Source organism: Pseudomonas sp. GL-B-19, from assembly GCF_019956415.1.
In the GTDB taxonomy this organism is placed as follows: Bacteria; Pseudomonadota; Gammaproteobacteria; order Pseudomonadales; family Pseudomonadaceae; genus Aquipseudomonas.
This window is the reverse complement of the sequence record NZ_JAHBDK010000042.1, coordinates 57120-269489: the sequence shown is the minus strand read 5'-3', so window position 1 is coordinate 269489 and position 212370 is coordinate 57120. Positions and strand designations below refer to the sequence as shown.

The following is a 212370-nucleotide window of genomic DNA, read 5'->3' as shown; positions in this document are numbered from 1 at the left end:
GGTAACGCGCGCTTCTTGCTGCGACAGCTTGAAGGCGCGAGGGCTGAAATGGCCTTGGCGGTGAACGCCTATAACCTGAAAAGAGCGATTAACGTGCTGGGCGTGCGTCAGATGATGGCGCTGATGGGCTGAAAAGCCTTTTTTCGTCTGCTGTGAGCACAAAAGCAAACGCCCCGAACAAGTCGGGGCGTTTGCTGGAACCACCATCAGTGTGTTTTCACACAGTCTGTCTCGGCGGGTTTTTATGCAACTCAAACACTAAAGGTCTTAGTTCACCTTAGCGTTCAACTCACCCTTCAAATACCGCTGATACATCCCTTCCAGCGAGATCGGCTTGATCTTCGAAGCATTACCAGCAGTACCAAACTGGTTGTAACGGTCGATACACACGTCACGCATCGCCGTCACAGTCGCGCCGAAGAACTTACGCGGGTCAAACTCGCTCGGGTTGGTAGCCATCAGGCGACGCATCGCACCGGTGGACGCCAAGCGCAGGTCAGTGTCGATGTTGACCTTGCGCACGCCGTGCTTGATGCCTTCAACGATTTCTTCAACCGGCACGCCGTAGGTTTCTTTGATGTCGCCGCCGTACTGGTTGATGATCGCCAGCCACTCTTGCGGAACCGAAGACGAACCGTGCATCACCAGGTGGGTGTTCGGGATACGTTTGTGGATTTCTTTGATGCGGTCGATAGCCAGTACGTCGCCGGTAGGCGGCTTGGTGAACTTGTACGCGCCGTGGCTGGTGCCGATGGCGATGGCCAGGGCGTCGACCTGGGTGCGTTTGACGAAGTCAGCGGCTTCTTCCGGGTCGGTCAGCATTTGGCTGTGATCCAGAACGCCTTCGGCGCCAATGCCGTCTTCTTCACCGGCCATGCCGGTTTCCAGCGAACCCAGGCAGCCCAGCTCGCCTTCTACCGAGACGCCGCAGGCGTGAGCCATGGCCACGGTTTGTTGGGTAACACGGACGTTGTAGTCGTAGTCCGTCGGGGTCTTGCCGTCTTCGCCCAGGGAACCGTCCATCATTACCGAGCTGAAGCCCAGTTGGATGGAGCGCTGGCAGACGTCAGGGCTGGTGCCGTGGTCCTGGTGCATGCACACCGGGATGTGTGGGAATTCTTCGATTGCCGCGAGGATCAGGTGACGCAGGAACGGGGCGCCGGCGTATTTGCGAGCACCGGCCGAAGCCTGGACGATCACCGGGGAGTCAGTCTTGTCAGCGGCTTCCATGATGGCGCGCATCTGCTCAAGGTTGTTGACGTTGAAGGCTGGAACGCCGTAGCCGAACTCGGCTGCGTGGTCCAGCATCTGGCGCATGCTGATAAGTGCCATTGTGTGTGTCTCTCCCGGTTTGGGTCGTTAATCGTGCCAGCCTGCCGTAGCGGCGGCGGCTATTCAAGTTATTGCAGATCGGGGGTTGGTCCGGGCTGCGAATTCGGTCAATGCGTACTGGCCAACACATCCCCTGTAGGAGCCGGCTTGCCGGCGAAGGCGTCCGCCGGGACACCACATGCCTCAAGGGCCTCTTCGCTGGCAAGCCAGCTCCTACAGGGGGTTGCGTCGGGCCGTTATTACTCGGCTTTACAACCGCGGCCGATCAAATCATTGGTGGCGACCCAGTACACCAGGCCTTCCTCACCTTTTACGTGAAACGCCAGCATGTCGTTGCTATACAGCGAACCTTCCGCTCCCGGCTCCAGCTTCAGGCGATAGACCTGATCAGCCCCGCCCAGGCGCACGTCGACTTCCTTGCGGCTGTCGTCGGTGTAGCGCCACAGCACTTTGGCCTGACTGTCGCAGGTCCAGGTGGTCCAGTTATCCACAGGTGCAGACGACTGGAACAGGTTCAACTGAGCGCAACCGGCCAGCAACGCCAGCGCCGTAACGGCGATAAAACCTTTCATCCATGTTCCTCGACTGACGGCGCACGCCGCCAGCCCTGAGTAATGAGTCAGACCCGTCAAGGACAGCCCTGTTCCTTGGCGGGTGTCCGTGTCTCGTATTTATCCAGGCCATCCGGCCCGGAACGCTTGTTGAGCACAGGATTGGTTTCCGCTTGCCAGTCGGCCTGGTAGCAGCCTTTTTCCTGGTTCTGCGGCGCGGGCTCCGGCGTGGCTTTCGGGTTACTCCCGCAAGCCGCCAACAGGCCCGCTGCGATCAACAGCGTTGACGTCTTGACCATGTAAACACTCCATTGCCTGGTCAAATGGGCGTCCTCAGGCCTTAGCCCGGCTTTCCAGGACTTCAACAGCTGGCAGCACCTTGCCTTCGACGAATTCAAGGAACGCGCCGCCACCGGTAGAAATGTAGGAGATCTGATCCGCAACGCCATATTTATCGATGGCGGCCAGAGTGTCGCCGCCGCCAGCGATGGAGAACGCCGAGCTTTCTGCGATGGCCTGGGCCAACACTTTGGTGCCGTTACCAAACTGGTCGAATTCGAACACGCCTACCGGACCGTTCCACAGGATGGTCTTGGACGACTTCAGCAGCTCGGCGAAATTCGCCGCAGTCTGCGGGCCGATGTCCAGGATCATGTCGTCGGCGGCCACGTCAGCGATCAGCTTGACGGTCGCGGTGGCGCTCTCGGCGAATTCCTTCGCAACGACTACGTCGACCGGCAGTGGCACGCTGACTTTGGCGGCGATGGCGCGAGCGGTGTCCAGCAGGTCCGGTTCGTACAGTGATTTGCCAACCGGGTGACCGGCAGCGGCCAGGAAGGTGTTGGCGATGCCGCCGCCGACGATCAGCTGGTTGCAGATCTGGCTCAGGCTGTTCAGTACGTCGAGCTTGGTCGAGACCTTGGAGCCGGCAACGATGGCGGCCATTGGCTGAGCCGGGGCGCCGAGGGCTTTGCCCAGTGCGTCCAGTTCAGCAGCCAGCAGCGGGCCAGCGGCGGCAACTTTGGCGAACTTGGCCACGCCGTGGGTCGAACCCTCGGCGCGGTGAGCGGTGCCGAAGGCGTCCATCACGAACACGTCGCACAGGGCGGCGTATTGCTGGGCCAGTTCGTCAGCGTTCTTTTTCTCGCCTTTGTTAAAGCGCACGTTTTCGAACAGTACGATCTCGCCGGCTTTCACGTCGACGCCGCCCAGATAATCAGCGACCAGCGGCACTTCGCGGCCCAGGGCCTTGCTCAGGTAGTCGGCGACTGGCTTGAGGCTGTTCTCGGACGAGAACTCACCTTCGGTCGGACGGCCAAGGTGCGAGCAGACCATCACGGCCGCGCCTTTCTCCAGGGCCAGCTTGATGGTCGGCAGCGAGGCCAGGATTCGCGCATCGCTGGTGACAACACCGTCCTTGACTGGGACGTTGAGGTCTTCGCGGATCAGTACGCGCTTACCTTGCAGATCGAGGTCGGACATCTTCAACACGGTCATGGGTCGCAATTCCTGAGTTACTGTTTTGGAGAAGCTGTTGGAGTAGCTGTTTGCAGATAATGTTCTGCAACGTCCAGCATTCGGTTGGCAAAACCCCATTCGTTGTCGAACCAGGCCAGGATGTTCACCAGCCGTGGGCCGGAAACTCGGGTCTGACTGGCATCGACGATCGCCGAATGTGGGTCATGGTTAAAATCACAACTGGCGTGAGGCAACTCGGTATAGGCCAGCAAGCCTTTGAGCGGGCCACTGGTGGCGGCCTCGCGCAGAATCCGGTTGACCTCGGTGGCGTCGGTGTCGCTGACGGTCTGCATCGTAATATCGAGGCAAGACACGTTAACCGTCGGCACGCGTACGGCTTTGGCCTGAATTCGCCCGGCAAGTTCCGGAAGCAGGCGTTCGATGCCTCGCGCCAGACCGGTGGACACCGGAATCACCGACTGGAACGCCGAACGGGTGCGGCGCAGGTCTTCATGGTGATAGGCATCAATGACCGGCTGATCGTTCATCGCCGAGTGAATGGTGGTGATCGACACGTATTCCAGACCGATGGCCTGATCCAGCAGACGCAACAGCGGCACGCCACAGTTGGTGGTGCAGGACGCGTTGGACACCAGCAGTTCGTTGCCGGTCAGGCAATCCTGGTTCACGCCGTAGACGATGGTGGCGTCGACATCCGCCTCGCTGGCCATCGGCTGGGAAAACAGCACACGTGGCGCGCCAGCGTCGAGGAACCGCTGGCCGTCTTCACGGGTGTGATAAGCGCCGGAGCATTCCAGCACCAGATCGACGCCCAGCGACGCCCAATCGATGCCTTCGGGGGTGGCACTGCGCAGGACCTTCACGCAGTCGCCATTAATATGCAGACAATCGCCGTCGACTTTCACTTCACCGGGAAAACGCCCGTGAGTGGAGTCGAAGCGTGTCAGGTATTCGATGCTGGCCATGTCAGCCAGATCGTTGATCGCGACAATTTCAAACCCGGCCTTTTCGCCTCGCTCAAACAACGCACGCAAGACGCAACGACCAATCCGGCCGTAGCCGTTGAGTGCAACTTTGTAAGGACGCGGTTGAGGCATGGGGTTCTCGATAGACGCAGTCAGACGAAATCTCGTTAACAACACAACCCTTGTAGGAGCTGGCTTGCCAGCGAAGAGGCCATTAGTCTCTGCATTGCCGTTGGCTGCACAGACGTCTTCGCTGGCAAGCCAGCTCCTACAAGGGATTGCGGTGGTCATGAAACCACCGCGTTGTGCTTAGTCTTCCAACAGCTCTTCAGCCTGACCCAGGATGTTTTCCAGGGTGAAGCCGAACTCTTCGAACAAGGCTGGCGCAGGCGCCGACTCGCCGTAGGTGGTCATGCCGATCACGCGGCCTTCCAGGCCCACGTACTTGTACCAGTAGTCCGCGTGGGAGGCTTCGATGGCGATACGGGCGCTGACCTGCAACGGCAGAACCGCTTGCTTGTAGCCAGCATCCTGAGCATCGAACACGCTGGTGCACGGCATCGAAACAACGCGCACTTTATGACCTTGTTCGGTCAGCTTGTCGTAAGCCTGAACCGCCAGGCCCACTTCGGAACCAGTGGAGATCAGGATCAGCTCAGGCTCACCGATGCAGTCCTTCAACACGTAACCGCCACGGGCGATTTCGGCGATCTGGATCGCATTGCGGGTTTGGTGCTGCAGGTTCTGACGCGAGAAGATCAGCGCCGACGGGCCGTCTTTACGCTCCAGCGCGTACTTCCAGCACACCGCCGATTCAACGGCATCGGCCGGGCGCCAGGTGTCGAGGTTCGGCGTGCAACGCAGGCTCGCCAGTTGCTCGATTGGCTGGTGAGTCGGGCCATCTTCGCCCAGACCGATGGAGTCGTGGGTGTAGACGTGGATCACACGCTGCTTCATCAGGGCCGACATGCGCACTGCGTTGCGGGCGTATTCCATGAACATCAGGAAGGTCGCGCCGTAAGGCACCAGGCCGCCGTGCAAGGCAACGCCGTTCATGATGGCGGTCATGCCGAACTCGCGCACGCCGTAGTACATGTAGTTGCCGCTGGCGTCTTCGGCGGTGACGCCTTTGCAACCTTTCCACAGGGTCAGGTTGGAGCCGGCCAGGTCAGCCGAGCCGCCGAGGAATTCCGGCAACATCGGACCGTAGGCATTCAGAGCATTCTGGCTGGCTTTACGGCTGGCGATGGTTTCGCCTTTGGCAGCCACTTCGGCGATGTAGGCGGCGGCCTTTTCGCTGAAGTCGGCTGGCAGGTCACCGCTCAGACGACGGATCAGTTCGTTGGCTTCGGTCGGGAACGCAGCGGAGTAAGCAGCGAAACGCTGATCCCACTCGGCTTCGGTCGCTTTGCCGGCTTCCTTGGCGTCCCACTCGGCGTAGATGTCAGCCGGGATTTCGAACGGACCGTGGTTCCACTTCAGTGCAGCGCGGGTCAAGGCGATTTCCGCGTCACCCAATGGGGCGCCGTGGCAGTCTTCTTTACCTTGCTTGTTCGGCGAACCGAAACCGATGGTGGTCTTGCAGCAGATCAGGGTTGGCTGATCGCTTTTGCGCGCGGTTTCGATTGCAGTCTTGATCTCTTCCGGATCATGACCGTCGACGTTGCGGATCACCTGCCAGTTGTAGGCTTCGAAACGCTTTGGCGTGTCGTCGGTGAACCAGCCTTCGACTTCGCCATCGATGGAGATGCCGTTGTCATCGTAGAAAGCGATCAGCTTGCCCAGGCCCAAAGTACCGGCCAGCGAACTGACTTCGTGGGAGATGCCTTCCATCATGCAGCCATCACCCAGGAACACATAGGTGTGGTGGTCGACGATGTTGTGACCAGGACGGTTGAACTGCGCCGCCATGACTTTTTCAGCCAGGGCAAAACCCACGGCGTTGGCCAGGCCCTGGCCCAGTGGACCGGTGGTGGTTTCAACGCCCGGGGTGTAGCCGAGTTCCGGATGGCCCGGGGTGCGGCTGTGCAATTGGCGGAACTGCTTCAGGTCATCGATCGACAGGTCGTAGCCGGTCAGGTGCAGCAGCGAGTAGATCAACATCGAACCGTGACCGTTGGACAGCACGAAGCGGTCACGGTCGGCGAACGATGGATTGCTCGGGTTGTGCTTCAGGTAGTCACGCCAAAGTACTTCGGCGATATCCGCCATACCCATAGGGGCACCGGGATGGCCGCTGTTGGCTTTTTGCACGGCATCCATGCTGAGGGCACGAATGGCGTTGGCACGCTCACGACGGCTTGGCATCGCTGTTCTCCTGCGGGTTCTGTAACGAGAGTGAATAAAACGAAATGGAAAAAAGGCGAGCATTTTCCCTCACCGGGCCGCCTCGGGGCAATGACAGATAGTCATCTGGAGGCGTTTTTCCATTTGATAACGACGGTTTCGACGGGTGAAACCTTTCCGCTGTCCGTTTGTTGACTGAACCTGACGCCGAGAAGTGCCATCTATCGAGCAATATCAAAACTTTTTGATATTGCTCTTGCAGGGATTTCTACCCGTCACTAGACTGCTGGCCCTATGAATTTACCCGTGCCTTCCATTCAACATGACAATTGCGACGAGCTGGCGGCCCTCTGCAAGGCCGGCGGCGATCCTCTGCGTCTGAATGTATTGCGTGCCCTGGCCAACGATTCGTTCGGCGTACTGGAACTGGCGCAGATCTTCGGCATCGGTCAGTCCGGCATGAGTCATCACCTCAAGGTATTGGCCCAGGCCGGCCTGGTGGCGACCCGCCGTGAAGGTAACGCGATTTTCTACCGTCGCGCCCTGCCCCATACCGACCTGCTGGGTGGCAAGTTGCACGCCGCGCTGCTGGAAGAAGTGGACAACCTGACCCTGCCGGCCGATGTGCAATCGCGGATCGGTCAGGTGCATGGGCAACGAGCGGCGGCCAGCCGGGACTTTTTCTCACGGGTCGCGGAGAAATTTCGCGCCCAGCAAGACTTGATCGCCGGCCTGCCGCAGTACCGCGAAAGCGTGGTGGCCTTGCTCGACAAGTTGAGTTTCAGCACAGGCGCCACGGCCATTGAAGTCGGCCCCGGTGACGGCGAGTTTCTGCCGGAACTGGCGCGCCGCTTCACTGAAGTCACCGCGCTGGACAACAGCCCGGCGATGCTCGAACTGGCCCGCCAGGTCTGTGAACGTGAAAAGCTGGCTAACGTCAGCCTGCAATTGGCCGATGCATTGAACGGTGTAAGCCTTCAAGCCGATTGCGTTGTACTGAACATGGTGCTGCACCATTTCGCCGCGCCCGCCGAAGCGCTCAAGCACATGGCCGACCTGCTGCATCCGGGCGGCAGCCTGCTCGTGACAGAGTTATGTAGCCACAACCAGAGTTGGGCCAGGGAGGCCTGCGGTGATCTCTGGATGGGGTTTGAACAGGACGATTTGGCCCGTTGGGCCACCGCTGCGGGACTCGTTCCCGGGGAAAGTCTCTATATAGGCTTACGTAATGGTTTCCAGATCCAGGTCCGCCACTTTCAGCGACCGACTGGCGACACTCACCATCGGTAAATTCAGGAAAACATCGAGATGAGCGAATACTCCCTCTTCACCTCCGAGTCCGTGTCTGAAGGACATCCGGACAAAATCGCCGACCAGATTTCCGATGCAGTGCTGGACGCCATCATTGCTGAAGACAAGTTCGCCCGTGTAGCGGTCGAGACCCTGGTAAAAACCGGCGTTGCAATCATCGCCGGTGAAGTGACCACGTCGGCCTGGGTCGATCTGGAAGACATCGTCCGTAACGTGATTCTCGACATCGGCTACAACAGCTCCAATGTCGGCTTTGACGGTGCGACCTGCGGCGTGATGAACATCATCGGCAAGCAGTCTCCCGACATCAACCAGGGTGTTGATCGTGCCAAGCCTGAAGACCAGGGCGCCGGCGACCAGGGCCTGATGTTCGGCTACGCCAGCAACGAAACCGACGTGCTGATGCCAGCACCGATCACGTTCTCGCACCAGCTTGTGCAACGGCAAGCCGAAGCCCGTAAATCCGGCCTGCTGCCTTGGCTGCGCCCGGACGCCAAGTCGCAAGTGACTTGCCGTTACGAAGGCGGCAAGGTTGTCGGTATCGACGCCGTTGTACTGTCGACCCAGCACAACCCTGACGTGTCGTACAAAGACCTGCGCGAAGGCGTGATGGAGCTGATCGTCAAGCACGTACTGCCTGCCGAACTGCTGAGCAAGGACACCCAGTTCCACATCAACCCGACTGGCCAGTTCATCATCGGCGGCCCGGTTGGCGACTGCGGCCTGACCGGTCGCAAGATCATCGTCGACAGCTACGGCGGCATGGCCCGTCACGGCGGCGGCGCGTTCTCCGGTAAAGATCCATCGAAGGTTGACCGTTCGGCCGCTTACGCCGGCCGCTACGTGGCCAAGAACATCGTTGCTGCCGGCCTGGCCGAGCGCTGCGAGATTCAGGTTTCCTACGCGATCGGTGTTGCTCAGCCTACGTCGATCTCGTTGAACACCTTCGGTACCGGCAAAATCAGCGACGACAAAATCGTCAAACTGGTTCGCGAAATTTTTGACCTGCGTCCATACGCAATCACCACCATGCTCAACCTGCTGCACCCGATGTATCAGGAAACCGCTGCGTACGGCCACTTTGGTCGCACCCCGGCCACCAAGACCGTGGGCGACGATACATTCACCACGTTCACCTGGGAAAAAACCGACCGCGCCGACGACCTGCGTCTGGCTGCCGGTTTGTAAGATTTCCCCGGCGGTACCCAAAGCCCTGCACGGTTCGCCGTGCGGGGCTTTTTATTGTCTTTCGCTTTGCACCGTATCGCCGCCATCGCGAGCAGGTCGAATCGTCGCACCGTCGCTCCCACAGGGGTTTTGTGTACGCCACAGATTGAATGTGGGAGCGAGCCTGCTCGCGAAGAGGCCAGCCCGGTCGCCCTGAAACACCAGGCAAAACACCTACCCTTCCCGCCTGAAAATTTTGACTAGCCTTCAAGCACTCCACTTGAGCAAGGACGCTCACAATGCTTCTGCGCCTGTTTTCCGTTTTCTTCCTGACCTGGTTTTGCCTCAGCTCAAACGCAGCCGACTGCCCCGACTGGCCACCCGCCCGCGCCCTGGACGAAATTACCGCCTTGCAAAAACAAATCGACCGTTGGGACGACCGCTATCACCGGAGCGGACGCTCACTGGTCGCCGACGACATCTACGATCAGTCCCGCGCGCAATTGATCGAATGGCGTGAGTGTTTTGACTTGGGCAGTGCGCCCGAACCCTTGCGCACTGCCAGTGGCCAGACAGCCCATCCCATCGCCCACACTGGCCTGGACAAACTCCGTGATGAACAGGCCGTGGAAAACTGGCTGCGCGATCGCAAGGACCTCTGGATACAACCCAAGGTCGATGGTGTGGCCGTGACTTTGATCTATCGCGATGGCCTGCTACACCAAGCCATCAGCCGTGGCGACGGGGTGAACGGACAGGACTGGACGACCTCGGCACGATTGATCCCCAGCATTCCTCGGCAACTGGCCCAATCAGTGGATTTGCTGGTGCAAGGCGAACTCTATTGGCATCTGACTGACCACGTACAAGCCAAGAGCGGTAGCCTCAATGCCCGCTCCACCGTGGCCGGCCTGATGGCCCGCAAGACCATCACCCCTGAACACGCCACCGGCATCAGGCTGTTTGTCTGGGACTGGCCACAAGGCCCGGCCAATCTGCCCGAGCGTAGCGTGACTCTGGATGAGCTGGGCTTCCCGAGCACTGCGCCCTACAGCCAACCGATCCAGACATTGGCTGATGCGCAACGTTGGCGCGATCACTGGTATCGCTCGTCCCTGCCGTTTGCCAGTGACGGTGTCGTCCTGCGCCAAAGTCAGCGCCCCTCGGCCGAACGCTGGCAAGCAAAAACACCCTACTGGGCCGTCGCCTGGAAATACCCGTTCGCTCAGGCGCTGGCGCAGGTGCGAACAGTCGAGTTCAAAATTGGGCGCACCGGTCGGATCACACCGGTGCTGAACCTGACACCAGTGACGCTCGATGACCGGCAGATCAAGCGCGTAAGTGTCAGCTCGCTGCGGCGCTGGGAGGAACTGGACATCCGTCCCGGCGATCAGGTGTCCATCAGCTTGGCGGGACTGACCATTCCCAGGCTCGACAGCGTTGTACTGCGCAACACCGAACGCCCCGAGTTGAATGTTCCGCTGGCAGCCGACTTCCATCTTTTGAGTTGCTGGAAGCCGACACCGGGGTGCGAAAGCCAATTCCTTGCGCGACTGGCCTGGCTCAGTGGCAAGCAAGGGCTGGCCTTACCCCATGTCGGCCCCGGAACATGGGAGAAACTTTTAGAAACAGGCCGTCTGAATGGCCTTCTGGATTGGTTGACCTTCGACGCTCAAGAGCTTGCTACCATTAACGGCTTCGGCGAACGCAGCAGTGCTCGTCTTTTAAACAGTTTCAACAGTGCTCGACAGCGTCCTTTCAGTCGCTGGTTGAAAGCCTTGGGTTTACCTCCGACGGGGCAGGCACAGCTTGCCAATTCATGGCAGGAACTGGCGAATCGAAACACCAAACAATGGCAGGCTGAAGCCGGGATCGGCCCGGGACGTGCGGCCCAACTGAGCGCATTTTTTCGCGACCCGCAGGTCCTGGCCTTGAGTGAAACATTACGAGTTGCCGGAATTGACGGTTTCTAGAGACCGACAATGCCCGGCAGCCCGGGAACCCCTAGGTGCCGATGTGCTCAAACGCCCATCGCCACACTGACCCGCTTGCCTTTGCACATGGAGCTTTTATGAAATTTCTTTCACCGCTCGCCCTGCTGACCCTTTGCAGTGTGTTGGCCGCTCCACTGATGGCGGCTGAAGAAGCACCGGAGTTGACCGGCTGCGCGGCCAAGAAACAGGGCATCATCAACCAGATCGAACTGGCCAAGTCACATGGCAACGCCGACCAGCAAGCAGGCCTGGAAACCGCCCTGAGCGAAGTCACGGCTCATTGCACCGATGCTTCGCTGAAGAAAGAACGGGAAAACAAAGTCCTCAATGCCAAGCATGAAGTCAGCAAGCGTCAGGCAGACCTCGACAAAGCCATGAAGAAAGGTGACCCCGAGAAGATCAACAACCGAAAAGACAAACTCGCCGAGTCCCGCAAGGAATTGCAGGATGCGCTCGACGAGTTGGATAAATAAGGCGTTTTGCAGCGATCGCTCCCATGCTCTGCGTGGGGAACGATCGACCAGCCAAGCGAGAATCAATGATCCCGAAACTGTTTATGGCAAGCACTGCAGGCATCTTCAACTTTCTGCACCGCCGGCCCAAGGTTGCTGGCCTTGTAAGGCTGAACCTGGCTGGCGATCACCAATTCACCGGTGGCGGCTTCAAGGTTGCGGGACATTTCCTGAAAACGTGTCTGCTGTTGCCAGACATTGTCCTTGGCACTGGTGTGATCTTCTTCACGCACCTGTGGAAAATGTTTCCACGGTTCACGGGACAGCGCATCGAGCTTCACGGCACCGTTGGCGAATTTCGGGCCATCAAACGCAATGCGACCACGCAACATGCCGCCCAGGTCTTCACCAGTTTGGAGCATCTGCTTGAAGATCGCTTTGCGCTGACCCAGCGGCGAATTCGGGTCGACACCGCCACAAGCGGACAACATCAGGCACGCCAGCAATACAACAGAAAGTCTTTTAAAAATCATGGTGGCTTCAGGTCACGGGAAACGGCGGCCAGTATCCTCGTGTCATCGACAAAGACCAATAGCCCTATTATCAATACGGGTTGTTTGAGCGCATGGAGCACTCAGGCGACCGGCAAAGGAATTACTCCATGAACAGCCGTTTCAAGGCATGGCGTCACCACCTCGCGTGGACTCTTCCAATGGTGGCCGTACTCGCCGGCTGCACCGGCGGCGATAACAACAAGCCAAAAACCCACGCACTGGCCACCTATTCCAGCGCCACTTGGGAAGCGCTGCCAACGGTGTCCGATAACGACCTGGTCGCCGGTTTCGGTTCGTGGCGCAGTGCCTGCAACCGACTCAAGGCCGACCTGGTCTGGGGCACGACCTGCGCGGCTTCCGCCAACGTGCCGCAAACCGCCCCTGATATCCGCAATTTTCTGAAACAAAATCTGGATGTCTATGGCCTGCGCGCCGCCAATGACAACCCCAATGGTTTGATCACCGGCTACTACGAGCCGGTCTACCCTGGCAGCCTGACCCAAACCACGACGGCAAACATCCCGGTCTATGGCGTACCCGAGGACATGATCATTGTCTCGCTGGACAGCCTCTATCCGGAACTCAAGGGCAAACGCCTGCGCGGTCGACTTGAAGGGCGAGTGCTCAAGCCTTACGACGATGCAGCAACGATCGGGACCAAAGGGGCCAAGGCGCCGGTGGTTGCCTGGCTGACTGATCCGATGAACCTGCAATTCCTGCAAATCCAGGGTTCGGGGCGCATCCAGCTCGATGACGGTCGCCAACTGCGCATCGCTTACGCCGACCAGAACGGCCATCCGTATCGGCCCATCGGTCGTTGGCTGGTGGAGCAAGGCGAGCTGAAGAAAGAAGACGTGACCATGGGCGCGATCAGCACTTGGGCCAAGGCCAATCCGACGCGTATTCCCGAGCTGCTTGCCAGCAACCCCAGCTATGTGTTTTTCACCCGCAACCCGGACAGCAACGAAGGGCCTCGCGGCTCATTGAATGTGCCGTTGACGGCGGGGTATAGCGCGGCAGTGGACCGCAAGGTGATTCCGCTGGGCAGCCTGTTGTGGCTGTCCACCACCAAACCGGACGGCACTGCACTGGTTCGTCCGGTGGCGGCTCAAGATACCGGCGGCGCGATTGCTGGCGAGGTCCGTGCGGACCTGTTCTGGGGCACAGGTGAAACGGCCGGGCAATTGGCCGGGGACATGAAGCAGCAAGGGCAGATCTGGATGCTGTGGCCTAAAGGTGCGGCGTTACCGCAAGTGCCTCAGGTGGCTGATGCGACCAACACTAAGCCCTGAGATCTGTAGTGCCGGTTAGATAGCTTTCGCGAGCAGGCTCGCTCCCACAATGGATCTTCAGTGATCCACCAGCCCCTGTGGGAGCGAGCCTGCTCGCGAAGGGGCCAGAAAAATCACTGAAGTTTTGTCAGACCGACACCACAAAGAAACTGACAATCAACCCCATCCCGACAAACCACACCAACGACCGCAAAGTCGCCCAGTCCGCCAGATAGCAAATGATGTACAGCAATCGACTGGTGATAAATAACACCGACAGCACGTTGATCGTCACCAGTTCGGCATTGCCGGCCAGGTGCGCCACGATCACCGCTGCGGCGAACGCCGGGGTCACTTCAAAACTGTTCTGTTGCGCTGCATACGCACGCCGGCCCAAACCCTCCAGCGAGTCGAGAAAATCCCGGGGATCATGGTTGTCTTTCAGTCTGAACCCGCCACTGATCTTGGCGACACCCGTGCCGATATACGGCAGGAAAATCACGATCAAAATGCACCACAGGGCAACCGTCATAGAGCAGTCCTTTCTTCAGTTTTAGGAATTCGGGTTTCGGTTAAAACTTCATCACCAATATGCCAATCATCACCAGTCCACACGCAAGCAGTCGTGGTCGACCAAAAGGTTCTTTCAGGTAACGCATGCCAAACAGCACCACCAGAATCACGCTGATCTCACGCAACGCTGCCGCTTCGGCAATCGAGCCCAGCTGCATAGCCCACAGCACCAGAGCGTAGCTGAACAACACACAGAATCCGACCGCCAGCCCCAGCCGCCACTGTTCACGCCAGAACAACCTGAACGCCGGGCGCTTACGCACCAGCGCCAGCAACGGGAATGGCCAGGCACTGAGCAACGTGACCCAGACCAGATAGTCCAGAGGATGTGACCAGCGCCGCAACGCCTGACCGTCGATGTAGGTGTAGCAACCGATGCACAAGCCGAGCAGTGCCACCACGGGCAGCATTGACCATGGCAATCGCGCGCCACCACCGCCCTGCCACAGCAGGCACGCCATGCCGAACGGGATCAACAGAATTCCAAATATCTGCTGATTCGTCAGCACTTCCCCGGCAAAGATCAGCGTCAAGGCCAGCACCACCAGCGGCGACAAGCCACGCATCAGCGGATACACCAGGCCAAGGTCACCGACCCGATACGCTTGGATCAGCAGGTAACGGTAGAGCAATTCGAACGCCGCCGACGCCAGAATCCACGGCCAGATTTCGTTGGGTGGCACGCTCAAGAACGGCACCATCACGGCGACAAACAACAGCGCCACGCTGTCCATGCAGGCCACTACCAACAAGCGTTCCGCACTGAATTTGATCAGGGTATTCCACGCCGCGTGCAACAGCGCCGCTACTAACACCAGTGCTGTTGCAAGCACGGCACACTCCTTTATTTGTTTTTGTTCCCTGCGCAAAGCGCCCGGAGAATTGATTCGCCATAGATCAGCAGCTGTTTATACTGCAAGCGACCACGCCGCACTCAGTTGCGCACAGACTAATTCCAATAAATTCTGTCCATGCCCGCTCTCACCGAGAGCGGACATCGGCGTGCGTATGCCTGATCACAGCGACCTTGCTCGCCCTCGGCGTTGCCGCGTTCGGCATCGGCACCACTGAACTCGTCATCATGGGCCTGTTGCCCGATGTCGCTCGCCTGCAACTGCTGATCATCGATCAGGCTCACGCCCACATGGACAGCGTATTTCCTGTGGGAGCGAGCAAGATCGCGAAGAAGTTGACGCGGCACACCTGTCTTCACGCCTCTTTGCGCTTGCGCGGATCAGGTGCCTGATCCGCGCTTTTCTTCGGCGGCCCGCTCTCGCTGCGAATCTGTGCATGGCTGATCAAAGCAAAGATAAAGCTGCCACCAATGATATTCCCCGCCAGCGTCGGCCCGGCGAACACCAGCCAGAAATCTTTCCACGGCAACTCGCCGGCAAACACCAGGTACGACACCTCGGCGGAGCCGACCACGATATGGGTGAAATCACCCAGCGCCATAAGGTAGGTGATAAGAATGATGATCCCCATCTTTGCGCTCTCCATGGACGGAATCATCCAGACCATGGTGGCGATCATCCAGCCCGAGACGATGCCCTTGGCGAACATTTGTCCGGTGTGGTTTTCCATGACTTTGCGGCCGATTTCGAGAAAAGCCAGGTCGGTTTTGCTGTCGAAAATCGGCAGGTTCAGCATCACATAAGCCACCAGCAACGTACCGCACAGGTTGCCCACCAGCACCACCGTCCACAGGCGCAGCAACCGACCGAAGTTGTTGAATGTGGGCTTGGTCATGACCGGCAGCACGGCGGTCAGGGTGTTTTCGGTGAACAACTGTTGACGAGCGAGGATCACCGCGAGAAAACCGGCGCAGTAGCCAAAACTGGCGATCACTTTGAAGTGCTCGCCGTCCGGCAATCGTGAGTTGAGCAAACCCATGGCCATCAGCGACAGGCCCATGGTCAAGCCAGCGGCCAGCGCCGACCACCACAGGGCAGCGACACTGCGCTCGAGTTCCTGATCGCCTTGAGTGCGGATGATTTCGTGCAGCACCGCCGCACGGGGTGGCTGGTTTTTGTCGACTTCGTGCTGTTCTTCAGCCGAGAGGTTCGGGGTTTTGCCGTCTTTTGGGGTGTCCATAGCGTTCCGGAACCGGTGGCGTGTCATGTAGGTACGACACGCGTGGTTCGGAGCTGTTCAGTACTCGAATAAACGAAACCACTCCTGTAGGAGCCGAGCTTGCTCGCGATGGCGTCATTCGCATCACCGCCGAAACCGAAGTGAACCCATCGCGAGCAAGCTCGGCTCCTACAGGGCTCGCATTACGAGCCGGCCACATCATCCTGAAACTGATCTTTGACGTATTTGATCTCGGTACGACCATGCGGCGCCGGTAAGCCGTCTTCGCCCAAGTTGACGAACACCATCTTTTCCACGGTGAGGATGCTTTTGCGGGTGATCTTGTTACGCACTTCACACGTCAGGCTAATCGAGGTGCGACCGAACTCGGTGGCGGTGATGCCCAGCTCGATAATGTCGCCCTGGCGCGAGGCGCTGACGAAGTTGATTTCGGAAATGTACTTGGTGACGACGCGCTGGTTGCCCAGCTGGACGATGGCATAGATCGCCGCTTCTTCATCGATCCAGCGCAACAGGCTACCGCCGAACAGCGTGCCGTTGGGGTTGAGGTCTTCAGGTTTTACCCATTTGCGGGTGTGGAAATTCATATTCACTCCTGAGCGTCTTGCGAAATGATGAGGGGCATCATGGCAGAGCCCGGGCTAGAGCTCTATTACGCATAGACTATGGTCTCGATTACCGTTCAGACATTGACCGACAGAAACGCTTTGGAAGATCAGCATAGCCCGCTATAATCGCCACCGTTTCAAAACGGTAACGATTCATTGATACCGTTTTCCCGCCACCTGTCCGAGGGGCGCTGCAGCAGGTTCGACCTGTCAGGCTCGGATGGGGCGTTGCTTGGCTGTGATCAGCCAGACACTAAACGCACAACGGCGCCCATTCGCATACATTACGAATGGAGGCTCTTCATGAGCGCTGTTATCACGCCTGCAGATTTTAACGATTACAAAGTGGCCGACATGTCCCTGGCTGCCTGGGGTCGTCGCGAAACCATCATCGCCGAATCCGAAATGCCTGCCCTGATGGGTCTGCGCCGCAAATACGCCGGTGAGCAGCCGCTCAAAGGCGCGAAAATCCTCGGCTGCATCCACATGACCATTCAGACTGCCGTGCTGATCGAAACCCTGGTTGCCCTGGGTGCCGAAGTGCGTTGGTCGTCCTGCAACATTTTCTCGACTCAAGACCAGGCTGCTGCCGCTATCGCTGCTGCCGGCATCGCGGTTTTCGCCTGGAAAGGCGAGACTGAAGAAGAGTACGAGTGGTGCCTGGAGCAAACCATCCTGAAGGATGGCGCGCCTTGGGATGCCAACATGATCCTCGACGACGGCGGCGACCTGACCGAGCTGCTGCACAAGAAATACCCGGCGATCCTGGACCGCGTCCACGGCGTCACCGAAGAAACCACCACCGGCGTTCACCGCCTGCTGGACATGCTGGCCAAGGGCGAGCTGAAAATCCCGGCCATCAACGTCAACGACTCGGTGACCAAGAGCAAGAACGACAACAAGTACGGCTGCCGTCACAGCCTGAACGACGCGATCAAGCGCGGCACTGACCACCTGCTGTCCGGCAAGCAAGCGCTGGTCATCGGTTACGGTGACGTGGGCAAGGGCTCCGCTCAGTCCCTGCGCCAGGAAGGCATGATCGTTAAAGTCTCCGAAGTTGACCCGATCTGCGCCATGCAAGCCTGCATGGACGGCTACGAGCTGGTTTCGCCGTTCATCGACGGCATCAACGACGGCACCGAAGCCAGCATCGACAAAGCACTGCTGGGCAAGATCGACCTGATCGTGACCACCACCGGCAACGTCAATGTTTGCGACTCGAACATGCTCAAAGCCCTGAAGAAGCGCGCTGTTGTCTGCAACATCGGTCACTTCGACAACGAAATCGACACCGCTTTCATGCGTAAAAACTGGGCGTGGGAAGAAGTGAAGCCACAGGTTCACAAAATCCACCGTACCGGCCCGGGTGCTTTCGACGCTCAGAACGACGACTACCTGATCCTGCTGGCCGAAGGCCGTCTGGTTAACCTGGGTAACGCCACTGGCCACCCAAGCCGCATCATGGACGGTTCGTTCGCCAACCAGGTGCTGGCACAGATCTTCCTGTTCGATCAGAAGTACGCCGACCTGTCGCCTGCCCAGAAAGCCGAGCGCCTGACCGTTGAAGTACTGCCGAAGAAACTCGACGAAGAAGTGGCCCTGGAAATGGTCCGCGGTTTCGGCGGCGTTGTGACTCAACTGACCAAGACCCAGGCCGACTACATCGGCGTGACCGTCGAAGGTCCGTTCAAGCCGCACGCTTACCGCTACTGATTCGCTGACCGGCGACGCGGTGTTCTGATACACCGCATCGCCTGATTCGCCAGCAAGCCGGCTCCTACAAAGGAAACGCGTACGACGCAATCCCTGTAGGAGCTGGCTTGCCAGCGAAGGCGTCGTAACGGACACACCGTTGGCTCTCGCGTTTCCAAGGATACGACCATGTCCCAAGACCGTCGCTACAGCTTCGAGTTCTTCCCTACGAAGACCGACGCTGGGCATGAAAAGCTGCTCGCCACTGCCCGTCAGCTGGCTACGTATAACCCCGATTTCTTCTCCTGCACCTATGGCGCTGGCGGTTCGACCCGTGATCGCACCCTCAACACCGTGTTGCAGCTCGAAAGCGAAGTCAAAGTCCCTGCCGCACCGCATATGTCTTGCGTGGGCGACAGCAAGGACGACTTGCGCGGCCTGCTGGCCCAGTACAAGGCTGCCGGCATCAAGCGTATCGTTGCCCTGCGCGGTGACCTGCCTTCGGGCATGGGCATGGCCAGCGGTGAAATGCGCCACGCCAACGACCTGGTCGAATTCATTCGTGAAGAGACCGGCGATCATTTCCACATCGAAGTCGCCGCTTACCCGGAAATGCATCCGCAAGCGCGTAATTACGAAGACGATATCGCCAATTTCGTGCGCAAGGCTAAATCTGGCGCCGACAGTGCGATCACCCAGTACTTCTTCAACGCTGACAGCTACTTCTACTTCGTCGAGCGTGTACGAGCGTTGGGCGTGAATATCCCGATCGTGCCGGGGATCATGCCGATCACCAACTACAGCAAACTGGCGCGTTTCTCTGACGCCTGCGGCGCGGAAATCCCGCGCTGGATCCGCAAACAGCTGGAAGCCTACGGCGACGACACCCAGAGCATTCAAGGCTTTGGTGAGCAAGTCATCACCGAAATGTGCGAACGCCTGTTACAAGGTGGCGCACCGGGGCTGCACTTCTACACACTGAATCAGGCTGAAGCGAGCCTGGCAGTGTGGAACAACCTGAAGTTGCCGCGCTGAAACAGTGCAAAACCATGAAAAGGCTCTGGCGAAATCCAGGGCCTTTTTTATGGAATATGTCTTGTGTGAGAGCTTCTGGATCCAGTTTCTGGCTCTTTATGATTTCTCGTCGTAATCTCAAGCCATGCCCCTGATTTCGCAATGTCTGACAGTGCTGCTTTTTACTTGCCTGAGCTTCGCAGCCCGGGGCGAGAAGCTGCGCATTGTCACTGAGCCGTGGGCGCCTTACGTCTACGAGGAAAATGGCAAAGCCCTGGGGCTGGATTACGAAACCACAGCCATCGTCTTCAAACGCCTGGGGATCGAAGTGGAGTGGCAGTTCCTGCCGTGGAAACGCTGCCTGTCGATGCTCGAAACCGGCCAGGCGGATGGCGTGCTGGACATTTTCCACAGCGATGAGCGTGACGCGACCCTGCTCTATCCCATTGAACCGCTCTCGGATGTCGAGTTCGTGATGTTCTATTCCAACGACCGGCCTTATCCGTTTCGCACCCTGAACGACCTGAAAGGCCTGACCATCGGCACCTCGCCGGGCTATCTCTACAGCAAGGACTTCAGCGAATCGCCGCTGTTCACCCGTGAACCGGCGCCGACCCATGAAGCCAACTTTGGCAAGCTGATACGCGGGCGGATCGACCTGTTGATCACTGATCGCCGGGTCGGCCAGCACTTGCTCGATGAATTGGGTATCCGCGACAAGATCACTGAAAACCCGACCGTCATCAGCCACCAGAGTCAGTTTCTGGCGGTACGTAAAAATGCCGGCATGGATTTGCTGGTGCAACGTTTCGGTGCCGAGCTCAAGCGTTTCAAGCGCGAACCCGCCTACGCGGAGCTTAGCGCCCGTTACGGCGCGGAACCCGGTGCCGCCCTTAAAGCCGACACCGCCACCGCGACCACTGCAAAAACCGTTGAGCAGCAGGAAAGCGGCGCGCAGTGATTGCTCTGTTATACTCCGGCCTTCCCGCCAGGCTCACGCCCGGACGCTCGGACTTGTTAAAGGCATCTTGACCCCGCTACAGCGCAGCTCTTCAGCCCGCGCGAGCGCTCCAGACGAGCTTTCAAGGCCCAGCAGGACCGGACGGGATTGCGTTCTTCTTAAACGCCATTCGCGCCAGGCAAGACTCCCATTGGGCCAAGCCCTAACTAAAACAGGATTACTCATGTCCTTTGCTTCCCTCGGTCTCTCCGAGGCTTTAGTCCGCGCCATCGAGGCAGCGGGCTATACCGAGCCCACTCCGGTGCAACAGCGGGCCATTCCCGCCGTGTTGCAAGGTCGCGACCTGATGGTTGCGGCTCAGACAGGTACTGGTAAAACCGGTGGCTTCGCCCTTCCGATCCTGGAGCGGTTGTTCCCTAACGGTCACCCGGACAAATCCCAGCGTCATGGCCCGCGCCAACCGCGCGTATTGGTCCTGACCCCGACCCGCGAGCTCGCGGCTCAAGTACACGAGAGCTTCAAGGTCTATGCCCGTGACCTGAAGTTCGTCAGCGCCTGCATCTTCGGCGGCGTTGGCATGAACCCGCAGGTTCAGGCCATGTCCCGCGGTGTTGACGTACTGGTGGCCTGCCCTGGCCGCCTGCTCGACCTCGCCGGCCAAGGCAGCGTCGATTTGTCCCACGTGGAAATCCTCGTGCTCGACGAAGCTGACCGCATGCTCGACATGGGCTTTGTCCATGACGTGAAAAAGGTTTTGGCCCGCCTGCCAGCCAAACGGCAGAACCTGCTGTTCTCGGCGACGTTCTCCAAGGACATCACCGACCTCGCCGGCAAGCTGCTGCACAACCCGGAACGCATCGAAGTCACGCCACCGAACACCACGGTCGAGCGTATCGAACAGCGCGTGTTCCGTCTGGCCGCCAACCATAAGCGTTCGCTGCTGGCCCACCTGATCACCGCTGGCGCCTGGGAACAGGTGCTGGTGTTCACCCGCACCAAGCACGGCGCCAACCGCTTGGCCGAGTACCTGGACAAACACGGCCTCAGCGCCGTCGCGATCCACGGCAACAAGAGCCAGAACGCCCGCACCAAAGCCCTGGCCGATTTCAAGGCCGGTGAAGTGCGCATTCTGGTGGCCACCGACATCGCCGCTCGCGGCCTGGACATCGACCAGTTGCCACACGTGGTCAACTTCGAACTGCCAAACGTCGACGAAGACTACGTTCACCGCATTGGCCGTACTGGCCGTGCCGGTCGTTCGGGCGAAGCGATCTCGCTGGTCGCGCCGGACGAAGAGAAGTTGCTGAAAAGCATCGAGCGCATGACCAAGCAGAAGATTGCCGACGGCAACCTGATGGGCTTCGACTCAAGTGCAGTAGAAGCCGAGAAACCAGAAGTGCGCGAGCGTCCGGATGTGCGTAACCCGCGCAACCCACGTGGCCCGCGCGGCGACGGCCCGAACGGCACCGGTGGTGGTGGCGGTCGTAAAGACAAGGGCAAGGACAAGGGCGGCAAGGAAAAACCTGCCGCTACTGGCCGTGGCGATCGCCCGGCGCGTGAACACAAGCCACGCGAAGGCACCCCGGCTCGCGAGCAACAGCGCCCGGCCCCTCGCGCCGCTGCTGACCGCGCTCCGGACGAGTTCCTGGACGACGATATCGATAACTTCGGTAACCGCGTTGATTACGTCCCGCAAGCCAAACCGGCTCAGGGCCGTGGTCGCCGTCCGGGTGCTCCGGCACAAGGCACGGCTGCTGGCGCAGGTGCTCCGCGCACCGGCGGCAAGCCTCAGGGTCGCCAAAGCGGTCCGCGCAGCAGCGATGGCGCCACCACCGGCACGCCGCCGGCCAAACGCAGCGGCCCACGCAGCGGCGCTCCACGTGACGGTCAGGCCCGTCGCGAAGAAAGCCGCAACCGTCGCCCTGCTCGTGACGATCAGCCGCGTTCGGAACCCGCCGTGCAAAACCCGCGCAGTCCAGCGCCGAAGATCATTCACAAGGAGTCGAAAACCGATCGTTTCCCGACTCCTGAGCAACTTGATCAATTGCCAGGCCGTCCGCGTGGCGAAAAACCAGCGTTGCTGACCCGCAATCGCTGATTTATCGCTGCCATAAAAAATGCCCCTGATCGCGAGATCAGGGGCATTTTTTATGCACTAACGTAAAACTGTAGGAGCAAGGCTTGCCCGCGATGGGTTCACCTCGGTTTCGCAGGTGTTGCTAATAGTGCTATCGCGAGCGAGCTCAGCTCCTACCGTCTCAGCATTACTTCGCTTTCACACCTTCAAACGTCACGTACAGCTCGACCGCATCGGACGCTGGACCCAGGTTTTTTTGCTTGCCGAAATCGGAACGCTTGATGTCGAAGGTGCCCTCGAAACCGGCACGGTAGCCGCCCCATGGATCCTTGCCTTCACCCAGGAAAGTAGCCTTGACCACGATTGGCTTGGTCACGCCCAGGATAGTCAGGTCGCCGGCCACATCGGCAGTGTCTTTGCCAGCGGCATTTTTACCCGTTGGTGTGACGCTGGTGGAAACGAAGGTGGCTTTGGCAAACTTGCCCGAGTTCAGGAGATCATCATCGCCGGCTATGTGCTTGTCGCGCTCAGCATTGTTGGAGAAAACGCTGGCGGTGTTCACATTGAACTCGATCTTGCTGTCTTCAGGCTTGGCAGCGTCGAAGCTGAACTTGCCGTCGATGTCCTTGAAGGTACCGGTGATGAAGCTGTAGCCCAGATGGCTGATCTTGAAGTTGACGAAGGCGTGCTGGCCAGTTTTGTCGACAACGTAGTCAGCGGCCATTACGTTGGCGGACAGCAGAGCAGAACCGATTGCCAGAGCGGCGAGAGTCTTTTTCAACATGCTTTGTTTTCCTAGGGAGTCGAGGTTGAACTTCAGGCTTTGCGACCCAGCATTCGCTTGAGGGTCACATCACGGTCGATAAAGTGGTGCTTCAATGCTGCCAACGCATGGAGGCCGGAAAAAATTACCAGCACCCACGCCAGGTAGAGGTGAATCGCACCGGCGTTATCTGCCTGGTCCGGCAGTCCGGAAATCAGGGCAGGCACTTCAAACCAGTCAAACACCGGAATACCGGCACCTTCTGCGGTGGAAATCAGGTAACCGGCAATCATTACAGCGAACAGGCAGAGATACAGAAAGGCATGGCCGAAATGGGCACCCAGACGCGTCATGCGACTGTAGCTGGTCAAGGTCGGTGGTGGTGGGCTGACGAAACGCCACAATACCCGCAGCACCATGACGCCCAGCAAGATCAAACCAATGCTCTTATGCAGATCCGGCCCGTCTTTGCGCCATGGGTCGTAATAGTCGAGGCCAACCATCCACAGTCCGAGGGCGAATAAACCGAATACGGCCAGTGCCACGCCCCAGTGCATGATAATGCTGACCCAGCCGTAGCGGGAGGTAGAGTTACGTAGCTGCATTGCCTAGATCCCTGTAAGTGCTGGCCAAAGACTATCGGGTTATCTATCGAATTAAAGCTGAAGTTTTCGCTTTGAAATCTCGAGAAATACGATCAGGAGCTTGTAATGAGCGTGTTAAGGAAAGATTAAAGACTACTGCGTGAGAAAAAATGAAGTCCAACAGAAGAACACCTGCGCCCCAGGGTTTATTCGATTCCCGGTACTGGTTTTCTTCACCCATAAAAAAACGCGGCATCTCTGCCGCGTCTTTTTAATCCCGACGCTTACTGCGCCTTGGTAACCGTTGTCGGTGTCGCAGCGGGTTTAGCCGCTGGTTTCTTCACCGGAGCCTTTTTGGCTTCGGTTTTGGCTGCAGGCTTCTTCGCCGGAGCTTTAGCCGGTGCCTTTTTGGCAGGCTCGGCTTTCACTGGCGTTGCAGGCTTCGGTGCTTCGACCGGTGCCGGTGCAGCTACTGGAGCTGGAGCCGGTGCTGGTGGAGTGACAGGCTCAGGTGCCTTGACCGGCTCTGGCTTCTTGGCGTCATCCGAACCACCGAACAGGTTGCTGAAGAAGTTACCTTTCTTCGCCGCCACCGCGCCGGCCGCCGCTGCCGTCGCCACTTTCGCCGGCTCAAACGACTTGCCCGCCGCCAGGTCTTCAACCTGACTGGCCGCACGCTGGCCGGTGCGCAATGCGCCTTCCAGAGTGCCCGGGTACAAGGTGTCAGTGTGTTCGCCGGCGAACGCTACGCGCTCAATCGGGCGCTCCCACAGGCGCCAGTATTTGCTGATCTGGCCCGGGCCAAAGGCCAGGTAAGCGCCGCCCATCGACGGGTCGGTGCTGTAGCGGCGGATTTCATAACCGGTGAAAGAACCACGCGCCTGTGGATAAAAGGCGTGCAGGCGAATCAGCACCTGATCGACCATTTGCTTGTCGCCGAACGCCTGCATCACACGAGCGTTGTCGCCAGACAGGTTGATCACCACGTTGGCGCCGCCCTTCAAGGCAGGCTCGATCCACAACATGCCCAGGCCTGTATTGCTGAAAATCTCGCCGGACATGCGCGCTTTGGATTCCCACACCGGCGTCTTGAACTTCAGCATGATCTGGTCGCGCCAGCCGTAGTTGGTGCCTTTGATGGCGCCCATGTGCTGGGCATCCAGCGACGGGGTCATCTGGATCTTGCCCAGTGCGCGCAACGGCACCGCCAATACCACGTAATCAGCCTGATAGCCGACGCTACCCACTTTGACGGTCACGCCGTCCTTGTCCTGAGTGATCGAAGAGACCGGGGAGTTGGTCTTGATCGTTTTCAGTTGTTTGACGAACGCCTGGGCCAGTACCGGGCTGCCGCCAACCAGTCGCGAAGCACGCAGGTCACGATCGGAAGTGCCACGGTAAACACGGCTCTGCTGTGCGAAGTACAACAGCGACAAACGCGAAGGTTCGTCATAGCGGGTACGAATCTGCTGATTCACCAACTGACGAGCAGTCGCTGGCAGGTTCTGCTTGTCGAGCCAGCTGGACACGGTGATCTGATCCAGCGCGTGCAGCGTGTTGTTGGCAATCGGGTTCTGCGGGTCGTCAATCGAGCGCGCCAGATCATCCACGGTTTTTTCGAAGCGCTTGAGCGCTTCGGCAGTGGCTGGCTGCTTGGTCGCCAGATCGGCGGCGGTGAAATACTCACCATCGATCAGGTAGCCTGGAGTCCGCACGAATTCAGGGGCTGGCGTGGTGCTCAGCTTGAAGGTCGACACGTACTTGTTCAGCACCGGCTGAGTCTTGTCGTTGCCGATCCACTCGCTGGTGGCCATGCCGGAGCGACCGCCCAGGCTCGATTTGGCTTCCAGCAGCGTGACCTGCCAGCCTTTGTTTTGCAGCTCGTAAGCCGCGGTCAGGCCAGACAGCCCGCCACCGACCACGATCACGGTTTTATCCTTGGCCAGCGCAGACACGCTGAACAGCCCCAACATCACCAGCGCACAGGCGCGCAGCCAACCGACAGACATTCAGCGAACTCCGGAAATACATGAAGAAAAAACAGTTTTTACGAGTCAGTCGACTCCAGGAACCGCGAAGGATACGTCAGGCTTCAGACGCCTGCCAGCAGCGTCTATCGACCGATACAAAGTAGCTCAATCGACACAATGGGTTGTCCCCAAGCCACGCATTGCATAGGCTTGCGCGATTGTTTGCCCGCCTACGTCGCGGGTAGCCTCGAGGAGACAGAAAATGGGCCTGAATAAACAGTGGATGGAACGCGATCTCGCGGTGTTGTGGCATCCCTGCACCCAGATGAAAGACCACGAACAGCTACCGCTGATCCCGATTAAACGCGGGGAAGGTGTGTGGCTGGAAGACTTCGAAGGCAAGCGCTACCTCGACGCTGTCAGCTCCTGGTGGGTCAACGTGTTTGGCCACGCCAACCCGCGCATCAATCAGCGCATCAAGGATCAGGTCGATCAGCTGGAACACGTGATCCTCGCTGGCTTCAGCCATCAGCCGGTGATCGAGCTGTCCGAGCGGCTGGTGAAGATGACCCCGGAGGGCCTGACCCGGTGCTTCTACGCCGATAACGGTTCGTCCTGCATCGAAGTCGCACTGAAAATGAGCTTTCACTACTGGCTCAACCGCGGCCAGCCGAACAAGAAGCGCTTTGTCACCCTGACCAACAGCTACCACGGCGAAACCATGGCGGCGATGTCGGTGGGCGACGTGCCGCTGTTCACCGAAACCTACAAGGCGCTGCTGCTGGACACCATCAAGGTGCCGAGCCCCGACTGCTACCTGCGCCCCGAAGGCATGAGCTGGGAAGAACACTCACGCAACATGTTCGCCGCCATGGAACAGACCCTGGCGGAGAACCATGACAGCGTCGCGGCAGTGATCGTCGAACCGCTGATCCAGGGCGCTGGCGGCATGCGCATGTACCACCCGGTTTACCTCAAACTGCTGCGCGAAGCCTGCGACCGCTACGGCGTGCACCTGATCCACGACGAAATCGCCGTCGGCTTTGGCCGCACCGGCACGATGTTCGCCTGCGAACAGGCCGGCATCCGCCCGGATTTCCTCTGCCTGTCCAAGGCCCTCACCGGCGGTTACCTGCCGTTGGCGGCCTGCGTGACGACCGAAGACGTCTACAGCGCCTTCTACGACGACTACCCGACGCTGCGCGCCTTCCTGCATTCGCACAGCTACACCGGCAACCCGTTGGCGTGCGCCGCCGCACTGGCAACGCTGGATATCTTCGAAGAAGACAACGTCATCGAGAACAACAAGGCGCTCGCCCAGCGCATGGCCTCCTCCACCGCGCACCTGGCCGACCATCCGAACGTCTCGGAAGTACGACAGACCGGCATGGTGCTGGCCATCGAGATGGTCAAGGACAAGGCTACGAAAGAAGCCTACCCGTGGCAGGAACGTCGTGGCTTGAAGGTGTTCCAGCACGCACTGGAACGCGGTGCTTTACTACGACCGTTGGGCAGCGTGGTGTATTTCCTGCCGCCGTACGTGATCACGCCGGAGCAGATCGACTTTCTGGCCGAAGTGGCCAGCGAAGGCATCGACATCGCGACGCGTAACAGCGTCAGCGTGGCGGTGCCGAAAGACTTCCACCCGGGATTCCGTGATCCGGGCTGATTGATTTCACCCGATCTTCTGTGGTGCCTGGTCTGCCGCTTTCGCTGGCAAGCCAGCTCCTACAGTTGATCGCGGTCGTTGTAGGAGCTGGCTTGCCAGCGATAAGGTCGGCACGACCTTCAGACGCTTTAGACCCTTTTCAGAGAACCCGCATGAGACTGTCCCGCTTCTTTATCGACGCCCCCCTGAGCACCGGCGAACACGAGTTGCCCGAAGCCCAGGCCCATTACATCAGCCGCGTACTGCGCATGGCCGAGGGCGATGCGTTGCAGCTGTTCGACGGTTCGGGCCACGAGTTTCGCGCCACGCTGGTGGAGGTCGGCAAGAAACGCGTCGTCGTGCAGATCGATGAAAGCTTCGCCGGGCAGGTCGACTCACCGCTGGCGATCCATCTCGGCCAAGGCCTGTCCCGTGGCGAGCGCATGGACTGGGCGATTCAGAAAGCCACCGAATTGGGCGTAACTGAAATCACCCCGATCTTCAGCGACCGTTGCGAAGTCCGGTTGAAGGATGAGCGCGCCGACAAGCGCCTGATGCACTGGCGCCAAGTGGCGATCAGTGCCTGTGAACAATGTGGGCGTTCGCGGGTGCCGGTAATTCATCCACCGCTGCTTTTGGCGGACTGGTTGAAACAGGCACAAGCCGAGTTGAAACTGGTGCTACATCCGGTGGCGGAGCCGTTGGTCAGTCACGCCAAACCTTCCAGCCTGGCGTTTCTGATCGGCCCCGAAGGCGGGCTGTCCGACGCCGAAGTCGAACAGGCCAAAGCCAGCGGTTTCCACGCCGCCCGCCTCGGCCCTCGCGTGCTGCGCACCGAAACCGCGCCAGTAGTGGCACTGGCGGTAGCGCAGCAACTGTGGGGCGATTTCTGACGCTTTACTGAACCGGATCGCTCGTCGGCTTGACGATGATCGCCTTGAGTTCACTGGTCATCGGGAACTCAAGGTTCAACCCCTTCGGCGGGATCGGCTGTTCAAACCAGCGCTGGTAGATGCCATTGATCTCGCCCGAACTGTACAGATCGGCCAATGCGCCATTCACCAGAGCGAGGAATTGCGGATCATCCTTGCGCACCATGCAGCTGTAGATTTCCCGCGATTGTTCCTCGCCGACCACCACCCATTTATGCGGATCCCGCGCCTTGGCACGTTCGCCATAAAGCAACGCGTCGTCCATGTAGAACGCAGCCGCCCGACCTGACTGCAGCATCTGGAAGGCTTCGCCGTGGTCCTTGGCGCTGATCACGAACATGTCGATCTTGTTGTCGACGTTGTAGCTCTTCAGAAAACGCTCGTTGGTGGTGCCGGCGGTGGTCACCACGTTCTTGCCGCGCAGGTCGGCGAAACTCTTGATCCCGCTGTCCCTGGCCGTCAGCAGCTGGCCTTTGACGTAGATGAAACCGTAGGAAAACGCCACTTGCTTCTGCCGTTCGGCGGTCACCCCGGTAGAGCCGCATTCGAGGTCGACGGTGCCGTTCTGCACCAGTGGAATCCGCGTCTGTGAGGTCACCAGGGTGTATTTCGCCTTGAGCTCCGGCAGCGCCAGTTGCTGACGGATGCGCTCGACAATCTTGCTTGCCAGATCCACTGAATAACCCATCGGCTGCCCCGTGTGATCGCCCACGTAGGAGAACGGCACCGACGCATCGCGATACCCGAGGGTGATGCTGTTGGCATTGGCGATCTTGCCCAATGTGCCGGTCAGCGGCGCTTCATTGGCTTGAACCTGACTACCTAGCAACAGCCCGAGGGTGCAGCCGAGCAACGTGATTTTTTGCATTGTTATTCTCCGTTGTGGGTGTTGGGTACGGGTGGGTTCAGATGCGGGCCGCGGTAATAGTGATTTCCACCAACACTTGCGGACGCGCCAGATCCGCCTGCACGGTGGTGCGGCTCGGCGCCTGTCCCGGTGACAACCAGGCCGACCAGACTTCATTCATCGCCGAGAAATCGGCATTGATGTCCTTCAGATAAATCGTCGCGCTCAGCAAATGATCTTTGTCGCTACCGGCCTCGGCCAGCAACGCGTCGATTTTCGCCAGTACTTCGCGGGTCTGACCGCCGGCATCCAGGGCGTCGCCTGGCACCTGACCGGAGAGAAACACCAGCTCGCCGAAGGTCACGGCGCCTGACAGGCGTGGGTTGCTGTGAAAACGTTTAATGGTCATGACAGGGTCCTTTTCTGACAGGGAAATTCAAGCGACCGGGTGGCTGAAACCCAGCAGGTCGATGGAAGTCTGGCGCTGGCTGATCAGCTCACTGAGTAACTGGCCGCTGCCACAGGCCAGGGTAAAACCCAGCGCGCCATGACCGAGATTGAGCCACAGATTGCGGTAGGCCGTAGCGCCCAGCAGCGGTACTCCGCTGGGGGTCGCTGGACGCATGCCGGCCCACTCCACGGCGGCATCGTAATCGCCGGCATTCGGGAACGTGTCGCGGGCCTGGCGCTTGATCAGGCTCAAGCGTTCGGGATCGACGGCCGAGTCGAAGCCGACAATGTCGACCATCGCCGCCACACGCAATTGCTCACCAATGCGCGCATACACGATCTTGCGGTCGTAGTCGGTGATGCTCAGCTCGGGCGCCCGGTGTTCGGCACCGATCGGCAGCGTCAGGCTGTAACCTTTCAGGGGATAGAGCGGTAGCCGCAGGCCAGGCAGCGCCAGCAGCGGACTGCGATGGCCGGCGGCAATTACCAGCTGCTCGACCGGCAACAGCTCGGCACCCAACTCAATGGCGGTGACCGCGCCGTTGCGGTGGTGAATGCCGGTCACGGCGTGGCCCAGGCGAAATTCGCAACGGCCGGACGCCTTCAGTCGCGCCGCCAGTTGTTGGCAAAAACCATGGCAATCGCCGACTTCTTCGTCTGGCGTATAGATCGCGCCGACAAAAGGGGCATCGGCCAGCGCCGGTTCCAGCTGCGTACACTCGGCGGCAGACAACACCTGCTGTTGCTGCGGATCGGCCAGGCCTTGTCGCGCTTTCCCGAAGCTGGCGGGGTTGCGGAATGTCACCAGTTTGCCATTGCGCCGCCATTGGAAACCGCTCAGCCCATCGTCTTCGCGCCAGGTTTTCAGTGTGCTCTGGCTGAACAGCGCCAGGCGCAGCAGATGCGCGGCGTTCTCACGGTTGACCGAATGGCGGCACGCGGCGAGGAACGATGCCATCCAGCGCCATTGCGTCGGGTCGAGACGCGGACGTAGCTTCAACGGCGAGTCGCCGCGCAGCATCCAGCCGATCGCCTGTAACGGCACGCCGGCGTCCGCCAGTGGCGCCACGTAGCGATAGGACAACTGGCCGCCGTTGGCGAAACTGGTTTCGCTGCCCAGCGAATCCCGGGCCTCGACCACCGTCACCTCGAAGCCGTCGCGCACTAGCGCATACGCCGTTGCAAGGCCAATCACGCCACCGCCGATAATGCACACACGCTGAACCATGTCCGTCCCTAAAACCGTTGTGAAGGCGAGGCCGAGGTTAGAGCCAGGTGACAGGCGGCGAACAATGAATAAAGATGCCGAACCCATAAACAAAGGTTATGGACTTGCCATGCGTCTTCGTCATATCGAAATTTTCCAGGCGATCCGCCAGACCGGGTCGATCAGTGCGGCCGCGCGATTGCTGCACGTCTCTCAGCCGGCGGTGACCAAGGTGCTGCAGCACGCCGAGCAGCAACTGGGTTTCCCTCTGTTCTTGCGGGTTCGCGGCAAATTGCAGGCAACGCCGGAAGCGCTGGAGCTGGAGCGTGAAGTCGATAAGGTCACCGAAAGCCTGCAAGGCGTGCGGCGCCTGGCCCAGAGCTTGCGCCGCGAGCCGGGCCATAGCCTGCGCATTGGCGCCACCCCGGCGCTGGCCCTGTCATTGCTGCCGCCGGCGATTCACGAGTGGACCGTGCGCTACCCGGACATCGCCTGTGAACTGTCGAGCGCCCATAGCCGCGAACTGGTGCAGAACCTGCTGATGCGCGAAGTGGATGTCGCCCTGACCCTGCAACGACCGGATCATCCAGGGCTCAAGGCCCAGGCGCTAGCGTCCGGCGTTCTGGTGGCGCTGGCGCCCGCCGGTTACTGGTCGGCAGCGGAGGCAGGCACACCGTTGCCGTTGATGGCGCTGGCGGATGCTCCGCTGATTGGTTTGTCCAGCGCCGACCCGTTGGCGGCCCGACTCGACAGTTACCTCGAAGCGGTGGAGCCGCCGCCCCGGATACGCATCGCAGTGCAGACCTATTCACTGGCCCGGGCGATGGTGGAATCCGGCGCCGGATTGGCGGTGATCGATCCATTCACGGCACTCGGCGCCTCCCCCGCCGCGACGACGATTCGCCCGTTGACCCCGCCGCTGCCTATCACTCTGTACGCGGTAACCCGCGCCACCGAACCGCCGCCCCACACCTTGAATGATCTGTTGCAAGTGTTCAGCCGCCGCGCCCAGGAACAACTGGATCGCTTGATCCCTGCGCAGGATTAAATGTAGGAGTGCGGTGGTTTAGAGGACATAAAAGAAAATCGCCACAAAGTGCAGCAAGCTCCCGGCAATCACAAACAAATGCCAGATCCCGTGGGCATGCCGCAGCCGATGGTCCAGGGCAAAAAAGATAATGCCCACGGTGTACAAGATCCCGCCCGCCGCCAGCCACGCAAACCCCGCAGTGCCCAACGCCGCGAGTAACGGCTTGACCGCTACCAGCACGATCCAGCCCATCACCGCGTAAATCACGATCGACAGAATCCGTGCTTCGGAACGCGGCTTGATCTCTTGCAGGATGCCGATCAGCGCCAGCCCCCAGACAATTCCGAACAGCGTCCAGCCCCACGGCCCGCGCAGGGTCACCAGACAAAACGGTGTGTAACTGCCGGCGATCAACAGATAGATCGAAAAGTGATCAACCTTCTGCATGATCGCTTTCTTGCGCCCGCGCACGCTGTGGTAAACAGTCGAGGCGCTGTACAGGACCATCAAGGTGAAACCGTAAATCGCCACGCTGACGATCTTCCACGGACTGCCGTCCATGCTGGCGATGACCAGCATCCAGACCACCCCGACCGTTGCTGCCACCGCCCCGACCAAATGCGTCCAGGCGTTCAATCGTTCCCCGTGATACATGCGTTGCTCACCTCAAAATTTGATGCAACATCGCGCAAACTGTAGGCGCTGTCGAGTGCAACGAGGCTGCGCTTTTTTCAAGATCAAAAGATCGCAGCCTCGTTTCACTCGACAGCTGCTACATAGCTGCTACAAAACATCGCATGCGTGCACAATCGAGCCATTCGAATAAGAGTCCGGGCCATGCTGATCGATGAAGAATTGACCCTGAAAAAACTCGAGGTGTTCCTGGCCTTTATGCGCACCGGCAATCTCGCCCGCGCCGCCGCCGAGTTGCAGACCAGCAACGTCAGCGTGCACCGGGCGATCCACTCCCTGGAAAGCGCCCTGCGCTGCCCGCTGTTCAAACACGAGGGCCGTAACCTGACGCCGCTGGAAAGTGCGTATGTGCTCGAAGAGCGAGCACAGAAGCTGATTCAGGACGTGGTCGAAACCGTGCGCCTGACACGCGAAGCCGCCGGTTTTTCCGCTGAACGCTTCAAGCTCGGCTCGCTGTACTCACTGACGGTGAAGACCGTGCCGCAGCTGATCATGGGCCTGAAAATCCGCCGCAGCGAACTCAACATCGACTTGATCCTCGGTTCGAACTTCGACCTGTTGTACAAGCTCAAGAACATGGAAGTCGACGCGATCCTGGTGTCGCTGGACGAGAGCGTCAATGACCCGGACTGCGAGCAGATTCCGCTGTTTTCCGACGACATCTTCCTCGCGACGCCAGCGGATTCGAAGTTTGCCCAACGCGCCGAGGTCGACCTGGCCGAAGTGCGCGACGAGACGTTCATTACCCTGACCCAGGGCTTTGCCACGCACCAGGACGGTAATCGGGTGTTCAAGCAGGCGGGGTTCGAGCCGAAGGTGGCGATGCAGGTCAACGACATCTTTACCCTGCTGAGCATGGTCAGCTCAGGGGTGGGTTATGCGTTGCTGCCGGGGCGGATTGCGGCGGTGTATGAGAACCGGGTGAAGCTGATACCGTTGCAGGAACGCTATCGGTTGCAGCAGCACATCGGGGTGGTGTTCTTGAAGGCCAAGGAGCGCGATCCGAACTTGCTGGCGCTGTTGGCGGAGTGCCGGATGTACGCCAATAGGCAGCTCTGAGACCGCGTCGCGACCATCGCGGGCAAGCCTCGCTCCTACAGGATTTACGCGATCCCTGTAGGAGCGAGGCTTGCCCGCGAAGGCGCCAGAACAGTCAGCGATGATCTACCGGCTTAACCAACAATCCCGCGAACAATGAAGTACAACAACGAAGGCCCCAGCAAGCACCCCAGCCCGGTATGGAACGTCGCCGTCAACGCGCCATAAGGCACCAACCGCCGATCCGTCGCCGCCAGCCCGGCCGTCACGCCGCTGACCGTCCCGGCCAACCCGCCAAACACCATCGCCGAACGCGGGTTATCCAGCCCCATCCAGCGTGCCGCCATGGGCGTGCCGACCATCACCAGAATCGCCTTGATCAACCCGGTGGCAATCGACAGCGCCATCACATCGGAACTGGCGCCAATCGCCGCCCCGGTCACCGGCCCGACGATGTACGTCACCGCGCCCGCGCCGATGGTGGTCATGCTGATCGCATCACGATAACCAAACGCCCAGGCCATGCACGCGCCGACAATGAACGGCAATATCGTGCCAAGAAGTAGCGCGATCACGCCAATCAACCCGGCTTTTTTCGCTTCGCTGGCCTGAACTTCGAATGCAGTGGCGACAATGGCAAAGTCGCGCAACATCGCGCCGCCCATCAACCCAATGCCAGAAAACAGGGTCAAATCCGCCAGGCCTTTTTGCCCTCCCGTCAGGGTACCTCCGACCCACGCCAGGACCAATCCGATGACAATGGCAATCGCCGAGCCGTGAATCCGCCCGAATGTCAGGCGCTTCGACAAGACAACCGACACCCACATGATCACGCCAACGAACGCGAACGCGGTGACCAGACTGTTGGTGGTCAGGCCTTTCTCGATGAGTTCCCACATATCAGCGACCTCCTACAGGTGTGCCGACCGGGGTAATGTCCACCGGTTCATCGGGCAAGGGTTCGCCTTTATGCGTCCGGCTGATCAAGGCAATGGTGCAGCCGCAGATCACCACCGAACCGATCGCCGCGAGCACCGCCACTGGCCCGCCATGCAAGGCCGTCACCACGTTTTGTTGTGCGGCCATGGCGACCACCACCGGAATGTACATGGCGCCCCAGAAGCCGACGCCCATCTCGCAATCCTTGGTCATGCCGCCGCGTTTTTGCATCCACAACCGCGCGCAAATCAGCAAGATCATCGCGATCCCGACCCCGCCAACGTTGGATTTAACGCCCAGCAACATGCCAAGCGCATCGCCCATGATCACTCCCGCCAGCGTACAGATCGCCAACAGCGCCACACCGTAAATAATCATTGTTGTAGTCCTCAAAATGCATCGTCGAATGTTGTTTTTGTTGTTCGAAGGCCTGAGTCGCGATCTAAGGTTGGCGGCTTCCCTCCTCACGCAACAGCGCCTGCAAGGTATCGAGCCGCGCACCGTCGAAGGCAATCACGGTGCCCTGCTCGAACACCCGGCGCGCCAGCCCGGTCAGCACCGCACCGGGCGGCAGTTCGATCTGTAGACGTACACCGCGCTCGTAAGCGCTTTGCACGGTGCCGCGCCAATCAACGACGCGGCACATGTTGAAAGCCAGGTCGTCGCGCAAGGCTTCGACGTTGATGATGGGCCGGGCGCGGCTGCCACTGAGATAGCCCAACGTTGGCGTTTTCAGCGGCACCCTGGCAAAGGCTTCGGCCAGGGTTTTAGCCGGCGCATCCAGCAGCGGACAATGCGACGGCACGCTGACCGCCAGCCGCTTGGCCAGACCTGCACCGCAACGTTTCGCCAGCGTCGCCACCGCGTTCATCGCCCCGTCGCTGCCGGCAACCACTATCTGGTTATCGGCATTGATATTGGCCAGGTAAACCGGCGTGTCGACGCTGTGAACCTGCGCCAGCAAGCCTTCCACTGTGGACAACTCCAGGCCGATGATCGCGGTCATGCCGTAGCCCTGTGGATAAGCCTGCTGCATCAACTCACCACGCAGGCTGACCAGATGCAGCGCATCGCTGAAACTCAAGGCACCGGCCACCACCGCTGCCGGGTAAGCGCCGATGGACAATCCGGCCACGTAATCCGGCGCGATGGATAACTGACGTGCCGCCGCGACACCGGCGATCAACAGGCAAAGCTGAACCGCACGGGTCGACTTCAAGGCCTCGGCGCCATCCAGCAACAACGTGTCTTCGCCCAACACATCACTCGCTTCGATCAGCGTCTCGCGAGGCAAACGCTGGAGCATGCCTGGCTGCTGCGCGCCCTGGCCGGGAAATACCAGCAAACTGCTCACGCGGCTTGCTCCTGCGGGTTCCACGGATCGATCACCAGACAGGCTTCGGTGGCGTTTTTCAGCAATACACATCCTGCAGAACCGGCCCATTCGCGCAGGGCCACAGCGCCGAACGGCGTCTGCAACTGCATGTCCACCGGGCACACCGCCGCATCCAGAATTTTCACCAATGACTGCGCCTGAGAACGCTCCAGCGCTTGCGGGGTGCGCAAGATCAAGTCGAGATCACTGCCCTCGTGCAAGGCAACAAAGCCGCTGGCCAATTCAAACCCGGCGCTACCGCTGACACCCCACACCCAACCACAGCCGTTGAGTATCGGCCGCAGTCGATTGAGGGCGCGTATTGCAGGCAAGTCCCGATCCGTCGAAACGTGACAAAGGTCTTCCGGTTTGACCCGCCGCTGAATCGCATCGACCGACATCACCGTTGCAAAACGCTGTTCACGCAAGCGCCCACGCACGCCGACCGCGACCATACCCGGCGCGCTAACCGCACGCCGAACCGCCACTGGCTGCCCCGCACCGAGCGAGTCGATCACCCACACAGGCGCATCCACCGGCAGTTGCTCCGGGGTCATTCCCCAGAGCAGATCGTGGGCCATAAGCGTGTTCACCACTGCGCTCTCAACAGTTGGCGAACCTTGCTCGACGCCCCGCGATTGCTCGCACCCAAGCGGCTGCTCAGATCGCGACCGCTGGCGGCTACATCGCCAATCGCCTGATTCAGGCATTCAGCCACCCGCGCCAGATCGGCTGCAGTCGGCTGCTCAATCTGTTCCACCGACAGGGTTTCCCACAGCAAACCGAGACTGGCGTAGCTGTCGATGTCATAGGCCATCGGCGGCACGCTCGCGGCCAGCACTTCCAGTTCTTCAACGCTGCGCAAGGTCACTCGCGCCGCCGAGGCCTTGCCCATCGCATGCACCATTACACCTGGATCGCGCAGGGCAATCAGCCGATTGGCCTGATACCCATGGGCCAGAAACGCGCCGGACATCGCCTTGCCCACCAGCAAACCAATCACCGCATGACCGGCCAACCGCGCACGGGCGTAACTGTCTGCCGCCCCGGCCAATGCCTGGTGAATGCCGAGGGCTTCTTCGCGTCGGCCATAAGCCTGACTCGGCACATCGACGATGGCGATCAAGGCGCGTTTGTGCGGTTTTTCACTGTCAGCAGCAATGACTTCATCCACAGCCTTGGCCAAACCCCAGCCTTCCAGAAGACCCACTTCACCGTTACGCGCACGGACAAAGCGGTTGTCCGGATCAGCCACCACCGCGAGAAACCGCGCAGGCTGATCACCCAGCACACCATCGGCCACCTTCAATGAAGCCGGCAAACCTTCGACCGGCTTGGCCCCTGCGCTCAAGGCGTTGAACCAGTTCAAACCTCTTAGCGAATAGGTGCTCATGAGCGCGCTCCTTGATACAGATCGCGAACCGTCGCCGGTTCGATTTGCGGCGTGGCGTCCAGCCGTGCCAGCCGTTGCAGGTACAGATCCGCCTGACGGCTGCGTTGTTGCGCCGGCAAACCTTGTTGCAGCAGTTCACTGACCTGCTGCTGAATCTGCGCCACATCATCGGCGGCATAACGATCCACCAAACCGCTGGCAAAACGCTGTTCGCCACCGGTCAGGCTCCAGATGAAAGGACGGTCGCGGGAGTCGTATTCCTCAAGCCCGGCTTCTTGTTCGATCACTTGCGGGCCATTCAAGCCAAGGCGCGCTTCCTGGGTCACCAGCAAATAACTGCACAACCCGGCGGCAATCGACATCCCGCCAAAGCAGCCGACGCTGCCGGCCACCACACCAATTACCGGTTGGTATTGGCGCAGGTCGACAATCGCTGCATGAATATCGGCAATCGCCGCCAACCCAAGGTTGGCTTCCTGCAAGCGCACGCCGCCGGTTTCCAGCAGCAGCACGGCGCGGGTTGGAATGCCGTTGCGATTATCTTCAGCGGCCAATTCCAGCGCACCAGCAATCTTCGCCCCGCCGACTTCACCGAGGCTGCCGCCCTGGAATGCACCTTCGATGGCGGCGATGACCACCGGCAAACCACCGATGCTGCCCTTGGCGATCACTACGCCGTCATCGGCTTGCGGTACCACGCCCTGGCGCTCAAGCCACGGCGACATGACGCGTTGAAACGGGTCGAGCAATTCGCGGAAGGTGCCGGGGTCGAGCAAGGCTTTCGCTCGTTGCCGGGCACCGAGCTCGATGAAGCTGCGTCTTTGTAGGTATGGCTGAAGGAGTTCTGCGCTGTCAGTCATGGCCGATCTCCTCAAAGCCTTGTTCCAGACGCAAGCGCACCACGCCCGGTGTCGCGCCGAAATCGTGGATATCAATCGCCATCGCTGGCGGTGTCTGACCGTCGAACATACGCGCGAACAGATGTTGCCAGCGTTGCTGCGCGCCATTGACCGAGGTCTGTACGTTGATGGTCAGCTTGCCGGCCTGACCCGGTTCGATCAGCACTTCCAGATCGCCCGAGCCGACACAGCCCACCAGCGTGCGACCGCGTGGCGGCTGCCCGGCGGGGAATTCAAAGGATAAAGTTTCCATCAAAACGCTTCCCTTCTTGAATGGCAGAGGATGAGGCCATCGCCCGACTCGATACGGTCAATAAACAGGCAGGCTGCGAGCAAGTCGGCAGCACCACCGGGCGAGGCATTCAAAGCGATTAATTGTTCATCCAACTCATGCAAACGGCGGCGACCGGCGAGGCTGGCGCTGCCACCCGCGTCGAGCACGGCCTGGGCGCCAAGTTGCATGGTTTGCAGACCTTGTTCGCCCGCGCGGTAGAGCACGCAGGTGTCGGCCAGTCGGGTCATGATTGCCAGCAAGGCATCGAGCCGGGCGTTCTGTTCACCGTGACCGGCGGCGCGGCTGTGCTTGAGTTGCGGCAATGCCCGTTGAACCACAGAAGGAAAACCCAGTTGCGCTTCTTCACGGGCACCACGGGCGCCGTAACGCTGGGCGACTTGGGCGCCGTGGCTGAAGGAACGTGGCTCATAGCGGTCGTCGAGTAACGCCAGGCGTGCGGCGCGCAAGGTGATGGAACTGGCCGCGCTGCATTCAGGCTCCAGCGCCGCAGCAGTGACCAACAGGCCCAGGGCCCAGATCGCCCCGCGATGGGTATTCACACCGCCCGTGTTGGCGAGCATCGCTTGCTCCCCTTCCCGGCCAATCCGCCCCACCGCTTCGCGCAGCGGCAAACCGATTTCGCCACATTCGATAGCGGATTCGGCCATTTCCTTGAACGCAGACCAGAGTGACAGCGCCGAGGCGTGCATCAGCCCCAGGTGCAAATCGGTGTGGGCGCCGTTGCCGCGACGATCGACCAGCGCCGGTTTCGGCGACAGGTCCGCTTCGTCGATCAGCGCATCCACTGCCAGGTCGGCCAGCCGCTCGGCCAGGGTCAAGGTTTTCGGTTGCAGGTTAAGTGCGTGCATTACCAGCTCCTGAACTTGGCGGGCGGGTTGTAGAGGCCACCGGACCACTCGACCAGATCAGCCACGCTTTTGGCCGCAAGCAGTTCGCGGGTGGCGTCGGTGCGGCGGATGCCAAGGTCTTCGGGCAACGCGATCAGGCCTTCGCGGCGCATGCGCGCGGTGTCTTTCGGATTGTGACGCAGGCCAATGGCGGTCACCCCGGCGACAGCGGCGATCATCGCCTGGCGTTCTTCCAGCGAACGCGCCTTGTACAAGTAAGCGATGCCTTCTTCGGTCAGCAGGTGGGTGACGTCGTCGCCGTAAATCATGATCGGCGCCAGCGGCATACCGCTTTTCTTCGCCACGTCGATCGCGTCGAGGGTTTCGACGAAGGTCGGTTTGCCGCCCTCCTGGAACGTCTCGACCATTTGCACCACGAGTTTTTTGCCGCGTTCAAGCAAGGCTTCAGGCGCATCGTCGTGTCGCATGTCGAGCCAGGCCGGCGTGCCGTGACGACGACCGCGCGGGTCGTGGCCCATGTTCGGCGCGCCGCCGAAACCCGCGAGGCGTCCGCGGGTCACGGTGGAGGAATGACCGTCGCCATCGACTTGCAACGTGGCGCCGATAAACAGGTCCACCGCGTATTGCCCGGCCAGTTGGCAGAACATCCGGTTGGAACGCAGCGAGCCGTCGCGCCCGGTGAAGAACACGTCTGGCCGGGCGGCGATGTAGTTTTCCATGCCCAATTCGGTGCCGAAGCAATGCACGCTTTCGACCCAGCCGCTTTCGATCGCCGGGATCAAGGTCGGGTGCGGATTGAGCGTCCAGTTGCGGCAGATTTTGCCTTTCAATCCGAGGGATTCGCCGTAGGTCGGCAGGATCAATTCGATGGCGGCGGTGTTGAAACCGATGCCGTGATTCAGCGACTGAACGTTGTGTTTTTCGTAGATGCCACGGATCGCCATCATCGCCATCAGCACGTGTACGGGCTTGATGTGCCGTGGGTCGCGGGTGAATAGCGGTTCGATGTAGAACGGCTTGTCGGCCACCACCACAAAATCGACCCAGGACGCAGGGATGTCGACGCGAGGCAGGTCCGTCACGTCGTCCACCAATTGATTGACCTGGACGATGACGATGCCATCGCTGAAGGCTGCCGGTTCAATCAATGCGGGAGTGTCTTCGGTGCTCGGCCCGGTGTAGATGTTGCCGGCGCGGTCGGCCATGAAACCGGCGGAAAGAACGACGTTGGGAATCAGGTCGACCACCAGTCGCGCATAGAGCTCGATGTAGGTGTGGATCGCGCCGATTTCCAGCAGGCCGTCTTCCAGCAACTGGCTGATGCGCAGGCTTTGCGTGCCGGCGAAGGAGAAGTCGAGCTTGCGGGCGATACCGCGTTCGAACAGGTCCAGATGCTCGGCACGGCCGACGCTGGGCATGATCATGTGCAGGTCATGCAGCTTGGCGGGATCGGCCTTGACCAGTGAGCGGGACAGGAAATCCGCCTGCTTCTGGTTATTGCCCTCCAGCACCACGCGGTCGCCGGGCAGGATAAGCGCCTCCAGCGCCGCGACTATTTTGTCGGTGGGCAGGACCACACCGTCGGCCAGATCCTTGACCAACGCCAGACGCCGCTGCTTTTCGCTACGCCGGCGCGTCCATCGCGAGTCGGGGGATATTGTTGTTGTCATGACCACTCCACGGGTTCGCTTTCGTGGGAGTCACCTTAGGAGTGTTGGGTGGGGGCATCAATCAAGCTGAGCGGTGGATCGTTACGGTCAGGGTAATGGTTGACCGGGCGGACGCCATCGCGAGCAGGCTCACTCCTACATTGGATTTGCGCCGTACACAAAACCTGTAGGAGTGAGCCTGCTCGCGATGGGGCCAGAACATTCACCGTAGCATCACAGTCTGGTCATCTGATGCACGCGAATCAGTCCCAAAAAAGGACCTTTCAGTCCCTTTTTGGGACTCTTCAACCTTTTCCGGTCGATTGAGGTTTTGTGTTTAAAAGTTTGTTCGCAGGAAGGGTGTGAGGCTACGCAGTCTGACGGCGCTGCCTACAGCAATGCCGGAAGCCGCTGACTGGTGGGGTTTTGCGCTGAGCTTTATCGTTTGTGGGTCGCTGACAATTCAGCGACCGGGGCTGGAAACCCCATGAGTACGGGGCGCAAAAGCGTCCTTCATAACGTATGCTTGCGCACCTTTAAAGTGTGCACTCCGTTATGGCGGCTGTGCGCGGAAGACCTTAGGGTCTGCCGGGTCTCCGTACCCCGGGTTTCCAACCGCGTACAGCTGCCACCCATTCGCTTGGAAACCGAATGGGCCAGCTTCAACCCTGTATGGAGATTCACTATGTTCAAAGCCACTCCCAACCCCCCGGAAACCGACACCGGTTCCGACGCATCCCTCGAAGCCGAAAAACTCAAAGAAGCCGCCGACCGCGCCTTCGCCCATTACTTCCCCCCTGCTCGCGACAAACCATCGGGACGCCGTAACAAGTCCCAGCTCTTCACTGTATGCCCCGACATCGACGCCGAAGCCCTGCTGGCCAACGCCTCCGAAGACATGCTGTCGATCAGCGCGATTGCTGCCGATCTGGCGGACGATGTGGAAGGCTCACGCCGCTCGGTCGCCTTGGCGATCAGCCGAATGGCGGATGGCGTGCAGTTGTTGGTGGAGCGGGCGTTGGACCATTACGAAGCGTTGCAGATGCAGATGCGGGCTCAGGCCAAGGTTTAGCCGTCAGGTTTGAGGTGAATGGAAGGCCGCCATCGCGAGCAGGCTCGCTCCCACATTGGATCTGCGGCGTACACAAAACCCCTGTGGGAGTGAGCCTGCTCGCGATGGGGCCAGTCAGACCAACCCAGCACTTACAAGCAGTTCTTCCAGTGCCAATAAGTCAGGGACTTTGGCAACTTGCTCCCCCACCTGCACCGCCGCCTGTTCCAACGGGCACAACGGCACATCGACATAGCTCAGCTGACTGTCCAGCTTGTGCGACCGAGGAATCCCCTGCACCAGCAATGCAATGAACTTCAACGCCGGCCGCCCGCCCAGCGCATTGAGAATCACAATCCTCGCGCGCTCGCCGATGACGACTTTATTACCGCAAGCCGACTCAAAACTGAGCAACGGTATCTGCCGGTCCCGCCACTTCACCAGGCCCAGATACCACGGTGGCGTATCCAGATCGAATGCCCCCGGCTGATAGTCGATCAGCTCCGCCACCGCGACGTTGGGCAGGATCAGATTGCGGTCGGCCAAGGGCAGCAGCAGGCCGGTGAGGTTGTTGGTGCGCTGGTAAAAATGGTCATCAAGCATGGGATTTGCTCCACAGGGCGATGCTTTCCAGCAGCACCGATTCCTGGTACGGCTTGCCGAGGTAATCGTTAACGCCGATGGCCATTGCGCGGTCGCGGTGTTTCTGGCCCGTGCGTGAGGTGATCATGATGATCGGCAGGTGCTGCAAACGCTCGTCGGCGCGCACCTGAGTCGCGACTTCAAAGCCGTCCATGCGCGGCATCTCGATGTCCAGCAGCATCACGTCCGGCATGTGTTCTTCGAGCAGCAGCATGGCGTCGACCCCGTCCTTGGCGGTCAGCACATTCATGCCGTGGCGTTCGAGCAAACGACTGGTGACCTTGCGCACGGTCACCGAGTCATCGACCACCAGCACCAGCAATGGCTTGTGTGGCTCGACCTCGGTGTCCTGGGTTAGCGCCTGCTGCGGCACAGGCGCCTGCATGGCGCGGATCGGCGCCAGCAAATCAAGAATCAGCACCACCCGGCCATCGCCCAGAATCGTCGCACCGGACAAGCCCTGCACCGCCGCGAACTGCGGGCCGAGGCTTTTCACCACGATCTCGCGGGTGCCGGCCATGGAGTCGACCTGCACCGCAATGTGCCGCTCGTTGCATTGCACCAGCATCACCGGCAACGGCAGGCTTTGGCCCAGCAGTTTCGGGCGGGAACTGGTTTTCAGCAACTCGCCGAGGTAGCACAACTCATAGTCCTGCCCGGCGTACTTGTACCTTGGGGGATCGAGTCGGTAATGCCCTTCGAGTTCGTTGGGCAGCACACGGACGATACCGCCGATGGTGTTCAGCGGGATCGCATATTGATCTTCAAAGCACTGCACCATAAGCGCGCGGTTGACCGAGACGGTGAACGGCAGACGAATGCGGAAATGCACGCCCTGCCCCGGCACCGAGTCGATAACCATCGTGCCGCCGAGCTGGCGAACTTCTTCATGGACCACATCCATGCCGACGCCGCGTCCGGAAATCTGGGTAATCTTCTCTGCCGTGGAAAACCCCGGTTGCAGGATGAACTGCAGCACGTCGTGGTCGCTGATATCGGCGTCCGCGGCCAGCAAGCCGCGCTTGATCGCCTTGCGTCGCACCGCGTCCAGCGGCACGCCGGCACCGTCGTCGCGGATGTCGAAAATCATGTCGCCGCCCTCGCGGGACAAGTCGAGTGTGATCCGCCCCTTGGCCGGTTTGCCGGCCGCGATTCGCACCTCGGCCGATTCCAGGCCGTGGTCCACGGCATTGCGCAGCATGTGTTCCAGCGGCGGCGCCATACGTTCGAGCACGTTGCGGTCCATCTCGCCTTCAGCGTTGCCGACAATGAACTCCACGTCCTTGCCCAGTTCGCTGGAGACCTGCCGAACGATGCGCTTCAAACGCGGCAGCATCCGCTCGAACGGCACCATGCGCGTGCGCATCAGTCCTTCTTGCAACTCGGTATTGATGCGGCCCTGCTGTTGCAGCAGGTTTTCCGCGTCCTGGTTGCGCCGGTCGAGGGTTTCCTTCAAATCGAGCAAATCAGAGGCCGATTCGAACAGCGCACGGGACAGTTGCTGCAATTGCGAGTGGCGGTCCATTTCCAGCGGGTCGAACTCTTCGTAGCCCAGGCGTTCGGCGTCGACTTGCTGGCGGCTGAGAATGCGCCCCTGGGTTTCGGTATCAAGTCGGCGCAATTGGTCGCGCATACGCTCGATGGTGGTTTCCATCTCGCTCAGAGTGACCCGCGCATCGTTGACCTGCTGTTCGATACGGCCACGGAAGATTGAAGTTTCACCGGCCAGGTTGACCAGGTCATCGAGCAGTTCAGCCGAGACCTTGACCATGTCGGCGCCCGCTTCCGCTTGTATCGCGGGCGTCTCTGGCTTGGCGGCGGGCGTCACAACGGCCGGTTGGAGCACGGCCGGATGGCTGAAATTCTTGATCGCGTCGATCAGTTGGTCAGCGGGCGGCAATGGCTGCCCGGCGCGGGTCGCATCGAGCATCTGCGCCAACCGGTCGTGGCTGCTTTGCAACAACGTAAACATCGCCTCGCTCGGTTGCAGCGCGCCCGCCGAGAGGCTTTCGTAGAGAAACTCCAGCTCATGGGCAAGGTCGCCAATCGGCGCGATTTCGACCATTCGCGCGCCGCCCTTGAGCGTGTGCAGTTCACGCAGCAGGGTTTCCATTTCTTGTCGGTTCGACGGTTCGGCTTGCCAGCGCACGAGCGCGGCGCCGGAGTTTTCGATGATGTCGAAACCTTCCTCGAGGAAGATCTCCAGCAACTCGGGATCATGCCCCGGCGAATCCTTGACCGGCTCGGGCTCCGCCACTTCGGCGACGTTGGCATTGCCCTGACGAAACTCGCGAATCGCCTCGATCAGCTCGCCCGGGTTCCCCAGCGATTGCTGATTCTGCAACTGCTCAAGCAACACCGCGAGCCGGTCATGGCTCTGTTGCAGCAGCTGCACCAGGGTTTCACTGTGGTTATAACGGCGGTCCACCAAGTCTTCGTAAAGGCTTTCCAATTCATGGGCGAGGTCGCCGACCGGCTGGACTTCGGCCATCCGCGCACCGCCCTTGAGGGTGTGCAAATCCCGCTGCAAGGACAACAGCGGTGCGGCGTTGTCCGGGTCATTCAACCAGCGTTGCAGCGCGTGGCCGGCACTTTCGAGGATATCCATCGCTTCTTCGAGGAAGATCGAAACGATTTCGTCATCCAGTTCAACCTGGGTCGCCGATTGCTCCAGCTCGGCGGTGGCGCTGCCCAGCTCCCGGATACTCAGGGTACGGCTGCCATCACTGCGAATCAGGCCCATGGACGAAGGATCCAGACTTTCGTCGAGCAAACCGCGCAAGGCCCGGATACGTTCCGGTTGCGGGGTGATTTCCTGGCCGGCGGCCAGTTCGTCGAGCATGTTGATCAGCGCTTCATGAGCACTTTGCGCCTCATGGAAAAACCGCTCGCTGACCGCCAGGCTGCTCTCTTCCACCGCGCCGTACAGGTCGAGCAAGGCTTCGCAGAGCGCATCCACCGGATGCAAATCGGCGAGGTGCGCGACTTCGCCGAGCGTGGTCAGTTCGTCGAGCAGCGCGGTCAGTTCCTGACGCTCGCCAGGATGCTGCTGCCAGCGCTGCAACAGGCTTTCGGCGTCCAGCAGGATGTCCATGCCCTGGGACAGGAAGTTGTTGATCAACTGCGGATCGCGCTTGGTTCGCAGCGCGGTATTGGGCGTGCTCGACAGGGTTTGCAGACGCTCGGCGAGTAACGACCGGGTGTGTTCGATCAATGGGCCGGCGCCGCGTATCTGCGCCAACGGGTCCGACTTGAGCTGTCGCAACCCGAGCCGGAACAACCCTTCGGCTTCCAGCAACAGCTCGACTTCGTCCAAATCCAGTGCGATCAGGTGCGCCTTGTACTCGCGGGCCAGTTGATCCAGTGCCGTCGCCAGCTCGGCAATCGGCAAGACCCCGGCCATCGAGGCACTGCCCTTAAGTGTGTGCAACGCCCGCTGCAACTCGTCGCTGGCCTGAAGTGGCACATGCTCGGCGGCCTGATCGAGAAAGCGGTTGAGGCTGGCCAGATGGGTTTCGGCTTCTTTGCGGAAGATCTCCAGCAACAGCGGGTCAAGGGCCGCCACGTCTTGGGTATCTTCATCGCTGGCCGGCGCATCGCCCTTGGCTAGCGCATGTGCGCGTGCGGCTAGCAGGTCGACATCATTGCGTTGGCGCTGAGCATTGCCAGCATATTCGGCCACCAGTTCCGGCAGTAAATCCAGTGCATCGGTGAGCAGTTGTTGCACGGCCGCCCCAGGCGCGACGCTGTCCTCCAGCACGCGGTTGAGCAGGTTTTCCACCGCCCAGGCCAGCTCGCCCAGCACCAGCGCCCGGACCATCCGGCCACTGCCTTTCAAGGTATGAAAGGCTCGGCGCAATTCGCTCAAGGCAGACTTGTCGTCGGGGTTGGCCGCCCAGCGCGGTAAATAGTCCTGGAGGATATCCAGGACTTCATCGGTCTCTTCGAGAAAGACTTCGCGCAGCTCATCGTCGACCGGCTCTTCACCGGCGGGCGGCGGCAACAGGCTGCCCGGTGTGGTCAGGGCAGGCGGATTGACGGAAGACACGGGACTGGCCAGCACATCGGCCAGCGACTGCACGGTCTCGGGGTCATCGAGTTCCTGCATCTCCTGCATGACCAGGGCTTCACTCGGGCTAAGCACATCGTCGAGCATTGGCACCTGGAATTCGCTGGGGAAAAACCCGAGTGACGCCAGGCTTTTTTCCGCAACGTCGAGCAGTTGTTCGCCCGGCGCTTCGGGATCGTCGCCAAGGCGCTCCAGGTAATATTCGATGCTGGTGACCACGTCGGCCAGGCTGTCCAGCTCTTGCCAATCGGGCTGGTCCAGCTCCAGCAGCAAGTGCTCGCGAATGAAGTGATTGCAGGTTTCGATCAGGCTCGCCGCACGGCTCAACGGGATCATCGACAACGCGCCGCGCACCTGGGTCAGCAAGGCCGGCAACGCCTGCAAATGCTGGCGATCCCAGTCGGCGTCGATGTAGTCGACGATCATGTCCTTGGCTTCTTGCAAACAGATGCGCGCTTCGCGGATGACGATCTGGTGGATCTGCGTCAAGTCGGTGGTCGGCAGGCGGCTTTCTTCCTGGCTCTCGGGCTCTACCGTGCCCATCATGCCGGCCAAATTGGCTTCGACGTAGAGCAAGGCGCCCGCGACGTCCATGAGGATCGCGTCGTTGGGTTCGCGCTGGCCCTGAGCCAGGCTCAGCACCACCGCCAGTTGATCGATGATGACTTTGCGCGGCTGGCCAAACCCCAGCACCGCCAGGGTGTCGGCGATTTGCCGCAGCGGCGCCAACAGGCTATCGAGGTCCGAGATGTGCTGGCGGTCGCTGCGCACGAACAGGTCCAGGCGCTCCTTGACTCGCACCAGCTCTTCACAAAGCGCAGCCAGCACCGAGCGCATGGCATCGCGGTCGGGGCCGGCCAGACGTGCGCGTTCTTCATCGACCATCGCGCTGTCAGGCAACGCGTCGTCCAGTGAGTAGCGATCTTTCATGGTCAGCATCTGCCCGGTAGGAAGTTCGGCCTTGGCAATGTAGAACAGCAAACTCTTGAGCAGCTCCGGCGGTGCCGGTTGATTGATCCCGCGGATGCCTTGTTCGAGCAAACGCTTGAGTTCTTTGTCGGCGTCCTTGAACAGGCTGCGCAGCGCCGGGCTGTTGGCGATCACGTCTGTGCGCATGCCTTCGACCAGTGCCGAGGCGACTTGCCACAGCGGGCTCAGGGGCGCATCAGCGCATAACCCTTCAAGGCGTGAAAAAACCTTGGCCAGATAATTAAAATGGGTGTCGTCATCCTGTTCTCGCAGCAACCCGACCAGCGCCATCTGCAACATCTGGCGCAATTTGCGTAGCACATTGGCTAAGTCCGCAGGCTCCAGCAGCGCCAGCGACGCTTCGTCCAGCGGTGGCAGCTCCACCAGTTGCGGGCTGAACAGGCTGGTTTCCGAGAGCAGGGTTTCTCCCCGGGCACTGCGCAAATCGTTGATCAGCGGCAACACCACCAAGGGTAGGTCACGGCGCGCACCTTGCACCCGGTCGAGGTAAATCGGCAGCTGCCCGAGGGCTTGCATCAACAGGTGAAGCGCCTCGTCACGGTGGCTGACGCGGTTGTGCTGCAAGGCGCGGGTCAACTGCTCCATCTCTTCGGCGAACAGGGCCGCGCCGTAGAATTCGACCATCTGCAAACTGCCGTGAACCTGATGGATGAACGCCAGGCAATCACTCAAGGCGTACAACGCCTGCGGGTCATCAAGCAGGGTTTCGATCGCTTGATGGGCCTGCTTCAGCGTTTCGGCAATCTCGCCTTTGACCCACTCGAGGGCCACATAGTCGTGCCGATCACCCATAACCACTCCAGTCCCTACGCCAATCAAAAATCATACGCCTGTGGACGGTTCACGCTTTGTCTGCCGCCTGCGCCTTGACGGTCGGCAAGGTGAAGCCAGACACCGAACGCCGCAGCTGACTGGCCATTTTCGCCAGATTGCCGATGCTCTCGGCAGTGGCGGTGGAGCCGGACGAGGTCTGCGAGGTGATCTGTTGAATCACGTTCATCGTCAGGGAAATCTGCCCGGCCGAAGAGGTTTGCTGCTGCGCCGCGTTGGAAATACTCTGGATCAACGCGGCGAGGGTCTTCGATACGCCTTCGATTTCTTCCAGGGCCACACCGGCATCCTGCGCCAGACGCGCACCGCGCACCACTTCGGTGGTGGTCTGCTCCATCGAAATCACCGCTTCGTTGGTGTCCGTCTGGATCGCCCGCACCAGGGTTTCGATTTGCCGGGTCGCGGCGGACGAGCGCTCGGCCAGGCGCTGGACTTCATCGGCCACCACCGCAAAACCGCGCCCGGCGTCACCGGCCATCGACGCCTGGATGGCCGCGTTGAGCGCGAGGATGTTGGTCTGGTCGGCAATGTCATCGATCAGGCTGACAATATCGCCGATTTCCTGCGAGGACTCACCCAGACGCTTGATGCGCTTGGCGGTGTCCTGAATCTGCTCGCGAATGTTGTCCATGCCATGGATGGTGTTGTGCACCACCTCGTTGCCCTTGTTGGCAATTTCCACCGAGCGCTCGGCCACCGCCGAAGATTCAGCGGCGTTGGCCGACACTTGGTCGATGGACTGGGCCATGTCGTTGATAGCCGTGGAGGCTTCGGAAATCTGCTGCGCCTGATGCTCCGAAGCCTGCGCCAGGTGCATGGCGGTGGCCTGGGTTTCCTGCACGGCGGCGGCCACCTGGCCGGCAGTGAGGTTGATGGTCGCCACCAGGTCGCGCAATTGGTCCACGGAGTAGTTGATCGAGTCGGCGATGGTCCCGGTGAAGTCTTCGGTTACCGAGGCGGTAACGGTCAAGTCGCCGTCGGCCAGGTCTGCAATTTCATCCAGAAGCCGCATGATCGCGGTCTGGTTGCGTTCGTTTTTCTCGGCAGTTTCCCGAAGTTGGCGGTTGGTTTCGCGCACCATGACCATGCCGATCAAGATGATCGATGCCAGCGCCAGCAGACCCAGCACGTAACCGCCGATGGTGTCGACATTGCGCCCGTCGGCGAGGTTTTCGAAACCGATGGCCAGGTGCGAAGCTTCGTCGAGCAGGGTTTGCGACAGGGTGAAAATGTTGGTGGCTGACTCGCGGACCTTGAACAGTTCGGGCGAAGTTTCGAGGATTTCATCCACCGAGCCGGAGACGAATTCGAACAGTTCGGAAATCTCGCTCAACCGGGCGCGGGCATCGCGGTCCTCGACCTGGCTGATCCTCAGCGCCACGTTGCCCTGAAGCATGCCGTTGAGTACCTGGCCGAAACGCGCGGCATCGCGACCGAAAGCATCGGCGGCCTGCTGCGAGTTTTCATCGCCGGACAGCACGGTGTTCACCGCGCCCAAAATACGCTCGGCCAGCAGCGATTGACGCTGGGCCACCGCCACCTGGCCGGCCGGCGCCCCACGTTGCAGGAGGATTTCGACGACTTTCTCGTACTCGACCTGCAACTGCGGCACGGTTTCGGCCAGGGTCGCGGCGACCTGATGCAGCGACAGCACGGTCTGCTCGCTGGAGAGGATCGCGTCGGTGTTTTTCAGCAAGCGTTCCCAATCGAGCTGCACGGCGCGCATTTCCGGGCGCACCGTGGACGGCGCTGGCGGCAGGCCAGTGGCCGGGTCGCCCTTCTTCAGGTAGCCCCAACGCAGCGCAAAGTCATTGCGCGCATCGCTGAGCAACTTGAACGCAGCCGCTTTGCCGGCGGCGGCTTCGGTGGCATTTTTAGCGATGCGCTGGGACAGTACGCGCAGCTCACCAGCATGGCCGATGTACTGTTTGTCGTACATGGCTTGGGTGTTGAGGTAAGCGAAATTGGCGAACAGCAGCATGATGAACACGATCAGCGCGATGAACAGCGCGACGATCTGCGAGCGGCTGCGCGTTCCTTCTGGCTTGCCTGTTTTTGCTTTTATCATCGGTCCTCGCCTGTCCTACCCAATTCACTACTCGCCCTTGTAGGAGCAAGGCTTGCCCGCGATGAACGATTACGCGGTGTGCCTGCAAAACCGCGTCGTCTGCATCGCGGGCAAGCCCGGCTCCTACAGGGGCCGGGGTCAAATCGCGACGTGCATAAAGCTTTGCGACTGCGCCAACGCAAACGGGCTGAACACTTGCCAGGTCTGCTCACGCTGGAATCGGCCTTTGACGAACGCCGACATTGGCCCACTCCACTGATCTGCCGGTTCCAGGCTGTCCTGGGCAAAGTGCTGCAAGCCAAAGACTTCGTCGACCAGCAACCCGGCAAACACCTCGTCATGTTCCACCACCAACACCCGCCGCTGCTTGCGCGCCGCGGAGACTTCGTGGCCAAAGAAACCGTACAAATCCATGATTGGCAACAATCGCCCACGCAGGTTGGCCACCCCTTTGACCCAGGGTTTGACGCCCGGCAACTGGGTAAACCGCGGTTCATGCAGGACTTCGCTGACTTCGCCCATCGGTGCGACGTACCAATCCTCGCCCAAGCGAAAACCGATGCCGCTCCAGCTGTCCTGCCGGGTCGGCTGCGATGGAAGATCCGCCGCCAGCAGACGACAACGCTGGTCGATCTGCAGCAGCAGTTCGAAAGCCGTCAGCGACTCGCTCATGGCCGGACGATCAACCGGCCAACACGTTATTCAGGGTTTTGATCAGGGTCTCTTCATCGACCGGTTTGGTCAGGTAATCCTTGGCGCCCTGGCGGGTGCCCCAGACCTTGTCGGTTTCCTGATCCTTGGTGGTGATGATGATCACCGGGATGTGCCCGGTTTCCGGGTCTTTGGTCAGCTGGCGGGTCGCCTGAAAACCGTTGAGGCCGGGCATGACGATGTCCATCAGCACCGCGTCGGGTTTTTCCTGACGGGCCAGGGCCACGCCGTCGGCACCGTTTTCGGCTTTCAACACTTCGTGGCCGTGCTTTTCCAGCATGCCGGTCAGTTTGTACATTTCGGTCGGCGAATCATCGACGATCAGAATACGTGCCATGGTCTTCCCCATTCTTGTCGACGCCGGGCCCGCTGGCCGAGCGTCACTGTGCTTGTCCTACTGCGGCAAAACGGCGGCGAAGCCCGGAACATGGGCCTGGATCGCGCTCAGCAGTTCTTCCTTGCTGAACGGCTTGGTCAAAAACTGGTCGGAGCCGACGATGCGCCCCTTGGCCTTGTCGAACAACCCGTCCTTGGACGACAGCATAATCACTGGCGTGGACTTGAACGCACTGTTGTTCTTGATCAACGCGCAGGTCTGATAGCCATCCAGACGCGGCATCATGATGTCGACAAAGATAATGCCGGGATGATTATCGGCAATCTTGGCCAGCGCATCGAAACCGTCGATGGCCGTAATGACTTCACAACCCACATTCTTCAACAGCGTTTCGGCGGTGCGTCGAATCGTCTTCGAATCGTCGATCACCATGACCTTCAAGGCGCTGGAATGCTGATCCATAAATGCTCTACCGTCGCCTTTGCGAAACAAATTGTCCGTTTGCGCTTGAAACCCTTGATACTCAAGGGCCAGCATGACATGGCAGCCTTTTTAGCACAGTCTCAAAAACCAATCTATCGGCCGGCTTGCGCGATGGTTTTTCCTTGACCGGGAACACACTCAGCGCCACTCTGACGCCACTTTTTCATGTCCATTCGGACCAGCCATTTTCGAGGAAAAACCCATGAGCGTTCGCGTCGGGATTGTCATGGATCCTATTGCCAGCATCTCCTATAAAAAGGATAGCTCGCTGGCCATGCTGCTGGCCGCGCAGAAGCGCGGCTGGGAACTGTTCTACATGGAACAGCGCGATTTGTACCAGGCCGAAGGTCAGGCCCGCGCGCGGATGCGTCCGCTGCAAGTGTTCGCCAACCCGGAAAAATGGTTCGAACTGGGCGCCGAGAGCGATGCGCTGCTGAGCGATCTGGACGTGATCCTGATGCGCAAGGATCCGCCGTTCGACATGGAATTCGTTTACTCCACCTACCTGCTGGAGCAAGCCGAACGCGCTGGCGTGCTGGTGGTCAACAAGCCGCAGAGCCTGCGTGACTGCAACGAAAAACTGTTCGCCACGCTGTTCCCGCAGTGCACGCCGCCGACCGTGGTCAGCCGCCGCCCTGACGTGCTGCGCGAATTCGCCGATCATCACGGCGATGTGATTCTCAAGCCGCTGGACGGCATGGGCGGCTCCTCGATTTTCCGTCACACCGCCGGCCATCCAAACCTGTCGGTGATCCTCGAAACCCTGACTCTGCATGGCAAGCAGCAAATCATGATCCAGGGTTATCTGCCGGCCATCGTCGACGGTGACAAACGCATCCTGATGATCGACGGCGAGCCGGTGGATTACTGTCTGGCGCGGATTCCAGCCGCCGGTGAAACCCGCGGCAACCTCGCGGCCGGTGGTCGCGGAGAGGCGCGACCGTTAACCGACAAGGATCGCTGGATCGCCGCGCAAGTCGGCCCGACCCTGCGCGAAAAAGGCCTGTTGTTTGTGGGCCTGGACGTGATCGGCGAGCACCTGACCGAAATCAACGTCACCAGCCCGACCTGCATTCGCGAAATCGACAATGCCTTTGGCACCGACATTGGTGGCCTGCTGATGGATGCCATCGATCAGAAGCTCAAGGCTCGTTGATATAGAACAGCCAGGAAATCACCAACATTGCGTTATCATCCGCGGCCTGTGAAAAACGCGATGTTGGTTTTTTTGTCATGACCCTCCCGTCCGATCTGCCCGTTGAACTCGCCCATCGTGGCGTGCGCCCGGCCGATCGCCTCGGTTTTACCCTGTTTCTTGCGGCGTTGATTCACTTGGCGTTGCTGTTGGGCGTCGGCTTTACGATGGTCGAACCCAAACAAATCAGCAAAACCCTGGAAATCACCCTCGCCACCTTCAAAAGCGAAAAGAAGCCCGAAAAAGCCGATTTCCTTGCCCAGGAAAATCAGCAGGGTAGCGGCACCCTGGATAAAATGGCCATTCCCAAGACCACCGAGGTTGCGCCCTTCCAGGACAACAAGGTGCAAAAAGTCACGCCACCGCCCGCCGCCAAGCCTGAAGTTCAGGAAGCCGCACCCAAGGCTGCCGTGACCACAGTCGCGCCGAAGCCGAAAAAAGCCGCAGCGAAGAATGAAGAGGTCAAACCGCAAACCAAACCCGCGGTGGCTGCACCGACTTTCGACAGTTCCCAGCTGTCCAGCGACATCGCCAGCCTCGAAGCGGAACTGGCCAACGAACAACAGTTGTACGCCAAACGCCCGCGCATCCACCGCTTGAGCGCGGCGTCGACCATGCGCGACAAAGGCGCCTGGTATAAGGACGAATGGCGCAAGAAGGTCGAGCGCATCGGCAACCTCAATTACCCAGACGAAGCCCGACGCAAACAGATTTACGGCAATTTGCGGTTAATGGTTTCGATCAACAGCGATGGCTCGCTCTATGAAGTGCTGGTGCTGGAGTCGTCCGGGCAACCGCTGCTGGACCAGGCGGCGCAGCGGATCGTGAGGCTCGCGGCACCGTTTGCGCCATTTACCGGCGATCTTTCGGACATCGACCGCCTGGAAATCATCCGCACGTGGAGGTTTGCGCGCGGGGACAGACTCTCCAGCAACTGACTGGTATATGACCTGTAGGAGCTGGCTTGCCAGCGAAGGCGTTTTCGACAGCGCTTTCGCTGGCAAGCCAGCTCCTACAGGAGATCAATCTCACGCAAACATCCATTCCCCAGCTTGTCAGTTCGCCCCTCCAACGCCACACTATCGCTCATGAAAAACGTCGACCCCAGCTACCTCAAGCATCAATTCCTGATCGCCATGCCTCACATGGCCGACCCGAACTTTGCGCACACCTTGACCTACATTGTCGAGCACACGGCCAATGGTGCCATGGGGCTGGTGATCAACCGCCCGCTAGACCTGAGTCTGGCCGACATCCTTGAGCAACTGCGCCCGGATATCGAGCCGCCAGCGCTGTGCCAGCATGTGCCGATTTTCATGGGCGGTCCGGTGCAGACCGATCGCGGCTTTGTCCTGCACCCCAAAGGGCAGAGCTATCAGGCGACCGCTGATCTGGAAGACGAGCTGTCCTTGTCTACTTCTCAGGACGTGCTGTTCGCCATCGCCGACGGCGTGGGTCCGGCGAAAAGCCTGATCGCCTTGGGCTACGCGGGCTGGGAAGCCGGGCAGCTGGATGCCGAACTGGCCCAGAACGCCTGGCTGACCTGCCCGTTCGACGCCGACATCCTGTTCAACACCAGCAGCGAGCTGCGCCTGGAAGCGGCGGCCAAGCATTTGGGTGTCAACCTCAGCCTGCTCACCAGCCAGGCGGGGCACGCCTGATGGCCCTGCGCCTGATTTTGGGTTTCGACTACGGCACCAAACAGATCGGCGTCGCGGTCGGCCAGGTGATTACCGGCCAGGCTCGCGAGTTGTGCACCTTGAAGGCCCAGAACGGCGTTCCCGACTGGAATCAGGTCGAAGCCCTGATTAAAGAGTGGAAACCCGACGCCGTGGTGGTCGGCCTGCCCTTGAACATGGACGGCACCCCGAGCGACATGTGCCTGCGCGCGGAAAAGTTCGCCCGCCGCCTGAATGGTCGTTACAACCTGCCCTTCTATACCCATGATGAACGCCTGACCACGTTTGAAGCCAAAGGCGAGCGACGTGATCGCGGCGGGCAAAAAGGCAGTTACCGCGACAACCCGGTGGACGCCATCGCCGCCGCCCTGCTGCTGCAAGGCTGGCTCGACGAAAACACCGCACTGTTCGAGTCCTGAAGCAACGAATCCTCAAGAGCCGCTGCCAGCGACTCTTTATAGCGACAACCCGAGCCACCCCTCAAGCAGCATCGGCTCGGGCCCAAGAAGGAGCAATCATGAGCCTGCCCAATCCCGCCGAACTGATCAGCCAGATGGCGATCCGGCTTGACGCCCATCTGGCCAAACGAGGCATCAGCGAACCGCGTTATATCGGTATTCGTACCGGCGGCGTCTGGGTCGCCCAGGCCTTGCTCAAGGAACTGGGCAGCGACTCGCCGCTCGGCACCCTGGATGTTTCCTTCTACCGCGACGATTTCAGCCAGAGCGGCTTGCACCCGCAGGTTCGCCCGTCTGCGCTACCGTTCGAAATCGAAGGCCAGCATCTGGTACTGATCGACGACGTGCTCATGAGCGGTCGGACCATCCGCGCGGCCCTGAACGAACTCTTCGACTACGGCCGCCCGGCCAGCGTAACCCTGGTCTGCCTGCTGGACCTGGACGCCAGCGAGTTGCCGATCCGCCCGAACGTGGTGGGCGCGACGCTGTCGCTGGCCGCCCACGAGCGGGTGAAACTGTCTGGCCCCGAGCTCAAGCTTGAATTGCAAGACCTCGCCCTTTAATCCGCCCTATTGAGAGTCCCCTCGCGATGACGCCTCTAGATACCAAGCGCCCGCTGCAGCTCAATGATCAGGGCCAGCTGCGCCACTTCCTCTCGCTCGACGGTTTGCGCCGCGAGCTGTTGACGGAAATCCTCGACACCGCCGACTCGTTCCTCGAAGTCGGCGCCCGGGCGGTGAAGAAAGTCCCGTTGCTGCGCGGCAAGACCGTGTGCAATGTGTTCTTCGAAAACTCCACCCGCACCCGCACCACCTTTGAACTGGCGGCCCAGCGGTTGTCGGCGGACGTGATCACCCTGAACGTGTCGACCTCGTCGGCCAGCAAGGGCGAAACCCTGCTCGACACCCTTCGCAACCTCGAAGCCATGGCCGCCGACATGTTTGTCGTGCGCCACGGTGACTCCGGTGCCGCGCACTTCATCGCCGAGCATGTGTGCCCGCAAGTAGCGATCATCAATGGCGGCGACGGCCGTCACGCGCACCCGACGCAGGGCATGCTCGACATGCTGACCATCCGTCGACACAAGGGCGGTTTCGAAAACCTCTCGGTAGCCATCGTCGGCGACATCCTGCACTCGCGGGTGGCGCGCTCAAACATGCTGGCACTGAAAACCCTCGGTTGCCCGGACATCCGCGTGATCGCGCCGAAAACCCTGCTGCCGATCGGCATCGAGCAATACGGCGTGAAGGTTTACACCGACATGACCGAAGGCCTGAAAGACGTCGACGTGGTGATCATGCTGCGCCTGCAACGCGAGCGCATGACCGGCGGCCTGCTGCCAAGCGAAGGCGAGTTCTACCGCCTGTTCGGCCTGACCACCGCACGCCTGGCCGGGGCCAAGCCGGATTGCATCGTCATGCACCCGGGGCCGATCAACCGCGGGGTGGAAATTGAGTCGGCGGTGGCCGACGGTCCGCACTCGGTGATCCTCAACCAGGTCACCTACGGTATTGCAATTCGTATGGCCGTGCTGTCCATGGCCATGAGCGGGCAGACTGCGCAACGTCAATTCGAGCAAGGCCAATTCGAGCAGGAGAACGCCCAGTGAAGCTCAGTATTCTCGGCGCCCGCGTGATTGATCCAGCCACGGGGCTGGATAAAGTGACTGACATCCACATTGAAGCCTGCAAGATCGTCGCCCTGGGCGCCGCTCCAGCCGGTTTTGTCGCCGTCGACACCCTCGACGCCCAAGGTCTGGTGGCCGCCCCTGGGCTGGTTGACCTGAACGTCGCCCTGCGCGAGCCGGGCTACAGCCGCAAAGGCTCGATCATCAGTGAAACCCGCGCCGCCGCAGCCGGTGGCGTCACCAGCCTGTGCTGCCCGCCGAAAACCAAACCGGTGCTGGACACCTCGGCCGTGGCCGAACTGATCCTCGACCGTGCTCGCGAAGCCGGCAACACCAAAGTGTTCCCGATTGGCGCCCTGAGCAAAGGCCTGGACGGCGAACAGCTGGCTGAACTGGTCGCGTTGCGCGATGCCGGCTGCGTGGCCTTCGGCAACGGCCTGGAGAGCTTCCGCAACACCCGCACCCTGTGCCGGGCGCTGGAATACGCGGCGACGTTCGACCTGACGGTGATATTCAACTCGCAGGACCATGATCTGGCCGAAGGTGGTTTAGCCCACGAAGGCCCGACTGCCAGCTTCCTTGGCTTGCCGGGCATTCCGGAAACCGCTGAAACCGTGGCCCTGGCCCGGGACCTGCTGCTGGTCGAGCAGAGCGGAGTGCGTGCGCACTTCAGCCAACTCACCAGCGCTCGCGGTGTGGCCCTGATCGCTCAGGCCCAGGCCCGTGGGCTGCCGGTGACCGCCGATGTGGCGTTGTATCAGCTGATCCTGACCGATGAAGCCTTGATCGACTTCAGCAGCCTCTACCACGTCCAGCCGCCGCTGCGCACACGCGCCGACCGCGACGGCCTGCGTGCGGCGGTGAAATCGGGGGTGATCTCGGCCATCTCCAGCCATCACCAACCGCACGAGCGGGATGCCAAACTGGCACCTTTCGGCGCCACTGAACCCGGCATCAGCAGCGTTGAATTGCTGCTGCCGCTGGCGATGACGCTGGTGGAGGATGGTTTGCTGGATCTGCCGACGTTGCTGGCGCGTTTGAGCGCAGGACCTGCCGAGGCGCTGCGTTTGCCGGCCGGCAAGCTGGCGGTGGGTGGGCCGGCGGACATCGTGCTGTTCGACCCGGCGGCTTCGACTGTGGCCGGTGAGAACTGGCTGTCCAAGGGTGAGAACTGTCCGTTTATTGGGCATACCCTGCCGGGTGTGGTGCGTTACACCTTGGTGGATGGGCGGATTAGCCACCAGGCGTAATACCGCGTCGCTACAATCGCGAGCAAGCTTTGCTCCTACAGGATTGTGTATGAACACCCTGCAGGAGCATGGCTTGCCAGCGATGGCTTACTGGAAGGCGCCTCTGTTCTGGGCGTTGCGCACGGATACCTGGTCATTCAACGTCCAGAAGTCATACAACACCCCGACAAAGAACAACCCGCCCGTCACCAGGTACAGCAACCCGCTGATCCACTTCCCCTGATACATCCGGTGTACGCCGAACACCCCTAGAAACGTCAGCAGAATCCACGCCACGTTGTATTCGATCGGCCCCGCGGTGAACCGAAGGTCTGCTTCACGGTCCATTGCCGGGATCAGAAACAGGTCGATCAGCCAGCCAATCCCCAGCAAGCCAAAGGTGAAGAACCAGATCGTCCCAGTCACCGGTTTGCCGTAATAGAAGCGGTGAGCGCCGGTAAAACCGAAAATCCACAGCAAATAACCAATCACTTTGCTGTGCGTATCGTGATGTGCGGCGGACTGTTGATAGCTGTTCATTAAGGACCTCGACTCACACGATAGATAAATATTGTTTAAATCTTTGTGACTTTTTTACAGGCTGCCGACGTATGGCAAATGCTACCGTGGCTCCCGTCAAAGCCTTATAGCGCCTGACTTCTGTCCGACAATTGCGGCAATCTGCCGCTTGTTTGGTTCCAATGGCCACCATGTTGAATCGACCAACGGCCTCGGAAGGGCAAAAAAAGCTGTTATAAAGTTGCGCGTTCACCCATTCGAGCCCTGCCTAATGCGTCCATTTTTCAAGACATGGCTAACCATTTGCCTTTTGATGCCACTGGCCGCCCACGCCACCAATCGTGAGCAACGTCTTCCAAACGTTAATGGTTACACCCCAAAATCCCATGTTTCTGCTCCCTCCAGCAAAAACAAAAAAACTGCACAAGATTCGACCCAGCTGAGCGACAACAGCAAACTTGTACCGCCAATGGCGAGCAAGGAAAGCAGCAACGTGCTGAGCCGCGCCGTAAACGTCCTCGGTACTCCTTATCGTTGGGGCGGCAGTAGCCCAAGTAAAGGGTTCGACTGTAGTGGCCTGGTGAAATATGCGTTCAACGACACCACGTTTGACCTGCCGCGCACCTCCAATGCCATGGCCAGCGGTCATGGCGAGAAAATCGATCGCGACGACCTGAAACCGGGCGACCTGATTTTCTTCAACATCAAGAGCCGTCGGGTCAATCACGTTGCCATCTACCTGGGCAACGACCGCTTCATCCACGCACCACGTCGTGGCAAGTCGGTGAGCATCGATACGCTGAAAAAGCCGTACTGGGAAAAACATTACGTGGTTGCCAAGCGGGTTCTGCCTAAAGAGCCGAACCAGATGCGCGTCGCTCAGCGCTGATTTAAGTACCTGATATTTGTTGATCGTTCCCACGCTCTGCGTGGGAACGCAGCCCGGGACGCTCCGCGTCCCAACAGCGGACGCAGAGCGTCCATTGAGGCATTCCCACGCGGAGCGTGGGAACGATCAATCAACATCCCCGTCAAAAATTATCCGGCGACCGCGCTTTCTCCCGCGCATGCTCGCGACTGATCAAGCCCTTGGCCACCAATTCCTTCAAGCACATATCCAGCGTCTGCATCCCCAGGTTCCCACCGGTCTGAATCGACGAGTACATCTGCGCGACCTTGTCTTCGCGGATCAGGTTACGAATCGCCGATGTCCCGAGCATGATCTCGTGCGCCGCAATCCGCCCGCCGCCGATCTTTTTCACCAGTGTCTGCGACACCACCGCCAGTAGCGACTCGGACAGCATCGAACGTACCATCGACTTTTCATCCCCCGGAAACACATCCACCACCCGGTCGATGGTTTTCGCCGCTGACGTGGTGTGCAGCGTGCCGAACACCAGATGCCCGGTCTCGGCGGCGGTCAGCGCCAGGCGAATGGTCTCCAGGTCACGCATCTCCCCCACCAGAATCACGTCCGGGTCTTCACGCAGCGCCGAGCGCAAGGCCGTCGCAAAGCTGCGCGTATCGCGATGGACTTCGCGCTGGTTGATCAGGCATTTGCGCGATTCGTGGACGAATTCGATCGGGTCTTCGATCGTGAGGATGTGGTGATGGCGATGGTTGTTCAGGTAATCGATCATCGCTGCCAGGGTGGTGGACTTGCCGGAGCCGGTCGGGCCGGTCACCAGCACCAGCCCGCGCGGCGCCTCGGTAATCTTGCGAAACACCTCACCCATACCGAGGTCATCCATGCTCAGGACCTTCGATGGAATGGTCCGGAACACGGCGCCTGCGCCACGATTCTGGTTAAAGGCGTTAACCCGGAAACGCGCCACACCGGGCACTTCAAAGGAGAAATCGGTTTCCAGGTGTTTCTCGAAGTCCACCCGCTGGGTGTCGTTCATGATGTCGTAGATCAGCGCTTGTACCTGTTTGTGGTCCAGGGCCGGCACGTTGATGCGTCGCACATCGCCATCGACGCGGATCATCGGGGGCAGGCCGGCGGACAAGTGCAGGTCGGACGCGCCCTGTTTAGCGCTGAAAGCCAGCAGCTCAGTGATATCCATAGCGCCCCTCAATTCCAGTAGAATGCCGCGAACCTTCAGACCGCTGGCGCACATTGAATGTCCACGATAGCAGACAACATTGCTCAGGTAAGTTCACGCATCCGTGCCGCCGCCCTGGCCGCCCAGCGCGATGAGCACAGCGTTCAGCTGCTGGCCGTAAGCAAGACCAAACCCGCCGAGGCCCTGCGTGAAGCGTACGCCGCCGACTTGCGCGATTTTGGCGAGAACTACCTGCAGGAGGCCTTGGGCAAACAGCTCGAATTGGCCGACCTGCCCTTGATCTGGCACTTCATCGGCCCCATTCAATCGAACAAGACTCGCGCTATCGCCGAGCACTTCGCCTGGGTGCACTCCGTGGATCGGTTGAAAATCGCACAACGCCTGTCCGAACAACGACCAGCCGATTTGCCGCCCCTGAACATCTGCATCCAGGTCAACGTCAGCGGTGAAGCCAGCAAATCCGGCTGCACCCCGGCCGACCTGCCGGCCCTGGCCAATGCCATCAGCGAATTGCCACGCCTCACGTTGCGCGGATTGATGGCGATTCCCGAGCCGACGGATGATCGCGCCGAACAGGATGCCGCTTTTGCTGCCGTGCAAAGCCTGCAAGCCAGCCTGAACCTGCCGCTCGACACACTTTCCATGGGCATGAGCCACGACCTTGAGTCGGCCATCGCCCAAGGCGCTACATGGGTCCGAATCGGTACGGCCCTGTTTGGTGCCCGCGACTACGGTCAACCATAAACAATGGCTGACACCTCTCTTTATAAGGACCTGACATGAGCAAAACTCGTATTGCCTTTATCGGTGCCGGCAACATGGCCGCCAGCCTGATCGGCGGCCTGCGCGCCAAAGGTCTGGACGCCTCGCAAATCCGCGCCAGCGATCCGGGCGTTGAAACCCGCACCAAAGTGGCAGCCGAACATGGCATCGAAGTCTTCGCCGACAACGCCGACGCCATCCAGGATGCCAACGTCGTCGTATTGGCGGTCAAACCCCAGGCGATGAAAGCTGTGTGCGAAGCGATTCGCCCGAGCCTGAAGCCGAATCAACTGGTGGTGTCGATTGCCGCAGGCATCACCTGCGCCAGCATGAACAACTGGCTCGGCGCCCAGCCGATCGTGCGCTGCATGCCCAACACCCCGGCGCTGCTGCGTCAGGGCGTGAGCGGTTTGTATGCCACCGCCGAAGTGAACGCCGAGCAGCGCCAACAGGCGCAAGAGCTGCTGTCCGCCGTCGGCATTGCGCTGTGGCTGAACGAAGAGCAGCAACTGGACGCGGTCACCGCAGTGTCCGGCTCAGGGCCGGCGTACTTTTTCCTGCTGATCGAAGCCATGACCGCCGCCGGCGTGAAACTCGGCCTGCCGGCGGACATCGCCGCACAACTGACCCTGCAAACCGCGCTGGGCGCCGCACACATGGCGGTCGCCAGCGATGTCGATGCCGCCGAACTGCGTCGTCGTGTAACGTCGCCTGCGGGCACCACGGAAGCCGCGATCAAGTCGTTCCAGGCCGGTGGCTTCGAAGCCCTGGTCGAAACAGCACTCGGCGCTGCCGCGCATCGCTCGGCCGAGATGGCTGAGCAACTCGGTCGCTAATCAGCTCTTACAAAGGAATCAAAGATGCTCGGACTCAATGACGCTGCCATTTTCATCATTAAAACCCTTGGCAGCCTGTACCTGCTGATCGTACTGATGCGCTTCATCCTGCAACTGGTTCGGGCGAATTTTTACAACCCGCTCTGTCAGTTCATCGTCAAAGCCACGCAACCGCTGCTCAAGCCACTGCGCCGGGTCATCCCGAGCATGTTCGGGCTGGACATGTCGTCGCTGGTGCTGGCGCTGATCCTGCAGATGGTGCTGATCGTGGTCATCCTGGCGCTCAAAGGCTTCATGGTCGACTTCGTGCTACTGGTGCCTTGGGCACTGATCGCGCTGTTCTCGCTGTTTTTGAACATTCTGTTCTACGCGATGATCATCAGTGTGATTCTGTCCTGGGTCGCCCCCGGCAGCCACAATCCGGGCGCCGAGCTGGTCGCGCAGATTACTGAACCGGTACTCGCGCCGTTCCGCCGGATCATCCCGAACCTGGGCGGTCTCGACATTTCGCCGATCTTTGCGTTCATCGTGATCCAGCTGCTGCAAAGCTGGCTGATCCCGCGCCTTGCGTACTTCGCCGGCATGCAGCCAGGGCTGCTCGGCTTGATCTGATGAGCTACTTTCGCTGGGACGGTGACGACCTGATTCTGGAGTGTCACCTGCAACCGGCGGCCCGCAGTGATGATTTCTGCGGGCTGCACGGGGATCGCCTGAAGATCCGCCTGACCGCGCCGCCGGTTGAAGGCAAGGCCAATGCGTATCTGATGGCGTTTCTGGCCAAGGCCTTTGGGGTGTCCAAGAGCCAGGTCAGTTTGATCAGCGGTGAGTTGAACCGGCAGAAACGAGTGCGGATTTGTTCGCCCAAGAAGCTGCCGGAGTTGCCTGATCTGGTGCGTCCCGCAGGCTGACCGCGTCATCGTTCATCGCGGGCAAGCCACGCTCCCACAGAGGCATGCATTCCCCTGTAGGAGCAGGGCTTGCCCGCGATGGCCGCACCTCGGTCTGTCTGAATGAAATCAGGCCCGCCCTTTGCTTGCCGCTAACCCCACCGGTCTTTAGACTTACGCCTCATTTCAACGAGAGCAGGGTCGATGCCAACTGCCTTTCCCCCCGATTCTGTTGGTCTGGTGACGCCGCAAGTGGCGCACTTCAGCGAAGCCCTGGCCCTGGCCTGCGGGCGTTCGCTTCCAGCGTATGACTTGATCTACGAAACCTACGGCACGCTGAACGCCACGGCGAGCAACGCCGTGCTGATTTGCCACGCGCTGTCCGGTCACCATCACGCTGCCGGTTTTCACAGCCCCGACGACCGTAAACCCGGTTGGTGGGACAGTTGCATCGGCCCCGGCAAACCGATCGACACCAACAAATTCTTCGTGGTCAGCCTGAACAATCTCGGCGGTTGTAACGGCTCTACTGGCCCAAGCAGCATCAACCCGGACACCGGCAAGCCGTTCGGCGCCGATTTCCCGGTGTTGACCGTGGAAGACTGGGTGCACAGCCAGGCGCGTCTGGCCGACCGCATCGGCATCAGCCAATGGGCAGCGGTGATTGGCGGCAGCCTCGGGGGCATGCAGGCGATGCAATGGAGCATCACCTACCCGGAGCGCATTCGGCATTGCCTGGCCATCGCCTCGGCCCCCAAGCTGTCGGCGCAGAACATCGCCTTCAACGAAGTGGCACGCCAGGCCATCCTCACCGACCCCGAGTTTCACGGCGGTTCGTTCCAGGAAGCGGGCGTGATCCCCAAGCGCGGCTTGATGCTGGCGCGGATGGTCGGGCACATCACCTACCTGTCCGATGACTCGATGGGCGAAAAATTCGGCCGGGGCCTCAAAAGCGAAAAGCTCAACTACGACTTCCACAGCGTCGAGTTCCAGGTCGAAAGCTACCTGCGCTATCAGGGCGAAGAGTTCTCCGGGCGGTTCGACGCCAACACTTATTTGCTGATGACCAAAGCGCTGGACTACTTCGACCCGGCAGCGAACTTCGACGACGACCTGGCGAAAACCTTCGCCAACGCTCAAGCCAAGTTCTGCGTGATGTCTTTCACCACCGACTGGCGCTTCTCCCCTGCCCGTTCGCGGGAATTGGTGGACGCGTTGATGGCCGCCAAGAAAGACGTCTGCTACCTCGAGATCGATGCTCCGCAAGGCCATGACGCCTTCCTGATTCCGATCCCGCGTTACTTGCAGGCGTTCAGCAATTACATGAACCGCATTACGTTGTGAGAAAGCCATGAGAGCTGATCTGGAAATCATCCAGGAATGGATCCCCGCCGGCAGCCGCGTGCTTGACCTCGGCTGCGGTGATGGTGAACTGCTGACCTGGCTGCGCGACAACAAGCAAGTGACCGGCTATGGCCTGGAAAACGACCCGGACAACATTGCCGAGTGCGTGGCCAAGGGCATCAACGTCATCGAGCAGGACCTGGACAAGGGCCTGGGCAACTTTGCCAGCAACAGCTTCGACGTCGTGGTCATGACCCAGGCACTGCAAGCGGTGCACTACCCGGACAAGATCCTCGAAGAAATGTTGCGGGTCGGCCGCCAATGCATCATCACCTTCCCCAACTTCGGTCACTGGCGCTGCCGCTGGTACCTGGCGAGCAAGGGCCGGATGCCGGTTTCCGAGTTCCTGCCGTACACCTGGTACAACACGCCGAACATCCACTTCTGCACTTTTGCGGACTTTGAAGCCTTGTGCCGCGAACGTGAAGCCAAGGTCATTGATCGGCTGGCCGTGGATCAACAGCATCGGCACGGGTGGGCCAGCAAGCTATGGCCTAATCTGTTAGGCGAGATCGGTATTTACCGCGTCAGCAGCCCAGGACTTGCAGACCACAAGGTCGCGGTCTGACCCGCCACATTTCGAGGAGAACGATCATGGTTCGTCTAGCGCTGTTTTTACTCACTGCCTGCCTGAGCGTCACCGCTTTTGCCGCTGACGCGATCAATCCCAAGCGCGAACAAACATTTGGTGACGTGAAGGTGTACTACAACACCTTCAACTCGACGTACCTGACACCGGACATCGCCAAAACGAACGAGCTGATTCGCAGCAAGAATCAGGGCGTAATCAATGTGTCTGTGATCAAAGAAGGCAAACCATTGATGGCATCGGTGACCGGCACGGTCAAAGACCTGACCAGCCAAAGCGTGCCGCTGAACTTCAGACAGATCACCGATCAGGGCGCGATTTACTACATCGCCCAATACCCGGTGGACCAGCCGGAAATCCGCACCTTCGACATAAAGGTGCAGATCGGTGACAAAATCAACACCATCAATTTCAACCAAGAGCTCTTCCCCGGCCAATGATCAACTTTACACAGCTCGTACTGGCCAGCCATAACGCCGGCAAACTCAAGGAACTCCAGGCCATGCTCGGCAACTCGGTGCAACTGCGCTCGATCGGCGAGTTCAGCACTGTCGAGCCTGAAGAAACCGGCCTGTCGTTCGTCGAAAATGCCATCCTCAAGGCCCGCAATGCTGCGCGCATTTCCGGCTTGCCGGCGCTGGCTGACGATTCCGGGCTGGCGGTGGATTTCCTCGGCGGTGCGCCAGGGATCTATTCGGCTCGTTATGCGGATGGTCAGGGCGATGCGGCGAACAACGCCAAGTTGCTCGACGCCTTGAAAGACGTACCAGAAACCGAGCGCGGCGCGCAGTTCGTCTGCGTCCTGGCACTGGTCCGTCACGCCGACGATCCGCTACCGATCCTCTGCGAAGGCCTGTGGCACGGGCGTATCCTGCCTGCCGTCAGTGGCGAACACGGGTTTGGTTACGATCCGCTGTTCTGGGTACCGGAGCGCGATTGCTCCAGCGCCGAACTGAGCCCGAGCGACAAGAACCTCATCAGCCACCGCGCCCGTGCAATGGATCTGCTGCGCCAGCGTCTGGGCTTGAAATGACTCACGACTCATCCGCGTCACCGCTGATCTTCGGCGGCGACGCCCAATCGCCACGGGCGGCACTGCCCGTGTTGCCGCCCTTGGCGTTGTACATCCACATCCCGTGGTGTGTGCGCAAATGCCCTTATTGCGACTTCAACTCCCACACCGCCAGCCCGGTGCTGCCGGAAGAGGAGTACGTCGACGCACTACTGGCCGACCTCGATCAGGACCTGCACGCGGTGTATGGCCGTGAGCTGAGTTCGATTTTCTTTGGCGGAGGCACACCAAGCCTGTTCAGCGCCGAAGCCTTGGGCCGTTTGCTCAAAGGTGTTGAACAGCGCATTCCGTTTGCCAGCGACATCGAAATCACCCTGGAAGCCAATCCGGGGACGTTCGAGCAAGAGAAGTTTGTTGCTTATCGCGCCTTGGGTATCAATCGCCTGTCGATCGGAATCCAGAGCTTTCAGGAAGAAAAACTCAAGGCATTGGGGCGGATTCACAACGGTGACGAAGCAGTGCGTGCCGCCGGCATGGCGCGTCTGGCCGGGTTCGATAACTTCAATCTGGACTTGATGCACGGTTTGCCCGACCAGTCGCTGGACGATGCGCTGAGCGACCTGCGCCAGGCCATCGCCTTGAAGCCGACCCATCTGTCTTGGTATCAGCTGACGCTGGAGCCGAACACGGTGTTCTGGAACCAGCCGCCGACGCTGCCGGAAGACGACACGTTGTGGGACATTCAGGAAGCGGGGCAGGCGCTGCTGGCCGAACACGGTTACGCGCAATACGAAGTCTCGGCTTACGCCCAGCCCGGTCGCCCGGCGCGGCACAACCTCAATTACTGGAGCTTCGGCGACTTCATCGGCATTGGCGCCGGCGCCCACGGCAAACTCAGCCATCCGGACGGGCGCATCGTGCGTACCTGGAAGACGCGTTTGCCGAAGGATTACCTCAACCCGGCCAAAAGCTTCAAGGCGGGTGAGAAAGCACTGACCAACGATGAGATGCCGTTCGAGTTTTTGATGAACGCGCTGCGCCTGACCGAGGGTGTCGAATCGCGGCTCTATCCAGAACGCACCGGGCTGAGCCTGGAAAGCCTCGCCGAACACCGCCGCGAAGCCGAACAAAGTGGCTTGTTGCAGGTCGAACCGTCACGTCTGGCGGCCACCGAGCGCGGACAGCTGTTTCTCAATGACTTGCTGCAAAAATTTCTGAGCTGATTTCAGCCCTAAGGGAAAACGAATGGATTTGATACTCGACCTGCTCGCCACGGTGTCCCGCTGGAGCCGCAGCAACTTATCGGAAATCGCCCTGGCCTTGGTGGGCTGCCTGCTGGTGCTGTTCGGTTCGGATTTCAAAGGCTGGGTCGAGCAACGCCTGGGCAGCATTGCCGGCGCCCTGCGCGTCCCGCTGATGGCCCTGCTGTGCTTGATCGGCAGCGGCGCCGCGTTGATCTACGCCACGCCGTGGATCGTCAAAGGCCTGGGTCAGTTCAACAACTACAGCCTTGCTCCGGTGTTGTTAGTGGTGCTGGTGCTCATCGGTGTCGTCGCCGACCGCCGCTGAACTTTGGCTACACCCAAAACAACTGTAGGAGCCGAGCTTGCTCGCGATGGCGGTTTAACAGTCAGCATACATGTTGAATGTTATGGCCTCATCGCGAGCAAGCTCGGCTCCTACAGATTTTAAGCTCAGGACTGTTTTTCGAACTTCAGGTCCCACACGCCATGCCCAAGACGTTCGCCGCGGCGTTCGAACTTGGTGATCGGGCGTTCGGTCGGACGCGGGACGCACTTGCCGTCTTCGGCAAGGTTGCGATAGCCCGGGGCGACGTTCATCACTTCCAGCATGTACGCGGCGTACGGTTCCCAGTCGGTGGCCATGTGCAGCACACCGCCGACCTTCAACTTGCTGCGCACCAATTCGGCGAATGACGCCTGAACGATACGGCGCTTGTGGTGACGGCTCTTGTGCCACGGGTCCGGGAAAAACAGCATCAGGCGATCGAGGCTGTTGTCGGCGATGCAGCGATTGAGCACTTCAATCGCGTCGCAATCATAAACCCGCAGGTTAGTCAGGCCCTGTGTCAGCACGCCATTGAGCAGCGCGCCAACACCTGGACGGTGAACTTCCACGCCAATGAAATCCTGTTCCGGCGAGGCCGCGGCCATTTCCAGCAGCGAATGGCCCATGCCGAAACCGATTTCCAGCGAGCGCGGCGCCGAACGGCCGAACACCTGATCGAAGTCCACCGGCGCGTCGGCCAACGGCAGCACGAACAGCGGCGTGCCCTGCTCCAGACCTTTTTGCTGGCCTTCAGTCATGCGCCCGGCGCGCATCACAAAACTCTTGATGCGGCGGTGTTGGCGTTCTTCGCCTTCTTCCGTCTGGATTGGCGTGTCGTTTGATTCAGTCATCAATGGCTCTTACTTGATCAGACCATCCAGCGGCGAGGAGGCGCTGGCATAGAGTTTTTTCGGCATGCGGCCGGCGAGGTAGGCCAGGCGACCTGCAACGATGGCGTGTTTCATGGCTTCAGCCATCATGACCGGCTGCTGGGCATGGGCGATGGCCGAGTTCATCAGCACCGCTTCGCAGCCCAGTTCCATGGCGATGGTGGCATCGGAAGCGGTGCCGACACCGGCATCCACCAGCACAGGAATCTTGGCTTCTTCGAGGATGATCTGCAGGTTGTACGGGTTGCAGATCCCCAGGCCCGTGCCGATCAGGCCGGCCAGCGGCATGACCGCAATGCAGCCGATTTCCGCCAGTTGACGGGCAATGATCGGGTCATCGCTGGTGTAGACCATCACATCGAAACCTTCCTTGACCAGCACTTCGGCGGCCTTGAGGGTTTCGATCACGTTGGGAAACAGGGTTTTCTGGTCGGCCAGCACTTCCAGCTTCACCAGATTGTGGCCGCCGAGCAGCTCACGGGCCAGGCGGCAGGTGCGCACAGCCTCGGTAGCATCGAAGCAACCAGCGGTGTTAGGCAGGAAGGTGTAGCGATCCGGCGACAGGACTTCGAGCAGGTTCGGTTCGCCCGGGTTCTGGCCGAGGTTGGTGCGGCGCACCGCGAACGTGACGATCTCGGCACCCGAGGCTTCGATAGCCAGGCGGGTTTCTTCCATGTCGCGGTACTTGCCGGTGCCTACCAGCAAACGCGACTGGTAAGTACGACCGGCCAGGACGAAGGGCTTGTCGCTACGAACGATGCTCATGGGAAATCCTCTGTAGGGGTGAGGTTCTTGCAGAATTCTGAGCCCTGGCGGGATGCACGGCTAGCCGCCGCCGATGGCGTGAACCACTTCGACGCTGTCGCCGTCGTTCAGCGTGGTGTCGGCATGCTGACTGCGCGGGACGATATCCAGATTGAGTTCAACCGCCACCCGGCGTCCGGTCAGTTCCAGACGGGTCAGCAGGGCCGCAACGGTTTCACCGTCGGGCAGTTCAAGGGATTCGCCGTTCAACTGAATGCGCATACCGAATGCCGCCATCATTTTTAGGGGCTGGCATTCTAGCCCGATCAGTCTTGGCGACCCAAGCCATTCGTCATGAAATGGACCACCCGGTCAGCTCAACCGCCAAGCGGCAAGCCCCAGGCACACCCAGCCCACCAGGAATGCGAGCCCGCCGAAGGGCGTGACGATCCCCAGCTTGCTGACGCCGGTCAGGGTCAGCAGGTACAGACTGCCGGAAAACAGCAGGATGCCAATCGCAAACGAGGCGCCGGCCCAGGTGATCAAACGCCCCGGAATCTGCGTGGCGAGCAACGCTACGCCCAGCAATGCCAGGGTGTGCACCAGATGGTAGGTGACGCCGGTGTGGAAAATCGCCAGGTACTCGGGGGTCAGACGGTTTTTCAGGCCATGTGCGGCGAACGCGCCCAAGGCAACGCCGGTGAAACCGAAGAAAGCGGCCAGCATCAAAAAGCCACGCAGCATGAAGAACTCCAGTCAGACTCGATCAACAGGGTCTGTATAATGGCCCGCTCAACGGGTTCGGCCAAGCCATCTCTATGCTGCGTATATTTTTGCGACGATTCACAAAGGCCGTGCTCTGGTTCGCGGGTGGCAGCGTATTGCTGGTGCTGATTTTTCGCGTGGTGCCGCCGCCGGGAACGGCGTTGATGGTCGAACGCAAGATCGAATCCTGGTTCGACGGCGAGCCGATTGACCTGCAACGGACCTGGAAGCCATGGGATGAAATCTCCGATGACCTGAAAGTCGCGGTGATTGCCGGTGAGGATCAGAAATTCCCTGAACACTGGGGCTTTGACTTCGGCGCGATTCAGGCGGCACTGGCTCATAACGAACTGGGCGGTTCGATTCGCGGTGCCAGCACGCTGAGCCAGCAAGTGTCGAAAAATCTGTTCCTGTGGTCTGGCCGCAGTTGGTTGCGCAAAGGCCTGGAAGCCTGGTTTACCGGATTGATCGAAGTGTTCTGGCCCAAACAGCGGATTCTTGAGGTGTATCTCAACAGCGTCGAGTGGGATGACGGCGTGTTTGGGGCAGAGGCTGCGGCACGGCATCACTTTGGTGTGAGCGCTAAAAGCCTTAGTCGTCAGCAATCGAGCTTGCTGGCCGCCGTATTGCCCAACCCGCGAGTGTGGAGCGCGAGCCATCCGACCAACTACGTCGCACGACGTGCAGGCTGGATTCGGCGGCAGATGAGTCAGTTGGGTGGTGACAGTTATCTGGTTGGCCTCAATGATTCGCGCCGGGCACCTTGGTCTCAATAACTCGACGCCCCTACAGGGGGCTGTGGTGTGGCAAAAATATTGGGCACACACAAAAACGCCCCGATCAATGATCGGGGCGTTTTTTATTGCCGGTTCGCAGGTTATGCCGCAATCGACAACTTGAGCTTGTTCATCGCGCTCTTCTCGAGCTGACGGATACGCTCGGCCGACACGTTGTACTTCTGCGCCAGGTCGTGCAGCGTGGCTTTCTCTTCAGCCAACCAGCGCTGATAAAGGATGTCACGGCTGCGGTCGTCCAGCACTTCCAGTGCTTCGTGCAGGTTGTGGTTGGAGTTGTCGCTCCAGTCAGCATCTTCCAGTTGACGGGCCGGGTCGTACCGGTGGTCTTCCAGATAGTTGGCTGGCGACTGGAAAGCACTGTCGTCGTCCGCTTCCGCGGCCGGGTCGAAGGCCATGTCATGGCCAGTCAGGCGACTTTCCATCTCACGGACTTCCCGCGGCTCTACGCCGAGGCTTTCCGCCACACGGTGGACTTCCTCGTTATTCAACCAGGCCAGACGCTTCTTCTGGCTGCGCAGGTTGAAGAACAACTTGCGCTGAGCCTTGGTGGTCGCGACTTTCACGATGCGCCAGTTGCGCAGGATGAACTCATGGATTTCCGCCTTGATCCAGTGCACCGCGAACGAAACCAGACGCACACCCATTTCCGGGTTGAAGCGCTTGACCGCCTTCATCAGGCCGACGTTGCCTTCCTGAATCAGGTCAGCCTGAGCCAGACCGTAGCCGGAATAGCTACGGGCGATATGTACGACAAAACGCAGGTGGGCGAGCACCATCTGCCGAGCCGCCCCCAAATCCTGCTCATAATAGAGACTCTCGGCCAGTTCACGCTCCTGCTCCAGCGTCAGCAATGGAATGCTGTTCACGGTGTGCACATAGGCCTCCAGGTTCGCACCCGGGACCAGAGCATATGCAGGTTGCAAAGAATTGGTCATACGAAAAAACCTCCCACTTACAAACTCGTGCAGTTCAGCACTGCGAAAATTGACCGGAAACCGAAAGACAAGTTCCCATAAACGCTGAAAGGTCAATACGAGCAAAATGATACTACTTAGGCGCAAGCTCCCTCAGGTGGCGTGCGACTGCAATCCATGCACCGATATACCCCAACAGCACCGCGCCAAGCAAGAGAGACAGACCGTCGGCAGCTGGTACTCCGGCCAGCGCAAAATCACTGCCGTACAAACCGGCCAGCCCAACCACCGATTCATTCAGCCAGTTCAAGCCAAACGCCAGTACACCCCAGGACAGCATCCCCGCACCGAAGCCATAAAGTGCGCCCATATACAGAAAGGGTCTGCGCACATAGCTGTCAGTGCCGCCGACGAGTTTAATCACTTCTATCTCTGTGCGGCGGTTTTCAATATGAAGACGAATGGTATTACCTATCACCAAAAGTAATGCAGAAACCAGCAGCACGGTCAGACCGAAGACAAAACGGTCGCCCAGCTTGAGGATGGCGGCCAGACGCTCGACCCAGACTAGATCAAGTTGCGCCTGTTGTACCTTCGGCAGCTCGGAAAGTTTTTGTCTTAATGCTTCAAGCGCAGGCTTGTCGACTTCCTTCGGCGTCACCAGAACCACGCCAGGCAACGGGTTTTCCGGCAATTCCTTGAGCGCGTCGCCCAAGCCGGACTGCTGCTGAAACTCTTCCAGAGCCTGATCGCGACCAACATATTGCGCATCCGCTACGCCCGGCATGCCTTTGATCTGCTCGCGCAACGACTCGCCCTCAGCGGGGCTGGCTTCCAATTGCAGGTACAGGGAAATTTGCGCCGCACGCTGCCAGGAACCGCCCAGCCGCTCGACGTTACTCAGCAAAAGTGACAGCCCCATCGGCAAACTCAGAGCAACGGCCATCACCATGCAGGTGAAAAAGCTGCCTATGGGCTGCTTGCCCAAGCGACGCAAGCTGTCCAGCAGACTCGCGCGATGGCTTTCGACCCAGGCGCGGAACAACGTGGCGAAGTCCGGGCCGTCGTCATCGTCGTCGTGTTTTTTCTTTTGCGGTTGCGGATCGGCAGCCTTCGGGGCTACGCGTTCGGAAACTTTGGGGCTGCGTGTCGCACTCATTCGGCAGCCTCCCCGTCGCCAATCAATCGACCACGCTGCAGCGTCAGCATGCGGTGGCGCATACGGGCGATCAGCGCCAGGTCGTGACTGGCGATCAGCACACTGGTACCCAAGCGATTGATGTCTTCGAATACGCCCATGATTTCGGCGGCCAGACGCGGATCGAGGTTACCGGTCGGCTCATCCGCCAGCAGCAAGGCCGGCCGATGAACGATGGCGCGGGCAATGCCGACGCGCTGTTGCTGACCGGTGGACAGGTCGCCGGGGTACAAATCGGTTTTGTCCGACAGCGCCACGCGCTCCAGGGCCGAATCCACGCGCTTGACGATCTCGGCCTTCGACAGGCCAAGGATCTGCAAGGGCAGCGCGACGTTGTTGAACACCGTGCGATCAAACAGCAATTGGTGATTCTGGAAAACCACGCCGATCTGCCGGCGAAGATAAGGAATCTGCGCGCTGCTGATGGTGGCGAGGTCCTGGCCGGCCAACAGCAATTTTCCAGTGGTCGGACGCTCCATCGCCAGCAATAGACGCAACAAGGTGCTTTTACCGGCGCCGGAATGGCCGGTTACAAACAAGAATTCGCCCCGACGGACTCGAAAGCTCAGCTCATGCAAGCCGACGTGACCGTTCGGGTAGCGTTTACCGACCTGTTCGAAACGAATCATGCACGCTCCCGCTCGGCAAACAGTGCCTGGACAAAGGGTTCTGCTTCAAAGGTACGCAAATCGTCGATGCCTTCACCGACGCCGATATAGCGGATCGGCAGGCCAAACTGCTTGGCCAGGGCAAAAATCACCCCACCCTTGGCGGTGCCGTCGAGCTTGGTCAGCGCCAGGCCAGTCAGTGCGACGGTCTGGTTGAATTGTTTGGCCTGGTTGATGGCGTTCTGGCCGGTGCCGGCATCGAGCACCAACAGCACTTCGTGCGGCGCGTCGGCGTCAAGCTTGCCGATGACCCGGCGAACTTTTTTCAGTTCTTCCATCAAATTGTCTTTGGTGTGCAGTCGACCGGCGGTGTCGGCGATCAGTACATCAATGCCGCGGGCCTTGGCCGCCTGAACGGCATCAAAGATAACCGATGCCGAGTCGGCGCCGGTGTGCTGGGCGATGACCGGGATCTTGTTGCGTTCGCCCCAGACCTGCAATTGCTCGACCGCTGCGGCGCGGAAGGTGTCACCGGCCGCGAGCATGACTTTCTTGCCTTCAAGCTGCAGCTTCTTCGCCAGTTTACCGATGGTGGTGGTCTTGCCGGCGCCGTTGACGCCCACCACCAGAATCACGAACGGCTTGTTCTGCGAGGTGATTTTCAGCGGTTGCTCGACAGGTTTGAGCATGGCGGCCAGCTCGGCTTGCAGAGACTTGTACAGTGCATCGGAGTCGGCCAGCTCCTTGCGTGCGACCTTTTGGGTCAGGCGCTGGATGATCACCGACGTGGCTTCGACGCCAACGTCGGCGGTCAGCAGACGGGTTTCGAGGTCTTCGAGCAGCTCGTCATCGATGGCCTTTCTGCCCAGAAACAAGCTGGCCATGCCTTCGCCGATGCTGGCGCTGGTCTTGGACAGGCCTTGCTTTAGGCGGGCGAAGAAACCGGCTTTGGATTCTTCTGTACGCGGCGACTCGACGGGCGTTTCAACGGGAGCGACGACCGGTGCAGGTGCCTGCACTACCGGAGCAACCGGAGCAACCGGAGCAACCGGAGCAACCGGAGCAACCGGAGCAATGAAAGCAGGAACCACAGGCTCTGCAACAACCGGCTCAGGCTCGGCCACTACAACTGGTGCTACAACCGGTTCAGGCGCAGCCACGACGACTGGCGCAACAACCGGCTCAGGCGCAGCCACAACGACTGGTGCTACAACCGGTTCAACCACCGGAACCTGAACGGGCCCAGGCGCAAACACGGCCGGAGCAGGAATCGGCGGCGTAATGTGTGGCGCCAATTCATCTTCAACGAGTGCCACTGGCTCTTCGGCCACCGGCAGCGTCAGCCAGGGTTCGGCAATCGGTGTCAGGGACGCTTGGGTAACGACTTCGGCAACGAGATCAGGCTCGACCACCGGTTGCAGCACCGGTTCGACGATGGGCAAGACAGTCGGCGCGAGCGCTTCTTCTATAACCGGTGCCGGCGTGGGCTCAGGAAGTGGCTGTGGCTGTTCGACGACGGGTTCCTGCGGCTTTTTGCGCAGCCATCCGAACAGGCTTTTCTTCTCGCCAGCCGCAGCTGGGGCTTTCTTGTCGTCGTTGGAACCAAACATGGAGGACGGCTATCTCACAGTAGCGGCGCGCCCAAGGGCGCCCCGGCAAATAAATATTCGATGCAGAACAGACTGCGATTGATCCAGCTTGTTCACGCGCAACATTTTGTCGAGGTGAAAAACGCACCTCAAAGGTCGACTAATTCGAAGGACTGGAACGGCATCGTCGGCGAAAACACAGAGTTTAGCTATCAAACTCAAAGCTTGCGTCGCAAACCCAAACAACCTGCTGACCGATCAAAGGCCTGATAGGCGTGGCCGCCAGTAAAACGGATCAGTATCCTAGCACCCTCTCGCCCGCTGACGCTAAGACCAAGCAGGCAGCCCAACAGGTTTAAAAAAGAATGAATGCTCTAGCCCGCCGCGCTGCTGGCCTGCTGCTCAGCACAGTTTGCCTGCCACTGTCAGCCTTCGCTGCCGATCCACAACCCACCCACGAATTCACTCTCGATAACGGCCTGAAAGTTATCGTGCGCGAAGACCATCGTGCGCCGGTGGTGGTTTCCCAGGTCTGGTACAAGGTCGGTTCCAGCTACGAAACACCGGGGCAGACCGGTCTTTCCCATGCCCTCGAGCACATGATGTTCAAGGGCAGCGAGAAAGTCGGCCCCGGTGAAGCCTCGCTGATCCTGCGCGACCTCGGCGCTGAAGAGAACGCGTTCACCAGCGACGACTTCACGGCTTACTATCAAGTGCTGGCCCGCGATCGTCTGGGCGTGGCCTTCGAGCTGGAAGCAGACCGCATGGCCAGCCTGCGTCTGCCGAGTGACGAGTTCGCCCGCGAAATCGAGGTCATTAAAGAAGAACGTCGCCTGCGCACCGACGACAAGCCGACGTCCAAGGCCTACGAACGCTTCAAGGCGATGGCTTACCCGGCCAGCGGCTACCACACGCCGACCATCGGCTGGATGGTCGACCTGGACCGCATGAAAGTTGAAGATCTGCGCCACTGGTACCAATCCTGGTACGTGCCGAACAACGCCACGCTGGTGGTGGTCGGTGACGTAACCCCGGACGAGGTCAAAGTCTTGGCCCAGCGTTATTTTGGTCCCATCGCCAAACGCGATGTACCCCCGGCGAAAATCCCCCTGGAACTGGCCGAACCCGGCGAACGCCTGATCACCCTGCATGTGCAAACCCAATTGCCGAGCCTGATGCTGGGCTTCAACGTGCCGAGCATCGCCACCGCCGAAGACAAACGCTCGGTAAACGCCTTGCGCCTGATCTCGGCCCTGCTGGACGGCGGCTACAGCGGTCGTATCCCGACGCAACTGGAACGCGGCGAAGAGTTGGTGTCTGGCGGTTCGTCGAGCTACGACGCCTACACCCGCGGCGACAGTCTGTTCACCTTGTCGGCTTCACCCAACACCCAGAAAAAGAAAACCATGGCCCAGGCTGAAGCCGGTCTGTGGAAGCTGCTCGAACAGTTGAAAACCACCGCACCGTCCGCCGAAGAGCTGGAACGCGTACGGGCTCAGGTGATTGCCGGACTGGTCTTCGAGCGCGACTCGATCACCAGCCAGGCCACTTCCATCGGCCAACTGGAAACTGTCGGCCTGTCGTGGAAGCTGATGGACACCGAACTGGCCGACCTGGAAAGCGTAACGCCGCAAGACATCCAGAAAGCCGCCAAGCTGTATTTCACCCGCGAACGTCTCAGCGTCGCCCATGTACTGCCACTGGAGACGACTCATGAGTGAGCGTAAAAAACCACGTCTGGCCCTGATCGGCCTGGTCACTGTCGCACTGATCGGCTCCGCTGCCTTTTACCTTTCCAAAAGCAATGAGTCCAAAGCCAGCGAAGCACTGGACAAAGCCAAGTCCAGTCAGAAGCTGCAATCGCTGGCGGAACTCGACGGCAAGGCACCGAGCCACCGCGCCCTTGACGTACAGACCTGGAACACCGCCGAAGGCGCCAAGGTTATGTTCGTCGAAGCCCGCGAGCTGCCGATGTTCGACATGCGCCTGATCTTCGCCGCTGGCAGCAGCCAGGACGGCGATGCAGCGGGCCTCGCCACGTTGACCAACGCGATGCTCAACGAAGGTGTGGCCGGCAAAGATGCCGGCGCCATCGCTGAGGGCTTCGAAGGCCTGGGCGCTGACTTTGGCAACGGTGCATTCAAAGACATGGCACTGGTTTCATTGCGTAGCCTCAGTGCCGTGGACAAGCGTGAACCGGCCCTGAAGTTGTTCTCTGAAGTCATTGGCAAACCGACCTTCCCGGCCGACTCCTTCGCACGCATCAAGAACCAGATGCTCGCCGGCTTCGAATACCAGAAGCAAAACCCCGGCAAACTGGCGAGCCTGGAGCTGATGAACCGTTTGTACGGTGATCACCCTTACGCCCATGCCAGTGACGGTACGGCGAAATCCGTTCCAGCGATCACCCAAGCTCAGTTGAAGGCGTTCCACGAGAAAGCCTATGCGGCTGGCAACGTGGTGATTGCGCTGGTCGGTGACCTGTCCCGCGCCGAGGCGGAGGCGATTGCCGCGCAGGTCTCCAGCGCGCTGCCAAAAGGCCCGGCACTGACGAAGATCGCGCAGCCGGAAGCCCCCAAAGCCAGCGTCGGCCACATCGAGTTCCCGTCCAAGCAAACCAACCTGATGCTTGCGCAACTGGGCATCGACCGTGATGATCCGGACTACGCCGCACTGTCCATGGGCAACCAGATCCTCGGCGGCGGTGGTTTCGGCACCCGCCTGATGAGCGAAGTGCGCGAGAAACGCGGACTGGCGTACGGCGTGTACTCGGGTTTCACCCCGATGCAGGCGCGCGGCCCGTTCATGATCAACCTGCAGACTCGCGCCGAAATGAGCGAAGGCACGCTGAAACTGGTACAGGACGTGCTGGCCGACTACCTTAAAACCGGCCCGACGCAAAAAGAACTCGATGACGCCAAGCGTGAACTGGCCGGCAGCTTCCCGCTGTCCACCGCCAGTAACGCCGATATCGTCGGCCAATTGGGCGCCATGGGGTTCTACAACCTGCCGCTCAGTTATCTGGATGATTTCATGCGTGAGTCCCAGAGCCTGACCGTCGAGCAGGTCAAAACCGCACTGAACAAACACTTGAGCACGGACAAAATGGTCATCGTCAGCGCTGGCCCGACCGTGCCACAAAAGCCGTTACCGGCCCCATCTGATAAACCTGCCGAGCAGCCGCTCGGGGTTCCGGAGCATTAATGGCCACGCGTCCTAAAAAACCTGTTCACAACGTCCATAACGGCGTGAATCAACTGCGCATCATTGGCGGCGAATGGGGCAGCCGAAAGCTGAGCTTCCCTGATGCCCCGGGCTTGCGCCCGACGCCAGACCGGGTGCGTGAAACCCTGTTCAACTGGCTCGCGCCTTATGTTGCGGGCGCCAAGGTGCTGGACCCGTTCGCCGGCAGCGGCGCACTGTTTCTGGAAGCCCTGTCCCGTGGCGCGGCCATGGGCCAGGCGCTGGATGCCAGCAACATCGCGGTCGCCAGCATCAAGGAGCATCTGGGCACACTGCGCTGCACTACCGGCCAGATTCAGACAGCCGATGCCCTGCGCTACCTGGAAACCCAGACAGCCACGGCCTACGACCTGGTGTTCCTCGACCCGCCGTTTAACCAGAACCTGCTGCCAAGCGTCTGCACGCTGCTGGAAGAGCGTCAGTGGCTGGCCAACGAGGCCTGGATCTACACCGAAAGCGAGAACGCGCCGTCGTCCCTCGGCTTGCCAGGCAACTGGCGCCTGCACCGCGAGCAGAAATCCGGGCGGGTTTACTACGCATTGTGGCAACGTATGGCAGAGATCGCCGGTTAATCGACCGGCCTGAAAAGGTGCGCACCCGTTGCGCACCGCTGCATCGAGAGTAATCGTGTCCCATCCGCCAGACCGCTTCACCCCCGCCTTGGGCCTGGGCAACCCGCACTTGCAAACCTTGTGGGGACCGCTATGGCGCAAAACCACGCACATTGAACGCGAGCGCGAACGCTTGTGGCTCGATGACGGCGACTTTCTCGACCTTGACTGGCATGGCCCACACAGCGCGGCGGCACCGTTGGTGCTGGTGCTGCACGGACTGACGGGGTCGTCGAATTCACCTTATGTGGCCGGCGTGCAAAAGGCACTCGCCGCCCAAAGCTGGGCCAGTGTCGCGCTGAACTGGCGCGGCTGTTCGGGCGAGCCGAACCTGTTGGCCCGCAGCTACCATTCCGGTGCCAGCGAAGATCTGGCCGAAGTCATCTGGCACCTGCGGGCCAAACGCCCCTTAGCGCCACTTTATGTGGTGGGCTATTCCCTGGGCGGCAATGTCTTGCTCAAGTACTTGGGTGAGTCCGGCAGTGACAGTGGCGTGGCCGGTGCGGTGGCGGTGTCTGTGCCGTTTCGCCTGGACCACTGTGCCGATCGTATCGGCCAGGGCTTTTCCAGGGTCTACCAGGCGCATTTCATGCGCGAGATGCTCGCCTACATCAAGAACAAACAACGCAAGTTTCAACATGACGGACGCGAAGATGGCCTGGCGGCATTGGCGGCACTCGGTTCGCTGGAGAACATGCGCACCTTCTGGGATTTCGATGGCCGGGTCACGGCACCGTTGAATGGTTTTATCGATGCCGAGGATTACTATCGCCGCGCCTCAAGTCGTTATTTCCTTGGTGAGATTCGCACACCGACTCTGATCATTCAGGCGGCCGACGACCCCTTCGTCTTCCCCCACAGCCTGCCGCAAGCCGACGAACTGTCCGCCTGCACGCAACTCGAATTACAAGCCAAAGGTGGGCATGTTGGTTTCGTCGATGGCTCGTTCAGGCAACCGGGTTATTACCTGGAACGGCGCATCCCGCAGTGGCTGGCAGCCGCGGGTCGATAGTAGGCCAAAGACATCGATCAAGGCCGGAGATGAGCACCAGTGTGGGAGCGAGCCTGCTCGCGATAGCGATGTGTCATTCAGCTGAGATGTTGACTGGTACACCGCTATCGCGAGCAGGCTCGCTCCCACAGTGGGGGATTTGCGTTATTCGCCAGTGGCGATGCCGTGCGCGGGATCGTTGATCCACTCGCTCCACGATCCGGCATACAACGAACCCAACGGATAACCCGCCAGACACAGCGCGAACAGGTTATGGCACGCCGTCACGCCTGAACCGCAATACGCCACCAGATCGGTTGGCGAACGATCACCGAGTTTCGTGGCAAATCGCTGTTTGAGCTGATCAGCCGGCAGGAATCGTCCATCGCTGCCCAGGTTCTCATTGAACGCCGCACATTGCGCCCCCGGAATGTGCCCGGCAATCGGATCAATCGGCTCCACTTCGCCTTTGAAACGCGGCAAGGCGCGGGCGTCCAGCAAGGTCAGCGCCGGCTGGCCGAGACGCAACTGAAGTTGTTTGGCGCTCAAGATCAGCGCGTTGTCCGGGGTTCCGGTAAAGGTGCCGCGTTTGGTGTCGCATGCATCCAGGCTCAGCGGCAAACCTGCCGCGTGCCAGGCCTTGAGCCCGCCGTCCAAAATAAACACACCGTCACGCTTGCCCAGCCATACCAGCAACCACCAGGCCCGCGCCGCGTAGGCACCCGGGCCGTCATCGTACAAAACCACTTCGCTGTCGGCGTTGATGCCCCAGGCTTGCAGTCGTTCGACCAACGCTTCAGCGTCAGGCAGCGGATGCCGCCCCGTCACGCCCTTGACCACCGGCCCACTCAAATCACGCTCAAGATCGGCAAACTTCGACCCCGCGATGTGTCCTTCGGCATAGCTGCGTTGGCCATAATCCGGGTCTTCGAGGGCAAAACGACAATCCAGAATCACCAACCCCGGCTCGTCCTTTTTCAGGTCCAGTGCTTGCGGGCTGATCAGTTGCGCAATGGGCATAGCGGGCTCCTGTGACTAAGTCGGTTTTTAATCCTACTGCACTTCTTCAAGGGCTTGGGCCAGTGGCACGTAAAACTCTTCGTACAGCGCGTTCACTGCATCGCGAGACTGATCCGTCACGAAACCGGCCTCAAGCACCAGCACCTGATACACCCCACGCTTAATGGCTTGTTCACTCAGGTGATTGGAGTTTTCCCGCGTAGTGCACAGAAACCGCACCCAGGACGTCAGGATGATCCACGCGTTGAGCGTCAGGGACTCGATCTGCACCTTGTCCATTTGCAGGATGCCGGCTTCGACGAAGGCCGCGTAGATGTGCGTGCCATGGATCAGGCAGCGCTGGGAAAACCGCCGGTAACGGGCGGCGAGTTCCGGATCGCTGTCGAGCAGGTGCTCGAGATCGCGATGCAAAAACCGGTAGCGCCACATCGCCGCCAGCAACTCCTGAAGGTAGAAGCGCTTGTCGTCCACTGTGGACGCACGCCCCTGAGGCGGGCGCAGGAAGCTGTCCACCAGGCTTTCGTACTCACTGAACAATACGGCGATGATCGCCTGCTTGTTGGGGAAGTGGTAGTACAGGTTGCCCGGAGAAATCTCCATGTGGGCAGCAATGTGGTTGGTGCTGATACTGCGCTCACCCTGCTGATTGAACAGCTCCAGGCTGTTCTGCACGATGCGCTCGCTGGTTTTGATCCGAGGGGCCATGGCTTGAGCTTAAATTCAGAGTGCGATGAGGGGCATCTTACGACCTATCCGCGAGCGGATAAAACAAAGCTGTTCGAGGATGTCATTTGACTTTCTAGAGTATAGACTCTAAAAAGGTCTTCATTACAATTAATCCGGAGCCGACAATGACTGCTGACATCGCCTACCTTCAGAACATGAATCAGTCTCTGGAAGAACTGCAAACCCTGTTCGACGCACAACGCGCCGCTTACGCCGCCAATCCGATGCCGCCGGCCACCCAGCGCCAGCAATGGCTCAAAGCACTGCGTGACCTGTTGAACAGCGAACGCCAGGCGTTGATCGAGGCGATCAGCCAGGATTTCAGCAACCGCAGCGCCGATGAAACCCTGCTCGCCGAAATAATGCCCAGCCTTCACGGCATTCATTACGCCAGCCAGCGCCTTAAAGGCTGGATGAAGGACTCGCGGCGCAAGGTTGGCATCGCTTTTCAGCCGGCGGCGGCCAAAGTTGTTTACCAACCGTTGGGCGTGGTCGGCGTGATAGTGCCGTGGAACTACCCGCTGTACCTGGCCATCGGCCCATTGGTGGGCGCGCTATCGGCCGGTAATCGGGTGATGCTCAAACTCAGCGAATCAACTCCCGCCACGGGTATGCTGCTCAAGGAATTGCTCGCGCGAGTCTTCCCTCAAGACCTGGTCTGCGTCGTGCTGGGCGAAGCCGATGTCGGCGTAGCGTTCTCTCGCCTGCCTTTCGATCACCTGCTGTTCACCGGCGCCACCAGCATCGGTAAACACGTGATGCGTGCGGCGGCCGAGAACCTCACCCCGGTGACCCTCGAACTCGGCGGCAAGTCCCCGGCCATCGTGTCCCATGATGTGCCACTGAAAGATGCCGCCGAACGTATCGCCTTCGGCAAAACCCTGAACGCCGGGCAAACTTGCGTGGCCCCGGATTACGTACTGGTGCCGGAAGATCGTGTGGATGATTTCGTCGACGCTTATCGTCAGGTGATTCGCGGTTTTTATCCGACACTGGCTGACAACCCGGACTACACCGCCATCATCAACGAGCGGCAACTGGCGCGTCTCAACGGTTACATCAGCGATGCCACCAGCAAAGGTGCACTGCTGATCCCGTTGTTCGATCAGGGTCAGGGTCGTCGCATGAGTCACAGCCTGCTGCTCAACGTCACCGACGACATGACCGTGATGCAGGACGAAATCTTCGGCCCACTGCTGCCAATCGTGCCGTACAAAAGTCTGGACGAGGCGTTTGCCTACATCAACCAACGCCCTCGCCCACTGGCGCTGTATTACTTCGGCTACGACAAGCGCGAACAAAACCGCGTGCTCCATGAAACCCATTCCGGGGGTGTTTGCCTCAATGACACCCTGCTGCACGTCGCTCAGGACGACATGCCATTTGGTGGCGTCGGTTCCTCGGGCATGGGTCATTACCACGGCCACGAAGGCTTCCTGACCTTCAGCAAGGCCAAAGGCGTGTTGATCAAACAGCGCTTCAACGCATCGAAGCTGATCTACCCGCCGTACGGAAAGTCCATTCAGAAACTGATCCAGAAGCTGTTTATCCGCTAACCAACACCACCACCGGGTAACAACAATAATGAACCCAAGCTTGACCGATACACCCGCGCTGTCACGGCGCGGCTTGCTGAAATTCAGCCTCGGCGCGAGCGCCTTCCTGGCCACGGCCGGCTTGGGCGCGAGCCTCAGCGGCTGTTCGTCGAGCACTCCTGCGACCGGCTTCACGTTGCTGCGCAGCGGCGACCTGCTCTTTTTGCGGGCTCTGATCCCGGTGATGCTCGAAGGCGCTGTCGCGGCCGAAAAAATGCCGGCATCGGTCGACCAGACCTTGCACAGCCTGGACAACAGCCTGAATCACCTGTCCCCGGAAATGCTCAAGCTGACCCAGCAATTGTTCGATGTGCTGGGGATGGCCGTGACTCGCGGACCGCTGACCGGGATTTGGGGTAGCTGGGAAAACGCCAGCGCTGATGAAATCCGGCACTTCCTTGATCGATGGGAAAACAGTTCGTTGGGCTTGTTGCGCATGGGGCATAGCTCGTTGCTGCAACTGGTGATGATGGCGTGGTACAGCCGGGCGGAATCGTGGGTGCATTGCGGGTATCCCGGACCGCCTACGGTTTGAAATCGAGTCGACCCTATCGCGGGCAAGCCCGGCTCCCACAGGGGGTACGCGATCCCATGTGGGAGCGAGCCTGCTCGCGATGACGCCCGCAAGAACACCCCAAAAATAACAACTAGAGAATCTGAGAATGCCTGTACCCGATCCGTTCCGAGAAGGCCTGTCCCGTGGCTGGAAAACCTACAATGGCTCGCAACTGACCCAAGACCTGACCCTCGAAGCGGACGTGGCGATCATCGGCAGCGGTGCTGGCGGCGGCACCACGGCTGAAATCCTCAGCGCCGCCGGCTACAAGGTGCTGCTGATCGAGGAAGGCCCGCTCAAGACCAGCAGCGACTTCAAGATGCTCGAAGACCAGGCCTACTCCAGCCTCTACCAGGAAGGTATCGGGCGCATGAGCAAGGATGGCGCGATCACTATCCTTCAGGGTCGGGCGGTGGGTGGCACCACGCTGATCAACTGGACATCGAGCTTTCGCACGCCAGCCCCGACGCTCGAACACTGGGCCAAGGAGCACGATGTCAAAGGCCACTCACCAGCCGAGATGACGCCGTGGTTCGAGAAAATGGAACAACGCCTCGGCGTCGCACCGTGGATGGTGCCGCCCAACGCCAACAACGACGTGATCCGCAAAGGTTGTGAAAAACTCGGCTACAGCTGGCACGTCATCCCACGCAACGTGCGCGGTTGCTGGAACCTCGGCTATTGCGGCATGGGCTGCCCGACCAACGCCAAGCAATCGATGCTGGTCACGACCATTCCGGCAACGCTGGAAAAAGGCGGCGAGCTGTTGTATCTGACCCGCGCGGAAAAACTGTCGATCAAGGACGGCAAAGTCACAGGCTTGCAATGCGTGGCGATGGACGACCATTGCGTCGCGCCGACCGGCCGCACGATCACGGTCACGGTCAAGGCGCGACATTACGTACTGGCCGGCGGCGGGATCAACAGCCCGGGGCTGCTTTTGCGCTCTGACGCACCGGATCCGCACAAGCGCCTGGGCAAACGCACGTTCCTGCATTTGGTGAACATGTCCGCCGGGCTGTTCGACGAAGTGATCAACCCGTTCTACGGCGCGCCGCAATCGATCTATTCCGACCATTTCCAATGGCAGGACGGCACCACCGGCAAGATGGCCTACAAACTCGAAGTCCCGCCGCTGCACCCGGCACTGGCGACGACCCTGCTCGGCGGTTTTGGCAAGGAAAACGCCCAGCACATGGAGCACCTGCCCCATACCCACGCCATGCTCGCGTTGCTGCGCGACGGTTTTCATCCGGACAGCCCCGGCGGCAGTGTTGAACTGCGCGGTGACAATACGCCAGTGCTCGACTATCAAGTCTCACCCTACACCTGGGACGGCTTGCGCCGAGCCTTCCACAGCATGGCCGAGATCCAGTTCGCCGGGGGCGCCAAAGCGGTGATGCCGATGCACGCCGATGCTCGCTACGTAAAAACCCTGGCCGAAGCGCGCACGCTGATCGATGGTTTGAGCCTTGAGTTGTATCGCACACGCCTGGGCAGCGCCCACGTGATGGGCGGTTGTGCGATGGGTGAAGACCCGAAAAACGCCGTCACCGACAGCCTCGGCCGTCATCACCAGCTCAGTAATCTGTCGATCCATGACGGCTCTCTGTTTCCCACCAGCATTGGCGCAAACCCGCAATTGTCGATCTATGGGCTGACGGCACAACTGGCCACTTCCCTGGCCGAACGTTTGAAAAACCCATGAAAAGGGAGAATATTCTTATCGTCTATAGTGCGTTCTTACCCAACAGGCGACTTGGCCGACCGGGAAGGCTGCGATACCATCCGACTCCCCAACGGACTCCCGCCAGGACGACGCGATGAACCGAGTGTTGTACCCAGGTACCTTCGACCCTATTACCAAGGGCCATGGCGACTTGGTCGAACGCGCCGCGCGCCTGTTCGATCATGTGATCATCGCCGTTGCCGCCAGCCCCAAGAAAAACCCGTTGTTTCCTCTGGAACAGCGTGTGGAACTGGCCCGCGAGGTCACTAAACATCTGCCGAACGTTGAAGTCGTCGGTTTCTCGACGCTGCTCGCGCACTTCGCCAAAGAGAAGAACGCCAACGTGTTTTTGCGTGGTTTGCGCGCGGTATCGGACTTCGAATACGAATTCCAGCTGGCCAACATGAACCGCCAACTGGCGCCGGATGTGGAAAGCCTCTTTCTTACTCCGTCCGAGCGTTATTCGTTCATTTCTTCAACGCTGGTCCGTGAAATCGCTGCGCTTGGCGGCGATATCACCAAGTTCGTCCACCCTGCCGTGGCGGACGCCCTCACCGAGCGTTTCAAGAAGTAACGACCGCTGAACCGGCGCCCGCGTGCACTACGGGCGCCAATGCGGCACAATTGTGCGCATTGGTTTATTACGCCCGGGCCTGCCGCCCCGGCTGGAGTTAGCATGTCCCTGATCATCACCGACGATTGCATCAACTGCGACGTCTGCGAACCCGAGTGCCCGAACGCCGCCATTTCCCAAGGGGAAGAGATCTACGTGATCGACCCTAACCTATGCACGCAGTGTGTCGGCCACTACGACGAACCTCAGTGCCAGCAAGTGTGCCCGGTGGATTGCATTCCTCTGGACGAAGCGCATCCGGAGACTGCAGACGAGTTGATGGAGAAGTACCGGAAGATTACCGGTAAGGCTTGAGATTTTTGCTGCCGGTCCTGACGCCTTCGTCGGAACGCCGCCCGGAGCCGGCTCGCTCCTACATTAGACCGTATTTCCCTTGTAGGAGCTGGCTTGCCAGCGAAGAGGCCATCAGCCACGCCAAAGATGCAACTGCGTCCTTACGCCAGGCAGAGAGAACACTGACTATAGACCGCAGACCCTCTCAGCTCTGACAGCGAGGGCAAAAGACGCTGGCGCGCTGCCCGAGTTTCACATCCCGCAGTTCCGTGCCGCAGACCTTGCAGGGCTCATGGCCTCGGCCGTACACGAACAGTTCCTGCTGGAAGTAACCCGGCTGGCCGTCTCCTCCGATAAAGTCGCGCAACGTGGTGCCGCCGCGCTCGATGGCAGCGGCCAGGATGCGTTTGATCTCGATCGCCAGTTTCAAATAACGCGCCCGGGAAATGCTCTTGGCTTCGCGGCGCGGATCGATGCCGGCGGCGAATAGCGCTTCGGTCGCGTAGATATTGCCGACGCCCACCACCACCGCGTTATCCATGATGAACGGCTTGACCGCCATAGAGCGCCCGCGAGACTGCTGGAACAAGCGCTCGCCGTCGAACAGGTCGGTCAACGGTTCCGGTCCCAGGCGAATCAGCAATTCGTGGTTATACGGGTCGAGACTCCAGAGCATCGCGCCAAACCGTCGCGGGTCGGTGTAACGCAGCGCCAGGCCGGACTCCAGTTCGATGTCCACATGCTCATGCTTGGCCGCCGGCAGGCCGGCTTCCACCAGCCTTAAATTCCCCGACATACCCAAATGGCTAATCAGCGTGCCGACTTCGGCATTGATCAACAGGTACTTCGCGCGCCTTTCCACCAGCACGATGCGCTGCCCGGACAGCCGCACGTCAAGGTCTTCCGGAATCGGCCAGCGCAAGCGCCGGTCACGCACGATCACTCGGCTGACCCGTTGGCCTTCCAGGTGCGGCGCAATCCCGCGGCGGGTGGTTTCGACTTCTGGCAGTTCAGGCATGTTGCTCTCGAATCAGGCTATCCAACACTCAGCGGTGAGTGCCGAGGTCGCGAATCGTTTGCTTGAGCGTCTCGAAGTCATAGTCCGAGAGGCCGACATAATCGAGCACCAGATGCCCGATGCTGTTCCACTCGTGGTCTTCGGCCTGGTTACCCAATACCCGATAAGACGCACAAATGTGTTCGGCCATCTTGAGGATCGCCAGCAGGTTCTTGAGCTGGGCATTGCGCGACGACTCATCGCTGAAGATCGCCAACGCATTGTGGTGATTGGCGATAGCGGCGGTCACATGATCCGGCAGACGCCAGGACTTGGCGGTGTAGTAACCCACCACCGCATGGTTGGTGTTAAACGCCCGGTTCTCAGTGTCCACCACCCGGCATTCGGTACTGGCGTTAGCATACGCCTCTTCCAGAACCGTCATGTATTGCGGGAAACGCTGAAGCATCAACGGCACACCGCAATCGTGGAACAACCCCAGGGCGTACGCTTCATCGCCGGCCTGAGCGCCAATGCGCTTGGCCAGCGTCAGGCAGGTCATCGCCACGTCTTGAGCCGTATCCCAGAAGCGGTTCAACGTGACAATGGTGTCGTCATTCATCTCACCCTTGATCGACTGCGCGTTGATCAGGTTGATAATTGAACGGCTGCCCAGCAGGTTCACCGCACGCTGGATCGAGGCGATCTTGTTGCTCAATCCGTAATACGGCGAGTTGACGATTTTCAGCAAAGCGCCAGAGAGGCCCGGGTCTTGGGAGATCAGCTTCGCGATCACTTCCAGGTCCGGGTCGGGCATGTACTGCTCCATCTGCAAATCCACCATGATTTGCGGCTGGGCGGGCACGCTGATGCCTTGCAGGGACTGTTGAATCTGTTCGGTAGTCAGCTCTTGGGACATATGTACACACTCTGGGTCAGGCGCAGATTCTAGCTTCTAAAATTTGGATCCGACACCTTGGACGGTGCATCTGCTGAAGTTTCATCTCCGCCCGTGGCCTTCACCGCATGTCTATCCGCCAAACCGTGGCCTTGCGCAACACGCTATACTCCCGCTCTTTTTTCCGGAGCGACGTCATGTCCCTGCCTAGCCTGCGCCTCAAAGCCAACGCCGACCGTCGCCTGCGAAATGGCCACTTGTGGGTCTACAGTAACGAAATCGATGTAGCCGCCACTCCTTTGCACGGTTTCAAGGCTGGTGACCAGGCGATCCTCGAAGCCGCCGGCGGCAAGCCGCTGGGCATCGTTGCCATGAGCCCGAACAACCTGATCTGCGCCCGTCTGTTGTCGCGCGACATCAAGTTGCCGCTGGACAAGTCGTTGCTAGTTCACCGCATCAACGTCGCCCTGTCGCTGCGCGATCGTCTGTTCGACAAGCCGTTCTATCGTCTGGTCTACGGCGACTCCGACCTGCTGCCAGGTCTGGTGGTCGACCGTTTCGGCGACATCCTGGTGGTGCAGATCGCCTCGGCGACCATGGAAGCCCATAAAGAAGACGTGATTGCCGCGTTGACCCAAGTGCTCAAGCCAAGCGGCATTCTGTTCAAGAATGACTCCGCCGCCCGTGATGCCGAAGGCCTCAACCGCTACGTCGAAACCGTGTTCGGCCTGGTACCGGAGTGGGTGGCGCTGGAAGAAAACGGCGTGAAATTCGAAGCACCGGTCATGCAAGGCCAGAAAACCGGCTGGTTCTACGACCACCGCATGAACCGCGCACGCCTGGCCCCGTATGCCAAAGGCAAACGCGTGCTGGACCTGTACAGCTACATCGGTGGCTGGGGTGTGCAAGCTGCCGCGTTTGGCGCCAGTGAAGTATTCTGCGTCGATGCTTCAGCCTTCGCCCTCGACGGCGTCGAGCGTAACGCCACGCTGAACGGTTTCGCCGACAAAATGACCTGCATTGAAGGCGACGTGTTCGAAGCCCTGAAAGAGCTCAAAGCCAGCGAAGAACGTTTCGACGTGATCGTGGCCGACCCTCCGGCCTTCATCAAACGCAAGAAAGACATGAAGAACGGTGAAGGCGCCTACCGCCGCCTGAACGAGCAAGCCATGCGCCTGCTCAGCAAGGACGGCATCCTGGTGAGTGCTTCGTGCTCGATGCACCTGCCCGAAGATGACCTGCAAAACATCCTGCTGACCAGCGCCCGCCACCTGGACCGCAATATCCAGCTACTGGAGCGTGGCGGTCAGGGCCCGGACCACCCGGTTCACCCGGCCATCGCCGAGACTCGCTACATCAAGAGCATCACCTGCCGCCTGCTGCCAAACAGCTGATTACGCCGGTTTGACGGGGAGCCGATCGGCTCCCCGTTCTATTATCTGATATTCAACCCTACAACTTCCTACACTTGCAGTCCTGGTGACTTGCAGGACGTTTCTCTGTGTTTTTGATTTTAAAGAATACGCCTTACAAAACTCATTCACACTCTCGATTCATCCGACAAAACTACTAGAACATTCCTACTCAATCTCTCCTTGATAAGAGCGCATTAGTAACTATGATTGAGTTGTCACATTGGAGTGACGATCACTATCAATTACAAGGAGTTCCAAAAATGAAAGCAATTACTCTGGAAGCTAACAACATCGCCAACCTGGCTTTTCTGGTTGCGCCAAAAGCCCGTTAAGTAAATGAAGCGCTGGGGAGTGCCGGCTACCCAGCGTTATCTATGGAAACTCCAGAGTGAACCACCCATCATGCAGATAAACCCTTACCTCTTCATACTTCCTCGCACGCCAGGTCAAATAGTGTGGGATTACAAAAACCACAAACAGTATGAGTTGGATCTTGAGCATTCAATCCGACTGGCAGAACTTATCAACAAACCGAACAGATTCAATAATAAAAACAGCATAGACATGCAACTTCTTGAAGCAGGAATACTGACCACAGCAACACCTTCTGCTATTGAGTGGGGCTGGGATGATCTGTCGAAAATATTCCATATCGGCACCAAGAACATTCCCTGCCAACACACCCCACAAGATATTCATGAATGGTCCAGAGAATATCTGAATCATTGCAGCGAAGTCCTGGCCACACCGATCCCAGACACGCGACTGGCGGAACGCCTGGCAGACGAGTTGATTACGCTGCCGAAACCTTCATGGCTGCCGGAAAGCACTCTGGCTAACACCCTGATCGACCGAAAAACCTGCCGAACCTTCACCGGGGACACGCTCTCATTCGAAGCGGTCAGCACGCTGCTTTACTTGTCCCTGGGCTACTTGCGAGAACGTGAAGACGACATCGACGAAAGCATTGCCGAAGGACTCGACGCCCGGCGTACTAGTCCTTCCGGGGGTGGGCTGAACGCTTGTGAAGGCTTCCTTCTTGTACAAAATGTCAGCGGCCTGAAGCCCGGGCTCTATGCCTACCATCCAACCGAGCATGCGTTGAGCTTCGTCAATCCACTGCCCTGCCGGCCATTGGGTCAACTGCTGTGCGGGCAACACTTCATTAATAACCTGCCGGTGGGCCTGTTCATCACCAGTCGATTCGACAAACTATGGTGGAAATATGAACACTCGCGCGCTTATCGAATGGCCTATGTAGAAGCCGGGCATATTTCCCAGACCTTCCAGTTGGTGGCCACCGCGCTGGGATTGAACACCTGGCTGACCGGAGCGCTGACAGACGATCGGGTCGAAACGCTGCTGGGCCTCAATGACAGCCCGGAACAGCCTTTGTTTTTTGTCGGTTGCGGCAAGAGCGACGGGGAGGCGCTGTGCAAGGAATTGAAAGCGCTGCTAAGCCGTCAGGATTCCCAATCATGACGGACTCGCTCCTTGAACAAGCAACGCTTCCCACCGGCTGGGCCGATCGCTTCACCCTCGGCGACTGGGATAACCGCGCCGCCGTGCGAACCAGCAAGCACACCTATTTATTGCCGCCTGATATTGAACAGCAACTGGAAACCCGGCATTGGTTCCCGCCGGCCTTCCTGTCTTATTTGAGTCACCCGGCAGTCAAAGACGCCAGCCGGGCGATCACTCATCGACTATCGGCCAATCATCTGGTGTATTTCCTCGACTACACCACCTTGCTCGAACACCGCATCGTCAACCGATCTGTCGAAACCATCGTCCATGACGAACTCGGTGTGAGCATTCCACAGCGGATGAAAAACGCCGCGCTGCAGCTTTACACCGACGAGGGGTATCACGCCCTCGTTTCCAATGGCCTCGCCGAACAGATTGCCGCGTTCTACGGCATTTTCGATCGGCCCGTCATGCCGCAGCGAATCATCCGACTGAACGCCCTGCTCGAGCGCACACCTGACAGGCACAAGCCACTGGCCTGGTTCCTCACCGGCTTCGTCTCCGAGACAATCATCGCCAAGGATCTGCTCGACATCTGTCGCGATGCGTTGGTGGACGGCGTTCAGGAAATGCTCAGGGACCACCTCGCCGACGAGGCGCGACACAGTCGCTATTTCTGCGAAGTGTTCCATTATCTGTGGCTGCACCTGACCAGCGCACAACGCCTGTTCTGCGCTGGCCTGCTGCCGGAGCTCATTCGGGTTTTCTTTGAAGTCGATGAGCGCTGGCTGAGGGCGAGCCTTCGCTTTGTCGGCCTCGGCGAGACAGCCTGCCTGGAAATCATCGAAGGACTGTCCGACGCGCAAGCCACCCTGCAACGGGCCCGCTCGGGCGCCAGCGCCACCCTGAGCGCCCTGAAAAAAGCAGGATTCTTCGACCTGCCTTACAACCGGCAACTCTTCACCAGAGCCGGGCTTCTTGATGAATAAAGAAAACGATATAACCCACGTCAAAAAACGGCGGGCCACCATCATTCTGTTGATGACCATGACGCTGCTGGGTGTTTTCCCCCTCGACGTCGTGCTCCCGTCCTTTCCCGATCTGGCTGGCTACTTCCAGACCTCACCGTCCGAGATTTCCCTGTCCGTCAGCGTGTTCGCCATCAGTCTGGCACTGTCCGTGATGCTGGTCGGGCCATTGTCGGATGCGTGGGGACGCAAGAAACTGCTGCTGGGGGGTATTGCCATCGCGGCAATTGGAACGGTTGGCTGCGTGCTCGCCAGCGACTACTGCTGGTTTCTGGGGTTTCGCATGGTTCAGGCGATTGGTTGCGGGTCATTTTCATTGTCGCAGGCACTGATCCAGGATCTGTTCGTCGGGCGTGAACGGGAGCGCATCAGGATCTGGATGGTGACGGGGGGCGGGGTGTTCATTTCAATTTCGCCCCTGCTGGGAACCTGGCTGCAATCGTGCCTTGGCTGGCAAGGCAGTTTTTATGTATTCATTGCACTGGCGGTTGTTGCCTGGGTCGGCGCCTACCGGTTACTCAAGCAAGTCTCGCCTGTCCGTAGCGCAGCACACACGGGGTTTTTCAGAGCCTATTGGCGCTTATGTTCGGATGTACGTTTCATGGGTTACTGGTTGATTTCGGCTCTGGCCTTCGCCTGCCATTTTTCGTTCATCGTTTCTTCACCCATCATCTTCATGGAGCGTCTGGCGCTCTCGCCGTATGAATTCGCCTGGGCGTTGCTGCTATATGGCGTGGCGTACGTATTAGGAGGGGTATTAGCCAGCGTGTTGCATCGATACCTGCAAGCCAACACCCAGATCGTTATCGGCCTGGGCCTGATCGTCGTTTCAGGCGGGCTCATGCTGTGGCTGACTCGCCAGTTCGGTCTTTCTGCGGCGACGGTGTTGATCTCCATGCTGGTTTGCACCATGGGCACCACCATTGCCAGGCCAATCGCAAACTCCATAGCCATGAGTCTCTACCCGGAAAATGCCGGGGCCTCCACCTCAGTCGGGGGCATGCTGATTTTCATGTTTGGCGGTGTGACCAGTTCGGTAATCAATTTGATGCCCGAAAACCTGACCACGACGCTGGCTCTGGGCTTTCTGACACTGAGCGTTGCAGGGCTTGGAGTGAACGCAGTGATCAATCACAAGACTCAACAAGCACTCAATACGGGGTGATACGTGCCAGTCGTCATCCCGCACGCTCCGTCTGCACTGGATACACGCTTCCCGGCATTCCCTCCTGACGCCAGCCGTGTAGAATCGCGACATTCATCGCCAGTCATCCCCCGGCGGGTTTATGAGCTCAAGCTGAAGCGCGCGGCGATCCCGCAAAGTTATCGGCAACTTCCGGACACACGGCCATTTCTGAGTGTTCCAGACGTCAATAGAAGCTCACTTCCCTTTTGATACCTGATTAGCCGCCCGGAGTGCTTCATGCCTGATTACCGCTCGAAAACATCCACCCACGGCCGCAACATGGCCGGTGCCCGCGCATTGTGGCGCGCCACGGGGATGAAAGATGACGACTTCAAAAAGCCGATCATCGCCATTGCCAACTCCTTCACCCAGTTCGTACCGGGCCACGTCCACCTCAAGGACCTGGGCCAACTGGTCGCCCGCGAAATCGAGCGCGCTGGCGGTGTCGCCAAAGAATTCAACACCATTGCTGTCGATGACGGCATCGCCATGGGCCACGACGGCATGCTGTATTCGCTGCCGAGCCGCGAGATCATCGCCGACTCCGTCGAGTACATGGTCAACGCCCACTGCGCCGACGCCATCGTCTGTATCTCCAACTGCGACAAGATCACCCCAGGCATGCTGATGGCGTCCCTGCGCCTGAACATCCCGGTGATCTTCGTCTCCGGCGGCCCGATGGAAGCCGGCAAGACCAAACTGGCCAGCCACGGTCTCGACCTCGTCGACGCCATGGTGATCGCCGCCGACTCCAGCGCTTCTGACGAGAAAGTCGCTGAGTACGAGCGCAGCGCCTGCCCGACGTGCGGTTCGTGCTCCGGCATGTTCACCGCAAACTCGATGAACTGCCTGGTTGAAGCCCTGGGCCTGGCATTGCCGGGCAACGGTTCGACCCTGGCCACCCACAGCGACCGCGAGCAATTGTTCCTGCAAGCTGGCCGCACCATCGTCGAACTGTGCAAGCGTTACTACGGCGAGAACGACGAATCGGTACTGCCGCGCAACATTGCCAACTTCAAGGCGTTTGAAAACGCCATGACGCTGGACATCGCCATGGGCGGCTCCACCAACACCATCCTGCACTTGCTGGCCGCGGCCCAGGAAGCCGAGATCGATTTCGACCTGCGCGACATCGACCGTCTGTCCCGTCACGTTCCGCAACTGTGCAAAGTCGCGCCGAACATCCAGAAGTACCACATGGAAGACGTTCACCGTGCCGGCGGGATCTTCAGCATCCTCGGCTCGCTGGCCCGTGGCGGGTTGCTGCACACCGACCTGCCGACCGTGCACAGCAAGACCCTGGCCGAAGGCATTGCCAAGTGGGACATCACCCAGACCAACGATGAAGCGGTGCATCACTTTTTCAAGGCCGGCCCGGCAGGCATTCAGACGCAAACCGCGTTCAGCCAGTCGACCCGTTGGGAAACCCTGGATGACGACCGTGAAAACGGCTGCATCCGCAGTGTCGAGCACGCTTACTCGAAAGAAGGCGGCCTGGCCGTTCTGTACGGCAACATTGCGCTGGACGGCTGCGTGGTGAAAACCGCTGGCGTCGACGAATCGATCCACGTCTTCGAAGGCAACGCGAAGATCTTCGAAAGCCAGGACAGCGCCGTGCGCGGCATCCTCGCTGACGAAGTGAAGGCCGGCGACATCGTGATCATTCGTTACGAAGGTCCGAAAGGCGGCCCGGGCATGCAGGAAATGCTGTACCCGACGTCCTACCTGAAATCCAAAGGCCTGGGCAAAGCCTGCGCCCTGCTCACCGACGGCCGCTTCTCCGGCGGCACCTCGGGCCTGTCCATCGGCCACGCTTCGCCAGAAGCAGCTGCCGGTGGCGCAATTGGTCTGGTGCAGGACGGCGACAAAGTGCTGATCGATATTCCGAACCGCTCGATCAACCTGTTGATCAGTGACGAAGAAATGGCTGGCCGTCGCGCCGAGCAGGATCAGAAAGGCTGGAAGCCTGTGGAAAAACGTCCACGCAAGGTGACCACCGCACTGAAAGCCTACGCTTTGCTGGCGACCAGCGCCGACAAGGGTGCCGTGCGCAACAAGGCGATGCTCGACGGGCTGTAATACTTAACCCTCGAACAAAAAATGCCCCGCCAAGTGCGGGGCATTTTTTTGACCAAAATCCTCCTAACACCGGAGATCAACTGTAGGAGCGAGCCTGCTCGCGATAACGGAGTGTCAGGCAACATCTATGGTGACAGACACTCCGTTATCGCGAGCAGGCTCACTCCTACATTAGGACTTCGGTGCTTACTGGATTTCTTCCGGCTTCACGATCACCCAGTTCTTGTCCGCCGTAACCTCCAGCCCTTCCTTAGCTTGGGCCGCGGCGTTTGTGGCCATCATGCCGTTAATCTGGGTCATGTATTTGTCTTTGCGATTGACCCACAAGTGGATGCCGCCCTTGTTCACGTCGACGCTGTGGAACAGCATGTAACCGTCGCTGCTCGGGGTGTCGCCGCCGACCAGCACTGGTTTTTTCCACTGATCGATGTAGGTCAGGATCGCCGCCTGTTTACCGGCCATCCAGGTCGCCGGGGTCCACAGGTACGGGGTCAGTTCGAGACCGAGGTTAGCCTTCTCGTCATACTTGCCAGCAGTGATCTGTTTGCGCGCGGTGGTCAGTTCGCCGGACTTCGGGTCCTTGAGCAACAGGCTCACGCCGATGACGTTCTGCGGTTTGACGTTGTAGCCGTACTTCGGATCGGAGGCGACCATGCGCACCAGCTCTTCAGAGGCGGCGGTCATCACGTAGACCTCGATGCCGTTCTCCATCAGTTTGTTGTACAGCTCTTTCTGGCCGGTGAAGATTTTCGGCGGGTTGACGTCGAGTTTTTTGACGACGTCGCCTTCGTAGTAAGTGGCCGGCACCGGTTTGCCGGACGCCATCAACTCATCGACATAACCTTTGAGTTCTTTGAGGGTGAAACCGGAGAACACCTGGGCGACCCATGGGTAGCACACCATGTCGTCGATTTCACAGAGACGGTAGTAGTAGCTGAACAGGCTTTCCTTGTGGTCGGCGGTGTCTTTGAACGGAATCAGCTTCAGGGAGGGGTCCAGTTTGTCGCGGGTGATCAGGCCCTTGTTCTCCATGAACGGCAGCAGCGATTCTTCCAGGTCGTAGCGGTAACTGGTGTTGTCCATGTCGAACACCGCGTAGTTACCTTTGTTGGCGTTGGCGGCAATCATTGCGTCCAGCGCCTTGGCCTGATCGGCCGGCCAGTGTTTCAAGTCGGTGGCGAGTACCTGGCCGGCAAGGCCCAGGCAAAGTGCTGCAGCCAGTAATTTTGGTACGAGTTTCATCGACGATTCTCCCTGAATGTGAAAGACGTCGACGCTAACAAATATGTGTGACAGTCCTCGTCTGTCAGCGACCGTTAGCGTACCTATTGCGCCAGCTGCATCTCTGTAAGCGACGCGCCCTTATTCCAAAAACGACAGTTAACCTCTGTTTTCGGTATTAATTCATTAGATATCAAGCTGTTAGGATTCCCGGTTCGCAGCTGTCCAGGAAGGCAGCCAGCACAAGTCTTATTGGAGTCCTTATGAATCTGCCGCTGATTCTCAATCTGCTGGTGTTCCTCGCCCTGCTGTTTGGCCTGGCACAAACCCGTCACACCACCTGGAGCCTGGCGAAAAAAGTCCTGCTCGCCCTGGTGCTGGGCGTGGTGTTCGGTGTGTCTCTGCACACCGTTTACGGCGCCGGCAACCCGGTACTGAAAGCCTCGATCGGCTGGTTCGATCTGGTGGGCAACGGTTACGTGCAGCTGCTGCAAATGATCGTAATCCCGCTGGTGTTCGCCTCGATCCTCAGCGCCGTGGCCCGTCTGCACAACGCGTCGTCCCTGGGCAAGATCAGCTTCCTGACCATCGGCACGCTGCTGTTCACCACCACCCTTGCGGCGTTGATCGGTATCGGTTTGACCAACCTGTTTGGCTTGACCGCTGAAGGCCTGGTGGCCGGCACCCAGGAACTGGCGCGCCTGCAAACCATCCAGAGCGACTACGCCGGCAAGGTCGCCGACCTGAACGTGCCGCAACTGCTGCTCTCGTTCATTCCGCAAAACCCGTTTGCCGATCTGGCTCGGGCCAAGCCGACTTCGATCATCAGCGTGGTGATTTTTGCTGCGTTCCTCGGGGTCGCCGCCTTGCAATTGCTGAAGGATGACGTCGAGAAAGGTCAGAAAGTGATCAACGCCATCGACACCCTGCAAGCCTGGGTGATGCGCTTGGTGCGTCTGGTAATGAAGCTGACCCCGTACGGCGTGTTGGCACTGATGACCAAAGTGGTTGCCGGCTCCAACCTGCAAGACATCATCAAGCTCGGCAGTTTTGTCGTGGTGTCCTACATCGGCCTGGGCTTGATGTTTGTGGTCCATGGCGTGCTGGTGTCGGCAGCCGGGATCAACCCGTTGCGATTCTTCCGCAAGGTCTGGCCGGTGCTGACGTTTGCCTTTACCAGCCGATCGAGCGCGGCGACGATTCCGTTGAGCATTGAAGCGCAGACCAGCCGTTTGGGCATTCCTCAGTCCATCGCCAGTTTTGCCGCGTCGTTCGGCGCGACCATTGGCCAGAATGGCTGTGCCGGTCTGTACCCGGCGATGTTGGCGGTCATGGTGGCGCCGACCGTGGGCATTAACCCCATGGACCCACTGTGGATTGCGACGCTGGTGGCGATTGTGACGCTGAGCTCGGCCGGTGTGGCGGGCGTGGGCGGTGGCGCGACGTTTGCCGCACTGATCGTGCTGCCGGCGATGGGCTTGCCGGTGTCACTGGTGGCGTTGCTGATTTCGGTCGAGCCGCTGATTGATATGGGGCGGACGGCGCTGAATGTCAGTGGTTCGATGACGGCTGGGGCGATTACCAGCCAGATCATGCAGCAGACTGATAAAGAGTTGCTGGATGCGGATGAGCATGCGGAGTTGGCTCACGCTTAAGTCTTGTGGTGGCTGGGCGGGCCTCTTCGCGGGCAAGCCCGGCTCCTACAGGGTTTTGAGGTGAAACACACATTGTGTGAACACCACTTGACCCTGTAGGAGCCGAGCTTGCTCGCGATGCTTTTAGGCTTTTTCCCAGACTTCGAAGTTGTACGCTGGCTTGTCATCCACCGCCGGGTTTTCAGTGATCGACACCAACTTCCACTCCGTCAAATCAAACTCCGGAAACCATGCGTCCCCGTCCGGGCTCAGTGCCACGCGCGTCAGATACAACCGATCCGCCTGAGCCATCCCCTGCGCATACAACTGCGCACCGCCTATCAACATCAGCTCATCGACGCCCTGCTCCTTCGCCCATTCTTCGGCGCGAACTACCGCAGCTTCCAGCGACGGGTAAACCTCGGCGCCTTCCAGCACCAGATCCACTTGACGGCTGACCACGATGTTCAGCCGGCCCGGCAGCGGACGCCCGAGGGAATCCCAGGTCTTGCGACCCATGATGATCGGCTTGCCGAGGGTGGTGGCCTTGAAATATTTGAAGTCCCCCGGCAAGTGCCAGGGCATGCTGTTGTCGACGCCGATCACGCGGTTTTCACCGAGGGCTGCGATCAGGCTGAGGGGGAGTGATTTAGTCATGCCGACGAGGATACCAGAGCCATCCGTACCCCGATAAGCGCCACAGCGGTTATGCTCACAGCTCTATGGAGCGATGGGATCGCGCGTGACTGAACTGACTGGACTGCAAAATCTCTGGCTGACCGAAACCGTGCGCCTGCGTGAAGAGCACGCCGGCCCCCTGGAAGACCTGGAAGCCAACCGACTGGCCCGCAGTGCCGGCGGTGACCTGCCGACACGGATTCAACGTCGCGCCGTATGGCTGGCCGAACGCGATGGTTTGGCCAACGCCCTGCAACATTGGCTGCAAGGCGCGCGACTGGCGCTGATCGTGATGGCGGTGCTGGCCGTGGTCAGCGGCGCCGGTCTGGCCTTTGCCGCGATGGGCGACGGGCAGCCCCCGGTGAACGTGTTCTGGGCCTTGGGCAGTCTGCTCGGGCTGAACCTGATTCTATTGCTGAGCTGGGCGCTGAGCCTGATCTTCGCCGGCGAAAACGGCGCCACCCTCGGACGCTTATGGTTGTGGCTCAGCGAAAAACTGGCCCGCGATGCCAAAGCCGCGCAACTGGCCCCGGCCCTATTGCTGTTGTTGCAACGACAGAAACTCAATCGCTGGGCCATCGGCATGCTGGTCAACGGTCTGTGGCTGTTGGCGATGCTCAGCGCACTGGCGATTCTGCTGACGTTGATGGCCACCCGGCGCTACGGCTTCGTCTGGGAAACCACCATTTTGAGCGCTGACACCTTCGTCGCCATGACTCAGGCCCTCGGCGTGTTGCCGGCCGTGCTCGGCTTCAGCGTGCCCACCGTGGAGATGATCCGCGCCAGCGGCGATGCCGCGCTCAACATCGAAAGCGCTCGACAGGCCTGGGCTGCATGGCTGGTGGGTGTCCTGCTGATCTACGGGGTGCTGCCGCGTTTGCTGCTGATGCTGTTTTGCCGGTGGCGCTGGAAAACCGGCCAAGCGAAATTGCATCTGGATCTGAACCTGCCCGGCTATGCCCAACTGCGCGAACGATTGATGCCCACCAGCGAACGCCTGGGCATCAGCGATGCTGCGCCAGAGCAACTTCATCGCGTGGAACGCGGTGTCACTGACCAGCAAAGCGACGGTGCCCTGCTGGTCGCCATCGAACTGGATGACCTGCGCCAGTGGCCGCCGCACCTGCCGAAAAACGTGGGCAACGCCGGCGTTCTCGACAGCCGCGAATCACGCAACCGACTCCTCGAACAATTGAGCCGCTTTCCACCCGCGCGTCTGGTCATCGCTTGCGACCCACGTCGCTCGCCGGACCGTGGCAGCCTCGCGCTGATCGCCGAACTGGCGCGCAATGCTGGCGCCACCCGCGTCTGGCTGCTCCAAGCGCCACCCGGTGAAGCGCTGGACGCGGAACGACTGGGCGACTGGCATGTGGCGTTGCAACAATTGGAGCTGCCTTTCGCCGATTGCGCACCGCTGAACTGGCTGGAGACCGGTCATGACTAACGCCTGGAAGGCACCGTTGAAGCTGGCCGTGGTCGGCCACACCAACGTCGGCAAAACCTCATTGCTGCGCACGCTGACCCGTGATGTCGGATTCGGCGAAGTGTCCCATCGCCCCAGTACCACGCGCCACGTCGAAGGCGCACGCTTGTCGGTGGATGGCGAGCCGTTGCTCGACCTCTATGACACGCCTGGCCTGGAAGACGCCATCGCCCTGCTCGACTACCTCGAGCGCCTGGAGCGTCCCGGCGAACGCCTCGACGGCCCGGCACGCCTGGCGCGATTTCTTGAGGGCAGTGAAGCGCGGCAGCGCTTTGAGCAGGAAGCCAAAGTGTTGCGGCAACTGCTCACCTGCGATGCCGGCCTCTACGTGATCGATGCCCGCGAACCGGTGCTGGCCAAGTACCGCGATGAACTGGAAGTGCTGGCCAGTTGCGGCAAACCACTGCTGCCGGTGCTGAATTTCGTCAGCAGCGCTCACCACCGTGAGCCAGATTGGCGTGAAGCATTGGCGCGTCTGGGCTTGCATGCCCTGGTGCGTTTCGACAGCGTCGCACCGCCGGAAGATGGCGAACGTCGCCTCTATGAAAGCCTCGCGCTACTGCTGGAAAATTCCCGTGAACAGCTTGAGCGATTGATCGCAGATCAACAGGCCCAGCGCCTGGCCCGTCAGCAAAGCGCGGTGCGGCTGATTGCCGAGTTGCTGATTGATTGCGCCGCCTGCCGGCGCAGCGTGGCCAGCGATGCGGAGCAGGAACAGCACGCCATCAGCGAACTGCACAAAGCCGTACGCCAGCGCGAACAACGTTGCGTTGAAGCGCTGCTCAAGCTTTACGCATTTCGCCCACAGGATGCAGCGGCCAGTGATCTGCCACTGCTCGATGGCCGTTGGGGCAATGATCTGTTCAACCCGGAAACCCTGAAACAGCTCGGTGTGCGGGTCGGCAGCGGGATCGCGGCTGGCGCGGCAGCCGGGGCCGGAGTCGACTTGCTGGTGGGCGGCCTGACACTTGGCGCAGCAGCACTGGCCGGCGCGATCGCCGGTGGCGCACTGCAAACCGCGCGCAGCTATGGCAGCCGGTTAATGGGCAAGATCAAAGGCCAACGAGAACTGACCATCGATGACAGCGTGCTGCGATTGTTGGCATTGCGTCAGCGCCAACTGCTACAGGCCCTGAATGCGCGTGGGCACGCGGCAATGGACAGCATTCAGGTCGCCACGCCGCAGGACAAGACCTGGCGCGAAGGCAAATTGCCCGAGGCCCTGAACAAGGCTCGGGCGCATCCGCAGTGGTCGTCGCTGAATCCGCAGGCGAAATTGAATCAGGCGGAGCGGCAGGAGCAGATTGAGGTGTTGGCGCAGCAGTTGTGAGCCTTGATGCTTGTGGTGTTTGGGCTGGCCCCATCGCGAGCAGGCTCGCTCCTACATTGGATCTGTGCAACGACGCACACCCCCTGTGGGAGCGAGCCTGCTCGCGATGGCCGTGACTCGGTTTCAGATCACCACCAACCACTCTTCAAAAACTCGCGCACCAACGAACTGACTCGCCTTCGATCCGTGCGATCCGCCCGGCCATCGTTATCCACATCCGAACTCAATATCACTTCGAAATCCCCATCGTTATCAAGATCACGGACAGCTGCTTTATACGCAATGACCGTCCCTTCATGAAAATGCAGACGCACCGTTTCCGGCGTACTGTCGCCAGTCGTGTTTTCAGCAAAAATTCGTAGATGCCGCGCCTCACCTTTGCCTGCGTTGTACCAGGCACATTTCAAATAGGTCGTGCCCAAGCGCTTGAGCACCAGCAGGTCCGCCTGTGTTGCTTCGCGCTGCAGCTGTTCATCTTCATAAAAGTGAACATGCAGCGTATCGGGCTGGCCGTTAGCGCTTTGATCCTGTGCGATGACTTTTAGATAACGCATCCATGCGCTCCTGTCGAAAAGATCAGCCTGGACCCGATCGGCACTACGGTCCATGCGCCCGTTCTCTATCGCACGTGGGACAAGTCAACTCACCTTGAGGGACAACAGACCGGCAGCCTTGCGCTTCAAAATGTCGAGATCAATCAGCGGCACGTGCATCTCTTTGGCCAACTCATCCCACTGGCGCATGCGCAAACTGACCTCGCACAACGGATCTTGCTCGAAGGCTTCAGCCTCGGCAGGCATCATCACCCCGCCCTGATACTCCAGCGTGCGACGGCTGGCTTCACTCAAGCGCTGGTAGTACCCAGGTTCCTTCAACGTCAGGTAACGCTTGGCCTGCACGTGGTATTCCACCAGTCGCGCCATGCGTTCGCTGAAACCGGCTCGGCGCAAGTAGTCGGCGCCCAGCCGCTCGTGGCTGACCACACCGAAGCCGTCCATGTTCTCGGCGCTTTCTGAGCAGATGTGCCCGATGTCGTGAAAAAACGCGGCCAGCACCACTTCATCATCGAAGCCTTCGGCCATCGCCCGTTGCGCGGACTGGGACATGTGTTCGATCTGTGACACCGGTTCGCCAATGTAGTCGCTGGCCCCAAAGCGTTCGTACAGACCGAATACTTCGGCAATCACCTGTTCGTGGTTGCCCATCATTGCTCTCCCAACAAAGTCGCCACATTACGTTCAGCCATCGCTGGCCCGACGCTCATGCCGACTCCGGTGTGCATCAGCGCCACGCTCAATCCCGGTGTCGGTCGCAGGAACGAAAACGGCCCCGGCCCGCGTGATCCATAAACACCCTGCCAGCGCTCGACCACTTGTAACTTGCAACCCAGCGTCTGCTCGGCCAGTTCGATCATCCAGTTGTCGACTTGCTCAGCGTTGAACGGCGAGGGATCGCTGCCGTAGTGGTGAGAGTCGCCGATGATCAATTCGCCATAGGGCGTGGGACTGATCAGCAAGTGAATGCCGTTGTCATGCAGATGTGGCTCGTCTCGCAGAATCTGCGCCTGCACCGCCGCCGCTTCCGGCAGATCGGCGAAAGCGCCGTAGTGCACGCAACTCAAACCGGTGAGCAACGCATGTTGCAGGTTGAGGTTGATTTGCGGGCGGGCGCGGAGCATTTGCAGACGGCAGATTTGCGGGTTGAGTGCGGCAATCGGCTCGGCCAGCAACGTCTGATAATCGTGGCCGGAGCACAGGATGATCTGCTCGGCGCTGAAGGTGCCGGCAGTGCTGTGCAAGCGGCCCGGCTCGATGTCGCGGACCAGGGTCGAAAAGTGAAAGGTGACGCCGAGTTCGTGGCGCAGGTAATCAATCAGCGCCGGAATCGCCTCGCGGGAATACAGTTGCTGATCGTCCATCCCGTGCAATGCAGCGCGGTGATGGCTGAACTGGCCGCCGTACAGATCACGCAGTGCAGCGCCGCGCAGTAGCTCGACACGGTAACCGTGCTCCACGGCGCGACCGGCGCAAAAGGCTTCCAGCAGGTGTTCTTCCGCTTCGGTGCGGGCGAACAGGTACGAGCCATTGCGTTTGAGTTGCAGGCCGGCAAGTTGCGCCCACTGGCCCCAGATCTCACGGCTGGCCTTGGCCAGTTCGAGCATCGGGCCCGGTGGCTGGCCGGTGACGAGGGCCTGGCCGAAATTGCGCACCGAGGCGCCCAATGGCGTTTCGCTGCGTTCGAAAACCGTGACTTTGAGACCGCGTCTGGCGGCGGCGTAGGCGTGGGACAGGCCGAGGATGCCGGCGCCGACGATCAGCATGTCGTTGTGTTTTGTCATGGAGAATTGTCCTGAATTCGAAGCCGCCTTCGCGGGCAAGCCTCGCTCCTACAGGGGAACGCGTATCCCTGTAGGAGCGAGGCTTGCCGGCGAAGGGGCCCTGCCAGCCAATGGAGATCTTACTTGGCCGCCACTTTCTCGGACTTGCCGTCATAGCGCTTGCGCCATTCGGTCAGGATCTCGTCGCGGTTTTTCGAGGCCCAGGCAAAGTCGTTCTTGATCAAACGCTGCTCATAATCGGCCGGCAATTCGGTTTGCGGCTTGGCAATCCCGGGTTGGGCGAGAACAGCGAAGTTCTCTTTGTAGAGCTCCATGGCCTCCGGGCTTGCAGAGAAGTCAGCCAGCTTCTTCGCCGCCTCTTCATGCGGTGTGCCCTTGATCACGGCGGTCGCTTCGATCTCCCAGCCCAGGCCTTCTTTCGGCAGGATGATGTCCAGTGGCGCGCCTTGACGCTTCAACTGAACAGCCGGGTATTCAAACGAAATACCGATCGGGAATTCGCCAGCGGCCGCCAGTTTGCAAGGCTTGGAACCGGAGTGAACGTACTGGCCGATGTTCTGGTGCAGACCGTCCATGTACGCCCAGCCCTGCTTCTCGCCGAAGGTTTGCAGCCAGGCGCTGACGTCGAGGAAACCGGTGCCGGACGAGGCCGGGTTGGGCATGACAATCTTTCCTTTGTACTCAGGCTTGGTCAGGTCCTGCCAGCTCACCGGTTTGGTCAGGCCCTGCTTCTCGGCTTCGACGGTGTTGAAGCAAATGGTTGCGGCCCAGACGTCCATGCCGACCCAGGCTGGCGGGTTGGCGGCGTCGCGATAGTTGCCGCCGATCTTGCCCAGGTCCTTCGGCGCGTAGCTTTGCAGCATGCCTTGTTGATCGAGGATCGCCAGGCTCGAAGCGGCCAGCCCCCAGACTGCGTCGGCTTGTGGGTGGGCTTTTTCGGCCAGCAACTTGGCGGTGATGATGCCGGTGGAATCACGCACCCACTTGATCTCGACGTCCGGGTTGGCCTTTTCGAAAGCTTCTTTGTAGGTCTTCAGTTGTTCGGCTTCGAGGGCGGTGTACACCGTCAACTCGGTTTGCGCCGCGAAGGCGTTCAGGCTGAAAGCAGTGAGGACAGCAGCGGCCAGGGCCAGGGGCTTGAACATGATCTTTTCCTGTTTTTGAGTTGAAGGGCTTTCGGTTTTAGGAGCAGCGAATCAATTGCCGGGCGCCGTTTGCCGCCAGGCCTGGGAGCGACGCAACAAACCGCGCGAGGCCCAGGCCAGCAGCAGGGACACGCACGCCGAGGTGATCAGAATCAGGGTCGACATCGCTGCCGCGCCGCCGACGTTGCCGGCGTCGTCCATGTTCAGCACCGCCACCGCCGCGAGGATGGTGTCGGGGCTGTAAAGGAAGATCGCCGCCGAGACGGTGGTCATGGCCGAGACGAACAGGTAGCGCACGATGTCCAGCAGCGCCGGCAGGCAGATCGGCACAGTGACCCGCAGGTAATGCCGATACAGCGGCGCCTTGAGCGACAGCGCGGCGGCTTCGAACTCGGCGTCGAGCTGACGCAGCGCGGTGGTCGCGGTCATCTGCGCGGTGGTCAAATAGTGAGCAATGGTGCAGACCACCAGCAGGGTCATGGTCCCGTAGAGCACATGCAACGGGTTGCCGTTGAGGTTGAAGAAGAAGACATAACCCAGGCCCAACACCAGCCCCGGCACCGCCATCGGTACGAAACTGAGCATGCGCAGGGTTAGATTGAGTCTGCGCTGACCTTTGGTTTTTTCCATCAGGTAAGCGCCGGTGAAGATCAGCACGCTGCCGATCAGCGCCGTGCACAGGGCCATCTTCACGCTGTTGCCGTAGGCCAGCCAGCCGCCACCCGCCGTGTCGTTGAACTGGTAATGGTTGAGCGACAGCGACAGGTTGTACGGCCAGAACTTGACCAAGGATGAGAACACCGCCATGCCGAACACCAGCAGCAACGCCGCGCAGATCAGCAACACGATGGCCAGGTAGCAACCGTCGCGCAGTTTCGATGGCCCGGGTTTGAAGACTTGGGCACGACCGCTCATGGAATCGCCGTGACGTCGGCGCAACCACGCATCGACGCCGAAGCTGAACAACGCCGGCAGCAGCAGGACCATACCGATCAACGCGCCGCGACCGAACTGCTGCTGACCGACCACCGCTTTGTAGGCTTCCAACGCCAGCACTTGATAATCGCCACCGACTACCACGGGCACACCGAAGTCGGTGATGGTCAACGTGAACACCAGGCAAAACGCGGCGAACACGGCCTGACGCGTCGCCGGCCAGGTGATGCTGCGGAAGGCTTTCGCCGGACTCGCACCCATGCTGGACGCTGCATCGAACAGTCGCGCATCCGCCAAGGACAGCGCCGACAGAAGAATCATCAAGGCGTGTGGGAAGGTGTAGATCACCTCGCCCAGCACTATGCCCCAGAAGCCGTAGATATTGTCCGAGAGCAGACCGCGCAACAGGCCCTGATTGCCGAACAGGTAAACCAGCGCAATACCCGGCAGCATCGACGGCGCCATCAATGGCAGCAGCGAAATTCCGCGCCAGATGCCTTTACCGGGAATCAATGTGCGTTGCAAGGCGTAGGCAAATAGATAAGCCAGCGGTACGACAATCGACGCGACGCTGAGGGAAACCTTGAGGCTATTACCCAACAGCCAGTGGAAATTCTCGCTGGTCACCAACTCCCGTGCGGCCACCAGACCACCGCCCTGCCCGGCTTCTGAACTGAACCCGCGCCAGAAGATCGCCAGCAAAGGCATCAACACAGCGACGCCGAGCAATACCAGCAGCAGCACTTTGCCGCCCACCACGAACACCCGGTCGCCGATTTCAACGCGGGAGGTCTGCCGAACCTGCTTGTGCGGTATCGGCAGCGCGATGTTCGCGCTCATCAGGCAAACACCTGCAAGCTGCGAGGCGGCAAGGCGACCATGATCTGCTGGGCGCCAAGGCGCGGCATGGCTTCCGGCGCCAGTTCCGCCAACAACGGGTGACCCGGCAATTGGTCGAGTTCGAAGCTCATGCGGCAGCGATTGCCGAGGAAGGTGATTTCGCGAACCCTGGCCGGGAACAGGTTTTCTTCATGCACCAGCGGGTTGACGTTGATTGCCTCCGGGCGGCAGAACAACCGGCCCGACGCGGTTTTCGCGCTGCCATTCGCCAGGCGCATGTTCAACCCGCCGACTTGGGCGTGGCTGTCGCTGCTGCGCTGGAATGGCAGCCAGTTGCCCTGACCGACGAACTCCGCCACAAACGGTGTCGCCGGGCGGTCATAGATTTCCTGCGGTGTGGCGTACTGCTCGACCTTGCCGTTGTTCATCACCGCGATGCGGTCGGCCATCAGCATGGCTTCGTCCTGATTGTGCGTGACCATCAGGGTGGTGATGCCGAGGTTGCGTTGCAGTTGGCGCAACTCGGTACACAGATGCTCGCGAACCCGGGCGTCGAGTGCCGACATAGGTTCGTCCAGCAGCAGTAACGACGGTGCTGGCGCCAAGGCCCGAGCCAGTGCAACACGCTGCTGTTGGCCGCCAGACAATTGGCCGGGGTACTTTTTCTCACTGCCGATCAGGCCGACCAGTTCCAGCATCTGACCGACACGCTTGCGCACTTCATCGCGGCCGCTGCCGGCGAGGCCGTAGGCAATGTTCGCTTCGACGGTGAGATTGGGGAACAGCGCGTAGGACTGGAAGAGAATGCCATAGTCCCGCGCCTGAGGAGCCAGGTGGGAAACGTCGCGATCACCCAGGTACAACTCGCCACTGTCCTGCTTTTCCAGACCGGCGATGCAGCGCAGCAAGGTGGTTTTGCCACAACCCGATGGGCCCAGCAGACACACCAGCTCCCCGGCCGCCACGTCGAGGGAAACGTTATCCAGCGCGGTAAAGGCGCCAAAGCGTTTCTGCACGCCGCGCACCTTCATCGGGGCGCCGGGGTTGGTCAGGGCAGTTGCGTTCGAGTGGTTCATGGACAGGCCTCATCTAGCAGATGAAGGCCATCCTAGGGATGTAATGCGTCCGTCATGTGGCAGTGAGGCAAAAATGGCTGATAGTGGTATTCAGGGATTTTGGTTGAGTGATGTGTCGTCTGGCCTGGCCTCTTCGCTGGCAAGCCAGCTCCTACAGGTATCGCGTTCCCCTGTAGGAGCTGGCTTGCCAGCGAAGAGGCCAGCACCGTCACCGCAGATCTCAGGCCGGAGCCATTTCCTGCGCCAACCCCAGAAACGCCGCCGGCAGCCGCGCACCTTTGCGTTCCTTGAGGCAGTACAGATACTCCGGAATCTGCGGCGCATTTTCGATGGTCAGCACCCGCAATTGCGGATCATGCGGCACTTCCTGCCGGGCAATGATGCTGATGCCGATGTTGCGCAGCACCGCCTCCCGGATCGATTCACGGCTGCCAATCTCCAGCAACGGCCCGAAACTCACCCCGGCGCAGGCCAACAACTCTTCGGTCAATCGCCGAGTGGTCGATCCCGACTCCCGCATCAACAACGTATGCCCGGCCAGCGCACTGAGCGGCACATGATCGTGCACCGCCAGCGGATGATTACGATGCACCGCCAGCACCAGCGGATCGCTGCCGAGTACTCGACGAATCAGTCGCGCATCGTCGAGCAATTGCGACGACGCCGCGACATCCACCCGGTAATCCTCCAGCGCTTCGAGCACTTGCTGGGAGTTGCCGATTTCTACCGACACTTCCACCTGCGGCAAACGCTCGCGGAAGGTCTTCACCAAATCAAGGATGTAATACGGCGCCGTGGCCGCGATACGCAGCGTGCCCTGCACCTGACCGCTGTTGCGCAGAAAAAACTCGATGTCGGATTCCTGCTGCAACAACGCCTTGACCATCGGCAGCAGCCGCGCGCCTTCATCGCTGACGCTGAGTCGACGACCGCCACGGTAGAACAGCTCAACTGAGTACTGACTTTCCAGGTTGCGGATCTGCGTTGTCACCGTCGGTTGGCTCAGGCCGAGCTTCTTCGCCGCCAGGGTAATGCTGCCCAGGCGGGCCACCATATAAAACGCCTTCAGCTCGGCACTCAGCACACCCTTCCCTCTTCATCTATTTACGCAGCAGGCGCAAACCGTTGAACACCACCAACAGGCTCACGCCCATGTCGGCGAACACCGCCATCCACATGGTGGCGATCCCGGCGAAGGTTACCCCAAGAAAGATCGCCTTGATGACCAAAGCGAGGGCGATGTTCTGTTTCAGGATGCTGGAGGTCTGCCGCGACAACCGGATGAACGCCGGAATCTTGCGCAGGTCGTCGTCCATCAGGGCCACATCGGCGGTTTCGATGGCGGTGTCAGTGCCGGCCGCGGCCATGGCGAAACCGATTTCGGCCCGCGCCAGTGCCGGTGCGTCGTTGATGCCATCGCCGACCATGCCGACGTGATGACCCTGTGCATAAAGGGCTTCGATGGCTTGCAGTTTGTCGGTCGGCAGCAGGTCACCCTTGGCCTCGTCGATGCCGACTTGCGCGGCAATTGCTTGAGCGGTGTGGACGTTGTCGCCGGTGAGCATCAGGGTTTTGATGCCCAGGTCGTGCAATTGCCGGATCGCTTCGCGGCTGGATTCTTTCACTGTGTCCGCCACGGCGAACAGCGCCAATGGGCCGGAATTATCGAGCAGCAACACCACAGACTTACCCTGTTTTTCCAGCGCAAACAGCTTCTCCTCCAGTGCTGGCGAGCAGAGTTTCAGCTCTTCCACCAGACGATGGTTGCCCAAGTGGTAGGTCTGACCGTTGATCTCGCCGCGCACCCCACGACCGGCCAGCGCTTCGAAGTTATCCACAATCAGCGGCGCGAATTGTTTATCCACAGCCGCGTTGGCGATGGCCAGCGACACCGGGTGGTCCGAGCGGCCGGCCAGTGCTGCGGCAATCGCCGGGGCGGATTCGTCAGCCGTTGGATCGAGCGATAAAAAATCGGTCTGCACCGGTTTGCCGTGGGTGATCGTGCCGGTCTTGTCCAGGGCCAGGTAATCGAGCTTGTAACCGCCCTCCAGATAGACGCCGCCCTTCACCAAAATCCCTTTGCGCGCCGCTGCCGCGAGGCCGCTGACGATGGTGACCGGGGTGGATATAACCAGAGCGCACGGGCAAGCGACCACCAGCAACACCAGCGCGCGGTAGATCCAGTCAAACCAGACTGCGCCCATGAACAACGGCGGGATCACCGCGACGGCCAAGGCCAGTACGAACACCACAGGTGTATAGATTTTCGAAAACTGGTCAACGAAACGCTGAGTGGGCGCTCGCGCTCCTTGAGCTTGTTCCACGGCATGGATGATCCGCGCCAGCGTCGAATTGTTGGCCGCTGCGGTCACGCTGTATTCCAAAGACCCAGCCTGATTGATGGTGCCGGCGAACACCTTGTCGCCGACGGTTTTCTCCACCGGCAGGCTTTCGCCAGTGATCGGCGCCTGATCGATGGTCGAACTGCCCGAGACCACTTCACCGTCCAGACCAATCCGCTCACCGGGCCGTACCCGCACTCGCGCGCCGAGCTCGATGGTTTTGACGTCCTGTTCTACCCAGCTGCCGTCGGCCAACTGCACCGTGGCCTGTTCCGGGGTCATTTGCATCAAGCCACTGATGGCGTTACGCGCACGGTCCAGGGATTTGGCTTCGATCAGCTCGGCCACGGTGAACAGGAACATCACCATCGCCGCTTCCGGCCATTGCCCGATCAGGATTGCGCCGGTCACGGCGATGCTCATCAGCGCATTGATGTTCAGGTTGAGGTTTTTCAGGGCGATCCAGCCCTTTTTGTACGTGGTTAGTCCGCCACTGAGGATCGAGACCAGCGCGATGACCGCCACCACCCAATTGGGCGCGGCATTGGTGAAGTGGATCACTTCGGCGGCCAGCGCTCCCACACCGGACAGCGCCAATGGCCACCACGGTTTTTTCTCCGGCGCTGGTGCGGACGCTTCGACGCCTTGCTCCATCGGCTCGGCAACCATGCCCAACGACTTGATCGCATCAATTATCGGCGCGATACTCGGCAGATCGTGGGTCACGCCCAACACCCGGTTGATCAGGTTGAATTCCAGCTGCTGCACACCCGCGAGCTTGCCGAGTTTGTTCTGGATCAGCGTCTGCTCGGTTGGACAGTCCATCGCGTCGATGCGGAAACTGCTCAGCCGCGCACCGGCGGTTGGCGTTTCGCTCAACTTGATCAACGACGGTGCCGCCACTTTGGCGGAACAGCAAGAATCACCGTGGCCGCCATGCTCATGGCTGTCACGATTATGCGGGGGCACAGGCTGCAGCTTGTGGCTGTGATCGTGCTCAGCCTTGGGGATGTGGGTGTGTTGGGAATCGCTCATCGGGTCGCGTCCATGAAGGTGCCTGTTGCCAAGTAAAGACCCTGTAGCCACTATAGGGTCAAGCACCCATTTGGAGACTGTCGTTATGAAGATCGGAGAACTGGCCAAACTGACCGACTGCGCCGTGGAAACCATTCGCTACTACGAGCGCGAAAACCTGCTGCCAGAACCGGCTCGCAGCGACGGCAACTACCGCGTCTACACCCAGGCCCACGCCGAACGCCTGACCTTCATCCGCAACTGCCGCACCCTCGACATGACCTTGGAAGAAATCCGCAGCCTGCTGGCCTTGCGCGAAAGTCCGCAGGATCAATGTGAAAGCGTGAATGCGTTGATCGACGAGCATATTCATCACGTCAAAGCGCGGATCGATGGGTTATTGGCCTTGCAGACGCAACTGCTCGACCTGCGCCAACGCTGTGGCGAAGGGCCGGAGATCGATCAGTGCGGGATTTTGCAGCGGTTGGAGGTGAGTGGCGGGGTTGCTGCGACCGAGGTGGAGCACTCCCATGTCGGCCGCAGTCATGGACATTGATGGAAAACCTGGCTGTTGGTTTAGCTTAAGACGAAGCTCACGCGGCGCGAATTCACGGTCCAGATAAAGTGGGAAGCCAGTTCTGCACCTAGGTAAATCTGGTAAACCACGGTTACGCGCTTGCCAACAAAGGGCTTATAGACGGCCGGGGCAATATGAAAGCTCATGACCTCCTGCGGATTGACCGTCATACCACGCAGACGCTGCCTGTAATAACCGTCCACATCCCACAAGACCTCTATTGCATTGTAATCACGCATGTTTTCAATCGGACCAATGCTCACCTCAACTCCGTTAGGGTGAGCGGACGTATCCAGAACACCATCAACCACACCCTCCACCTGCACATACGGCTTGTCGCCCAGCTCGGGCGCGACATAGACGTACCGCGAGGGCGAGGGTAACGCACCGCCCGCTTGCGGAAGATGGACGTAGATGACCTCGACTCTTTTACCTTCAAACCCGATGAGCACGTCGTCTGGTATAGCAACGCGCATAAAGCCTTCATTGCTATCAACCTTCCTTGGCTCCGACCGAAATACCGGAGAGCCGTCCATCGGTGTCCAGTCCACCCGAATTTCATCACCGATCTGCACTTCTGATGGCGACAGGCTGATCCAAGTCGTTATCGAATCGCGGTACGTGACCTCCCCGATCATTTCCCGGGGGATAATCACGGCATCAGGCGAGGCGCCAAACCCGAAATATTTATCCTCGCTTTTACGGTAATACATGATCAGAGGGGGTTGAAGCGCGGCTGGGTTTTGATTATCGACAGACGTCCGAGTCAGTTCAGGGTTGAACGGCTCGGGCGCCAAAAAAACAAAACCATCAGTCGAGGAAGCACGCGTGTTTTCCATAAATCCTCCATTACTGGCTGGTAAACGAGGCCTCAGTGGAACATGCAGTGCCAGGATCGAAAACTGTCAACAATGACAGTTCAACTAGATCAATTCGAAATGAAGGCAAGCGCCTCGCACCAATCTGTTGAGCTCTACCGGCCCAATGCGGGGGCTTGCTCGCCCCCCATGAGAGACCTTCAGACCGCCATCGGCGCCGTCATTGGCGCATGGTGCTCATAACCTTCCAGCGAGAAATCGCCCGGCTCGATCAACTCCAGCCATTCCGGCTGATACTCACCCGTCTTGGCAAATTCCGGCACTCGATCACTGATCACCAGTTTCGGCATCGGGAACGGCTCGCGCTTGAGCTGTTCGTTGAGCATGTCCAAATGGTTTTCGTAGACGTGGGCATCACCAATGAAATAGGTGAACCAGCGGCGTGGGTTGTAGCGACGGAGGTTGAGCATTCGCATGTTGGCCGTAGTCATGGCCACTAAAACCACCACATAACCCTGTAGGAGCCAAGCTTGCTCGCGATGGAGGCAGCACATTCAACATTGATGTGTCTGACAAACCGCCATCGCGAGCAAGCTCGGCTCCTACAGAATTTGCGGTCGTTCTTTAGACCGCCATTGGCGCGGTCATCGGCGCATGGTGCTGATAACCCTCAAGCGAGAAATCGCCCGGTTCGATCAACTCCAGCCATTCCGGCTGATACTCACCGGTCTTGGCGAATTCCGGCACACGATCACTGATCACCAGTTTCGGCATCGGGAACGGCTCGCGCTTGAGCTGTTCGTTGAGCATGTCCAAATGGTTTTCGTAGACGTGCGCGTCACCAATGAAATAGGTGAACCAGCGCGGCGTGGGTTGTGGCGACGGAGGTTGAGCATTCGCATGTTGGCCGTAGTCACGGCCACTAAAACCACCACATAACCCTGTAGGAGCCGAGCTTGCTCGCGATGGAGGCAGCACATTCAACATTGATGTGTCTGACAAACCGCCATCGCGAGCAAGCTCGGCTCCTACAGGATTTGCGGTCGTTCTTTAGACTGCCATCGGCGCCGTCATCGGCGCGTGGTGCTGATAGCCCTCAAGCGAGAAATCGCCCGGCTCGATCAACTCCAGCCATTCCGGCTGATACTCACCCGTCTTGGCAAACTCCGGCACTCGATCACTGATCACCAGTTTCGGCATCGGGAACGGCTCGCGCTTGAGCTGTTCGTTCAGCATGTCCAAATGGTTTTCGTAGACATGGGCGTCACCGATGAAATAGGTGAACCAGCGCGGCGTGTAGCCGGTCAGGCGACCGATCAGGCTCAGCAGCGCGGCGCCTTCAGTGAGGTTGAACGGCGTGCCCAGACCCAGATCGTTGGAGCGGATGTAGAGAGTCAGGGAAATTTCCTTGGTCTCGACATTCGGGTGGAATTGGTACAGCAGATGGCACGGCGGCAGGGCCATTTCATCGAGTTGGGCGACGTTCCAGCCGTGGAACAGGATGCGGCGGCTGCCCGGATCCTTGATGATGGTGTCGACGCACTGACGGATCTGGTCGATCGCCTTGTACAGCACCACGTAGGCCTGACCGTCTTCTTCGCCCTCAGCGATCTGGCGATAGCCCTGGCTCAAGGTCTGCTCGATCGCGGCTTGGTTGCTGACCGGGATCTGCTTGTACGCCGGCCACTTGCGCCATTGCACGCCGTAGATTTCACCGAGGTCGTCTTCGCCCTGACGGAACGGGTTGGCCAGCCACTGCGCGTTTTCATTGGCGTTCTGGTCCCAGACCTTGCAGCCCAGCGCCCGGAATTCCGCGGCGTTGTTCACGCCACGCAGAAAACCACACATCTCGCCGACGGCCGATTTGAAGGCCATCTTGCGCGTGGTGATCGCCGGGAACCCTTCTTTCAGGTCATAACGCAGCATCGCGCCTGGAAAGCTGATGGTGTTCACGCCGGTGCGGTTGGCTTGCTTGGTGCCATTCTTGATGACGTGGGAGACCAGTTCGAGATATTGCTTCATGAGTTACCTGTGTCCTTGAACCCGGAGGCCGTCGCCCCCGGGATTCGAATTTATACGGCCGCCGCTGGGGTCGCCGGAGCGCGGTGATATGCCAGCCAGATCAGGAACAGACCGCCGACGATCATCGGTACGCAAAGCACTTGGCCCATGGTCAGCCAGTTCCAGGCCAGATAGCCCAGTTGCGCGTCCGGTACGCGGACGAATTCGACGATGAAACGGAAGATGCCGTAGAACAGCGCAAACATCCCGGACACCGCCATGGTCGGCCGCGGCTTGCGCGAGAACAACCACAAGATCAGAAACAGCGCGACGCCTTCCAGCGCGAACTGATACAGCTGCGACGGATGGCGCGCCAGTTGCGCCGGATCGGTCGGGAAGACCATCGCCCACGGCACGTCAGTCGCCTTGCCCCACAACTCGGCGTTGATGAAGTTACCGATACGCCCGGCACCCAAGCCAATCGGCACCATCGGCGCGACGAAGTCCATCAGCTGGAAGAACGACTTGTTGTTCTTTTTCCCAAACCAAAGCGCCGCCAGCATCACACCGATGAACCCGCCGTGGAACGACATGCCGCCCTTCCACACTTCGAAAATCAGCGCCGGGTTGGCCAGGTAGGCGTGCAGATCGTAGAACAGCACATAACCCAAACGGCCACCGACAATGACGCCCATCGACATCCAGAAGACCATGTCGGAGAGTTTCTCCTTGGTCCAGGTCGGGTCGAACCGGTTCAACCGGCGAGACGCCAGCAGCCAAGCGCCGCCAATGCCGACCAGGTACATCAAACCGTACCAGTGGATTTTCAGCGGACCGATGGCCAGGGCCACCGGGTCGATCTGCGGGTAAGGCAGCATTGCGACTCCTCGTTAGAGTTGAAACCAAAATTCCCGGGCGACGCTGCCACCTCAGGATTAAGCCAGGATTGCGCCGTGCGTCAGAGTAAGAAACTCAGGCCAACGCAGAACAGCAAAGCGGCAAACAGTCTTTTCAGCAACTTCGGCGACAGCCTGTGGGCCAATCGCGCGCCGATACGGGCGAAAAACATGCTGGTCAGAGCGATCCCCAGCAGCGCCGGCAAATAAATAAAACCGAGACTATGAGCCGGCAACAACGGATCGTGCCAGCCCAGAATCATGAAACTTAGTGCACTGGCCAACGCGATGGGCAGACCGCAGGCCGATGATGTGGCCACAGCTTGTTGCATCGGCACACTGCGCCAGGTCAAAAACGGCACTGTCAATGAGCCGCCGCCAATCCCGAAAATCGCCGAAGCCCAGCCAATCACGCTGCCGGCCATGGTCAGACCGAGTTTGCCCGGCACCGTGCGACTGGCCTTGGGTTTGACGTCCAGCGCCAGTTGCGCGGCGATGACCAAGGCGAATACGCCAATGATCTTCTGCAAATTCGGGCCGGAGATCGCTTCGGCGGTCAGCGCGCCGAAACCGGCGCCGATCAGAATGCCGGCGGTCATCCAGACAAAAATCGGCCAACGCACCGCGCCACGACGCTGGTGTTCGCGCACAGCGTTGATCGACGTAAAGATAATCGTCGCCAGGGACGTGCCTACCGCCAAGTGGGTCAGGATCGACGTGTCAAAGCCCTGCAAGGTGAAACTGAATACCAACACGGGGACGATGATGATCCCGCCACCCACCCCGAACAGCCCGGCCAGCACGCCTGCGCAGGCGCCCAGCGCCAGATAGAGCAGAAAATCCATGCCTGCATCCCACTCTTCACCCAAAACCGGAGCGGCATGGTAACGGATGCATGGCCTTGGGCTCCACTGGATGGCGATGGATACCCGCGCGATGTCTGCGTAGAGTGAGCAAAAAACACACAAGGACCACCTTATGTGCCTGATTGTCTTCGCTTGGCGGCCCGGCCACGCCCAGCCGCTGATCGTGGCGGCCAACCGCGACGAATTCTATGCCCGCCCGAGCCTGCCCCTGGCGCAATGGCCCGAAGCGCCACACGTTTATGCCGGCCGCGACCAGGAAGCCGGCGGCACCTGGCTCGGTGTCGGCGCCAATGGACGCTTTGCGGCACTGACCAATATTCGTGACCCGCATCGACCACCCGGACGCAAGTCTCGCGGTGAACTGGTGGCGCGGTTTCTCACTGGGGAGCTGCCGATTGACGACTATTTAGCCGACGTTGTCGCCCGCTCGCCGGAATATGGTGGATTTAATCTGTTGGTCGGCAATGGCAATGAGCTTTGGCACTTCAATGCCCGGGAATCGAAAGCAGTGATGCTAGCCCCGGGGGTTTACGGGTTATCCAACGCCGGGCTGGATACGCCGTGGCCGAAATTGCTCAAGGCCAAGGCCGCGTTGAGCGAGGTATTAAACGATCCACAGCCCCAGGCGTTGCTGGCCTTGCTAAGCGATCCGCAGACCGCGCCGTTTGCCGACCTGCCAGACACCGGGGTGGGGTTGGCGACAGAGACATTGTTGTCGAGTGTGTTTATTGCCAGCCAGAGTTATGGGACGCGGGCGAGTACGGCGTTGATTGTTCAGGCGGATGGGACGCGGCATATGGTCGAAAGGAGTTTCGGGCCGTATGGCGGGCATCTTGGGGAAGTGGAGATCAGGGTTTAGTTTTGTGTTGTCGGGACTGGCCCCATCGCAGGCAAGCCTAGCTCCTACAGGGTTGTGGCTGCACGCAGTAGCGCGAACGACACAAATCCGTAGGAACATGGCTTGCCCGCGATGGGGCCGCCGCAAAATTAGAGGGGCTTGATCGCCGCCGGATTGATCATCCGCGCCAACCCAAGGTTCTTCAGCGCCAATTGCAGCGAGCTGTGGATAACTTGCGGGTTGTCGATGGTCATCAGCTCCGCGAGCAAATCCTTGGCCTTGCTCAGGTTGATCTGACGCAGCATCCACTTCACTTTCGGCAAGTTGGTGGCGTTCATCGACAGGCTGTCGAAGCCCATCGCCATCAACAGCACCGCCGCCGCCGGATCGCCGGCCATCTCACCGCAGATACTCACTGGCTTGCCTTCGGCATGAGCGTCACGCACCACGCTCTGAAGGGCTTGCAGCACCGCTGGATGCAGGTAGTCGTAGAGGTCGGCTACTCGCGGGTTGTTTCGGTCTACAGCCAGCAGGTACTGGGTCAGGTCGTTGGAGCCGACCGACAGGAAGTCCACTTGCCGCGCCAGTTCCTTGGTCTGATAAACCGCCGCCGGAATCTCGATCATCACCCCGATCGGCGGCATAGGCACGTCGCAGCCTTCGTCGCGGACTTCGCCCCAGGCCCGGTGAATCAGGTGCAGGGCTTCTTCGAGTTCGTGGGTGCCGGAGATCATCGGCAGCAGAATCCGCAGGTTGTTCAAGCCTTCGCTGGCCTTGAGCATGGCGCGGGTCTGGACCAGGAAAATTTCCGGGTGATCAAGCGTGACGCGAATCCCGCGCCAGCCGAGGAACGGGTTGTCTTCCTTGATCGGGAAGTACGACAACGCCTTGTCACCACCGATGTCCAGGCTGCGCATGGTGACCGGTTGCGGGTGGAACGCGGCAAGCTGCTCGCGGTAGATTGCCAGCTGTTCTTTTTCACTCGGGAAGCGCTGGTTGATCATGAACGGCACTTCGGTGCGGTACAGACCCACGCCTTCAGCGCCGCGCTTCTGCGCCCGCGCCACGTCTGCCAGCAGGCCGGTGTTGACCCACAGCGGCATGCGGTGGCCATCGAGGGTCACGCACGGCAAGTCGCGCAGTGCATCCAGCCCGAGGGCCAGTTGTTTTTCTTCCTCGACCACTTCGGCGAACTGCTTGCGCAGCACTTCACTCGGGTTGGTGTAAACCTCGCCGTGGTAACCGTCGACGATCATCTGGATGCCGTCGACTTTCGAATACGGCAAGTCGACCAGGCCCATCACCGTCGGGATGCCCATGGCACGCGCCAGGATTGCCACGTGGGAGTTGCCGGAACCGAGGACCGACACCAGACCCACCAGCTTGCCTTCCGGCACCTCGCCGAGCATCGCCGGCGTCAGTTCTTCGCTGACCAGAATGGTGTTGTCGGGGTAAACCAGGGTTTGCTGACGCTCCTCCTGCAAATAGGCGAGCAAGCGGCGACCGAGGTCTTTCACGTCTGAGGCGCGCTCACGCAGGTAGGCGTCGTCCATCAATTCGAAACGGTTGACGTGATCGGTGACCACTTGGCGCAACGCGCCCTGGGCCCACTGACCGGTCTTGATGACGGTAGTGACTTCGTTGCCCAGCGCGGCATCGTCAAGCATCATCAGGTAGACGTCGAACAAGGCGCGCTCTTCCGGGCGCAACTGTGTAGCGAGCTTGGTCGACAATGCGCGCATATCGGCGCGCACACCTTCGATGGCGGTCTTGAACAGCCCGAGTTCGGCTTCGATGTCGACGATAGTCTTGTCCGGCACCACGTCCAGATCGGCGGGGGGCAGCATGACCACCGCCGTACCGACCGCCGCACCCGGCGAACCTGGCACGCCGACAAACTTGGCTTCCTGAATACCCTTGCCCTGACGGCCCAGGCCCCGGATCGAACCCGTGGCTTCGGCGTGGGCGATAACGCCGGCTAGCTGCGCGCTCATGGTCACGAGGAAGGCTTCTTCACCTTCATCGAACTGGCGGCGTTCTTTTTGCTGAATGACCAACACGCCGACAACGCGGCGGTGGTGAATGATCGGCGCCCCGAGGAAGGAGGCGAAGCGTTCTTCACCGGTCTCGGCGAAGTAGCGATAGCGCGGGTGGTCCGCAGCGTTTTCGAGGTTCAGGGGTTCTTCGCGCGTACCGACCAGGCCGACCAGACCTTCGTTGGGTGCCATGCTGACCTTGCCGATCGAGCGCTTGTTCAAGCCCTCGGTGGCCATCAGCACGAAGCGGTTGGTCTCAGGGTCCAGCAGGTAGACCGAGCAGACCTGGCTGCCCATGGCCTCTTTGACGCGCAACACAATAATCCCCAACGCCGCCTTGAGATCCTTGGCGGAGTTAACTTCCTGGACGATCTTGCGCAGCGTATTGAGCATGGCTCGGGGTCGAACTCCGTCGTCAGTCGCGCGTTAAAAGGCGCGGGGCAAGCTCTTTGAGAGCGCGTCGATACACCTCGCGCTTGAATGTCACCACCTGGCCCAACGGATACCAATAACTGACCCAGCGCCAGCCATCGAACTCCGGTTTACCGGTCAAATCCATCCGCACCCGCTGCTCGTTGGAGACCAGGCGCAGGAGAAACCATTTCTGTTTCTGGCCGATGCACAGCGGTTGGCTGTGGGTACGGACCAGACGTTGCGGCAAACGATAGCGCAACCAGCCCCGGGTGCAGGCGAGAATTTCAACATCTTCGCGCTCAAGACCCACTTCTTCGTTCAACTCGCGGTACAAGGCGTCTTCCGGCGTCTCCTGGGGGTTGATCCCACCCTGTGGAAACTGCCACGCATCTTGATTGATACGGCGAGCCCATAGCACCTGTCCGGCATCATTCGTGAGAATGATCCCGACATTGGGGCGGAAACCATCGGGGTCGATCACGGCAACAACCTCGCAAACGCATGTCGCCGCATTGTTCCACAAAGGTTGTGAAAGCAGCAACGCGCCGACCGACCTTATGTGCACTCTTGTGAAAAGTCCGTATTCTGGGCGCCTTTCTACAGACTTTTCAGCGAGTAACTGCAATGCGGCTGGCTTTATTCGACTTGGACAACACCCTTCTCGGGGGTGACAGTGACCACGCCTGGGGCGATTACTTGTGTGAGCGCGGCTTTCTCGACGCCGTCGCCTACAAGGCACGCAACGACGAGTTCTATCAGGATTACCTGGCCGGCAAGCTGGATAACGCCGCTTACCTGAACTTCTGCCTGGAAGTCCTCGGCCGCACCGAAATGGCCACGCTGGATCAATGGCACCTGGATTACATGCGCGATTGCATCGAGCCGATCGTGCTGCCCAAGGCCATGGCGCTGTTGGCCAAACACCGCGAGGCAGGCGACAAGCTGGTGATCATCACCGCGACCAACCGCTTCGTGACCGGGCCTATTGCCCAGCGTTTGGGGGTTGAGACCTTGATCGCCACTGAATGCGAGATGGTTGATGGCCGTTACACGGGCCGCAGCACCGACGTACCGTGCTTTCGCGAAGGCAAGGTGACGCGCTTGAATCGCTGGCTGGAAGAGACCGGCTATTCGCTGGAGGACAGCTATTTTTATAGCGACTCGATGAATGATTTGGCGCTGCTGGAGCAGGTGACGAATCCGGTGGCGGTTGATCCTGATCCGAATCTGCGCGCTGAAGCCGAGAAGCGTGGTTGGCCGGTGATGAGCCTGCGCGACTGAATACGCCATCGCGGGCAAGCCAGCTCCTACAGGGTATGTATTGCCTTTGTAGGAGCTGGCTTGCCAGCGAATGGGTCAACTCGGTTTCAAGCCCTACACAGGCTTGGCACCCATCAAACCCGCAATGGCCACAAAACAGACAAAACTGAACAACGCCAACGCAAAGGTAAATTTACCGACGCTACCCGGCGCCTTACGCAGTTTGTTAAGCCGCACCAGCAACCAGAACCACGCCAGCGCCGCCACGGTGTAAAGCACGCTCGACGCCAACAACCACGTCTGCCCCAACGACCAGCCCACCAGATGCACCATCCACCAGCCAGTCACCGGCATGCTCAGCAGCGCCAGGCCCATCAACATCCAGATAAACACGCGCGGTCGCTGCAAGGTGCGACTTGCCGCCGTCGCGTCGCCATTGCGCCGCGTGCGCCAGACCCAGATCCCAAGACCCAACGCGCCGATCAGCAACACCACGGTTGCAACCATGTGCGCCGCTTTCAGGGCAGTTAACGTTTCCATTGTTCGGTTTCCTTATGGCCTGCCCTTCAGAGTAGCCACTCAGCCGAGAAACAACTGATAGGCCGGGTTGTCGCTTTCGTCCCAGTACGGGTAGCCGATGTCTTCAAGGGCCGCCGGCACCAGATGACGCTCTTCATGCGGCACTTGCAGGCCCGCCACCACCCGGCCATCCGCCGCGCCGTGGTTGCGGTAGTGGAACATCGAGATATTCCAGCGCCCGCCGAGCTTGTTGAGGAAGTTGAACAACGCCCCCGGACGCTCCGGGAATTCAAAGCGCAACACCACTTCATCGACGACATGGGCCGCACGACCACCGACCATGTGGCGGATGTGCAACTTGGCCAGTTCGTTGTCGGTCAGGTCCAGCACCGGGAAGCCCTGCTCGGTGAGGCTCGCCAGGAGCGCACTGCGCGGATCGGTTTCCGGGTGCGTCTGCACGCCCACGAAGATGTGCGCTTCGCTGCCGGTGTTGTAGCGGTAGTTGAATTCGGTGATCTGGCGTTTGCCGATGGCTTCGCAGAACGCCTTGAAGCTGCCCGGTTTCTCGGGGATGGTCACGGCGATGATTGCTTCGCGCCCCTCACCCAGTTCGGCGCGTTCGGCGACGTGGCGCAAACGGTCGAAGTTGACGTTGGCGCCGGAGTCGATAGCCACAAAGGTATGGCCGGTGACGCCGTTCTGCTCGACATATTTCTTGATCCCGGCCACGCCCAGTGCACCCGCCGGTTCAGTGATCGAGCGGGTATCGTCGTAAATATCCTTGATTGCCGCACAGATCTCGTCGGTGCTGACGGTGATCACTTCATCGACATAGTCTTTGCAGATATCGAAGGTGTGCTGACCGATCTGCGCCACCGCGACGCCGTCGGCGAAGAGGCCCACGGTCGGCAACACCACGCGCTCGCCGGCCGCCATGGCGGCTTGCAGGCAGTTGGAGTCGTCCGGTTCGACGCCGATGATCTTGATTTCCGGGCGCAGGTATTTCACATAGGCCGCGATGCCGGCGATCAGCCCACCGCCGCCCACCGGAACGAAGATCGCATCCAGGCGCCCGGGGTGCTGACGCAGAATCTCCATGGCCACCGTGCCCTGCCCGGCAATGGTGTGAGGATCGTCGTAAGGGTGGATGTAGACGTAACCTTTTTCGTCGACCAGTTTCAGCGAGTAGGCCAGGGCCTCCGGGAACGAATCCCCGTGCAGCACCACTTTGCCGCCGCGCGAACGCACGCCTTCGACTTTGATTTCCGGGGTGGTCTTGGGCATGACGATGGTGGCTTTGACACCCAACACTTTCGCTGCCAGGGCCAGGCCCTGCGCGTGGTTGCCTGCCGAAGCCGTCACCACGCCGCGAGCACGTTCTTCATCGCTCAACTGGGTCAGCTTGTTGTAAGCGCCGCGAATCTTGAACGAGAACACGGGCTGCAAGTCTTCGCGCTTGAGCCAAATACTGTTGCCCAAACGCTCGGAGAGCTGGCGGGCAGTCTGCAATGGGGTTTCTATGGCAACGTCATAAACGCGCGAGGTGAGGATCTTTTTGACGTACTGTTCGAGCATCGGAAAGCATCACTGAGCGGGTTGGGCAGGGCCAAGGAGTCTAACCCGGCTTTTGGGCAGGCGACCACACGAATCAAGAGGTTTTAACCCTCGCAGGCGATAGAGATCCATTGTGGCAAGCTCCCTCACCACAAAACCCTGCTCCCACTGACATACCGTCGCACCGGCCAATCGGGCAATGACCTTCCCAGCCCCGGGGCTTATAATGCCGGCCTCTCGTCCCTCTTCGGCACCTCGGAGCCCGCATGACCCAGGATCAACTCAAACAGGCAGTGGCTCAGGCCGCCGTCGACTTCATCCTCCCGAAACTCGACGACAAGAGCATTGTCGGGGTCGGCACCGGCTCCACCGCCAACTGCTTCATCGACGCCCTGGCCAAGCACAAAGGCGCATTCGACGGCGCGGTCGCCAGCTCCGAAGCCACTGCCGCCCGTCTCAAGGGCCATGGCATTCCGGTGTATGAGCTGAACACCGTCAGCGACCTGGAGTTCTACGTCGACGGCGCCGATGAAAGCGACGAGCACCTGAACCTGATCAAGGGCGGCGGCGCAGCCCTGACCCGCGAGAAGATTGTTGCCGCCGTGGCCAAGACCTTCATCTGCATCGCCGATGCCAGCAAACTGGTGCCGGTGCTCGGTGCGTTCCCGCTGCCGGTCGAAGTGATCCCGATGGCCCGCAGCCACGTGGCCCGCGAGCTGGTGAAACTGGGCGGCGACCCGGTTTACCGTGAAGGCGTGCTGACCGACAACGGCAACATCATCCTCGACGTATTCAACATGCAGATCACCAACCCGGTTGAACTGGAAAGCCAGATCAACGCGATTGTTGGCGTGGTCACCAACGGGCTGTTTGCAGCACGTCCGGCGGATTTGCTGTTGCTGGGCACCAGCGAAGGCGTGAAAACCCTGCGCGCCGAATAAGCCATACACAACGCAAAACCTGCGCATGGCACCGATTTATTGTGGGAGCGAGCCTGCTCGCGATTGCGGACTGTCAGTTGATATCAATGTCGACTGATACACCGCGATCGCGAGCAGGCTCACTCCTACAGTTGTTTCTGGGGTGTTGGTCAGGGTTGTGGTGATTTTTTGAAGACGTAGAACAGATTCGGTTCGCTGACGAGGTACATCGTGCCATCGTCGTCCATGGCGATGCCTTCCGCTTGCGGCACGGTCTTTTGCAGGCCCTGGCGCCCCTTGTTAAGTGACATCGTACTCAACGGACGCCCGTCCACATCCAGCTCCAGAATCAGCCGCGACTCGTCAGACAGCGCCAGTAAATGGCCGCTGCGCTCGTCGTATTGCAGGCTCGACAGGTCTCGCACGAACATCCCGGCATCGCGCTTGGGGTTGTTCACCACGTGCACCGCGTAGGATTTCTCCGGGTTGTAATGCGGGAAGCCCTGCACTTCGTAGATCAGCATCGGGTCGCGCTCCTTGGCGACGAACAACCGCTTGCCCACCGAATCGTAAGCCAACCCTTCAAAACCCTTGTTACTGCCCATGTGCACGCCGAGGGTCATCTGCTCGGCGTCCGCACCATCGAGGAAGGTGGTGTCCTTCTCCAGATGAATCTTGATCAGTCGCTGCTGGCTTTCATCCGCGATCACGTAGGTGTCGGGGCTGATGAATTCCACCGCCTCCGGGTCGCCGAAGCCAATCAACGCCACACGCCGCAGGATCTTGCCCTCAAGGGACAGCTCGATCAGCTCGGAGTTTTTGTTGGTGACCGTGAACAGGCTTTTGCGCACCGGATCAAACGTCAGCGCCGAGACGTTATCGTCCAGCCCGTCGATCGCCCGTGCTTCGATGTCCACCCGGTATTGATCCAGGCCAATGGATTCACTGCTCTGCGGCTGCCAAAGGGTATGCAGGTTGAACCAGGCACGTTCGAACAAGCGCATGTATTGCACGACCGCAACCAGCACGATCAGCGCAATCACTGACAGGATCAAAATGAGGGGTTTGGGACGGGCAAGTCGGCGCATTCAGGCGAGCTCGAAAACAAAACAGGCGGATGAAATATCACGCCTGTATGCATTCAAGCTTAATGGCCAGTGGCTTTCGACCACAACTGCGCGAGTGTTGCCGCCTACTTCTGCTTTTCGAAGCGATAGAACAGATTCGGCTCACTCACCATGTACAGCGTGCCCGCTTCGTCCATGGCCACGCCTTCGGCACGGGGAATGGTTTTTTTCAGACCATTGAAGCCGCTCAACAGCGCGATGAAACTGACTTGCTCACCCTTTTTGTCCAGCTCCATCAACAAGTGGGACTCGGCGGACAGCACCAGCATGTGGCCAGTCCGCGGGTCGATGGCCAAGGCCGACAGGTTGCGCATGTCCAGCGCATGACTGGCCAACTTCAGCTTGTCACCGGTCAGGACCTTGCCGTCACCCTGCCAGGCAAACAATGCCGGCGGACGTTCTTCGCCCAGCAGCAGCTGCTGGTTGCTCGAATCCCAGGTGACACCTTCAAAGGCCTTGTTCTGGTCTTTCGAAGGCCCAAGGTCGTACTTCGGAAAGTTGGCGACGTTCAATTCACGGGTGTCAGCATCAACCTTGACGATGGTGATCAGGTGTTCGCGCTCATCGACAATCGCCAGCAGGCCGTTGCCCAGCACGGTGACGCCTTCAGGGTTGCTCCAGCCCACCAATGGAATTTTGCGCAGCACATCACCCTGCAACGACAACTCGACCAAGAACGGATTTTTACCCATCACCGAAAACAGGGTTTTGGTCTGAGGGTCGTAGGCGAGATCCGATGCTTCGTCCTTTTCCATACCCGGCAATGTTTTGGCATCGATCACTGCCCGGTAGTCAGGAAGCCAGATACTGGCCTGACGCTCGGCCGGGCTTTTGAATTGCTCTTTCACCCAGAGCATACCCCGGTCATCCCAATGCATCGCAAACGCCACACCGTAGGCGATGGCTGCAACCAGCAACAGCCAGGAATACCAACGCAAGGCGAAGCGGGAGCGGCTGGCAGTTTTGAAGGTGGGCAGCGGTGTGGTGGCCATTGGGGGATGCGTTCCAGAAATTCAGGCTAAGGGTAATAGCATAATTGGGACCGGCTCAAACGCCGCAAGCGCCGGAATTATCCAGAGAAAATGTGAAAAAAACGGGAAATAGCGGGATTGCCCCAAGCCCTGTAGGAGCTGGCTTGCCAGCGAAGAGGCCCTTACATTCAACATCCATGTTGACTGTTGCACCGCTTTCGCTGGCAAGCCAGCTCCTACAGGGTTTTGCAGTCTCTGGACTTAGCGCACGCCGCTGGTGAAGCGGCTCGCGCCTGGCAACTCCAGAACAATCTCATCACCGACATTCAGCGGACCAACGCCCACCGGCGTGCCGGTCAGGATTACGTCACCGGCCTGCAGCGAGAAGCAGCCGGCCATGTGCTGGATCATCGGCACGATCGGGTTGAGCATCGCGCTGCTGTTGCCATCCTGGCGCACTTCGCCGTTGATGGTCAGGCGAATGCCGATATCGGTCAGATCAGCAAAGGTGCTGCCGGACACGAACGGCGCGATCACCGCCGCGCCGTCGAAGGACTTGGCTATTTCCCACGGCAGGCCTTTGGATTTCAACTCGGCCTGCTTGTCGCGCAGGGTCAAATCCAGCGCCGGAGCGAAACCGGAGATGGCATCCAGCACTTCTTCACGGCTCGGCTTGGTCGACAACGGCTTGCCGATCAACACAGCAATTTCTGCTTCGTAGTGAACTGAACCGCGCTCGGTCGGAATCGTAAAACTGCCTTCCAGCGGCACGACACAACTGCCCGGCTTGATGAACAGCAGCGGCTCGGTAGGCACCGGGTTGTCCAGTTCCTTGGCGTGTTCGGCGTAGTTGCGGCCAATGCACACCACTTTCCCCAGCGGAAAATGAATACGCGTACCGTCGACATACTGGTGCTGATAGCTCATTTCCGACTCCTGGTTCGTGCTCTTAACATTCGAAAATCAAACAGCAAAGATCTTGCCCGGGTTCATGATGCCGTTCGGGTCGAACACCGCTTTAACTGCTTTCATGTACTCGATCTCGACCGGGGAACGGCTGTAGGTCAAATAATCACGCTTGGTCATGCCCACGCCGTGCTCGGCGGAAATCGAACCGTTGTACTTCTCGACGGTTTCGAACACCCACTTGTTGACGGTCGCGCATTTGGCGAAGAACTCGTCCTTGCTCAGGTTATCCGGCTTGAGGATGTTCAAGTGCAGGTTGCCGTCGCCGATGTGGCCGAACCAGACGATTTCGAAGTCCGGGTAATGTTCGCCGACGATCGCGTCGATTTCCTTGAGAAACGCCGGGACTTTCGACACGGTGACCGAGATGTCGTTCTTGTACGGCGTCCAGTGGGAAATGGTTTCGGAGATGTACTCGCGCAGCTTCCAGAGGTTCTGCAACTGGGTTTCGCTCTGGCTCATCACGCCGTCCAGCACCCAGCCCTGCTCGACGCAGTGCTCGAAAGTTTCCAGGGCGTGGTTGGCCACTTCTTCGGTGGTCGCTTCGAATTCCAGCAGCGCGTAGAACGGGCAATCGGTTTCGAAGGGTGCCGGGACATCGCCGCGCGCCATGACTTTGGCCAAGGCTTTATCGGAAAAGAATTCGAAGGCGGTCAGGTCGAGTTTGCTCTGGAACGCGTGCAATACCGGCATGATCGAGTCGAAATCAGTGGTGCCAAGTACCATGGCAGTGAGGTTTTTCGGGGCCCGGTCCAGACGCATGGTCGCTTCAACCACAAAACCGAGGGTACCTTCGGCACCGATGAACAGCTGACGCATGTCGTAGCCGGTGGCGTTCTTGATCAGGTCGCGGTTCAGTTCCAGCAAGTCGCCCTTGCCAGTCACGACTTTCATGCCCGCAACCCAGTTGCGGGTCATGCCGTAGCGAATGACCTTGATCCCGCCGGCATTGGTGCCGATATTGCCGCCAATCTGGCTGGAACCTGCCGAAGCGAAGTCCACCGGGTAGTACAGGCCTTTTTCTTCAGCGACGTTCTGCAAATGCTCGGTGACCACACCTGGCTGACAAACGGCCGTGCGGTCAGTGAGGTTCACGTCGAGAATCTGGTTCATGTAGTCGAACGACACGACTACTTCGCCATTGGCGGCCACCGCCGCGGCGGAAAGCCCGGTACGACCGCCGGACGGCACCAGCGCCACCTTGTGTTCATTGGCCCAACGGACAATAGCCTGCACCTGCTCGGTGGTCTTGGGAAACACGATAGCGGTCGGGGCCGGGGCGAAATGCTTGGTCCAATCCTTACCGTAAGCATTCAGGGAGTCGGCATCGGTCAGCACCTTGCCAGGCTCAACCAGGGTCTTCAGCTCTTCAATCAAGGCAGGATTGGTCATCGACAGAACTCTCGAACAATTCATGGTCATCCTGAGAACGCTTCACGTCGCAGGAATGAGTGTTTAGCGGGGCGCCTATGCTAGCATATCGACCCCGCAGGATAGTGCCCAAAGGCTGTTCTGCGGCGACGGCTTTCTTGCCGTCGGGGTCAGCGTCTGTTGACCATTTCCTGCCATTTTTCTCCGGGATACAGGTTTACGCAGATGAGCAAGACTTCTCTCGATAAGAGCAAGATCAAGTTCCTTCTTCTCGAAGGCGTCCACCAATCGGCTGTCGACGTTCTCAAGTCGGCGGGTTACACCAGCATCGAGTACCTCACTGGTTCTCTGCCGGAAGCCCAGCTGAAGGAAAAGATCGCTGATGCGCACTTCATCGGCATTCGCTCCCGCACTCAACTGACCGAAGAGATCTTCGATCACGCGAAGAAGCTCGTGGCTGTAGGGTGTTTCTGCATCGGCACCAACCAGGTTGACCTGAACGCAGCTCGCGAACGCGGCATCGCGGTGTTCAACGCACCGTACTCCAACACCCGCTCCGTTGCCGAACTGGTGCTGGCCGAAGCGATCCTGCTGCTGCGCGGCATCCCTGAGAAGAACGCTTCCTGCCACCGCGGCGGCTGGATCAAGAGCGCGGCCAATTCCTTCGAGATCCGTGGCAAGAAGCTGGGCATCGTCGGTTACGGCTCGATCGGCACTCAACTGTCGGTTCTGGCTGAAGGCCTGGGCATGCAGGTGTACTTCTACGACACCATCACCAAGCTGCCACTGGGTAACGCTACTCAGGTAGGCAACCTGCACGAACTGCTGGCGATGTCCGACATCGTTTCGCTGCACGTACCGGAAACCGCCGCCACCCAGTGGATGATGGGCGAGAAGGAAATCCGCGCCATCAAGAAAGGCGGCATCCTGATCAACGCCGCCCGCGGCACCGTGGTCGAACTGGACCACCTGGCTGCGGCCATCAAGGACAAGCACCTGATCGGCGCGGCCATCGACGTATTCCCGGTGGAGCCACGCTCCAACGACGAAGAGTTCGAAAGCCCGTTGCGTGGCCTGGACAACGTGATCCTGACCCCGCACATCGGTGGTTCCACCGCTGAAGCCCAGGCTAACATCGGTCTGGAAGTGGCGGAAAAACTGGTCAAGTACAGCGACAACGGTACTTCGGTATCGTCCGTGAACTTCCCGGAAGTGGCCCTGCCGGCTCACCCTGGCAAGCACCGCCTGCTGCACATCCACGAAAACATTCCGGGCGTGCTCAGCGAGATCAACAAGGTCTTCGCCGAAAACGGCATCAACATCTCCGGTCAGTTCCTGCAGACCAACGAGAAAGTCGGCTACGTGGTAATCGACGTCGACGCCGATTACTCGGAAATCGCCCAAGAGAAACTGCAGCACATCAACGGCACCATTCGTTGCCGCGTGTTGTTCTGATAGTGACTTGAGCGACAAGAAAAGGAGACCTTGGGGTCTCCTTTTTCATGGGCGCGGTTCTTTATTCCGAGCAGGTTACTTAACGTTGACGGTGATCTTCTCGGAAACGATCGGCGGATCGAACGGTATGTGGTTGCTATCGCCCAGTTCAAGCTGCAAGGTGTGTTTGCCCGGCGTAAGCGTTACTTCACCCTGGGTCTGCGCGCCGCCGAAATGCTGGTGGTTGGCATCTTTGGGAATCGGCGCACCGGCGGCTGGCAGCTCGTCGACGTCGATCAGCAAGTGGTGATGACCGGTGTTCTTTGTGGTATTGCCCGCCGGAGCCAAGGAAATGTTCTCGACAGCGAACTTGACGATGACAGTTTGCGGCACCGTGTCACCGTTCTCAAGATCAACGAAGAACACTTCAGCGCCCTTCGGGGCCGGTGTAGCCGCACTGGCCAGCACCGAAACACCCATCAGCAGGCCAGCCAAAGCAGCACGAAACATAAACGTTTTCATTCTCTTCTCCAGTTTTTCCGTAAAATCCGCGTGACCATGACAACTTCATGGTCAATCGTTGTCGAAGGCACTCGATAACCATAGCAAAGCGATCCTGAATCAGAGCATCGCGATAATGAATTCAAAGGAGTGACCATGCGTTTTCTGCCTGGCCTGATCTGTTTGCTACCCCTTCTGAGCCCTCTGGCTCATGCCGAACTGATTGACGACATAAACGACCGCGGCGAACTGCGTATTGCGCTTGAGGCCAATACACCGCCCTTCAATTTCAAGGAAGACGACAAACTCGCGGGCTTTGAAGTCGAACTAGGTCGAATGCTGGCCAACGAACTGGATGTGCGGGCCGACTTCGTTGTCACCGATTCCGGCGATCTGTTGACCGGCGTTGAAAGCGGCAAGTACGACGTCGCCATCAATCACATAGCAATGACCCCGGACCTGAAAGAACGTTTCGACTTCAGCGAGCCTTACGTTCAAACCAATGCGCAATTGATCGCGCAGAAAGAAGAGCAACCGCGTCCGATGGTGTTGGTGCAGTCGTTTACAGAAGAGAAACCAAACGCCGCCTCACCCGTGAGCCTGGCGATTCCGTTTCAGAAAGGTAACCCGGCGTTTCATGCCAGCCTGGAAAACGCGCTGCAGCGGATCAAGGATGACGGGCGACTGCAAGCGCTGGAGCAGAAGTGGTTTACGGCGGATGCGAGTGTGGCGCCGAAGCCGTGAGGCACTGCAGATCTAAAAGTCAGTGATATACCTGTGGGAGCGAGCCTACTCGCGATAGCGGTGGACCAGTCAACAAAGATGTTGAATGTTAATTCGCTATCGCGAGCAGGCTCGCTCCCACATTGGTTTTGTGTCGGTTGTCAGTCCTGCATGGCCAAAGCAGCCACCGCCTCGGCCAACTCCAGCTCACTGAAGACCTGCACGCCATTGCGCCTGAGCAAAGCCGCCGTCACACCTTCGCCCGTAACCTTCACGCCACTGAAGCTTCCGTCATACGTCAGCAAATTCCCGCAGGACGGGCTGTTGGCCTTGAGCACGGCGATGCGGATGCCGTGCTTTTGCACCAGTTCCAGCGCCTGATAAGCCCCGGATAGAAACTCGGCACTGACATCCTCGCCCTCGGTGGTGATCACGCAGGCCTGGCCATCCAGCACTTCAGCGCCCTGCCCGCCGGGGATTTCCGCCGCTGCCCTGGGCGTCGGCAAACCGCCGGCAACCTCGGGACACAACGGTACGACCCGACCTTCATCCAGCCACTGCTGAAGCTGATCGAATGGCCCGCTGGCCCCGCCGTCGTAACGGACGCGGTGGCCCAGCAGGCAGCGGCTTACCAGAATCTTTTGCATGATCAGAACGGCTCATTACCCCGACGCCGGAACCAGCCAGTCAACGACAGGCGATCCCGGGTGGCGGGCAGGACTTCGTGGGGCACTTCGCCCGACAGAAACACCACCAGGCATCCGCCGGTGGGCACGACATCGTATTCCACACCCTCATCCAGATACATGCGCAATTGACCGCCGTGCTCGGGCAGCCAGGCGTCATTGAGGTAGACGACCGCCGACACCATGCGCCGGTCGTCATCGCGGAAACGGTCGACATGCTTGAGGTAGAACGCGCCGGGCGGGTACAGCGCGAAATGGCTTTCGAAATCTTCCAGACCCAGAAACAAACCGCGATTCATCGCTTGTCGCAGGCTGTCCATCAACGCTAGGTAGCTGTCGCACGCCTCGGCCTGGCCGGGGTCGATCCACTGAATATGGTCACCGCGAATCCCCTCGCGAACCTCCGATGAGGGACCTCGGCCTACGGCGGCTGGGGCCAGTTCACCCTCGGCCGCACGTTTACGGCACTCAGCCGCCAGCGCTCGGGTCAGATCCTGAGGCAGGAAAATATTCTGTTGCGACCAGCCGCGTGCAGCCAGGTCGTCAACGATACGCAACAGCAGCGGGTGATCAGAGGGTATTTGCATGCCGCGCATAGTATTCCTGTGCCTGAAAATCCGACAGAGCCACGCAGCGGGTTGATACGAATTCTCGACAAGCGCGGATGCCACACGGAGAATAGTCGGCTGCTGACAGGAGTCCCTATGCGCCGGTTGCTTTTTTCACTGTTGATGCTCTGTGTTTTGCCCGCTTGGGCAGACGGCCACGACCAGTTGTACAAGGTCGCCGGCTGGCCAGAGCAACGCGCGCATTTCAACGATGCTCTCACGGCCGCACAAAAACGCTACGAGAGCAGCCTGCCACCCGCGGTGTTTCAAGCACTGGTCAATAACAGCAATCAGCGTTTCGCTGCCCAGTCCGTCGATCAGCGTGCCGAAGCGCAAATGCGCAAGAGTCTCGCCGACCCCAAACCCGCACTGACCTTCTTTCAATCGCCCCTTGGCAAAAAGGTCGTTGCTGCCGAACTGCTGGCAACCCGTCGCGACCAATTGGCGAAAAACGCCAAGGGTCTGCCGAAGATTCAGGCCAGCGACAGCCGTCAGTTGATCATCGGCCATCTGGCCCAGGCCCTGCCCGCCCGCGAGGCGGGGGCTGAAGTCAGCCTGGCGATTGCAGGCGTTGCGGCCGACAGCCTGAGTTCAATGATCCCAGGGTTGCTCGGTGGTGGTCAGGCGCAAGGGATGTTGAACGGTCAGCGTCAGCGCTTGATGGACCAGATCGGCAGCGACCTGAACAACACGTTGCTGTATGTCTATCGCGACCTTTCGGATGACGAACTGGAAGAGTTCGCCACGTTTGCCGAGTCCACCGAGGGCCAGGCTTATTACCAGGCGGCGCTGGCGGCGATTCGGGCGGGGTTGGCGGTGGGGCAACCTGCTTCGAATTTGGCCCAGTAATTGTTGGTGTCTGTGAAGGCCCCTTCGCTGGCAAGCCAGCTCCTACAGGGGAACGCATTCCAACTGTAGGAGCTGGCTTGCCAGCGAAGGGGCCAGAACTGTCGCTACAGATTCCGGCCTTTGATCCGCTTGGTCAAAAACCCGAAATACTCCTCCCGCATCACCAGCGTCTCATTCGCCAGATGATGCCGTGCCTCTGGCAACATCAACACCTGAGGCCGGTCGAACTTGGCCTTCAACACCTCAAGGTTATGCTCCCAATCCACCGTCATGTCCGCCTGCCCCTGCACGATCAGCGGCCGACGCGGGCTGTTCGGTGCGGCCTCGATTTGCTTGATCCAGCGCGCCAACGCCCCGACCCACGCCGTTGGCAGACGCTGCGGCTGCAAAGGATCGGCCTGGAGGAACGGCAAGAAATCAGGGTCGTTGGAGTTCTCGCTAAAGCGCCGGGCGATGGCTTTGACGAAAGGTTTGAGCAGGTAATAGCTGAGCTTTGACCAACCCCAGGCACGCGGCCTGACCAGGGGTGACAATAGAATCACCTGACCTTGAGCGGGGCTGTTCGCGCCTTGATTGAGCACATGATCAATCACGATCGCCCCGCCCGTGCTCTGCCCGCACAGGTGCCACGGCTGCGGCAGGTCGATGGACAACGCCTCGGCGAACAAGCCTTCCAGCGTGTCCTGATACTCGGCGAATTCCTTGATGCTCGCCCGCTCGCCGCTGGACAGACCATGCCCCGGCAGGTCGCAGGCGATCACGGCGAACCCCTGATCCAGCGCCCACTCGATCACATGGCGGTAGAGCCCGGTGTGATCGTAGAACCCGTGGAACATAAACAACGTCGCCTTCGCCCGCTCAGGCCACCAGTACTGACTGACCAATTCATAGCCATCGATCTCGAAACGCCCCAGCCCCCCGCGCAGCGTACGACCCGGAAAATCCAGCCCGTAAAAACGCTGATATGCCATGGCCTCGGTCGACAGCGCCTGCCCTTCGGCCAATGGCCGCAGGCTGGCGCGCAAGTGATCGGGGGCAAAAGTGGCGGACATGAAGGATTCCAGAGCGTTAAACAGACTTTATAGGCCTGCGATATTCATCTGTCGCAGCAAGCATGGCAAGCTAGCCGACCTTCGAGGATTCAAACCCATGCGTCCGGCCTACCGCACCCCACTGCTTGCCAGCCTGCTCGCCCTCGTGTGTGCCGGCGTTTTGTGGGCCGCATATGACTGGTTTCAGGGGCGCTACTTGCGCGCGTTCAGCGAACACACCGCGGTGTTTTCCGGCGACCCGTTGCGCCTGCCCGACGACCTCGCCGGCCCCGGCGCCATCCGTCTGGTGCACTTCTGGGACCCGGCCTGCCCGTGCAACGTCGGCAACCAACAACACTTGAGCGAACTGGTTGAGCGCTATGTGCCGCAAGGCGTTGAGTTTTACGCCGTGCAAAAACCCGGCAGTCACGGCCAGCTACCCACCACGCTGAGCAGCCTGAAAACCATCAACGTGCTGCCTGGCGCCGAACAGATCCCCGCCAGCCCGGCCGTAGCGATCTGGGACCGCAGCGGCAAACTGGCCTATTTCGGTCCGTACAGCGAAGGCCTGACCTGCAATTCGAACAACAGCTTTATCGAACCCATTCTGCAAGCACTGAGCGAAGGGCGCGCGGTGAGCGCAACCCATACGCTGGCCATCGGTTGCTACTGCCCTTGGCCGGTGGAAGTGAAGTAAGGCATTCCTGACTTTTGCAGGACCGCAATGCCCGACACAGAAGGTCTGTGTTACATGTTTGCAGCCCACACGGGCGGCAATCCTATAAGAACAAGGAGTCACCATGAAACGCGTCCTGACCGTACTTGCCTCGCTGGTAGTCGTGCTCACCATCGGGGTCGGCGGGTACGTGTACAGCAAGCAACCGACGCGCCAGGGCCAAGTGGAATTGCAACGCCTGCAAAGCTCGGTGACCGTGCGCTACGACGAGCGCGGCGTACCGCATATTCGCGCTGAAAACGAAATCGACCTCTACCGTACCCTCGGCTATGTGCAGACCCAGGACCGCTTGTTCCAGATGGAAGCCATGCGGCGCCTGGCCCGTGGTGAACTGGCGGAAATCCTCGGCCCGAAACTGATCGACACCGACAAACTGTTCCGCAGCCTGCGTATTCGTGAACGTGCCGCAAGCTATGTGGCCGCGCTGGATCGGCAGTCGCCGGCATGGAAGGCCCTGGAAGCCTATCTGGACGGGATCAATCAATATCAGGACAGCCACGCTGCGCCCGCCGAGTTCGACGTGCTGGGCATCCACAAACGCCCGTTCACGGCTGAAGACAGCATCAGCGTCGCCGGTTACATGGCGTACAGCTTTGCCGCAGCGTTTCGCACCGAACCCTTGCTGACGTTTGTGCGCGACCAACTGGGCGCCGACTACCTGAACATCTTCGACCTCGACTGGCAGCCCAAAGGCGTGTTGGCCGAGGGGCATTCCAAATCTGCTCCAGCACTGTCCGCCAGTGACTGGAAAGACCTCAACGCTCTTGCCCGCTTGAGCGAACAGGCGCTGGCCGACAATGGCCTGCCACAATTCGAGGGCAGTAACGCCTGGGTGATTGCCGGCAACCGCACCAAAAGCGCCAAGCCACTGCTGGCCGGCGACCCGCATATTCGCTTCTCGGTGCCGGCGGTCTGGTACGAGGCGCAACTCTCGACGCCAGGCTTTGAACTGTACGGCCACCATCAGGCGCTGGTGCCGTTTGCGTTTCTGGGCCACAACCTGGATTTCGGCTGGAGCCTGACCATGTTCCAGAACGATGATCTGGACCTGATCGCCGAGAAGACCAACCCGGACAACCCCAATCAGGTCTGGTATCGCGGCAAGTGGGTGGACATGGTCACCACCGAGCAACAGATCGCCGTGAAGGGCCAGGCACCGGTCAAGCTGACGCTACGTCAATCGCCCCACGGGCCGATCATCAACGACGCACTCGGCACGGCGGCCGGCAAGACGCCGGTGGCCATGTGGTGGGCTTTCCTTGAAACACCAAACCCGATTCTCGAAGGCTTCTACCAGCTCAACCGCGCCGACACCCTGGCCAAGGCGCGCACCGCAGCCGCCAAGGTTCAGGCGCCGGGGTTGAACATTGTCTACGCCAACGCCAAGGGTGACATCGGCTGGTGGGCCTCGGCGCTACTGCCTAAACGCGCGGTTGGGGTGAAGCCCGGTTTCATCCTCGACGGCAGCACCAATCAGCCGGACAAGGACGGCTTCTACCCGTTCAGCGCCAACCCGCAAGAAGAAAACCCGGCACGCGGCTACATCGTCTCGGCCAACTTCCAACCGCTGTCGCCGACCGGCATGGAAATTCCGGGCTACTACAACCTCGCCGATCGCGGCCAGCAACTCAATCACCAGCTCAGCGACAAAAACGTGAAGTGGGACATCGACGCCAGCAAGAAGCTGCAACTGGGCACCACCACTGCCTACGCCCCCCGTCTGTTGGCGCCGTTGTTGCCGGTGCTGCGTGAGGTGGTGAGCGATCCCGCAGAACTCAAGCTGGTGGAGCAACTGGCGCAGTGGACAGGCGACTACCCGCTCGACTCCACCAGCGCCACGCTGTTCAACCAGTTCCTGTTCAACCTGGCCGACGCAACGATGCACGATGAGCTGGGGAATGATTTTTTCGAGACCTTGCTCTCGACCCGGGTGATCGACACTGCACTGCCACGACTGGCTGCCACGCCTGATTCACCGTGGTGGGACAACCGCAACACCCTCGACAAGGAAACCCGGGCCGATACGGTCAAGGTTGCCTGGCAAGCGAGCATCGCTCACCTCAAGACCACCCTGGGTGCGGATTCGGCGCAGTGGCAGTGGGGCAAGGCACATACCCTGACGCATGGCCATCCACTGGGCATGCAGAAGCCGCTGGACCGGATCTTCAACGTCGGGCCGTTCGCCGCACCCGGCACGCATGAAGTACCGAACAACCTCTCGGCCAAAATCGGCCCGGCGCCCTGGCCGGTGACTTACGGCCCGTCGACGCGGCGCCTGGTCGACTTTGCCGACCCGGCTCACAGCCTGACCATCAACCCGGTCGGCCAGAGCGGCGTACCGTTCGACAGCCACTACGACGACCAGGCCGAGGCGTATGTCGAAGGGGTTTACTACGAAGCGCATTTCAACAACGAAGAAGTCACGGCCAATACGCGTAGCACGCTGAAATTTTTGCCAGCGCGAGATGTGCCGTAGATTTTCGGTGCCTGCTCGCGAAGAGGCCTAACCAGACAACAACAATTTGTGTTCAAACCATCGCAGCAAAATTCCGTCTGAACTGCTGCGGCGTTACCCCCAGCCTGCGGTTGAACACGCTGCGCATGTGCTGGGCATCGCGAAATCCACATTGGTAGGCCACGGTCTTGAGCGGCGAATGCGTGCTCTCCAGCAGCACTCGCGCCGCATCCACCCTCGCCCGCTCGACGAACTCCGCCGGGGTGATTTTTGCTTCCTTGGCGAACACCCGGGAAAAATTGCGCGAGCTCATGTTGGCCGCAATCGCCAGGTCAGCAAGGGTCAGATCGCCTGTAAGGTTGGCTAGCACGTAGAGCTGAACCATCGCCACGACAGAAGTGGGTTCAGCGTGGGGCATCAGAAACGGGCTGAACTGAGATTGCCCGCCCGAACGCTGAGTGAACACCACCAGACGCTTGGCCACGTTCAACGCAACGTCCGGCCCGTGGTCCCTGGCCAGTAAATACAACGACAAGTCGATTCCCGCGGTGACACCGGCGGAGGTATAGAGCTCGCCGTCCTGCACGTACAAGCGATCCGCCTCGACCCGGGTCGACGGACACAACTGTGCCAGAGCGGCAGCGTCGCCCCAGTGGGTCGTCACGGTTCGTCCATCGAGCAATCCGGCCCGGGCGAGTATGAACGCGCCATTGCAGATCGAGCCAAAGCGTTGTGCCCGCGCGCAGGCACCCCGCAGCCAGGCATCGAACGCGCCGCCAAAATCCATGAACGGCAACTGCGGCCCACCGGCCACCAGCAGCAAGTCATACGCCTCTATCGCCTCGCTGAAATGCGTGTGGGCATTGAGCGACAGACCGTTGGAACACGGCATTACTCCGCGCCCGACGCCGATCACCTCCAGCCGATAGTGGTCTTGCGGCTCGAGAAAACGATTGGCTTCAGAAAACACATCCATGGGACCGGTGACGTCCAGGGACTGAACGCCGGCGAAGACCACGATGGCGATGGTTTTACTCATGGCGAGAAACGCCCTCAATTGTTAGCCATTACACGACCTGTAGCAGCTGCCGAGCCTGCGAGGCTGCGTTCGGCTGCGAAGCAGTCGTGAAATCAAGCGCCTCGGTCTTACAGATAAACCGCATTTTCAGGGTTTACGACTGCTGCGCAGCCGAACGCAGCCTCGCAGGCTCGGCAGCTGCTACGGGGCTGCGTGGTCCATCAAACTTAGCCAATCCACGCACAACAAGCGAGGTTGGCGCGATATGCAGGTTCATTGGCAAGGATCGCAGCCATGGATCGATTGTCCACTTCCGGGGGCCAGCACAGACTTTGCCCATCAGCGCCGCCACGGCGTTCCCCGCGAGGACAGCACCATGAGCAGCAACATTGCCGGTATCAACATCCCCGACAGCGCACTGGCCAAGGCCACCACCGAATACATCCGCGACGTCGAATCCGACCTGCTGTATCACCACTCGCGCCGGGTGTTTTTGTTCGGTGCCTTGAGCGGCGAGCGCAAGCAACTGGCCTATAACCCGGAACTGTTGTACGTCGGCGCGATGTTCCATGACCTCGGCCTGGTGGAAGGTCATCGCAGCGATGACGAGCGTTTTGAAGTCGACAGCGCCAACGCCGCCAAAGCGTTCCTCAAGCCTTTCGGGCTAAACGACGACGATATCGAGCAGGTCTGGTTGTCGATTGCGCTGCACACCACACCGGGCGTGCCACAGCACTTGCGGCCGAACGTGGCGCTGGTGACCGCAGGCGTTGAAATGGACGTGTTGGGCATCGACTACGCGGCGTTTTCCACCGAGCAGCGTGAGGCGGTGGTGCATGCGCATCCACGGGGTGAAGGGTTCAAGGAGTGCATCCTGTGTGCGTTCGCCAACGGCTTCAAGCATAAGCCGGACACTACGTTCGGCACGGTGAATGCGGATGTGCTGGTCGACAGCGAGGCGGGGTTCAAGCCGATGGACTTCGTCGAGATCATCCGCCAATCCCCTTGGATTGCCTAAACCAAATGTGGGAGCGGGCTTGCTCGCTCCCACATTGGAACTGGGTTGACCACATGAATGTGGTCAACCCGCATCAAGCTCAGGCCGCTTCCGGCGCCTGCGCGCGGCGCACGTCCGGTTGTTTCCAGGAGTCGGCAGCGCCTTCTTCGATGGCTTGTTGAATCGCACGCTTGCGGCTTTCTTCGGCGCGGCGGCTGAAGAACCAGACCAGGAAGGTCACGATCGACACCGCCAGCAGAATCAGGCTGGCCACGGCGTTGATCTCAGGCTTCACGCCCAGGCGTACCGCCGAGAACACTTCCATCGGCAGGGTCGTGGAACCCGGCCCCGACACGAAGCTCGCCAGCACCAGGTCATCCAGCGACAGGGCAAACGACATCATGCCGCCTGCCGCCAGCGATGGCGCAATCATCGGGATGGTGATCAGGAAGAACACCTTGAATGGCTTGGCCCCGAGGTCCATGGCCGCTTCTTCAATGGACAGGTCCAGCTCACGCAAGCGGGCGGAAACGACCACCGCGACATAGGCGGCACAAAAGGTCGTGTGCGCGATCCAGATGGTGATGATGCCGCGTTCCTGTGGCCAACCGATCATCTGCGCCATCGCCACGAACAGCAGCAACAACGACAGACCGGTGATCACTTCGGGCATCACCAACGGCGCGGTAACGAGGCCGCCAAACAGCGTGCGACCCTTGAAGCGTGTGATGCGGGTCAGCACAAACGCCGCCAACGTACCGAGTGCGACCGCTGCCACCGCCGTGTAGCAGGCGATTTCCAGCGAGCGCACCACCGAGCCCATCAGTTGGGTGTTGTCGAGCAGGCCGACGTACCACTTGATCGACCAGCCGCCCCACACTGTCACCAGTTTCGAGGCGTTGAACGAGTAGATCACCAGGATCAGCATCGGTGCGTAGATAAACAGCAAACCGGACACCAGCATCAGGCTGGAGAATCTGAAGCGCTTCATTCTTTGCCCTCCATTTCTTTGGCCTGACTACGGTTGAACAGGATGATCGGCACAATCAGGATCGCCAGCATCACCACCGCCAGGGCAGACGCCACCGGCCAGTCACGGTTGTTGAAGAACTCTTGCCACAGCACTTTACCGATCATCAGGGTTTCCGGACCGCCGAGCAGTTCCGGGATCACGAACTCGCCCACCACCGGAATGAACACCAGCATGCAGCCGGCGACGATCCCGTTCTTGGACAGTGGAATGGTGATCTTCCAGAAGCTGTTGAAGGTGCTCGAACCGAGGTCCGAGGCGGCTTCCAGCAGACTGTGGTCGTGCTTCACCAGGTTGGCGTAGAGCGGCAGGATCATGAACGGCAGATAGGAGTAAACGACACCAATGTAGACCGCGAGGTTGGTGTTGAGGATCTGCAGCGGTTCGTTGATCCAGCCCATGCTCATCAGGAAACCGTTGAGCAAACCGTTGTTACTGAGGATGCCCATCCACGCATACACGCGAATCAGGATCGCGGTCCAGGTCGGCATCATGATCAGCAGCACCAGCACCGTTTGCATCTCTTTACGGGCACTGGCAATGGCGTAGGCCATGGGGTAACCGATCAGCAGGCAAAGGACGGTGCTGATCAGCGCCATCTTCAACGAGCCGAGGTAGGCTGCGATGTACAACTCGTCGCCCGCCAGCATCGCGTAGTTGGCGAGGTTGAGCAGCACCTGCAACTTCTGGTCGACGAAGTTGTAAATCTCGGTGTACGGCGGAATGGCCACGTCGGCTTCGGCGAAGCTGATCTTCAAGACGATGAAGAACGGCAACATGAAGAACATGAACAACCAGATGAACGGAACCCCGATGACCAACTGGCGGCCACCGGGAATTATTCGATTGAGGCGGCGTTTGAATTTGCGCATGTTCATGAGCGAAGTACCACGCCGCTGTCGTCTTCCCAATACACGAAAACCTGGTCACCCCAGGTTGGGCGCTGACCGCGGCGCTCGGCGTTAGCGACGAACGACTGGACGATCTTGCCGCTCGGCAATTCGACGTAGAACACCGAGTGACCACCGAGGTAGGCAATGTCGTGCACCTTGCCGCTGGACCAGTTGTATTCGCAGGTCGGCATGATCGGCGTCACCAGCAGTTTTTCCGGACGGATCGCGTAGGTCACGGATTTGTCCTGCACCGAGGTGCTGATGCCGTGGCCCACATAGATCTGACGGTCCAGGTCCTTGCAGGTGATGGTGGCGTGGCCTTCGGCGTCGTCGATCACTTCACCGTCGAAGATGTTGACGTTGCCGATGAACTCGCAGACCAGACGGCTGGTCGGGGTTTCGTAGATGTCGATCGGGCTGCCGATCTGGGCGATCCAGCCCAGGTGCATAATCGCAATGCGCTCGGCCATGGTCATGGCCTCTTCCTGATCGTGGGTCACCATGACGCAGGTTACACCGACGCGCTCGATGATCTCGACCAGCTCAAGCTGCATCTGCGAGCGCAGCTTTTTGTCCAGTGCGCCCATCGGTTCGTCGAGCAGCAACAGCTTCGGTCGCTTGGCCAGCGAACGCGCCAGTGCCACACGTTGACGCTGGCCACCGGACAGCTGATGCGGCTTGCGCTTGGCGAACTGGCTCATCTGTACCAGCTTGAGCATGTCGGCCACGCGCGCATCGACTTCAGCCGCGGGCAGCTTGTCCTGCTTGAGGCCGAAGGCGATGTTCTGCGCCACGGTCATGTGCGGGAACAAGGCGTACGACTGGAACATCATGTTGATCGGCCGCTCGTACGGCGGCATGTCGGTGATGTCTACGCCATCGAGGAAAATCCGCCCTTCGGTCGGTCGCTCGAAGCCGGCGAGCATACGCAGCAACGTGGATTTGCCCGATCCCGAGCCGCCGAGCAGGGCGAAAATTTCACCTTTCTTGATTTCCAGGGACACATCGTCCACGGCAATCGTCTCGTCGAACTTCTTCGTGACCCGGTCGATTTTGACCAGCACCTGTTTAGGTGACTGGTCGCCCTCGAGGGCTTTCTTATAGGCGCCGGAGGCAACTGCCATTTACGAAACTCCCAGAAAAAAAGAGTGCAGTTCGCTCAAGGTGAGCCAACCTTGGATAGTTTGAGCCCTGAAGCTATTTACCCGACTTGACCTTGGTCCAGCTGCGGGTCATCAAACGTTGAATGTTTGGTGGTAACTCGACCGACACGTAAGTCTTGTCGAGGACGGCTTGCGGTGGATACACCGACTCATCGGTGCGGATGGACTGTTCCATCAGTTTGTCCGAGCCGGGGTTGGGGTTCGCATAGCCAACAGAATCACTGACTTGTGCGATCACCTCGGGTTTCAACAAATAGTTGATGAAGGCGTGGGCCTCTTTGACGTTGGCCGAATCCTTGGGAATCGCCAGCATGTCGAACCACAACGCGCCACCCTCTTTGGGAATGGTGTAGGCAACGTTTACGCCTTTGCCGGCCTCTTCCGCCCGGGCCTTGGCCTGGAACATGTCACCGGAGAAACCGATGGCGATGCAGATGTCGCCGTTGGCCAGGTCCGAGATGTACTTGGACGAATGGAAGTACGTGACGTAAGGCCGCACCGCCAGCAATTTGGCTTCAGCCTTTTTGTAATCTTCGGGGTTAGTGCTGTTGGCGTTCAGGCCCATGTAGTTGAGGACCGTTGGCATCATTTCATCGGCAGAATCGAGGAACGCTACGCCGCAGCCGTGCAGTTTCTTGATGTTTTCCGGCTCGAACACCACATCCCAGGAGTCGATCTTGTCGACACCCAGTACCGCCTTGATTTTTTCGACGTTGTAACCGATGCCGTTAGTACCCCACAGGTAGGGAACAGCGTAAAGATTACCCGGATCGTTTTGCTCCAGACGCTTGAGCAGCACCGGATCAAGGTTGGAATAGTTAGTCAGCTTCGACTTGTCGAGCTTCTGGAAAGCGCCCGCCTTGATCTGCTTGCCGAGGAAGTGGTTGGACGGCACGACGACGTCGTAACCGGTACGCCCGGCCAGCAACTTGCCTTCCAGGGTTTCGTTGGAATCGAAAACGTCATAAACCGGCTTGATGCCGGTCTCTTTCTGGAAGTCCGCCAGGGTCGTCGGACCGATGTAATCCGACCAGTTATAAATATGCACAGTGCCGGCGGCCTGGACACTAACGGCAAGCGTCAGCCCGGCGCCAACCAGCATGGCATTGCGAAACAAAGAAAAAATTGGCAAGTGGAGGTCCTCTAAAATGAGTTGGGCCCAAGTTGCCCCGCGTTACATGACAGCCATGGCTGCCCGGCAACAAAACCGGCGCGCAACTTACCCTCGAAAAACCGTTCCAGCAAACTTTATGAAGATCTGTAGCAGCTGCCGCAGGCTGCGTTCAACTGCGAAGCAGTTGTGCTGTTGAAAACGCGGAGGTCCTTCGGACCTCAACGCAGCCTTCGGCAGCTGCTACAAATTTACTTCTTATTTACCCGATTTGATCTTGGTCCAGCTGCGAGTCAGGAGCCGCTGGGTCGCGGCCGGCAAGTCGGCAATCGCGTACAGCTTGGCCAGCACGTCCGCTGGCGGGTAGATGCCTGGATCGCTGGTGATGTCTTTATCAACCAACGGTGTGGCGGCCGCGTTACCGTTCGGGAAGCGCACGGCGTTGGTGATTTCCGCCATGATTTCCGGCTTCATCAGGAAGTTCATGAACTTGTAGGCGCCTTCAACGTTTTCGGCATCTTTAGGCATGGCGACCATGTCATAGAAGCTGCCCGCACCTTCTTTCGGAATGTTGTAGCTGACTTTCACCTTGTCACCGGCTTCAGCCGCGCGGGACTTGGCCTGGTAAATGTCACCCGAATAACCCACGGCTACGCAGATGTTGCCGTTGGCCAGGTCAGAGATGTACTTGGACGAGTGGAAGTAAGCGATCGAAGGACGGACCTTCATGATCAGCGCTTCGGCTTTGTCGATGTCTTCTTTCTTCTGGCTGTCGGTTGGCAGGCCCAGGTAGTGCAACGCTACCGGAATCATCTCGGTTGGCGAGTCCAGCAAGCTGATACCGCACGACTTCAGCTTGGCAGCGTTTTCAGGTTTGAAGATCAGGTCCCAGGAGTTGGTCGGCGCATCGGCACCCAGTGCAGCCTTGACCTTCTCGGCGTTGAAACCGATACCGATCGAACCCCACATATACGGGAAGGCGTGTTCGTTGCCCGGGTCACTCACCGATACCGCTTTGAGCAGCTCAGGGTTCAGGTTTTTCCAGTTAGGCAGCTTGGACTTGTCCAGTTTCTGGTAAACGCCAGCCTTGATTTGCTTGGCCAGGAAGTTGTTCGACGGCACGACGATGTCGTAACCGGACTTGCCCGCCAGCAATTTGGCTTCCAGGGTTTCGTTGCTGTCGAAGACGTCGTAGACCACTTTGATGCCCGACTCGTCTTCAAACTTCTTGACGGTGTCCGGTGCGATGTAGTCGGACCAGTTGTACACGTGAAGAACCTTGTCGTCCGCCTGAACTGCACCCGCCATCACGCCCATCAGGGACATGGCGAGAAGGGTCTTGCCAGCTATCTTCATACCTAATGCCTTCATCGGTAATGCTCCAATTTTTTCTTTTTAACCACGTGCTCAGCGGCCTTTCCTGGGCATCTGAAACAACCGGTAGTCTGGCAAGATCCAAGGCAGGCTTTCAAGGAAAGACCCCTCCTTTGTTTGCTCTGAGCGAAATGTAACGTCACACCCGCTCAGAGCCTAGCACTTAGCCCTGCAACGCACTCAGGGTCAGGTCCAGACACTTGCGTGCCTTGGCCACCAACTCATCGATTTCAGCCGGTGTAATCACCAGTGGCGGAGCAATGATCATGGTGTCGCCCACGGCGCGCATGATCAGGCCGTTGTCGAAGCAGAACTGGCGGCAAATCATGCCGACGCCCTTGCCTTCGTAACGTTTGCGAGTGGCTTTGTCCTGAACCAGTTCGATGGCCCCCAACAGACCGACCCCGCGCACTTCACCCACCAGGGGATGATCGTTCAGTTCTCGTAGGCGACTCTGCAAATAGGGTGCCGTTTCTGTGCGTACGCGTTCGACAATTTTTTCTTCGCGCAGGATGCGGATGTTCTCCAGTGCCACCGCAGCGGCCACCGGGTGCCCGGAATAGGTGAAACCGTGGTTGAAATCGCCACCTTCGTTGAGCACCTCGACCACTTCGTCACGCACGATCAGGCCACCCATAGGGATGTAGCCGGACGTCAGGCCTTTGGCGATGGTCATCATGTCGGGCTTGAGGTCGTAGTAATCGGTACCGAACCACTCACCGGTGCGGCCAAAACCACAAATCACTTCATCCGCCACGAACAGGATGTCGTACTTGGCGAGGATTTCCTTGATGCGCGGCCAGTAGATGTCTGGCGGAATGATCACGCCGCCGGCACCCTGGATCGGCTCGGCAATAAAGGCACCGACGTTGTCCACGCCGACTTCCAGAATCTTCTCTTCCAGCTGATTGGCCGCCCAGACGCCGAACTCTTCAGGCGTCATGTCACCGCCTTCGGTGAACCAGTACGGCTGCGCGATGTGGACGATGCCCGGAATAGGCAAGTCGCCTTGTTCGTGCATGTACGTCATGCCACCCAGGCTCGCGCCGGCCACGGTGGAACCGTGATAACCGTTCTTGCGACTGATGATGACTTTTTTCTTCGGCTGGCCCTTGATCGCCCAGTAGTGACGAACCATACGCAGCATGGTGTCGTTGCCTTCCGAACCCGAACCGGTGAAGAACACGTGGTTCATGCCCTCAGGTGCGATGTCGGCGATGGCCTTGGCCAGTTCCAGTACCGGCGGGTGAGCGGTCTGGAAGAACAGGTTGTAGTAAGGCAGTTCGCGCATTTGCTTGCTGGCGGCATCGGCCAGTTCATCACGACCGTAACCGATCGCTACACACCACAGACCGGCCATGCCGTCGAGTATCTTGTTGCCTTCGCTGTCCCACAGGTAAACGCCCTTGGCGTTTGTGATGATCCGCGGGCCTTTCTCTTTCAGCTGCTTGAAATCGCTGAACGGGGCCAGGTGGTGATCGTTGCTCAGGGTTTGCCATTCACGGGTTTGCGGATTATTGCTGGTCATACAAATCTCCTAAAAAAAATCAGGTGAAAGCGCCGCCCGACTACGACGGCGCCCGGCGTATCAGACGGCGAAGAGCAGGAACTCGCGCTCCCACGAACTGATCACGCGCTTGAAGTTTTCATGCTCGGCCCGCTTGACCGCGACGTAGCCAGTGATGAATTTTTTGCCCAGGTACTTCTCGATGGTTGCGCTGTTTTCCATGCGTTCCAGCGCGTCCTCGATGGTCAGCGGCAGGCGCAGGTTGCGGCGTTCATAGCCACGGCCCACCACCGGCGCGCTCGGGTTGAGGCCTTCGACCATGCCGATGTAGCCGCAGAGCAGGCTCGCGGCAATCGCCAGGTACGGGTTGGCGTCGGCGCCCGGCAGGCGGTTTTCCACCCGACGGTTTTGCGGGCCGGCATCCGGAACCCGCAGGCCCACGGTGCGGTTCTCTTCGCCCCACTCCACGTTCACCGGTGCCGAAGTATCTGGCAGGAAGCGGCGGAACGAGTTCACGTTCGGGGCGAACAGCGGCAACAGCTCGGGGATCAGTTTCTGCAAGCCACCGATGTGGTGCAGGAACAGTTGGCTCATGGTCCCGTCTTCATTGGAGAAGACGTTCTTGCCGGTTTCGATGTCGATAATGCTCTGGTGCAAGTGCATCGCACTGCCTGGCTCGCCGGTCATGGGCTTGGCCATGAAAGTCGCCGCCACGTCATGCTTGAGCGCGGCTTCGCGCATGGTGCGTTTGAACACCAGGATCTGGTCGGCCAGGGACAAGGCGTCGCCGTGACGGAAGTTGATTTCCATCTGCGCCGTGCCGTCCTCGTGGATCAACGTATCGAGGTCCAGCTCCTGCAACTCGCACCAGTCGTAGACGTCTTCGAACAGTGGGTCGAATTCGTTCGCCGCTTCGATCGAGAACGACTGACGACCGATTTCCGGACGCCCGGAGCGGCCAACCGGGGGTTGCAGCGGGTAGTCGGGGTCGTCGCTGCGCTTGGTCAGGTAGAACTCCATTTCCGGCGCCACGATGGGTTGCCAGCCGCGGTCGGAATAGAGTTTGAGGACCTTCTTGAGCACGTTGCGCGGCGACAGCTCGATCGGGTTGCCTTGCTTGTCGTAGGTGTCGTGGATCACCTGGGCGGTCGGTTCGATGGCCCACGGCACGAGGAATACGGCGTTCTGGTCGGGGCGGCAGATCATGTCGATGTCGGCCGGGTCGAGCAGTTCGTAATAGATGTCGTCTTCGACATAGTCGCCGGTCACTGTCTGCAACAGAACGCTTTCGGGCAGGCGCATGCCTTTTTCAGCGATGAACTTGTTGGTCGGCGAGATCTTGCCACGGGTAATCCCGGTCAAGTCGGCGATCATGCATTCGACTTCTGTGATCTTGTGGTCTTTCAACCAATCGGTGAGCTGGTCGAGGTTGTTACTCATAAATGCCTCTAGGCTTTGAGTTTCCTGCCGCTTGCTTGCGTCAGGCAATGGTTGACGCATCGGCGTCGCGTTAAAACGGGTGTCTTCGACAGGCTATCGTGATTTTTCGCACGGTGCGGCAAACGCCAGGCGTGCGGCATCACAAGCGATAGTCGGGCCGCTATTGTGAATCGGTTCTATATTGAATGAAGTAACCGTAATGGGGGTGCTATCAAGGCCGTCCAGAATATCGGACGGAGACAGTCGATCCGTCATGGATGACAGGATTACCGCCCGGTCCGCAGGCGCTGAGGCCACTGCGCGGACGTAGGTGTCGCCACTGATGTGATAAGCATGCAGACCGATGAGCTTAGAGCAGTCGGTGACGCCGATTAACGGCAGGCGAGACATGAAGCACCCCGGTATTATTGGTGTTATGGGTTTGAATCGAGCTTAGCCTTGTTCATTTTTTTACACAACACCCCCGTAAAAAATACAACACGCCCCGCTCAAGCCCGCGGCAGCTAAAGCGTTCAAAGGCATAAAAACGCCCCAAACTGCCTCAAAAAAGCCTTACGAGCGCTTTTTTAGGGCAAAAAAGGCCTCGCTTGACTTCGGCATGCCGTTCGGGTTGACTGGAATCCGAAGTGTTCAATGATTGATATTTTTAACAACAAAGGTGTTGCATCATGTCGGTACCCCCGCGTGCCGTTCAGCTTAACGAAGCGAACGCGTTCCTTAAGGAACATCCTGAGGTTCTGTACGTTGACCTTCTGATTGCGGATATGAATGGTGTGGTGCGCGGCAAGCGCATTGAACGCACCAGCCTCCACAAGGTTTACGAGAAAGGCATCAACCTGCCGGCCTCTCTATTTGCTCTGGATATCAATGGCTCGACGGTGGAAAGCACCGGCCTGGGCCTGGACATCGGTGATGCTGACCGAATCTGCTATCCAATCCCTGACACCCTGTGCAACGAGCCTTGGCAGAAGCGCCCTACCGCGCAACTGTTGATGACCATGCACGAACTCGAAGGTGACCCTTTCTTCGCGGATCCCCGTGAAGTCCTGCGTCAAGTGGTCGCCAAGTTTGACGAGATGGGTCTGACCATCTGCGCGGCCTTCGAGTTGGAGTTCTACCTGATCGATCAGGAGAACGTGAACGGCCGCCCACAACCGCCGCGCTCGCCAATCTCCGGCAAACGCCCGCATTCGACTCAGGTCTACCTGATCGACGACCTCGACGAATACGTCGACTGCCTCCAGGACATTCTGGAAGGTGCGAAAGAGCAAGGCATCCCTGCCGACGCGATCGTCAAGGAAAGCGCCCCGGCGCAATTCGAAGTCAACCTGCACCACGTGGCCGACCCGATCAAGGCCTGCGACTACGCGGTCCTGCTCAAGCGTCTGATCAAAAACATCGCCTACGACCATGAAATGGACACCACCTTCATGGCCAAGCCTTACCCGGGCCAGGCGGGCAACGGTCTGCATGTCCATATCTCGATTCTTGATAAAGATGGCAAGAATATTTTTGCCAGCGAGGATCCCGAGCAGAACGCCGCACTGCGTCACGCGATCGGCGGTGTGCTCGAGACCCTGCCCGCGCAGATGGCTTTCCTCTGCCCGAACGTTAACTCCTACCGTCGTTTCGGCGCACAGTTCTACGTGCCGAACTCGCCATGCTGGGGCCTGGACAACCGCACCGTGGCGATCCGCGTTCCAACCGGTTCCTCCGATGCCGTGCGCATCGAACACCGTGTTGCCGGCGCCGATGCCAACCCGTACCTGCTGATGGCTTCGGTCCTGGCAGGCGTACATCACGGCCTGACCAACAAGATCGAGCCGGGCGCTCCGGTCGAAGGCAACAGCTACGAGCAAAACGAGCAGAGCCTGCCGAACAACCTGCGCGATGCACTGCGCGAGCTGGACGACAGCGAAGTCATGGCCAAGTACATCGATCCGAAATACATCGATATCTTCGTGGCCTGTAAGGAAAGCGAGCTGGAGGAGTTCGAACACTCCATCTCCGACCTTGAGTACAACTGGTACCTGCATACCGTGTAAGTGGTTGCAGTAAAAAACAACGCCGCCGGCTTTACAGCTTGCGGCGTTTTTTTATGGCCGCCTTCGGCGGATCGCGAGCAGGCTCACTCCTACAGGGGATTTACTGTGAACACAGAATTTATATTCACCGGAGATCAACTGTGGGAGTGAGCCTGCTCGCGATGGCGTCCTGGCAGACAACATCAAACCCTGCTCGTACAATGCCCGCTGCCCCCGCAGGAGACTTCAATGACCCGACTCGCCACCCCACGCAAACCCCGCGCCCGCAGCCAGGCCCGGATCGATTCGATACTCGATGCCGCCCGTACGCTGCTGGCCGCCGAGGGCGTGGGAAGTCTGTCGATCTACAGCGTCGCCGAGCGCGCGGAGATCCCGCCCTCCTCCGTCTATCACTTCTTCGCCAGTGTCCCGGCACTGCTTGAAGCCTTGACGGCCGACGTCCACGCCGCGTTCCGCGCCTGCCTGCAAGCGCCCATCGATCACGACGCCCTCAGCGGCTGGCGTGACCTGTCACGACTGGTGGAGCAACGCATGCTCGCGATCTACAGTGAAGACGCCGCCGCCCGCCAATTGATCCTCGCCCAGCATGGCTTGACCGAAGTCACCCAGGCCGACCGCCAGCACGACATCGAACTGGGCGACCTGATGCACAAGCTCTTCGATCACCACTTCGAATTGCCCAAGCTGCCCACGGACGTCGACGTGTTTGCCCTGGCCATGGAGCTCGGCGATCGCGTCTACGCACGCTCGGTGCAACAACACGGCCAGATCACGCCACGCATGGCCGAAGAAGGCATGCGTGTATTTGATGCTTATCTGGGCCTGTACCTGCCGCCGTACTTGGCCAGGCGCGACATATAACGCAACGAGGTGTTCTGTTCATGGCGCACGTACCCGACAACTACCTTGGCGTGTGGAAACGACGCCTGATCGCCTTCCAGTCCGGGCGCACCGACAGTGAAACAGCGGTGTACTGGCTGCAAACCCCACGCCTGTTTGCCGACCTGCGCATCCCGCCCGCCGCGCTCCCGGCGCTGCCCCTGGAACAGCTCAATCACACGGACCTGTTGACCTTAAGCGAACAAAAGGGCTTCGCCGGTGTGACCGAGGTCGAGGGTGACATTTGCCAGTGGCATCGCAAACTGGACTATCAACCTGACAGCGCCGGGCAAGACATCGGGCGCATGCACTTTGAAACCAGTGAGCGCCTGATCGAAACCGCCCTGGACGATGACTACTACGAAGTCTGGGAGCGACTGCCCGACTCTCGCGGCATCTGTCGCGGTCAATGGTTGCAGGCCGCCGATGATCCAACGCGGGTTGCCTGCCTGGTGCTGGCCGGCGATTACTTTCTATTCGCCGCCAGCCGGGTTGTCACGTTGGCCCTCGGCGGTCATCTGCGTGATCACATGAACGCTGCGGCTGCACACCAATTGCTCACGACGGAGTTATCCTTTGGCCGTCACCATGGCGGGCAAACCCCGTGGCAGATCGACTACTCCACACTGCCCCGGCAAACCGGCCTGCCCTTGTTGCCGGCAGACATTGACCCAACTGCCGGCGACCTGTTCAGCGACCCGCGCGTGCTGTCATCACTCGGCACCTACGCGCCTGAAACGGGTTGGCGCTGCGCCCCCGAGCCCTGACATAAAAAACCCCGAAGGGCTCACACCCTCCGGGGTTGTTGTTTGCCCACAGGCTTACAACTTGGCGATCGACACTTCGGTGGATTTCACAAACGCGATCACTTCACTGCCAACCACCAGTTCCAGCTCTTTCACCGAGCGCGTGGTGATCACCGAAGTGACGATGCCGGACGCGGTTTGCACGTCGATTTCCGACAGCACGTCACCCAGTACGATTTCCTTGATGGAGCCTTTGAATTGGTTGCGAACGTTGATGGCCTTGATAGTCATGAGCTTGATTCCTGTCGTTGAATAAGTTCGGTTAATGAGCCCAACGCAATTGCGTGGGCAAGGGTGAAACGGGTTCCGGTTCCGGCGGTTCGCCGGGCAGTTCGAGCACACGATTGAGCACTTGGGTTTCCAGCGCCGCCAGCCGATGCGAGCCGCGAACCCGAAGGCGCGGTAGTTCCACTAGCAGGTCGAGGCCGACTTCACCCTCTTCGATCAGGATCACCCGATCGGCAATCGCCACTGCTTCACTGACGTCGTGGGTCACCAGCAACACGGTGAAGCCGTGCTTGCGCCAGAGCCGCTCGATCAGTTGCTGCATTTCAATTCGGGTCAGGGCGTCCAGTGCACCCAGCGGTTCGTCGAGCAACAGCAAACGCGGTTGATGGATCAGCGCCCGAGCCAGGGCCACACGCTGTTTCTGTCCACCGGACAAGGCGGCAGGCCATTCAGTGGCGCGATCGGCCAGACCGACTGACGCCAGCGCTTCCAGTGCTTGTGGCCGCCAGTTGCCCTTGAGCCCGAGGCCGACGTTGTCGATGACCTTTTTCCAGGGCAACAAACGCGCTTCTTGAAACATCAAACGCGTGTCTTCCCGCGCGTCACTCAGCGGCGCGGCACCGGCGAGCAATAAACCGCCCGTGGGTTGGTCGAGACCGGCCAGCAGGCGCAACAAGGTACTTTTGCCACAGCCACTACGACCGACGACCGCAACGAATTGGCCCGCCGGTATGTGCAAGTCGATCTCGCGCAACACCTGCCGCGAGCCAAAGGTTTTTTGCAGTTTGCGCACCACCAGCGGAATCCCGCGCAGCAGGCGTGGAGGTTGTTGAGCCGTCATGCCGCACCTCCTTTGGCAACCTGATAAGCCGGGTGCCAGCGCAGCCATACACGCTCAAGCCCACGGGCCGCGAGGTCGGCCAGTTTGCCGAGTACCGCGTACAGAAGAATCGCCAGCACCACCACGTCGGTCTGCAAAAACTCCCGGGCGTTCATCGCCAGATAACCGATGCCGGAACTGGCGGAGATGGTTTCCGCAACGATCAGCGTCAGCCACATGAAGCCCAGAGCGAAGCGCACGCCGACCAGAATCGAAGGCAACGCGCCCGGCAGGATCACCTGGCAAAACAGGCTGAAACCGGACAAGCCATAACTGCGTGCCATCTCCACCAGTGCTGGATCGACGTTGCGGATACCGTGATACGTGTTGAGGTAGATCGGGAACAATGTGCCCAACGCCACCAGAAAAATCTTCGCCGACTCGTCGATGCCAAACCATAAAATCACCAGAGGAATCAGCGCCAGATGCGGCACGTTGCGGATCATCTGCACCGAACTGTCGAGCAGGCGTTCGCCCCATTTCGACAGGCCCGTGATGAAGCCCAGCGCCAGACCGATACTGCCGCCGATGGTGAAGCCCAGCGCAGCGCGCCAGCCACTGATTGCCAGGTGCGTCCAGATTTCGCCGCTGCGCACCAGACTGACGCCGGCCTCGATCACCGCGATGGGTGCCGGCAGAATCCGTGTTGACAACCAACCCGCCGACACCGACAACTGCCACACCGCAAGCAACAACACCGGCAACGCCCAGGGCGCAAGACTGTGGATAATTTTCTTCATGGCACGCCTCAGCTCTGGGACGCAGCTTTGGGAAGAATGTCGTTGGCGACCATCTCACCAAACGGGCTGACGTAACCCGCGCTTTTCGGCAACTCGGGACGCTCAATGTCGAGGTGCGGGAACAGCAATTCGGCCACGCGGTACGACTCTTCAAGGTGTGGATAACCGGAGAAGATGAACGTGTCGATGCCCAAATCCGCGTATTCCTTCACACGAGCCGCCACGGTCAGACCGTCGCCAACCAATGCAGTACCAGCACCGCCACGCACCAGACCGACACCGGCCCACAGGTTGGGGCTGACTTCGAGGTTGTCGCGGCTGCCGCCATGCAGTGCGGCCATGCGCTGCTGGCCGACGGAATCGAAGCGCGCCAGAGAGGCCTGAGCGCGGGCGATGGTGTCGTCGTCCAGATGCGAGATCAGTTTGTCAGCCGCTTGCCACGCCTCGGCATTGGTCTCACGAACGATCACATGCAGACGAATACCGAAGCGCACAGTACGACCCAGCTTCGCGGCTTTGGCGCGCACTTGTTCAATCTTCTCGGCAACGGCGGCCGGTGGTTCGCCCCAGGTCAGGACCATTTCCACTTGCTCTGCCGCGAGGTCTTGTGCCGCTTCCGACGAGCCGCCGAAGTACAGCGGTGGACGCGGTTGCTGGATCGGCGGATAGAGCAACTTCGCCCCTTTCACGCTGATGTGCTGACCGTCGTAATCAACGGTTTCGCCTTCCAGCACCCGACGCCAGATGCGGGTGAATTCCACCGAGGCCTGATAGCGCTCTTCGTGGCTGAGGAACAAACCGTCGCCGGCCAATTCTTCCGGATCACCGCCGGTGACCAGATTGAACAACGCACGACCGCCAGACAGACGATCCAGCGTTGCTGCCTGACGCGCCGCCACCGTCGGGGAAATGATCCCGGGGCGTAGCGCAACAAGAAACTTCAACCGCTGGGTCACCGGGATCAGTGACGCGGCCACCAGCCACGAGTCTTCGCAGGAGCGACCGGTAGGAATCAGCACCCCGCCGAAACCCAGACGATCCGCCGCTTGCGCGACTTGTTGCAAGTAACCGTGGTCAACGGCGCGAGCGCCTTCGGCGGTGCCAAGGTAATGGCCGTCGCCGTGGGTAGGCAGGAACCAGAAGATATTGAGGCTCATGGAGTGGTCTCCTTCAGGGAATCGAATTACTGCGCTTTGGTTACTGAGCTTTGGGCAACGGCTGCCGGTGGCGTCCAGATCACGTCTTTGATGCTCAGCTGCTTCGGAATCAGCTTGAGCTCGTAGAAGCTGTCGGCGATTTTCTGTTGCGCGGCGACCACTTCAGGGGTGAGGAACAACGCACCGAAGCCCTGGCGTTTCATCGAGGTCAGGGTGATGTCCGCCGGCAAGCCGAGCAGTGGCGAAACCTGTTGGGTGACGTCTTCGGGATTGGCCTTGGACCATTCACCGACTGCGCGCACTTCTTCGACGAGGGTCTTGATCACCTCAGGATTTTTCTGCGCGTAAGGTTTGCTTGCGAGGTAGAACTGATGGTTGTCGACGATGCCCTGGCCGTCGCGCAGGGTGTGCGCTTGCAGTTGTTTTTCAGCGGCGGCCTGGTACGGGTCCCAGATGACCCAGGCGTCGACGCTGCCACGTTCAAAGGCAGCGCGGGCATCGGCCGGCGGCAGGAACACGGTCTGGATATCGGTGTATTTGAGGCCGGCGTCCTCCAGCGCACGTACCAACAGGTAGTGCACGTTGGAGCCTTTGTTGAGCACGACTTTCTTGCCCTTGAGGTCCTTCACCGATTTGATCGGCGAGTCCTTCGGCACCAGGATCGCTTCGCTGTGTGGCGCCGGTGGTTCGTAGGCGACGTAGAGCAGATCAGCACCCGCAGCTTGAGCAAATACCGGCGGGGTTTCGCCGGTCACGCCGAAGTCGATGGAGCCGACGTTCAGGCCTTCGAGCAGTTGCGGGCCACCGGGGAATTCAGTCCATTGCACGTCCACGCCTTGGGCGGCGAGACGTTTTTCCAGCGTGCCTTTGGCTTTGAGCAGCACCAGGGTGCCGTACTTTTGATAACCGATTCGCAAGGTCTCGGCTTGAGCTTGAGTAATGGCGCCGAAGGACACAGCCGCAACAAACAGAGCGACCAGACCACGACGCAAAATGACAGTGCGCATAGCGCTCTCCTTTTTGCAGTGAGGTTTTGGCTGCACCTGCTAAGCCGTTGGCGGCTGAGTAAGGTGATTTTTTGTTCGAAAAGTGCCTGAGCTTCGCTCGGCGACTTTTCAAACTAAAAAATGAAAAAGCTTTAAATGCTCCAGCGAGCACTCAACAAACGTTCATTCAACAGATTCGGGTCGAGCGGCTTTGGCCGCCTCGCCATGGCGCTGAAAAACAGTTCCAGCGACTCGTTCAATCGTTGCTCCAGCTCCGGCGCCAATTGCGCCTGGGCGCGGCCTTCGCCGTAAGCGATCTGGCTGTCTACAGCAAAAATTCCGTGAAGCATTTCCTGAGCTTTGAGCGCCGACAGCACCGGTTTGAGTGCGTAATCCACCGCCAGCATGTGGGCGATGCTGCCGCCGGTGGCCATCGGCAACACGACCTTGTGGCTGAGCGCGCGCTCCGGCAGCAGGTCCAGCACGGTTTTCAGTGCGCCCGAGAACGACGCCTTGTAAACCGGTGTGGCAATCAGCAGGCCGTCGGCGTTTTCAATCTGTTGTAGCAGGTCGATGACCTTGGGGCTGTCAAAGCGTGCATGCATCAAGTCTTCTGCCGGGAAGTCCCGAACCTGGTAACTCACCACCTCCACCCCTTGCTCCTGTAACCAGCGTTGGGAGCGTTCCAGCAACACCCCGGAACGGGAGCGTTGGCTGGGACTGCCACCGAGTGAGACGACCAACATTCAGATGATTCCTTGACCGTTGTTGGCGATTCGCGGTTTGCGATCTCGCTGTGATGGGAGTGACCTTAACAGGTGACTTATATATCTTTAAATCATATTTATTCATTTAGTTATTCTTTTCAGATATATACAAACACTGATTTCGAGGTATAAAAAAAGGCCGTCGAAACGGCCTGAAATCCCCTGCTTTGTGAATCTGAATACTGCGGCGCCTGTCAGGCCGTCTTCGCGAGCAGGCTCGCTCCCACAGGGAAATGCATTCCAAATGTGGGAGTGAGCCTGCTCGCGATGGCGATTCAAGCCACGCTGAAAATGCTTACCTGTTCGGCTGAGGCGTCAGACGCAAATAAGGCTTAACGGCACGATAGCCCTTGGGAAACCGCTGCTTGATTTCATCCTCATCCTTGAGCGACGGCACGATCACCACTTCATCACCGTCCTGCCAGTTGGCCGGGGTGGCCACTTTGTAGTGGTCGGTGAGTTGCAGCGAGTCGATCACCCGCAGAATTTCGTGGAAGTTGCGGCCGGTACTCGCCGGGTACGTGATGGTCAGTCGAATCTTTTTGTTCGGATCGATCACGAACAGCGAACGCACGGTCAGAGTGTCATTGGCGTTGGGATGGATCAGGTCGTAAAGGTCCGACACCTTGCGGTCGGCGTCGGCGAGAATCGGGAAGTTGACGAGGGTGTTCTGGGTTTCGTTGATGTCCTCGATCCACTTGTTGTGTGAGTCCACCGGGTCAACCGACAGGGCAATGGCTTTCACCCCACGGCTGGCAAACTCATCCTTGAGCCTGGCGGTGAAACCCAGTTCGGTGGTGCAGACCGGAGTGAAGTCCGCCGGATGGGAAAACAGCACGCCCCAGCTATCGCCCAACCACTCGTGGAAACGAAGGGTGCCGGCGCTGGAATCCTGTTCAAAGTCGGGGGCGATATCGCCCAGTCTGAGGCTCATGGTGCTGCTCCTGATGAGTGCTTGTTGAGCTCGACTGTGCCTGCATTTGCGAATAAGTAAAAAGAATAAATATCGATTTATTTAGAACATAAATGAATATTAAAGATCTGTTCACTGGACGTGATCGGGCAACGAGACGAACATCGCCCACAAGGTTCGAGAAGGCCTTGAGTGCTGCAAAAGAAGGAAATTTCGAGACGGGTTTACGGGGGTGATCCCGCCTTGAAACGCAAAAGCCCCGCCGGGCGTGATGCCGGGCGGGGCTTTTTTGTCTCTGTTACACGAGCGCTATTACAACAGCGGGATCGAGTAGCTGACGATCAGACGGTTTTCATCCTGGGTGCGAGTGTTCGGCAGGTCTGTACGCCAGGTCGCATTTTTCCAGGTAACGCCGAGGTTCTTCAGCGGGCCTTGCTGAAGGACGTAAGCAACGGTCAGATCGCGTTCCCACTCGGAAGCGCCGTTGGCCGCCTCTCCACCGCTGGCGTTAACGGTATCGATGTCGTCACCGTGCAGGTAAACCATACCTGCCGTCAGGCCAGGTACGCCGACCGTGGCGAAGTCATACAAGTAGCGTGCCTGCCAGGTGTGTTCGCCAGCACGGGCGAACTTCTGGATTTGCGAGTCGGTGATGATGTAAGCCGACGCTCCGTCACCCTGGTTAAGGAAAGGGAAGTCGCTACTACCGTTGCTGACCTGGTAACCGCCACCGAAGGTATGACCGGCAACGGAGTACAGGAACAGGCCGCTGTACAAGTTGTTGTCGACCTTACCTTTACCGCTCGGCGCGTTGTAGTTGCCAGTGCTGAAGTACAGCGGGTCGTGACCGTTGGCACCATCATCAGAGCTGTTGAAATAACGTAAATCCGACTTCAACACGCCCGGGCCGATTGCCCAGTTGTGAACCAGACCCAGGAAGTGTTGCTTGTAGAACTCTTCCAGGTTGCCGTAGTAATACTGGGCCGTCAGGTCCTTGGTGATTTTGTAATCGCCGCCGGCAAAGTTGAACTTGTTGCTGTCGCGGAATTTGGGACCACGAGTGTTCGCACCCGAAATGGACATCTGCTCGTTGTTGCTGGAGTTACGCCCCTTAACGGCTTCGATCTGGCCACCGATCAGCGTCAGGTCCTTGATGTCACCGGAAGAGAGCTGGCCACCCTGCCAGGTCTGCGGCAGCAGTCGACCGTCGTTGGTCACGATGACCGGCAGTTTTGGTTGCAGGGTACCCAGCTTCAGTTCGGTCTGGGAGATCTTGGCTTTGGCAGTCAGGCCCAGGCTGGAGAAGTCATCAACCGCTTCGCCGTTGGATTTGGTTGGGAAAACAGTGCCGCCGTAGGAGGTTGCAGTGGCGCCATTGGTGCCGCCGCCCGAATCCAGCTTCACGCCCAACAGGCCGATTGCATCAATACCGAAGCCGACAGGGCCTTGGGTATAACCAGAGATGAAACGCAGATCGAAGCCTTGGCCCCATTCTTCGTTTTTGTTCGGGCCCGTACCATCACGGTAATCGGTGTTGATGTAGAAGTTACGCAGCCCCAGGGTGGCCTTGCTGTCTTCGATGAAACCGGCGGCGCTTGCTTGCTGCGCCAGAACCCCAACGGCCACAGCCATGGCCAAGGTGGACTTGTTCATTGTTTCGCTCCTCATTTCTAATGCTTGTGGTCCTGGTCCTGGGTCTAGCGCCCTGGATCCTAAGACGCGCAATTTTTGCCGAGCTGTCTAGCCCGGTCGTTTTGGTGGTGCAGGATACAGTTCAATAAAGCCAAAAAGAATTTTGTGTTTCTTTTTAATTCCGTTTGGGAATATGCCTATGCAGCACAGATTCGAGGTATCGGCAAAAACGCCCATTCCTTGACCTGCTCTGCTGTCGGGAATCAATGTGCTAAAGCCGAGCCCCATGATGAGTACCGGACGGGGCTTACTTTAGGTGCTTGCGAAAAAAACCAAAAAGAATAAAAAATACGCACAACAGCAGTTATTGGAATATACGCAAACAAAAAAAAGCCTCGCCAGCAGGCGAGGCTTCTTTGGACGGCTTTTTACAAGAAGCTGTAGGTGTAGTTGAAGATCACACGAGTCTGGTCAACATCGGGGTTGTTGGAGACTTCACTGCCGCGATAGACGCCATTACGCACCGTCACACCGAAACCTTTGAGGGCGCCCTGCTGGATGGTGTAGTCGACCCGCATGTCGCGCTCCCACTCGGACGCATCAGGGCCCGTGCCGTTCGTTGCTTTGATGTCATCGCCGTGCAGGTAGGCGATCGAGGTTTTCAGGCCCGGCACACCCAGCGCCGCGAAATCATAGGAGTACTGGCCAAAGGTGGTGTTTTCACCGGCACGGACAAAACCGTTGATCATGGAATCGGTGAACAGGTAGAAGCTGGCACCGCCCTCACCTTGGTTATTACCGTTGCTATCAACCACGTTGGCCTGGTTCAGGTAGACGAAGCCACCGTCATCGCTCACGCGCTGGTGACCCAGCAGGAATGCGTTGCCACCCAGGGTGTAGGTGAACATACCGCTCCAGGTCTTGTTGTCGACCTCGCCCGGAGTCCTGGCGAAACCGTTGTTGTTGTTGAAGCGGAAACCGGGGTCGCCGTTCTTGCCATTAGAGCTGCTGTCGAAGTAGCGAAAATCCGACTTGAACGACTGCTTGGCATCGATCGTCCAGACGTGAACCATCCCCAGGAAGTCCTGCTTGTAGTAATCCTTCAGTTCCGAGTGGTAGTACTGCAGGGTGAGGTCTTTGGTGGCCTTCCAGTCAACACCGCCGTAACGGAACTGGTTACTGGCCTCAGTACCGCCCGCCACGGCCAGGCCGGAGGAGTTTGAAGAGGCACGACCCGCCGCGTGTTCGAACTGACCTACGTTGAGGGTCAAGTTGTCGATTTCTTTCGAGGAGAGGGTGCCACCGTCAAAGGTCTGTGGCAGCAGGCGGCTATCGTTCGCTACCAGAATCGGCATGTTCGGTTGCATAGCGCCGCCCAGGTGGGCTTCGGTCTTGGAGATGCGCGCCTTGACGTTGGCCGCTGCGCGGCTCCACTCGTTCACAGCCGAACCATCGCTGTCGCTTGGGAAGAAGGTGTTGTTATCCGGGTGATGCCCCTTGCCGCCGTCCAGATGGATGCCGACCAGTGCCTGGGCGTCGATACCGAAGCCGACAGTACCCTGAGTGAAACCAGACAAGTAATCGAACTTGAGGCCTTCAGCGCTCTCTTTCTGATCGGGGCCGGTTTCACGGTTATCGTTGTTGTAATACATGGTGCGGGAACTAACGGAAGCCTTGCTGTCTTCGATGAAACCTGCGGCGCCTGCCTGCTGCGCCAAAACCCCTACGGCCACGGCCAGGGCCAAGGTGGACTTGTTCATTGTCTAACTCCTCTCGTTTCTAATTCTTGTGTTCCTGGCCTCGGTTCGATGGCCGAAGATCCTAAGATGCGCGATTAGCGCCAGAGCGTGACTCACAAGTCAATCGTAACTATGTGTGTCTACGACCATGGTCTAATCCCCCGTTTTTTGGTCCATGTTGGTCATGAGCTCGTTACAAATCTGCAAAGAACGAGCCCATTCGTTCCTCATACCTTTTAGGAATTTAGCGCTGCACCCCACGCGGCCCCGGAATAGAGGCCCCAGCTCATAAGCTAATTACCAAATGGTATTTATTAGACATTTTTTAGATCGTTTAGCGTTTGAAGCAATTCGGAAACAACCCCCCACCGAAAGGCGACGCCATGACGACCAGACGCGAACTATCCAGCCTAATTGTTACAGTTTGTGTGTCCCTGATATTTTCTCATTCCGCTCAAGCGGTCAACCTGACTGTGGGTTATCAAACCGGCATCGACCCCAGCAAAGTCCCTCAGGCGGACGGCCTGTATGAGCAAACCATCGGCCAGAAAATTGACTGGCGCCGCTTCAACAGCGGCCCTGAAGTGGTGACCGCCATCGCTTCCGGTGATGTTCAGATTGGCAACCTCGGCTCCAGTCCTTTGGCCGCGGCCGCCTCGCGCAATCTGCCGATAGTCGCGTTCATCGTGTCAGCCCAGATCAATGCGGCTGAAGCCCTAGTGGTGCGCAACGGGAGCGGTATCGACAATCCGCAAGATCTGATCGGCAAGACCATCGCCACCCCCTTCGTTTCAACCTCTCACTACAGTTTGCTCGGCGCACTGAAGCACTGGGGCCTGAACGCCTCGAAAGTCAAAGTGGTGAATTTGCAGCCGGCGGAGATCGCGGCAGCGTGGAAGCGTGGTGATATTGATGGCGCGTTTGTCTGGTCGCCGGCGCTGGGGGAAATTCGCAAGACAGGCAAGACGTTGACGGATGCCGCGCAGGTCGGTCAGTGGGGGGCGCCGACGTTTGAAGTCTGGGTCGCGCGTAAGGATTACGCCGAAAAACATCCTGAGGTGGTGGCCAAATTTGCCAAGGTCACCCTGGACTCGTTCGCCGACTACGCCGCGCATAAAGACAGCTGGACCGCCGATTCAGTGCCCGTGCAGAAAATCGCCAAACTGACCGGTGCCAACGCGGTCGATGTACCGGAGTTGTTGGCCGGTTCTACGTTCCCGGATGCCAAGACGCAGCAGACCACCGCTCTATTGGATGGCGGCACGGCCAAGGCGATTGGCCAGACGGCGAAGTTCTTGAAGGAGCAGGGGAAGGTTGAAACGGTGCTACCGGATTATTCGGCGTATGTCAGTGCGAAGTTTGTCGCTGAGTGATTGTTGGCGGCTGCTACGCAGCCGATCGCGAGCAGGCTCGCTCCCACACTGGATCTGCATACACTGGAGATCTCCTGTGGGAGCGAGCCCGCTCGCGAAGGGGGCGCCACGGTTATAAGGTTTTTTCGAAGATCTTCGAATTACGCTGATAGTTGTACAGAGAAGCCCGCGCCGACGGCAGGCGTTCGACGCTGCTCGGCACAAACCCGCGTTCGCGGAACCAGTGAGCGGTACGGGTCGTCAGCACGAACAGGGTTTTCAATCCCTGGGCCCGGGCACGGGTTTCGATGCGTTCCAGCAGCTCATCACCGCGCCCGCCATGGCGGTATTCCGGGTTCACCGCCAGACACGCCAGCTCCCCTGCGTCCGAATCGGCAATCTGATACAGCGCCGCACAGGCGATGATCATGCCTTCGCGCTCCACCACGCTGAACTGCTCGATCTCACGTTCCAGCACTTCACGGGAGCGACGTACCAGAATCCCCTGTTCTTCCAGCGGGCTGATCAAATCCAGCAAACCGCCGACATCCTCAATCGCCGCTTCGCGCACAATTTCAAATTGCTCCTGCGCCACCAGCGTACCGCCCCCGTCGCGGGTGAACAGTTCGGTCAGCAGTGCACCGTTTTCGGCATAACTGACGATATGGCTGCGCGCCACGCCGCCCCGGCACGCTTCAGCCGCCGCATCCAACAGCTCAGCCTGATAGTTGTTGCCCAAGCGCTGCAAATGCGCCGGTACTTGTTGCGGACGCAATTCACGCACCAGACGACCGTTTTCGTCGATCAAGCCCAGGTCGGCGCCGAACAGCAGTAACTTGTCCGCGCCCAGGTCGATGGCCGCGCGGGTGGCGACGTCTTCGCAGGCGAGATTGAAGATCTCACCGGTCGGCGAGTAGCCCAACGGCGACAACAACACGATGGAGCGCTCGTCCAACAGGCGATTGATGCCTTTGCGATCGACACGACGTACTTCGCCGGTGTGGTGATAATCCACGCCTTCGAGCACACCAATCGGCCGCGCCGTGACCAGATTGCCGCTGGCCACCCGCAGGCGCGAGCCCTGCATCGGCGACGAGGCCATATCCATGGACAGGCGCGCTTCAATGGCGATACGCAGCTGACCAACCGCATCGATCACACACTCCAGCGTCGCGGCATCGGTGATGCGCATGCCGTGATGGTAATGCGGGGTCAGACCGCGCGCGGCGAGGCGGGTTTCAATTTGCGGACGGGAACCGTGAACCAGCACCAGCCGTACGCCAAGGCTGTGCAACAGCACCAGGTCGTGGACGATATTGCCGAAATTCGGGTGCTCCACTCCATCGCCGGGGAGCATGACGACAAAGGTGCAATCGCGGTGGGCATTGATGTAAGGCGAAGCGTGACGAAGCCAATTAACGTATTCGGGCATGAACCTGGGCCTGTAATAAATAGCAGCCAAAAAATGGGCGACACTGAAAACGCACAGCGGGCTGATGGTTATCGTCGGAACAGGCTTGGCGACACGCGCGTTCTCCTCATGGATACGGGTTTGAACATCGGCAATTTATACGGTTATTCCGCCAAAACACAAAACCCTGTAGGAGCGAGCTTGCTCGCGAAGGCGGTATAACAGTCGACGATGATGTTGAATGTTATGGCCTCATCGCGAGCAAGCTCGGCTCCTACAAGGATTGCGTGACGGCCGGTGTCAGGCAGTAATGTTCGATCAGCTGACGTAATAGATGCACCGTAGGCTGCAAACGTGACATTTCGAGGTATTCCCCCGGCTGGTGGGCGCAGGCGATATCGCCCGGGCCAAGTACCAGCGTCTCGCAGCCAAGTTGCTGAAGATAAGGCGCTTCGGTGCCGAACGCCACTGCTTCGGCGCGATGGCCGGTGAGCTTCTCGGCAACCCGGACCAATTCCGCGTCCTCGGCCTGTTCGAAGGGGGGGACTTCGGGGAACAGCGGCGCGTAATCAATCTTCACCTGATGCCGTTCGGCAACCGGTTTGAGCCGCTGCAGAATCTCCGCGCGCAAGGCTTTGGGGTCCATGCCCGGCAATGGCCGCAGGTCAAACTCCAGTGAGCACTGACCGCAGATACGGTTAGGGTTATCGCCACCATGGATGCAGCCAAAGTTCATGGTCGGCGTCGGCACGCCAAACTGCAGGTTGCGAAATTCGCGCTGCCACAACAGGCGCAGACCGCGTAATTCGCCGATGGCATCGTGCATGGCCTCAAGGGCGCTATGGCCCAAGCTTGGGTCCGAGGAGTGGCCGCTCTGACCGAGAATGTCGATGCGCTCCATCATGATGCCTTTGTGCATGCGGATCGGCTTCAACCCGGTCGGCTCGCCGATGACCGCCGCGCGGCCCAATGGACGCCCGGCTGCGGCCAGGGCCCGAGCACCGGACATGGAGCTTTCTTCATCGCAGGTAGCGAGGATCAACAGCGGTTGCTTGAACGGCTGATCGAGCAGCGGGATCACCGCTTCGATGGCCAGGGCGAAAAAGCCCTTCATGTCGCAACTGCCCAGGCCAATCCAACGGCCATCAACTTCGGTGAGCTTCAGCGGATCGGTCTGCCACAATGCGCCGTCGAATGGCACCGTGTCACTGTGGCCGGCCAGCACCAGGCCACCGGGGCCGGAACCAAAACTGGCCAGCAGGTTGAACTTACCAGGGCTGACTTGCTGGATATCACAGGCAAAACCCAGATCACCCAGCCACGTCGCCAGCAAATCGATCACCGGGCGGTTGGTCTGATCCAGGTTCGGTTGGGTGCAGCTGACCGACGGCGCAGCGATCAGCGCAGCGAACTGATCTTTCATGGATGGCAAAGGCATCGCTGACTCCAACTCCCGAATGGAAGTCCATCATAGAACCATCCGGCGACAGGAATAAACCGTCGCGGCACGGAGGGCCGGCGAGTCCTGTACACTGCACGACCTTGGCAGCCACACATTCCCCCGGCTGCGCTCCCGATCCTGGATTTTCCGGCCATGCAGAAAGAAACCGAAATCAAGCTCCGCGTCAGCCGCGAAACCCTCGCCGCCCTGCGCGAGCACCCGCTCCTGAAAAAACGCAACAAAAGTGGCTGGGAACGCCGTGAGTTGATGAATCAGTACTTCGACACGCCTGAGCGCGACCTGGCCCGTGCCAAGGTTGCCCTGCGCCTGCGCCGCGATGGCGAAGAAGTGATTCAAACGCTCAAGACCCGCGGCCAGAGCGTCGCCGGCCTGTCCGAGCGTAACGAATACGACTGGAACTTGCCCAAAGCCAAGCTCGACGTGAAGAAACTCGACGGCGAATGCTGGCCCGAGGAACTGGCCGAGCTGGACAAAAAAACCCTCAAGCCGATTTTCACCACCGACTTCGTTCGCGAACGCGCTGAAATCGCCTGGGGCCGTGGCAAGACCAAAGTGGTCATCGAAGCCGCACTGGACCTGGGCCACGTGATCGTCGGTAAGCAGAAAGAAGAAATCTGCGAGCTGGAACTGGAATTGCGCGAAGGCGAGCCGGCGGCCCTGCTGGAACTGGCTGCCGAACTGGCCGCGACCCTGGCCCTGATGCCGTGTGACATCAGCAAGGCCGAGCGCGGTTATCGTTTGTACGACGCCAACAGCTATTCGCTGAGCCTGCCAGCGCCGCAAATCACCGCCGAAACCCCGCTGGACGACGCCTTCGCCGCGCTGAGCTGGCATTTGCTGGGCAGCAGCCAGCGTCTGGCCGAGCAATATCGCTTCAACGGCCATTGGCGCCTGTTGCAGGACTGGGTCGAAAACCTCGCTGAATTGCGCGCACTGCTCAGCAGCCTGGGCCAAGCCGCCCCACGCCAGTCGACGCACGATCTGCGCCTTGCGCTGGACGCGTTGCTGGAAGACTGGCGGCCGCTGGTTCAGGCCGGTATCGAGGACGAAGACGTGCGCAAAGCCGCGCCGGAACAATTCCTCGAAGAACTGGAAGACCCGCGCTGGGGCCTGTTCTCGCTGAGCACCTCACGCTGGTTGCTGGCCCGCACCTGGGCGGCTGATCGCAACGTCCGTGGCAATCGCCAGGGCGCGGCGCAACTCGGTAGCTGGCTGCCGCGTTTGCTGGGTGAAGAAGCGACCTCCCTGCAATTGCAGCGTTATCAGCAACAGCCGGAAGACCTGGCCGAGCAACTGCCGCGCATCGAACGCATCCAGGCCTGGCTGCACCATGCCCGTCACGTGCTGGACATCCCGGAAATGGATCGCCTGTACGGTGAGTTGAAGCAGCTTGCCCTGCTAGCTAACGAGCCGATCACTGATGAATCGCTGGATGCGCGTAAGCAGCAGGCGATTGCTGTTTATCAGAATCGCGCCTGGAAAATGCTGCTGCGTATGTAATACCGCCATCGCGGGCAAGCCTTGCTCCTACAGGTTTTGTGTCAAACCCAATTGGGAGACCGACTCGAATCCTGTAGGAGCAAGGCTTGCCCGCGATGAGGCCAGCCCACTCACCGCAAAACCTCAGACCGGCAAACTCGTCGTAGACTTGATTTCCGACAACGCCACAATCGAGTTCACTTCCTGTATCCCCGGCACCATCGACAGTTTCTCGAAGAAAAACCGCTCATACGCCTCAATGTCCGCCGTGACAATGCGCAGTAAAAAATCCACCGACCCCATCAGCACATAACACTCCAGCACTTGCGGAAACCCGCGAATCGCCTCGGTGAACTCTGTGAAGTTCGAACGCCCGTGCGCGTTGAGTTTGATCTCGGCAAAGATCTGCGTGTTCAGCCCGATCTTCTTACGATCAAGCAGCGTCACCTGCGCGCGAATGATCCCCTCTTCCTTCATCCGCTGAATCCGCCGCCAGCACGGCGACTGCGAGAGCCCCACCTGTTCGGCGATCTGCGCGCTGGAGAGCGAAGCGTCCTCTTGCAGCAACGCGAGAATCTTGCGGTCGTAGCCATCCAGCTCGCTTTGCATAGAAAAACCTTAAAACCTTCTCTATTTGAATTAGACAATTCGATAAGTCGCCAATTGACTCAATCATAGATAAGAAATGCCCGACAACGAATGTAAAAATTCCTCCAGTGATTTTGGAGACCGACCATGCCGCATTTAGAAGCTGTCCATACCCCGCCAACCCGTGCCGACGTCTGGAGCGTCAGCAACACCCACTGCCGGGTTCACTATCTATTGCTCGCCGAAGCGGAACCGGACCTGCTGTGCCGGGCGCTCAATCTGTTCGCCTTGCAGTTTCTGACGCCACAACAGGTCAACGTGCAGCGACAGGATGAATTGCTATCGATCGACATTGTCATGGACGGTCTCAGCTGGCACCGCGCCCAGGTGATTGCAGAAAAACTTCGTAACTTGATCAGCGTCTGCTCGGTCGAGCTGCAAGCGGCTGATGCGGCGTGGGATGAGCCGGTCCAGGCCGCGGGTTGAAAAACCTCGACACGGCTTTGTCCAGTAGTGGCCCAGCAGTCGACAGGTCCGCGACTATCCTTTGCGGACTGTGTTCATGAGGAGCCCGCATGTCCGTTCAACTTGCCATTCAGGACCGCTGGCTGGATCTCAATGATTTGCTGCGCGAACTGGTCGCCCAAGGCTTTATCAGCCATGACTCGGCCGAGCACGCGCTCAATGCTCGCCGCCGACACGCCACCAATGGCCAGCTGCATCCGCTCGAATTCATTGCCAGCCAACACCTCGACGATCTTAGCCGTCCCGGTAAACACCTGGACCTGGAAAGCCTGACCCTGTGGCTGTCGCAACAGGCCGGCCAGCCTTATTTGCGCATCGATCCGCTGAAGATCAACGTCGCGGCCATTACGCCGCTGATGTCCTACGCCTTTGCCCAGCGCCACAAGATACTCGCGGTGTCCATCGACCGCGACGCGGTCACCGTGGCCAGCGCCCAGCCCTACGTCAAAGGCTGGGAAGCCGACCTGACCCACGTGTTGAAGCTGCCGATCAAACGGGTGGTGGCCAACCCTGTCGACATCCAGCGCTTTAGCGTCGAGTTTTTCCGCTTGGCCAAATCGGTCAGCGGCGCGACCAGCGCCGATCAGCAGACCAGCACCTTGGGCAACTTCGAGCAGCTGCTCAACCTCGGCGCCAGCGACCAGGAGCCGGACGCCAATGACGCGCACATCGTCAACATCGTTGACTGGCTGTTTCAGTACGCCTTCCAGCAGCGCGCCAGCGATATCCACATCGAACCCCGACGCGAGCAAGGCACGGTGCGCTTTCGCATCGACGGCGTGTTGCATAACGTCTATCAATTCCCGCCACAGGTGACCATGGCCATCGTCAGTCGCCTCAAGAGCCTCGGGCGGATGAACGTCGCGGAAAAGCGCAAACCCCAGGACGGCCGGGTGAAAACCAAGACCCCGGACGGCGGTGAGGTCGAGCTGCGGCTGTCGACGTTACCGACGGCATTCGGTGAAAAAATGGTCATGCGGATCTTCGACCCGGAAGTCCTGCTAAAGGATTTCGACCAGCTAGGCTTTTCCGCCGAAGACTTGCGCCGCTGGCAGGACATGACCCGTCAACCCAACGGCATCATTCTGGTCACCGGGCCGACCGGTTCGGGCAAAACCACCACGCTGTACACCACGCTAAAGAAACTGGCGACGCCGGAGGTCAACCTCTGCACCATCGAAGACCCGATTGAAATGGTCGAGTCCGCGTTTAACCAGATGCAGGTCCAGCACAACATCGACCTGACCTTCGCCGCCGGCGTGCGCGCGCTGATGCGACAAGACCCGGACATCATCATGATCGGCGAGATTCGCGACCTCGAAACCGCCGAAATGGCGATTCAGGCAGCGCTCACTGGCCACTTGGTGCTCTCGACATTGCACACCAACGACGCGCCGAGCGCGATCAGTCGCCTGCTGGAACTCGGTGTGCCGCACTACCTGATCAAAGCCACGGTGCTCGGCGTTATGGCCCAGCGCCTGGTGCGCACCTTATGCCCCCATTGCAAGGCACCGCTGACGTTGGGTGAAGAGGATTGGCAAACCCTGACCAAACCCTGGCAAGCCCCCCTGCCCACTAATGCCCAACGTGCCATCGGCTGCCTGGAATGTCGCGACACCGGCTATCACGGCCGCGCCGGGGTTTACGAAATCATGCAGCTGACTGACGGGGTCAAAGCGTTGATCAATCCGGACACCGACTTGCTGGCGATCCGGCGTCAAGCGTTCAAGGAAGGCATGCGCAGCTTGCGGCTATCCGGAGCCCAGAAAGTCGCTGCGGGTTTGACCACCATTGAAGAGGTGTTGCGAGTGACGCCGCAGAGCGAGCAAAAGTAAACGCGCTCGCCATGGAACTCGATTGGGGGTTGGCTATCCAACGCCGCAGTTAACCCAGTGGAGTCACCCATCATGCGTTTCAAACTTGCTGTCGCCACCGTCGCGCTGCTGTCTCTTCCAGTCGGTAGCGCGATGGCCGATGATAGCTTTTGGCAAAATGTCCTCACCTCCGGTGCAACCACCGCCTCGACCTACCTGACGTCCAAGGACAACAAAATGGTCGTCGCCGCCCAGGACGATGCCAGCAGCTTTGTTGCCAGTGACGGCGGCATTCGCGGCCCTTACCTGGAAGCGGCAATGCAGAAAGTCCGCGCCGACAACCCAGGCTTGCAGGCCACGGACATGGAACTGGCGAATGCGATTCTGGCGAAGAATGCCGTTGCTTCGGAGTAAGTTCGCAGATGCCAAAATGCCGCTCAACTGAGCGGCATTTTTATGCCCAACACAAATCCCCTGTAGGAGCACGGCTTGCCGGCGATGGCGTCCTTAAGATCGCCATCGCCGGCAAGCCGTGCTCCTACAGGGGTTAGGTGTGCGGCGAGATTTCAGCGGTAATCATCCACTGGAACGCAGGCGCAAAACAGGTTTCTATCGCCGTAGACGTTATCAACCCGGTTCACCACCGGCCAGTATTTGTGCAGTTTGGTATGCGCATCCGGCGTCACCGCCTGCTCCATGCTGTATGGCCGCTCCCATACCCCGGTGATGTCCGCCAATGTGTGTGGCGAACGCTTCAGCGGGTTGTCCTCGGCCGGCCAATTGCCGTTTTCCACCTCACTGATTTCCGCCCGGATACTCAGCATCGCCCCGATAAACCGATCCAGCTCTGCCTTCGACTCACTTTCAGTCGGCTCAACCATCAAGGTCCCCGGTACGGGAAACGACATGGTCGGCGCGTGGAAACCATAATCCATCAGGCGCTTGGCAACGTCTTCTTCGCTGATGCCGGTCAGCACTTTCAGCGGTCGCAAATCCAGGATGCACTCGTGAGCCACCCGCTCGTTGCGCCCGGTGTAGAGCACCGGGAACGCCCCGGATAAATGCTGCGCCAGGTAATTTGCAGCGAGGATCGCCACTTCGCTGGCGTCAGCCAGTTGCGGCCCCATCATCGCGATGTACATCCAGCTGATCGGCAGAATGCTCGCGCTACCCCAAGGCGCTGCGCTCACTGCGCCGTTCTGCGGCAAAGGTCCGTCGATGGGCACCACCGGGTGATTGGCCACGAACGGCGCCAGGTGCGCCCGCACACCAATCGGCCCCATGCCCGGCCCGCCGCCGCCATGGGGAATGCAGAACGTTTTGTGCAGGTTCATGTGCGACACGTCGGCGCCAATGTCCGCCGGGCGTGCCAGGCCGACCTGGGCGTTGAGGTTGGCGCCATCCATGTACACCTGACCGCCGTGGCTGTGGATGACTTCACAGATCTCGCTGATGCCTTCCTCGTATACGCCGTGGGTCGACGGATACGTCGCCATCAGGCAGGCGAGTTTGTCCCCCGCCTCCGAGGCTTTTTGCTTGAGGTCATCCAGATCGACGTTGCCGGCGTCGTCGCACTCGACAATGACCACGCGCATCCCGGCCATTTGCGCCGATGCCGGGTTGGTGCCGTGGGCCGAGGACGGAATCAGGCAAATGTCCCTCGCCCCTTGATGACGGCTCTCGTGGTATTTGCGGATCGCCAGCAACCCGGCGTATTCGCCCTGAGCGCCGGAGTTGGGTTGCATGCAAATCGCATCGAAACCGGTGATCGCGCAGAGCCAGCGTTCAAGTTCTTCGATCATCAGCGAATAACCCATGGCCTGATCCTTCGGCACAAACGGGTGCAGGTTGGCGAACTGCGGCCAGGTGATGGGGATCATCTCGCTGGTAGCATTGAGCTTCATGGTGCAGGAGCCCAGCGGGATCATTGACTGGTTGAGGGCAAGGTCCTTGTTCTCCAGTTGCTTGAGGTAGCGCAGCATTTCGGTTTCGCTGTGGTGCGCATTGAACACGGGGTGGCGCAGATAAGGCGAGGTGCGCAGCAGCCCGTCAGGAATGCCGGACTCCAGCTTTTCGGCGTCCAGTTCGTCGACACTCAGGCCATGATTGGCACCGAGGAACACATCGAACAACTTCGCGACGGTGGTTTCGTCCGAGGTTTCGTCGAGGCTCAACCCCAACTGCCCTCGCCCCAAAATCCGTAAATTGATCTGCGCCGCTTGAGCGCTTTCGATGATCGCGGTCTGGGTGCCTCCGACCTCCAGGGTCAGGGTGTCGAAATAGTGTTTGTTGAGGCGGCTGACGCCACGACGCTCAAGGCCGGCGGCGAGGATGCAGGTCAAGCGGTGCACGCGTTGGGCAATTCGCTTGAGCCCTTCGGGACCGTGGTAGACCGCGTAGAAACTGGCGATGTTGGCCAGCAGCACTTGAGCGGTGCAAATGTTCGAGTTGGCTTTCTCCCGCCGGATATGTTGCTCGCGGGTTTGCAGGGCCATGCGCAAGGCAACATTGCCGCGAGCATCCTTGGACACGCCGATGATCCGCCCCGGAATCGCTCGTTTGTACTCATCGCGACTGGCAAAAAACGCCGCGTGCGGTCCGCCGTAGCCCATGGGCACGCCGAAACGTTGGGATGAGCCGAAGACCACATCGGCACCCAACTCCCCCGGCGGCGTCAGCAACAACAGGCTCAGCAAGTCCGTGGCGACACACGCCAGGGCTTGCTGCGCGTGCAGGTGATCGATCAACGGCCGAAGATCACAGATCTCTCCGTGGGTGTCGGGGTATTGCAGCAGGGCACCGAACACCTTGTGTTGTTTCAAGTTATCCACTGAGTCGATGACCAGCTCGAACCCGAACCCTTCGGCCCGGGTCTGCACTACGGAAATGGTCTGCGGATGACAATGCTCGTCGACGAAGAACAGATTGCTTTTGGACTTGGCGACACGCTTGGCCAGCGCCATGGCTTCCGCCGCTGCCGTGGCCTCATCCAGCAGTGAGGCGTTGGCCAGTTCCAGGCCGGTGAGGTCGATGGTCAGTTGCTGGAAGTTCAGCAGCGTTTCGAGCCGCCCTTGGGCAATCTCTGGCTGATAAGGCGTGTACGCGGTGTACCAACCGGGATTCTCGAGCACGTTGCGCACAATCACGGTCGGCGTGAGGGTGCCGTGGTAGCCCATGCCGATCAGGCTGGTCCAGACCTGGTTTTGCTCGGCGTAACCGCGCAGTTTGGCCAGCGCGGCTTCTTCGTCGAGGGCGGGCGGCAGATCGAGCGGCCTGTTCAGGCGGATTCCCGGCGGCACCGTCTGCTCGATCAGTTCAACCCGGCTGCCGAGGCCGAGACTGTCGAGCATCGCCTGCTGCTCGGCGGCATCAGGCCCGAGATGGCGGCGCAGGAAGGCATTGGGATCGCGTAACTGACTCAAGGACGGCAACTGGGACATGACGGGCTCTCTCTTGTCTGGCGCTCAGCGTCGATGCAACACGGTCAAACCAGCATAGCAGTCGATATCCAAGCGGATGGCTTGGCGCCGACGTCCATTGCGGACATCATGCTCGGCATCTGCCTAATGTCCGCTGATCAGGTGCCTGTATTTATGAGCCAACTGCCTTTCCTGCCGTTCTCCAAACCCACCATCGATGAAGCGACAATTGCCGCGGTCGGCGACGTGTTGCGCTCGGGCTGGATTACCAGCGGCCCCAAGGTTCAGGCCTTTGAGCAACAACTCTCGGCGTATTTTGGCGGACGCCCGGTGCTCACCTTCAATTCCGGCACCTGCACCATGGAAATCGCCTTGCGCGTTGCCGGGGTCGGGCCGGGCGATGAAGTGATCACCACGCCGATTTCCTGGGTGGCCACGGCCAACGTCATTCTGGAAGTCGGCGCCACCCCGGTGTTTGCCGACATTGACCCGATCACCCGCAACATCGACCTGGCACAACTCGAAGCCGCCATCACCCCGCGCACCAAAGCCATCCTGCCGGTGTTTCTCGCCGGGCTGCCGGTGGACATGACGCGTCTGTACGCGCTGGCGAAGAATTACGACCTGCGGGTGCTGGAGGATGCAGCCCAGGCGCTGGGCTCCAGCTGGAATGGTCAGCGCATTGGCTCGACCGGGGATTTCGTGTCTTTCAGTTTCCAGGCGAACAAAAACGTCACCTCGTCAGAGGGCGGCTGCCTGGTGCTAAACAATGCCGAAGAGGTGCGACTGGCGCAGAAGTACCGTTTACAGGGTGTGACCCGCAGCGGCTTCGATGGTCTGGATGTCGATGTGCTGGGCGGCAAGTTCAACATGACCGACGTCGCGGCAGCCATTGGTCTTGGGCAGTTTGCTCACATCGAAGCGATCACTGCTCATCGCCGTGAACTGGCCAGGCACTATTTCGCGTGTTTTGGTGAGGATTTCGAATCGTTGTACGGGGCTCAACTGCCCCCGGCGGATTTCGAGAACAGCAACTGGCATTTGTTCCAACTGGTGTTGCCGGAGCGCAGGGATGGCCAGCCGGCACGGGCTGCCTTCATGGAGCAGATGCAGGCATTGGGCGTCGGTATCGGCTATCACTACCCGCCGATTCACTTGCTGAGCCTTTACCGCGAGCGCGGTTTCAAGGAAGGCATGTTCCCGGTCGCCGAGCGGGTCGGCCGCCTGATTGTCTCGTTGCCGATGTTCACGGCCATGAGCAAAGCGGATGTCGAGCGTTCGGTCGCGGCGGTCAAGGCCGTTCTAAAGCCTTGAATCGTGCCTTGTAGGAGCACGGCTTGCCTGCGATGGCGCTTTCGAGGACGCCATCGCTGGCAAGCCATGCTCCTACAAGAGCAACGTTATTCGCCGATGGCGGCTTTATAGCCTGCCGCATCGAGCAGCTTTTCCAGTTCAGCCGTGTTGCTTGGCTTGAGCTTGAAGATCCACGCGCCGTACGGGTCAGTGTTGAGCAATTCCGGGGTAGTGCTCAACTCTTCGTTGATCGCAATCACTTCACCGGCAACCGGGGAGTAGATATCGGAGGCGGCTTTAACCGACTCCACTACACCGGCTTGATCTTCGGCAGCAAACACGTTGCCAACTTCAGTCAGCTCCACGAACACCACATCACCCAGCGCTTCCTGCGCGTGATCGCTAATGCCCACGGTGACGGTGCCGTCGGCTTCCAGGCGGGCCCATTCGTGACTTTCGGCAAAACGCAGGTCGGCAGGAATATCGCTCATGTTCTGTGTCCTCAAGAAAAATGTCAGCGGTTTTAGTCCGCCAAAAAAGGTTAGATCAAGGTTTTGCCGTGGCGTACGAAGGTCGGCTTGACCACTCGGACCGGGTACCACTTGCCACGGATTTCCACTTCTGCGCGGTCGGCAGTTGCCATCGGCACGCGCGCCAGTGCTATCGACTTGCTTAGCGTAGGAGAGAAACTACCACTGGTGATCTCCCCTTCGCCAACATTGGCGATACGGACCACTTGATGAGCGCGCAAAACCCCTCGCTCCTCAAGGACCAGCCCCACCAGTTTGTGCTGCACGCCACCGGCCCGTTCGGCTTCCAGGGCCGTACGCCCGATGAACTGGCGAGTGTCCGGCTCCCAGGCAATGCTCCAGGCCATATTAGAGGCCAGCGGCGATACATCTTGATGGATGTCCTGGCCGTACAGGTTCATGCCGGCTTCGACGCGCAGAGTATCGCGCGCCCCGAGGCCGATCGGCGAGATGCCCGCGCCCACCAGATCGTTGAAGAATCCTGGCGCTTGATTGGCCGGCAGCACGATTTCCAGGCCATCTTCGCCGGTGTAACCCGTGCGCGCGATGAACCAGTCACCATCGGCCTGGCCTTCGAAGGGCTTGAGCATCTGGATCAGGTTGCCGCGGGACTGGGTCACCAGTTCGGAGACTTTGTGCCGGGCCTGAGGACCTTGAATGGCCAGCATCGCCAATTCGGAGCGCTCGTTGAGCCGCACCTTGAAACCATCGAGGTGAGCCTGCATCCAGGCCAGGTCCTGATTACGGGTGGAGGCGTTGACCACCAGCCGATAACCTTCGTCGAGACGGTAGACGATCATGTCGTCGACGATGCCGCCGCGCTCGTTGAGCATGGTGCTGTACAAGGCACGGCCAGGGCTGTGCAGACGTTCGACGTCATTGGCCAGCAAATGCTGGAGCCAGGCCTTGGCCTGAGGGCCGCTGACATCGATCACGGTCATGTGGGATACATCGAAAACCCCGCAATCGCGGCGCACCTGATGGTGTTCCTCGACCTGCGAGCCGTAATGCAGAGGCATATCCCAACCGCCAAAATCGACCATCTTCGCGCCAAGGGCGAGATGAAGGTCATACAGAGGCGTACGCTGTCCCATGGGTTTCTCCTTCCGGGCGTGGCGAGGGTGCGGACAGGTGCTGCACGGGGTGAAAACCTTGAAGTAGAAGGCTCCCAGCCGATTTCAGCCACCGGGTCTGTCAGACGGACCGCACCGAATGCCGCGCATTGTAGCCGCAAGGTGTAGGACTGGCACCTAGCTGTTTCGATGTGCCGATCGTCGAATCAATCCGATGACCGGCAACAGCCCGACCAACACCAGGGTCAGTGCCGGCAAAGACGCCCTCGCCCACTCACCTTCACTGGTCATTTCAAAAATCCGAACAGCCAGCGTGTCCCAGCCAAACGGGCGCATCAGCAGGGTCGCGGGCATTTCCTTGAGCACATCGACAAACACCAGCAATGCGGCGCTCAACGTACCCGGCAACAACAATGGCAGATACACCTTGAAAAAAAGCCGTGGCCCACTGACGCCAAGGCTACGTGCTGCTTCGGGCAAAGATGGCCGTATACGCGCCAGGCTGCTTTCCAGTGGCCCATAAGCCACCGCGATAAACCGCACCAGATAGGCCAGCAACAACGCCGACAGACTGCCCAGCAGCAAGGGTTTGCCGGCGCCACCGAGCCAGCCGGACAACGGGATGACCAGCTCGCGATCCAGGTAACTGAACGCCAACATGATCGAGACCGCCAACACCGATCCCGGTAAAGCGTAGCCGAGATTCGCCAGGCCAATACCGGAGCGGATCGCTCGGGTGGGTGCCAGGCGTCGGGCAAAGGCCAGCACCAAAGCAACGCTGACTGTAATCAATGCCGCCATGCCGCCCAGGTACAAGGTATGAAGGATCAGCCCGGTGTAACGTTCGTCCAGATCGAAACGCCCACGCTGCCAGAACCACACCACCAGTTGCAGCACCGGGATGACGAACGCACAGGCGAACACCAGGCCGCACCAGCTCATCGCCGCCAGCGCCTTGACCCCGCGCAGGTGATACAGCGCCTTGACCCGCGGCCGCTCGTTGCTCGCGCGGTTGGCCCCGCGCGCACGACGCTCGCCGTACAGCACCACCATCACCACCAACAGCAACAGGCTGGCCAGTTGTGCTGCCGTGGAAAGGCTGAAAAAACCGTACCAGGTTTTGTAGATGGCGGTGGTGAACGTGTCGAAGTTGAACACCGACACCGCACCGAAATCGGCCAGGGTTTCCATCAATGCCAACGCCACCCCCGCGCCGATGGCCGGGCGAGCCATTGGCAACGCCACTCGCCAGAACGCCTGCCACGGGGACTGACCGAGAACCCGAGCCGCTTCCATCAGGCCTTTGCCCTGAGCGAGGAACGCGGTGCGGGCCAGGAGATACACGTAGGGATAGAAAACCAGCACCAGCACGAGGATGACACCGCCAGTGGAGCGCACGCGCGGTAGCCTCAGGCCGCTGCCAAACCATTCGCGCATCAGGGTTTGCACGGGGCCGGCGAAATCCAGCAAACCGACGAAGACAAACGCCAGCACGTAGGCCGGAATCGCAAACGGCAGCATCAACGCCCAGTCCAGCCAGCGCCGACCAGGAAACTCACAGAGGCTGGTGAGCCAGGCAAGACTGACGCCCAGCAGGGAAACGCCGATGCCGACGCCGAGTATCAGGGTCAGCGTATTGCCCAAAAGACGCGGCATCTGGGTGTCCCAGAGGTGGGACCAGATCTGTTGATCGATGGTTTGCCATGACAGCAGTAAAACACTGAGGGGCAACAAGACCAGCGCAGCGATGGCGAAGACCAGGGGATACCAGCGGCGTTGGGCGGGGTGTGCCAAGGAGGTTCTCTAGAAAATGTTGGGCCACTGGCCGAGAAGCGAGCGATCTTACTTGTGGCGAGGGGGCTTGCCCTAATGCCGATCAGTTAAGGCGTTGAACGCCGCAATCCTTGTGGGAGCGAGCCTGCTCGCGATGACGGTGGCACAGTCAACACTTGCGTTGCCTGACAATCCGCCATCGCGAGCAGGCTCGCTCCCACAGGTTTTGCGCCTTAACTGATCGGCATTAGGGCTTGCCCCCTCGCCACAGGTAAGTCACTCACCACCATTACAGTGGTGTCAGTTCCAGCCAGCGCGATCCATCATGCGGATCGCTTCAGCCTGACGCTTGCCCGCCACTTCCACCGGCAAGGTATCGGCCACGAACTTGCCCCAGGCCGCGACTTCTTCCGAAGGCGCTACCACCGGGTTGGCCGGGAATTCCTGATTCACATCGGCGAAGATCTTCTGCGCTTCAGGGGTGGTCATCCATTCCACCAGCGCCTTGGCCGCTTCCGGGTGAGGAGCGTGTTTGGTCAGGCCAATACCCGACAGGTTGACGTGCACACCGCGATCAGCCTGGTTCGGCCAGAACAGCTTCACGCCCAGGTCGGGCTTTTGCTTGTGCAGGCGACCGTAGTAGTACGTGTTGACGATGCCCACATCGCATTGACCCGCATTGATCGCTTCCAGTACCGCGACGTCATCCGAGAACACGTCGGTGGACAGGTTGCTCACCCAGCCCTTGAGGATCTTCTCGGTTTTTTCGGCACCGTGGGTTTCGATCATGGTGGCGGTCAGGGACTGGTTGTAGACCTTCTTCGCCGTGCGCAGGCACAGGCGCCCTTCCCAGTTCTTGTCGGCCAACGCTTCATAAGTGGTCAGCTCGCCCGGCTTCACTCGATTCGTGGAATAAGCGATGGTCCGCGCCCGCAGGCTCAGGCCGGTCCAGGCATGGGAGGACGCTCGGTATTGCAGCGGAATGTTGGCGTCGATCACCGGGGAGGTGAACGGCTGCAGGATGCCCATTTGCTCGGCTTGCCAAAGGTTACCGGCGTCAACGGTCAGCAGCAGGTCGGCGGTGGCGTTCTCGCCCTCGGCCTTGATCCGCTGCATCAACGGCGCTTCCTTGTCGGTGATGAACTTCACCTTCACTCCGGTTTTGGCGGTGTAGGCGTCGAAGACCGGTTTGATCAGCTCGTCGATACGCGAGGAGTAAACCACCACCTCGTCAGCGGCCTGGGCGGCGGTGCTGCCAATCAGGGTCAGGGCGAGTGCGGTCAGTAGACGCTTCGGCAACATGGGAGCGATCTCTCGATTGAAAAAGTGAGGGCAAATGATAAGGAATCACATTTAGCATCTCAATCGATCAGTTTGCGGAGGAGTTACCAGATGTTGCACTGCTTGGATTGTGTGGTGAATGTTCCGGCCTCATCGCGAGCAGGCTCGCTCCCACAGTGGTTCTGTGACAGACATCTACTTTGTGTCCACTGGAGATCAATTGTGGGAGCGAGCCGGCTCCGGGCGGCGTTCCGACGAAGGGGCCATGAGCCGCAACGAAAATGTCAGGCCTTGGCCAGCGCCGGCAAATCACCAGTCAACCCCAGCGCCTCACGCACAAACAACGCCTTGGCCTCAGGCATCTGCTCAACCAACTTCAACCCGGCATTACGCAACCAGCGCACTGGCAGCGGATCAGCCTGAAACAACCGCTCAAACCCTTCCATCGCCGCCATCAGCGCCAGATTGTGGGGCATGCGCCGCCGTTCGTAACGGCTCAGCACCTTCACATCCGCCAACTGTTCGCCACGAGCCAACGCTTGCAGCAGCACTTCCGCCAGCACTGCGGCGTCAAGGAAGCCAAGGTTCACACCCTGCCCGGCCAGCGGGTGAATGGTGTGTGCCGCGTCGCCGATCAGCGCCAGGCCTTCGGCCACATAGCGCTTGGCGTGACGCTGACGAAGCGGCACGCACAGACGCGGGTCGGCACTGAGCACGGTACCGAGTCGGCCTTCAAAAGCGCGTTCCAGCTCGCGGCAGAAGCCGTCGTCGTCCAGCGCCATCAGGCGTTCGGCTTCACTCGGCGTCGTTGACCAGACGATCGAACACCAATCCTGCTGACCATCGCGCTCCAGCGGCAAAAACGCCAATGGACCGTTGTCCGTGAAGCGCTGCCAGGCCGTCATTTGATGCGCTTTGGAGCTGCGTACGCTGGTGACAATCGCGTGGTGCATATAGTCCCACTCGCGCGTAGCCATGCCGGTCAGACGCCGAACGGCCGAGTTGGCGCCGTCCGCCGCAATCACCAACGGTGCGCGCAACGTACGGCCGTCGGCCAGGGTCAGCAGCCAGTCATCGCCCGAGCGGCGCATCTGTTCCAGACGCGCATTGGCCAACATTCCCAAGTCGCAGTCGTGCAGACGGTCGAGCAAAGCATCTTGAACCACACGGTTCTCGACAATGTGCCCAAGCACCTCGGCATGCACGCTGGCAGCCGAGAAATGGATCTGCCCGGTGCCACTGCCATCCCAGACGTGCATGTCGGTGTAAGGACTGCTGCGTCGCTTGGTGATGCCGTCCCACACGCCCAGGCGTTCGAGAATCCGCTGGCTGGCTGCCGACAAGGCGCTCACCCGCGGTTCGAACGGCGCCTGGCCATCGAAGGGTTTGACGCTCAGGGGGCTGCCGTCCAGCAACAGAACCTCCAGCCCACTGTCCTGCAACGCCAGCGCCAAGGCGCTGCCGACCATTCCGGCCCCGACAATCAGCAGATCTGCGCGCATGTCCATGCTTTAAGCCTGTCTCGCTTGCGGCTTGAGCCGCACGTAAAGGGTTTTTTCGACCCGCGCCACCAAGGTGCCGGCGCCGTCGTGGATATCGACCTGCAACTGCGGCAGGTATTTTTCGCCATCGGCCGTTTGCCGACGGATCTCGTCGAGCAAGGTCTCATCGATCCGAAAATTGGCGAACACCGGGCCTTTGCCCGGCGAAATGAAATCGATGTCAGCGGTTTTGTCCCAGACGATGTATTGGCGTCCGAGGTTTTCCATCAGCATCAGCATGTAGAACGGATCGACCATCGAATACAGGCTGCCGCCAAACTGGGTGCCTACGTAATTGCGGTTGTACCAGCTCAGGCCCATGGTCACCGTGACGTCCCGAAAGTCATCGCTGATGTGCCGCACCCGGACTCCGGCGCCCAGGTACGGCGGGTAAAAGGACATGAACCATCGCATCAACCGCGCTTTGCCGAATGTGTTCGTTAGCCACTTAAGCATCGGGACGGGTACCCAATCCCATGGCCTGCCGGGCGAACCAGCGCTTGGCCGGCGGCAACAGATCGAGACCCAGCAAGCCGAGGTTGCGCCCCAGCGACACCAGCGGCTGGGTGCTGCCGAACAAACGGGTGACCTGATCGGAGAAGCCTACCGTCAGGTTCTGATCCAGACGTTGGCGCTCGCGGTACGCCTGCAAGGTTGCGAAGTCGCCGGGCGATGTCTCGCTCGCCAAAAGCGCATCGGCCAAGGCCTGGGCATCGCGCAGCGACAGGTTGAAGCCCTGGCCGGCAATCGGGTGCAGGCTGTGAGCCGCGTTGCCGAGAATCGCCAGATGCGGACGCACCTGCTCTTCGGCTTCGATCAGCGTCAGCGGGTAAAGATGCCGCGCGCCGACCTGTTTGAGGGTGCCGAGGCGATAACCAAACACACCCTGCAACTCACTGAGGAAGCTCTTTTCATCGAGCGCCGCCAGCCGTTGCGCGTCCATGCCCAGACGGGTCCAGACCAGCGCGCAGCGGTTTTCCGGCAGCGGCAACAGCGCCATCGGGCCATCGTCAGTGAACCGCTCAAAGGCCATGCCGTTGTGCGCTTCGCTCGGGGTGATGTTGGCAATCAGCGCGCTCTGGTTGTACGGACGCTTCTTGATGCCGATCCCCAGTTGCTCGCGCAGGCCTGAACGGCCGCCATCGGCAAGCACTGCAAGATCGCATTCCAGGGTGGTTTCGTCATTGAGGGTCAGGCGGTAGCCATCGGTCAGCGGCTCCATGCGCGTGACTTCCGCCGGGCAACGCCAAGCGACCACGTCCTTGTCCAGACCTTGCCAGAGGCATTGGCCGAGCCAGGCGTTTTCCACCACGTAACCCAGCGCCGGAACGCCTTCTTCCATCGCCGATAAACGTGCGGTGGAAAAACGTCCACGGTCGGAGACATGAATCTGCTTGATCGGCTCGGCGCGGCGGGAGATTTCCTGCCACACGCCCAACCGTTGGTAAATCTGTTTGGCGCCATAGGACAGCGCCGAAGAGCGGGCGTCGTAGCTCGGCTGATAGGTATCGCCGGGGGCGAAGGGCTCGATGAGGACGATCTTCCAGCCGCGCGCCTTGGCCCCGGCCTGCAACGCCAACGCGAGACTGGCGCCGACCAGGCCGCCACCGATGATCGCCAGATTGACCCGGCTCATGCTGCTTGTGTCCGCGCTTGCGCCATCAGGGCCTCGATGTCGGCGACCGTTTTCGGCACGCCTTTGGTCAAAATTTCACAACCGCTCTTGGTCACCACCACGTCGTCCTCGATGCGCACGCCGATGCCGCGCCATTTCTTCGCCACGTTCTGGTTGTTCGGGGAAATGTAGATCCCCGGCTCCACCGTCAGCGCCATGCCGACCTCCAGCACCCGCCATTCGCCGCCGACCTTGTACTCGCCGACGTCATGCACATCCATCCCCAGCCAGTGGCCGGCGCGGTGCATGTAAAACGCCTTGTAGGCTTCGCTGGCGATCAATTCGTCGACGTCACCCTGCAACAAGCCGAGCGTCACCAGCCCGGTGGTAATCACCCGGACCGTGGCTTCGTGCGCCTGATTCCAGTGTTTGTTCGGGGCGATTTCGGCGAAGGCGGCTTCTTGCGAGGCCAGCACCAACTCATAGATCGCTTTCTGTTCCGGTGAATACTTGCCGTTGACCGGCCAGGTACGGGTGATGTCGCTGGCGTAGCAATCGATCTCGCAACCGGCGTCGATCAGCACCAGATCGCCGTCCTTGAGCACCGCGTCATTCTGCTGGTAATGCAGGATGCAGCTGTTGCGCCCGGCGGCGACGATTGAACCGTAGGCCGGCATTTTCGCGCCGCCCTTACGGAACTCGTAATCGAGCTCGGCTTCGAGGCTGAACTCGTGCAGCCCGACCCGGCTGGCTTGCATCGCGCGGATGTGCGCCTGGGCGGAAATCCGTGCGGCTTCGCGCATGACCTTCACTTCTGCCGCCGATTTATACAGGCGCATGTCGTGAAGCAGGTGATCCAGGGCAACAAATTCGTTTGGCGGCTGGGCGCCGAGGTGCGCCTTAGAGCGGATCACGTTGATCCAGTCCATCAGGTGCCGGTCAAATTCGGGGTTGCTGCCCATGGCCGAATACACCCGGTCGCGCCCTTCAATCAGGCCCGGCAGGATGTCGTCGATGTCAGTGATGGGAAAGGCGTCGTCGGCACCGAAGTCGCGAATCGCGCCTTCCTGGCCGGCGCGCAAACCGTCCCACAACTCTCGCTCGGCGTTGCGCTCACGGCAAAACAGGATGTATTCGCCATGCACGCGCCCCGGCATCAACACGAGAACCGCCTGAGGCTCGGGGAAACCGCTGAGGTACTGAAAATCGCTGTCTTGACGATAGACGTGCTCGACGTCGCGGTTGCGGATGGCAACCGCGGCGGCGGGCAGGATCGCGATGCTGTTGGGTTCCATCTGCGCCATCAAGGCCTTGCGGCGACGGCTGTATTCCGATTTCGGGATATGAATCATGGGCAGATGGCTTTTCCTGGCACGCGATTAATGCAAAGACGGTTTGGCGGCTGGTGGCACGTCCGCTTTTTTGGTTTCGGAGAACAGCAGCAGCGGAGCGACGCGCAGGTACTCCATGACTTCCATGTAATCGCTTTCGCCGTCTTCGGACTCTTCCAGGGCATCTTGCACCTGAGAAATCGCCGCCAGGTCCTGCAACACTTCGGTGGCCTCGGTGCTGAGCATGCTGCTGTCCCGGCAGTTCAAACCGAAACCGCTGAGGAAGCCCTGGCACCATTGGCCCAGTGCGACGGCACGCTCAGCCAGCGGTGCGTCGTCGGTCGGCAGCAGCAGAACGACGGTCACGTCGTCGCCAGTGAGCTCGCCCTTGACCATCGCCTGCAAGCCGATCAAGGCGTTGCGGACGTTGTCCTGCGGTTCGTTTTCGAGCAACTCGGCGGCATCGACCAGCCAGCCTTCGGCATCGAAGCCGGCACCGGCGCAACTGCGGCCGAGCAACAGGCCATGCAGTTCAGCAGGTGAGACGTTATGACCGCTGGAAGTCAGCAGGGTGGCGAAGGCTTGGTACGGGGAATTCTGAATGGTCATGGGCAGCTAGGCGCCAGACGGCGCTATGTCTAGAATGAAGGCCTTGTATCCTACATCGACAGACTCGCCAAGACTATTAAAGGCTGTCCGCCAGTTACCACCCATCAGACTCTCTATGTGGACACTATGGACGACACCGACCTGCAAGCGCTGATGGCCAGACTCGAACTGCTGATTAGTCGAGTCGAGCAACTAAAGAGTCAAAACGGACTCTTACTAGCTCAGGAAAAGACCTGGCGCGAGGAACGCGCACACCTCATTGAAAAAAACGAAATCGCCCGGCGTAAGGTCGAATCGATGATTTCGCGCCTCAAGGCCCTGGAGCAAGACTCATGAGTTCAAGCAATAGCGTCACCGTGCAGATCCTCGACAAAGAATATTCGATCATTTGCCCCCAGGAAGAACGCAGCAACCTGGTGAGCGCCGCCCGCTACCTGGACGGCAAAATGCGCGAAATCCGCAGCAGCGGCAAAGTCATCGGCGCCGACCGCATTGCAGTAATGGCCGCGCTGAACATCACGCACGACCTGCTGCACAAGGAAGAAAGGCCGGACGTACAAGCCAGCGGCTCGACTCGCGAACAGGTTCGCGACCTGCTGGACCGCGTCGATCTGGTGCTCGCGACCGATCCGGACGTCACCAAGGGCTGATTCGTCGAACCGCTTGGGTTATACTCGCAACACTCCCTGGGGTGCTTGCCAGTTGACCACGTCCCTGAGCCGATTCGCACTACCCTGGAGGCTGCACGTTGGGCTGGTGTGCATGTCCGCTAGACGGAAAGCCTTAAAGCCTACTGCATCTTCCACCTTGAACTTTCGGGTTCAAGGGCTAAGTCAGCAGCGGTTCATCCGGGGAGCCTGATTCCAGTCCGATGCCGGTTTAATTACCGGCATCGGCTTTTTTACGGGTACGCTTTACGTATTCGTCCTGTTGAAGCCTGAATCCATGACCGAACTTGCGCTGCTTCCCCGCCCGCTACTTCGACGCATGCTGCGTAAGGCCCGCCGCGCACTGACCCCCAGTCAGCAGCGCCAGGCTGCTCGCGGGCTGTACAAGCAATTGGCTCAACAACCGTTGTTTCGCCGCGCCAAACACATTTCCCTGTACCTGCCGACCGACGGTGAAATCGACCCGCGCGTACTGCTGCGCGCCGCTCAACGCCGGGGCAAGGCGACGTATTTGCCGGTGCTCAGTGCCTGGCCGCGAACCAAAATGGTATTCCAGCGAATTCGCCCGGGCGAAAAACTCCAACCCAACCGTTTCCGTATTCTCGAACCCCGAGCCAACCTTGCCCGACAACGCAAGGTTTGGACACTGGATCTCGTGCTGTTGCCATTGGTGGGATTTGACGATGTCGGCGGGCGGCTCGGAATGGGCGGAGGGTTCTATGACCGAAGCCTGGCCTATCTGGCGCGCCGCAAAACCTGGCGCAAGCCGACGCTGTTGGGGCTAGCCCATGAATGTCAGAAAGTCGAACGATTGGCTCAAGCGAGCTGGGATGTGCCGTTGCAAGGAACGGTAACAGACAAGGCGTGGTATTTCGCAGACTAGACGCCACTGCCATCAGCGGCGTCCAAAAGACAGGTTTAGCGCTTGAAGGCCGACGGCTGTTGTTGCTGAGCGATTTCGATCGGCGCGTCAGTCTTGTTGTTCCACAGGCTTTGGGCATAACCGGTGGTTACGACGCCGAGGCCGAACAAAATAACCAAAATCCATAGTAAATCCGGTTTGCGTTTCATCGATTGCCCCCCAAAGGCACATCAACACGATGACAGCAGCGGTTCCGTTGTAGGTGTAGGCCGTGCAGCAGCGTCAAGCTAAGAAGGCCGGCATTTTGCGACAACGTGATCTGACACGCAAACGCTGGCGTCAACCGACTGTCGGTTTGTCATAAAATGACCTGACAACCTCTCCACTCATCTCGCAAGGAGCAAAATCCATGGCCTATTGGCTGATGAAATCCGAGCCCGACGAACTCTCGATCAAAGGCCTGGAGAAACTTGGCCGAGCGCGCTGGGATGGGGTTCGCAACTATCAGGCACGTAACTTTTTGCGGGCCATGGCGGTTGGTGACGAGTTTTTCTTTTATCACTCCAGCTGCCCGGAGCCGGGAATTGCCGGGATCGGCAAGATTGTCGAAGCCGCGTACCCGGACCCGACGGCGCTGGAGCCTGAGAGTCATTACTTCGACCCGAAGGCCACTGCCGAGAAAAATGCCTGGAGCGCGATCGATGTGGCGCATGTCGAGACGTTTTTCAGGGTGCTGAAGCTGGATTATCTGAAGCAACAGACCGCGTTGGCGGAGATGCCGTTGGTGCAGAAAGGTTCGAGATTGTCGGTGATGCCGGTTACTGCTGAGCAGTGGGCGGCGGTTATAGCACTGCGCTGAAATGTTTTTTTAATGGCCGTTACTTGCTGAGGCGCTTTTGTAGGAGCACGGCTTGCCGGCGATGGCGTCCTTGAGATTGCGCCTTTTGTAGGAGTACGGCTTGCCGGCGATTGCGTCCTTGAGATCGCGCCTTTTGTAGGAGCACGGCTTGCCGGCGATGGCGTCCTTGAGATTGCTATCGCTGGCAAGCCATGCTCCTACAGGATCCAGCATTACTGGATGATCAGGTTGTTAAACAACAAATCCTCAATCACCGGTTTGCCGGTTTCGTCGTTCATTACCTGCTGAGTCTGCTTCAGGGCTTCCTGCCGCAGTTTTTCCTTGGCCTCAACGTTGCTCATCGTCTCGGTCGTCTGCTGAGCAAACAACGCCACCAGCTGATTGCGGATCAGCGGCTCGTTGGCCTTCACCGCTTTGGTGGCATCCTCACCGGTCACGCGCAAGGCCACATCAGCCTTGTACACCTTGAGCTTGGGCGTACCGTCCAGCCCATAGTTGCCCACGAACGGCGGGCTGAGGGTGATGTAATTGACCTTCGGAGCTTCACCTTCTTTAGCTTCTTCGGCCATCGCTGCCACAGGCAGAGACAGGGCCAGCAACAACATGATCCACGCTTTCACAATTCGCTCCTTATCCGGTTTGCGGCCAAGCATAACGACCCGCCGCTCAAGCACAAGCTTATGGCTGACTATCAGGGTCGGGCATGCTCGTTGACCCATCGACTCACACACTTACACTTATCGGCCATCACTCCCAAAGGAATAGCCCTGATGAAAGCCGTGCTGTGCAAAGCCTTCGGCCCTGCCGAATCGCTGGTACTGGAAGACGTCGCCAGTCCTGTCGCCAAGAAGAATGAAATCCTGCTGGACGTGCACGCCGCCGGGGTCAATTTCCCGGACACGCTGATCATCGAGGGCAAATACCAGTTCAAGCCACCCTTTCCGTTCTCTCCGGGCGGTGAAGCGGCTGGCGTGGTTAGTGCGGTGGGCGAAAAGGTCAGCCACCTCAAGGTCGGTGATCGAGTCATGGCGCTGACCGGCTGGGGCAGCTTCGCCGAACAGGTTGCCGTGCCGGGCTACAACGTACTGCCGATCCCACCGTCGATGGACTTCAACACCGCCGCCGCTTTCAGCATGACCTACGGCACTTCCATGCATGCCCTCAAGCAACGCGCCAATCTGCAACCCGGCGAAACCCTGCTGGTGCTCGGTGCTTCCGGCGGTGTGGGCCTGGCCGCCGTGGAAATCGGCAAAGCCATGGGCGCCCGCGTGATCGCCGCCGCCAGCAGTGCCGAAAAACTTGCGGTGGCCAAGGCTGCCGGCGCCGATGAACTGATCAACTACAGCGAAACCAACCTCAAGGACGAGATCAAACGCCTGACCGACGGCCAAGGCGCCGACGTGATCTACGACCCGGTCGGCGGCGACCTGTTTGACCAGGCCGTGCGCGCCATCGCCTGGAACGGCCGCTTGTTGGTGGTTGGCTTCGCCAGTGGACGCATTCCGGAATTTCCAGTGAACCTGGCGCTGCTCAAAGGTGCCGCTGTGGTCGGCGTGTTCTGGGGTGCCTTTGCCCAACGCCAGCCTCAAGACAACGCGGCGAACTTCCAGCAGTTGTTTGGCTGGTTTGCCGAGGGCAAGTTGAAGCCGTTGGTGTCGCAGGTGTATCCGCTGAGCAATGCCGCGCAGGCGATCAATGATCTTGGCCAGCGCAAGGCGGTCGGGAAAGTGGTGGTTCAGGTTCGCTGAGCCTGAAAATGCGGTCTGGGTTGTCCAGACCGCGTTTTTATTGGCCGAGACTAAAACAACTTCCGAACATCCTCCCTCCGGCAATGCCCCCTCCCCTCGCCACTGAAATGCCGGACCTGGCCCCGCACAAAGGTCAAGGCTCGGCCCCCAAAACAGGACGCCACAACCTCCCATACCAACGCAGGACATTTCCCAAAGCTATGTCCTACTCCGGAGCGCAATGCGTCTTTAAGGGCCGCGAAGGACGTTTCCCACACCGCCCTTCACTTATGCCTGTACGACATGTTCATAAAGGAACACACGATCGCCCACATTTCCGCTTTTTGGCCAATACGAACCAGTGCTATTTTCGGTAACGAAACTGTAACATTCGCATCCGCAGTCAAAACAAGAAATCTGGAGCTCTTGAATGTTTGCTTTCTTTCGCCCTGCCGCACATCAGGCTCCATTGCCTGAAGAAAAAATAGACGACACGTACAAACGCCTTCGCTGGCAGATCTTCGCCGGGATTTTCATTGGGTATGCGGGTTATTACCTGCTGCGCAAGAACTTCACCCTGGCGTTCCCGGACCTGATTGCCCAAGGCTACACAAAGGGTCAGCTGGGCGTGGCCATGTCGGCGATTGCGATCGCCTATGGCCTGTCCAAGTTTCTGATGGGCATCGTGTCCGACCGCTCCAACCCGCGTTACTTTCTGCCTTTTGGCCTGGTGGTATCCGCCGGAGTCATGTTCGTGTTCGGTTTCGCACCTTGGGCGACGTCCAGCGTGACCATGATGTTCATCCTGTTGTTCATCAACGGCTGGGCGCAAGGCATGGGCTGGCCGCCGAGCGGGCGGACCATGGTGCATTGGTGGTCGCAGAAAGAACGCGGTCAGGTGGTGTCGGTGTGGAACACCGCGCATAACGTGGGCGGTGGCTTGATCGGCCCGTTGGCGATTCTTGGCATGGGCTGGTTCAACGACTGGCACAGCAAGTTCTATGTACCTGCCGCCGTGGCGCTGCTGGTCGCCGTGTTTGCCTTCATTGTGATGCGCGATACACCGCAATCGACGGGCCTGCCGCCCATCGAGAAGTACAAGAACGATTACCCGGAAGGCTACGACGCCAGCCACGAAGAAGAATTCAGCGCCAAGGACATCTTCGTCAAATACGTGCTGCGCAACAAAATGCTCTGGTTCATCGCGCTGGCCAACGTCTTCGTCTACCTGCTGCGCTACGGCATTCTGGATTGGGCGCCGACCTACCTCAAAGAGGTCAAACACTTCGACTTCGACAAGACGTCGTGGGCTTACTTCCTGTACGAGTGGGCAGGCATTCCCGGCACACTGCTGTGCGGCTGGATGTCGGACAAGATCTTTCGCGGCAACCGTGGCCTGACCGGCATGGTGTTCATGGCGCTGGTGACCGTCGCGACAATCGTCTACTGGCTGAATCCGCCGGGCAACCCGATGGTCGACATGATTTCACTGTTCGCGATCGGCTTCCTGATCTATGGCCCGGTGATGCTGGTCGGCTTGCAAGCACTGGAACTGGTGCCGAAGAAAGCCGCCGGCACAGCGGCTGGCTTTACCGGCCTGTTCGGTTATCTGGGTGGCTCAGTCGCGGCCAGTGCCCTGATGGGTTACACCGTGGACTACTTCGGCTGGGATGGCGGTTTCATCCTGTTAGTCGCCGCTTGTTTGCTGGCGATGGCCTTCCTGGCACCCACGCTGGGACACAAGCAAACCGCCAGTCAGACCCGCGAAGCAGCGATCGCCTGATCGGACTTTGACTTGCAGCGTTTGAGCCGCGCCTCCAGATTTCGGTCTGGCATGGCGTGGCTACGCAGGGCATGCGCCGTCTGCTCCACATAATCGCGAGTGGTGCCATACCGCCCGCAAGCGCTTTCGAACACTTGGCTCAGCACATGATCCGGCAAGTTGCCGGCATAGCTGGGCAGGTGCCGCTCCAATACAAATCCCAATGCCTGAACCTGGTTTCCGTCTTCGAGACGGCAGTTGAGCCAGTGCGGGCGATAGGAGGGGACGGGCATTTCGCGCTGCCACAGCGCGTAAAGCGAGGCTTCCAGTTGTTCTTCGGGCAAGCGATAAGCGAAGCCACTGCAAGAGCCGCCACGATCCAGACCGAACACCAGGCCAGGCATTTCCGGTGTGCCGCGATGCTCGTGAGACCACAGGTACAAACCGCGATGGTAACCATGCACCCGACCGCGAACGCGCTCTACCGCCGTGCACTCTGGACGCCAGATCAATGAACCGTAAGCGAACAACCAGACAGGCCCGCCCTTGTGGCGCGCCATGGTCGACTGCATCGAGCCGAGCAACTGCTCGTGCGTAAGCTGCGGCCCCAAGTCGAGCCGCGGAGGGTAAGCCAGATTCAAAAAAGCCGATTCAATGGCGCTCATGGCGAATAGCGTTCAGCTCCCCGCGTGTAATGAATTACTTAATAGAACGCACCGCTGTAACAATAAGGCACATAAGTTTTAAGGCAATTTAGGTGCCATGGCACAGTTATTAAATTATTGCCCTAACGAGATATAACCTACCGGCATTTATATAAATCTATAAATACCGATCGGCTATATGTGGAGTTATATCGGATAAGACTGCGGATCAAGATCGAGGATCAAAATCGCGGATCAAGATCGCGGCGCGTACGCAAACACATCCGCACGCATCTGATGAGCATCCATTCCGGCTTCAACCAGCGCATCCAGCGTGCCGTAGACCATGGCCGGTGAGCCGCTGGCATAGACATGCAAGGATTTCAGGTCCGGAAAATCCTCGCACACCGCTTCATGCAGCATCCCACAGCGCCCTCCCCAACCACACTGATCACTCACGACTTTGTGCAGGAACAAATTGGGCAGCTTCAACCATTCATCCCAATGTTCAATCTGGTAGAAGTCTTCAGGACGGCGCACGCCCCAGTACAGGTGAACCGGATACTTGAAGCCCGTGGCGCGGCAGTGTTCGATCAGGCTGTGGATCTGGCCCATGCCGGTGCCCGCGGCGATCAACACCAGCGGGCCGTCCGGCAATTCCGCCAGATGCGTATCGCCAAATGGCAGTTCGACTCGCACCATCGGATTGCGCTGAAGCTGGTTGATCAGATTCAACGCACTGCTTTCGCGCGCCAATACATGAATTTCCAGATCACGCCCACCATGGGGTGCGGACGCCAGGGAAAACGCGGATTTTTCGCCGCTTTCACGCTCGATCATCAGGTACTGGCCCGCGTGATAACGCGGTGGTTTACCGGCCGGCGCGCGCAGACGCACACGCCAGGTGTCGCCGCCGACGTCCCTGCATTCAATGACCTGACACGACACGCTACGCACCGGCAGTTCTCCCAGCGCGAGCACGCCATCCCACAGCACGATGCAGTCTTCCAGCGGCTCTGCTATGCAAGTGTAGAACTCGCCATGGTCGCGCACATTACCGGCTTGTTCGACCCGCCCTTCCACCAGCAACGCCGCGCACACGTGGCAATTGCCGTTACGGCAGCTTTGCGGGCATTCATAGCCCAGGCGCCGCGCACCATCGAGAATCCGCTCGCCGGGCAGAATATCCAGCACTGCTCCGGAGGGCTGCAAGGTTACACGCATCAATCTATTCCTAACTGATTCCAGATGGCATCGATCCGTTGGGTCACGGCGTCGTCCTTGACGATCACCCGGCCCCACTCGCGAGTGGTTTCGCCCGGCCATTTATGCGTGGCATCGAGCCCCATTTTCGACCCCAGGCCTGAGACCGGCGAGGCGAAGTCGAGGTAGTCGATCGGCGTGTTGTCGATCATCACCGTGTCGCGCTTGGGGTCCATGCGCGTGGTGATGGCCCAGATCACGTCGTTCCAGTCCCGCGCGTTGATGTCGTCATCAGTGACGATAACGAACTTGGTGTACATGAACTGTCGCAAAAACGACCAGACACCGAGCATTACCCGCTTGGCATGCCCCGGATACGACTTCTTCATGGTCACGATGGCCATGCGGTAAGAACAGCCTTCCGGCGGCAGGTAGAAGTCGGTGATTTCCGGGAACTGCTTCTGCAGGATCGGTACGAACACTTCGTTCAGCGCCACGCCGAGAATCGCCGGCTCATCCGGTGGACGGCCGGTGTAGGTGCTGTGGTAGATCGGCTTGATCCGGTGGGTGATGCGTTCGACGGTGAACACCGGGAAGCTGTCGACTTCGTTGTAGTAACCGGTGTGGTCGCCATACGGACCTTCATCGGCCATCTCACCCGGATGGATCACGCCTTCAAGGATGATCTCGGCAGTGGCCGGGACTTGCAGGTCATTGCCACGGCACTTCACCAGCTCGGTGCGATTACCGCGCAGCAGACCGGCAAACGCGTATTCGGAAAGACTGTCCGGTACCGGCGTTACGGCACCGAGGATGGTCGCCGGGTCAGCGCCCAACGCCACGGACACCGGGAATGGCTGGCCAGGATGCTTCTCGCACCACTCGCGATAATCCAGTGCACCGCCACGGTGGCTCAACCAACGCATGATGACTTTGTTGCGGCCAATCACTTGCTGACGATAGATGCCGAGGTTCTGGCGGTCCTTGTTCGGACCTTTGGTGACGGTCAGACCCCAGGTGATCAGCGGACCGACATCGCCCGGCCAGCAGGTTTGCACGGGGAGCATCGCCAGATCGACGTCGTCGCCTTCGATGACCACTTCCTGGCACACCGCGTCTTTGACGACTTTCGGCGCCATGGCGATGATCTTGCGGAAGATCGGCAACTTCGACCAGGCGTCTTTCAAGCCCTTCGGAGGCTCGGGCTCTTTGAGGAAGGCCAGCAGCTTGCCGATCTCGCGCAGCTCACTGACCGCCTCGGCGCCCATGCCTAGCGCCACGCGCTCAGGGGTGCCGAACAGATTGCCGAGCACCGGGATGTCATAACCCGTGGGCTTTTCGAAAAGCAGCGCCGGACCTTTGGCACGCAGGGTGCGGTCGCAGACCTCGGTCATTTCGAGCACTGGGGACACCGGAACCTGGATGCGCTTGAGTTCGCCGCGCTTTTCCAGGCCGCTGATAAAGTCGCGCAAGTCGCGATACTGCATGCGTGAGCCTCGTATTGGCCGTGCCGTTCGGGGGTGGCAGTTTAGCGCCGAACCCCTCTATTCAGAACCATGAACTGCGGATTGATCAAAAATCAGATAGCAAAAAGCCGGGTTTCCCCGGCTCTAGTGCCCTGTATGGCTGTCTCTGTTAGTCAACTTCGGCGCCGCAAGCTCATATCCTGCGTTGCTGCTCCTCGCCATAGCTAGCTATGACTCGTCGCAGCGCCTTGGCTATGAGCTTGCGGCATCCGAATTTGAACTAACGAGACAGCCACACAGGGCACAGCCCTTATCGACTTACTTGCGTTTCATCGACAGGAAGAACTCATCGTTGGTCTTGGTCGTTTTCAGCTTGTCGACCAGGAACTCGATGGCAGCGATTTCGTCCATCGGGTGCAGCAGCTTGCGCAGGATCCACATGCGCTGCAACTCGTCGTCGGCTGTCAGCAACTCTTCGCGGCGCGTGCCGGAGCGGTTGATGTTGATGGCCGGGAAAACGCGTTTTTCAGCGATACGACGATCCAGAGGCAGTTCCATGTTGCCGGTGCCTTTGAATTCTTCGTAGATCACTTCGTCCATCTTCGAGCCGGTTTCAACCAGCGCGGTGGCGATGATGGTCAGCGAACCGCCTTCCTCGATGTTCCGCGCGGCGCCGAAGAAACGTTTCGGTTTCTCCAGGGCGTGGGCATCGACACCACCGGTCAGTACCTTGCCGGAGCTCGGGATCACGGTGTTGTAGGCGCGAGCCAGACGGGTGATGGAGTCGAGCAGGATCACCACGTCTTTCTTATGTTCGACCAGGCGCTTGGCCTTCTCGATCACCATTTCGGCAACCTGCACGTGGCGGGTTGGCGGCTCGTCGAACGTCGAGGCAACCACTTCGCCGCGCACGGTGCGCTGCATTTCGGTTACTTCTTCCGGACGTTCGTCGATCAGCAGAACGATCAGATGAACTTCAGGATTGTTACGGGCGATGTTCGCTGCAATGTTCTGCAGCATGATGGTTTTACCGGCTTTCGGCGGTGCAACGATCAGACCGCGCTGGCCTTTGCCGATCGGGGCGCACAGGTCGATGACACGACCGGTCAAGTCTTCGGTGGAACCGTTACCGGCTTCCATCTTCATGCGCACAGTCGGGAACAGCGGGGTCAGGTTCTCGAAGAGAATCTTGTTTTTCGCGTTCTCGGGACGATCGTAGTTGATCGTATCAACCTTGAGCAGCGCGAAATAACGCTCGCCTTCCTTTGGAGGGCGGATCTTGCCAACGATGGTGTCACCGGTGCGCAAGTTAAAGCGGCGGATCTGGCTTGGCGAGACGTAGATATCGTCCGGGCCGGCCAGATAGGAAGCGTCAGCGGAGCGCAGGAAGCCGAAGCCGTCCTGGAGAATCTCCAGCACGCCATCACCGGAGATTTCCTCGCCGCTTTTAGCGTGCTTTTTGAGCAGGGAGAAAATCACGTCCTGCTTGCGCGAACGGGCCATATTTTCTATGCCCATCTGTTCGGCCAATTCGAGCAGTTCGGTAATCGGCTTTTGCTTGAGTTCAGTCAGATTCATATAGGAATGACGTAATCATTTATGGAGGGGGGAAATTAAGCTTTTGGCTTAATGAGGCCGCGCCGCAGAGAAGGCGACAGGATCGCGTACTTATTCGAAAAGGAGTGCGTCGGCGACGGCTAGCAGGGGGCAATGGAGAAACCAGTGCGGGGCCGAATGTAACACCTGAGTTTCGGAGCGTCTAGCCCTGAATAACGAAAAGGCCCCGCAATGTGCGGGGCCTTTTTGATGACGCTTAAATCGACGCTTAAATGTTGGCGTCGAGGAAAGCAGCCAGCTGCGACTTGGACAGTGCGCCGACCTTGGTCGCTTCAACGTTGCCGTTCTTGAACAGCATCAGCGTCGGGATACCACGCACGCCATGCTTGGCCGGTGTTTCCTGGTTTTCGTCGATGTTCAGTTTGGCAACGGTCAGCTTGCCTTTGTAGGTTTCAGCAATTTCGTCCAGAACAGGAGCGATCATTTTGCAAGGGCCGCACCATTCAGCCCAGTAGTCGACCAGTACAGCGCCTTCGGCCTTGAGTACGTCGGCCTCGAAGCTAGCGTCGCTAACGTGTTTGATAAGATCGCTGCTCATGGAAGTCTCCAGGTTGTAAGCAAAAAAACGTGGCCCATCATAGCCGCCCTTCCTTCGTTCAGGAAGGTGCAGATGATTGAGTCTCGCTATGGTGGTCCATGAGTTTGGGTATAGCTCAAGTCATGAGGCGGCGGGAGCAACGAAGGCAATACCTGTACGCAGCGCCGCGTTTCGTACATGTTCTTGCATAGCTTTCTGTGCCGCGCCGGAGGCCCGGCGGGTCAGCGCGCGGAGGATTTTTCGGTGTTCCTGCCAGGTTTCCAGGGCCCGTTCAGCCCGGATGAACGGTAGCTTTTGGCTCTCCAGAAAGATCTCGGCGCTGGCGCTCAGGATGCTCAGCATCGCCTGATTCCCGCTGGCCAGCAGGATGCGCCGGTGGAACTCGAAATCCAGCCGTGCCGCCGCCTCGAAGTCGCCGGCCTTCAATTCCTTGCGCATGGCAGCGACGTTGTCTTCCAGCGCATCAAGCTCTTGAGTGCTCAGGGTCACCGCCGCCAAACCGGCGGCAAAACCCTCCAGGGCATAACGCAACTGGAAAATATCCAGCGGCGAGGCTTGGGCAGCGAACGGCCAGCTCACGACAGCCTCTCCACGCGGCAGGTCCACCGGCGACTGCACGAATACGCCTTTGCCTGGCTGGATATTGATCACACCCACCGCGCTCAGCGACGACAACGCCTCACGCAATGACGCTCGACTGACCCCCAACTGCACCGCCAGGTCCCGTTGCGAGGGCAAGGCATCCCCCGGCCCGAACCCTTGCTCGGTGATCAGTTTACGAATGGCTTGCAGTGCCACTTCTGGAACGGCGCGGGAGATCGAATTCATGGTTTTTCAAACGAGCCAGGCCAAAGAGCGGTCAGTTGTAAAGCTAATCGCAGCGCCCGGCAAGTCGTGCCCCATGGGGGTTCGGTGGTTTCCGGCGATGCTCTATCGGGGTGCGAAACACCACCTGACTGTTCAGACCAGTAAGACCGAACAATGCCAGTAAACCTGTGGTCTGCGCCCCCAAAACCGACTCTTGGCATGGCCTGTGCTCTGTCGATCCGCAGAATTTACTTCTCGCCGATCCGGAGATTTGCCATGACCCAGCGTTACAGCGCCCTCCTTGCCGCCCTGTTTGCCAGCCTGATGCTGAGCCAGGCGCCCGCCCACGCCGACGGTCTGGAGGATGTGGTCAAGCGCGGCGTTCTCAAAGTCGCCGTGCCGCAGGACTTCCCGCCGTTCGGCTCGGTCGGCCCGGACATGAAACCGCGCGGCCTGGATATCGATACCGCGAAACTGCTGGCCGATCAGCTCAAGGTCAACCTCGAACTGACCCCGGTCAACAGCACCAACCGCATCCCGTTCCTGACCACCGGCAAGGTGGATCTGGTGATATCCAGTCTCGGCAAGAACCCCGAACGCGAGAAAGTCATCGACTTCTCCAGCGCCTACGCACCGTTCTACCTCGCGGTGTTCGGCCCGCCAGATGCCGACATCAAAAGCCTGGACGACCTCAAGGGCAAAACCGTCAGCGTCACCCGTGGCGCCATCGAAGACATCGAGCTGACCAAGGTGGCCCCCGAAGGCGTGACCATCAAGCGCTTCGAAGACAACAACTCGACCATTGCCGCCTACCTCGCCGGCCAGGTCGACCTGATCGCCAGCGGCAACGTGGTGATGGTGGCGATCAGCGAGAAAAACCCGAAACGCGTACCCGCACTGAAAGTGAAGCTCAAGGATTCGCCGGTCTACGTTGGCGTGAACAAGAACGAGCCCGCGCTGTTGAGCAAGGTCAATCAGATCCTCGCCACCGCCAAGACTGATGGTGCGCTGGAGAAAAATTCCCGGACCTGGCTGAAAGAACCATTGCCGGCCGATCTCTGATTTTCACCAAGGAGACTGAGCATGGCTTATCAGTTCGACTTTCTGCCGGTGGTGCACAACACCGACCTGTTGCTGCGCGGTGCGCTCTTCACCCTCGAGCTGACGGCAGTCGGTGCCGTGCTTGGCGTAAGCCTTGGCATCGTGGGAGCGCTGGTGCGGGCGTGGAACATTCGACCGTTCTCGGCAATTTTCGGGGTTTACGTCGAGCTGATCCGCAACACACCGTTTCTGGTGCAATTGTTTTTCATCTTCTTCGGATTGCCATCCCTGGGCGTGCAGATTTCAGAATGGCAGGCCGCGGTGCTGGCGATGGTGATCAACCTTGGCGCCTATTCCACCGAGATCATTCGCGCCGGCATCCAGGCGATTCCCCGGGGGCAGCTTGAAGCCGCAGCCGCCTTGGCGATGAACCGCTTCGAAGCGTTCCGCCACGTGGTCCTGCTGCCGGCCCTGGGCAAGGTGTGGCCGGCGCTGAGCAGCCAGATCATCATCGTCATGCTGGGTTCCGCCGTCTGCTCGCAGATCGCGACCGAAGAACTGAGTTTCGCCGCCAACTTCATTCAATCGCGCAACTTCCGCGCCTTTGAAACCTATGCCCTGACCACCCTGCTCTACTTGTGCATGGCGTTGTTGATCCGCCAATTGCTTAACTGGATCGGTCGCCGGTATATCGCCAGGAGTAGCCAATGAGCGATTTCACCTTTTGGGACGTCGTGCGCAACTTGCTCACGGGCCTGCAATGGACCCTGGCGCTGTCGCTGGTGGCGTTTATCGGCGGCGGGTTGATTGGCTTGCTGATCATGGTCATGCGTATTTCGAAAAAATCCGTGCCGCGCAGCTTTGCTCGCACTTACATCGAACTGTTCCAGGGGACGCCGCTATTGATGCAGCTGTTTCTGGTGTTCTTCGGCGTGGCGCTGGCCGGCATGGACATTTCGCCGTGGATGGCCGCTGCGGTTGCCTTGACGCTGTTTACCAGCGCGTATCTGGCGGAGATCTGGCGCGGTTGCGTCGAATCGATTCCCGACGGCCAGTGGGAAGCTTCATCAAGCCTGGCGCTCAATCCACTGGAGCAACTGCGTTACGTGATCCTGCCGCAAGCGTTGCGAATCGCCGTGGCGCCGACCGTGGGCTTTTCGGTGCAAGTGGTCAAAGGCACCGCCGTGACGTCCATCATCGGTTTCACTGAACTGACCAAAACCGGCGGCATGCTCGCCAACGCCACCTTCGAACCCTTCATGGTGTATGGACTGGTTGCCCTCGGTTACTTCCTGCTCTGCTACCCCTTGTCCCTCAGCGCGCGCTACCTGGAAAGGAGACTGCATGCCTCTGCTTAGAATTTCCGCCCTGCATAAATATTACGGCGATCACCATGTGCTCAAAGGCATCGACTTGAGTGTCGAGGAAGGCCAGGTGGTGGCGATCATCGGCCGTAGCGGCTCGGGCAAATCCACGTTATTGCGCACCCTCAATGGCCTGGAGTCGATCAACGACGGCGTGATCGAAGTGGACGGCGAATACCTCGACGCCGCCCGCGCAGACTTGCGCAGCCTGCGGCAGAAAGTCGGCATGGTGTTCCAGCAGTTCAACCTGTTTCCGCACCTGACCGTTGGCGAGAACGTCATGCTCGCGCCGCAAGTGGTGCAGAAAGTACCGAAAGCCAAAGCGGCCGTGTTGGCGCGGCAGATGCTGGAACGCGTAGGGCTGGGGGAAAAGTTTGACGCCTTCCCCGACCGGCTGTCCGGCGGGCAACAACAGCGGGTGGCCATTGCCCGAGCGCTGGCAATGTCGCCCAAGGTGTTGCTGTGCGATGAAATTACCTCGGCGCTGGACCCGGAGCTGGTCAATGAAGTGCTGAGTGTGGTTCGACAACTGGCCAGGGACGGGATGACGCTGATCATGGTCACCCACGAAATGCGATTTGCCCGGGAGGTTGGGGATAAGTTGGTGTTCATGCATCAGGGCAAGGTGCATGAGGTGGGGGATCCGAAAGTGCTATTCGCCAATCCGCAGACGGCGGAGCTGGCGAATTTCATTGGCACAGTGGAAGCGGCGGTTTGAAAGAACTTTAGCGTCTGTAAGGCCGCCTTCGCGAGCAGGCTCGCTCCCACATTGGTTCTGCGTCGGCCGCGAGAATAAGGGCAACATAGGACCTGTGGGAGCGAGCCTGCTCGCGATTGACCGCGCAGCGGTCACCGGCGTCACTGCACTGGATCACGGCTTTGAACACTGCGCGTTGGCGCCAGCCTTTGATCGTGGCAGGATGTCGAGGTTATCGACCGAGACCCCCTGACCATGCCGCAATCCCAAGCCAAGAATCTGTCCCTGATCGCCGCAATCGACCTGGGCTCCAACAGCTTTCACATGGTCGTGGCCAAGGCCCAGAACGGCGAGATCCGCATTCTCGAGCGCCTCGGGGAGAAGGTTCAGCTGGCCGCCGGCATCGACGAAGAGCGCCATCTCAGCGAAGAATCCATGCAACGCGGGCTCGACTGCCTCAAGCGTTTTGCCCAACTGATCAGCGGCATGCCCCCGGGCGCCGTGCGCATCGTCGGCACCAACGCCCTGCGTGAGGCTCGTAACCGCGTCGAATTCATCCGCCGCGCCGAAGAAATCCTCGGCCACCCGGTAGAAGTCATCTCCGGCCGTGAAGAAGCGCGCCTGATCTACCTTGGCGTGTCCCACACCCTCGCCGACACCCCGGGCAAACGCCTGGTGGCAGACATTGGCGGCGGCAGTACCGAATTCATCATCGGCCAGCGTTTTGAGCCGCTGCTACGCGAAAGTTTGCAAATGGGCTGCGTCAGCTACACCCAGCGTTATTTCAAGGACGGCAAGATCACCCCGGCCCGCTACGCCCAGGCGTACACCGCGGCACGGCTGGAGATCATGAGCATTGAACACGCCCTGCACCGCCTGACCTGGGATGAAGCCATTGGCTCCTCGGGCACCATCCGCGCCATCGGCCTGGCGCTGAAGGCCGGCGGCCACGGCACTGGCGAGGTGAATGCCGAAGGCCTGGCCTGGCTCAAGCGCAAGCTGATCAAGCTCGGCGACGTCGAGAAAATCGACTTCGACGGCATCAAGCCCGACCGCCGGGCCATTTTCCCGGCGGGCCTGGCGATTCTCGAAGCGATTTTCGACGCCCTCGAACTCCAGCGCATGGACCACTGCGAAGGCGCCCTGCGTGAAGGCGTGCTCTACGACCTGTTGGGCCGTCATCACCACGAAGACGTCCGTGAACGCACGCTCAGCTCGCTGATGGAGCGTTATCACGTCGATCAGGAACAAGCGGTGCGGGTCGAACGCAAGGCGCTGCATGCCTTCGATCAAGTCGCCAAGGACTGGGATCTGGATGACGGTGTCTGGCGTGAACTGCTCGGCTGGGCCGCCAAAGTCCACGAAGTGGGCCTGGACATCGCGCACTATCAGTACCACAAGCATGGCGCCTACCTGATTGAGCACTCGGACCTGGCCGGGTTCTCCCGCGAGGACCAGCAAATGCTGGCCCTGCTGGTACGTGGTCACCGACGCAACATTCCCAAGGACAAATTCGCCGAGTTCGGCGATGACGGCATCAAGTTGATTCGTCTGTGCGTATTGCTGCGCTTTGCGATTCTGTTCCATCACATCCGCGGCACCCAGCAAATGCCTCAGGTAGAGCTGCGCGCCAATGGCAACAGCCTTGAGGTGCTGTTCCCGGAGAAATGGCTGGACGACAACCAACTGACCCAGGCCGATTTCGCCATCGAAGCGGAATGGCTCACCCGCGTCGACATTGTCCTGAACGCTCGCTGAAACACGCTCTTGTAGGAGCACGGCTTGCCGGCGATGGCGATCTCACGGGCGCCATCGCCGGCAAGCCGTGCTCCTACAGGGGGCGGTGGTGAAACAAAAATGGCGATCCCTTGGGATCGCCATTTTTTTACATCAGGCCAGCGTTAACGCACCGTCAGGATCGGACTGCCCAAGCGCTCCAGCAATGTGGCCTGGGCACTGCGCGGGTTCTGGTTGCCGGTCGGCGTGTTACGGACGTAACGACCGTCCGACTGCAAGCTCCAGCTATGCGTGTTATCGGTGAGGTACAGCTCCAGCTCTTTTTTGACCCGCACAATCAGCTTGCGACCTTCCACCGGGAAGCAGGTCTCGACGCGCTTGTCGAGATTGCGCTCCATCCAGTCGGCACTGGAGAGGAACATCTGTTCTTCGCCGCCATTGAGGAAGTAGAAGACCCGGGTGTGCTCCAGGAAGCGACCGATAATCGAGCGCACGTGGATGTTGTGCGAAACCCCGGCGATACCCGGCCGCAGGCAGCACATGCCGCGCACTATCAGATCGATTCGCACCCCGGACTGACTGGCCTTGTACAGCGCGCGGATGATCTTGGGATCGGTCAGCGAGTTGAACTTGGCAATGATGTGCGCCGGCTTGCCGTCGAGGGCGAACTGAGTCTCCCGGGCAATCATGTCGAGCATGCCCTTCTTCAGCGTGAACGGCGCATGCAGCAGCTTCTTCATGCGCAGGGTTTTACCCATGCCGATTAACTGGCTGAACAGTTTGCCGACGTCTTCGCACAAGGCGTCGTCGGAGGTCAGCAGGCTGTAGTCGGTGTAGAGGCGAGCGTTGCCGGCGTGATAGTTGCCCGTGCCCAAGTGTGCGTAACGGACAATTTCACCCGCCTCGCGACGCAGAATCAGCATCATCTTGGCGTGGGTCTTGAAACCGACCACGCCGTAGATCACCACCGCACCGGCCGCTTGCAGGCGGCTGGCCAGTTGCAGGTTGGATTCTTCGTCGAACCGTGCACGCAATTCGATCACCGCCGTGACCTCTTTACCGTTACGCGCCGCATCCACCAGCGCATCGACGATTTCCGAGTTGGCGCCAGACCGGTACAGGGTCTGACGCACGGCCAGCACGTGCGGGTCCTTGGCGGCCTGACGCAGCAGGTCGACCACCGGGGTAAACGATTCGAATGGGTGCAACAGCAGGATGTCCTGCTTGCTGATCACGCTGAAGATGTTCTCGCTGTTTTGCAGCAGTTTCGGGATCTGCGGCGTGAACGGCAGGTATTGCAGCTCGCGCTGGCTGTCCAGGCCGGTGATGCTGAACAGACGCGTCAGGTTCACCGGACCGTTGACCTGATACAGCTCGGACTCGCTCAAGTTGAATTGCTTGAGCAGGTAGTCCGACAGGTGTTTCGGGCAGGTGTCAGCCACTTCCAGACGCACTGCATCACCGTAGCGACGCGAGAACAGTTCGCCGCGCAGCGCGCGGGCCAGGTCTTCGACATCCTCGGAATCCAGCGCCAGGTCGGCGTTTCGGGTCAGACGGAACTGGTAGCAGCCCTTGACCTTCATGCCCTGGAACAGGTCATCGGCGTGGGCGTGGATCATCGACGACAGGAACACATAGTTGTCGCCGGCGCCGCCGACTTCTTCCGGCACCTTGATGACTCGCGGCAGCAGACGCGGCGCCGGGATAATCGCCAGACCGGAATCGCGACCGAAGGCGTCGATGCCTTCAAGCTCGACGATGAAGTTCAGGCTCTTGTTCACCAGCAACGGGAACGGGTGCGTCGGATCGAGACCGATCGGGGTGATGATCGGCGCGATTTCGTCGCGGAAATAACGGCGAACCCAGGTCTTGAGCTTGGTGGTCCAGTGACGACGACGGATGAAGCGGACCTGATGTTTTTCCAGCTCCGGCAACAGAATGTCGTTGAGGATCGCGTACTGGCGGTCAACATGACCGTGCACCAATTCGCTGATGCGGGCCAGGGCCTGATGCGGTTGCAGACCATCGGCGCCGGCTTGTTCACGGGCGAAGGTGATCTGCTTCTTCAAGCCGGCCACACGAATTTCGAAGAACTCGTCCAGGTTGCTGGAGAAGATCAGCAAAAACTTCAGCCGCTCCAGCAAGGGGTAGGACTCATCGAGCGCCTGTTCCAGCACGCGGATGTTGAACTGCAGTTGCGAAAGCTCGCGATGGATGTACAGGCTGCTGTCATCCAGTCCGGGAATGGCAATCGCCGGCACCGCGGCTACGGTTTCGGCCACCACCGCGGGCGGAGCAGGCTCCAGCTCCGGCGGGGTTTCGGCGATTTGCTCGACCACAGGTTGAGCCTCTTTTACAGCAACTTCAGTGAGTACTTCGGTATTCATGGAATGTTCCTGTGAGGGCTATTGTTGCTCTCGTAACAATTGAGCGGCGCGGACGGCAAAGTAAGTCAGGATGCCATCGGCGCCTGCACGTTTAAAAGCGGTCAGGGATTCGAGAATAACCCCTTCGCTCAACCAGCCATTCTGGATCGCCGCCATATGCATGGCGTATTCGCCACTGACTTGATAAACAAACGTCGGCACTTTGAATTCTTCTTTGACCCGGTAAAGAATGTCCAGATACGGCATGCCTGGTTTGACCATGACCATGTCCGCGCCTTCTGACAAGTCTGCCGCCACTTCGTGCAGGGCTTCGTTGCTGTTGGCCGGGTCCATCTGATAACTGGCCTTGTTGGCCTTGCCCAGGTTCAGCGCCGAACCGACCGCGTCGCGGAACGGACCATAGTAGGCGCTGGCGTATTTTGCCGAATAGGCCATGATGCGCACGTTGACGTGATCGGCCAGCTCCAGGGCTTCGCGGATGGCCTGGATGCGCCCGTCCATCATGTCGGACGGTGCCACCACCTGCGCGCCGGCTTCGGCGTGGGACAGGGCCTGCCTGACCAGTGCATCGACGGTAATGTCGTTCTGCACGTAGCCTTCTTCGTCGATAATGCCGTCCTGACCGTGGGTGGTAAACGGGTCCAGGGCAACATCGGTGATCACCCCCAGCTCAGGGAACTGCGCCCGTAGTGCGCGAGTGGCGCGCTGGGCAATACCGTTCGGGTTCCAGGCTTCTGCGGCATCCAGTGTCTTGAGCTCCGGCGGCGTGACCGGGAACAGCGCCAACGCCGGAATTCCCAGCTCGACCCACTTCGCGGCTTCTTCCAGCAACAAATCGATGGTCAGGCGTTCGACGCCCGGCATCGAGGCCACCGCCTCACGACGGTTTTCACCGTCCAGGACGAACACCGGCAAGATCAGATCATCGACGGTCAGAACGTTTTCACGGACCAGTCGTCGCGAAAATTCATCACGACGGTTGCGGCGCAGACGGGTGGCGGGAAACAGACGGTTGGCGGGGGTAAAGCTCACGGCAGACTCCTGAGCTCGCGCTGGCGGGCGAGCGTGACAGTTATAAGCGATCATTATGACTAACGCATTACAGTTATGTGCACCCCTGCGACAGGTAGCCGCATTCCATTGTCGTTGCAGGAAATGTTCACGTCGAGACACATTTGGACACTTTCATGAATGTGCACGAAGGGTTAGGCTGCGCGTTCATTTCGCCAGCACCCAGACAATGCTCCAACAATTTCTGCACGACTTTGGCTATTTTGCCCTGTTTCTCGGCACGTTCTTCGAAGGCGAAACCATCCTTGTGCTCGCCGGCTTCCTCGCGTTCCGCGGATACATGGACATCAATCTGGTGGTGGTCGTGGCGTTCTTCGGCAGTTATGCCGGTGATCAGCTGTGGTACTTCATGGGGCGCAAGCACGGTCGCAAATTGCTGGCCCGCAAGCCGCGCTGGCAAATGATGGGTGATCGGGCGCTGGAGCACATCCGCAAGCACCCGGACATCTGGGTGCTGAGCTTCCGCTTTGTCTACGGTTTGCGCACGGTGATGCCGGTGGCCATCGGCCTGTCGGGCTATCCACCGGGACGTTATCTGCTGTTGAACGGGATTGGTGCGGCGATCTGGGCGGCCGCACTGGCTGCGGCGGCTTATCACTTTGGCGCCGTGCTGGAGAGCATGCTCGGCAGCGTCAAGAAGTACGAACTGTGGGTGCTCGGGGCCTTGCTGGTAGTGGGCCTGGGCCTCTGGCTGCGTCGTCGTTTCAAGAATGCCCGCCTGGCGAAGAAAGTCTACGCCGACGAGCAAGCCCTGAAAGCCGAACGGATCAATGTAGAAGTACCTAAGACGCCAAGCGAGTGAAGCGGTTTCTGCAACAGTAGAGACCGATGACACTGAACAAGCTGTAACTGAGCAGGCCGACCCAACCCACCGCGCTGGCCGGCCACAGCCCGACTACCGGCGCCAGCCATATCAGCGGCACGTTCGATGCCAGCCGCAGCAGCTCCAGCTTCAACGCCCACGGGCGATTCTCCAGGGCCACGCCCAACGTAAACAACCCCAGCGCCACCGCACCCCAGCCCAGTACCAACGCGGCAGTTGGCAGGTTACTTCCCAGGTTCATCAAGTAGCTGCCGAGCGCGATGTAGGCGCAAAACTGCAACACCACATACAGTTGCTGACGGCTGTCCAGCGGCACCTCGAACTTACGGAACAGACTCAAGTCAGGCTTGCTCGTCGGGAACCTGGCCGCCACATCCGCCGGACGCCAACCGGTGCGCATCAACCAGATCCGCAGCTTGTCCCACGTGCTCTCGGCACGCCGCGCGTCATCCCACAATTGCGTATAGAACTGCACGTTGGCCCACAGCGGATTCCAGCTCGCCAACGGCATGGTCACGCCGAAAATCACCGGCTCGTTGTCGTCTTCTTCTTGAAACGAGCCAAATAGACGGTCCCAAATAATGAACACCCCACCGTAGTTGCGATCCATGTAGAGAGCATTCTGCGCATGGTGAGCCCGGTGATTGGACGGCGTCACGAAGAACCATTCGAACCAGCCGAGCTTGGGAATGTGCTTGGTATGCACCCAGAACTGATACAGCAGATTCAGCGCCGCCACGCAGACCAACACCAGCAGCGGCACGCCGAGCACGGCCATCGGCAGGTAGAAAATCCAGCTCAGCAGGAAGCCGGTGCTGGTCTGACGCAACGCTGTTGACAGGTTGTACTCCTCGCTCTGGTGATGCACCGAGTGTGCGGCCCAGAGGATATTGCGTTCATGGCCCATTCGGTGCAGCCAGTAGTAGCAGAAGTCGTAGAGAACAAAGGCAAATACCCAGACCCAAACGCTGTCGGCCGATAGCTCGAATAGCGCCATATGCTCAAGAGCAAACGCATAGGTCACCAGCCCGACACCTTTGGTCAACAGGCCCGTGGTGGTCGACAGCACACCGGTGCTCAAGCTGTTGATCGCATCGGCCACACGGTAATTGCTGACCCCGCGCCAACGATCGGCCAGCAGCTCCACGGCAATCAGCACAAAGAAAAACGGCACCGCATACAGAATGAAGTCCATGACGCGCTCTGATCGGAATCTTGAGGACAGATGCTAGGTGTAACCGCGTATTTACCCTATGGCAACGAGCGTCAAATTAGTGGACATTTAACGCCATGAATCTGGAGAACAACCCATGAGCAAAAAAATTGCAGTGATCCTTTCCGGCTGTGGCGTGTACGACGGCGCCGAGATCCATGAAAGCGTGATTACCCTGCTGAGACTGGACCAGCGTGGCGCTCAGGTGCAGTGCTTTGCCCCGAACATCGCGCAATTGCATGTGATCAACCACCTGACCGGCGACGAAATGCCTGAGTCGCGCAATGTATTGGTGGAGTCGGCACGGATCGCCCGGGGCAACATCAAGGATATTCGCGAGGCCGACGTCGACGACTTCGACGCGCTGATCGTTCCCGGCGGATTTGGCTCTGCCAAGAACCTGTCGAACTTCGCCATCGAAGGCGCGGGTTGCACCGTGCAACCGGATGTCCTGGCGCTGACCGAAGCCTTCGCCGAAGCAGGGAAACCTGTCGGCTTGATGTGCATCTCGCCTGCGCTGGCGGCGAAGATCTATGGCCCGGGGGTGAACTGCACCATCGGCAACGACGCCCAGACCGCGGCAGCCATGAACAAAATGGGCGCGACCCACACCGATTGCGCCGTGACCGAAATCGTCGAAGACAGGGCACGTAAACTGGTGAGTACACCGGCGTACATGCTGGCGCAGAGCATCAGCGAAGCGGCGTCCGGCATCAACAAAATGGTCGACCGCGTCCTGGAACTGACCCACGAAAACGACGCCTGACCCTATTCCACTGTAGGAGCTGGCTTGCCAGCGAAAGCGGTGGGTCAGCCACATCGATGCTGGATGTGCCGCCGTCTTCGCTGGCAAGCCAGCTCCTACAGGGATTACTACTTGGCTCAGGGTTTTCGGGTCAGCCGGGTGAGTATCCGGTCCAGCGCATTGGCAAACGCCTGCTTCTCTCGCTCGCCAAACGGTGCCGGTCCACCGCCCATCTGCCCCTGCTCCCTCAGGTCGGTGAACAGATTGCGCACCGCAAGTCGGTCACCCATGTTCTGCGCATCGAACTCCTTGCCACGCGGGTCCAACGCGGCCACGCCCTTCTTCACCAGGCGATCCGCCAGCGGCACATCGCTGCAAATCACCAGCTCACCCGGCACCGCATGCTCCACCAGGTAATCATCGGCGGCGTCCGGGCCACTCGGCACCACGATCAACTTCACCAGCGCCAGCCCCGGCTTGATCTGCGGCTGCCCCGCCACCAGCACCACTTCGTACTGGCGCTTGAGGGCGAACTTCACCACCAGATCCTTGGCCGCCCGAGGGCAGGCGTCGGCGTCGATCCAGACACGCATCATTTTTTCCTCTTCCAAAAAAATCGCGAGCAGGCTCGCTCCCACAAGTTATACGCCATCCTGTGGGAGCGAGCCTGCTCGCGATTATGAGCGCAGCGAATGCTGTTTAAGAAACCTGCACCCGCCGCTTCTCGGCCATCCAACTGCGGCTATACAACACAACAATCGCAATGATCGCCACCGCCTGAGCACTCAGCGAATACGCATCCGCATGGATGCCCAGCCAGTCGAATTCAAAGAACGGCACCGGCCGGGTGCCGAAGATCCCGGCTTCTTGCAGCGCTTTCACGCCATGCCCGGCGAACACCACCGACAGCGCGCACAGCAGACCGGCGTTGATGCTGAAGAACAACGACAGCGGCAGTTTCGCCGAACCGCGCAGGATGACCCACGCCAGACCCACCAACAGCACCAGCGCCGTGGCGCCGCCGGCCAGCACGGCGTTGTGCCCCGCAGGCCCGGCCTGCAGCCACAGGGTTTCGTAGAACAGAATCACTTCGAACAACTCGCGATACACCGAGAAGAACGCCAGGATCGCAAAGCCGAAACGCCCGCCGCCACCCACCAGGCTGCTCTTGATGTAATCCTGCCATGCCGCCGCGTGACGACGATCATGCATCCACACCCCGAGCCAGAGCACCATGACCGAGGCAAACAGCGCCGTCGCGCCTTCCAGCAATTCACGCTGCGAGCCGCTGACATCGATCACATACGCCGCCAGCGCCCAAGTCGCCAGACCAGCCACCAGCGCCAGCCCCCAGCCGACGTTGACGCTGCGCACGACCGATTGCTGACCGGTGTTGCGCAGGAAGGCCAGGATGGCCGCCAGCACCAGAATGGCTTCCAGACCTTCACGCAGCAGAATCAGCAAACCGGAGATGAAGCTCAGGGACCAACTCAGGCCATCGCTGCCCAGCAGGCCTGCCGATTCCTTCAACTTGGCCTTGGCCGTGTCCAGGCGCTGTTGGGCCTGGGCCACCGGCAAACCATCCTGCAACGACTGCCGATATGCCATTAGCGATTTTTCAGTGTCTTTGCGCACGTTGGCATCGACGTTGTCCAGAGAGCTTTCGACCAGCTCGAAGCCTTCCAGATACGCTGCGACAGACAGGTCATAGGCTTGGTCGTGATCGCCGGCACGGTAGGCAGCGATGCTCTTGTCCAGGGTGGCAGCCGTGTAATCGAGCAACTGCGCCGGGCCACGCTTGACCTGCGGCGGTTGCGCCCGCTGCGCACGGAACGTGGCGGCGGCTTGTGGGCCATCAGCGGCCTGCACTTCGGCCGGCGTCTGACGCCCGAGGTCGGCGATGTTGTAGATCTTGTCGGATTTGGCAGCCGCCGGATCGGCGCTGAAGCTGGCGATGTAGGTCGCCAGATCCCAGCGCTGACGATCGTCAAGCTGATCGGCGAAGGCCGGCATGTCGGTGCCTTCGATACCCTGGCCCAAGGTGCTGTAGAGCGCGTAGAGGCTCAGATGATCCAGGCGTGCCGTATCACGCAGATCGGACGGTGGCGGCATCAGGCCGACACCTGCCGGGCCGTCGCCAGCGCCTGCATCACCGTGGCAAACCGAGCAATGCTGGGCATACAGCGGCGCACCACGGGTCGGGTCCGGGGTTATGATCGGTGCCTGACTGATTTCATAAGTCACGGCCAGCTTCGCACCGAGTTGCCGAGCCTGACGGGCCACGTCCGCACCGTCCTGACGGGCTGCAATGGCACTGGCCAGCGAACTGACGCCCTGCTCCAGCCCTGCTTTCTCCGGCTTGGCCGGCATCGCACCGATCAAGCCTTGCAAGGTTTTGATGGATTCCAGCTGCTCGCGGTATTCGGACTCATCGATCACCTTGCCCGTTTGCACGGTTGGCGGGTAATCCGCGCTGATGTAATCGAGCAAATGCAGCGCTTGCGGCGCGCCTTCCACGGTGTCGGCCAGCAGATTGGAACTGCACAAGGCAAACAGCGGAAGCACCAGCCAGGCCAGAAAACGGGACGGGGCAGTCATGAATGAATCTCAATTGGTAATACGAAGTAACACATTGTTCCCTCCCAATGACTTTCACTCAAGCTTTGTTCGCGAGCGCCGCAGGTTCTGTGCTTGTTCAGACATGAAAAAGGCGACCTCAAGGGTCGCCTTTTTTGGATCTGACTGCTTTTTAAACCGCGGCTTTACGCAGTGTCGCCATGAACGCCGCCGCGCCGATGAACAGCCCGGCAAAGGTGCGGTTCATGCGTTTTTGCTGCTGGGGCGTGCGCAACAGACGCAGCACCTTGGAGGCCAGCCCGGTGTAACCGGCCATGACGATCAAGTCGACGCAGATCATGGTCACGCCGATGATCAGGTACTGGGCCAGCAATGGAGCATGCGGGTCAATGAACTGCGGCAATACCGCCAGCATGAACACCAGCGCCTTGGGGTTGCTGATGTTGACCAGGAAACCACGGAACACCAGCGCCATCGGCTTGCCGATCTGACGCACCGCCGCGTCATCGCTCATGTCGCTGGGCAGCGCGCGCCATTGCTTGATGGCGAGGTAAACCAGGTACGCCACGCCGAACCATTTGATCGCATAAAAGGCCGATGCTGAAGCCGTGAGAATCGCGCCCACACCGGCGCCGACAATCGCGATCTGCACCGCCAGGCCCAATTGCAGGCCCAGGGCATTCCAGTAACCGCGCCAGAAACCGTACTGCAAACCGCTGGACATCGACGCAATGGCGCCGGCACCGGGAGACAGACTGATCACCCAGCAGGCGGCGAAAAACGCCAACCATGTTTGAAGCTCCATTGCACACCTCGACTCAGACTCGTGACAGACGTCTAAGCTAATGCGGCTTTGGGTTGGTGACTACCGATTTTTTGCAGGATGTTGCGGCTGTCGACCAGCGTTTTCGGCCTTCGGGCCCCATCGCGAGCAGGCTCGCTCCCACTGTGGATCTTCAGTGGACAGAAATTTTTTGAACAACCGAGATCCAATGTAGGAGTGAGCCTGCTCGCGATGGCGGTATGTCAGGCGACAGCAGTCTTACTTTTCAAACCCGTTGGAAGGAAGTACATCACTACCGCGCCAGCGTCGAACCGAGCGCTGGAAGAACAGGCTGTTAGGCACCTGAACCATGGCGCTGCCGGTGCCGAGTTCTTCCGCTTCGATCAACGTGGTGTAAAGCAGATTGATCGCCACCACCCGACCTTTGACACCCGGCTTGTCGGTGGTATCCACCAACTCGACCACGTCGCCGAGGCGAAACGGGCCGACAGTGAAGATCAGGATCGCGCACAGCAGGTTGGAGAGCACGCTCCACATGGCGAAGAACGCCACCGCCGCCACCGCGACGAAGCCGGACAGCGCGGTCCAGAGTACCGTGGCCGACACCCCGAGGCGTTCGAGTACGAAAATCAATGCGCTGCCCATGATCAGCCAGCGCAGTCCGCCTCGCAGTGGCATCAGCAACTGCGGCGGAAACGGATAACGCTCGCCCAGCCGGGTCAGACCCTTGGCAACGAAGCGCTGGGCGAAATAACCGGCCAGCAGAATCAGCAGGATTTGCACGACGAGCCAGAGGGGTTCGATCCACACCGCCGGCAACGGCAGCTTGAACGCCTCCATCAAGACAATGCCTCCAGCTCCGCCTGCATGCTTTCAAGCAGTTCCAGCGCTTCCATCCAGGCTTCTTCCAGCTCGGCTTCACGCACCTTCAGCTTGGCCTGTTCAGCCAGCAGATCGCGCAAATCATTCTTGCGCGCCGGTTCGTAGATATCGCTGTCGCCGAGGCTCGTATCTATCTTCGCCAGCTTCTCGTGCAGCTTGCCCAGCTCGGCTTCCAGCTTGTCAGCCTCACGCTTGTGCGGCGCAAGTTGCTGACGCAATGCAGCAGCGGCCTGGCGCTGGGCTTTCTTGTCGGTCTTGTCCGGATTAACCGGCGTGTTGCTGACCGGCGCATTGCGCTGGCGATAGTCGACCAGCCAACGGGCGTAGTCTTCCAGGTCGCCGTCGAATTCCTCGACCTTGCCGTCCGCCACCAGATAGAAATTGTCCGTGGTG

General features: G+C 59.6%; 202 protein-coding genes, 1 other RNA gene, 4 pseudogenes and 1 riboswitch (1 of these 208 cut by a window edge). Of the genes and pseudogenes, 84 read left to right on the top strand and 123 right to left on the bottom strand.

What is annotated here, in order from left to right:
• Positions 1-267: 267 nt before the first annotated feature.
• From fba to tkt, 6 genes are all read right to left on the bottom strand, one after another.
• Positions 268-1332, bottom strand: a complete 1065-nt coding sequence (gene fba / locus KGB06_RS18365; protein ID WP_007945427.1) for a class II fructose-bisphosphate aldolase — start codon at positions 1330-1332, stop codon at positions 268-270.
• A gap of 239 nt (positions 1333-1571) precedes the next feature.
• On the bottom strand, positions 1572-1904 hold the full coding sequence (locus KGB06_RS18360) for an MliC family protein (RefSeq protein WP_223518188.1): 333 nt from the start codon (positions 1902-1904) through the stop codon (positions 1572-1574).
• 56 nt (positions 1905-1960) lie between these two features.
• Entirely contained in the window at positions 1961-2182 is a 222-nt protein-coding gene (locus tag KGB06_RS18355) for a hypothetical protein (protein WP_223518186.1), read from the bottom strand.
• A gap of 34 nt (positions 2183-2216) precedes the next feature.
• On the bottom strand, positions 2217-3380 hold the full coding sequence (locus KGB06_RS18350) for a phosphoglycerate kinase (protein ID WP_223518184.1): 1164 nt from the start codon (positions 3378-3380) through the stop codon (positions 2217-2219).
• 17 nt (positions 3381-3397) lie between these two features.
• Entirely contained in the window at positions 3398-4459 is a 1062-nt protein-coding gene (gene epd, locus KGB06_RS18345) for an erythrose-4-phosphate dehydrogenase (protein ID WP_223518181.1), read from the bottom strand.
• A gap of 177 nt (positions 4460-4636) precedes the next feature.
• Complete coding sequence (tkt, locus tag KGB06_RS18340; protein ID WP_223518179.1) at positions 4637-6634, bottom strand: transketolase; 1998 nt, start codon at positions 6632-6634, stop codon at positions 4637-4639.
• A gap of 273 nt (positions 6635-6907) precedes the next feature.
• On the opposite strand from tkt, the gene KGB06_RS18335 reads away from it, so the two are divergent.
• The 4 genes from KGB06_RS18335 (at position 6908) to KGB06_RS18320 (ending at position 11558) form a co-directional block, all read left to right on the top strand.
• A complete protein-coding gene (locus tag KGB06_RS18335) occupies positions 6908-7903 on the top strand; it encodes an ArsR/SmtB family transcription factor (protein WP_223518176.1) in 996 nt (331 codons plus the stop codon).
• 18 nt (positions 7904-7921) lie between these two features.
• Positions 7922-9112 carry a methionine adenosyltransferase gene (gene metK / locus KGB06_RS18330; RefSeq protein ID WP_223518173.1) on the top strand — a complete coding sequence of 397 codons (1191 nt, stop codon included), beginning with the start codon at positions 7922-7924 and terminating at the stop codon, positions 9110-9112.
• Positions 9113-9390: 278 nt separating this feature from the next.
• The gene (gene ligB / locus KGB06_RS18325) at positions 9391-11064 is read left to right on the top strand and encodes an NAD-dependent DNA ligase LigB (RefSeq protein ID WP_223518170.1); all 1674 of its coding nucleotides are present in this window, start codon (positions 9391-9393) and stop codon (positions 11062-11064) included.
• 98 nt (positions 11065-11162) lie between these two features.
• Positions 11163-11558: a DUF1090 domain-containing protein gene (locus tag KGB06_RS18320; RefSeq protein ID WP_223518167.1), complete on the top strand. Its 396-nt coding sequence runs from the start codon at positions 11163-11165 to the stop codon at positions 11556-11558.
• A 62-nt stretch (positions 11559-11620) separates the two neighbouring features.
• On the opposite strand, the gene KGB06_RS18315 is transcribed toward KGB06_RS18320, so the two are convergent.
• A complete protein-coding gene (locus tag KGB06_RS18315) occupies positions 11621-12070 on the bottom strand; it encodes a c-type cytochrome (protein ID WP_223518166.1) in 450 nt (149 codons plus the stop codon).
• A 128-nt stretch (positions 12071-12198) separates the two neighbouring features.
• Between KGB06_RS18315 and KGB06_RS18310 the strand changes: the two genes are divergently transcribed.
• The gene (locus tag KGB06_RS18310; protein ID WP_223518164.1) at positions 12199-13383 is read left to right on the top strand and encodes a murein transglycosylase A; all 1185 of its coding nucleotides are present in this window, start codon (positions 12199-12201) and stop codon (positions 13381-13383) included.
• A gap of 127 nt (positions 13384-13510) precedes the next feature.
• Here KGB06_RS18310 and KGB06_RS18305 read toward each other — a convergent pair whose 3' ends face one another.
• Both KGB06_RS18305 and KGB06_RS18300 read right to left on the bottom strand, forming a co-directional pair.
• Complete coding sequence (locus tag KGB06_RS18305) at positions 13511-13894, bottom strand: MAPEG family protein (protein WP_223518161.1); 384 nt, start codon at positions 13892-13894, stop codon at positions 13511-13513.
• 40 nt (positions 13895-13934) lie between these two features.
• Positions 13935-14768, bottom strand: coding sequence for an EamA family transporter (locus tag KGB06_RS18300; protein WP_223518157.1), 834 nt, complete (start codon positions 14766-14768; stop codon positions 13935-13937).
• 182 nt (positions 14769-14950) lie between these two features.
• On the opposite strand from KGB06_RS18300, the pseudogene KGB06_RS30130 reads away from it, so the two are divergent.
• Positions 14951-15043, top strand: a pseudogene (locus KGB06_RS30130) (hypothetical protein); the annotation flags it as partial.
• 101 nt (positions 15044-15144) lie between these two features.
• Here KGB06_RS30130 and KGB06_RS18290 read toward each other — a convergent pair.
• Together KGB06_RS18290 and KGB06_RS18285 are read right to left on the bottom strand one after the other, a co-directional pair.
• Positions 15145-16029: a formate/nitrite transporter family protein gene (locus KGB06_RS18290; protein WP_223518145.1), complete on the bottom strand. Its 885-nt coding sequence runs from the start codon at positions 16027-16029 to the stop codon at positions 15145-15147.
• Positions 16030-16211: 182 nt separating this feature from the next.
• Positions 16212-16616: an acyl-CoA thioesterase gene (locus KGB06_RS18285; RefSeq protein WP_317849413.1), complete on the bottom strand. Its 405-nt coding sequence runs from the start codon at positions 16614-16616 to the stop codon at positions 16212-16214.
• Positions 16617-16814: 198 nt separating this feature from the next.
• A riboswitch (S-adenosyl-L-homocysteine riboswitch) is annotated at positions 16815-16917 on the top strand.
• Between the two features lie 23 nt (positions 16918-16940).
• Here KGB06_RS18285 and ahcY point away from each other — a divergent pair.
• The 4 genes from ahcY to KGB06_RS18265 all read left to right on the top strand — a co-directional run bounded on the left by ahcY (position 16941) and on the right by KGB06_RS18265 (position 22402).
• Positions 16941-18350 (top strand): adenosylhomocysteinase, encoded by a 1410-nt coding sequence (gene ahcY, locus KGB06_RS18280; protein WP_223518143.1) that lies wholly within the window; start codon positions 16941-16943, stop codon positions 18348-18350.
• Positions 18351-18518: 168 nt separating this feature from the next.
• The gene (gene metF, locus KGB06_RS18275) at positions 18519-19364 is read left to right on the top strand and encodes a methylenetetrahydrofolate reductase [NAD(P)H] (RefSeq protein WP_223518141.1); all 846 of its coding nucleotides are present in this window, start codon (positions 18519-18521) and stop codon (positions 19362-19364) included.
• A 124-nt stretch (positions 19365-19488) separates the two neighbouring features.
• A complete protein-coding gene (locus KGB06_RS18270) occupies positions 19489-20304 on the top strand; it encodes a substrate-binding periplasmic protein (protein WP_223518137.1) in 816 nt (271 codons plus the stop codon).
• A 223-nt stretch (positions 20305-20527) separates the two neighbouring features.
• Positions 20528-22402, top strand: a complete 1875-nt coding sequence (locus KGB06_RS18265) for a DEAD/DEAH box helicase (protein ID WP_223518134.1) — start codon at positions 20528-20530, stop codon at positions 22400-22402.
• Between the two features lie 166 nt (positions 22403-22568).
• Here the strand turns inward: KGB06_RS18265 and KGB06_RS18260 are convergent, their stop codons facing one another.
• From KGB06_RS18260 to KGB06_RS18250, 3 genes are all read right to left on the bottom strand, one after another.
• A complete protein-coding gene (locus tag KGB06_RS18260) occupies positions 22569-23165 on the bottom strand; it encodes a YceI family protein (protein ID WP_223518131.1) in 597 nt (198 codons plus the stop codon).
• A gap of 32 nt (positions 23166-23197) precedes the next feature.
• Entirely contained in the window at positions 23198-23749 is a 552-nt protein-coding gene (locus tag KGB06_RS18255; protein WP_223518128.1) for a cytochrome b, read from the bottom strand.
• Positions 23750-24012: 263 nt separating this feature from the next.
• Positions 24013-25737 carry a flavin monoamine oxidase family protein gene (locus tag KGB06_RS18250; RefSeq protein WP_223518125.1) on the bottom strand — a complete coding sequence of 575 codons (1725 nt, stop codon included), beginning with the start codon at positions 25735-25737 and terminating at the stop codon, positions 24013-24015.
• Positions 25738-25960: 223 nt separating this feature from the next.
• Between KGB06_RS18250 and KGB06_RS18245 the strand changes: the two genes are divergently transcribed.
• Both KGB06_RS18245 and KGB06_RS18240 read left to right on the top strand, forming a co-directional pair.
• A complete protein-coding gene (locus KGB06_RS18245; protein ID WP_223518123.1) occupies positions 25961-27367 on the top strand; it encodes an adenosylmethionine--8-amino-7-oxononanoate transaminase in 1407 nt (468 codons plus the stop codon).
• Positions 27368-27519: 152 nt separating this feature from the next.
• Positions 27520-28239 (top strand): 16S rRNA (uracil(1498)-N(3))-methyltransferase, encoded by a 720-nt coding sequence (locus KGB06_RS18240; RefSeq protein WP_223518120.1) that lies wholly within the window; start codon positions 27520-27522, stop codon positions 28237-28239.
• A 4-nt stretch (positions 28240-28243) separates the two neighbouring features.
• Here the strand turns inward: KGB06_RS18240 and KGB06_RS18235 are convergent, their stop codons facing one another.
• The 3 genes from KGB06_RS18235 to KGB06_RS18225 are packed head-to-tail and all read right to left on the bottom strand — an operon-like array spanning position 28244 to position 30803.
• Positions 28244-29146, bottom strand: coding sequence for a transporter substrate-binding domain-containing protein (locus tag KGB06_RS18235; RefSeq protein WP_223518117.1), 903 nt, complete (start codon positions 29144-29146; stop codon positions 28244-28246).
• 37 nt (positions 29147-29183) lie between these two features.
• A complete protein-coding gene (locus tag KGB06_RS18230; RefSeq protein WP_223518113.1) occupies positions 29184-29534 on the bottom strand; it encodes a RidA family protein in 351 nt (116 codons plus the stop codon).
• 27 nt (positions 29535-29561) lie between these two features.
• Entirely contained in the window at positions 29562-30803 is a 1242-nt protein-coding gene (locus tag KGB06_RS18225) for a D-amino acid dehydrogenase (protein WP_223518110.1), read from the bottom strand.
• 109 nt (positions 30804-30912) lie between these two features.
• On the opposite strand from KGB06_RS18225, the gene KGB06_RS18220 reads away from it, so the two are divergent.
• Positions 30913-31830, top strand: coding sequence for a LysR family transcriptional regulator (locus tag KGB06_RS18220; protein ID WP_223518100.1), 918 nt, complete (start codon positions 30913-30915; stop codon positions 31828-31830).
• Between the two features lie 18 nt (positions 31831-31848).
• Here KGB06_RS18220 and trhA read toward each other — a convergent pair whose 3' ends face one another.
• The gene (gene trhA / locus KGB06_RS18215) at positions 31849-32466 is read right to left on the bottom strand and encodes a PAQR family membrane homeostasis protein TrhA (protein WP_223518097.1); all 618 of its coding nucleotides are present in this window, start codon (positions 32464-32466) and stop codon (positions 31849-31851) included.
• 183 nt (positions 32467-32649) lie between these two features.
• Here trhA and KGB06_RS18210 point away from each other — a divergent pair, with 183 nt between their 5' ends.
• Complete coding sequence (locus KGB06_RS18210; protein ID WP_223518094.1) at positions 32650-33564, top strand: LysR substrate-binding domain-containing protein; 915 nt, start codon at positions 32650-32652, stop codon at positions 33562-33564.
• 113 nt (positions 33565-33677) lie between these two features.
• Here KGB06_RS18210 and madM read toward each other — a convergent pair whose 3' ends face one another.
• The 9 genes from madM to mdcA form a co-directional block, all read right to left on the bottom strand.
• A complete protein-coding gene (gene madM / locus KGB06_RS18205; RefSeq protein WP_223518091.1) occupies positions 33678-34442 on the bottom strand; it encodes a malonate transporter subunit MadM in 765 nt (254 codons plus the stop codon).
• Position 34443: 1 nt separating this feature from the next.
• Positions 34444-34860 (bottom strand): malonate transporter subunit MadL, encoded by a 417-nt coding sequence (madL, locus tag KGB06_RS18200; RefSeq protein ID WP_223518088.1) that lies wholly within the window; start codon positions 34858-34860, stop codon positions 34444-34446.
• A gap of 64 nt (positions 34861-34924) precedes the next feature.
• Positions 34925-35836, bottom strand: a complete 912-nt coding sequence (mdcH, locus tag KGB06_RS18195; RefSeq protein ID WP_223518086.1) for a malonate decarboxylase subunit epsilon — start codon at positions 35834-35836, stop codon at positions 34925-34927.
• On the bottom strand, positions 35833-36453 hold the full coding sequence (locus tag KGB06_RS18190; protein ID WP_223518084.1) for a malonate decarboxylase holo-ACP synthase: 621 nt from the start codon (positions 36451-36453) through the stop codon (positions 35833-35835). Before KGB06_RS18190 ends, mdcH begins: the two co-directional genes overlap by 4 nt.
• Positions 36447-37250, bottom strand: a complete 804-nt coding sequence (gene mdcE / locus KGB06_RS18185) for a biotin-independent malonate decarboxylase subunit gamma (protein ID WP_223518082.1) — start codon at positions 37248-37250, stop codon at positions 36447-36449. Before mdcE ends, KGB06_RS18190 begins: the two co-directional genes overlap by 7 nt.
• Positions 37247-38110 carry a biotin-independent malonate decarboxylase subunit beta gene (locus KGB06_RS18180; protein ID WP_223518080.1) on the bottom strand — a complete coding sequence of 288 codons (864 nt, stop codon included), beginning with the start codon at positions 38108-38110 and terminating at the stop codon, positions 37247-37249. The genes mdcE and KGB06_RS18180 overlap by 4 nt, the downstream gene beginning before the upstream one ends.
• On the bottom strand, positions 38103-38402 hold the full coding sequence (locus tag KGB06_RS18175; protein WP_223518077.1) for a malonate decarboxylase subunit delta: 300 nt from the start codon (positions 38400-38402) through the stop codon (positions 38103-38105). Before KGB06_RS18175 ends, KGB06_RS18180 begins: the two co-directional genes overlap by 8 nt.
• A complete protein-coding gene (locus KGB06_RS18170; RefSeq protein WP_223518074.1) occupies positions 38402-39292 on the bottom strand; it encodes a triphosphoribosyl-dephospho-CoA synthase in 891 nt (296 codons plus the stop codon). The genes KGB06_RS18175 and KGB06_RS18170 overlap by 1 nt, the downstream gene beginning before the upstream one ends.
• Complete coding sequence (gene mdcA / locus KGB06_RS18165; protein ID WP_223518071.1) at positions 39292-40962, bottom strand: malonate decarboxylase subunit alpha; 1671 nt, start codon at positions 40960-40962, stop codon at positions 39292-39294. Before mdcA ends, KGB06_RS18170 begins: the two co-directional genes overlap by 1 nt.
• A 664-nt stretch (positions 40963-41626) precedes the next feature.
• Between mdcA and KGB06_RS18160 the strand changes: the two genes are divergently transcribed.
• Positions 41627-42013: a DUF6124 family protein gene (locus KGB06_RS18160; RefSeq protein WP_223518069.1), complete on the top strand. Its 387-nt coding sequence runs from the start codon at positions 41627-41629 to the stop codon at positions 42011-42013.
• 114 nt (positions 42014-42127) lie between these two features.
• Here the strand turns inward: KGB06_RS18160 and KGB06_RS18155 are convergent, their stop codons facing one another.
• The 6 genes from KGB06_RS18155 to pilG form a co-directional block, all read right to left on the bottom strand.
• A complete protein-coding gene (locus KGB06_RS18155) occupies positions 42128-42595 on the bottom strand; it encodes a chemotaxis protein CheW (protein ID WP_223518067.1) in 468 nt (155 codons plus the stop codon).
• The gene (locus KGB06_RS18150) at positions 42588-48485 is read right to left on the bottom strand and encodes an Hpt domain-containing protein (RefSeq protein ID WP_223518066.1); all 5898 of its coding nucleotides are present in this window, start codon (positions 48483-48485) and stop codon (positions 42588-42590) included. Before KGB06_RS18150 ends, KGB06_RS18155 begins: the two co-directional genes overlap by 8 nt.
• A gap of 49 nt (positions 48486-48534) precedes the next feature.
• Positions 48535-50592, bottom strand: coding sequence for a methyl-accepting chemotaxis protein (locus KGB06_RS18145; protein WP_223518065.1), 2058 nt, complete (start codon positions 50590-50592; stop codon positions 48535-48537).
• A gap of 138 nt (positions 50593-50730) precedes the next feature.
• On the bottom strand, positions 50731-51264 hold the full coding sequence (locus tag KGB06_RS18140) for a chemotaxis protein CheW (protein ID WP_223518064.1): 534 nt from the start codon (positions 51262-51264) through the stop codon (positions 50731-50733).
• Between the two features lie 10 nt (positions 51265-51274).
• A complete protein-coding gene (pilH, locus tag KGB06_RS18135; protein ID WP_008068134.1) occupies positions 51275-51640 on the bottom strand; it encodes a twitching motility response regulator PilH in 366 nt (121 codons plus the stop codon).
• A gap of 57 nt (positions 51641-51697) precedes the next feature.
• Positions 51698-52102 carry a twitching motility response regulator PilG gene (pilG, locus tag KGB06_RS18130; RefSeq protein ID WP_223518062.1) on the bottom strand — a complete coding sequence of 135 codons (405 nt, stop codon included), beginning with the start codon at positions 52100-52102 and terminating at the stop codon, positions 51698-51700.
• 223 nt (positions 52103-52325) lie between these two features.
• On the opposite strand from pilG, the gene gshB reads away from it, so the two are divergent.
• The 7 genes from gshB (at position 52326) to KGB06_RS18095 (ending at position 58332) form a co-directional block, all read left to right on the top strand.
• Positions 52326-53279, top strand: coding sequence for a glutathione synthase (gene gshB, locus KGB06_RS18125; RefSeq protein WP_223518061.1), 954 nt, complete (start codon positions 52326-52328; stop codon positions 53277-53279).
• A 77-nt stretch (positions 53280-53356) separates the two neighbouring features.
• Positions 53357-54256 (top strand): energy transducer TonB, encoded by a 900-nt coding sequence (locus KGB06_RS18120; RefSeq protein ID WP_223518059.1) that lies wholly within the window; start codon positions 53357-53359, stop codon positions 54254-54256.
• A gap of 150 nt (positions 54257-54406) precedes the next feature.
• A complete protein-coding gene (locus tag KGB06_RS18115; RefSeq protein WP_223518058.1) occupies positions 54407-54979 on the top strand; it encodes a YqgE/AlgH family protein in 573 nt (190 codons plus the stop codon).
• Positions 54979-55416, top strand: coding sequence for a Holliday junction resolvase RuvX (gene ruvX / locus KGB06_RS18110; RefSeq protein ID WP_003195067.1), 438 nt, complete (start codon positions 54979-54981; stop codon positions 55414-55416). The genes KGB06_RS18115 and ruvX overlap by 1 nt, the downstream gene beginning before the upstream one ends.
• A gap of 98 nt (positions 55417-55514) precedes the next feature.
• Positions 55515-56018, top strand: coding sequence for a bifunctional pyr operon transcriptional regulator/uracil phosphoribosyltransferase PyrR (gene pyrR / locus KGB06_RS18105; RefSeq protein WP_223518055.1), 504 nt, complete (start codon positions 55515-55517; stop codon positions 56016-56018).
• A 26-nt stretch (positions 56019-56044) separates the two neighbouring features.
• On the top strand, positions 56045-57064 hold the full coding sequence (locus tag KGB06_RS18100) for an aspartate carbamoyltransferase catalytic subunit (protein ID WP_223518052.1): 1020 nt from the start codon (positions 56045-56047) through the stop codon (positions 57062-57064).
• Positions 57061-58332: a dihydroorotase gene (locus KGB06_RS18095; protein WP_223518050.1), complete on the top strand. Its 1272-nt coding sequence runs from the start codon at positions 57061-57063 to the stop codon at positions 58330-58332. Before KGB06_RS18100 ends, KGB06_RS18095 begins: the two co-directional genes overlap by 4 nt.
• 87 nt (positions 58333-58419) lie before the next feature.
• Here KGB06_RS18095 and KGB06_RS18090 read toward each other — a convergent pair whose 3' ends face one another.
• Positions 58420-58851, bottom strand: a complete 432-nt coding sequence (locus tag KGB06_RS18090) for an NINE protein (RefSeq protein ID WP_223518048.1) — start codon at positions 58849-58851, stop codon at positions 58420-58422.
• Positions 58852-59101: 250 nt separating this feature from the next.
• Here KGB06_RS18090 and KGB06_RS18085 point away from each other — a divergent pair, with 250 nt between their 5' ends.
• A complete protein-coding gene (locus tag KGB06_RS18085; RefSeq protein ID WP_223518210.1) occupies positions 59102-59719 on the top strand; it encodes a C40 family peptidase in 618 nt (205 codons plus the stop codon).
• A 142-nt stretch (positions 59720-59861) separates the two neighbouring features.
• On the opposite strand, the gene KGB06_RS18080 is transcribed toward KGB06_RS18085, so the two are convergent.
• A complete protein-coding gene (locus KGB06_RS18080) occupies positions 59862-60896 on the bottom strand; it encodes a type IV pilus twitching motility protein PilT (RefSeq protein WP_223518047.1) in 1035 nt (344 codons plus the stop codon).
• Positions 60897-60953: 57 nt separating this feature from the next.
• Between KGB06_RS18080 and KGB06_RS18075 the strand changes: the two genes are divergently transcribed.
• The 10 genes from KGB06_RS18075 (at position 60954) to KGB06_RS18030 (ending at position 67955) form a co-directional block, all read left to right on the top strand.
• Positions 60954-61640, top strand: a complete 687-nt coding sequence (locus tag KGB06_RS18075; protein WP_223518046.1) for a YggS family pyridoxal phosphate-dependent enzyme — start codon at positions 60954-60956, stop codon at positions 61638-61640.
• Between the two features lie 35 nt (positions 61641-61675).
• The gene (gene proC / locus KGB06_RS18070; RefSeq protein ID WP_223518026.1) at positions 61676-62494 is read left to right on the top strand and encodes a pyrroline-5-carboxylate reductase; all 819 of its coding nucleotides are present in this window, start codon (positions 61676-61678) and stop codon (positions 62492-62494) included.
• Between the two features lie 24 nt (positions 62495-62518).
• Positions 62519-63106: a YggT family protein gene (locus tag KGB06_RS18065; protein WP_223518023.1), complete on the top strand. Its 588-nt coding sequence runs from the start codon at positions 62519-62521 to the stop codon at positions 63104-63106.
• A complete protein-coding gene (locus KGB06_RS18060) occupies positions 63106-63402 on the top strand; it encodes a DUF167 domain-containing protein (RefSeq protein ID WP_149659730.1) in 297 nt (98 codons plus the stop codon). Before KGB06_RS18065 ends, KGB06_RS18060 begins: the two co-directional genes overlap by 1 nt.
• 183 nt (positions 63403-63585) lie before the next feature.
• Complete coding sequence (gene metX, locus KGB06_RS18055; RefSeq protein WP_223518021.1) at positions 63586-64725, top strand: homoserine O-succinyltransferase MetX; 1140 nt, start codon at positions 63586-63588, stop codon at positions 64723-64725.
• Between the two features lie 7 nt (positions 64726-64732).
• Positions 64733-65353 carry a methionine biosynthesis protein MetW gene (metW, locus tag KGB06_RS18050; RefSeq protein WP_223518019.1) on the top strand — a complete coding sequence of 207 codons (621 nt, stop codon included), beginning with the start codon at positions 64733-64735 and terminating at the stop codon, positions 65351-65353.
• Between the two features lie 26 nt (positions 65354-65379).
• Positions 65380-65814, top strand: a complete 435-nt coding sequence (locus tag KGB06_RS18045; RefSeq protein WP_223518017.1) for a DUF4426 domain-containing protein — start codon at positions 65380-65382, stop codon at positions 65812-65814.
• Positions 65811-66407, top strand: coding sequence for an RdgB/HAM1 family non-canonical purine NTP pyrophosphatase (rdgB, locus tag KGB06_RS18040; RefSeq protein ID WP_223518014.1), 597 nt, complete (start codon positions 65811-65813; stop codon positions 66405-66407). Before KGB06_RS18045 ends, rdgB begins: the two co-directional genes overlap by 4 nt.
• On the top strand, positions 66404-67609 hold the full coding sequence (gene hemW / locus KGB06_RS18035; protein ID WP_223518011.1) for a radical SAM family heme chaperone HemW: 1206 nt from the start codon (positions 66404-66406) through the stop codon (positions 67607-67609). Before rdgB ends, hemW begins: the two co-directional genes overlap by 4 nt.
• A 22-nt stretch (positions 67610-67631) precedes the next feature.
• Complete coding sequence (locus KGB06_RS18030; RefSeq protein WP_007945509.1) at positions 67632-67955, top strand: DUF3392 domain-containing protein; 324 nt, start codon at positions 67632-67634, stop codon at positions 67953-67955.
• 125 nt (positions 67956-68080) lie between these two features.
• On the opposite strand, the gene trmB is transcribed toward KGB06_RS18030, so the two are convergent.
• From trmB to KGB06_RS18010, 4 genes are all read right to left on the bottom strand, one after another.
• Positions 68081-68806, bottom strand: a complete 726-nt coding sequence (gene trmB / locus KGB06_RS18025) for a tRNA (guanosine(46)-N7)-methyltransferase TrmB (protein WP_223518008.1) — start codon at positions 68804-68806, stop codon at positions 68081-68083.
• Between the two features lie 9 nt (positions 68807-68815).
• A complete protein-coding gene (locus KGB06_RS18020) occupies positions 68816-69610 on the bottom strand; it encodes a thiazole synthase (protein WP_150767690.1) in 795 nt (264 codons plus the stop codon).
• Positions 69611-69670: 60 nt separating this feature from the next.
• Complete coding sequence (gene thiS, locus KGB06_RS18015; RefSeq protein WP_008026157.1) at positions 69671-69871, bottom strand: sulfur carrier protein ThiS; 201 nt, start codon at positions 69869-69871, stop codon at positions 69671-69673.
• Positions 69872-69961: 90 nt separating this feature from the next.
• The gene (locus tag KGB06_RS18010) at positions 69962-70333 is read right to left on the bottom strand and encodes a DUF423 domain-containing protein (protein WP_223518005.1); all 372 of its coding nucleotides are present in this window, start codon (positions 70331-70333) and stop codon (positions 69962-69964) included.
• 74 nt (positions 70334-70407) lie between these two features.
• Between KGB06_RS18010 and mtgA the strand changes: the two genes are divergently transcribed.
• Entirely contained in the window at positions 70408-71130 is a 723-nt protein-coding gene (gene mtgA, locus KGB06_RS18005; protein WP_223518003.1) for a monofunctional biosynthetic peptidoglycan transglycosylase, read from the top strand.
• A gap of 101 nt (positions 71131-71231) precedes the next feature.
• Here the strand turns inward: mtgA and rpoH are convergent, their stop codons facing one another.
• The 4 genes from rpoH to ftsY form a co-directional block, all read right to left on the bottom strand.
• Entirely contained in the window at positions 71232-72086 is an 855-nt protein-coding gene (gene rpoH, locus KGB06_RS18000; protein ID WP_223518001.1) for an RNA polymerase sigma factor RpoH, read from the bottom strand.
• Between the two features lie 112 nt (positions 72087-72198).
• On the bottom strand, positions 72199-73224 hold the full coding sequence (gene ftsX, locus KGB06_RS17995; RefSeq protein ID WP_223517999.1) for a permease-like cell division protein FtsX: 1026 nt from the start codon (positions 73222-73224) through the stop codon (positions 72199-72201).
• Complete coding sequence (ftsE, locus tag KGB06_RS17990) at positions 73221-73892, bottom strand: cell division ATP-binding protein FtsE (RefSeq protein WP_007945516.1); 672 nt, start codon at positions 73890-73892, stop codon at positions 73221-73223. The genes ftsX and ftsE overlap by 4 nt, the downstream gene beginning before the upstream one ends.
• On the bottom strand, positions 73889-75481 hold the full coding sequence (gene ftsY / locus KGB06_RS17985) for a signal recognition particle-docking protein FtsY (RefSeq protein WP_223517996.1): 1593 nt from the start codon (positions 75479-75481) through the stop codon (positions 73889-73891). The genes ftsE and ftsY overlap by 4 nt, the downstream gene beginning before the upstream one ends.
• Positions 75482-75825: 344 nt before the next feature.
• On the opposite strand from ftsY, the gene KGB06_RS17980 reads away from it, so the two are divergent.
• From KGB06_RS17980 to KGB06_RS17965, 4 genes are read left to right on the top strand one after another with little or no spacing between them, the layout of a single operon-like run.
• Entirely contained in the window at positions 75826-77181 is a 1356-nt protein-coding gene (locus KGB06_RS17980; protein WP_223517993.1) for a M16 family metallopeptidase, read from the top strand.
• Complete coding sequence (locus KGB06_RS17975; RefSeq protein ID WP_223517991.1) at positions 77174-78664, top strand: M16 family metallopeptidase; 1491 nt, start codon at positions 77174-77176, stop codon at positions 78662-78664. The genes KGB06_RS17980 and KGB06_RS17975 overlap by 8 nt, the downstream gene beginning before the upstream one ends.
• Entirely contained in the window at positions 78664-79275 is a 612-nt protein-coding gene (rsmD, locus tag KGB06_RS17970) for a 16S rRNA (guanine(966)-N(2))-methyltransferase RsmD (protein ID WP_140664229.1), read from the top strand. The genes KGB06_RS17975 and rsmD overlap by 1 nt, the downstream gene beginning before the upstream one ends.
• A gap of 55 nt (positions 79276-79330) precedes the next feature.
• Entirely contained in the window at positions 79331-80326 is a 996-nt protein-coding gene (locus KGB06_RS17965) for a hydrolase (protein WP_223517988.1), read from the top strand.
• 144 nt (positions 80327-80470) lie between these two features.
• Here the strand turns inward: KGB06_RS17965 and KGB06_RS17960 are convergent, their stop codons facing one another.
• Both KGB06_RS17960 and KGB06_RS17955 read right to left on the bottom strand, forming a co-directional pair.
• The gene (locus tag KGB06_RS17960) at positions 80471-81325 is read right to left on the bottom strand and encodes a sulfurtransferase (protein WP_223517985.1); all 855 of its coding nucleotides are present in this window, start codon (positions 81323-81325) and stop codon (positions 80471-80473) included.
• 33 nt (positions 81326-81358) lie between these two features.
• Complete coding sequence (locus KGB06_RS17955) at positions 81359-82030, bottom strand: TetR/AcrR family transcriptional regulator (protein WP_007945526.1); 672 nt, start codon at positions 82028-82030, stop codon at positions 81359-81361.
• A 146-nt stretch (positions 82031-82176) separates the two neighbouring features.
• Here KGB06_RS17955 and KGB06_RS17950 point away from each other — a divergent pair, with 146 nt between their 5' ends.
• From KGB06_RS17950 to KGB06_RS17930, 5 genes are all read left to right on the top strand, one after another.
• Positions 82177-83607, top strand: a complete 1431-nt coding sequence (locus KGB06_RS17950; RefSeq protein ID WP_223517983.1) for a coniferyl aldehyde dehydrogenase — start codon at positions 82177-82179, stop codon at positions 83605-83607.
• 28 nt (positions 83608-83635) lie between these two features.
• A complete protein-coding gene (locus KGB06_RS17945; protein ID WP_223517981.1) occupies positions 83636-84181 on the top strand; it encodes a twin-arginine translocation pathway signal protein in 546 nt (181 codons plus the stop codon).
• Positions 84182-84308: 127 nt separating this feature from the next.
• Entirely contained in the window at positions 84309-85910 is a 1602-nt protein-coding gene (locus KGB06_RS17940; protein WP_223517974.1) for a GMC family oxidoreductase, read from the top strand.
• A gap of 115 nt (positions 85911-86025) precedes the next feature.
• Positions 86026-86505 carry a pantetheine-phosphate adenylyltransferase gene (coaD, locus tag KGB06_RS17935; RefSeq protein ID WP_007945531.1) on the top strand — a complete coding sequence of 160 codons (480 nt, stop codon included), beginning with the start codon at positions 86026-86028 and terminating at the stop codon, positions 86503-86505.
• Positions 86506-86607: 102 nt separating this feature from the next.
• On the top strand, positions 86608-86859 hold the full coding sequence (locus KGB06_RS17930) for a YfhL family 4Fe-4S dicluster ferredoxin (RefSeq protein ID WP_223517972.1): 252 nt from the start codon (positions 86608-86610) through the stop codon (positions 86857-86859).
• Positions 86860-87043: 184 nt separating this feature from the next.
• Here the strand turns inward: KGB06_RS17930 and mutM are convergent, their stop codons facing one another.
• Together mutM and KGB06_RS17920 are read right to left on the bottom strand one after the other, a co-directional pair.
• On the bottom strand, positions 87044-87856 hold the full coding sequence (gene mutM, locus KGB06_RS17925; RefSeq protein ID WP_223517970.1) for a bifunctional DNA-formamidopyrimidine glycosylase/DNA-(apurinic or apyrimidinic site) lyase: 813 nt from the start codon (positions 87854-87856) through the stop codon (positions 87044-87046).
• Between the two features lie 28 nt (positions 87857-87884).
• Complete coding sequence (locus KGB06_RS17920; protein WP_223518208.1) at positions 87885-88700, bottom strand: HDOD domain-containing protein; 816 nt, start codon at positions 88698-88700, stop codon at positions 87885-87887.
• Between the two features lie 230 nt (positions 88701-88930).
• Here KGB06_RS17920 and KGB06_RS17915 point away from each other — a divergent pair, with 230 nt between their 5' ends.
• From KGB06_RS17915 to ilvD, 5 genes are all read left to right on the top strand, one after another.
• Entirely contained in the window at positions 88931-90127 is a 1197-nt protein-coding gene (locus KGB06_RS17915) for a class I SAM-dependent rRNA methyltransferase (RefSeq protein ID WP_223517968.1), read from the top strand.
• A 423-nt stretch (positions 90128-90550) separates the two neighbouring features.
• Positions 90551-91630: a SagB family peptide dehydrogenase gene (locus KGB06_RS17910; RefSeq protein ID WP_223518206.1), complete on the top strand. Its 1080-nt coding sequence runs from the start codon at positions 90551-90553 to the stop codon at positions 91628-91630.
• Positions 91627-92604, top strand: a complete 978-nt coding sequence (locus KGB06_RS17905; protein WP_223517966.1) for a diiron oxygenase — start codon at positions 91627-91629, stop codon at positions 92602-92604. Before KGB06_RS17910 ends, KGB06_RS17905 begins: the two co-directional genes overlap by 4 nt.
• Positions 92597-93808, top strand: coding sequence for an MFS transporter (locus tag KGB06_RS17900; protein ID WP_223517963.1), 1212 nt, complete (start codon positions 92597-92599; stop codon positions 93806-93808). The genes KGB06_RS17905 and KGB06_RS17900 overlap by 8 nt, the downstream gene beginning before the upstream one ends.
• A 258-nt stretch (positions 93809-94066) precedes the next feature.
• Entirely contained in the window at positions 94067-95908 is a 1842-nt protein-coding gene (ilvD, locus tag KGB06_RS17895; protein WP_223517962.1) for a dihydroxy-acid dehydratase, read from the top strand.
• Positions 95909-96094: 186 nt separating this feature from the next.
• Here the strand turns inward: ilvD and KGB06_RS17890 are convergent, their stop codons facing one another.
• Complete coding sequence (locus tag KGB06_RS17890; protein ID WP_223517960.1) at positions 96095-97150, bottom strand: haloacid dehalogenase-like hydrolase; 1056 nt, start codon at positions 97148-97150, stop codon at positions 96095-96097.
• A gap of 242 nt (positions 97151-97392) precedes the next feature.
• On the opposite strand from KGB06_RS17890, the gene KGB06_RS17885 reads away from it, so the two are divergent.
• Positions 97393-98784 (top strand): L-cystine transporter, encoded by a 1392-nt coding sequence (locus KGB06_RS17885; RefSeq protein WP_223517958.1) that lies wholly within the window; start codon positions 97393-97395, stop codon positions 98782-98784.
• Positions 98785-98907: 123 nt separating this feature from the next.
• On the opposite strand, the gene KGB06_RS17880 is transcribed toward KGB06_RS17885, so the two are convergent.
• Entirely contained in the window at positions 98908-99420 is a 513-nt protein-coding gene (locus tag KGB06_RS17880) for a dihydrofolate reductase (RefSeq protein WP_223517956.1), read from the bottom strand.
• An 85-nt stretch (positions 99421-99505) separates the two neighbouring features.
• Between KGB06_RS17880 and KGB06_RS17875 the strand changes: the two genes are divergently transcribed.
• Positions 99506-100885, top strand: a complete 1380-nt coding sequence (locus KGB06_RS17875) for a DUF2868 domain-containing protein (RefSeq protein WP_223517954.1) — start codon at positions 99506-99508, stop codon at positions 100883-100885.
• Entirely contained in the window at positions 100878-102254 is a 1377-nt protein-coding gene (locus tag KGB06_RS17870) for a GTPase/DUF3482 domain-containing protein (protein ID WP_223517953.1), read from the top strand. Before KGB06_RS17875 ends, KGB06_RS17870 begins: the two co-directional genes overlap by 8 nt.
• A gap of 128 nt (positions 102255-102382) precedes the next feature.
• On the opposite strand, the gene KGB06_RS17865 is transcribed toward KGB06_RS17870, so the two are convergent.
• From KGB06_RS17865 to KGB06_RS17830, 8 genes are all read right to left on the bottom strand, one after another.
• Complete coding sequence (locus tag KGB06_RS17865; protein ID WP_223517952.1) at positions 102383-102808, bottom strand: hypothetical protein; 426 nt, start codon at positions 102806-102808, stop codon at positions 102383-102385.
• Positions 102809-102892: 84 nt separating this feature from the next.
• Positions 102893-103459 (bottom strand): phosphonate degradation HD-domain oxygenase, encoded by a 567-nt coding sequence (locus KGB06_RS17860; RefSeq protein WP_223518204.1) that lies wholly within the window; start codon positions 103457-103459, stop codon positions 102893-102895.
• Positions 103459-104592 carry a TIGR03364 family FAD-dependent oxidoreductase gene (locus KGB06_RS17855; RefSeq protein WP_223517950.1) on the bottom strand — a complete coding sequence of 378 codons (1134 nt, stop codon included), beginning with the start codon at positions 104590-104592 and terminating at the stop codon, positions 103459-103461. Before KGB06_RS17855 ends, KGB06_RS17860 begins: the two co-directional genes overlap by 1 nt.
• A 119-nt stretch (positions 104593-104711) precedes the next feature.
• Positions 104712-105737 (bottom strand): putative 2-aminoethylphosphonate ABC transporter substrate-binding protein, encoded by a 1026-nt coding sequence (locus KGB06_RS17850; protein ID WP_223517947.1) that lies wholly within the window; start codon positions 105735-105737, stop codon positions 104712-104714.
• Positions 105738-105788: 51 nt separating this feature from the next.
• A complete protein-coding gene (locus KGB06_RS17845) occupies positions 105789-107513 on the bottom strand; it encodes a putative 2-aminoethylphosphonate ABC transporter permease subunit (RefSeq protein ID WP_223517945.1) in 1725 nt (574 codons plus the stop codon).
• Positions 107513-108589, bottom strand: a complete 1077-nt coding sequence (locus tag KGB06_RS17840; protein ID WP_223517943.1) for a putative 2-aminoethylphosphonate ABC transporter ATP-binding protein — start codon at positions 108587-108589, stop codon at positions 107513-107515. Before KGB06_RS17840 ends, KGB06_RS17845 begins: the two co-directional genes overlap by 1 nt.
• A gap of 220 nt (positions 108590-108809) precedes the next feature.
• Positions 108810-109673 (bottom strand): LysR family transcriptional regulator, encoded by an 864-nt coding sequence (locus KGB06_RS17835; protein WP_223517942.1) that lies wholly within the window; start codon positions 109671-109673, stop codon positions 108810-108812.
• A 16-nt stretch (positions 109674-109689) separates the two neighbouring features.
• Complete coding sequence (locus tag KGB06_RS17830) at positions 109690-111966, bottom strand: heavy metal translocating P-type ATPase (RefSeq protein WP_223517941.1); 2277 nt, start codon at positions 111964-111966, stop codon at positions 109690-109692.
• 85 nt (positions 111967-112051) lie between these two features.
• Here KGB06_RS17830 and cadR point away from each other — a divergent pair, with 85 nt between their 5' ends.
• Positions 112052-112501, top strand: coding sequence for a Cd(II)/Pb(II)-responsive transcriptional regulator (cadR, locus tag KGB06_RS17825; protein ID WP_223517939.1), 450 nt, complete (start codon positions 112052-112054; stop codon positions 112499-112501).
• A 20-nt stretch (positions 112502-112521) separates the two neighbouring features.
• Here the strand turns inward: cadR and KGB06_RS17820 are convergent, their stop codons facing one another.
• From KGB06_RS17820 to KGB06_RS17795, 6 genes and pseudogenes are all read right to left on the bottom strand, one after another.
• Positions 112522-113361: a hypothetical protein gene (locus KGB06_RS17820; protein ID WP_223517935.1), complete on the bottom strand. Its 840-nt coding sequence runs from the start codon at positions 113359-113361 to the stop codon at positions 112522-112524.
• Between the two features lie 179 nt (positions 113362-113540).
• Positions 113541-113801: pseudogene (locus KGB06_RS17815) on the bottom strand (thymidylate synthase); the annotation flags it as partial.
• Between the two features lie 163 nt (positions 113802-113964).
• Positions 113965-114210: pseudogene (locus KGB06_RS17810) on the bottom strand (thymidylate synthase); the annotation flags it as partial.
• A 180-nt stretch (positions 114211-114390) separates the two neighbouring features.
• Positions 114391-115362, bottom strand: coding sequence for a thymidylate synthase (locus tag KGB06_RS17805; protein ID WP_223517933.1), 972 nt, complete (start codon positions 115360-115362; stop codon positions 114391-114393).
• Positions 115363-115412: 50 nt separating this feature from the next.
• Positions 115413-116219: a prolipoprotein diacylglyceryl transferase gene (gene lgt / locus KGB06_RS17800; protein WP_223517930.1), complete on the bottom strand. Its 807-nt coding sequence runs from the start codon at positions 116217-116219 to the stop codon at positions 115413-115415.
• An 80-nt stretch (positions 116220-116299) separates the two neighbouring features.
• Positions 116300-117082: a sulfite exporter TauE/SafE family protein gene (locus KGB06_RS17795; RefSeq protein ID WP_223517927.1), complete on the bottom strand. Its 783-nt coding sequence runs from the start codon at positions 117080-117082 to the stop codon at positions 116300-116302.
• Positions 117083-117215: 133 nt separating this feature from the next.
• Here KGB06_RS17795 and KGB06_RS17790 point away from each other — a divergent pair, with 133 nt between their 5' ends.
• Entirely contained in the window at positions 117216-117962 is a 747-nt protein-coding gene (locus KGB06_RS17790; RefSeq protein ID WP_223517924.1) for an NRDE family protein, read from the top strand.
• 128 nt (positions 117963-118090) lie between these two features.
• Here the strand turns inward: KGB06_RS17790 and ptsP are convergent, their stop codons facing one another.
• Together ptsP and KGB06_RS17780 are read right to left on the bottom strand one after the other, a co-directional pair.
• Positions 118091-120370, bottom strand: coding sequence for a phosphoenolpyruvate--protein phosphotransferase (gene ptsP / locus KGB06_RS17785; RefSeq protein WP_223517922.1), 2280 nt, complete (start codon positions 120368-120370; stop codon positions 118091-118093).
• A gap of 22 nt (positions 120371-120392) precedes the next feature.
• Positions 120393-120872 (bottom strand): RNA pyrophosphohydrolase, encoded by a 480-nt coding sequence (locus tag KGB06_RS17780; RefSeq protein ID WP_095083604.1) that lies wholly within the window; start codon positions 120870-120872, stop codon positions 120393-120395.
• 143 nt (positions 120873-121015) lie between these two features.
• Here KGB06_RS17780 and KGB06_RS17775 point away from each other — a divergent pair, with 143 nt between their 5' ends.
• On the top strand, positions 121016-121672 hold the full coding sequence (locus KGB06_RS17775; RefSeq protein WP_223517920.1) for an HAD family hydrolase: 657 nt from the start codon (positions 121016-121018) through the stop codon (positions 121670-121672).
• A 93-nt stretch (positions 121673-121765) separates the two neighbouring features.
• Here the strand turns inward: KGB06_RS17775 and KGB06_RS17770 are convergent, their stop codons facing one another.
• Positions 121766-122191 (bottom strand): DUF2269 domain-containing protein, encoded by a 426-nt coding sequence (locus tag KGB06_RS17770; RefSeq protein WP_223517918.1) that lies wholly within the window; start codon positions 122189-122191, stop codon positions 121766-121768.
• A 39-nt stretch (positions 122192-122230) separates the two neighbouring features.
• Complete coding sequence (gene ilvA / locus KGB06_RS17765; RefSeq protein WP_223517916.1) at positions 122231-123745, bottom strand: threonine ammonia-lyase, biosynthetic; 1515 nt, start codon at positions 123743-123745, stop codon at positions 122231-122233.
• Positions 123746-123990: 245 nt separating this feature from the next.
• On the opposite strand from ilvA, the gene rpiA reads away from it, so the two are divergent.
• Positions 123991-124665, top strand: a complete 675-nt coding sequence (rpiA, locus tag KGB06_RS17760) for a ribose-5-phosphate isomerase RpiA (RefSeq protein WP_223517915.1) — start codon at positions 123991-123993, stop codon at positions 124663-124665.
• A 149-nt stretch (positions 124666-124814) separates the two neighbouring features.
• Here the strand turns inward: rpiA and KGB06_RS17755 are convergent, their stop codons facing one another.
• The 4 genes from KGB06_RS17755 to KGB06_RS17740 all read right to left on the bottom strand — a co-directional run bounded on the left by KGB06_RS17755 (position 124815) and on the right by KGB06_RS17740 (position 129100).
• Positions 124815-125732, bottom strand: coding sequence for an SdiA-regulated domain-containing protein (locus KGB06_RS17755; RefSeq protein WP_223517913.1), 918 nt, complete (start codon positions 125730-125732; stop codon positions 124815-124817).
• 104 nt (positions 125733-125836) lie between these two features.
• Complete coding sequence (locus KGB06_RS17750; protein ID WP_223517911.1) at positions 125837-126763, bottom strand: SdiA-regulated domain-containing protein; 927 nt, start codon at positions 126761-126763, stop codon at positions 125837-125839.
• 240 nt (positions 126764-127003) lie between these two features.
• A complete protein-coding gene (locus tag KGB06_RS17745; RefSeq protein ID WP_223517910.1) occupies positions 127004-127669 on the bottom strand; it encodes a fumarylacetoacetate hydrolase family protein in 666 nt (221 codons plus the stop codon).
• 36 nt (positions 127670-127705) lie between these two features.
• Complete coding sequence (locus KGB06_RS17740; RefSeq protein ID WP_033049202.1) at positions 127706-129100, bottom strand: FAD-binding oxidoreductase; 1395 nt, start codon at positions 129098-129100, stop codon at positions 127706-127708.
• Between the two features lie 204 nt (positions 129101-129304).
• Between KGB06_RS17740 and serA the strand changes: the two genes are divergently transcribed.
• The gene (gene serA, locus KGB06_RS17735) at positions 129305-130534 is read left to right on the top strand and encodes a phosphoglycerate dehydrogenase (protein WP_223517909.1); all 1230 of its coding nucleotides are present in this window, start codon (positions 129305-129307) and stop codon (positions 130532-130534) included.
• Positions 130535-130609: 75 nt separating this feature from the next.
• On the opposite strand, the gene KGB06_RS17730 is transcribed toward serA, so the two are convergent.
• Positions 130610-131035: a DUF4399 domain-containing protein gene (locus KGB06_RS17730; RefSeq protein ID WP_223517907.1), complete on the bottom strand. Its 426-nt coding sequence runs from the start codon at positions 131033-131035 to the stop codon at positions 130610-130612.
• Between the two features lie 135 nt (positions 131036-131170).
• Between KGB06_RS17730 and KGB06_RS17725 the strand changes: the two genes are divergently transcribed.
• The gene (locus KGB06_RS17725; protein WP_223517904.1) at positions 131171-131758 is read left to right on the top strand and encodes a transporter substrate-binding domain-containing protein; all 588 of its coding nucleotides are present in this window, start codon (positions 131171-131173) and stop codon (positions 131756-131758) included.
• Positions 131759-131898: 140 nt separating this feature from the next.
• Here the strand turns inward: KGB06_RS17725 and KGB06_RS17720 are convergent, their stop codons facing one another.
• Both KGB06_RS17720 and KGB06_RS17715 read right to left on the bottom strand, forming a co-directional pair.
• Positions 131899-132384, bottom strand: coding sequence for a DUF523 domain-containing protein (locus KGB06_RS17720; RefSeq protein WP_223517901.1), 486 nt, complete (start codon positions 132382-132384; stop codon positions 131899-131901).
• Between the two features lie 2 nt (positions 132385-132386).
• Complete coding sequence (locus KGB06_RS17715) at positions 132387-133019, bottom strand: 2OG-Fe(II) oxygenase (protein ID WP_223517899.1); 633 nt, start codon at positions 133017-133019, stop codon at positions 132387-132389.
• A gap of 108 nt (positions 133020-133127) precedes the next feature.
• On the opposite strand from KGB06_RS17715, the gene KGB06_RS17710 reads away from it, so the two are divergent.
• Entirely contained in the window at positions 133128-133880 is a 753-nt protein-coding gene (locus KGB06_RS17710; protein ID WP_223517897.1) for a DUF2059 domain-containing protein, read from the top strand.
• A gap of 104 nt (positions 133881-133984) precedes the next feature.
• Here KGB06_RS17710 and KGB06_RS17705 read toward each other — a convergent pair whose 3' ends face one another.
• Positions 133985-134932, bottom strand: coding sequence for an alpha/beta hydrolase (locus tag KGB06_RS17705; RefSeq protein WP_223517892.1), 948 nt, complete (start codon positions 134930-134932; stop codon positions 133985-133987).
• Between the two features lie 97 nt (positions 134933-135029).
• On the opposite strand from KGB06_RS17705, the gene KGB06_RS17700 reads away from it, so the two are divergent.
• Together KGB06_RS17700 and KGB06_RS17695 are read left to right on the top strand one after the other, a co-directional pair.
• Positions 135030-135608, top strand: coding sequence for a DUF6436 domain-containing protein (locus KGB06_RS17700; protein ID WP_223517889.1), 579 nt, complete (start codon positions 135030-135032; stop codon positions 135606-135608).
• Positions 135609-135711: 103 nt separating this feature from the next.
• Complete coding sequence (locus tag KGB06_RS17695) at positions 135712-138123, top strand: penicillin acylase family protein (protein ID WP_223517886.1); 2412 nt, start codon at positions 135712-135714, stop codon at positions 138121-138123.
• A gap of 52 nt (positions 138124-138175) precedes the next feature.
• Here KGB06_RS17695 and KGB06_RS17690 read toward each other — a convergent pair whose 3' ends face one another.
• Positions 138176-139141, bottom strand: coding sequence for a GlxA family transcriptional regulator (locus KGB06_RS17690; RefSeq protein ID WP_223517883.1), 966 nt, complete (start codon positions 139139-139141; stop codon positions 138176-138178).
• Between the two features lie 355 nt (positions 139142-139496).
• On the opposite strand from KGB06_RS17690, the gene KGB06_RS17685 reads away from it, so the two are divergent.
• Complete coding sequence (locus KGB06_RS17685) at positions 139497-140138, top strand: HD domain-containing protein (RefSeq protein WP_223517874.1); 642 nt, start codon at positions 139497-139499, stop codon at positions 140136-140138.
• Between the two features lie 79 nt (positions 140139-140217).
• On the opposite strand, the gene KGB06_RS17680 is transcribed toward KGB06_RS17685, so the two are convergent.
• The 8 genes and pseudogenes from KGB06_RS17680 to KGB06_RS30125 all read right to left on the bottom strand — a co-directional run.
• Positions 140218-141108, bottom strand: a complete 891-nt coding sequence (locus KGB06_RS17680) for an ABC transporter permease subunit (protein ID WP_223517872.1) — start codon at positions 141106-141108, stop codon at positions 140218-140220.
• Positions 141105-141986 carry an ABC transporter permease subunit gene (locus KGB06_RS17675; RefSeq protein ID WP_317849414.1) on the bottom strand — a complete coding sequence of 294 codons (882 nt, stop codon included), beginning with the start codon at positions 141984-141986 and terminating at the stop codon, positions 141105-141107. The genes KGB06_RS17680 and KGB06_RS17675 overlap by 4 nt, the downstream gene beginning before the upstream one ends.
• A gap of 35 nt (positions 141987-142021) precedes the next feature.
• Positions 142022-143164, bottom strand: a complete 1143-nt coding sequence (locus KGB06_RS17670) for an ABC transporter ATP-binding protein (protein WP_223517868.1) — start codon at positions 143162-143164, stop codon at positions 142022-142024.
• Positions 143165-143237: 73 nt separating this feature from the next.
• Positions 143238-144335, bottom strand: coding sequence for a polyamine ABC transporter substrate-binding protein (locus KGB06_RS17665; RefSeq protein ID WP_317849412.1), 1098 nt, complete (start codon positions 144333-144335; stop codon positions 143238-143240).
• Between the two features lie 237 nt (positions 144336-144572).
• Positions 144573-145670 carry a polyamine ABC transporter substrate-binding protein gene (locus tag KGB06_RS17660; protein ID WP_223518202.1) on the bottom strand — a complete coding sequence of 366 codons (1098 nt, stop codon included), beginning with the start codon at positions 145668-145670 and terminating at the stop codon, positions 144573-144575.
• A 181-nt stretch (positions 145671-145851) separates the two neighbouring features.
• Complete coding sequence (locus KGB06_RS17655; RefSeq protein ID WP_223517866.1) at positions 145852-147216, bottom strand: aspartate aminotransferase family protein; 1365 nt, start codon at positions 147214-147216, stop codon at positions 145852-145854.
• Positions 147217-147276: 60 nt separating this feature from the next.
• Positions 147277-148635: a glutamine synthetase family protein gene (locus KGB06_RS17650; RefSeq protein WP_223517865.1), complete on the bottom strand. Its 1359-nt coding sequence runs from the start codon at positions 148633-148635 to the stop codon at positions 147277-147279.
• A gap of 290 nt (positions 148636-148925) precedes the next feature.
• A pseudogene (locus KGB06_RS30125) lies at positions 148926-149025 on the bottom strand (gamma-glutamyl-gamma-aminobutyrate hydrolase family protein); the annotation flags it as partial.
• 278 nt (positions 149026-149303) lie between these two features.
• Here KGB06_RS30125 and KGB06_RS17640 point away from each other — a divergent pair.
• The 3 genes from KGB06_RS17640 (at position 149304) to KGB06_RS17630 (ending at position 152326) form a co-directional block, all read left to right on the top strand.
• Positions 149304-150680, top strand: coding sequence for a glutamine synthetase family protein (locus KGB06_RS17640; protein WP_007897683.1), 1377 nt, complete (start codon positions 149304-149306; stop codon positions 150678-150680).
• A gap of 228 nt (positions 150681-150908) precedes the next feature.
• Complete coding sequence (locus KGB06_RS17635) at positions 150909-151541, top strand: TetR/AcrR family transcriptional regulator (RefSeq protein WP_223517864.1); 633 nt, start codon at positions 150909-150911, stop codon at positions 151539-151541.
• A gap of 20 nt (positions 151542-151561) precedes the next feature.
• Positions 151562-152326, top strand: coding sequence for a hypothetical protein (locus tag KGB06_RS17630; RefSeq protein WP_223517863.1), 765 nt, complete (start codon positions 151562-151564; stop codon positions 152324-152326).
• Between the two features lie 54 nt (positions 152327-152380).
• Here the strand turns inward: KGB06_RS17630 and KGB06_RS17625 are convergent, their stop codons facing one another.
• From KGB06_RS17625 to KGB06_RS17585, 9 genes are all read right to left on the bottom strand, one after another.
• Positions 152381-152596 carry a molybdopterin-binding protein gene (locus KGB06_RS17625; protein WP_003229256.1) on the bottom strand — a complete coding sequence of 72 codons (216 nt, stop codon included), beginning with the start codon at positions 152594-152596 and terminating at the stop codon, positions 152381-152383.
• 31 nt (positions 152597-152627) lie between these two features.
• On the bottom strand, positions 152628-153434 hold the full coding sequence (gene ssuB, locus KGB06_RS17620; protein WP_223517862.1) for an aliphatic sulfonates ABC transporter ATP-binding protein: 807 nt from the start codon (positions 153432-153434) through the stop codon (positions 152628-152630).
• On the bottom strand, positions 153431-154213 hold the full coding sequence (gene ssuC / locus KGB06_RS17615) for an aliphatic sulfonate ABC transporter permease SsuC (protein ID WP_223517861.1): 783 nt from the start codon (positions 154211-154213) through the stop codon (positions 153431-153433). Before ssuC ends, ssuB begins: the two co-directional genes overlap by 4 nt.
• An 8-nt stretch (positions 154214-154221) precedes the next feature.
• Positions 154222-155370: an FMNH2-dependent alkanesulfonate monooxygenase gene (gene ssuD, locus KGB06_RS17610; RefSeq protein ID WP_223517860.1), complete on the bottom strand. Its 1149-nt coding sequence runs from the start codon at positions 155368-155370 to the stop codon at positions 154222-154224.
• A gap of 26 nt (positions 155371-155396) precedes the next feature.
• Complete coding sequence (locus KGB06_RS17605; RefSeq protein WP_223517859.1) at positions 155397-156377, bottom strand: sulfonate ABC transporter substrate-binding protein; 981 nt, start codon at positions 156375-156377, stop codon at positions 155397-155399.
• Positions 156378-156508: 131 nt separating this feature from the next.
• Positions 156509-157102 carry an NADPH-dependent FMN reductase gene (gene ssuE, locus KGB06_RS17600; protein WP_223517857.1) on the bottom strand — a complete coding sequence of 198 codons (594 nt, stop codon included), beginning with the start codon at positions 157100-157102 and terminating at the stop codon, positions 156509-156511.
• A gap of 316 nt (positions 157103-157418) precedes the next feature.
• Positions 157419-158057 (bottom strand): peroxiredoxin, encoded by a 639-nt coding sequence (locus KGB06_RS17595; protein WP_223517855.1) that lies wholly within the window; start codon positions 158055-158057, stop codon positions 157419-157421.
• A gap of 291 nt (positions 158058-158348) precedes the next feature.
• Positions 158349-159689: an OprD family porin gene (locus KGB06_RS17590; RefSeq protein ID WP_223517853.1), complete on the bottom strand. Its 1341-nt coding sequence runs from the start codon at positions 159687-159689 to the stop codon at positions 158349-158351.
• Between the two features lie 407 nt (positions 159690-160096).
• Positions 160097-161428 carry an OprD family porin gene (locus tag KGB06_RS17585; RefSeq protein ID WP_223517852.1) on the bottom strand — a complete coding sequence of 444 codons (1332 nt, stop codon included), beginning with the start codon at positions 161426-161428 and terminating at the stop codon, positions 160097-160099.
• Between the two features lie 362 nt (positions 161429-161790).
• On the opposite strand from KGB06_RS17585, the gene tauA reads away from it, so the two are divergent.
• Positions 161791-162780 carry a taurine ABC transporter substrate-binding protein gene (gene tauA, locus KGB06_RS17580; RefSeq protein WP_223517849.1) on the top strand — a complete coding sequence of 330 codons (990 nt, stop codon included), beginning with the start codon at positions 161791-161793 and terminating at the stop codon, positions 162778-162780.
• A 112-nt stretch (positions 162781-162892) separates the two neighbouring features.
• Here tauA and argA read toward each other — a convergent pair whose 3' ends face one another.
• Together argA and argE are read right to left on the bottom strand one after the other, a co-directional pair.
• Complete coding sequence (gene argA / locus KGB06_RS17575; protein ID WP_223517847.1) at positions 162893-164191, bottom strand: amino-acid N-acetyltransferase; 1299 nt, start codon at positions 164189-164191, stop codon at positions 162893-162895.
• Positions 164192-164444: 253 nt separating this feature from the next.
• The gene (gene argE / locus KGB06_RS17570) at positions 164445-165608 is read right to left on the bottom strand and encodes an acetylornithine deacetylase (RefSeq protein ID WP_223517845.1); all 1164 of its coding nucleotides are present in this window, start codon (positions 165606-165608) and stop codon (positions 164445-164447) included.
• A 156-nt stretch (positions 165609-165764) separates the two neighbouring features.
• On the opposite strand from argE, the gene KGB06_RS17565 reads away from it, so the two are divergent.
• Positions 165765-167132 (top strand): inorganic triphosphatase, encoded by a 1368-nt coding sequence (locus KGB06_RS17565; protein ID WP_223517844.1) that lies wholly within the window; start codon positions 165765-165767, stop codon positions 167130-167132.
• A gap of 123 nt (positions 167133-167255) precedes the next feature.
• On the opposite strand, the gene KGB06_RS17560 is transcribed toward KGB06_RS17565, so the two are convergent.
• Positions 167256-167720, bottom strand: a complete 465-nt coding sequence (locus KGB06_RS17560) for an Lrp/AsnC family transcriptional regulator (protein ID WP_223517843.1) — start codon at positions 167718-167720, stop codon at positions 167256-167258.
• Positions 167721-167846: 126 nt separating this feature from the next.
• Here KGB06_RS17560 and KGB06_RS17555 point away from each other — a divergent pair, with 126 nt between their 5' ends.
• The 3 genes from KGB06_RS17555 to KGB06_RS17545 all read left to right on the top strand — a co-directional run bounded on the left by KGB06_RS17555 (position 167847) and on the right by KGB06_RS17545 (position 170452).
• Positions 167847-168185 carry a hypothetical protein gene (locus tag KGB06_RS17555; protein ID WP_223517841.1) on the top strand — a complete coding sequence of 113 codons (339 nt, stop codon included), beginning with the start codon at positions 167847-167849 and terminating at the stop codon, positions 168183-168185.
• An 89-nt stretch (positions 168186-168274) separates the two neighbouring features.
• Entirely contained in the window at positions 168275-170059 is a 1785-nt protein-coding gene (locus KGB06_RS17550; protein ID WP_223517840.1) for a GspE/PulE family protein, read from the top strand.
• A gap of 72 nt (positions 170060-170131) precedes the next feature.
• Positions 170132-170452: a DUF2388 domain-containing protein gene (locus KGB06_RS17545; protein WP_223517839.1), complete on the top strand. Its 321-nt coding sequence runs from the start codon at positions 170132-170134 to the stop codon at positions 170450-170452.
• Positions 170453-170604: 152 nt separating this feature from the next.
• On the opposite strand, the gene gcvP is transcribed toward KGB06_RS17545, so the two are convergent.
• Positions 170605-173478: an aminomethyl-transferring glycine dehydrogenase gene (gene gcvP, locus KGB06_RS17540; RefSeq protein WP_223517838.1), complete on the bottom strand. Its 2874-nt coding sequence runs from the start codon at positions 173476-173478 to the stop codon at positions 170605-170607.
• Positions 173479-173631: 153 nt separating this feature from the next.
• On the opposite strand from gcvP, the gene KGB06_RS17535 reads away from it, so the two are divergent.
• Entirely contained in the window at positions 173632-174771 is a 1140-nt protein-coding gene (locus KGB06_RS17535) for a DegT/DnrJ/EryC1/StrS family aminotransferase (RefSeq protein ID WP_223517837.1), read from the top strand.
• Between the two features lie 86 nt (positions 174772-174857).
• On the opposite strand, the gene gcvH is transcribed toward KGB06_RS17535, so the two are convergent.
• The 9 genes from gcvH to KGB06_RS17490 form a co-directional block, all read right to left on the bottom strand.
• The gene (gene gcvH / locus KGB06_RS17530; protein WP_223517836.1) at positions 174858-175241 is read right to left on the bottom strand and encodes a glycine cleavage system protein GcvH; all 384 of its coding nucleotides are present in this window, start codon (positions 175239-175241) and stop codon (positions 174858-174860) included.
• A gap of 50 nt (positions 175242-175291) precedes the next feature.
• Positions 175292-176374: a glycine cleavage system aminomethyltransferase GcvT gene (gene gcvT / locus KGB06_RS17525; RefSeq protein WP_223517835.1), complete on the bottom strand. Its 1083-nt coding sequence runs from the start codon at positions 176372-176374 to the stop codon at positions 175292-175294.
• 156 nt (positions 176375-176530) lie between these two features.
• On the bottom strand, positions 176531-178147 hold the full coding sequence (locus tag KGB06_RS17520; RefSeq protein ID WP_223517834.1) for an ABC transporter permease: 1617 nt from the start codon (positions 178145-178147) through the stop codon (positions 176531-176533).
• A 279-nt stretch (positions 178148-178426) separates the two neighbouring features.
• Positions 178427-179428, bottom strand: a complete 1002-nt coding sequence (locus tag KGB06_RS17515) for an extracellular solute-binding protein (protein ID WP_223517832.1) — start codon at positions 179426-179428, stop codon at positions 178427-178429.
• A 263-nt stretch (positions 179429-179691) separates the two neighbouring features.
• Positions 179692-180909: a 2-octaprenyl-3-methyl-6-methoxy-1,4-benzoquinol hydroxylase gene (locus tag KGB06_RS17510; RefSeq protein WP_223518200.1), complete on the bottom strand. Its 1218-nt coding sequence runs from the start codon at positions 180907-180909 to the stop codon at positions 179692-179694.
• 9 nt (positions 180910-180918) lie between these two features.
• On the bottom strand, positions 180919-181404 hold the full coding sequence (locus tag KGB06_RS17505) for a DUF4442 domain-containing protein (protein ID WP_223517830.1): 486 nt from the start codon (positions 181402-181404) through the stop codon (positions 180919-180921).
• Positions 181397-182584: a 2-octaprenyl-6-methoxyphenyl hydroxylase gene (gene ubiH / locus KGB06_RS17500; protein ID WP_223517828.1), complete on the bottom strand. Its 1188-nt coding sequence runs from the start codon at positions 182582-182584 to the stop codon at positions 181397-181399. Before ubiH ends, KGB06_RS17505 begins: the two co-directional genes overlap by 8 nt.
• Positions 182581-183915, bottom strand: a complete 1335-nt coding sequence (gene pepP / locus KGB06_RS17495) for a Xaa-Pro aminopeptidase (protein ID WP_223517827.1) — start codon at positions 183913-183915, stop codon at positions 182581-182583. Before pepP ends, ubiH begins: the two co-directional genes overlap by 4 nt.
• 27 nt (positions 183916-183942) lie before the next feature.
• Positions 183943-184503 (bottom strand): YecA family protein, encoded by a 561-nt coding sequence (locus KGB06_RS17490; protein ID WP_223517826.1) that lies wholly within the window; start codon positions 184501-184503, stop codon positions 183943-183945.
• A 126-nt stretch (positions 184504-184629) separates the two neighbouring features.
• On the opposite strand from KGB06_RS17490, the gene KGB06_RS17485 reads away from it, so the two are divergent.
• The 4 genes from KGB06_RS17485 (at position 184630) to KGB06_RS17470 (ending at position 186054) form a co-directional block, all read left to right on the top strand.
• A complete protein-coding gene (locus KGB06_RS17485) occupies positions 184630-184839 on the top strand; it encodes a TIGR02449 family protein (protein WP_223517825.1) in 210 nt (69 codons plus the stop codon).
• Positions 184836-185153 carry a cell division protein ZapA gene (locus tag KGB06_RS17480; protein ID WP_007942435.1) on the top strand — a complete coding sequence of 106 codons (318 nt, stop codon included), beginning with the start codon at positions 184836-184838 and terminating at the stop codon, positions 185151-185153. The genes KGB06_RS17485 and KGB06_RS17480 overlap by 4 nt, the downstream gene beginning before the upstream one ends.
• A gap of 30 nt (positions 185154-185183) precedes the next feature.
• Positions 185184-185362: non-coding RNA, 6S RNA (gene ssrS / locus KGB06_RS17475), on the top strand.
• 86 nt (positions 185363-185448) lie between these two features.
• A complete protein-coding gene (locus KGB06_RS17470; protein WP_223517824.1) occupies positions 185449-186054 on the top strand; it encodes a 5-formyltetrahydrofolate cyclo-ligase in 606 nt (201 codons plus the stop codon).
• A gap of 35 nt (positions 186055-186089) precedes the next feature.
• Here KGB06_RS17470 and KGB06_RS17465 read toward each other — a convergent pair whose 3' ends face one another.
• On the bottom strand, positions 186090-186242 hold the full coding sequence (locus KGB06_RS17465) for a hypothetical protein (protein ID WP_007942433.1): 153 nt from the start codon (positions 186240-186242) through the stop codon (positions 186090-186092).
• A 200-nt stretch (positions 186243-186442) separates the two neighbouring features.
• Here KGB06_RS17465 and KGB06_RS17460 point away from each other — a divergent pair, with 200 nt between their 5' ends.
• Positions 186443-186892 carry an EVE domain-containing protein gene (locus KGB06_RS17460; RefSeq protein ID WP_223517823.1) on the top strand — a complete coding sequence of 150 codons (450 nt, stop codon included), beginning with the start codon at positions 186443-186445 and terminating at the stop codon, positions 186890-186892.
• A 9-nt stretch (positions 186893-186901) separates the two neighbouring features.
• Here the strand turns inward: KGB06_RS17460 and KGB06_RS17455 are convergent, their stop codons facing one another.
• A complete protein-coding gene (locus KGB06_RS17455; protein WP_223517822.1) occupies positions 186902-187105 on the bottom strand; it encodes a hypothetical protein in 204 nt (67 codons plus the stop codon).
• Positions 187105-187512 carry a flagellar basal body-associated protein FliL gene (locus tag KGB06_RS17450; RefSeq protein WP_223517821.1) on the bottom strand — a complete coding sequence of 136 codons (408 nt, stop codon included), beginning with the start codon at positions 187510-187512 and terminating at the stop codon, positions 187105-187107. Before KGB06_RS17450 ends, KGB06_RS17455 begins: the two co-directional genes overlap by 1 nt.
• 150 nt (positions 187513-187662) lie before the next feature.
• On the opposite strand from KGB06_RS17450, the gene KGB06_RS17445 reads away from it, so the two are divergent.
• Positions 187663-188640, top strand: coding sequence for an NADPH:quinone oxidoreductase family protein (locus KGB06_RS17445; protein WP_223517819.1), 978 nt, complete (start codon positions 187663-187665; stop codon positions 188638-188640).
• Positions 188641-189049: 409 nt separating this feature from the next.
• Entirely contained in the window at positions 189050-190402 is a 1353-nt protein-coding gene (gene glpT / locus KGB06_RS17440) for a glycerol-3-phosphate transporter (RefSeq protein ID WP_223517817.1), read from the top strand.
• Here glpT and KGB06_RS17435 read toward each other — a convergent pair.
• The 6 genes from KGB06_RS17435 to KGB06_RS17410 form a co-directional block, all read right to left on the bottom strand.
• The gene (locus tag KGB06_RS17435; RefSeq protein WP_223517809.1) at positions 190375-191046 is read right to left on the bottom strand and encodes a gamma-glutamylcyclotransferase; all 672 of its coding nucleotides are present in this window, start codon (positions 191044-191046) and stop codon (positions 190375-190377) included. The two genes, glpT and KGB06_RS17435, sit on opposite strands and share 28 nt — an antisense overlap.
• Positions 191047-191280: 234 nt before the next feature.
• Positions 191281-192249, bottom strand: coding sequence for a CDP-6-deoxy-delta-3,4-glucoseen reductase (locus KGB06_RS17430; protein ID WP_223517804.1), 969 nt, complete (start codon positions 192247-192249; stop codon positions 191281-191283).
• Positions 192249-193715 (bottom strand): 4-hydroxy-3-polyprenylbenzoate decarboxylase, encoded by a 1467-nt coding sequence (ubiD, locus tag KGB06_RS17425; RefSeq protein ID WP_223517803.1) that lies wholly within the window; start codon positions 193713-193715, stop codon positions 192249-192251. Before ubiD ends, KGB06_RS17430 begins: the two co-directional genes overlap by 1 nt.
• A 297-nt stretch (positions 193716-194012) precedes the next feature.
• Positions 194013-195272 carry a transcription termination factor Rho gene (gene rho / locus KGB06_RS17420; RefSeq protein WP_007942421.1) on the bottom strand — a complete coding sequence of 420 codons (1260 nt, stop codon included), beginning with the start codon at positions 195270-195272 and terminating at the stop codon, positions 194013-194015.
• A 247-nt stretch (positions 195273-195519) separates the two neighbouring features.
• Positions 195520-195849, bottom strand: a complete 330-nt coding sequence (trxA, locus tag KGB06_RS17415) for a thioredoxin TrxA (protein WP_003206727.1) — start codon at positions 195847-195849, stop codon at positions 195520-195522.
• Between the two features lie 120 nt (positions 195850-195969).
• Positions 195970-196677: a FadR/GntR family transcriptional regulator gene (locus KGB06_RS17410; protein WP_223517802.1), complete on the bottom strand. Its 708-nt coding sequence runs from the start codon at positions 196675-196677 to the stop codon at positions 195970-195972.
• Positions 196678-196932: 255 nt separating this feature from the next.
• Between KGB06_RS17410 and KGB06_RS17405 the strand changes: the two genes are divergently transcribed.
• The 5 genes from KGB06_RS17405 (at position 196933) to ppx (ending at position 201516) form a co-directional block, all read left to right on the top strand.
• Complete coding sequence (locus KGB06_RS17405; protein ID WP_223517801.1) at positions 196933-197718, top strand: transporter substrate-binding domain-containing protein; 786 nt, start codon at positions 196933-196935, stop codon at positions 197716-197718.
• 21 nt (positions 197719-197739) lie between these two features.
• Positions 197740-198408: an amino acid ABC transporter permease gene (locus KGB06_RS17400; protein WP_223517800.1), complete on the top strand. Its 669-nt coding sequence runs from the start codon at positions 197740-197742 to the stop codon at positions 198406-198408.
• A complete protein-coding gene (locus KGB06_RS17395; protein WP_223517798.1) occupies positions 198405-199055 on the top strand; it encodes an amino acid ABC transporter permease in 651 nt (216 codons plus the stop codon). The genes KGB06_RS17400 and KGB06_RS17395 overlap by 4 nt, the downstream gene beginning before the upstream one ends.
• A complete protein-coding gene (locus KGB06_RS17390; protein ID WP_223517797.1) occupies positions 199042-199779 on the top strand; it encodes an amino acid ABC transporter ATP-binding protein in 738 nt (245 codons plus the stop codon). The genes KGB06_RS17395 and KGB06_RS17390 overlap by 14 nt, the downstream gene beginning before the upstream one ends.
• Positions 199780-200013: 234 nt before the next feature.
• Entirely contained in the window at positions 200014-201516 is a 1503-nt protein-coding gene (gene ppx, locus KGB06_RS17385; protein ID WP_223517795.1) for an exopolyphosphatase, read from the top strand.
• Between the two features lie 143 nt (positions 201517-201659).
• Here ppx and ppk1 read toward each other — a convergent pair whose 3' ends face one another.
• Positions 201660-203882, bottom strand: coding sequence for a polyphosphate kinase 1 (ppk1, locus tag KGB06_RS17380; RefSeq protein ID WP_223517794.1), 2223 nt, complete (start codon positions 203880-203882; stop codon positions 201660-201662).
• An 18-nt stretch (positions 203883-203900) separates the two neighbouring features.
• Positions 203901-204914 carry a porphobilinogen synthase gene (hemB, locus tag KGB06_RS17375; protein WP_223517792.1) on the bottom strand — a complete coding sequence of 338 codons (1014 nt, stop codon included), beginning with the start codon at positions 204912-204914 and terminating at the stop codon, positions 203901-203903.
• Between the two features lie 208 nt (positions 204915-205122).
• On the opposite strand from hemB, the gene KGB06_RS17370 reads away from it, so the two are divergent.
• Complete coding sequence (locus KGB06_RS17370; protein WP_223517791.1) at positions 205123-205755, top strand: DedA family protein; 633 nt, start codon at positions 205123-205125, stop codon at positions 205753-205755.
• On the opposite strand, the gene KGB06_RS17365 is transcribed toward KGB06_RS17370, so the two are convergent.
• Entirely contained in the window at positions 205736-206971 is a 1236-nt protein-coding gene (locus KGB06_RS17365; protein WP_223517789.1) for a sterol desaturase family protein, read from the bottom strand. The genes KGB06_RS17370 and KGB06_RS17365 overlap by 20 nt on opposite strands.
• A 115-nt stretch (positions 206972-207086) precedes the next feature.
• On the opposite strand from KGB06_RS17365, the gene elbB reads away from it, so the two are divergent.
• Complete coding sequence (gene elbB / locus KGB06_RS17360) at positions 207087-207755, top strand: isoprenoid biosynthesis glyoxalase ElbB (protein ID WP_223517788.1); 669 nt, start codon at positions 207087-207089, stop codon at positions 207753-207755.
• A 116-nt stretch (positions 207756-207871) separates the two neighbouring features.
• Here elbB and KGB06_RS17355 read toward each other — a convergent pair whose 3' ends face one another.
• From KGB06_RS17355 to KGB06_RS17335, 5 genes are all read right to left on the bottom strand, one after another.
• On the bottom strand, positions 207872-208327 hold the full coding sequence (locus tag KGB06_RS17355) for a YaiI/YqxD family protein (RefSeq protein ID WP_027926433.1): 456 nt from the start codon (positions 208325-208327) through the stop codon (positions 207872-207874).
• A gap of 106 nt (positions 208328-208433) precedes the next feature.
• Positions 208434-210332 (bottom strand): FTR1 family protein, encoded by a 1899-nt coding sequence (locus tag KGB06_RS17350; RefSeq protein ID WP_223517786.1) that lies wholly within the window; start codon positions 210330-210332, stop codon positions 208434-208436.
• Positions 210333-210483: 151 nt separating this feature from the next.
• Positions 210484-211116 carry a homoserine/homoserine lactone efflux protein gene (gene rhtB, locus KGB06_RS17345; protein WP_027926427.1) on the bottom strand — a complete coding sequence of 211 codons (633 nt, stop codon included), beginning with the start codon at positions 211114-211116 and terminating at the stop codon, positions 210484-210486.
• 237 nt (positions 211117-211353) lie between these two features.
• Positions 211354-211935, bottom strand: coding sequence for a mechanosensitive ion channel family protein (locus KGB06_RS17340; RefSeq protein WP_223517783.1), 582 nt, complete (start codon positions 211933-211935; stop codon positions 211354-211356).
• Positions 211935-212370 carry the final stretch of an ATP-binding cassette domain-containing protein gene (locus tag KGB06_RS17335; protein WP_223517782.1) on the bottom strand. Its footprint extends 1475 nt past the window's final position, so only the last 436 of its 1911 coding nucleotides appear in the window; the start codon falls outside the window, past its right edge; it ends in the stop codon at positions 211935-211937. Before KGB06_RS17335 ends, KGB06_RS17340 begins: the two co-directional genes overlap by 1 nt.

Bases quoted from the DNA above. Each gene is read 5' to 3' on its own strand.
- fba (WP_007945427.1), bottom strand. From the start codon at position 1,332: ATGGCACTTATCAGCATGCGCCAGATGCTGGACCACGCAGCCGAGTTC.
- KGB06_RS18360 (WP_223518188.1), bottom strand. From the start codon at position 1,904: ATGAAAGGTTTTATCGCCGTTACGGCGCTGGCGTTGCTGGCCGGTTGC.
- KGB06_RS18355 (WP_223518186.1), bottom strand. From the start codon at position 2,182: ATGGTCAAGACGTCAACGCTGTTGATCGCAGCGGGCCTGTTGGCGGCT.
- KGB06_RS18350 (WP_223518184.1), bottom strand. From the start codon at position 3,380: ATGACCGTGTTGAAGATGTCCGACCTCGATCTGCAAGGTAAGCGCGTA.
- epd (WP_223518181.1), bottom strand. From the start codon at position 4,459: ATGCCTCAACCGCGTCCTTACAAAGTTGCACTCAACGGCTACGGCCGG.
- tkt (WP_223518179.1), bottom strand. From the start codon at position 6,634: ATGCCAAGCCGTCGTGAGCGTGCCAACGCCATTCGTGCCCTCAGCATG.
- KGB06_RS18335 (WP_223518176.1), top strand. From the start codon at position 6,908: ATGAATTTACCCGTGCCTTCCATTCAACATGACAATTGCGACGAGCTG.
- metK (WP_223518173.1), top strand. From the start codon at position 7,922: ATGAGCGAATACTCCCTCTTCACCTCCGAGTCCGTGTCTGAAGGACAT.
- ligB (WP_223518170.1), top strand. From the start codon at position 9,391: ATGCTTCTGCGCCTGTTTTCCGTTTTCTTCCTGACCTGGTTTTGCCTC.
- KGB06_RS18320 (WP_223518167.1), top strand. From the start codon at position 11,163: ATGAAATTTCTTTCACCGCTCGCCCTGCTGACCCTTTGCAGTGTGTTG.
- KGB06_RS18315 (WP_223518166.1), bottom strand. From the start codon at position 12,070: ATGATTTTTAAAAGACTTTCTGTTGTATTGCTGGCGTGCCTGATGTTG.
- KGB06_RS18310 (WP_223518164.1), top strand. From the start codon at position 12,199: ATGAACAGCCGTTTCAAGGCATGGCGTCACCACCTCGCGTGGACTCTT.
- KGB06_RS18305 (WP_223518161.1), bottom strand. From the start codon at position 13,894: ATGACGGTTGCCCTGTGGTGCATTTTGATCGTGATTTTCCTGCCGTAT.
- KGB06_RS18290 (WP_223518145.1), bottom strand. From the start codon at position 16,029: ATGGACACCCCAAAAGACGGCAAAACCCCGAACCTCTCGGCTGAAGAA.
- KGB06_RS18285 (WP_317849413.1), bottom strand. From the start codon at position 16,616: ATGAATTTCCACACCCGCAAATGGGTAAAACCTGAAGACCTCAACCCC.
- ahcY (WP_223518143.1), top strand. From the start codon at position 16,941: ATGAGCGCTGTTATCACGCCTGCAGATTTTAACGATTACAAAGTGGCC.
- metF (WP_223518141.1), top strand. From the start codon at position 18,519: ATGTCCCAAGACCGTCGCTACAGCTTCGAGTTCTTCCCTACGAAGACC.
- KGB06_RS18270 (WP_223518137.1), top strand. From the start codon at position 19,489: ATGCCCCTGATTTCGCAATGTCTGACAGTGCTGCTTTTTACTTGCCTG.
- KGB06_RS18265 (WP_223518134.1), top strand. From the start codon at position 20,528: ATGTCCTTTGCTTCCCTCGGTCTCTCCGAGGCTTTAGTCCGCGCCATC.
- KGB06_RS18260 (WP_223518131.1), bottom strand. From the start codon at position 23,165: ATGTTGAAAAAGACTCTCGCCGCTCTGGCAATCGGTTCTGCTCTGCTG.
- KGB06_RS18255 (WP_223518128.1), bottom strand. From the start codon at position 23,749: ATGCAGCTACGTAACTCTACCTCCCGCTACGGCTGGGTCAGCATTATC.
- KGB06_RS18250 (WP_223518125.1), bottom strand. From the start codon at position 25,737: ATGTCTGTCGGTTGGCTGCGCGCCTGTGCGCTGGTGATGTTGGGGCTG.
- KGB06_RS18245 (WP_223518123.1), top strand. From the start codon at position 25,961: ATGGGCCTGAATAAACAGTGGATGGAACGCGATCTCGCGGTGTTGTGG.
- KGB06_RS18240 (WP_223518120.1), top strand. From the start codon at position 27,520: ATGAGACTGTCCCGCTTCTTTATCGACGCCCCCCTGAGCACCGGCGAA.
- KGB06_RS18235 (WP_223518117.1), bottom strand. From the start codon at position 29,146: ATGCAAAAAATCACGTTGCTCGGCTGCACCCTCGGGCTGTTGCTAGGT.
- KGB06_RS18230 (WP_223518113.1), bottom strand. From the start codon at position 29,534: ATGACCATTAAACGTTTTCACAGCAACCCACGCCTGTCAGGCGCCGTG.
- KGB06_RS18225 (WP_223518110.1), bottom strand. From the start codon at position 30,803: ATGGTTCAGCGTGTGTGCATTATCGGCGGTGGCGTGATTGGCCTTGCA.
- KGB06_RS18220 (WP_223518100.1), top strand. From the start codon at position 30,913: ATGCGTCTTCGTCATATCGAAATTTTCCAGGCGATCCGCCAGACCGGG.
- trhA (WP_223518097.1), bottom strand. From the start codon at position 32,466: ATGTATCACGGGGAACGATTGAACGCCTGGACGCATTTGGTCGGGGCG.
- KGB06_RS18210 (WP_223518094.1), top strand. From the start codon at position 32,650: ATGCTGATCGATGAAGAATTGACCCTGAAAAAACTCGAGGTGTTCCTG.
- madM (WP_223518091.1), bottom strand. From the start codon at position 34,442: ATGTGGGAACTCATCGAGAAAGGCCTGACCACCAACAGTCTGGTCACC.
- madL (WP_223518088.1), bottom strand. From the start codon at position 34,860: ATGATTATTTACGGTGTGGCGCTGTTGGCGATCTGTACGCTGGCGGGA.
- mdcE (WP_223518082.1), bottom strand. From the start codon at position 37,250: ATGAGCACCTATTCGCTAAGAGGTTTGAACTGGTTCAACGCCTTGAGC.
- KGB06_RS18180 (WP_223518080.1), bottom strand. From the start codon at position 38,110: ATGACTGACAGCGCAGAACTCCTTCAGCCATACCTACAAAGACGCAGC.
- KGB06_RS18175 (WP_223518077.1), bottom strand. From the start codon at position 38,402: ATGGAAACTTTATCCTTTGAATTCCCCGCCGGGCAGCCGCCACGCGGT.
- KGB06_RS18170 (WP_223518074.1), bottom strand. From the start codon at position 39,292: ATGCACGCACTTAACCTGCAACCGAAAACCTTGACCCTGGCCGAGCGG.
- mdcA (WP_223518071.1), bottom strand. From the start codon at position 40,962: ATGACAACAACAATATCCCCCGACTCGCGATGGACGCGCCGGCGTAGC.
- KGB06_RS18160 (WP_223518069.1), top strand. From the start codon at position 41,627: ATGTTCAAAGCCACTCCCAACCCCCCGGAAACCGACACCGGTTCCGAC.
- KGB06_RS18155 (WP_223518067.1), bottom strand. From the start codon at position 42,595: ATGCTTGATGACCATTTTTACCAGCGCACCAACAACCTCACCGGCCTG.
- KGB06_RS18150 (WP_223518066.1), bottom strand. From the start codon at position 48,485: ATGGGTGATCGGCACGACTATGTGGCCCTCGAGTGGGTCAAAGGCGAG.
- KGB06_RS18145 (WP_223518065.1), bottom strand. From the start codon at position 50,592: ATGATAAAAGCAAAAACAGGCAAGCCAGAAGGAACGCGCAGCCGCTCG.
- KGB06_RS18140 (WP_223518064.1), bottom strand. From the start codon at position 51,264: ATGAGCGAGTCGCTGACGGCTTTCGAACTGCTGCTGCAGATCGACCAG.
- pilH (WP_008068134.1), bottom strand. From the start codon at position 51,640: ATGGCACGTATTCTGATCGTCGATGATTCGCCGACCGAAATGTACAAA.
- pilG (WP_223518062.1), bottom strand. From the start codon at position 52,102: ATGGATCAGCATTCCAGCGCCTTGAAGGTCATGGTGATCGACGATTCG.
- gshB (WP_223518061.1), top strand. From the start codon at position 52,326: ATGAGCGTTCGCGTCGGGATTGTCATGGATCCTATTGCCAGCATCTCC.
- KGB06_RS18120 (WP_223518059.1), top strand. From the start codon at position 53,357: ATGACCCTCCCGTCCGATCTGCCCGTTGAACTCGCCCATCGTGGCGTG.
- KGB06_RS18115 (WP_223518058.1), top strand. From the start codon at position 54,407: ATGAAAAACGTCGACCCCAGCTACCTCAAGCATCAATTCCTGATCGCC.
- ruvX (WP_003195067.1), top strand. From the start codon at position 54,979: ATGGCCCTGCGCCTGATTTTGGGTTTCGACTACGGCACCAAACAGATC.
- pyrR (WP_223518055.1), top strand. From the start codon at position 55,515: ATGAGCCTGCCCAATCCCGCCGAACTGATCAGCCAGATGGCGATCCGG.
- KGB06_RS18100 (WP_223518052.1), top strand. From the start codon at position 56,045: ATGACGCCTCTAGATACCAAGCGCCCGCTGCAGCTCAATGATCAGGGC.
- KGB06_RS18090 (WP_223518048.1), bottom strand. From the start codon at position 58,851: ATGAACAGCTATCAACAGTCCGCCGCACATCACGATACGCACAGCAAA.
- KGB06_RS18085 (WP_223518210.1), top strand. From the start codon at position 59,102: ATGCGTCCATTTTTCAAGACATGGCTAACCATTTGCCTTTTGATGCCA.
- KGB06_RS18080 (WP_223518047.1), bottom strand. From the start codon at position 60,896: ATGGATATCACTGAGCTGCTGGCTTTCAGCGCTAAACAGGGCGCGTCC.
- KGB06_RS18075 (WP_223518046.1), top strand. From the start codon at position 60,954: ATGTCCACGATAGCAGACAACATTGCTCAGGTAAGTTCACGCATCCGT.
- proC (WP_223518026.1), top strand. From the start codon at position 61,676: ATGAGCAAAACTCGTATTGCCTTTATCGGTGCCGGCAACATGGCCGCC.
- KGB06_RS18065 (WP_223518023.1), top strand. From the start codon at position 62,519: ATGCTCGGACTCAATGACGCTGCCATTTTCATCATTAAAACCCTTGGC.
- KGB06_RS18060 (WP_149659730.1), top strand. From the start codon at position 63,106: ATGAGCTACTTTCGCTGGGACGGTGACGACCTGATTCTGGAGTGTCAC.
- metX (WP_223518021.1), top strand. From the start codon at position 63,586: ATGCCAACTGCCTTTCCCCCCGATTCTGTTGGTCTGGTGACGCCGCAA.
- metW (WP_223518019.1), top strand. From the start codon at position 64,733: ATGAGAGCTGATCTGGAAATCATCCAGGAATGGATCCCCGCCGGCAGC.
- KGB06_RS18045 (WP_223518017.1), top strand. From the start codon at position 65,380: ATGGTTCGTCTAGCGCTGTTTTTACTCACTGCCTGCCTGAGCGTCACC.
- rdgB (WP_223518014.1), top strand. From the start codon at position 65,811: ATGATCAACTTTACACAGCTCGTACTGGCCAGCCATAACGCCGGCAAA.
- hemW (WP_223518011.1), top strand. From the start codon at position 66,404: ATGACTCACGACTCATCCGCGTCACCGCTGATCTTCGGCGGCGACGCC.
- KGB06_RS18030 (WP_007945509.1), top strand. From the start codon at position 67,632: ATGGATTTGATACTCGACCTGCTCGCCACGGTGTCCCGCTGGAGCCGC.
- trmB (WP_223518008.1), bottom strand. From the start codon at position 68,806: ATGACTGAATCAAACGACACGCCAATCCAGACGGAAGAAGGCGAAGAA.
- KGB06_RS18020 (WP_150767690.1), bottom strand. From the start codon at position 69,610: ATGAGCATCGTTCGTAGCGACAAGCCCTTCGTCCTGGCCGGTCGTACT.
- thiS (WP_008026157.1), bottom strand. From the start codon at position 69,871: ATGCGCATTCAGTTGAACGGCGAATCCCTTGAACTGCCCGACGGTGAA.
- KGB06_RS18010 (WP_223518005.1), bottom strand. From the start codon at position 70,333: ATGCTGCGTGGCTTTTTGATGCTGGCCGCTTTCTTCGGTTTCACCGGC.
- mtgA (WP_223518003.1), top strand. From the start codon at position 70,408: ATGCTGCGTATATTTTTGCGACGATTCACAAAGGCCGTGCTCTGGTTC.
- rpoH (WP_223518001.1), bottom strand. From the start codon at position 72,086: ATGACCAATTCTTTGCAACCTGCATATGCTCTGGTCCCGGGTGCGAAC.
- ftsX (WP_223517999.1), bottom strand. From the start codon at position 73,224: ATGAGTGCGACACGCAGCCCCAAAGTTTCCGAACGCGTAGCCCCGAAG.
- ftsE (WP_007945516.1), bottom strand. From the start codon at position 73,892: ATGATTCGTTTCGAACAGGTCGGTAAACGCTACCCGAACGGTCACGTC.
- ftsY (WP_223517996.1), bottom strand. From the start codon at position 75,481: ATGTTTGGTTCCAACGACGACAAGAAAGCCCCAGCTGCGGCTGGCGAG.
- KGB06_RS17980 (WP_223517993.1), top strand. From the start codon at position 75,826: ATGAATGCTCTAGCCCGCCGCGCTGCTGGCCTGCTGCTCAGCACAGTT.
- KGB06_RS17975 (WP_223517991.1), top strand. From the start codon at position 77,174: ATGAGTGAGCGTAAAAAACCACGTCTGGCCCTGATCGGCCTGGTCACT.
- rsmD (WP_140664229.1), top strand. From the start codon at position 78,664: ATGGCCACGCGTCCTAAAAAACCTGTTCACAACGTCCATAACGGCGTG.
- KGB06_RS17960 (WP_223517985.1), bottom strand. From the start codon at position 81,325: ATGCCCATTGCGCAACTGATCAGCCCGCAAGCACTGGACCTGAAAAAG.
- KGB06_RS17955 (WP_007945526.1), bottom strand. From the start codon at position 82,030: ATGGCCCCTCGGATCAAAACCAGCGAGCGCATCGTGCAGAACAGCCTG.
- KGB06_RS17950 (WP_223517983.1), top strand. From the start codon at position 82,177: ATGACTGCTGACATCGCCTACCTTCAGAACATGAATCAGTCTCTGGAA.
- KGB06_RS17945 (WP_223517981.1), top strand. From the start codon at position 83,636: ATGAACCCAAGCTTGACCGATACACCCGCGCTGTCACGGCGCGGCTTG.
- KGB06_RS17940 (WP_223517974.1), top strand. From the start codon at position 84,309: ATGCCTGTACCCGATCCGTTCCGAGAAGGCCTGTCCCGTGGCTGGAAA.
- coaD (WP_007945531.1), top strand. From the start codon at position 86,026: ATGAACCGAGTGTTGTACCCAGGTACCTTCGACCCTATTACCAAGGGC.
- KGB06_RS17930 (WP_223517972.1), top strand. From the start codon at position 86,608: ATGTCCCTGATCATCACCGACGATTGCATCAACTGCGACGTCTGCGAA.
- mutM (WP_223517970.1), bottom strand. From the start codon at position 87,856: ATGCCTGAACTGCCAGAAGTCGAAACCACCCGCCGCGGGATTGCGCCG.
- KGB06_RS17915 (WP_223517968.1), top strand. From the start codon at position 88,931: ATGTCCCTGCCTAGCCTGCGCCTCAAAGCCAACGCCGACCGTCGCCTG.
- KGB06_RS17910 (WP_223518206.1), top strand. From the start codon at position 90,551: ATGCAGATAAACCCTTACCTCTTCATACTTCCTCGCACGCCAGGTCAA.
- KGB06_RS17905 (WP_223517966.1), top strand. From the start codon at position 91,627: ATGACGGACTCGCTCCTTGAACAAGCAACGCTTCCCACCGGCTGGGCC.
- KGB06_RS17900 (WP_223517963.1), top strand. From the start codon at position 92,597: ATGAATAAAGAAAACGATATAACCCACGTCAAAAAACGGCGGGCCACC.
- ilvD (WP_223517962.1), top strand. From the start codon at position 94,067: ATGCCTGATTACCGCTCGAAAACATCCACCCACGGCCGCAACATGGCC.
- KGB06_RS17890 (WP_223517960.1), bottom strand. From the start codon at position 97,150: ATGAAACTCGTACCAAAATTACTGGCTGCAGCACTTTGCCTGGGCCTT.
- KGB06_RS17885 (WP_223517958.1), top strand. From the start codon at position 97,393: ATGAATCTGCCGCTGATTCTCAATCTGCTGGTGTTCCTCGCCCTGCTG.
- KGB06_RS17880 (WP_223517956.1), bottom strand. From the start codon at position 99,420: ATGACTAAATCACTCCCCCTCAGCCTGATCGCAGCCCTCGGTGAAAAC.
- KGB06_RS17870 (WP_223517953.1), top strand. From the start codon at position 100,878: ATGACTAACGCCTGGAAGGCACCGTTGAAGCTGGCCGTGGTCGGCCAC.
- KGB06_RS17865 (WP_223517952.1), bottom strand. From the start codon at position 102,808: ATGCGTTATCTAAAAGTCATCGCACAGGATCAAAGCGCTAACGGCCAG.
- KGB06_RS17860 (WP_223518204.1), bottom strand. From the start codon at position 103,459: ATGGGCAACCACGAACAGGTGATTGCCGAAGTATTCGGTCTGTACGAA.
- KGB06_RS17855 (WP_223517950.1), bottom strand. From the start codon at position 104,592: ATGACAAAACACAACGACATGCTGATCGTCGGCGCCGGCATCCTCGGC.
- KGB06_RS17850 (WP_223517947.1), bottom strand. From the start codon at position 105,737: ATGTTCAAGCCCCTGGCCCTGGCCGCTGCTGTCCTCACTGCTTTCAGC.
- KGB06_RS17845 (WP_223517945.1), bottom strand. From the start codon at position 107,513: ATGAGCGCGAACATCGCGCTGCCGATACCGCACAAGCAGGTTCGGCAG.
- KGB06_RS17840 (WP_223517943.1), bottom strand. From the start codon at position 108,589: ATGAACCACTCGAACGCAACTGCCCTGACCAACCCCGGCGCCCCGATG.
- KGB06_RS17830 (WP_223517941.1), bottom strand. From the start codon at position 111,966: ATGAGCGATTCCCAACACACCCACATCCCCAAGGCTGAGCACGATCAC.
- cadR (WP_223517939.1), top strand. From the start codon at position 112,052: ATGAAGATCGGAGAACTGGCCAAACTGACCGACTGCGCCGTGGAAACC.
- KGB06_RS17820 (WP_223517935.1), bottom strand. From the start codon at position 113,361: ATGGAAAACACGCGTGCTTCCTCGACTGATGGTTTTGTTTTTTTGGCG.
- KGB06_RS17805 (WP_223517933.1), bottom strand. From the start codon at position 115,362: ATGAAGCAATATCTCGAACTGGTCTCCCACGTCATCAAGAATGGCACC.
- lgt (WP_223517930.1), bottom strand. From the start codon at position 116,219: ATGCTGCCTTACCCGCAGATCGACCCGGTGGCCCTGGCCATCGGTCCG.
- KGB06_RS17795 (WP_223517927.1), bottom strand. From the start codon at position 117,082: ATGGATTTTCTGCTCTATCTGGCGCTGGGCGCCTGCGCAGGCGTGCTG.
- KGB06_RS17790 (WP_223517924.1), top strand. From the start codon at position 117,216: ATGTGCCTGATTGTCTTCGCTTGGCGGCCCGGCCACGCCCAGCCGCTG.
- ptsP (WP_223517922.1), bottom strand. From the start codon at position 120,370: ATGCTCAATACGCTGCGCAAGATCGTCCAGGAAGTTAACTCCGCCAAG.
- KGB06_RS17775 (WP_223517920.1), top strand. From the start codon at position 121,016: ATGCGGCTGGCTTTATTCGACTTGGACAACACCCTTCTCGGGGGTGAC.
- KGB06_RS17770 (WP_223517918.1), bottom strand. From the start codon at position 122,191: ATGGAAACGTTAACTGCCCTGAAAGCGGCGCACATGGTTGCAACCGTG.
- ilvA (WP_223517916.1), bottom strand. From the start codon at position 123,745: ATGCTCGAACAGTACGTCAAAAAGATCCTCACCTCGCGCGTTTATGAC.
- rpiA (WP_223517915.1), top strand. From the start codon at position 123,991: ATGACCCAGGATCAACTCAAACAGGCAGTGGCTCAGGCCGCCGTCGAC.
- KGB06_RS17755 (WP_223517913.1), bottom strand. From the start codon at position 125,732: ATGCGCCGACTTGCCCGTCCCAAACCCCTCATTTTGATCCTGTCAGTG.
- KGB06_RS17750 (WP_223517911.1), bottom strand. From the start codon at position 126,763: ATGGCCACCACACCGCTGCCCACCTTCAAAACTGCCAGCCGCTCCCGC.
- KGB06_RS17745 (WP_223517910.1), bottom strand. From the start codon at position 127,669: ATGAGCTATCAGCACCAGTATGTCGACGGTACGCGTATTCATTTTCCG.
- KGB06_RS17740 (WP_033049202.1), bottom strand. From the start codon at position 129,100: ATGACCAATCCTGCCTTGATTGAAGAGCTGAAGACCCTGGTTGAGCCT.
- serA (WP_223517909.1), top strand. From the start codon at position 129,305: ATGAGCAAGACTTCTCTCGATAAGAGCAAGATCAAGTTCCTTCTTCTC.
- KGB06_RS17730 (WP_223517907.1), bottom strand. From the start codon at position 131,035: ATGAAAACGTTTATGTTTCGTGCTGCTTTGGCTGGCCTGCTGATGGGT.
- KGB06_RS17725 (WP_223517904.1), top strand. From the start codon at position 131,171: ATGCGTTTTCTGCCTGGCCTGATCTGTTTGCTACCCCTTCTGAGCCCT.
- KGB06_RS17720 (WP_223517901.1), bottom strand. From the start codon at position 132,384: ATGCAAAAGATTCTGGTAAGCCGCTGCCTGCTGGGCCACCGCGTCCGT.
- KGB06_RS17715 (WP_223517899.1), bottom strand. From the start codon at position 133,019: ATGCGCGGCATGCAAATACCCTCTGATCACCCGCTGCTGTTGCGTATC.
- KGB06_RS17710 (WP_223517897.1), top strand. From the start codon at position 133,128: ATGCGCCGGTTGCTTTTTTCACTGTTGATGCTCTGTGTTTTGCCCGCT.
- KGB06_RS17705 (WP_223517892.1), bottom strand. From the start codon at position 134,932: ATGTCCGCCACTTTTGCCCCCGATCACTTGCGCGCCAGCCTGCGGCCA.
- KGB06_RS17700 (WP_223517889.1), top strand. From the start codon at position 135,030: ATGCGTCCGGCCTACCGCACCCCACTGCTTGCCAGCCTGCTCGCCCTC.
- KGB06_RS17695 (WP_223517886.1), top strand. From the start codon at position 135,712: ATGAAACGCGTCCTGACCGTACTTGCCTCGCTGGTAGTCGTGCTCACC.
- KGB06_RS17690 (WP_223517883.1), bottom strand. From the start codon at position 139,141: ATGAGTAAAACCATCGCCATCGTGGTCTTCGCCGGCGTTCAGTCCCTG.
- KGB06_RS17685 (WP_223517874.1), top strand. From the start codon at position 139,497: ATGAGCAGCAACATTGCCGGTATCAACATCCCCGACAGCGCACTGGCC.
- KGB06_RS17680 (WP_223517872.1), bottom strand. From the start codon at position 141,108: ATGAAGCGCTTCAGATTCTCCAGCCTGATGCTGGTGTCCGGTTTGCTG.
- KGB06_RS17670 (WP_223517868.1), bottom strand. From the start codon at position 143,164: ATGGCAGTTGCCTCCGGCGCCTATAAGAAAGCCCTCGAGGGCGACCAG.
- KGB06_RS17660 (WP_223518202.1), bottom strand. From the start codon at position 145,670: ATGAAGATAGCTGGCAAGACCCTTCTCGCCATGTCCCTGATGGGCGTG.
- KGB06_RS17655 (WP_223517866.1), bottom strand. From the start codon at position 147,216: ATGACCAGCAATAATCCGCAAACCCGTGAATGGCAAACCCTGAGCAAC.
- KGB06_RS17650 (WP_223517865.1), bottom strand. From the start codon at position 148,635: ATGAGTAACAACCTCGACCAGCTCACCGATTGGTTGAAAGACCACAAG.
- KGB06_RS17640 (WP_007897683.1), top strand. From the start codon at position 149,304: ATGTCGGTACCCCCGCGTGCCGTTCAGCTTAACGAAGCGAACGCGTTC.
- KGB06_RS17635 (WP_223517864.1), top strand. From the start codon at position 150,909: ATGACCCGACTCGCCACCCCACGCAAACCCCGCGCCCGCAGCCAGGCC.
- KGB06_RS17630 (WP_223517863.1), top strand. From the start codon at position 151,562: ATGGCGCACGTACCCGACAACTACCTTGGCGTGTGGAAACGACGCCTG.
- KGB06_RS17625 (WP_003229256.1), bottom strand. From the start codon at position 152,596: ATGACTATCAAGGCCATCAACGTTCGCAACCAATTCAAAGGCTCCATC.
- ssuB (WP_223517862.1), bottom strand. From the start codon at position 153,434: ATGACGGCTCAACAACCTCCACGCCTGCTGCGCGGGATTCCGCTGGTG.
- ssuC (WP_223517861.1), bottom strand. From the start codon at position 154,213: ATGAAGAAAATTATCCACAGTCTTGCGCCCTGGGCGTTGCCGGTGTTG.
- ssuD (WP_223517860.1), bottom strand. From the start codon at position 155,370: ATGAGCCTCAATATCTTCTGGTTCCTGCCTACCCACGGCGACGGCCAT.
- KGB06_RS17605 (WP_223517859.1), bottom strand. From the start codon at position 156,377: ATGCGCACTGTCATTTTGCGTCGTGGTCTGGTCGCTCTGTTTGTTGCG.
- ssuE (WP_223517857.1), bottom strand. From the start codon at position 157,102: ATGTTGGTCGTCTCACTCGGTGGCAGTCCCAGCCAACGCTCCCGTTCC.
- KGB06_RS17595 (WP_223517855.1), bottom strand. From the start codon at position 158,057: ATGAGCCTCAGACTGGGCGATATCGCCCCCGACTTTGAACAGGATTCC.
- KGB06_RS17590 (WP_223517853.1), bottom strand. From the start codon at position 159,689: ATGAACAAGTCCACCTTGGCCATGGCTGTGGCCGTTGGGGTTCTGGCG.
- KGB06_RS17585 (WP_223517852.1), bottom strand. From the start codon at position 161,428: ATGAACAAGTCCACCTTGGCCCTGGCCGTGGCCGTAGGGGTTTTGGCG.
- tauA (WP_223517849.1), top strand. From the start codon at position 161,791: ATGACGACCAGACGCGAACTATCCAGCCTAATTGTTACAGTTTGTGTG.
- argA (WP_223517847.1), bottom strand. From the start codon at position 164,191: ATGCCCGAATACGTTAATTGGCTTCGTCACGCTTCGCCTTACATCAAT.
- argE (WP_223517845.1), bottom strand. From the start codon at position 165,608: ATGCCTTTGCCATCCATGAAAGATCAGTTCGCTGCGCTGATCGCTGCG.
- KGB06_RS17565 (WP_223517844.1), top strand. From the start codon at position 165,765: ATGCAGAAAGAAACCGAAATCAAGCTCCGCGTCAGCCGCGAAACCCTC.
- KGB06_RS17560 (WP_223517843.1), bottom strand. From the start codon at position 167,720: ATGCAAAGCGAGCTGGATGGCTACGACCGCAAGATTCTCGCGTTGCTG.
- KGB06_RS17555 (WP_223517841.1), top strand. From the start codon at position 167,847: ATGCCGCATTTAGAAGCTGTCCATACCCCGCCAACCCGTGCCGACGTC.
- KGB06_RS17550 (WP_223517840.1), top strand. From the start codon at position 168,275: ATGTCCGTTCAACTTGCCATTCAGGACCGCTGGCTGGATCTCAATGAT.
- KGB06_RS17545 (WP_223517839.1), top strand. From the start codon at position 170,132: ATGCGTTTCAAACTTGCTGTCGCCACCGTCGCGCTGCTGTCTCTTCCA.
- gcvP (WP_223517838.1), bottom strand. From the start codon at position 173,478: ATGTCCCAGTTGCCGTCCTTGAGTCAGTTACGCGATCCCAATGCCTTC.
- KGB06_RS17535 (WP_223517837.1), top strand. From the start codon at position 173,632: ATGAGCCAACTGCCTTTCCTGCCGTTCTCCAAACCCACCATCGATGAA.
- gcvH (WP_223517836.1), bottom strand. From the start codon at position 175,241: ATGAGCGATATTCCTGCCGACCTGCGTTTTGCCGAAAGTCACGAATGG.
- gcvT (WP_223517835.1), bottom strand. From the start codon at position 176,374: ATGGGACAGCGTACGCCTCTGTATGACCTTCATCTCGCCCTTGGCGCG.
- KGB06_RS17515 (WP_223517832.1), bottom strand. From the start codon at position 179,428: ATGTTGCCGAAGCGTCTACTGACCGCACTCGCCCTGACCCTGATTGGC.
- KGB06_RS17510 (WP_223518200.1), bottom strand. From the start codon at position 180,909: ATGCGCGCAGATCTGCTGATTGTCGGGGCCGGAATGGTCGGCAGCGCC.
- KGB06_RS17505 (WP_223517830.1), bottom strand. From the start codon at position 181,404: ATGCTTAAGTGGCTAACGAACACATTCGGCAAAGCGCGGTTGATGCGA.
- ubiH (WP_223517828.1), bottom strand. From the start codon at position 182,584: ATGAGCCGGGTCAATCTGGCGATCATCGGTGGCGGCCTGGTCGGCGCC.
- pepP (WP_223517827.1), bottom strand. From the start codon at position 183,915: ATGATTCATATCCCGAAATCGGAATACAGCCGTCGCCGCAAGGCCTTG.
- KGB06_RS17490 (WP_223517826.1), bottom strand. From the start codon at position 184,503: ATGACCATTCAGAATTCCCCGTACCAAGCCTTCGCCACCCTGCTGACT.
- KGB06_RS17485 (WP_223517825.1), top strand. From the start codon at position 184,630: ATGGACGACACCGACCTGCAAGCGCTGATGGCCAGACTCGAACTGCTG.
- KGB06_RS17480 (WP_007942435.1), top strand. From the start codon at position 184,836: ATGAGTTCAAGCAATAGCGTCACCGTGCAGATCCTCGACAAAGAATAT.
- KGB06_RS17470 (WP_223517824.1), top strand. From the start codon at position 185,449: ATGACCGAACTTGCGCTGCTTCCCCGCCCGCTACTTCGACGCATGCTG.
- KGB06_RS17465 (WP_007942433.1), bottom strand. From the start codon at position 186,242: ATGAAACGCAAACCGGATTTACTATGGATTTTGGTTATTTTGTTCGGC.
- KGB06_RS17460 (WP_223517823.1), top strand. From the start codon at position 186,443: ATGGCCTATTGGCTGATGAAATCCGAGCCCGACGAACTCTCGATCAAA.
- KGB06_RS17455 (WP_223517822.1), bottom strand. From the start codon at position 187,105: ATGCTGGATCCTGTAGGAGCATGGCTTGCCAGCGATAGCAATCTCAAG.
- KGB06_RS17445 (WP_223517819.1), top strand. From the start codon at position 187,663: ATGAAAGCCGTGCTGTGCAAAGCCTTCGGCCCTGCCGAATCGCTGGTA.
- glpT (WP_223517817.1), top strand. From the start codon at position 189,050: ATGTTTGCTTTCTTTCGCCCTGCCGCACATCAGGCTCCATTGCCTGAA.
- KGB06_RS17435 (WP_223517809.1), bottom strand. From the start codon at position 191,046: ATGAGCGCCATTGAATCGGCTTTTTTGAATCTGGCTTACCCTCCGCGG.
- KGB06_RS17430 (WP_223517804.1), bottom strand. From the start codon at position 192,249: ATGCGTGTAACCTTGCAGCCCTCCGGAGCAGTGCTGGATATTCTGCCC.
- ubiD (WP_223517803.1), bottom strand. From the start codon at position 193,715: ATGCAGTATCGCGACTTGCGCGACTTTATCAGCGGCCTGGAAAAGCGC.
- rho (WP_007942421.1), bottom strand. From the start codon at position 195,272: ATGAATCTGACTGAACTCAAGCAAAAGCCGATTACCGAACTGCTCGAA.
- trxA (WP_003206727.1), bottom strand. From the start codon at position 195,849: ATGAGCAGCGATCTTATCAAACACGTTAGCGACGCTAGCTTCGAGGCC.
- KGB06_RS17410 (WP_223517802.1), bottom strand. From the start codon at position 196,677: ATGAATTCGATCTCCCGCGCCGTTCCAGAAGTGGCACTGCAAGCCATT.
- KGB06_RS17405 (WP_223517801.1), top strand. From the start codon at position 196,933: ATGACCCAGCGTTACAGCGCCCTCCTTGCCGCCCTGTTTGCCAGCCTG.
- KGB06_RS17400 (WP_223517800.1), top strand. From the start codon at position 197,740: ATGGCTTATCAGTTCGACTTTCTGCCGGTGGTGCACAACACCGACCTG.
- KGB06_RS17395 (WP_223517798.1), top strand. From the start codon at position 198,405: ATGAGCGATTTCACCTTTTGGGACGTCGTGCGCAACTTGCTCACGGGC.
- KGB06_RS17390 (WP_223517797.1), top strand. From the start codon at position 199,042: ATGCCTCTGCTTAGAATTTCCGCCCTGCATAAATATTACGGCGATCAC.
- ppx (WP_223517795.1), top strand. From the start codon at position 200,014: ATGCCGCAATCCCAAGCCAAGAATCTGTCCCTGATCGCCGCAATCGAC.
- ppk1 (WP_223517794.1), bottom strand. From the start codon at position 203,882: ATGAATACCGAAGTACTCACTGAAGTTGCTGTAAAAGAGGCTCAACCT.
- KGB06_RS17370 (WP_223517791.1), top strand. From the start codon at position 205,123: ATGCTCCAACAATTTCTGCACGACTTTGGCTATTTTGCCCTGTTTCTC.
- KGB06_RS17365 (WP_223517789.1), bottom strand. From the start codon at position 206,971: ATGGACTTCATTCTGTATGCGGTGCCGTTTTTCTTTGTGCTGATTGCC.
- elbB (WP_223517788.1), top strand. From the start codon at position 207,087: ATGAGCAAAAAAATTGCAGTGATCCTTTCCGGCTGTGGCGTGTACGAC.
- KGB06_RS17355 (WP_027926433.1), bottom strand. From the start codon at position 208,327: ATGCGTGTCTGGATCGACGCCGACGCCTGCCCTCGGGCGGCCAAGGAT.
- KGB06_RS17350 (WP_223517786.1), bottom strand. From the start codon at position 210,332: ATGACTGCCCCGTCCCGTTTTCTGGCCTGGCTGGTGCTTCCGCTGTTT.
- rhtB (WP_027926427.1), bottom strand. From the start codon at position 211,116: ATGGAGCTTCAAACATGGTTGGCGTTTTTCGCCGCCTGCTGGGTGATC.
- KGB06_RS17340 (WP_223517783.1), bottom strand. From the start codon at position 211,935: ATGGAGGCGTTCAAGCTGCCGTTGCCGGCGGTGTGGATCGAACCCCTC.